Source organism: Pseudoalteromonas piscicida, assembly GCF_000238315.3.
In the GTDB taxonomy this organism is placed as follows: domain Bacteria; phylum Pseudomonadota; class Gammaproteobacteria; order Enterobacterales; family Alteromonadaceae; genus Pseudoalteromonas; species Pseudoalteromonas piscicida.
This window is the reverse complement of record NZ_CP011924.1, coordinates 1,587,312-1,817,997: the sequence shown is the minus strand read 5'-3', so window position 1 is coordinate 1,817,997 and position 230,686 is coordinate 1,587,312. Positions and strand designations below refer to the sequence as shown.

Sequence of the window (230,686 nt, the reverse complement as noted above, 5' to 3'; positions counted from 1 at the left end):
TTCAAAGACTCACGAAACATCGCGAAATCGTCATTTAGGTCAGCATTAGTGTTAGATTCTCTGTTCATGGTGGCATTTTAAATAAAAAAAGCATAAAAACCTAGCTTAAAAACCGCTACAATAGCGCCATATAGTTTGATCTTTAGAGAGTCATCATGACGGAAATGTCGCAACCACTTATTACCGAAGAAATGGCCGTTGAAGCCTTTCAAGACTTACATACGATTCAGGACTGGGTGCGCTGGACAGCGAGCCAGTTTGTGAGTAACGAGGTGTTTTTTGGTCATGGTACGGATAATCCTTGGGACGAAGCGGTCAGTTTAGTGCTTCCGGTGTTGCATATGCCAATTGATGCCCCCAAAGAAATCATGCATGCGCGCATGACGCAAAGTGAAAAAGCGCATCTGATGGAGTTTATCAAAGCACGTATCGAGCAGCGTATTCCCGTCGCCTACTTAACCAATCAAGCTTGGTTTGCTGGTATGCCGTTTTATGTTGATGAGCGCGTATTAGTGCCACGCTCACCATTTGCAGAGTTAATCGCAAAACATTTTGCCCCGTGGGTAGCTGCACCGAATAAGGTAACGCGTATTTTAGATATGTGTACGGGCTCTGGTTGTATTGCGATTGCATTGGCCAAAGCATTTGAGCGCGCGCAAGTAGACGCAGTAGATATTTCTTTTGAAGCCTTAGAAGTGGCTGATCACAATATCAATCAGCATATGATGCAAGACAGAGTCTTTGCTATCCAGTCTGATGTATTTAGTGGTGTGCCGGGTCAAAAGTACGATTTAATCGTAGCAAACCCTCCTTATGTTGATGCAGAAGATATGTCAGATCTGCCAGAGGAGTTCCATCATGAGCCAGAGCTTGGCTTGGCGTCAGGAGAAGATGGCCTTGATGTGACCCGCACACTACTGGCAGAAGCGGCTGACCATCTAAATGATGATGGTTTGTTATTTGTCGAAGTTGGCAATTCTATGGTACATATGGAGCAGCAATTTCCTGAAGCGCCTTTTACTTGGTTAGACTTTGAGCATGGTGGTTTAGGGGTCTTTGTCGTATCCAAACAACAACTATTGGAATACTTTAAAAACTGATAGGGAGCCAATGCTCTCTATCGTCTATTTAGGAATGAGGAAAAACGATGGCAGGCAATAGCATTGGCCAATTATTTAAGGTGTCGACCTTTGGTGAAAGCCATGGCGCCGCGCTTGGTGGCGTGGTAGATGGTGTACCACCAGGGCTTGAGATCACTGAAGCTGATTTACAAATCGATTTAGATAGACGTAAACCAGGTCAAAGCCGCTACACAACACAGCGCCGAGAAGGCGATGAGATAAAAATTCTCTCGGGTGTGTTTGAAGGCAAGACCACAGGCACGAGCATTGGATTGTTGATTGAAAATACCGATCAACGTTCAAAAGATTACTCAAACATCAAAGACTTGTTCCGTCCGGGTCATGGCGACTATACCTATTGGCACAAATACGGACATAGAGATTATCGCGGTGGTGGCAGGTCGTCGGCACGTGAAACTGCCATTCGCGTTGCAGCAGGTGCAATCGCAAAAAAATATCTCAAACAAGTCCACGGCATCGAAATCAATGCCTGCCTTTCTCAATTAGGCCCGATTAAAGCCGAGCATTATGATTGGTCAGCGGTTGAAAACAATCCATTTTTCTTTCCCGATGAATCTAAGCTAGAAGCGCTAGATGAATATATGCGCACGCTGAAAAAAGAAGGTGATTCAGTCGGCGCGAAGGTAAAAGTCGTGGCGAAAAATGTGCCTGTTGGTTTAGGTGAGCCTGTGTTTGACCGTTTGGATGCTGAGATAGCGCACTCCTTGATGAGTATTAATGCCGTAAAAGGCGTAGAGATTGGTGATGGCTTTGATGTGGTTGAGCAAAAGGGCTCAGAGCATAGAGATGAGCTAACGCCACAGGGTTTTACCTCTAACCATGCAGGCGGCGTTTTAGCGGGTATTTCTACAGGGCAAGATATTATCGCATCAATTGCGCTAAAACCGACATCAAGCATCTCGGTACCGGGGCAGAGTATTGATACCCACAACCAACCGCAAGAAGTTGTGACGAAGGGTCGCCATGACCCTTGTGTTGGTATTCGTGCCATTCCAATCGCAGAAGCCATGTTGGCCATTACGCTCATGGATCACTTATTACGTCACCGTGGTCAAAACCAAGACGTAAATTTGCCGCACAAGCCAATTCCTGGTCATATCTAGCCAGTAGCGAGTAAGCTAATTTTGGCACAGTGATTGCTTTTCTTGGACAAATCAAGGAGAGCAATCATGATCACTTACCAAACCCACTCCGCAATTCGTACCACTGAGTCTGTTTCCGAGCAGCAAAACCTTGCCCAAACTAAACGAGCTAATACCGCTGCGCAGGAGCAAGACTATGTCGCGGCTGCTAACATCGCAGCCCAATCATCCCCTACACTCGATAATAAAGCCGACGAGCCATATAAATATGAAGTGGTGGAGCGCAATCAGTCATTTCTCGAAAAAATGAGAGAAGCGGTAATGTTTAGCCGCTTAGGGGCAAATAAAGAGAAAATTGACGAATTAAAAGAGAAAATGGCAGAACTTGAAAAGCTTGCGGCTGAGGGAAAAATTTCACCTGAAGAATTAGAAGATCGGATGGCTGCCTTACAAGAAGCGATGAGAGAAGCGGTAACTCAGGAAGAAAACAAAGCGAACAAGGACACGCTAATGAGTTAATGAGGCTTAAAATAATAAAAGCCTCAGCTGAGGCTTTTATCATAGCTATAAACTAACAGCGTTTAGCTGTGATATTTTTCACACGCTTCTAGCGTATTTTCGATTAAGCTTGCGACGGTCATTGGGCCCACACCACCTGGCACTGGGGTAATAAAGCTCGCGTTTTGTTCTGCGATGTCGTATTGCACGTCACCTACCAGTTTGCCAGATTCTAAGCGATTAATACCTACATCAATAACAATCGCGCCTTCTTTAACCCAGTCACCCGGAATAAACTCAGGTTTACCTACGGCCACAACCAATAGATCGGCACGACGCACATGGGTTTCGAGGTCTTGCGTAAATTTATGGCAAACGGTTGTAGTACAACCAGCAAGTAGCAGCTCTAGTGACATAGGGCGACCAACGATGTTTGAAGCACCAACCACAACAGCATGCATGCCTTTATAACGAACACCGGTAGAGTCGAGTAGGGTGATGATCCCTTTTGGCGTACAAGGTCTCAGTGCTGGCATTCTTTGGGCAAGACGGCCTACGTTGTATGGGTGAAAGCCGTCGACGTCTTTATGAGGATCAATACGCTCTAACACTTTTTCTGCGTCTAGGCCTTCAGGTAGCGGCAATTGTACTAAGATCCCATCAACTTCAGGATCTGCATTAAGCTCATCAACAAGCGCAAGTAATTGCTCTTCGCTTGTGTCACCTGGTAAGTCGAAAGATTTAGAAACAAATCCGACTTCTTCACAGGCTTTACGCTTTGAACCAACATAAACTTGGCTCGCGGGATCCTGGCCTACTAATACCACAGCCAAGCCAGGCGCTCTTAGACCTTGCGCTAGTCTGTCTTGAACTCGTTGTGCAACAGTAGAACGAACTTGTTTCGCGATAGCTTTGCCATCAATGATGTTTGCCGTCATGATTGACCTATATTAAGGGTTAAAAAACTTGAACGATGATAGAGCCTTTAAATTCTTCTATACAAGCACTTTCATGTATTGATGAAATGATTGCTTATAAAGATGAAAAATGGGGTCGCTCTATTTATATGTCTCTTTAGTTACTACAAAGGAGGACATTTGCCCGCTATTTTCTCAAAAAACAGCCAGTCCGCCAAGTTTGCATTGCGTAAAAGCAAAGGTTTTCATGATCTGTTCTACAAGAAGCGTTCAAAAATTGTTTAAGTCAGCTGTTTTATCAACAATTTGTGGCAAAATTAGGCAGTTGAAACAAAAACTAAAAAAAATATTTGACCTACTTCGGGCAAATCACTATTATGCACCCCGTTGCCAACGAGGACTCACCGATAAAAAGGTTCTTAGTTCTCCAAGGTCACAGTCGGCGATTAGCGCAGCTTGGTAGCGCACTTGGTTTGGGTCCAAGGGGTCGCAGGTTCAAATCCTGCATCGCCGACCACTTTTAAAATAAGAAGTAGCATGAAGATGTTTACGAGTTTGCGCCCTTAGCTCAGCTGGATAGAGCAACGCCCTTCTAAGGCGTCGGTCGAAGGTTCGAATCCTTCAGGGTGCGCCATCTTATTTTAATCCACATGTAGTGGCGGCTGTAGCTCAGTTGGTAGAGCCCTGGATTGTGATTCCGGTTGTCGTGGGTTCAAGTCCCATCAGTCGCCCCATCTACATGCCAAAATTAGTCGGCGATTAGCGCAGCTTGGTAGCGCACTTGGTTTGGGTCCAAGGGGTCGCAGGTTCAAATCCTGCATCGCCGACCACTTCTACAAAATATATATGTTCGGCGATTAGCGCAGCTTGGTAGCGCACTTGGTTTGGGTCCAAGGGGTCGCAGGTTCAAATCCTGCATCGCCGACCACTTCTACAAAATATATATGTTCGGCGATTAGCGCAGCTTGGTAGCGCACTTGGTTTGGGTCCAAGGGGTCGCAGGTTCAAATCCTGCATCGCCGACCACTTCTACAAAATATATATGTTCGGCGATTAGCGCAGCTTGGTAGCGCACTTGGTTTGGGTCCAAGGGGTCGCAGGTTCAAATCCTGCATCGCCGACCACTTCTACAAAATATATATGTTCGGCGATTAGCGCAGCTTGGTAGCGCACTTGGTTTGGGTCCAAGGGGTCGCAGGTTCAAATCCTGCATCGCCGACCACTTCTACAAAATATATATGTTCGGCGATTAGCGCAGCTTGGTAGCGCACTTGGTTTGGGTCCAAGGGGTCGCAGGTTCAAATCCTGCATCGCCGACCACTTCTACAAAATATATATGTTCGGCGATTAGCGCAGCTTGGTAGCGCACTTGGTTTGGGTCCAAGGGGTCGCAGGTTCAAATCCTGCATCGCCGACCACTTCTACAAAATATATATGTTCGGCGATTAGCGCAGCTTGGTAGCGCACTTGGTTTGGGTCCAAGGGGTCGCAGGTTCAAATCCTGCATCGCCGACCACTTCTACAAAATATATATGTTCGGCGATTAGCGCAGCTTGGTAGCGCACTTGGTTTGGGTCCAAGGGGTCGCAGGTTCAAATCCTGCATCGCCGACCACTTTCTCTCTAGTATCTCAGTCATTTATTTCAAATTTACTAACTTTTAATCAATTAGCACCAATATGCCTAATTATTTAACCTGATTGCTCGACTCCGTCGTTGAATAGGTTATAATGCCGCGTCTATTAATTAACGTAGTGCCCGTAGGGCAGGCAACAAGCGTCACATGCAACGGAGAGTTTGGCAATTTAGCCGAAGGCCCACAAAAAGCATGATGGTTGTCTTGTTAGTAAGGAAGGTGCTTTGTCGCCCAAAAATGAAGATTGAGGTAAATCATGCAAGTTTCTGTTGAGACGACTCAAGGCCTTGAGCGCCGTCTGACCATCACCGTTCCTGCAGAGAACGTTGAGACTGAAGTTAAAAAACGCCTACAACAACTGTCAAGAACACAGCGTATCGATGGCTTCCGCCCTGGTAAGGTTCCAGTGTCAATCATCACTAAGCGTTACGGCGCGGCTGTACGTCAAGAAGTTGCTGGCGATCTGATGCAGCGTAACTATATCGAAGCAATCATTGCTGAGAAAATCAACCCTGCAGGCGCACCATCTTTTGCTCCTAAGTCACTAGAAGCTGGTAAAGATCTAGAATTCGACGCAACTTTTGAAGTATACCCAGAAGTTGAACTTAAAGATCTAGACAAAATCGCGGTTGAGAAGCCAGCAGTTTCTGTCACTGATGAAGACCTAGCGAACATGCTTGAAACGCTTCGTAAGCAACACGCTTCTTGGACTGAGAGCGATGCTGCAGCTGGCGAAAAAGACCGTGTAACGGTTGATTTCGTTGGTACAATCGACGGTGAAGAGTTCGAAGGCGGTAAAGCTGAAGACTTCCCTCTAGAGCTTGGTCAAGGTCGTATGATCCCAGGTTTTGAAGACGGTATCGTTGGCAAAAAAGCAGGTGAGGAAGTTGTTTCTGACGTCACTTTCCCTGAAGAATACCACGCTGAAAACCTAAAAGGTAAAGCGGCTCAATTCACAATCACTGTGAAGAAAGTTGAAGTTCAAGAGCTTCCTGAACTAACTGACGAGTTCGCAACTAAGTTTGGTGTTGCTGAAGGCGGCGTTGACGCACTTAAAGAAGAAGTTAAGAAGAACATGGAGCGTGAGCTAAACCAAGCGGTTAAAGCGAACGTGAAAGATCAAGCTATCAAAGGTCTTCTAGAAACTAACGAAGTTGAAGTGCCAAAAGCACTAATCGACCAAGAAATCGATGCACTTCGTCAACAAGCTGCACAACGTTTTGGCGGCAACGCACAAAACATGCCTGAGCTTCCAGCTGAGCTATTCCACGAGCAAGCAGTAACTCGCGTGAAAACTGGCCTACTACTAGGTGAAGTGATCAAAGCGAACGACATCAAAGTTGATGAAGATAAAGTTGCTGAACTAATCGACACAGTTGCTTCTGCATACGAAGATCCAAGTGAAGTAGTGGCATACTACAAAGCAAACGATCAGCTAATGCAGCAAATGCGCAACGTTGCGATGGAAGAGCTAGCAGTTGAAGCAGTACTTGCTGCTGCATCTGTTTCTGATGTTGAAAAGTCATTCGACGACATCATGAATCCACAGGCTGCTCAATAAGTCTTTGAAGAAATCATTGACTTACAGCTAAGCTGAAGTTTAAATGGCTCGAGTTACTCTAATAGAGAATTCGGGCCATTTTTGTTTTTAGGCCTTGATATTGAAGCATTAAGTACTTATATCTTGAGGCATGGCTTATTTTATTAGCTATACTTATTTTACGAGTCAGGTTTCGTTGAGTATTACTGCTACAGTTATATCTACTCGTTTCAATTCGCTCAAAAAAGTATTAGCCTAAACACCGATCACAGAATGTTTTTATGGACCGCGCTAAGTCCAATAAAATTGTTGCGAATACGCAATAGATTCTGTGCTAATAAGGAATAAAAAACATGAATGATGGTATGATCGATCCAATCAATGCGTTAGTACCTATGGTCGTGGAGCAAACGGCTAAAGGCGAGCGTTCTTATGATATTTACTCACGACTGCTAAAAGACCGTATTATTTTCTTAACTGGTCAAGTCGAAGACCATATGGCCAATCTAATTGTGGCGCAGATGCTGTTCTTGGAATCAGAAAGCCCTGACAAAGATATATTCTTGTATATCAACTCGCCAGGTGGTTCTGTGACTGCTGGGATGTCAATCTACGACACGATGAATTTTATCAAGCCTGACGTTAGTACGGTTTGTGTTGGTCAAGCTGCGAGTATGGGGGCATTTTTGCTATCTGGCGGTGCTAAAGGTAAACGTTATTGCTTACCTAATTCTCGTGTGATGATCCACCAACCTTTAGGTGGTTTCCAAGGTCAGGCTTCTGATTTTGAAATTCACGCCCGTGAAATCTTGGCGATCAAAGAAAAATTGAATCGCTTAATGGCGGAACACACTGGTCAACCTTATGATGTGGTTGCGCATGACACAGATCGAGACAACTTTATGACTGCAGATCAAGCGTTAGAATATGGCCTGATTGATGCGGTTCACTCTCGTCGAGAGCTTAAGTGATTATGAATTAGCCGATGAATTGAATTCATCGGCTTCTACTGTGCCAAAGCCAAATTTCTTTGGTATAGTTAAAAGAAATACGATGTTATCTAGAGATAACAGCAATTGAATGAGGTAGCTGAATGTCAGACACTCCAACAGACGGCGATAAGAATAGCAAGCTACTCTACTGCTCATTTTGCGGTAAGAGCCAGCATGAAGTTCGTAAGTTAATTGCCGGTCCATCTGTCTATATATGTGACGAGTGCGTTGAACTTTGTAACGACATTATTAGGGAAGAAATCAAAGATATTGCGCCTAAGCATGACGCGTCTGATAAATTACCTGTGCCAAAAGAGATCAGAAATCACTTAGATGATTATCTGATAGGTCAAGACCACGCTAAAAAAGTCTTGTCTGTTGCTGTTTATAATCACTATAAGCGCCTGCGTAACCAAGGCGGCAAAGGTGATGTAGAGCTTGGTAAGAGTAATATTCTACTAATTGGTCCAACGGGTAGTGGTAAAACCCTTTTAGCAGAAACGCTTGCACGTTTACTTGACGTTCCATTCACAATGGCAGATGCAACGACATTAACCGAAGCCGGTTATGTGGGTGAAGATGTTGAAAACATCATTCAAAAGCTTCTGCAAAAATGTGATTACGACGTAGAGAAAGCACAGCGTGGTATCGTTTACATTGACGAAATCGACAAAATTTCAAGAAAATCTGGCAACCCATCAATTACCCGTGATGTGTCAGGTGAAGGTGTACAACAAGCACTACTAAAACTGATTGAAGGCACGGTTGCATCTGTTCCGCCACAAGGTGGTAGAAAGCACCCGCAACAAGAGTTTTTACAAGTAGATACTTCTAAGATCTTGTTTATCTGTGGTGGTGCGTTTGCAGGCCTAGATAAAGTCATCGAGCAGCGTAGTACAAAAAATACTGGAATTGGGTTTGGTGCTGAAGTTAAATCTAAAGACTCTGAGCGCTCATTAAGCGAAACGTTTAAAGACGTAGAGCCTGAAGATTTAGTTAAGTACGGCTTAATTCCTGAATTTATTGGTCGTTTGCCTGTAGTCGCGACTTTGACTGAACTAGACGAAGAAGCACTAATTGAAATTTTAAATGAGCCTAAGAATGCACTTACTAAGCAGTATGCGGCGCTATTTAAGATGGAAGGTGTTGACCTTGAATTCCGTGAAGATGCGCTACGAGCGATTGCTCATAAAGCGATGGAGCGTAAAACGGGTGCCCGTGGTCTGCGTTCGATTGTTGAAGGCGTATTGCTTGATACTATGTATGAGCTTCCTTCACTAGAAGAAGTGAGTAAAGTCGTCATTGATGAAACAGTGATCAAAGGCGAATCAGACCCTATTATGATTTACGAAAATAACGGTAAAGAAAAAGCGGCGTCTGAATAGCTCAGTATGAAATTGAAAAAAGGAGCCTAGTGCTCCTTTTTATTTCTTAGTCCACATCAGATAGAAACCAATATAGTCAAATTGCTATAACGATCAAAGGCAATAGTGAGACAAGTTTTTAGGGTGAATTTTTTATACATTTCACCACGGTAAATTGAGTGTCAACACTAAGCTTTTTATACGTTAAATTGATCTCTACTTGATGCGGATTACTATAAACTATTGAACTTTATCTGCGTTATCCCCATATAGCTCAGTATTCCCAAAATTAATTGAAGTGCGAAGAGAACATAATGACGCTTGAAAGAACGGATCGAGTAGAAATTCCTGTGCTAGCGCTACGCGATGTAGTGGTGTATCCGCATATGGTGATCCCGCTGTTTGTAGGCCGAGAAAAATCAATAAAATGCCTAGAAGCTGCGATGGACAATGACAAGCAAATCTTTTTAGTTGCGCAAAAAGACGCCTCAGTTGATGACCCAAGCACTGATGATGTCTATCAGACTGGTACCATTGCAACGGTACTACAGTTACTCAAACTACCTGATGGCACAGTGAAAGTGCTGGTTGAAGGTACTCAACGCGCAAAAATAGATGAGTTTCTAATTACAGACGAATATTTCTTGACGCAAGCTCAGTATATTCCATCTCAGGATGTAGATGAGCAAGAGCAAGACATATTAGTTCGCAGCGCAATTAGCCAATTCGAAGGCTATGTGAAGCTAAATAAAAAGATCCCACCAGAGGTACTAACGTCAGTATCGGGTATTGATGAAGCTGCACGCTTAGCGGACACGATGGCTGCTCATATGCCAATTAAAGTACCTGAAAAACAAAAGGTGTTAGAAATTAACGATGTGACCGAACGCCTTGAGTATTTGATGGCGTTGATGGAAGGCGAGATTGACCTACTTCAAGTAGAGAAAAAGATCCGCTCACGCGTTAAAAAGCAAATGGAGAAATCCCAACGTGAGTACTATCTGAATGAGCAAATGAAAGCTATTCAGAAAGAGCTTGGTGAGCTGGATGATGTACCTGACGAATTTGAAGCCCTGAAAAAGCGTATTAGCGAAGCGAATATGCCGCAAGAAGCGGAAGAAAAAGCGCTTTCAGAGCTTAACAAACTTAAAATGATGTCACCTATGTCTGCGGAAGCGACGGTTGTGCGCTCGTACATTGAGACGATGATCAATGTACCTTGGAAAAAGCGCTCAAAGGTGAAAAAAGACCTAGCTGGTGCGCAAAAGATACTTGATGCCGATCATTATGGTCTTGAGAAAGTGAAAGACCGCATCATCGAATATCTAGCGGTACAGCAGCGCACCAATAAGCTTAAAGGTCCTATCTTATGCTTAGTCGGCCCTCCAGGCGTTGGTAAAACCAGTTTAGGTCAATCTATCGCGCGTTCTACGGGTCGTAAGTACGTACGTATGGCGCTCGGTGGCGTGCGCGACGAAGCTGAAATTCGCGGACACAGACGAACTTATATTGGCTCAATGCCGGGTAAGCTTATCCAAAGCATGTCGAAAGTTGGCGTGAAGAACCCGCTTTTCTTGTTGGATGAAATCGATAAGATGTCATCGGATATGCGCGGCGACCCAGCATCGGCTCTACTAGAAGTGTTAGATCCAGAGCAAAATAGCAACTTTGCAGACCACTATTTAGAAGTGGACTACGATCTGTCTGATGTTATGTTTGTTGCGACTTCTAATAGCTTTAACATTCCAGGTCCATTATTAGACCGTATGGAAGTCATTCGTCTTTCTGGTTACACCGAGGACGAAAAGCTGAATATTGCCAAGCAGCACTTAATTCCAAAGCAAGTGAAACGCAATGGATTAAAAGAGTCTGAAATCAATATTGAAGACAGCGCGATCATTGGCATTATCCGCTACTACACGCGTGAAGCGGGTGTCCGTAATCTAGAGCGCGAAGTATCTAAGTTGTGCCGAAAAGCAGTTAAGAACATCTTGCTAGATAAAAATGTTAAGCAAGTTGTGATTAACCAAGAAAACCTTGAAGACTTCTTAGGTGTACAACGTCACGATTACGGCAAGGCGGAAGATGGCGATAGAGTTGGTCAAGTTACCGGTCTTGCATGGACAGAAGTCGGGGGTGACTTACTCACTATCGAATGTGCGGCAGTACCAGGTAAAGGCAAACTTGCTTACACCGGCTCGCTGGGCGATGTGATGCAAGAGTCAATTCAGGCGGCAATGACGGTGGTGCGCAACCGTGCTGACAAATTACGCATTAATGACGATTTCTACGAAAAACGTGATATTCATGTTCACGTTCCTGAAGGTGCAACACCAAAAGACGGCCCGAGTGCCGGTATTGCGATGGTAACGGGCTTAGTATCAAGCCTTACTGGCAATCCAGTACGTGCAGATGTTGCGATGACAGGTGAAATTACCTTGCGTGGTGAAGTTCTGCCTATCGGTGGTCTGAAAGAGAAATTATTGGCAGCACACCGTGGTGGAATTAAGCGAGTTCTAATACCGAAAAAGAACGAGCGTGACTTAAAAGAAATTCCAGAGAATGTTCTTGAAGGGCTTGATATTCATGCGGTGTCATGGATTGATGAGGTATTATCACTGGCGTTAGCGCACCCAATAGACAGTTTTAGTGTGGAATCGCAAAAAAACTAAGAAAAAAGCCAAAAAATTGAGTGAAAAGGCTTTTCAAATCTAAAAGGTGTGTTAAGTTAGGCACTGTATTCAAGCCTACTGGTTCGGAAGCCCCGTAATCACTAGGCTTGAGAAAGATTTCGAGAATTAGAGAGTCGCTGTGATGTCTCTAAATGAATAGCAAAAGTTACCAGTAAGAAGTAACTTTTGACAATAACTATGGAAGAGGATGATATTGTGAATAAATCTCAATTAATCGATCAAATCGCAGCTGATGCTGACATTTCTAAAGCGGCTGCTGGTCGTGCGCTAGATTCATTCATTGAGTCTGTAACGGGTGCACTAAAAGACGGTGACTCTGTTGCACTTGTAGGTTTTGGTACTTTCTCAGTGCGCGAGCGTGCTGCACGTTCTGGTCGTAACCCACAAACTGGTGAGACTATTCAAATCGCAGCAGCTAACATCCCATCTTTCAAAGCGGGTAAAGCGCTTAAAGACGCAGTAAACTAATTCAATTTGAATTAGGCGGTGCAGAGTCATCGCGAACTGCTTCAAGATAAAAGGCGTATCTGCTAAGATACGCTTTTTTTATACCATCACTAATCTGATTGGTGTAATGCTTAACCCAAATCTAGCAAACACAAAGTGCTTAGGTGCTTTGACTTAGATAAGAGAAACAATAAATGCTTGAAAAGATCAGAGAAGGCTCGCAAGGCCCGGCGGCTAAAATCGTATTAGGTTTAGTCATCTTATCTTTTGCGTTAGCAGGGATCGGTGGTTACCTAGGTCAAACCACAGAGCAGCCTGTCGCAGAAGTGAACGGAGTAAAGATTTCACAAACTAAGTTTTCTCGTGCTTACTCAAATGAACGTGCACGACTAGAGCAACAGTTTGGCGAATACTTTGCACAGATTGCAGCCGATCCTAATTATATGGCGCAAATTCGCCAAGGTGTTGTTGATCAATTAGTACAACAAGAATTACAAACCCAACTAGCTAAAGAGCTTGGTCTTCGTGTAAGCGACGAGCAGGTTAAAAAAGCGATTGTTGAAATGCCATATTTTCAAAATGGTGGAGAATTCAGTAACGACCGTTACCTACAAGTTATCCGTCAAATGAACTTCCAGCCAGATAGTTTCCGTGAATATCTTCGTGACGAGATGACTCGTGCGCAGTTAATCTCTGCGGTTGCAGGCACTGATTTTGTATTGAAAAACGAACTTCAGCAATCTATTGCGCTACAGCAACAAACTCGTGCTATCGACTATGCAGTATTAAGCAAAGAGTTGGTGAAAGATGAAGTGTCAGTATCAGATGAAGAAGTTCAGAACTACTACGACTTGAATCAAACTCAGTTCCAAGCCCCAGAATTAGTCGCGGTTAACTATATCGAGCTAAAAGCTGAAGATTTAGCGCCTGCAGAACCAGTGACTGAAGAAGCGTTAAAAACGTATTACGAAGAGCAAAAAAACCAATATCTTGAACCTGAAAGACGCCGCGTGTCACACATTCTTGTTGATGCAAGCGAAGATGCTGAAGCCGCTAAACAAAAAGCAGATGAAATTCTGGCTGAATTGAATAACGGTGCTGATTTTGCCGTTGTTGCAGAAGAAAAATCTGACGACGTGGTGAGCGCTGAGCTTGGCGGAGACCTAGACTGGATTGAAAGAGACATGATGGATCCGGCGTTTGAAGATGCAGCATTTACGCTTGCCGAGGTAGGTGATGTATCTGAAGTGGTTGAATCTGAGTTTGGTTTTCACATTATCAAGCTAACAGACATTCAGCGCCAACAGGCACAATCTTTTGAAGACGTAAAAGACGACCTTCGTGCAGAGCTTGAAAAAGCTGCCAAGATCGATGCGTTCTATCAAAAGCAAACCCGTGTAGCTGAACTTGCTTTTGAAATGGCTGACTCGCTACAAGACGCTGCTGAAGCCGCTGGCGTTGAAATCAAATCAACTGAGCTGGTAAGTCGTAATGCGCTTCCTGAGCCACTTAATTCACCAGCGATAAGCAATACTATCTTCACGCCAGAGCTGCTAGAAGACCGCGTAAACTCAGAAGTGTTAGAAGTTGCACCTGAGCATATCGTAGTCGTCCGTGTTGCTGAGCATAAAGCGGCTGCGACGAAGCCTCTTGAGGAAGTCAGCGCGCAGATCAAAACGCAGTTGAGCAATGAAAAAGCGTCGACATTAATTGCAGAGAAAGCACAGTCACTATTTGAGCAACTACAAGGTAGTTCTACTTTAGCTGAGATTGCCAAAGCACAAAATATCGAAGTGAAAAGCGTGACTGAGCTTAAGCGTCGTAGCTACGACGTACCGCCAGCTATCGCAGCAGAAGCATTTAAATTGCCTCAGCCTGGTGTAGCAGAAACAGAATCTGCACTTGTAGAGCTTGGTAATGGTGACTCGGCATTTGTGGTGCTGAAGTCTGTAACCACGCCTGAAGTTGATGGCAAAGTTGATGCGCAGCAGAAGCAGTCAATCACGGCTTCTTATGCAAACAAAAACTATCTTGAGCTACTAGCAGCACTAGAAGCTAAGTCTGAAGTGAAAAGACCACAGTTACAGGTCACAGAGCAGCAATAATCGTTTTTAGATAGCAGAAAGGCGCCAACACGGCGCCTTTTTTATGCCTTGTGAAGGGATATCGGTATTATTGAATATGCTCAAGTACGGTGCTTGCAACCGCTTGTGAAGACTGATAATTCTGCCCCGTCACTATGCGGCTATCTACCTTGATAAAAGACGCATCCCGCTCTCCATATACAAAATTCCCTCCAAGCTCTTCCACTTTAGGCTGAATTTGAAAAGGAAAATGCTTGAAATACGCTCTATCTGGATTTTCAAATGCGGTAGGGTAACCGGTGATTTGCTTTCCTTTTATGAGATACTCGCCATTTTTCAAGCGCAAATTAACGATACCTGCTGTACCATGGCATACGGCGGCAACAACACCTTGGTTTTGTTCATATATATGCATAGCAATACGCTGTAGAGTAGGGTTTTCCGCTACTTCATACATGGCATTGCTGCCGCCAACATAATAGATTGCCGCATATTGGCTAGGGTCGACTTCTGCTGGGCGCATTGTGTTGCTGAGCGCATACATATAGTCAGGTTGGTAAAGGTACTTTTTATGTTCGCCGTTTGAAGTATTTATATAGCTCAGGTTTAACGCGCCACCTTGTGTGCTGACGAAATCAACAATTAGTCCTGCTTGAGTAAATACGTCATAGGCACTGAATAGCTCTTCGAAGCTCGTGCCAGCTGGCAGCTGACTATCGCCGTGAAAGGCCTTGCTTGATGCGACAATGAGCACTCGGCGACCTAAGTTCGTTACTTGCTCGGAAGTTAGCGTGGTTTGCTGCGCCGATTTACTGATGATTTGCCATGTGCCAGCTATTTTCTTTAGGAGTAGGTGATCGATGTACTGCACGTTTGACTTCAATATATCAATACGGATTTTGGCCTGTGCAAGGTGGTCATTCACGCTGATATTTAGAATTTTGGCGCGCCTGCCAGTGTCTTTTTTAGAGCCTTTATACCAACTCAAATACTCTTTCAACGGGACTTGCCACATCGCTTGGTCTGACTTTTCTAAAATAAGCATCGCATCGGGATGAAACGCTTTTCTTATCACTTCAGGCTGGTTGTTCACGGTGCCACTGATATAGTGGTTTAATACAGCGGTAATTTTAGCGGTCTCATCCTCAAAAGCGACGGCGTTGCTGGTTTGGATAAGTAGTAAAAATAACAATGGTACTAGTTTTGATAGGGTCATAAGTTTCTCCTGTAATGACTCAGAAGAAACATAAACTTATTTAATTAAAGCAGTCACCTAGAGTATATTTTAGGAGTCTGAGAGTATGTTTTCGGAGTGCTTAAAGCTATTTGGAGAGTACCCCGTAAGCTTCTTAAATGCGGCAAAAAACGTGGATGCAGAATTAAAACCACACTCTAGTGCAAGGTGTTCCAGCGGCATGTTGGTGATCGAAAGCAAGTGTTTCGCATATTCAACTCTCAAGCCATTGAGATATTGTTTAAAGTTACAATGATAGTGACGGTTCACTATTTGCGATAATTTGTTGTGGCTTGTTCCTAATCGTTTAGCTAATCGGGGTAGCGTTAAATCCGGCTCAGTAAATAGCTTGCTTTCTGACATTAGCGACTCAAGTTTGGCTACGAGCTGATTATATTCATCGTCGCTTATGTGCGTATTGGCATATTTCTTTTCATTAGCAGTTGGTTTTCGTAGTAATTTGGGTGCGAAAAGGATACTTAAATAGAGCACAAAACTGAACGTGAGTGCTCCTGTGATGTAAGAAGTGAATGACGAAAAGAAATACGCGGCCCAAATGAGCCAGCAACCGCAGATCACAACCAAAGATAGATGAAACTCGGCGTTGTTATTTGCGCTTTTAGATGTTGTTAAGCAGTAAAAAGTATAAGAACTTATCAGTAAATAACCTAGCCAAAAATAGGATGTGCCTTTGTAACCCCAAGTTTGCCAAATTTCAGGGTGAAGTTGATAGGGCATAAATATACCAAATCCAATAATAAAGCCGCTTAAAGCCAAAAAATGCATTGTTAGATAACGATTTCTGGTTTTACTGTAGCTTGCAAGTACAAAATTGAGCAGGCAGGGGCCAAGCAAAAAGTAGGCACTCAAACCTATTTGTAGAATCGTTTTATCCAGCTCTGGGTTAAAGTAAAAAAGGACTGATTTACCAATTCGAATGCAGAGTAAAATGAGCAGCACCGACACCCAGCGCAGTGCCTTTGCCTCCTGAAATTTTACTAGCAGTAGGGCGCTGAGAATAAAGCCGTTAAATACTCCAACAAGTGAGAAGAAAAATAACAGATGGGCGCTAAAATCCATTTCTCATTCCCTCGTGAAATTAAGCTGACAGCAGCTTCTGCATAGTTTTAGATTTTGGAGTATTGAACACACACTCCGTTTCGCCATATTCGACGACTTTGCCGCGATTTAATACCAAAATCTCATCACTCATGTGACGAACCAAACTCAAATGATGTGTGATAAGCACGTACGCAAGTCCCGTTGCTGCTTGTAATTCCAGCAGCAGATTCACAGTTTGTGCGCGTACGGATGGGTCTAATGATGACAACGCTTCATCCAATACCAGCACTTTAGGGTCTAAAATAAGGGCTCTCGCTAAGGCAACCCGCTGTAACTGCCCACCACTAAACATATGAGGATAATAGTCTATGTGTTCGCCAAGTAGCCCGACGCGACTGAGTGTGATGCGGATTTTCTTATAGCGCTGCTCTTCGGTGAGTTCTGTATTGTATTGCAGACAATCATCAAGTATGTCCCCAATGGTGAGACCCGGGTTGAGCGAGCGAGTTGGGTCTTGAAAAATAAGACGAATAGTACGGCAGTCATGATTGCGAATACCAGCGTCTTCTACAATTTGGCCGTTTAGTAATATTTGTCCAGAGTCTGCCATGTCGGCACCGGCAAGTACTTTGGCGAGCGTACTTTTACCAGAGCCGGTCTCGCCTATAATTGCGAGGGTTTGTCCGGGAGCAAGCGCAAACGACACATCTCTGAGTACCTGCAACGAGCGGCGTCTGAACAGTCCTTGGCGAGAAGTGTAGGACTTGTTTAAAGACTGTACTTTTAAGACGGGTTGCATTTTTGCTTCACCTTAATTAACGGAAAGTGGCAAGCGTAACTATGACCATGCGAGCGACTTTGCCTTGGCGTGACGACACATTCTTTTTGCGCTTGAGGGCATCTAGGCCCCAAGCGACATCCTATGGGTAAATGCTGTAATGGGGGAATAGTGCCTTTCAGGGCATAAAATGCTTCTTTATGGCCGAGCCCTTGACCAAAGTCCGGCAAACTCTTAACCAGCGCTTGGGTGTAGGGATGTAATGGCTGTTTAAAAATAGCCTGAGTAGGGCCTGCTTCAACCATCTGTCCGCAGTAGAGCACATGCATTGCATGAGACCAGTCGGAGATCTCTTCCAGCTCATGCGAAATCATTAATATCGACATGTTCTTAAGCTGGTTTAATGCCTTGAGCAATCGAAATACTTGCGCACGGGCGGTACTCTCAAGTGCGGTGGTAGGCTCATCGGCAATAAGTAGTTTAGGGCTTCTGGCTATGGCCATCGCAATCATGATCTTTTGACACATCCCCTCAGAAAGTTCATGTGGGTAACTGCTACAGATCTTTTTATCGTCTCGGATCCCTGCTTTGTGCAATAGCGCTCGAACCTTTTCTTTTCGTTCTTTTCTACGACCAAAAAAGCCACCTTTTAAGCCGCTATCGGGAATAGATTCCGCGACTTGGTCGAAAATAGTGGCGGTTGGGTCAAGGCTTCGACTTGGCTCTTGGTAAATCATCGCAATATCTTGGCTGACGAGCTTTCTGCGCTTTTCTGAAGACAAGCGCATAAGATCGACACCACGCCAATGCATGCGGTCTGCGGTTACTGTCCAGCGCTGATTGAGCACCCCCACAATGGCTTTGGCGATTAGACTTTTACCAGAGCCAGACTCGCCGACAAGCGCATGTACTTCGCCTTCCTTAAGGCTAAGGTTGACCTTATCAACCGCGCGAATAACACCGTCTTCGGTACGTAGTTCAATGGTGAGGTTCTTAATGTCTAGTAATTGCATTAATCTGCCTTACGTTGTTTCAGTGCTTCACGCAGTCCATCACCAACCAAGTTGGTAGAAAGTACTGCCAAAAAGAGCAATACACCTGGGAGGCCTACAGTCCAAGGCGCGAGATAAATTAAACTTAAGTTTTCTTGTAGGATAGCACCCCACTCGGTAGATGGAGGCTGCGCACCGAGCTTTAAGAAACCAAGTGCCGCAATATCCAAAATAGCAGTCGACAGCGCCATGGTGAAGATAACCACGATATGCTCGTAAATGTTAGGCAATATGCCACGGACGAGCAGTTTCCAGCGTGTTGCACCATCAAGCTTAAAGGCAATGATATAGTCTTTACTAAGCTCAGTGACCACTAAGTTTCTAATCGAGTGGATGTATTGTGGCAATAGCGCGAAGATAATCGCCCACACCGTATTCATCAAACCTGGCCCTAATATAGCAATTATGATAATGGCCAGCAGTAACGAAGGAATGGCGAGCGTAATATCCAATAAGTGATTAAGAAAGCTAGATTTCAAGCCTCGACTGGCGCCAGCAAGCGTACCAAGTACGACGCCGAGTGCCGTGGTAACCAAGGCCGCAATGATAGATAAACCAAACGTGTAAGTTGCTCCGTTCATTAGGCGCGATAAGATATCTCGCCCCAAATCATCTGTACCGAGTATAAAGCGCACATCGCCATCATCATGCCAAGAAGGTGGCAGCAACAGGGCATCAGCATGCTGCTGGTTAACTCCATAGGGCGCGATCAGCGGCGCTGTTAAAGCCAATACCGTCAGGGCAACAAACAGCCACAAACCCACTAGCGCAACGTGGTTTGAGCGGAATTTACGCCATAATCTAAATAAAGGTGAGCGATTAGACTCTTCGGTAAATAGATTAAACTTTGCCATGAGCCTGATTCCTTGCGAGCGGGTCGAGTATCGAATGAATAAAATCAGACAACATGTTGGCAATAATAACAAAGAAAGACACCGCGAGTAGTCCCCCTTGGATAGCTGGGAAATCACGTTGATAGATGCTTTCAATTAACCATCGACCGATCCCAGGCCAAGAGAATATCACCTCAGTGATCATCGCAAGTGTGATGAGCGTGCTAAATTGGAGACCAATTTGCTTTATCACTGGTAGCAGCGCATTCCTCAGCGCGTGGTGAATGATAAGCTGGCTGCGATTAAGGCCTTTTGCTCTAGCTGTTTTAATATAGTTCTGGTCGAGGACTTCGAGCATAGAGTCGCGAGTAAAGCGGATCAAAACTGTCGTTGGATACATAGCCAGCACAACGGTTGGCAGCGCTAAATGATGAAGTGCATCCCAAAATGCGGCACCGCCATAGGGGAAACCTTCAAGATAAATATCAATCAGAATAAAATGAGTAACGGGCTGTATTTCATAAAGTAAGCCGATTCTACCGGACATGGGGAAAAGCCCAAGACCCAGACAAAATGCCATAATAAGCAGCAGGGCTAACCAAAAAACTGGAATGGAAAATCCCATCAAGCTTAATGAGTTAATGAGCTTATCTGGCCACTTTTTATGATAAGCGCTGGCTATTACTCCACTTGGTACGCCAATAATGACTGCAACCGTCAAAGCATATAAACATAGCTCAAGCGTTGCTGGAAATAGATGTTTCACATGAGAAAGCACGGGCTGGCCCGATGATAAAGACAAACCCCAGTCGCCTTCAAACATACGAGCCATAAACGCGCCATATTGCACAAAGATATTTTCTTCAATACGGTATTTTTCAACTAGTGCCTGCGTTTGGGCATAACTTGAGTTGACTTCACCACTGAAGTTAGTGATCAACTCACCAGGAAACAGGTAATTGAGGGCGAAAGTAAATATCGTCAAGGTAAACAACATAAAGCAAAGCAAGCTCAGTCGTCGATAAGCATATTTTGCGAACATGTTAGTCTCTCCTTGCCTCAGCGAGCGAAATACCACCAAATGGACGTAATGAGACGCCCTTGATATCAGAGCTAGTTGCTTGGAACCTTAGCCCGTGAGCAATTGGAACGAGAGGCAGTTGCTCAATGACCATTTTTTGTGCTTGCTGATAATAGTATTTTCTTTCTTCCATATCGTTGGTGTCTAACGCTTGAGTGAGCAATAAGTCAAACTCCGGGTTACACCAGTTGGAAGGGTTTTTGCCGCTAAATGTCGCAGTACAGCTTAATAACGGGCTGAAGAAATTGTCTGGATCAGGCGTATCTGCTGCCCAGCCTAATAATACGCTATCGTGCTCATGGCGGCCAACGCGTTCAATAAAGGTATTCCATTCGTACTCGACGATTTTGGCATTGACGCCAATATCACGTAAATCACGTTGAATAAGCTCAGCCATTTTCCGCGCGTTAGGATTGTAAATTCGCGACACCGGCATGGCCCATAAGGTCATGGAAAAACCGCCCTCAAGACCCGCTTGTTTCAAATACTCTTTGGCTTTTTCAGGGTCATATGTTGGCATTTTTTGCTGTGCTTCAAATGCCCATGAAGAAGGGGGAAGCATCGAGCGGGCTAAAATCCCATTGTTGTAAAATACCGCTTGCATGATTTTTTCAAAATCTATGCTGTGCGCCAGCGCTTTGCGGACCAGTGGATTATCAAATGGTGGCTTTTCGGTGTTGAATGCCCAGTAACCTATATTCAGATTTGCGGCCTTTTCAACTTCTATGTCTTTTCGTTGCTCCAGCACGGTGAGCTGGGTAGCACTGGGGTGCGCCGTAATATCACATTCTTTAGTTAGCATTTTCGCGATGCGGCTAGTGCCATTGGTGGTGATATCGTAGACCAATTGCTCCATGTATACCGGGTGTTTCCAGTAATGCTCATGGCGATAATAGCGGATCAGGTTATCACGTAAAAATTCACGGTACTTATACGGACCTGTACCGACGGGCTTTTGATCAAAATCTTGCTTATGTTCAAGCTCTATAAGCTGATCGGCATATTCTTTAGAAAGAATGACGGCGAAGTCGGTGGCGATATTGGATAAAAAGCTACTTTCCGCGTTGAACAGATCAAAGCGAACGCTATGTTCATCCACTTTTTTTACTTGGCGGATCAGTTGGTCGAGTCCAATACTTTGAAAATAAGGATAATTTGCATCACCAACAAAGTGGTATGGATTGTAAACATCAAATAAACGGTTAAATGAGAATACCACATCATCGGCATTCATTTTTCTTGTTGGGGTGAAGTAGAGGGTATCGTGAAATTGGACATCATCCCTCAGGGTAAAAGTGAAAGATTTACCGTCTTCGCTGACCTGCCAAGACGTTGCCAACTCTGGTAAGAATTCGCCGCTTTCAGGATCAATACTGATCAAGGTGTCATAAAGCTGATTGGCAATAATATCAATCGTAGACCCTGTTGTGGTCACTTGTGGATTAAATGACACAGGGTTTGCCTCTGCACAATATACTAAGCCTTGTGACTTATCATTCACTTTATTTGGCGCCTGATCTGTACAGCCAAATAAAGCGGTACACAGCACACCAAAAAACAATTTACGCACCACTATGCCTCTTGTTTTTGGTTTTGGTCCAGTAGGTTGTATTTTTTCAAATAACCTCTCAGTTGATGATACGTCAAACCAAGGTTTTGTGCAGTTTTCTTTTGATTAAATTGACTAAATTCAAGCGCTTTTTGCAGCATTGTGATTTCATAGTCGTTGGAAAGCGATTTTAAATCACAAGGGAAGTCGAATTCGAGGGCAGGATCTGCCTGTTGTTCGTTACTCGGTTGTGCTGCAGGCAAAGGCTCAACTTTATGAGTGGCTGAAGTTGCTGGCTGGGCGCTTGACGCTTTGATCCGTTGACTCGGCCTAAATGGACTAGCAAAGGGGTCAAACACAATATCATGAACCGGAATTTGGTCATTGCCATGACGATATAAACTACGCTCCACCACATTTTTGAGCTCACGGATATTACCGGGCCACGGGTAATCAAGCAGTTTCTCGATGGCTTTGCGGGTAAAGCCGCTAAATAACTCCCATCCTAAATCCCGAGCCATATTTATCGCAAAATGTTCGGCCAATAATAAGATGTCTTCTTTTCTCGCTCTTAATGGCGGTAAGGTGATGACGTCAAATGCGAGGCGGTCCAATAAGTCGTGTCTGAACTCTCCAGCATCGGCGAGTGTGGGGAGATCTTCATTGGTAGCGCATACCAGTCGAGTATCTACTTTTACGGTTTGCTTGCCGCCAACTCGCTCGAACTCACCGTATTCAATTACACGTAAGAGCTTTTCTTGCACCATTGCAGAGGTATTAGCTAATTCATCCAAAAACAGTGTGCCACTGTTAGCGCGTTCAAATCGACCTTCATGGCGCTTGCTTGCACCAGTAAAGGCACCACTTTCGTGACCAAATAACTCACTCTCTAAGAGGTTTTCGTTTAGGGCTGCGCAGTTTAGTTTGACGTATTCCTGATCCCACCGCTCTGAGAGATAATGCAAACGTGCCGCAATTAACTCTTTACCTGTGCCACGTTCGCCAATAATAAGCACGGGCTTTTCTAAAGGAGCGAGCTGTGAAACCTTGTCTAGCACAGCTAAAAAGCTGTCAGATTGGCCTAATAAATTATCCTGTTGGCGAAAACGGCTCATATTGCCTAACTCTTAGTGGTTTTTACTAATAACTAGTGTATTTCAAAAAAAGGGATAACTAAAGACTTTTTAAAGATAAAATAACCTTATGATTTTATTGTGTTTTTAAATTTGTTAAAGTTGGCAAGCTATTTGATACATAGACAGTAAGCAATTTAGCTATTAACCAAAGAGGTAACCACTATGGGAATTTTTTCTCGTTTTGCAGACATAGTGAATTCTAATATCAATGCTATTTTGGATAAAGCCGAAGATCCAGAAAAAATGGTTCGCCTAATTATCCAAGAAATGGAAGATACACTAGTCGAAGTAAGATCGACCTCAGCAAAAACACTCGCTGAGAAAAAGGAGTTAACACGTCGTCTAGATCAGCTAAAAGCACAGGTAGATGATTGGCAAACCAAAGCAGAGCTTGCACTAAGTAAAGAACGTGAAGATTTAGCACGTGCTGCTTTACTTGAAAAGCAAAAGTCTGCGGAGGATGTTGCAGCCCTTGAAAAAGAGCTAGAGCATGTAGACACGCATATTGAAAAGCTGCAGCAAGAAGTCAGTACATTACAAGATAAATTGGCCGACGCAAAAGCGCGCCAAAAAGCGATTGTTCTGCGCCAGCGTTCAGCTGAATCTCGTTTAGAGGTGAAAAAGGCACTCGACAGCAGTAAAGTAGATGATGCACTAAATCGCTTTGAGCGTTATGAGAGCAAAATCGATGGCTTAGAGTCACAAATCGAATCTTACGATCTAGGTAAGAAATCTTTAGCGGATGAAATTGCTGATCTGCAAAAGAACGAAAAGATTGATGACGAGCTTGAACAGCTGAAAAAGAAAATGGCTGAAAAGTGAAAATAGCCGCACCTACTGTCAGGGTAGGTGCTAACCAACTACAATAATAACAGCCAGGTTGAAGGCAGGAGAAGATTATGTTTGACGCAGAAGTTTTGATGGCTCCGTTGATTATTTTTATGGTCATCGTGGCACCACTTTGGTTAATTTTGCACTACCGTAGCAAAAAGCAGGTAAGCCAAGGGTTAAGTGAACACGAGCATCGTCAGCTTATCGAATTAGCCAGCAAGGCAGAAAAAATGGCAGATCGTGTTGAAACGTTAGAAGCTTTACTTGATCAAGAGTCACCACAATGGAGACGCAAGTTATGAGTAGACTAAAGCGAGAGCTATATCGTGACCCAAGTCGCGGCAAGGTAGCCGGAGTATGCGCAGGTCTTAGCGATTACTTCAACATGGAGTTATGGCTGGTTAGGATTTTATTCATCACAGCCGTGCTATTATCTGGTGGTCCACTATTTATCGTCGTGTATGTGGCTTGCTGGTTTATTTTAGATAAACGTGAAGTGACACCAAACCGTTCGCCTGATGCGAAAGATGAGGATAAAGTATCGGTGAAGTTTAAGGTGTGGCAAAAAGGCGAGCCGCCAAGACAGGCACTTTATGACCTAAAAGACAGATTATCACGACTTGATGGTCGCATTCAGAACATGGAACGCTACGTAACTTCCCCTGAATTTACGGTTAGCAGAGAAATTGACAAGCTATAAGGCGGTATTGGCCGCCTTGGCATTTTCTTGAGGGGCACTTTTCTACTTATGACTACGTCACGCTTTCGAACCTCATCTTCCCTAGATAAGTTAAAACAACAAGCCAAAAAAACGCTCCACCGCTCTTTTGATAAGCATATCAAGCTTGCCGTAACCGGGTTTAGTGGCAGCGGAAAAACCGCATTTATCACGGCGCTTATCAAGCACCTGACTACCCAAACGAGCACCGACAACTTACCGTTTTTAGATGTCGTGAGTGAAGGTCGTCTTGTTGCGTGTCGTCCTGAGCCGCAGAAGGCACTGGCGGTACCAACTTTTGACTATCAGCAAGCGATAACTTGTTTGTTGGAAGAGCCGCCAACATGGCCTGCGTCAACCAAACGTATCAACACCTTAACACTGGCGTTTAGGTATCATAGTGAACGCGGACTCAAACAGCACTTAGCGCAAACCCATACACTATACCTTGAACTATATGATTACCCAGGTGAATGGTTAATGGACTTGCCGCTACTTAAAATGACTTTTCCCGAGTGGTGTGAGCAGCAATTTGCATTATTAAATAAGCCTAAATATCAGCCATTTGCACAAACGTTTTTACAGCTCCTCGAACAGTTTGATGGGACGGAAGCGGTGGATGAAAGTAAGCTAAAAATGCTTGCACAAAGTTACCATGCGCTTTTGGCGCAGCTGCAGCGGGACACGCGTTTATCTAACTTGCAACCTGGCCGAGCGTTGATCCCGGGCGACCTTGAGGGAGCGCCAATATTGCTGTTTTTCCCGGTACAAGTTCACCCAAACGACATTACCCAGCATTCACAATATCAACAGCTTGTGGAGCGTTTTGAAGCCTACAAAAAGCAAGTCGTCGCACCTTTTTACAAAGATTACTTTTGCCAGTTTGACCGCCAAGTCGTGTTAGTTGATCTGTTGGGCAGCTTAAGTGATGGTTATGACACACTGAAAGAGCAAGAAGTTGCGTTAAAGCAGATCCTCGCCATGTTTTCTCACGGTAAAAGTGGCTTTTTGTCTCGTTTATTTAACCCAAAAATAGATAAGGTGCTATTTGCCGCCAACAAATGTGATGGTGTCTTGAACGAGCAGCAGACCAATTTGACAAGGTTGTTAAATGAAATGCTGGTGGACAGCGCCAATGAGCTTCGCTTTAACGGGGTAACAGTGGACACGATGTCTCTTTCTTCGGTGAGAAGTGTTGAGTCAAGGGCGGTGAAAGAGGGGACGCAATATCTGCAATGTATTTACGGCAAGCCAGTCGGCGAGCAGCAGTTTATTAATTATGTGCCACCAACCCCGCCTGATCACGTCCCAAAAGCGCAGGCTTGGCCTCAAAATGGGTTTGAGTTTTTAGCGTTTGAACCGCTACCTGCGAGGCAAGGAAACTTATTGCATATCAGGCTTGATCATGCTTTGCAGTTCTTAATTGGAGATAAATTAAGATGACAGATCAGACAAAATCTTACCAAGGTTCGGGTAGACGCTTAAATATCGACACTGAAAGCCAAGATGAGTCTCAACATTTGGGTGGTGAAGGCAAAGTTCTCGGCAATGAGCTGGTTGTGAGTGAGAGCCTTGATACTGTGCCTGAACCCGAGCTACCGAAAATTGAACGTATTTACGAATCGCCTTGGCGATTCGGCTTTAAACAGTGCTTTTTGTTCGCGCTATTAGTACTTATTATTGTGGAAGCAGCACTGACCTTGATAGAAAGCTATGAGCAAAATATTCTGCTGTTTAGTTTATACACCACCGTGTTGTCCCTTGGTTTACTTGCGCTATTTAAGTTCTTATTTTCAGAAGTCATCGCACTTAGCAGACTTAAACAACATCAGCAAATTAAGCATGATGCCCAGCGCTTATTACAGAGTGACCAAATTGGCGAGGCACGAGCCTGGCTTGTACCACTATTAAAAGCGCATCCAGAACAAAAGGTTGCCGCATTTGAAGAGGCGTTACAGCCTCACCATACAGACAAAGAAGTCATCACTTTATATGAAAAAACTTTGCTCCGAGGCCAAGATGCTGAAGCTAAGAAGCTAATTCAAGAGCATGCGACAACATCGGCGCTCTTAGTTGCTTTAAGTCCACTTGCACTTGTGGATATGCTGGCGGTGCTTTGGCGCGGAGTCGTGCTGGTGGAAAAGATCAGCAAACATTATGGTATTCGATTAGCGTATCGCAGCCGCATCACGTTGTACAAAATGTTGTTGAAGCAAATGGTGTTTGTTGGCGCAAGTGAACTGGTAAGCGACCTTGCTGCTACCAGTGTGGGGGCTGAATTACTTGGCAAGCTTTCTACCCGTTCAGCACAGGGCTTGAGTGCTGGGATATTCACAGCTCGTTTGGGCTATAAGGCGATGGAACTTTGTCGACCATTACCACGCTTGGAGCACAAACAAAGCCTTTTGAAAAGTGCGATTAGCTCAGTCGTTGATGTGCTACTAAGACGTAGCAAAAAAGATTAAACGGCAACAATTTTATACACCTCTTTAAGTAAAATAGGCTAGTCACAATAAGTGAACTAGCCGTCTCCCCATCTGGCATGCTTGTCTATTTTTCTAAACTGCCCTACATATTGGTTATTACACAAAAACGACGCTAATCAATTCACTACCATGTTTATTTGGTTGGCAATAATAAAATCAGCAGGCAAGTATGAAAAAATTAAGAGATGACAGTCAGTGTATTCACGGACCCAATCATTTTGACGACCCACATGGGGCGTTAACCGCTCCTTTGTATCAAACCTCAACATTCCACTTTAAAGACGCAGCGCAAGGAGCCGCACGGTTCGCTGGTGAAGAGCCCGGTTATATCTATACTCGCTTAGGCAACCCTACGACGCGAGAGCTAGAAGAAAAAGTAGCCCGACTTGAGGGAATGGAAGATGCTGCGGCGACCGCCACAGGTATGGGTGCCGTGTCTGCATCGGTGCTGAGCTTTTTGCAGCAAGGCGATCATATGATTGCATCAAGCGCATTGTATGGCTGTAGCTTCGCAATATTTGCGCATATGTTGCCTAAATTCGGTATTGAGGTGTCATTTGTTGACTTAACCGATGAGCAAGCGTTACGTGATGCGGTACAGGAAAATACAAAACTATTGTTTGCAGAAACGCCGATCAACCCTAACATGACGGTATTAGACCTGAAAATGTTAGGGGAAATTGCTAAACAGCACGAGCTCCTATTTGTCGTTGACAATACTTTCATGACACCGCTTTTACAAAAGCCTGTGAATTATGGTGCTGATCTTATTGTGCATAGCGCAACCAAGTACCTAAATGGTCATGGGGATGTGGTAGCAGGGCTCGTGTGCGGTTCAAAAGAACACATAGAACTTATCAAATTAACTGTGTTAAAAGACATTGGCGCTACAATCAGTCCTCACGATGCTTGGTTAATCAATCGAGGGTTGAAAACCTTAGCTTTACGTGTACAACGCCACTGTCAAAGCGCACAAACGGTAGCAGAGTTCCTAGAAGCGCACCCTAAAGTGAATAAAGTCTACTACCCAGGTTTACCTTCGCACCCGGGCTACCAATTTCTTGGCGAACAAATGAAAGGTGCTGGTGGAGTAATTGCTTTTGAAATCAACGGCTCGCTAGAGCAGGGTGAACAATTTATCAATGCGACTGAGCTGTGTACGTTAGCGGTAAGTCTAGGTGACCCAGAAACGCTCATTCAACATCCGGCATCAATGACACACTCTCCTTATACACAAGAGGAAAGGTTAGCTGCGGGAATTTCCGATGGACTAATTCGGATTTCAGTGGGGCTTGAAGACGTAGAAGACATTATTGACGATCTTAAGCAGGCGTTTGATAAAATATAGCTGTAAGTTAATTTTTACAAAGGGGCTGTTTATAGCCCCTTTTTATTATGTGTGTAATTTTAATTTTACAGGTGTGTGTTTTATAGTTTACGAAAATGCTTGTTGTGCGAAATGTGATAAACGTGCTCACTATTAAACTTTCCTTCACTTTTACTTAGTATCAAAGTCACAAGTTGAAGCGCTCCGAACCATCAACAGGACGGCAATTGAAATTGCAAGATCATAAACTCGGGGTGAAGTAAGTGAGAATGTAAAATGGCTAAAGCAAGTAAATATGTATCTAAGCAGCCAGATGAAAATGGCGTTATTGCTTGGACAGATGAAGAGAATCAAATTTGGTCAGAGTTAGTTGCACGTCAGCTAGCGTGTATCGAAGGCAAAGCCTGTGATGAATATTTGGCAGGTCTTGAGAAAATTAATTTACCAAAAGACCGTATTCCACAACTAAGTGAGTTAAACGAAGCACTAGCGAAAGAAACGGGTTGGCAGGTAGCGCCAGTACCGGCACTGATTGATTTTGATGAGTTCTTTCGATTACTTGCCAACAAACAGTTTCCTGTAGCGACCTTTATTCGCTCAAGAGAAGAGTTTGATTACCTGCAAGAACCAGATATCTTCCATGAGATTTTTGGTCATTGTGCAATGCTAACGAATCCAGCATTCGCCGAGTTTACACACAAGTATGGTCAACTGGGCTATGCCGCTGAGAAGAAAGATCGCGTATACCTTGCACGCTTATACTGGTTTACCGTTGAATTCGGTTTGATGCAAACCGAGCAAGGTCTGCGTATCTACGGTGGCGGTGTGCTATCAAGCCCAGGTGAGACTCAATATGTTTACTCTGACAAACCAGAAATTAATCCGCTTAAAGTGTTAGATGTGTTACGTACACCTTATCGCATCGACATTATGCAACCTGTTTACTATACAATTAACTCAATCAACGACTTATTTGAGATCTCTAAAATGGATATCATGTCGCAGGTTGAACAAGCAAAAGAGCTAGGGTTATTTGAACCTAAGTTTCCGCCAAAAGAAAAACTAGCAAGTTAAGGAATTATCAATGTCTGATTTAAGTGCACAAAAATGTGAAGCGTGTCGTGCGGATGCGCCTAAAGTATCAGATGAAGAACTAGCGGTTCTAATCAAACAGATCCCTGATTGGGTACCTGAAGTACGTGATGGTATTATGCAACTTGAGCGTGTATACAAGTTTAAAAACTTTAAACAAGCAATTGCGTTCACAAACAAGGTGGGCGATATGGCTGAAGAAGAAGGCCATCACCCAGGTCTGCTTACCGAATGGGGTAAAGTGACGGTAACGTGGTGGAGCCATTCTATTAAAGGTCTTCATAAAAACGATTTTATCTGTGCCGCTAAAACCGACGAAGTATTCGCAGAGTAGGTCGACATTTATGTCGACAAATATCGGTAAATATCGGTAAATATCGGTAAATAGCGACAAGTTCATGTTTCGACCTACAAAATAAAAACGGCGCTAAACAAGCGCCGTTTTTATTATTTAAGATAAAAGCCAAGAAAAGGTTTGTCTTTTCATTTTCCAACCAAACACAACTAGCGTTAGCAGAATTTGTTAGTCTATTTTTATTCCACCCTCAGGCTACGTAAACGTAGGGCTAATTATGCCATTAGTCCACAAGATTGCGGTTGCAGCAAGAATGATGACTAATAGCACCAGGCCACAAGTTACAACCGAGCTGGCATAAATAAACCCGCGCTCTTCAGGAATATGCATAAGAATAGGTACGCCTGTATAAAGCAGGTAAACGGAGTACGCGAGTGCAACCATCCCAACCGATACGACAAACCAAAGTTCGGGATAAAATGCCGCAAAAGCCGACATAAACATTGGCGTTGCCGTGTAAGCAGATAGTTCAAGAGTCTGTGTATAGGTCGGTGTTGAGCCAAAAGTGATGGCCATCCAGTGGGCGAGATACGCCAGAATAAAGACGCCTGCAATTAATGCGCAGTACATTGCAACACCAATTAATATTGCTGACTCATGAGTTAAATAGACAGCATCCCCAGTACCAACACTCCAGCCTAAGTAGACCGAAGAATAATACCCCATAATGCTTGGGATCAGCGCAACAAGTGCAATATGTGACAAACTGTAAAGCATGCTTTCGTGACGGTTATCAATTGTTTGCCACTCTTCGTGCGGGTGAGCATATAAGCCCCATAGATGATTAAAGATCATAGTTAGCCCCTCAAATATAGGTTTGTACTATTTTTGTACAATTCAATTAAGTTATGAGAGATGAGTTAATTTTTGTCAAGAAAATGTAGTTGAATAGCAATATTACTATTTTCAGAATGATCTAAAACTTCTTGGGGAATAGCCTTGTGGTGCACCTTGCAGCGAGAAGTTATGATAAAATGGCGCAAACACATTAGTCTTTTGTTGTTATGTTAGAAAAGTACATAGATTTACTTACGCCTATTAATCAGTTTTTGGGCTGTGAAACCCCGCAAGCTTGGATTGAAAAAGCAAAGCAAAGCGAGCACTTACCATTGTTGCTTATCGATCATATGCATTGTGAGTTAAAAGCGGCACAAAGCGCGGCCTTCTTAATTCGTAAATATGCAATAGATGATGCGTCTGCAAAAACCTTGTTAAGTTGGTTGCAACCTTACGAAGATTTTATTTATCGCAGTGTTGGTGATGGCGAGTTTTCAGGCAGTAAAAATGAATTGATTGGTGAGCTAACTGCACGACCTGAATATGCTTACAATCAAGATATTTTGAGTAAGATGGTGAGGCTTATCAAAGAAGAGCTACATCACTTTGAACAGGTACTAGAGATCATAAAGGCACGTGATATTCCCGTCGAGTACGTACAAGCATCTCGCTATGCGTCTGGAATGATTAAACACATTCGCACTTATGAACCCGCAGCCCTGGTTGATAAACTAATCATTGGTGCTTACATTGAGGCTCGTTCATGTGAACGTTTCGCCAAACTTGCGCCACACTTAGATCAAGAAATTGCTAAGTTTTATGTGTCGCTATTGCGCTCAGAAGCCAGACATTACCAAGACTATATTGATTTAGCGCATCAAGTTGCCAACGCAACCGATCCTAAGCGCTGTGACGTAGCTGGGCGCATTCAACTATTTCAGCAAGTGGAAAACGAGCTTATCAGCTCACCGGACCTTGATTTCAAGTTCCACTCAGGTACGCCTATTTAAGTACTAAATTTATTCAAAAGGATGGCAAAGGAGCTGCTGTTTACCACTTTCGTCAACGACGATATATGAGCTTTGTGAATACCAATCGCCAAGTACAGTGCGTACCTTACCACCTTGGTAGGTGTGCACTTTTGGTCTGTGGGTATGGCCGTGGATCATATTGTCTACGCCATGTTTTGCAAACATGTGTGCCACGGCTTCTTCGGTGACATCTAGAATCTCGAGGGGCTTGCCTTTTTGGTTTTCAATGCTCTTACGTCTTGCATTTGCAGCGACTCTGCGACGATACCAAAGTGGCATAGCAAGCATTAGTCTTGGCCACCACCAACCGCGGCTTTTCCTGCGAAACTTTTGATAGGCTTCGTCTTGTGTACACATTTCGTCGCCGTGCAAAATCACCGTCGGTGTGCCGTATAGATCTATCACCGCTTGTTCAGGTAGCAAAGTCATTTGGCATTCGTCAGCAAAGGCCTGTTTGATTAAAAAATCACGGTTACCGTGAATAAAAAAGACTTGAATGCCAAGGTGACTCAAGCTTCGCAGTTTTTGTGCAATATGGAGGGCATAAGGGTCTTTTTCATCGTCTCCAATCCACACTTCAAAAAAGTCACCCAGAATATATAAAGCGTCGACATCGGCGGTCATATGATGGTCGAGAAAAGCGAAAAATGCGTCGGTGATATCAGTGCGGTGCTCGGTTAAATGCAAGTCGGCGATAAAATAGGTTTTACCCATGGGACCTCAAAACTAATAAGGCCAGCATAAATACTGGCCTTGAATAAAAAGTAGGATATTACTCAGCAACGTATGCTTTTTCGATGATCACATCTTCAAGCGGTACGTCTTGGTGGAAACCAGAAGAACCAGTAGCAACACCTTTAATCTTATTTACTACGTCCATGCCTTCAACAACTTCACCGAATACACAGTAACCCCAACCTTGCGATGTTTCGCTTGAGAAGTTAAGGAAGTCGTTGTCGTTAACATTGATAAAAAATTGTGCAGTTGCAGAGTGTGGATCTGGCGTACGTGCCATTGCTAGGGTACCCACTTTGTTTGCAACACCGTTGTTTGCTTCGTTTTTGATCGGTGCTTCAACTGGTTTTTGTTCCATACCCGATGCGAATCCGCCACCTTGAACCATAAAGCCGTCGATTACACGGTGGAAAATAGTACCGTTATAAAACTCGCTGTTTACGTAGTTTAGGAAGTTAGCTACCGTTTCAGGCGCTTTGTCAGCGAAAAGATTAATACGGATTTCGCCGTGATTTGTTTCTAAAACAACCATGTTAGTGTCCATCGTGTTGAATGATAAAAGCCTATTTTATATCAACTGGGCTTTTGTGAAAAAGCATTCCTTAAAAATCAGTGTAAAAAATCAAAAAACTGCTGTAATTCGTTATTAAAATCTAGAGGCGCTGCTATGCAGGTGGTATGATTAAAAGCACTTTTGTTAAAAAAATGAACCGTACTTAGGAAGAAAACTACATGTTGCAGATTTTCAACACACTCACTCGCCAAAAAGCCCCTTTTAAACCGCTCAAAGAAGGCAAGGTTGATATGTACGTGTGTGGTATCACTATCTATGATTTCTGTCATGTAGGACACGCACGCACTTATGTTTCATTTGACGTAATGAACCGTTATTTACGTTATTTAGGTTATGACGTCACATATGTGCGTAATATTACTGACGTGGATGACAAAATCATTAAACGCGCCGCGGAAAACAACGAGTCGATTAATGACCTAACGGTTCGCATGACTAAAGCCATGCATGAAGACTTTACCGCATTGAACATGTTACCTGCGGATATTGAGCCGACGGTAACAGGGCATATGGACGAAATCATCGAGATGATCGCGCGCTTGATTGAAAAAGGCCATGCTTACGTTGCGAAGGACGGGGATGTATTGTTTGATGTTTCAACGTTTGAGCAATATGGTCAGTTATCTCAGCAAGATTTAGAAATGCTACAAGCGGGTGCACGCGTTGAGGTAGCGCAAGACAAAGATGATCCGCTCGACTTTGTATTGTGGAAAAAAGCCAAAGCGGGTGAGCCTGCGTGGCAATCTCCGTGGGGCGAAGGTCGTCCAGGTTGGCACATTGAGTGTAGCGCAATGAGTTCAAAGCATTTGGGCGAATTTTTTGATATTCACGGTGGGGGGTCAGATCTGCAGTTCCCGCACCATGAAAACGAGATCGCTCAATCTTGCTGCGCAAATAACGGCCGTTATGTGAACACTTGGATCCACACCGGCATGGTACAAGTTAACAAAGAGAAAATGTCTAAGTCTCTTGGCAATTTCTTTACCGTACGTGAAGTGCTTAAAGCCTTTGATAGAGAAACAGTACGCTATTTCTTGATCAATGGTCATTATCGTAGCCAGCTAAACTATTCACAAGAAAACCTTGAACAAGCACGTTCGTCGCTTGAGCGTATTTACACTGCGCTACGTGGCGTTGAACTGGTGGAAATCGAGCTTAAAGGTAATGCTTACGCTGAACGTTTTGAGACAGCAATGAACGACGACTTCAACACGCCGGAAGCACTGCCAGTGATTTTTGAATTATCAAAAGAAGTGAATCGCTTAAAAGATAGTGACGCAAAAGCTGCTGGTGAGCACGCGTTTATTCTTGTGAAACTGGCGGAAATCTTGGGTATTGCGCAGCAAGACCCTGAATCTTTCTTACAGGGCGAACAAGACGACGACGAAGTGGCGCAAATCGAAGCATTGATTGAAAAGCGCCGCAGCGCTCGTGAAAATAAAGATTGGGCTGCAGCGGATGAAGCGCGTGATGCGCTAACTGCCTTAGGCGTTGTGTTAGAAGATAGCGCGGGCAAAACAACTTGGCGTAAAGCTTAATTAACCGTAGTTTAGGATAATGAATAGCCTCTCTAGCTGTCTTGGTGACACAGGGCGCTGGAGTAGGGTTTTTAAAAAATTGCGAGATAAGTAGCCTCTAGTATTATGCTGATCTATGTAATCAAATGGGCTGATGTCATTCGAACTATTCTCTTGGGCCTGTTGACCTTTGCTGTTTGATTTTTGTTCTCCTGAGTGTGTTTTGATCGCGACACTCGACTTGCCGCCTAGTAATCTAGGCAAAAGTTGAGCAACAATGAACAAAGCGCACTCAGGTGAACCCAAAGGGCAGCGCTGGATTGGCATTTTTCTGTGTTACCCCACAAGGATGTGGGGTAAGGTGACTTTGTAGGGGCACAGAGTCTTTATCGCCTGACTCACATAGAATAACTATGTTACGCAGGCTCTGTCTTGTAAAATACCAATCAAACTGCTGCAAAAACAAACTTGCAGGATAAACAGGCCCTATCACAGCCTTTAACTAAAACTCACTTCTAATATTTTCACTAAGTGTTTTATCTTTTTCCTCTACATTCGAGGCGGAGATATTGGCACCCTCGTACAAAGATACTATGTACTTACCTATCGTTAGATAGTTCATATCTAAATTGGAAAGAGGACAACCAGCTCTTTCATCAGCAGTTAAAAGCTTGCTGACTTAGTTGGTTAAATATTTATCAACATACACTTTTTAGACTAATCTTTAATAATAGTATTGGGGATCTCAGTATGCTCATCTTTGAAGTTAGAGTCGCGGGAAGTTAGATAATTAACCCGAGGCTTGAGTAACGAATGAGTTAACTCATTGTTTTTAAAAATATATTAAATTATTTCCTTTTCTAACCAGGGAGTTTTTGAGATGGCAAGGCGAGGTTACGCACCAATAGCTGGCTATTGGAAGTGAATTTAACGCAAGTCTAATGTTGATCACTCTGAGCACTACGAATTAAGGATGTTAGAAGGATTATGCCAGATTACAAAAAAGTGAGCATTTTAGTTGTTGATGATGACCTCGTAAGCCGAGAGTTAATTGTCGAATGCTTAAAAATATATGAATTTGAGCAGATTGTCGCTGGAGACAGTGTTGCTATGGCGTATGACTGTCTGGCAAAAAATCGTTTTGATATTGTTCTGATGGATATTGGTCTACCCGATGGGTCAGGGGTTGAAGTACTTACTTCTATAAGAGCAAAACACTCTGCTATTTCACTGCCTGTTGTCATGATTAGCGGTGATGATGAGACTAACAATGTTGTGAAATGTTTAGAATTAGGAGCTAACGACTTTGTAGCTAAACCTATAAACATTCAGGTATTAATGGCTCGTATTGGTACCATTTTGACTATTAAGAGACTAAAGCATAATCTAGGCAAAAGTTGAGCAACAATGAACAAAGCGCACTCAGGTGAACCCAAAGGGCAGCGCTGGATTGGCATTTTTCTGTGTTACCCCACAAGGATGTGGGGTAAGGTGACTTTGTAGGGGCACAGAGTCTTTATCGCCTGACTCACATAGAATAACTATGTTACGCAGGCTCTGTCTTGTAAAATACCAATCAAACTGCTGCAAAAACAAACTTGCAGGATAAACAGGCCCTATCACAGCCTTTAACTAAAACTCACTTCTAATATTTTCACTAAGTGTTTTATCTTTTTCCTCTACATTCGAGGCGGAGATATTGGCACCCTCGTACAAAGATACTATGTACTTACCTATCGTTAGATAGTTCATATCTAAATTGGAAAGAGGACAACCAGCTCTTTCATCAGCAGTTAAAAGCTTGCTGACTTAGTTGGTTAAATATTTATCAACATACACTTTTTAGACTAATCTTTAATAATAGTATTGGGGATCTCAGTATGCTCATCTTTGAAGTTAGAGTCGCGGGAAGTTAGATAATTAACCCGAGGCTTGAGTAACGAATGAGTTAACTCATTGTTTTTAAAAATATATTAAATTATTTCCTTTTCTAACCAGGGAGTTTTTGAGATGGCAAGGCGAGGTTACGCACCAATAGCTGGCTATTGGAAGTGAATTTAACGCAAGTCTAATGTTGATCACTCTGAGCACTACGAATTAAGGATGTTAGAAGGATTATGCCAGATTACAAAAAAGTGAGCATTTTAGTTGTTGATGATGACCTCGTAAGCCGAGAGTTAATTGTCGAATGCTTAAAAATATATGAATTTGAGCAGATTGTCGCTGGAGACAGTGTTGCTATGGCGTATGACTGTCTGGCAAAAAATCGTTTTGATATTGTTCTGATGGATATTGGTCTACCCGATGGGTCAGGGGTTGAAGTACTTACTTCTATAAGAGCAAAACACTCTGCTATTTCACTGCCTGTTGTCATGATTAGCGGTGATGATGAGACTAACAATGTTGTGAAATGTTTAGAATTAGGAGCTAACGACTTTGTAGCTAAACCTATAAACATTCAGGTATTAATGGCTCGTATTGGTACCATTTTGACTATTAAGAGACTAAAGCAGGATGTTGATGTTGCAAATGAACGCTTCGCACTTGCTGCAAAAGGAGCACATGATGCTCTGTGGGACTGGTTTATTACCACAGATGAGATTTACCTTTCCGCTAGATGGAAACAGATATTAGGGCTAGAAGAGGGCGAAGTAGAGCCCGATTTTTCCACATTTGTAACGCGCTTACATGACGATGACATGCTTGGTTTTAAACGAGCCTTGCGTGCACATTTGTCTGGAGTGACAGACTACTTTGAATATGAATGTCGAATGCAAAATAAAAGTGGCGCATTTAGGTGGTTGTTGATGCGCGGTTCCGCTTTACGTTTTGATAATGGTAAGCCCTATCGGATGGCCGGTTCAATAAGTGATATTACTGAACGCAAGGTACTGGATCCACTGACTCAAACTCTAAATACTTCGGCTTTTCTCGATAAGCTTGATATGTACATTCAAGCACGGAAAAGTAAGCAGCTTACTAGCTTTGCTGTGGTGCTGATTTCTATCGATCGCTATAAATTGATCAGTGACAGTTATGGTCACCACTTTTGCGATCACATGGCCGTTGAAGTTACAAATAGAGTTACGAGTGTACTACAGCCTCAAAGCACTTTAGCCAGAGTAGCAAACGATAAACTAGCGTTTGTTATAGAAAACCCCGCTCCTATAAACGAGGTGTTGCTATGGCTGAATGAGGAAGTATTGGAAACGATGATGGTGCCTTTATTAGCAGGTGAAAAAAAGCTTCATATTAGCTTTTCTGCGTCGTTAGTTTTTGATACGCATTTATATCGATACTCACATGATATTTTGCGTGATGCTGAAATTGCATTAGCGGGTCTAATTCAACAAGATGGTGATAGAGTCCGAGTCTTCAAACCTACGCAACAGGTATCTTTAAAAGACAGAGTAGAGCTAGAGGAAGCGATTCATCATGCCATCGAGCACGATGAATTTGAGCTCTATTATCAGCCTAAAATTGATGCCCATGGAACAATTCAAGGAGCAGAAGCTCTAGTAAGGTGGAGAAATCAAAATAACCAATTTATTTCGCCCGCTGATTTTATTCCGATCGCTGAGCAGTCAGGCCTAATCATTGGTCTAGGTAAGTTACTTTTTCGGCAATTATGTTGTTTCTTGGCTAAATGTAATGACGCCGGCTTAACGATCCAAATTGCATTTAATCTCTCTGGGAAACAGTTTTTGGACCCGCGATTATGTGACTTTATGTTTAGTACTATGGATGAATGGAATATTTCGTCGCAGCACATTGAGTTAGAAATAACCGAATCAACAATACTACATGATGTTGAAAGTGCTGTGCTCATTTTAAAAGAGTTTCAAGACCGGGGTATTACCATCTCAATAGATGACTTTGGCACCGGCTATTCTTCACTGGCGTATTTAAAAAGGCTACCTATTGAAAAGCTGAAGATCGACAAATCCTTCGTCGATGATTTACCACACAGTAAAGACGATGTGGCAATCGCCACCGCCATCATCAATATGGCACATGCGTTGAATTTGAAGGTGGTTGCAGAAGGGGTCGAGAATAGCGATCAATTTACTTTTTTGACTCAGCTTGGTGTTGAGATGTATCAGGGCTTTTTGTTTTATAAGCCAATGCCTGAGGCTGCATTCCTATCCGTATTGGATGAACAAAGCAAAGGGAACATCGATGAAGCTGGCACATAAACTTACCGTTACATTTTCTTCAATTTTATTGATAGTGGTATTTTCTTCGATTTTTATCTATCAAAAAACGGTAGATGTAAAAACGATGCGAGAGTACCTTTCTGATCATGTGCTACCAATGGTCAGATCGTTAGGTGTAATAGAAACTGAATTACAAACTTCTCTCGCGTTGCTACGTGGTTATATGCTGTTGGGGAATATAGAGACTGAAAGCAAGTATTTTATCGCAAAAAGAGCTAAGTCTTGGCGAATTATTGATAGGCAAACGACACGCTTATCTGAAATGAAGTTAAGTGGTCGTATAGCTATTTCACTCGACGAATTGAATGCACAGCTGAAGCAGTTTAGGGAGATCCAATACGATATCGAGAATATCGCCTGGAGTCGTGAAAATACGGTCTCGAAAGACTTATTTACAAATAGTTTTAAACCCTCTTCTCAAAGCTTACAAGAAAGTCTGTCAACGTTAATTAACACGAATCAAGTGCCGCAACAGGCTTCTATTCAACTCGCCAACCTTCGCTATATTACGACGTTAATTGAAGCTCAACTTGGCTATTATCTTTCAGGTGATTTTGATGGTGGCGAGTCAGAGCTTTACAGCAAGCTGGGTGAGTTTAGCAGTGTTATTGACAGTATAGATACTAGCTATCAATCAACGATGGGCAGTTCCGCATCGTGGTTGAATATTCTACGCAACAAAGAGATATATGTGGATAGTGCAAAAAACATTGTGGCGGAAAGGAATAAAAAAAACTGGAACAAAGCGCAATTTATTTTAACGAATCGCGCAATCCCTTTAGTAAATGATATTAATCTAACGGTCGATGAACTCGACCAGATGATGTCTATTCAAGAAGAAGAGCATGTGACAGCTTTATTTGATGCTGAAAATGCCATCCTCAATATTATTTGGGTAACCACCTTGGTTGCAATACTTCTGTCTCTTTTTGTTGCACTGGGGTTCTCACGTTTTCTCACCCGCTCTATTGGTGCAATTCAACATAAATCAGAAGAGCTTGCTCAGGGGTTCCTTGATGGTGAACGACTTACTCTATCAAGCAATGACGAATTACATGAATTGTCCACAGCCGTAAATACAGTATCTGATAATCTCAAAGCTATTTTAGCTAAAGCACAACTGATGGCTCAAGGAGAGCTGGATGTGGAGTTTTCGCAAAGAAGCGAGCGAGATTTAATCGCTCGAACTTTGTCGGATATGCGTTTGAGTTTTAAGCAAGTTGAGCAGCAGGCAAACCAGATAGCCAAGCATAATTATAATATTGATATACAGCAGCGAGGACCCAAAGATCGACTCTCATCGGCGTTGCGCGACATGCTTGAATCATTGCAACGGAGCGAGATGGAGAATAGGGCCCAGAGCTGGATTAAAAATGGCTTAAATCAGCTAAATGTTGAGTTGCGTAGCATCGACAAAACGGCTCTGTTGGCTGAAGCTTCAATACATTATCTTGCGAGCTATACAAAAGCATGTGTTGGCGGCATATATCTCGTTGAACAGGATAAGTGCCAGTTGCAAGCTAGCTATGCTTTTGACAATAGGAAGCAGTCGACACATACATTTGAGGTTGGCGAAGGGTTAGTTGGGCAAGTCATGAAAGAAAAGAAAATAGTGACCTTTAGCCCTGTACCTGAAGGCTATATTGAGGTCAGTTCTGGCTTAGGTAAAGCTCAGCCAACGGAAATCATTTTTTTGCCATTGTTAATTGAAGAAGATCTAAAAGGTATTATTGAGATTGCATATAGCGAAAAGCAAGATGAGGTCATCCAAGAGTTTCTCGCTCAATCGAGTGAGTCTATTGCTGTTATGCTGAATATTTTGCAAGCGCGGCAAAAGGTGGATGAGCTACTCGAAAAAACGCAAAAGCAGAGCTGTTTATTGGAAGAGCAAACGCAAACACTCCAATCGACTCAAGCGGACTTAGAACGAAAGCAAGACAAATTAGAGCAAAGTAATGTTGATTTAGAGCAGAAAACCGTTGAATTAGAACAGAAAAAGGAAGAGTTAGAGCAGCGAAATCTCAAACTTAACACCTTGAAAGCTGAGCTCGAAGCAAGGGCCGATGAGCTTCAACTTGCGAGCAAATATAAAAGCGAGTTTCTAGCGAATATGTCGCATGAGTTACGTACACCACTTAACAGTTTGTTGTTATTGGCAAAAGGACTTATGAACAATGAGAGTGGGCAGCTAACAGACGAAGATGTCGAATCCGCAACCATTATTCACCAAAGCGGTAATGACTTACTCAGTTTGATCAATGAAATCTTAGATTTATCAAAAATAGAAGCTGGTAAGTTAGAGATCATTAAAGAAGAATTTTCAGTTAACTTACTGCTTGAAAACATGAAAAGAATGTTTACTCCAGTGGCAAATGGGAAAAATATTCACTTCGAAATTAATGATCATTGCCAAGGAGTGCTTATCAACTCTGATAGAAAGCGTGTAGAGCAAGTTTTGAAAAACTTGTTGAGTAATGCAATTAAGTTTACTAGTGAAGGAAAAGTCACTCTTAGTACCGAGCAAATAACCTTGGAGGATATGGGCGATGCGCTTGAGTTTATAGTAAGAGATACTGGTATAGGGATTAGCACGTCTAAATTGTCATTAATATTTGAGGCTTTTCAGCAAGAAGATGGCTCTACTAGTCGAAAATTTGGTGGTACTGGTCTGGGGCTGACAATTTCAAGACAGTTAACCGAGTTGCTAGGGGGACTGATATCTGTTGACAGTGAAGTGGGTAAAGGTAGCACTTTCAAGCTGACATTACCATTAAATGGGAGGGCCAGTAATGTTGATATTCGCTCGTCAAAGCAAACGCACTTATCTGTGCCAGACAATCTAGGAGATATCTCCCGTAAGATAGTCGAAAAATCGACTTCAATGCTAGTTGGTGAGCAAGCTGGTTCTGTCCTAGAGAGTAATGAAGGAATGACTAAAACAGAGCAAGCTGTTGAAGTGCCTTCTAAAGCAGAGAAAGTAATACTTGTAATTGAGGATAATGTTCAGTTAGCGAAAATAATTGCACAGATGGTAGCTAAACATGGCTTTAACTCAGCTCTAGCACACAGTGCGGCGGATGGCTTCAAGTTGGCTGTGTCTATGTTACCCGATGGTATTTTACTGGATGTTGGTCTGCCTGACGAAGATGGCGTGCGTCTGCTACAAAGATTAAAGCGTCACCCCGAAACGATGAGAATACCGGTTGAAATCATCACCGGGCTTGAAATAAATGTTGAAAATGTACTTCAGCTTGGTGCTTTAGGGATAACGAATAAACCATTGAAAGACGACGATATTGAGCGGCTTGCTAATCAGATCTCTGTTGAAAATCAACAGCATGTTATGCAGCTTTTAATGATTGCGTCATTGGTTGAACTGAAACGGTTGCAAACGGTGTTTGAACAGCAAAACGTCGCGCTTGAATCTTGTCATGATATTACCACTGCTTGTAAGTTATTCAAGGAGATTAAGCCCCACCTAATTTTAATCGACGCAACCTGCATTCGGTCTGAGCAACTGATGAAATTGTTCGATGCCATATTAGAATACGATATCCCACCGAAAGTTTTGTTATACAACGCGCAATCGCCTGAAGTCCTGAGCCAACAACTCAAGGCGTATCAGGGACATTTTGTGGTATCCGAAGATGCGCAAGAAGCCCATTTAATTCAATTAACAACATTATTTATGCATCGCTTAGAATCTGAGTTGCCAGAGATGCAAAGGGAGCTGCTGTATCAATATCAACATAATGCTAATAGCTTAAAGGGTAAAAAAGTGTTGCTAGTTGATGACGATATGCGCAATACCTTTGCTTTAGCTAAGGTGTTAAACAAAGAGGGAATTGAAGTAAGCAAGGCATGCAATGGCGCAGAAGCGCTAGAGTTAATGACAGAACAAGAGTTTGACTTGGTGATGATGGATATCATGATGCCCGTGATGGATGGTTATGAAGCTATTGCAAAGATACGGGAAAACGATAAATGGCAAACAGTACCTATAATAGCCGTTACTGCAAAAGCGATGGCAACTGAGCGAGTTAAATGTATTGATGTGGGTGCGAATGACTTTATCTCAAAGCCGGTTGATAGCAAACGCTTAATGTCAGTGTTACATGTTTGGTTGCGATAGAGAGTAAATAGAGTAATGCAAAGTGATGCGTTTTCAATAGGTCTTGTAGTACGAGCGTTGGAATACAAGAATGGTTATGTACTTGAACGTTACTCCGATGACTTTTTACAACAGCGAATTATTAAAGCTGGAAACGAGTTAGGCGTGTCGCATATCACAGAGTTGATTCCAAAAATCTTATCTGGTGAAAAGGAGTGTAGTGATGTGCTCGCCGAAGTAACGATCAACGTTACTAGTATGTTTCGGGCACCACATGTATTCAAATATCTTCGGGCTTTACTCTCTCAAAACTGGGATAGCAATAAACAATATAAGATTGCGCATATTGGTTGTTCAACAGGTGAAGAAGTTCTTAGTGCAAATATTATGTTGCTTGAACTGGGTATGTTGGGGAAAACACGCAGCTTTGCCTATGACATAAGCCCGAGGGCGATTAGTGTTGCAAAGAAGTCGATATACAAAATTTCAGATTTTAAAGAATTCACGTGCAATTATTTTAGCGCTGGTGGAAAACAGGAATTTCGCAATTACTTTGAGTATCAATCTGGTGTGGTTCATTTTAATCCCGCCCTAACAGAACATACTATTTTTTCTGTTTGTGATGTGACGAAAGCCTTACCGGAGGGCGAGTTTGATTTAGTATTTTGCCGTAACATGCTTATTTATTACACTCAACACGCGCAGGATGAAGTGCTGTTAACAATTTCAAAAGCGATGAAAAAAGACGCATATTTGGTTGTCGGAGAGTCGGAGTCGTTACTTAATTCACGGCAATTTAAGGAGTTATCGAGTGGAAATTCGGTGTACAAACGAAATTGAGGATGTATGTCAAGTCATTGGTATCGGTGGCTCAGCCGGTGCGACGTCTGATTTTATTTCTATCTGTCGCTTACTCAATGGAGAAATAATACCGCCGCTGGTTTTAGTACTACACTCTAGTGAAATCGGTGGGCTTGCGCTGCAACAGACGTTATCTAACTTGATCCGTTACCCTGTCTCTATTGCAATAGATGGTGCGCCCTTAGAAAAGAACCACATATACATCGCCCCCTCACGCCTACATATCAGCATTTCAACGGATCACTGTATTCGATTAGATGTTGGTGAACTTATCCACGGTTGTCGCCCCGCCATTGACAATCTGTTTTTAAGTATTGCCAATGTTTACCAACATCGAGCAATTGGGATTTTACTCTCTGGTGCCAATGAAGATGGTGTACAGGGTATGTTAGGGCTGAGCCAGGTCAACGCCTTAACAACTATACTTGCACCTGAACTTTGTGAGTTTCCGCAGATGGTAAGTGCGGCAAAAAGTACGACAAAAATCGATCTTGAACTTAGCCACTATTCGATAGCACAACTTATTGCAGGAGCAAGTCATGGATACTAATTTACCAAAAATACTTCTCGTTGATGATCGCAAAGAAAACATTATTGTGCTGCAAAAGTTATTGAAAAATGTGGCTGCAGAACGCATTGAAGCGGCTAGCGGTAATGAAGCATTGAAAAAGTTAGTAAAGCACCCTGATATCTTCTTAGTCTTGTTAGATGTAAACATGCCAGATATGTCTGGATTCGAAGTGGCCAGCTTAATGAGGGATGACCCAGCCTTAGTTGCCACACCGATCATCTTCATCACAGCAGGTGAGCAATCAAGAGAAGACCTAATTGAGGCATATCAACTAGGTGCAGTCGATTTCATTCACAAACCACTTAACGAAGATATTCTACTTGCTAAGGTGAATGTGTTTGTTGAGCTAAAGCGAAAGGAGATTGAGTTACAACACACAATGGCTCAATCAGAATATTGGCGCTGCTTCAATGAAACAGTATTGAATTCAGTGCCTAGCGCTATTTTTATCTCCAATGGTTTACCGGATTTGAAAGCGGTTAATAAGCCCGCTTTGGACTGTAGTCTAAAAAATGAGTTGAGCGACTATTTAGCTAGCCAAGATACATTAGTCAGTAAATTAAAAGAAAAGAACAATAATAGACTCGTTAAAACCTTATGGTGCCCCCAAGAAGGGACATCACTGCGTACTTTTACTATCACTTTAGAGCAGTTTCAACACAATGAACAACAACAAATTTTAGTGGTGTTAGACGATATCACCGAAGAAGAGCGCGCGCGTCGCGCTGCTGAGGAAGCGGATCAGGCTAAGTCTACATTTCTTGCGAATATTAGCCATGAGATACGAACACCGCTGAATGGTATTTTAGGTATGACGAGCCTACTTGCAAGAGAGTCCCTTTCCAAAAAGCAAGCTGACTTTTTGCAAACGATCCACAATAGTGGTGAGCATTTACTGTCTTTGATTAACGATGTTTTGGATTTTTCAAAAATTGAGTCAGGGAAGATGGAATTTGAGAATATTTCTTTTGATTTGAATGAACTAGTTGAAAATTGTGTCATGTTATATGCAAATAAAGCCCAAGAAAAAGGCCTTGAAATTGTCTATAACATTGAAGCTAATGCGCAAGTTACATGTATTGCTGACAAAACTCGCATTACTCAAATTCTCTGTAACTTGATTAGCAATGGAATTAAGTTTACCAAAGAGGGATATGTAAAAATACATGTCTCTAAAACAGGTGTTGAGCTACCTCATACCGTGCTTAGATTTTCGGTAAAAGATACTGGAATTGGTATTCCTAAAAGTGGCGAGCATAAATTGTTTGATGTGTTCACCCAAGTTGAAAGTGCCACCACAAGAAAATATGGAGGGACAGGACTGGGGCTGGCAATTTGCAAGAGTATCGTAGAAGCTTTAGGTGGAGAAATTGGTTGGAACAGCCGCCAAGGCAAGGGGTCAGAGTTCTTTTTCACGTTACCTGTTAGAGTTAATCCAACAACAAGCAGTCCTTATACTCAAGGTGAACTTCCTGCTTTAAGAGGGAAAACCGTTGTAGCGGTAGATGATTTGTCAGTAAACCTTGAAGTGATTAAGCACAATCTTGAATTATGGGGAATGAAAGTTTCTACCTTTCAGGACCCTCGAGATATAGAAGCGATAGTGTCAGACGCGCAATCAGCAGACTTGGTGATTCTTGATTACCAAATGCCGGAAGTAAATGGTATTGAGCTTGCTGCGCAATTAAAAGAAAAGCTCATATATGGGCCACCAATGATGCTATTTTCGTCATCGACAACACTATCTAATAACGCGCGGAACCTTTTTGAGCATATAGCATATAAGCCTTTTAGGTTATCGGCATTTTATGATGCCTTGATGAGCACATTGTTTGCAGGTTATCGCCATGAATCCAATAGTGGAAGTACCCAAGCGATTGAGCAATTACCTTATTTAGCAGAAAACTATCCACTAAAGATCCTCGTAGCAGAAGACAATCTCGTTAATATTGAACTTATGAAGCACTATCTTGGAGCATGTGGCTACAAAGCGGACTTTGCTGAAAATGGACAAATTGCTTTAGATAAGCTTTGCGAGAAGCAATATGATCTCATATTAATGGATATGAGAATGCCAGTACTTGATGGATTGCAAACCACGCGCGAAGTGTTCCGTATTTATGGCGATCAAGCTCCCCAAATAGTGGCTCTGACAGCCAATGCAACCGTTGCAGATAAAAAGCAATGCTTAGCAACAGGTATGGTTGATTTCTTGACTAAGCCGGTTGTAGAAGCTGATTTGGTCTCTTGTCTGCAGAAATGCTCGAAAAAACTACGGTCTGAACAAGTTAGCACACCACCAATTGAGAGTAGTGAGTGTGAAGCAACACCTAAGATGACTAGAGAACCAGACTCAGAGTTATTGGACATTGATAGACTAAACTCTTTACCTTTAGCACTTCTGTGTAACTTATCTAAAAGTTTTGAGCGCAGCATTGATGAAGAAATTTCTAATTTAAGGTCTTGTCTCACCTCTGGTGATGTCGGTGAGTTGGCTAAGCTTTTTCACAAAGTTAAGGGAGCTGCGATGAACCTAGGGTGCTCAAAGCTTGGTCAGCTTAGTTCTAAATTACAAAGAGAGTGTGAAAGCAACAAACAGCTACCAACTCCAGATGTAATCACTGATTTTGAGGCCTTATGTACAACTAGTTTAATTGAGCTGAAATGTTACCTTGAATACAAAGGAGCATAAAAACGCGGTATTGCCGCCATTTTTAACAGAAAGCCTCCTGCAGTGGTGCGGAGGCTTTTTATTTGCGCTGCTAAGGCGTTAATGTTGTCTTAAACTCAGGCGCTTTGCGTGCATTAGTCAACTGCTCGAAAGCATAGGTAAGCTTGATTAATTTCGCTTCGCTATAAGCCTCAGCGAAGAAAGAAATACCCAGCGGTAGCTCATGATGAAAACCCATCGGTACTGTAATGCTTGGATATCCTGCAATCGCGGCAGGAGATGACGAGGAGGCGGAGAAATTATCACCGTTAATGATATCGATACTCCAAGCTGGGGTATTCGTTGGTGCGATAAATGCGTCAAGGGGATGTTCTTGTATTATTTTATCAATGCCTTGTTGGCGGGCAAATTTTTTAACCAAAGCTTGGGCTTCTTGATATCGGTGTTCTGTGATATCGCCTTTCTTTGCAGCTTCCTCTATCAAATATTGGTCAAAGTACTTAATGGTGGAAGGGTGTTGCTGGTTGAATTGGATGAGCTGGTTTAAGTTTTTTACTTTTACCTGCTCTGGTGTCGTGGCAAGGTAAGCATTGAGATCATGCTTGAAGTCATAGAGCAAAATATCCAATTCGGCGGAGCCTAACGCTTCCAGCTCAGGTAAGTCTAACCCTTCAATTATTTCTGCGCCATTTGCTTTCATGGTCGCAACGGCTTTTGCAAATACCGCTTGAACTGCAGGTGGAAACTGACCTACATGGCTGGTGATAGCAATTCGTTTGCCTTTGAAACTGGCGGTATTTAAGCCTTGAGTAAAGTCAATAGGCTGTTTTGCATCGGTAACGATAGCATTGAGTAACAAAGCGGCGCCCATCACCGATTTTGCCATAGGGCCAGCGCTATCTTGGCTATGACTGATAGGAATAATGCCTTCGCCAGAAACCAAACCGACAGTCGGTTTAATACCTACAACACCATTATGTGCTGAAGGACAAACAATAGAGCCGTCAGTTTCCGTACCAATGGCGAGCAGTGCAAGACCTGCGGAGACGGCAACGGCAGAGCCTGAACTTGAGCCACATGGTGTTCTATCTAACACATAAGGGTTTTTAGTTTGACCACCGAGCGTGCTGTAGCCGCTCGAGCTGAAACTTGATTTAAAGTTTGCCCATTCACTTAAATTGGCTTTGCCAAGGATGATAGCGCCGGCTTGTTCTAACTGGATGATAAGCGGTGCAGCTTGGGTTTTGACATTGTGTTGCAGGGCGAGCGCGCCTGCGGTTGTTGCCATTGGCGCTCTGGTGTCGATATTATCTTTAACAATAATTGGTAGGCCATGAAGTGGCCCTCGATACTTTCCCGCGAGTAGTTCGTCGTCAAGCTTTTTAGCGTCTTGTAAAGCATTGGGATTGAGCGTGATCACGGCATTGAGCATAGGACCACTATCGTCAAGTTGTGCAATTCTTTTTAAGTAAAACTCAGTGAGTTGCGTTGCCGATAAAGTTTGATTTTGTATTTTGGTTTGCACTTCGAGCGTGGTAAGGTCCGCAAGCGATTGACTATAAGCTGGCAACGCAAGCGCGAGACAAGTGGTTAAAGCGAGTAGGGATTTTTTCATGACGTATTTTACCAATCCGCAGTAGTATTATTGTTATTTATTTGTCCTTTATTTAGTCACGAGCCCTGTAAAAGGTCAAGCGAGAAGCCTGAACAAAGGCGTCTTTAAAACTTGTATTTTTGCTGCTAGCCACACACACTTAACTTCACGAGATAACAAAAAATATAACCATGATAAAAGCACCATTAGATATAGACGTAGATATTCCGTGGCTTGATCAAAAGCTATTTTCATTAGGTAAATTTTCATTAGAGGTGGGAGAGGCACTCTCATTTATCGCTGTGATCGTTGCGACTTTGGTGATCTCTAAGATCCTGCGACTAGCATTTAATCGTCTCGCTTCAAGGCAAGGGGTGATCCAGCATACTTCCGCCTATGTGATAGGCAGGATCATTCACTACATCGTGTTATTTATCGGTCTTATTATTGCGCTGACGGCCTTAGGAATAGAGATCACTGAATTAGCGCTTGTTGCCAGTGCACTCGGCGTTGGGATTGGTTTGGGGCTACAAGGTCTGGTGAATAACTTTGTCTCTGGTCTGGTGTTACTGCTAGAGAAAACCGTCAAAGTTGGGGACTTTGTTGAGCTGACCAATGGGGTGGTTGGGGAGGTGATAGCCATTCACATGCGCTCAACTTGGATCCGTACAAATGACAACGTCGACCTGCTTATTCCTAACTCGGAAATGGTGTCAAATACAATTACCAACTGGACAATGTCGGATAAATATCGTCGTTTCCGTATTCCTTTTTCGGTGGCCTATGGCAGCGACAAAGAGAAGGTGAAGCGTGCCGCATTGGAAGCGGCCAAAAATGTTCAATATACCTTGAATACGCCGGGGCGAGAAGCAACGGTATGGATGACAGGGTTTGGTGATAGTAGCTTGAATTTCACGTTGGGAGTTTGGGTGCAACCTGAGCAGGTAAAGCGGCCAACGGCACTGGTCTCTGATTACCTTTGGGCTATCGATGATACCTTTCGAAAATATCAAATCGAGATCCCGTTTCCACAGCGCGATCTTCATTTACGCAGTGGCTTTTCTATGGAAAAGCCTGATGAAAACTGAGGGTAGAATAACGGCTAGGGTGCTAGCCGTTATTGAGTTTACTCACTGAATGATTTTAACCACTCGTTGCGGAAATGGAATTTCGATTTCCGCATTTTTAATCGCGGCAAACACCGCTTTATTCACTTCTAATTTAGTTTCGATAAGTGAAGTCGTAGGCACCCAGTAGCGGTAGCTCAATATCACTGCACTGTCGGCAAATTCCTCAATCCCCACCTGAGGCTTAGGGTTTTGACTGACCTTTACATTATCAGCGAGTACCTGATTGATAAGTGTTAATGCGCCTTGATAATCAGCATCATAGGCTATCCCTATTTCACCTTTAACCAGAGAGTTTGCAAACGAGTTATGGAGAATTTCTCCCACCACATGTTTATTTGGGATAGTGATCTCTACTTTGTCTTCGTTGATGAGCGTGGTATGTCCAAGCTCAATCATTTTAACTTGGCCGTTAACGCCTTTGATGCTGATGGTATCGCCAATCACAAATGGGCGGGTAGCAATGATGGCAAGACCAGCGCCATAGTTTGCTAGCATACCTTGTAGTGCAAGACCTGCACCTAAAGACGCGGCACCGATGGCGGCAACAAAAGGTGTGATACTGATGCCAACCTTGCCAAGAGAAATAATCACAAACATGGCGATGATAAGGACTTTTATCACATTGCCAATAAAGTTGGTTAAAGCAGGATCGATATTGTGTTTTAGCATCAAGTTTTCAGTCGCTTTAGACAGCTTTCTTGATAACCACAAACCGAGAAGGAAGATGAATATCGCAGCGAGCAATTGGAAACTGTACGTCACCAGATACTCTCGAATAATGTTGTAATAGTGTTCTATTTGCTCGATTTCTTGATTGATCACAGTCGTATCCCGAGTTATTAAATTAGAGTAGCCAACCAATGATAAAACAAAGGCACCCAAAGTGCAGTTATCATGGCGGTAATTGTCATCGCCGCCGAAGCAAAAGCGCCAGCCATGGGATGATGCTCTATCGCTGCGGCTGTGCCTATTGCATGGCAAGCAACACCAAGCGCAGTGCCTTTCGCTTGCATATGGTCAACTTTACACCAGTGCAAAATATGTAGTCCAAACACGCCACCAAATACACCAATTAGTATCACCATAATCGCTGCAATAGCGGGGATCCCCCCGAGATAATCACTAATGAGTAGGGTGATTGGTGTTGTAACCGACAGAGCTGCCATTGAAGCTGAGAGCTGCGGATCGGCTGCAAAAAATTGACAGATAAGAAAAGCGCTTAACGTAGACAGTGAAACACCCAACCAACTGGTTAAGCACAATGCAAAAAATACCGGTTTAATTTGGTGAAATTGTTTATACAAAGGGTAAGCGAGTGCAACGACCGCTGGTTCTAACAAGTAATGAATTGGTAGCGTTGCTTGTTGATATATCTTGTAGTCGAACTTCGTGAATAGTAGAAATGCCGAAATGGCCAAAATGCAGATCAGCACAGGGTTTAATACCGGTAAGGAGATACGCTGATATAGTTTGCGTGCACTAAAAAATAACAGCACAGTGAGCGCTGACGCCATAATCATATTAATCACGAAACTTTATGCTCTTAACGATAGGGCTTAACAATACAAGACTTATTGTTGGAACACCAACTAGCAATAACAGCAGCATAAGCCAGTGGGATTGAAACAAACTGAGATGCTCTACCAAGCCCACTCCGGCGGGAATAAAAAACAGCGCCATATATTTTAAGATGGGTTCTGCTGCGGGGGCTAACCATTCTACTTTAATGATTTTTGTGGCAAGGAGTATTACGAGAAACACCATGCCAAGTAGGGCGGCTGGGATCTGTAAAGCACTAAGCTGAATTATCCATTTAGCGCTAAAGAGACACGCCAAAATGATGGCAAAGCCTAGTGCAAATCGTAATATCAACTTCGCTCTGTGTACCATTAAATGTAAATCCTCAGCACTGCAATGGCGCTAACATGTATGATGCCTAATTGTACGCTCTCGTATTGCGATGACCATTATACTTTGGGCAAACAAGCATTCAACCTAACGTTACCACTTCATGCGAGGCAAAAATGGCTTTTTATTCTCATCAGCTACAGAGACATTCTTCATCGCAATTTTGGTATTTTTAGCGGCGAGCAATTTAATTTGTGACCACGTTTCTATCCATAACAGTTTACGGGCGGGCTGGTTGTAGGCTCGATTATGCACTTTCTTAATTGCTGCAATGGCATCGGGCGAGCGTGCGCTAAACTGAGTGAGTAACTCTGAGAGTCTTGCGTCAACATCATCACAGAGCTCGGTAATGAGACCGTCCTTTAGTGCTTGCTGGGCATCTATTCGCTGTGCATGGATTGTCATCAGCAGTGCCTTATCCTTGTTCATTGTGGCAGGCAAAAGTAAGCTGCCACCCATGTCAGGGCAAAGTCCCCATTTGGCTTCCATAATGGCAAACTGTGCACTGCTGTCGGCTAAACGAATATCCGCGCCTAATGCAATATGACAGCCTCCACCTAAACAATTGCCTGTGATCTTGGCGATGACAGGAACAGACAAAGTTTGCCAGCCGAGTACGACTCTTTGTACTAAGTTAGCATTGCCAGGTAACCATTTTTTAAGTAGCTTGATGATCCCAGAAGGTTTATTCAGTACGCTTTTTACATCTAGACCAGCACAAAAATGTGCGCCTTCTCCTTGGATCACAACAGCTCTAATTGATTTGCTTTTTCTAATTTTCTTTATCGCATTATCTAAACCAACAAACATTTCAACAGACAGCGCGTTTTGTTTTTCTGGCCGAGATAAGGTCACAAATGCGATGTTGTTCGCTTCGGAAAATGAAATCATGATGAGATGCTCCCTGCGGGTTTTATGCGATAGTTTTAGAGTAATAACTCAAAAGCGACGTAACATTCAACTTTTACTGATAATTTGTTCGCCATTTAGCGTTATTTTCTGTTTGATTATCGCGACTATGTATTTATGTTTTACCTCATTTTGCTATCATTGCGCCAATTTTAAAACAACAGGCTAGCGTCCATGACAGCAAGACTTTGTAGCATAGAAGAAGCCACTCACCAAGCATATGATATCTTCCTTGAGTTGGCCCCTGATAATCTTGAAGAACACGATATCAATATGTTCAACGAACATCGCGAAGATCGTGGTTTCATTGAAGAAAGTGAGCCGGACGAGAGTTGGTCGAGCATAACTGCTTATGAACAAGAAGCAGAACCAGAGCACTTCGTTCAGGTTTTGGTCGGTATCGAGTTTGATGACTCAGATCAGGTGTACGCAAAGATCCTAATTAGCAGAGATTTAGATGCGCCGTTTTGTCATATCATTTGGAAGCAATAACCGGAAAGTAGTTGTCAGTGCCGTTTTTTAGAACTTTCGCTTTATTTGCAATTGGCTTGGTTTCGCTACCAAGCTTAGCTACGGATCCATTCGAAGATTTTCACGAATATGGCAAAATGCCCGATGACGAAATTCATCAAAAGCATAAGGGCGAAATGCTGTACGGTGACGTTGAATTTGGCTTTATCGTTAATAAAGGTAATACGCAAAACACGTCATTTAAGTTAAAAAGTAATCTTTACCAAGATTTCCCCAAGTGGCGTAATCAATTCAAGTTCAATGGCCTTTATCGCCGCGAGCACAATACAGAAACGGATGTTGAGGATGTCTCTGCGTCGCGCTACTTTGGCTCTGCGCAAGGTAACTACAAACTAGGGGACGATAACGCCTCGTTCTTTATGTACGGCGACTATGAGCGTGACAGGTTTAATGGCAAGGAATACACCACAACATTTGCGCTAGGTTATGGCAATCGTGTGTATGAGGGACGAAAGAACACGGTAGATATCGACATCGGTCCCGGTATGTCTATCTCTCGTGTGGATAACGAAATCGAGCTTGAGCCGGAAGAAGATAGAACCGAGCAAGGCCAGCTTTTGCGTATGGCATTGCAGTGGGAAAGAAACGTTTCAAAGCGTACCCGCTTTAATCAAGACGTCAGTTTTGAGCAATCGCTGTCAGGTTTAAACTCCCGATTGTTTGCTGAGTCTGCGCTAGTCACACAAGTGATTGGTGGTATTGCGCTGAAGTTTGCGTTTATTTACCGTTATAATTCGCAGCCAGAAAATGAAAAAGAAAAGGTAGACACCGAACTTGGTGCTACATTAGTTTACAGCTTTGATTAAGAAGACTATCGATGTATAAAAATACACAGTTTGCATGGGTTATATGGCTGTTTCTAGCCTTTATCGCCAGTTTTACCATATTGGCAATTTTCCTAACAGGTAGCAATTTCGCCTTTGTCAGCTTTTTGGTGATCCTCGCGCTTGTTGCGTTTATTTTTTACGGTTTAACCATTCAAGTGAACCAAGAGCAACAAACGTTAAGCTGGTGGTTTGGACCGTCGGTCGCCAAAATGACCTTAAAGTTTGACGATATCGATTATGTTCAACCCGTGACTAATTCTCTACGTCATGGCATTGGCATGCGGATCAGTACAGACGGTTGGGTATACACAGTTGCTGGATTCAAGGCACTCGAAGTGGTGATGAAGGACGGCACTAAATATCGCTTAGGAACTAATGACCAAGCCAACTTGGTTACGGCAATGGAAAGTAAACTTAAACAAGAAAAAAGCGCTGAATGATCAGCGCTTTCTATTAGTAACTTGACTAATCTTAGTGGTCGTGACCACAACCGCCTTCGCCATGAACATGCCCGTGGGCAACTTCTTCAGCTGTAGCTTCACGTACTTCAAGCACTTCAACGTCAAAGTTCAGCGTGATCCCAGAAAGCGGGTGGTTCGCGTCAACGATGACTTCTTCGTCTTCGATACCAATGATCACAACGATTTGGTCGCCTTCGTCGGTGGTCGCTCTAAATTGCATACCCACTTCGATTTCCATATCTTCAAACATTGATTTAGGAACCGCCTGAGTCAGTTCGTCAAAGCGTTCACCATAGCCTTCTTGTGGCTCGATGGTCACACTGAAAGTGTCACCAGCTTGTTTGCCTTGTAGGGCATCATCAAGACCTGGGATCAGATAGCCTGAGCCAAGCATCGCTATCACAGGCTCATCATCAAATGTGCTATCAATCGTGTTGTTGTCTTTGTCTTGAACTGAGTAGTGGATTGTCACTACCGAGTTAGGGCCAATAATCATATAAGATCCCGTTAGTTGTCTTCTAAAGAATAAGGTAGAGGTTGAATAGTAAGACTCACCTCTGGTGAATTTTTTGCTCTTAGCACCGCGTCTTGTGGTGTGTCATTTGGCATCACAGCCAGCGCATAATAACGGCCGCTGTGAGCATCAAAGGTTTGTTGAATAACCTTGCCACCACGACGCCAGTTGTCTTCAATCTGCAGCTCAATGTCTGCCTCTTCGATGCGCTCTGCAGCATTGCCTGTCACTATGTACATGGCACGTTTGTTTTTACCAAGATAGCGCATACGAGCTACGGTTTCTTGACCAGTATAGCAACCTTTCTTAAAGCTGATCCCGTTAAGGGCTTGAAGGTTAACCATTTGTGGTACAAATTCGTCCACGTGATCTGCATCAAGGCTTGGCTCTCCTGCTAAAATGCTGGCCGCAATAAACGGTGCTGGATTGCTTTGTTGTTCCACGTCCGCGGGTAAACTTGCGCCTTCGAACGCGATGAAAACAAAGCGCTCGTCTGCGAGTTTTAGCAGCTTGCCGTTGGCAACATCCACAGCACTTGCGTCAGACGAAAGCTCAACGCCAAAGGCAGTAGCAAGCGCTTTACTGTCCTGAGTCATTAAGCCAAAGACTTCGCAGTCAGCAAAATCAATGTCAACTTTGGCAAAAACGCCGTACTTTTTTAGCTCACGAAGTGATGCTTCAGCTTCGGCTACACCAGCAAGCATTAAGTAGTCGTCTTGATAGCGAGTTAAGCGCGACACAGACCAAAGCTTGCCTTTAGGGCTACAATGCCCAGACCACATAAAATTATCTTCTTTGATAAGGTTAATGTCTTGAGTAACCTGACCGTGCAAATAGCTAAGTTTATCTTGTCCTGAAATGCGAATAACCTTGAACGGAAGCGCATAAGCACGAGCAATTGACATAATATTGATCCCTATTAAAGTGTTTTCGTAATGTTACCGTAAAATCATAAGTGGAGATAGGGACGGACGATTTCAATGTGCCATTTCTATAAGTTTTATGGCATATGTTCTGCACAGTGGGTATAATTTTCTCAATAGTTTATGAGGGGTTAATCAGTTTATGGTTGAGTTACTGCCTAAAGCTCGAGTTAAATGGGCTTGCCGTCGTGGCATGTTAGAGCTGGACGTTATTTTGGAGCCGTTTGTTGAGCAGGCTTATGACGCGCTATCCGACGAAGGTAAGTACGTGTTTCAGCGTCTAGTTACCTGTGAGGATCCAGATTTATTCGCTTGGTTTATGGGTCATGAAGAATGTCCAGATCCAGAGCTAAAACGCATGGTTAAGTTAATCCTTGATCGGATCCGCGTGTAGAATCGACTTTCAACACAATCTTCAGAACCACGCCTTCTTTGTGGTTCTTTTTTCTTGCCTCGCTTTTATCCTGTTTCTGCTGTTTCCTACGCTGTGGTGGTTAGTGGCAATCGTGTTTGCCGTGACGGGTTATTGCAGTTGGCAAACTGTTCTATCTCGTACGCCAAAAGCGGGTACTGTACTCATGCTCCCAAAAGAAAACTTCATTGAAATACAGTCGCAAACGATAAATTGCAAAGGGCAGCTTATTGGTGCGACCATATGGTTTGATAGTCAAATAGCGCTAAAAATCATGGATGCGAACCAAGCTAAGCAGCAGATATTTTTGACTCGACAGGCAATACCAGAAGCGGACTGGCGTTTACTCTGTCGCACTGCGCTGCAAGCCAATTAGAAACAGCGACCAGAGCATGGCGATAAAAATCAGCACATGCTCTACATGCAAATATTATTATTTTGTCGGTGACAAAACGGTCGGTGTGGAGTTTTCAGCCATGTCTGGGAAGTCAATGGTATAGTGCAGTCCACGACTTTCTTTACGTTCTAACGCGCTGCGAATAATCAGTTCAGCTACTTGTACTAAGTTACGTAATTCAAGCAGGTTGTTACTCACTCTGAAGTTGGCGTAATAATCATGGATCTCTTGCTGTAATAACTCAACGCGGCGTAGCGCACGTTCTAACCGTTTAGTTGAGCGAACAATGCCAACATAATCCCACATAAACAATCTAAGTTCGTGCCAGTTGTGGGTAATCACTACTTCTTCGTCCGAGTCGCTGACACGGCTTTCGTCCCAATCTGGTAACTTAGATGGCTCAGGACGATTATCGATTTTAGCTAAAATATCTTTTGCGGCAGCGTGGGCAAACACAATGCATTCTAACAACGAGTTACTCGCCATGCGGTTTGCGCCGTGTAGACCTGTGTAAGCCACTTCGCCGATTGCATATAAATTGTCGATGTCAGTACGACCGTTAAAGTCAGTCATAACACCACCGCAAGTATAATGCGCCGCTGGCACTACGGGGATTGGCTCTTTGGTGATATCTAAACCAACACTTAAGCACTTAGCATAAATCGTAGGGAAGTGCTCTATGATGAACTCTTTGTCTTTATGTGAGATATCAAGATAGACGCAATTTGCGCCCAATCGTTTCATCTCATAATCAATGGCACGGGCGACCACATCGCGAGGGGCGAGTTCTTCGCGCTCATCGAAGTCAGGCATAAAACGTGTGCCGTCAGGACGTTTAAGCAGCGCGCCTTCACCGCGCATGGCTTCGGTGATTAAAAAGTTTTGTAGCTCAGGGTGGTATAAGCTGGTTGGATGAAATTGGTTAAACTCCATGTTGGCCACACGACAACCCGCACGCCACGCCATTGCGATGCCGTCACCCGAAGAAACATCTGGATTTGAGGTATACAAGTAAACTTTACTTGCGCCACCCGTCGCTAAAGCGACAAACTTAGCCGAGATGCTCTCAACTCTATCCGCTTTGCGATTATAGACGTAAACGCCTTTGATATCGCTTGAGTCGCCATGTTTATCTTTGATGAGATCGATGGCGTTGTATTGCTCAAGTATATTAATTTTTGGGTGTAACTGCACTTGGCTAATTAATGTGGTTTGAACGGCTTTACCCGTTGCATCAGCTGCGTGCAATATACGACGATGTGAATGCCCACCTTCGCGGGTTAAATGAAAGCGCTCTTTCCCTTTGCTATCCACTTCCATATCAAATGGTACGCCTTGTTCAATCAGCCACTTCAAGCAATTTTTTGCATTTGATGCGGTGTAGTGCACCGCATCGCGGTCACACAAACCAGCGCCTGCCGCAAGTGTGTCTTCGACATGTGATTCAATACTGTCATTTTTCTTATCGAATACTGCGGCAATGCCACCTTGAGCATAAAGTGTGGAGCCTTCTTTTAACGCCCCTTTGCTTATCACGGTAACCTTACAGTGGTTTGCCAAAGAAAGCGCAAGAGAGAGTCCAGCAGCGCCACTACCAATAATGACTACATCAGTATTGTGGTGAGTCGTATTTTTCATATTCGAAGATCTTTACTGTTTTTGCGTTTAATTCTGCTATTTATACCACATCTGCTATCATAGAAGGCAGAGAGTTTGTTCCGTTTAATGAGAATCATTTAGAACATTTTGTGTGACTGCTAATGGAATAATGCGAAAAAGCAGCCAAGAACTAGTACGCAAAGATGGATGAATTCGTTTATTTTAAAAAAAAATACAAAAAAACAGAACTTTTTATTCAGTACTAAGTCAGAGTAGCTGTGAATGATGGCAACTAGATACGATTTAGAAAAGCAAAAAGAGGAGTACCGGCTCGAATGAGCGAGCAGGATTTAGATCTAGATATAGTTAAACGCGTTCAACAGGGAGATAAAAACGCATTCAACCTGTTAGTTGCCAAGTATCAAAATAAAGTCGCAGCGCTAATTTCTCGTTATGTAGCGAATCAAGGCGATGTGGCAGATGTGGCACAGGAAACGTTCATTAAAGCTTATCGAGCGTTGCCTAACTTTAGGGGCGAGAGCGCATTTTATACTTGGTTGTATAGAATCGCGGTTAACTGTTCAAAAAATTATTTGGTGGCGCTTGGTCGAAAGCCGCCAGCAAACGACGTAGATGCGGAAGAAGCTGAGTTTTATGATGGTGCAGACCAATTAAGATCGAACGCTTCACCGGAAAATCTATTGTTAAGCGACGAAGTGAAAGCAGTGATTTTCAAAACTATCGAGCGCTTGCCTGACGATTTAAAAACCGCAATTACTTTGCGTGAAATTGAAGGCATGAGCTACGAGGAAATAGCTGTCATTATGGATTGTCCTGTAGGTACAGTTCGTTCGAGAATTTTTCGCGCAAGGGAAGCGATAGATAACAATTTGAACCCATTAATAGGTGAGTCTTAATATGGCACAAGCTGAAAAACAAGTGACAGAAGATTTAACGACATCGCAAATTTTTGACGGTGATCTGTCACTCAACGCTGAAACTGATGTTCGTTTAGACGAACAAAAGTTTGCTCGGTATGCCTTGATTGGTGATGTAATGCGTAGTCAAAAGCAAGACACACCTTGCATTGATATCACCAGCAGCTTTGCAGCGGCACTTGAACAAGAGCAAACGTATAGTGAGCCGGCCGTTGAGCAAGTGAAAGAAACGACGCCAAAGAGCAATGTGATTGAGCTAAGTGCATGGCGTAAGCCGTTTGCACAAGTAGCTATCGCGGCAAGTGTGTCATTGTTTGCTGTGCTTGGGGTTAATACGCTAAGCACTGACACGACTTTACCTGCGGGCGATGCGTTACAGTTGCAATCTACTCCTTTTGCTGGAGGCGTTTCTCCTGTGAGCTTATCAACTGAGCCTGCGCTTGAATCAGCGGCTAAAGGCATTAGAGAGTTACAGCAACAACGCATTGGTGCATTGGTGCTAGAGCATCAAAGGCAGTCTCGCATGGCATATGCGCTGCAGCAATCTGGTGAAAACAACACAGCTGAAAAGCAAGAGGAAAAAGAGCAATAAATGAGAGCACTGTTAGTTGTAGTAAGTGTATTTTTCTCTAGTTGGCTGTGGGCAAATGAAAGCGTATCAGCCAAACAACTGCTAAAAGACATGGCCGAAGCGGTGCATCATAGAAACTTTGATGCATCGTTTGTCGTGGTGAAAGGAAAATCTATGGAGCCTTACCGTTGGCTTCATGGTAACCAAGATGGGACTGAATTTGAGCTTTTAAGTTTGCTCAATGGTGCTGGACTTGAAATGATCCGCATTGGTGACAAAGTGACTTATTTTGAACCAAAGTCTGAGCCTTACACCATCCAAACAGATTCGATAGCAGGCCCTATTCCCGAAGTTTTATTCAAAAATATCGACAGCCTCAAAGAAAGTTATGATTTTGTCTTAGGTGGTAAAGGTCGGATTGTTGACAGACCTGCTCAGCTTGTCAGATTAGAAGCAAAGGACGACGCTAAATACAACTATTGGTTGTGGATCGATACCGAGTCATCTCTGTTGCTAAAATCCGCTTACGTAAACCAACAAGGCGAGTTGTTAGAACAGCTTCAGCTTACCCATATCAGCGTGACTGAAACCCCAGCCGAGCAATTGTTAGAACTTTCCCAAAAGCAGTTTCCTGAAGCCGTATCTGGATTGTTGAAGACACTTGAGAATGGCACGAAAAACAATTGGCAAATTGGTTGGTTACCTCAGGGCTTTGAGCTGCTAAAATCTGACAGACATAAGTTAGATTTAAACAATGAGCTGGCAGACTACTACTTGTTTTCCGACGGCCTTGTCGATATTTCGGTATTTGTACAACGTCCTTTACCGGGCCAGCGCCCAAGTGGAGCGCTTTCGTCAGGTGCGACAACGGTGTACGTACACAACACTGGTGCCTTTGACGTATCCGTAGTTGGAAATATTCCAGCAATGACCGCAAAAGCAATCGCTGAGTCTGTGAAAAGACCTTTATGATAGAACAAACTCTGACAGTTGCCGCCATAAAAGGCGCAACTGTCTACTTAGAAGCACAGCCAAAACCCGCTTGTGAAGGCTGTAACGGCAAATGCGGCTCCCAAGTATTTGCCAAACTCTTTGGCACCCACAAAAAACAATTCCCTGTAGATTTGACGGAATCTGTCGAAATTGGCCAAAAAATTAAGTTGGCATTAGACGACACTAATGTGGTGAAACATGCGTTTTATGTTTACATGATGCCATTGCTTTTTGCTTTTGCCGGCATGTTTATCGCGGCCCTCGTACTTGGTCTCAATGAACCTTTGCAGATACTTATTGCATTTACGAGTGCTGCACTCGGTTTATTTTTCGCCAGAGTCCAAGGGGATAAACTCAAACATCAGGTAAAAGTGATAAAAATTTACCCAATTAGCCTACCAATAACGCAAATAGATGGTGATTGTACTAAATAAAATGTAAAATCGAGGCCTTAATCTCTATTTGTGACTAACAGAAGTATTGAATCCAGTATATGAAGCATATCCGTAACTTTTCTATTATTGCCCACATTGACCATGGAAAATCGACGCTATCAGACCGCTTAATCCAAGTTTGTGGAGGTTTAACAGACCGCGAAATGCAGCAGCAGGTACTGGATTCGATGGACATCGAACGTGAGCGCGGTATTACCATCAAAGCACAGAGTGTAACGCTTAACTATCAAGCAAAAGATGGTGAAACCTACCAGCTAAACTTTATCGATACACCGGGACACGTTGACTTCACTTATGAAGTTTCGCGCTCTCTAGCCGCTTGTGAAGGTGCGTTATTGGTTGTTGACGCGGGTCAAGGTGTAGAAGCACAAACACTAGCGAACTGTTACACTGCACTTGAGATGGACTTGGAAGTTATTCCGGTTCTGAACAAAATTGACTTACCACAGGCTGATCCACTTCGCGTAGCCGAAGAAATTGAAGATATCGTTGGTATTGAAGCATTAGAAGCGGTTCGTTGTAGTGCGAAAACGGGTATCGGCATTGATGAAGTGCTCGAAGTGATCGTACGTGATATTCCGCCACCAGAAGGTGAGCCAAATGCGCCACTACAGGCACTGATTATCGATTCATGGTTTGACCCGTACCAAGGCGTAGTGTCATTGGTACGTATTAAAAACGGTGAATTAAGAGCGGGCGAGAAGATCAAGATCATGTCTACTGAGCAAGCTCACCAAGTAGATAAGGTTGGTATCTTTACACCGAAGCAGACTAATACCGGGGTGTTGAGAACGGGTGAAGTAGGTTTTGTTATCGCAGGTATCAAAGACATCCATGGAGCACCAGTTGGTGATACCATTACCATGGCTCGTGATTCTGCAACAGACCGTTTGCCTGGTTTCCAAAAGGTGAAGCCTCAGGTATACGCGGGAATGTTCCCAATTTCATCCGATGACTACGAAAACTTCCGCGATGCGCTTAATAAATTGAGTCTCAACGATGCATCACTATTCTTCGAGCCTGAGAACTCAACAGCACTAGGTTTTGGTTTCCGTTGTGGCTTCCTTGGTATGCTCCACATGGAGATCATTCAAGAGCGCCTTGAACGCGAATACGACATGGATCTGATCACCACAGCTCCAACGGTAATCTATGAAGTAGAAACTAAGCACGGTGTGGTGAAAATCGATAACCCATCGGATTTACCACCGGTAAACGACATTATTGAAATTCGTGAACCAATCGTTGAAGCAAATATTCTCGTTCCGCAAGAATATTTAGGAAACGTGATCACGCTGTGTGTTGAAAAGCGTGGTATGCAGACCAAGATGACCTATCACGGTAAGCAAGTTGCGTTAACCTATGAATTGCCTATGTCGGAAGTGGTGATGGATTTCTTTGATAAGTTGAAGTCTACCAGCCGTGGTTTTGCATCACTAGATTACAACTTCAAGCGTTTTGAAGCATCAGACATGGTGCGTGTGGATATTCTGTTCAATGGTGACCGCGTTGATGCGCTTGCAATAATTGTTCACCGCGATGGTTCACAAACGCGTGGCCGTCAGTTAGCTGAAGCGCTGAGAGAATTGATCCCTCGCCAAATGTTTGATATTGCTATTCAAGCTGCAATTGGTAATCACGTTATTGCGCGCAGTACAGTTAAACAGTTACGTAAAAACGTAATCGCGAAATGTTATGGTGGTGACGTGAGCCGTAAGAAAAAGCTACTGCAAAAGCAAAAAGAAGGTAAGAAGCGTATGAAGCAACTTGGTAACGTTGAAGTGCCACAAGACGCATTCTTAGCAATATTGAAAGTAGGTAAGTAACAGGAAATACAAATGGCAGGTTATTTTTCAATTTTATTGGTGCTACTCACGGTCGGTTCAGGCCTTATTTGGTTGATCGATCATTTGGTGTATGCACCAAAAAGACAAGCTAGGCTTGCTATTGCGCAAGGTGCGTCTGACACTCAGTTGGATGCCGACATCATTGCGGAAATCGCACCTGAACCTGCCATTGTTGAAAACGCGAAATCAATTTTTCCTATGATTGCCGCGATCACGATTTTCCGTTCGTTTATTTTTGAACCGTTTCAAATTCCATCAGGCTCAATGATGCCAACCTTATTGGATGGCGATTTTATTCTAGTGGAAAAATATGCTTATGGGATTAAAGACCCCGTGTGGCGTAGCAAAATTGTTGAAACGGGTACACCTGAGCGTGGTGATATTGCGGTGTTCAAGTTTCCGCTAGACGAGCGTATTGATTTCATCAAACGTATTGTTGGTTTACCGGGCGACCACATTGTTTATCGCAATCGTCAGCTTTACATTAAACCTAAGTGTGAAGACGGGCAGAGCGAAGCAAACGGGTTGACGTGTGGCGAATATAATAAGATTGATGTAGATATTGTAAATCGTGACGAGTTTACGCAAGGCCCAATGCAGTTAGTGCGTCTAACCGAGCATTTGCCAAACGTAGAACATGATATTTTAATTAATCCTGAAGTGTTAGAGTTAACAGATCGCTACTATCAACAACCAGGTACTCGCCGCGATGAGTGGGTAGTACCAGAGGGAAGTTATTTTGCGATGGGTGATAACCGTAATAACAGCCAAGATAGTCGTATGTGGGGTTTTGTACCTGATGAAAACTTGGTTGGAAGAGCGGTATTTATTTGGTTAAGTTTTGATTTTGATAATGGCCCAGACAGCATTTTGCCAGGGTGGGTTCCAACTGGTGTTCGTTTTGAACGCCTAGGTAGTATTCAGTAAAAATGAAAAGAAACGTAGAAGAACTTTATAATAAAATAGGGTACAACTTCTCTGATAAGGCGCTGCTTGAGCAGGCTTTGACGCATCGCAGTCACAAAGGCCAGCACAACGAGCGTCTCGAATTTTTGGGCGACTCTATTTTAAGCTTTGTGATTGCAAATGCTTTGTATCACAAGTTTCCAAAAGCGCGTGAAGGTGATTTAAGCCGCATGCGCTCAACGTTAGTGCGTGGTCAAACGCTGGCCGAATTCGGTGTGGAATTCGCGCTGGGTGATTATCTGCGCCTAGGTCCAGGTGAGCTGAAGAGCGGCGGGTTTCGCCGTGAGTCAACACTCGCAGATGCAGTAGAAGCCATTATTGGTGCCGTTTTCTTAGACTCTGACATCGACGTGTGTAGAGATTTGGTACTAAGTTGGTACGAATCACGCTTAACTGCGATTTCACCTGGTCATAACCAAAAAGACCCGAAGACGCTGCTGCAGGAGTATCTACAAGCTCGAAAATTACCTTTACCGGGCTACACTGTAATAGATACCAAAGGGCAAGCTCACAACCAAACATTCACGGTCGAATGTATAGTGGAAGGGATGGAAAGTATAATTTCAGTAGGCAGCTCGCGACGTAAAGCTGAGCAAAAAGCTGCCGAAAAAGCGCTTAAGATATTAAAGAATGACGCTTGATACACATTGCGGCATGATTGCCATTGTCGGTAGACCTAACGTAGGTAAATCGACACTATTAAATAAATTGGTAGAGCAAAAGGTAAGTATTACCTCGCGTAAACCACAAACCACTCGTCACCGCATCATGGGGATCCATACTGAGGGTAACTATCAAGCGGTGTACGTTGATACGCCAGGACTTCATATTGAAGAAAAGCGTGCAATTAACCGCTTAATGAACCGAGCAGCATCAAGCTCAATCGGCGATGTTGAACTGGTTATTTTTGTCGTAGAAGGGACGCATTGGACGCCTGATGACGAAATGGTACTGGCTAAAGTTAAAGACAGCGGTCGTCCTATCTTGGTGGTGATGAATAAAACCGATCAGGTAAAAGATAAAGACTTGTTGATGCCACATATTCAGTGGTTGAGTGAACAGGGTGATTTTATCGGGATCGTACCTATCTCTGCGAAGCAAGGTAAGAACGTTGATATGATCAGAGAAGAAGTGCACAAGCGTTTACCTGCATGTGAATTCTATTTCCCTGAAGATTACGTTACCGATCGCTCAATGCGTTTTATGGCGGCAGAGATCGTGCGTGAAAAGCTGATGCGCTTTATGGGCGATGAGCTACCGTACTCGGTGACGGTTGAGATCGAACAGTTTAAGTGGCAAGACAACGGCGTTTGGCAGATAAACGCGTTGATCCTTGTTGAGCGCGAATCGCAAAAACGCATGGTGATCGGCAACAAAGGCGAAAAGCTCAAAGTGATCGGTCGCGAAGCGCGTAAAGATCTTGAAAACATGCTAGACAACAAAGTCTATCTCGAATGCTGGGTTAAAGTGAAATCTGGCTGGGCAGACGACGAACGTGCTCTTCGTAGCTTAGGGTACGGAGAAGACTGATTGGATAGCGACTTTCGACAGGCCTATCTGTTACATCGCAGACCTTATAGCGATTCTCAGGTACTGCTTGACGTACTGGTCGAAGGCGTTGGACAACTCAAAATGCTTGCCCGAGTAAAGGGCAAGCAATCCCTCAAACATAATGCCCAGTTGCGGCCATTTTCATTACTTTTACTGCAATATGCAGGCAAATACGACTTTAAATACGTAAACCGTTTTGAGCCCACAGACAACCAAATCCAACTCGTTGGGCGGCAGTTATATTGTGGCTTGTATCTCAATGAGCTAACACAACGCGTGGTACCCACCAACGAACCGCTAGAGCAGATCTTTGCGCTCTATCAACTACATTTAATGCGTTTGGCCCAAGATGAAGATGTGGAACCTATCTTACGCAGTTTTGAGTTGCAATTGTTGGGTGAATTGGGTTTCGGGGTGGAACTGGAGTTTGACGCAGAAGGTAATCCAGTGCGGCCAAAAGCCGCGTATAAGTACGTATCTGAGTACGGTTTTATTGCAGTCGGTCGTGAACCTGATACGATACCGGGCAGTATGTTATTGGCCATTGCCAATCAAGATTTCCAAGACCTTGCCGTGAGAAAGGCGGCTAAGCTATTAACACGAAAATTAATGGCACCGCTGGTTGGTAAGCAAGGGCTGAAAAGTAGAGAACTATTTATTTCAAAGAAATAATACCAATTTAATCAAAAGTATAAATCGGTAAATTGGTATCGCGGTAATAAGTGGGTAATCCACTTGCTACGTCATATTATCAAGGGATAAACGATGAAAGATATTTTACTTGGCGTCAACGTAGACCATATTGCAACGCTTCGTCAGGCGCGTGGCACTAGCTATCCTGATCCAGCACATGCAGCTGCAGTAGCTGAGCACGCAGGTGCCGACGGCATTACTATTCACTTACGCGAAGATCGTCGCCATATTCAAGATCGCGATGTTTACGTGATGGCAAAAACCATCCAAACACGTATGAATCTAGAAATCGCAGTAACTGACGAAATGCTCGACATCGCTTGCGAAGTTAAACCTGAATATGTTTGCCTAGTGCCAGAAAAGCGCGAAGAATTAACCACGGAAGGTGGCTTAGACGTTGCGGGTAATCTAGATAGGATCACAGCGGCAACTCAGCGTCTAGCTGATGCAGGTATCAAAGTAAGCTTGTTCATCGACGCGGATAAAAAGCAGCTAGATGCTGCAAAGCAAACCGGTGCGCCTTACATTGAGATCCACACCGGTGCTTATGCTGATGCTGAGAACGACACCGAAATGACCGCTGAGCTTGAACGCATTCGTGAAGGCGTTCAGTATGCTTATGGCCTAGGTCTTATTGTCAACGCTGGCCATGGTTTGCATTATCATAATGTTAAACCGATTGCACAAATGCCAGAAATCTACGAACTGAACATTGGTCATGCCATTGTTGCTCGAGCGGCAATTGATGGACTGGAAAAGGCAGTACGAGATATGAAGCGTTTGATGTTAGAGGCGAGACAAGCATAACGCTTAGTGGTAAAGGAAAAGAAAGGGCTGTGCAGCCCTTTCTTTTTGCCTTGTAATCAGGCTAATACAATTGGTATCAAAATGAAAAAAATGGTGTTGGTCTTTGCAAGTTGTGCCCTTGCACCACAACTTAGCGAAGCGACAGAGAACAACGAATTTGAAATCATCACTACTACGGCATCCAGATTGGCTGAGACGGCAGGAGAGCGCCCTGTAAGCCTCTCTTCGCTCACAGAAGCTCAATTAGATGACATAGGCGTCACACATATCGAAAAGGCGTTGAGGCTCGTTGCTGGCGCAAATATACAGCATGGTAATGGTCAAGAGTATCTGCCTGCGTTGCGTTCTCAAGTGCTCTCTGGTGCAGGCGCATGTGGCGGCATTTTAATGGCGGAAGATGGTATTGCACTCAGAGCCGCAGGCTTTTGTAATATCAATGAACTCTTTGAATCGCACTTTGAAGCGGCTGAGCGTATAGAAGTGCTAAAAGGGCCAAACAGCGTATTATATGGCTCTAATGCGGTGCATGGAGTGGTTAATGTGATTACTTCAAACAGCATTCAAAAGACACCTAGGATTGCATTAGATATCGGCTCCTATGGTTATAGCCGAACTCGGATACAAGCTGGCGATAAAGCCCTTGGCTTGGGCGCAGCGTTAACCCTTACAAAAGATTCGGGTTATCGTGACGATGAAAGCGTTGAGCAACAAAAGTTAAGCGTCAAACACCAATATGAAGGTGAGAAGATTGGTGTCGTATCTGGAATGACATACACCCACTTAGATCAGCAAACTGCGGGTTATGTAACAGGAGTGGACAGCTATAAAAATAAGCAATTGGCAAAGCAAAACGAAAACCCTGAAGCATATAGAAAGGCAGAGTCATTTAGAGCTTGGACAGAAATAACCGGGCACGTTGATGATAGCAACACCGTAGTGATAAAACCTTATGTCCGCTGGCAAGAGATGGAATTTGTTAAGCATTTCTTGCCGGGTAAGCCGTTTGAAGAAAATGGTCAAACTGGTGTGGGGCTGCAAACGCTTATACACACTGAATTAAGTGACTCAATACAACTAGATTGGGGAATGGATGCGGAATATACCCAAGGCGAAATGTTGCAGTATCAGCCTACGCCGACTGAAGGCTCTGCATTTTTACACTCGACTATTCCCACAGGAAAACACTACGACTATGAGGTAGATGCAAGGCAACTCGCGCCTTTTGCAAATCTCAGTTGGCGACAGGGTAACTGGTTAGTTGAACTGGGCGGTCGTTTTGAGTCAATGAAATACGATTATCGCAACTTTTTGCCTACTGGGCGTACCAAAGAAGATGGTTCGGTGTGTGCAATGGGAGGATGCCGTTATAGTCGCCCAGCCAGTGGCAAAGATAGCTTTGCTTATTTTTCACCAAAATTTGGCCTAAGCTATGCGTTTACTGAGCGGCATATTGCCTATGCTAACGTGTCTCAAGGCTATCGCGCACCACAAACTGCTGAGCTTTACCAATTGCAGCGAGCGCAGCTAAAAGCATCGCTAGAGGAAGAAAAGGCGGACAATATCGAACTTGGCCTAAAGGGGAGTGCAGATAGTCTTGACTATCAGGTCGCGATTTATGACATGGAAAAAGAAAATTTGATCTTCCGAGATAGTGACTTTTTCTATATCAACGATGGTCGCTCAAGACACCGAGGTGTGGAGTTGGAGCTGAGTTATTCATTTTCAGCACATTGGCAACTAGATCTCGCCGCAACGCGTGCCAAACATACCTATGAACAAGATAATATTCTTGGTGGCATCAATATTAACGGCAACGATCTAGATTCAGCACCAAGGAACGTCATTAACGCCCAATTACGCTGGCAAGCACTGGATAATCTCAGTTGGTCTTTGGCTTGGCATCATGTAGGAGAGTATTTTACTGACCCCGAAAATCTTCATCGTTATTCTGGTCACGACTTGCTGAGCTTACGAGGAAAGTGGCAGGTAAATCCGCATTTGGCGTTGACGATGAGAGTGAAAAACCTAACCGACGAACGTTATGCTGAGCGTGCCGATTACACTTCATTTAGTGGTGAAAGGTACTTTCCAGGAAGACCAAGAAACATTCTGGTTTCACTGGACTACCGCTGGTAATACATGAAAAAGGGAGCAGAAAGCTCCCTTTGTGAAACTATCGTGATATTTAGTCGTCTAGCGAGCGAAGTAGTGCATTGATCCCAACTTTTTCGCGGGTTTGCTGATCTACTCTTTTCACAATAATTGCTGCATACAGGCTATGAGAGCCATCTTTGCTTGGTAGTGAACCTGGTACTACCACCGCACCGGCTGGTACGCGACCATAATGGGTTTCGCCTGTTTCACGGTCGTAAATACGAGTACTTTGTGAAATATAGACACCCATGGAGATAACCGCACCTTCTTCAACAATCACACCTTCTACGATTTCAGAACGTGCGCCGATGAAACAGTTATCTTCAATAATCGTTGGATTGGCTTGTAGCGGCTCTAATACGCCGCCAATGCCTACACCGCCAGATAGGTGTACGTTTTTACCGATCTGTGCACACGAGCCCACGGTTGCCCAAGTGTCTACCATAGTGCCTTCGTCGACGTAAGCACCAATATTAACGTAAGACGGCATTAGGACCACGTTCTTACCGACAAAGCTGCCCTGACGCGCTACCGCGTTTGGTACTACGCGCATACCCCCTTGTTGGAACTGCTCTGGCGTATAGTCTGAGAATTTTAATGGTACTTTGTCGTAAAACTGGTTAACGCCATCGCTCATTGGTTGGTTGTCACGAATTCTAAAAGACAGGAGTACCGCCTTTTTCAACCATTGATGTACAACCCACTCACCACTAATTTTTTCAGCAACACGCGCTGCACCTGAATCTAGCATTTCCAATGCATTGACAATTGCTTGTTTTACTTCGTCTGATACTGCTGTTGGGGTAATGGTATCGCGGTTTTCCCACGCGGTTTCAATAGTCGTTTTTAAATCAGACATAAATTCCTCGTTAATCTGTTTCTGCATTTAATTTTTTGAGTAGGGCGCGATGAAGCTCAGCTTTTTGTACTTCATCTAGTGCCTTGTAATCTTTGTTTGAGACGACGAAAAAGTCTTCTGCGCGTTCGCCGACGGTTGTAATGCGCGCGGCATGAATATGTAGTGAATAGGCCTGAAATACCTCAGCAATTTTAGTCAGTAACCCCGGAATATCAATGGCCTGAATTTCAATTAGGCTGCGATCGTCGCGTGCATGCGGGCGCAGTATAATTTTAGGTTTGATATTAAAGTCTTTAAACTTCTGTGAGCGGTTTTTCTTAACCCGGATCTTTCTTTTTGGATCTTTCAGTAAAGTTTCCAAGCCTTTTCTGATCCCAGCTGCACGGCCAGTACTGAGTGGGTCGCCATTCACTTCTAAGATAACAAAACTAAAGACAACATAGCCATCTTTTGTGGTCATGACCTGAGCATGCTGGATCTGTGCTTTTTTAGAACCAATTACACTGACCAATTTGGCGAATAACGCAGATTCATAAGGACTGTATACGAATACTTGCGTCCCGCCATGCATGGGCTTGTCAGAGACGATCACGCTTGGCTGACTTAAATCATCAGACTGTAATAAGTGCTCAGTATGCCAAGAGATCTGCTGTTCACTAAAGGCAGTAAAATAATTGGCCTTAAAGCGTGACCAAATAAGGTCAATGTACTCTTCGAAGTAGCCCAAATTAATCAGCCGTTGCTTGGCTTGGCGCTTCTTATCACGGATCTGATCGCGCATATCCATTGGGTTTTCAAGGCCCAAGCGCAATGCCCGTTGAGTATGTAGATATAGCTCGCGTAAGAGGGTGTTTTTCCAGTCGTTCCAAAGGTTGTCGTTGGTGGCACGAATGTCGGCAACCGTTAAGCAATAGAGATAATCTAGCTGACGTTCGTTTTTCACTTTTTGTGCAAATTCAGCAATAACATCGGGGTCATTAATATCTTTACGTTGGGCTGTGACAGACATCAGTAGGTGATTTTGCACCAGCCAAGCTACTAATTTAGCGTCGGATGCGGTGAAGCCGTGCATTTTGGTAAATGCCATGGCGTCAACGGCGCCAAGCTCGGAATGGTCGCCACCTCGGCCTTTGGCAATATCGTGAAAGATCCCCGCTAAGTAAAGTAGCTCGGGCTTGTCCATGCGGGCAACAATTTCAGAACAAATCGGGAATTCACTAATATGCTCTTTATCGAAATAGCGGTAGATGTTATTGATAAGCTTATGGGTATGCTCATCCACTGTGTAGGCGTGAAACAGATCGAACTGCATTTGACCAAAAATATTACGCCACTGCGGTAAATAGGCGGCGATGATCCCGTGTTTATGCATCAGAGTAAACGCTCGCCCCATGCCATTAGGGTGTTTCAATAACCTTAAAAAAGCGTCACGACAGCCTGCGTAATCTTGCAAATCGCCTAATAAACGGCGTCTGACTTGGCGCATAGTACGTATGGTACTTGGGTCAATCTGATTGATTTTAGGGTTGTCTGCAATATGTTCAAAGAGGACAAACAAATTCTCTCGACGGAAAAAGACCGAGGGATTCTTAACGCGAATTTTATTGCCAATACGCTCAAAGTTTCTGTCGAGAGGCACGGCTTCTTGTTCCAACTGCTCAGGAAGAATACTTTGTTCGAAATAGGAGAGCAGCATCTGGTTCATTTCGCGCACTCGGCTCATGATCCTAAATAAGCGTTTCATCATACGCTCAACTGAAGCTTTACCTTCAGAGCCGAAACCGAGGAGCTCTGCGGCATGTGGTTGATGGTCAAACAGTAAGCGGTTCTCACTGCGACCAGCGGCCAAATGTAGCGCAAAGCGAATGTTCCACAGGTTTTCGATGCACTCTAACAGCTCTTGATATTCTTCATGGGTCAAATAACCGTGATTGATTAACTCTTCCAAAGTTTCAGCGCGGAAGTGCTTTTTAGCGACCCAAAAAATGGTTTGCAGGTCGCGCAGGCCACCGGGGTTTTCTTTAATATTAGGCTCAAGGTTATAGGCGGTACCATGGCATTTTTTATGGCGAATATTCTGCTCATTGACCTTGGCGATAAAAAAGTCACTAGATTGCCAAATTGGGGTTTCAACGATATGCCGTTTGAGGTGTTCATATTCAATATGGTTACCACAAATGAGGCGGCTTTCCAGCAGGCTTGTGGCAAAGTGAACGTCATTTTGTTTTTGTTCTAGGACTTGTTCATGGGTTCTTACGCTATGACCGATATCTAGACCTAAATCCCATAGATAAGTGACAAAACGCTCTAAACTGCTGGTCACTTTTTCACAGGGAACGGATTTGGTCAGCACCAAAAAATCGATATCAGAGAACGGGTGTAACTCACCACGGCCGTAACCACCAATGGCGATTAACGACAAGTCTGGTTGATGCGCCAGTCCAGTTTCATTAAACAGTTTAATCAACAATCGGTCGATAAATTCAGCGCGAGAGTTAATTAGATTTCTAACGGGTTGCTTGGCAAATTGATTGCTTAACCATTTGTAGAAAAAAGCAAGACAATCACGGTAATCGGTAAGTTCTTGTGCTTCATCAAGAAGCGTCTTCACTTTGTTCGGTAATGCCACTTAGGATCCTGTGTCATGCGCGCAAAAACAGTAGAGTCCTGTTTTACACTAAATAAATAAGAATTGCGAGTGACGGGGAGGTGAAGGGTCAAGGATTGGGCAACTAGCATCGCGTGTAACTGATATCTAAACACAAGGGGGTTGTAACCGCTGTAGCGTGAGTTGTGCAATAAAAAAGCCAGCAATCTGGCTGGCTTTGATTAATGCTTTTTGCAATTAAGCTGCATGCGTAATCACGCGGTCTATCGTTTCGTCATTGCGGAGCGTTAAAATCTCAACGCCATTATCTGTGACAAGCAGCGTGTGTTCCCACTGCGCCGAAAGACTACGGTCTTTGGTAACGACAGTCCAATCATCTTTTAGTAGCTTACATTGGCGCTTACCTGCGTTAACCATAGGCTCGATAGTTAAACACATACCGGCTTTAAGTACCTCGCCAGTGCCTGGTTTGCCGTAGTGCATTACTTGTGGCTCTTCATGGAATTCTTTACCAATGCCGTGACCACAATATTCACGCACGATAGAGTAGTTAAAGCCTTCTGCATACTTTTGAATTGCAGCGCCAATATCGCCCAAACGCACGCCCGGCTTTACCATTTTTATCGCAAGGTACAGGCTCTCTTGCGTGATTTCGCTTAAGCGCTTACCTTGGATAGTTGGTGTACCGACGTAAAACATTTTTGACGTATCACCATGATAACCATCTTTGATCACAGTGATGTCGATATTGATAATGTCGCCCTCTTTTAGCGGTTTATCGTTTGGGATACCGTGACAGATAACGTGGTTAACAGAGGTACAAATAGACTTCGGAAAGCCGTGATAATTTAGCGGTGCAGGAACAGCACCTTGCTCATCAACAATGTAGTTGTGACAAATGGTGTTTAATTCGTCGGTGGTCACCCCAGGCTTAACATACGGCTCGATCATTTCCAGTACTTCCGCGGCTAAACGCCCGGCAACACGCATTTTTTCGATTTCTTCAGGGGTTTTGATCACAGCACTCATTTAGACTCCAAGTCAATTTAGATGAACATTTATTATGCACAAATTTTACGCATAAGATTGAGTTAATTCTTTATATATGGTATAAAGCGCGCCGTCTTTTTACAAATAATTCTTCCTCACACGATGAGAGTGAATGTTTGTAGTTAAGACAACACACTTATTAATATTAACACACACACATATCGACACATACACTTGGGTGCATGCAGTTATAAAAACTTCGTGTTGGTGCTATGGGATATGTGGAGGCCTAACCCTAACTTTTAGAGGAAAAATACAATGGCAAACGTTTCAATGCGCGATATGCTTCAAGCTGGTGTTCACTTCGGTCACCAAGCACGTTACTGGAACCCTAAGATGAAGCCGTTCATCTTCGGTGCACGTAACCGCGTTCATATCATCAACCTAGAAAAAACTGTTCCTATGTTCAACGATGCACTTAAGTTCTTACAGAACGTAGCATCTAACAAAGGCAAAATCCTTTTCGTAGGTACTAAGCGCGCTGCAAGCGAAGCAGTTAAAGAAGCGGCTATCCAAAGTGAGCAGTTCTACGTAAATCACCGTTGGTTAGGTGGTATGTTGACTAACTGGAAAACAGTTCGTCAATCAATCAAGCGTCTTAAAGAGCTTGAGACTCAAAGCCAAGACGGTACTTTCGAGAAGCTTACTAAGAAAGAAGCGCTAATGCTTACTCGTGAAATGCAAAAGCTTGAAAAAGGCCTTGGCGGTATCAAAGATATGGGCGGTCTTCCAGACGCTATCTTCGTTATCGACGCTGACCACGAGCACATCGCTATCCGTGAAGCTAACAACCTAGGTATCCCAGTAGTATCTGTTGTTGATACTAACTCAAACCCAGATGGTGTTGATTTCATCATCCCAGGTAACGACGACGCTATCCGTGCAATCCAGCTATACACTGGTGCAGTAGCGACGGCTATCACTGAAGGTCGTGAAAGCAACATCGTTGCTCAAGCAGAAAACGACGACTTCGTTGAAGCTGAGTAATTACCTGATTAGGTATTAGCTGTCATCAAGTCTTCATCAAATTATTGGTGAAGACTTGATATTCTTTATAAGCGATTAACTGCTTATCCCGTTGTTTGCCAAGCAGACCTTGAAAGATAACGGATTTTTATCAAATTGAGGCGAGCTGTACTTGATTTGATATTCAGCCAACCTAAGGTTGGTTTTATCAAGAACTGAATTCAGATTTGAGGATATTCTAATGGCTGTAACTGCTGCCCTAGTAAAAGAACTTCGTGAGCGCACTGGCGCTGGCATGATGGATTGTAAAAAAGCACTGACAGAAACTGGCGGTGATATCGATCAAGCAATCGAAAACATGCGTAAAAGTGGTGCTGCTAAAGCTGCTAAAAAAGCAGGCAACATCGCTGCTGAAGGTACAATCATCATCAAGCAAGGCGAAGGTTTTGCTGCACTAGTAGAAGTTAACTGTCAAACTGACTTCGTAGCAAAAGATGCAAGCTTCCTTGCATTTGCTAACGAAATTGCTGACGCAGCTGTAGCTGAGCAACTAACTATCGAAGACTTACAAGCTAAGTTTGAAGAGACTCGTGTTGCACTAGTAGCTAAAATCGGTGAGAACATGAACATCCGTCGTGTTTCTTACATCCAAGGTGACAAGCTAGTTGCTTACCGTCACGGCGAACGTATCGGTGTTGTTGTAGCTGGTGATGCTGACGAAGAAACACTTAAGCACGTTGCAATGCACGTTGCTGCTTCTAAGCCAGACTACCTAAACCCAGAAGACGTACCTGCTGAAGTAGTTGAAAAAGAAAAAGCGGTTCAAGTTGAAATCGCAATGAACGAAGGTAAGCCAGCTGAAATCGCTGAGAAGATGGTTGTTGGTCGTATGAAGAAGTTCACTGGTGAGATCTCTCTTACTGGTCAAGCTTTCATCATGGAACCTAAGAAATCAGTGGGTGACTACCTTAAAGAGAAGAATGCATCTGTTTCTTCATTCGTTCGCCTAGAAGTAGGTGAAGGTATCGAGAAGAAAGAAGAAGACTTCGCAGCAGAAGTTGCAGCACAAATCGCTGCAGCAAAAGGCCAGTAATCACTTATTGTGATGCCTAATGACGTAAAAGCTGACATTAGCTTTGCGTCATTGCTGAAAATTCTCTAAAATAACCGCGCATTTATGTCTAGCATAAGCGCGGTTATTTTTTACCTCACTTTTAATTGGCCCGGATATTATGACTATCAATAAAAAACCTGTTTTTAGACGCGTTCTTTTAAAGCTTAGTGGTGAAGCTTTAATGGGAGATGAAGGCTTTGGTATCGATCCAAAAGTATTGGATCGTATGGCACAAGAAATCAAAGAGTTAGTAGAGCTCGACGTAGAAGTGGGTTTGGTTATCGGTGGCGGTAACTTCTTACGTGGTGGTTCACTTGCAGAAGCGGGCATGAACCGAGTTGTGGGCGACCACATGGGCATGCTAGCGACCGTCATGAATGGTCTTGCGATGCGTGATGCGCTGCACCGTGCTTTTGTAAACGCACGTTTGATGTCTGCTATCCCGCTAAATGGCGTGTGTGATGCTTACAATTGGGCGGAAGCAATTAGCCTATTAAAATCTGGCCGTGTTGTTATTTTCTCTGCAGGTACGGGCAACCCATTCTTTACCACTGACTCAGCAGCATGTTTGCGCGGTATCGAGATTGAAGCGGATACCGTGATTAAAGCCACTAAGGTTGAAGGGGTATTTAGTGACGATCCGGTGAAAAACCCAGATGCTACGCTATACCGCACGTTGACTTACAACGAAGTTATCGACAAAGAATTGAAAGTGATGGATTTAGCTGCATTTACATTGGCACGTGACCACAATATGCCAATCAGCGTATTCAACATGAATAAACCGGGTGCATTGAAAAATGTCATCATGGGTGAAGAGGAAGGTACCCTTATCTCTTCTCAAGCAGCAGAATAACCTGACGACTATTTCAGCAACTCGTAGTTAAGTAGCGAATCTCTAAATTGCGAGTATAATCTGGCATAACAAGAACAGACTAGGAAAGTATTGTGATCGAAGATATTAAAAAAGACGCTCAAGAGCGCATGAAAAAAAGTGTGGCTGCGCTTGGAAGCCAGCTTTCTAAAATCCGCACAGGTCGTGCACACCCTGCGCTACTAGATGGTATTTCTGTTTCTTACTACGGTGCAGATACACCGCTAAACCAAGTAGCAAACGTAACGACGGAAGACTCTCGTACACTGGCTATCAGCGTATTCGACAAATCGCTTGCACAGGCGGTTGAAAAAGCAATCATGTCTTCTGACTTAGGTTTAAACCCAATGTCTGCAGGTACTGTGATCCGTGTTCCACTTCCTCCACTAACTGAAGAGCGTCGTAAAGATCTCATCAAGATCGTACGTGGTGAAGTTGAAGGTGGGCGTGTTGCAGTACGTAATATTCGCCGTGATGCAAATGGTGATATTAAATCATTGCTAAAAGACAAAGAAATTTCTGAAGACGAAGCGCGTCAAGCTGAAGATGATATCCAAAAATTGACTGACAAGTTCATCAAAGAAATGGATACACAACTAAGTGCGAAAGAAGCAGAGTTGATGGAAATCTAAATGTCTATGTCCTAGCGTTTATGTTTACGCACTGTTTACGTATTGCAGAAAATTCTGCTTTGTTTCTGAGCAGTTAGCGTTTTTTGGGCTGGGTACACTGACAAATTTATTAGGTTTGAAGCGCCGCCTAGGGTATACTAGGCGGCGTTTTTTTTCACTTAAATTGGAATTATGGTTTTAGAAGCAGAGGTTATTTCGCAGCAATCATTGCCAAAACATGTTGCGATAATAATGGATGGCAACGGTCGTTGGGCTCAAGCTCGCAGGCGTCCTCGCGCCTTCGGACACAAGAAGGGCGTCGATTCGGTTCGCAGTGCTGTACAATTCTGTTCCAAGTTAGGTATAGAGTCTCTGACGCTATTTGCCTTTAGTAGTGAAAACTGGCGTAGGCCAGAAGATGAAGTCAGCACGTTAATGGAATTATTTATTTATGTGCTGTCTAAAGAAGTTAAAAAATTACATAAGAACAACGTAAAGCTAACCATTATTGGCGATCTTTCTCGTTTTCCTGACAGCCTCCAAAAGCGTGTTCATGAAGCTCAAACATTGACCCAGGACAATACAGGGCTTAACTTAAACATTGCAGCAAATTACGGTGGACGTTGGGATATCACACAGGCAGCACAACACCTCGCAAAACAAGTTGCAGCAGGTAAATTGCAACCAAGTGATATAACCGAAGATGCCTTGACAGAGCAGATGACGATGGCCGATCAAGCGAATCTCGACTTGCTGATCAGAACGGGAGGCGACTTCCGCATCAGTAACTTCTTGCTATGGCAAGCTGCGTATGCCGAACTCTATTTTACCGACACGCTTTGGCCTGATTTTGACGAGCAAGCATTCTCTGAAGCCATTGTTTGTTACGTGTCTAGAGAGCGACGCTTCGGATGCACAGGAGAGCAAATAAAGCAGCTCCTCGCAGAGAAAGACGCAACAAGTTAAGGGTTCAAATTTGTTAAAACAACGTATTCTAACGTCAGCGGTGCTTGCACCTCTGGCTCTACTTTTGGTGTTTTATACACCGCTGGTAATGTTTAGTACGATTGCCGCACTAATCGTTTTGCTTGGTGCATGGGAATGGTCGGCGCTTGCGGGCCTTTGTCAAAAGCGTCAGCGTTTTACTTTCGTTGGCGTTATGGCGGTGTTAATTCTATTGCTTAACACCCATTGGCCAATACAGGATTTATGGCAGCAAGGGCGTTTAGTCGCTGATGCTAATTACGTATTTACGCTCGCTTTTGCGTGGTGGTTGGTTGCTACTTTCTTGGTGATTAAATACCCACGAGCAGCTCGTGCTTGGAATGAAGGGATCATGATGCGCTCCATCGCCGGTGTACTGACGCTAGTCCCGCTGTGGCTTGCGTTAAACGTGATGCGTAGTGCCGGATACGAAGATGGCGAGCACATAGGCTCAGTCCTTATCATGGTGGTATTGGGCATAGTGTGGAGCGCGGACATTGGCGCTTACTTCGCTGGAAAGAATTTAGGTAAGCATAAGCTTATGCCTAAAGTGAGCCCTAATAAAACGATTGAAGGTCTTGTTGGTGGCGTGATCACCGCAGTTGTTTTTGTGTTAGTGTTTTGTCACTTCGCCGCAATTGATCTCAATATGTGGCCAATTTACGCTGCAATGACCATTATTATCGCGCTATTTTCTGCCGTTGGTGATTTGCTTGAAAGTATGTTTAAGCGCGAAGTAGGTCTTAAAGATTCAGGCCGTTGTTTGCCAGGTCACGGCGGTATTCTAGATCGCATTGATAGCTTAACGGCTGCAGCACCCATTTTTGCTTTTTGCTACGCTTGGACGGTTGTGCTATGAGCGAGCAAAACTTGGTAGTACTGGGAGCGACAGGCTCTATTGGACTATCAACCTTAGACGTCGTTAGCCGCAATAAAGAACAATATCGTGTATTTGCCTTAGTCGCAGGGCAAAACGCGGAAAAGATGGCTGAGCTTTGTTTACGTCATCAGCCTAAATACGCGGTTATGAGCTCTGAGCACGCAGCTCGGCAACTTTCTCAACGTTTGAGGGGCACTACTACCACCGAAGTACTCCATGGCGTTGAAGCAATGGCTGAGATGGCTCGCCATGTGGATGTGGATATCGTGATGTCCGCAATCGTTGGTGCTGCAGGGTTGTTACCGACACTAGCGGCAGTCGAAGCGGGTAAAAAAGTTCTGCTGGCGAACAAAGAGTCGTTAGTAATGAGTGGCCAGCTGTTTATGGATAAAGTAAAAGCGCATGGTGCGACTTTACTCCCTATCGACAGTGAACATAATGCTATTTATCAGTGCCTACCAGCGACCATTCAAACGGGACAATCTTCAAACCTAAGTCACAGCGGTGTTAGTAAGATTTTATTAACCGGTTCTGGTGGACCTTTCTTGCAGCGCTCATTGGCTACCTTAGCTTCAGTAACAGTCGAAGAAGCGGTTGCGCATCCTAATTGGTCCATGGGCAGAAAAATCTCTGTCGACTCTGCGACTATGATGAATAAAGGGCTAGAGTTTATTGAGGCTAAGTGGTTATTTAACTGCTCGGCTGACGATATTGAAGTGGTGATCCACCCACAAAGTATGATCCACTCTATGGTGCAGTATCGCGACGGCTCGGTGTTGGCACAAATGGGGCAGCCAGACATGCGAACGCCGATTGCGTATGGGCTTGCCTACCCAGAAAGAATCGACGCGGGCGTTGAACCATTAGACTTTTCTCAGATTGTCGATTTCACTTTTACCAAACCAGATTTTAACCGTTATCCCAACCTCAAATTAGCGATTGACGCATGTCGTAGTGGTCAGGCTGCAACAACAACAGTGAATGCTGCAAATGAAATCGCCGTTGCGGCATTTTTAGAGGGTAAGATAGGGTTTTGCGATATCTATCGAGTCAATGCCTTAACGCTTGAGCAAAGTGAGCTAAGCGTATTAGAATCCGTTGAGTCTATTATGGAAACAGACCGAACGGCCCGCCACCGAGCGCAGCAAATTATCGCCACATTGAGGTAACTATGTTTGAATTTTTCTGGCACTTAGGCTCATTTATTCTTGCTTTAGGGATTTTAGTTACCGTTCATGAATATGGCCATTTTTGGGTTGCCAGAAAAGCCGGCGTTAAGGTCTTACGTTTTTCTATTGGTTTTGGTAAGCCTTTAGTCAAGTGGTATGACAAACATCAAACCGAATACGTTATTGCCGCAATTCCACTTGGCGGCTATGTCAAAATGCTCGATGAACGCGTTGATGATGTGCCAGAGCAGGAGCGCCACCTTGCCTTCAATAATAAGCCAGTACTTTCTCGTATCGCTGTGGTAGCTGCAGGCCCCATTGCAAACTTTTTGTTTGCCATTGTCGCGTTAGCGGCAATGTATATGGTAGGGGTTCAATCAGTAAAACCCGTCGTTGGTGGTGTGACACCAACCAGTATCGCGGCGGATGCTGGATTTCAATCTGGTGACCACATCATTGCACTGAATGATGAGTTAGTACACTCATGGCAAGACGTCACATTCGAATTGATGGCGCATTTAGGTGAACCATCTCTGGTTGCCAAAGTACAAGATGAAAAAGGTAGTTTGGCTATTCGCACGCTACGTTTGAGCGATTGGAAACTGGAAAAGCAAGATGAAGCGCCACTGACCTCAGTCGGCATTACGCCTTATAGGCCACCGCTGACGCTGCAGCTCGGTTATATCGAAGAAGGTGCAGCTGCCGACAAAGGTGGCTTACAAGTAGATGACACGCTGGTTGCGATAAATGGTGACAAATTAGCATCGTGGCAACAGCTGGTGAGCCGAGTTCAAAAATCTGCAAATCAAGCCATAAGCATTGATATTCTGCGCGATGGTCAGCCACAAACCCTAACGATAACACCTCAGGCAAAAACTTCACCAGAAGGTGTCGTACAAGGCTATTTGGGCGTTGTGCCTGTGATGGAAAAATGGCCAAATGGTTATATTGAAACTAGACAATACGGCATCCTAGATAGTATGGTGCTTGGCATTCGTAAAACTTACGACTTGATTGCCTTAAGTTTCGACATGATCGGCAACTTAATCACGGGCCAAGTCTCGGTAAAAAACTTAAGCGGGCCTGTGGGGATCGCGGTTAGTGCCGGAAATAGTGTTAGTTACGGGTTAGTTGCATTTTTAGGCTTCTTAGCGCTTATCAGCGTGAATTTAGGAGTTTTTAACTTATTACCGCTCCCTGTCCTAGATGGTGGGCATTTAATGTATTACTTAATTGAACTAATTCGCAGAAAACCAGTCTCTGAAAAGACACAAGAGTTTGGGTTTAAGATTGGAGCGGCGCTTCTTCTTGCCTTAACGTTTTTTGCACTATTTAATGATGTTTCTCGGCTTTAAGCCGTGCGGTGCTAAAAAGCGCACATTATATGCAATTTAAATGTTTGCATTTTTGTTCAAGCATACAACGGATAACATAATACAAAAGCTGTAACGTTTGAATGTTGTGATGTAATGGGCCTTAGCGTATCGCGCCAAAATTGTTGTAAAGGATAAAGATAATAAAATGCCTATAAAAAAACACATTGCAGTAACCAGTTTACTGGGCGCTAGTTTTGCTGCCTTAGGGCAAAACTCCTTTATCGTAGAAGATTTAAAAATAGAAGGGCTGCAGCGCGTTGCACTAGGTGCTGCATTGACACATATTCCGATCAACGTTGGTGACAATGTCGATCAGTTTACTATTTCACGCACAATCAAGGCGTTATATAAGTCTGGCCACTTTGACAACATTGCGGTATTCCGTGATGGTAATCAGATTATTTTTAAGGTTAAAGAACGTCCAACTATCAGCTCAATCGAATTTGATGGCAACAAAGACATCAAAGACGAGCAGCTAAACGAGAGTTTAGAGCAGCAAAATATTCGCCAAGGTGAACCGTTAGACAGAACGGTACTTGATAGTATCGAAAAAGGCTTAACGGAATTCTTCCACAGTATTGGTAAATACAACGCTAAGGTTGAGGTGAGCATTGTTGAATTGCCACGTAACCGTGTGAAGCTGATGCTGAAGTTTGAAGAGGGTGATGCTGCTTCTGTACGTCAAATTAACCTCGTTGGTAATGAGCTGTTTTCGGACGAAGAACTTCTTAACCTAATTGAATCTCAGCAGGACTTGCCTTGGTGGCGCTTCCTCTCTAATGACCGTTATCAAAAACAAACCATTGAAGGCGATTTAGAAAAGATCCGCAGTTTTTACCTAGACCGTGGTTATTTACGTTTTAACATCGATTCAACACAGGTTTCAGTAAGCCCTGAACGTGAATCAGTTTATGTTACGGCAAACATCACCGAAGGTGAAAAATATACCGTTAAAGGGTTTGATTTCATTGGTGACTTATTAGGTCGTGAAGACTTAATTAAAGGTATTGTGCCGCTTCGCGCAGGTGAGCTTTACAACGGCTCAGTTGTAACGGCAACGGAAGATTTCATTAAGAGTTATTTGGCGCGTTTTGGTTACGCCAATGCGGAAGTACGAACTGTTCCAGAAATCGATGATGAAAACAAAGAAGTACAATTAACACTATCTGTTGATCCTGGAAAGCGCGTATATGTACGTCGTATCGTGGTGAACGGTAACCAAAATACAGCAGACGAGGTGTTACGTCGTGAAATGACGCAGCTTGAAGGTGCGTGGTTGTCTAACCAAAACCTAGAGCGTTCAAAGCTTCAAATTCAACGTTTGCCATATATGGAATCGGTAGAGTTTGAAGTCAAGCCAATTCCTGGTGTTGAAGATCAGGTTGATGTTGACTTTAAAGTAAAAGAACAGCCAGCAGGTAGTTTCCAAGCGGGTGTTGCTTATGGTTCTTATGCGGGCCTTCAGTTTAACATTGGTGTCAGTGAGTCTAACTTCTTAGGATCTGGTAACCAAGTTGCTTTCAATATCAACACTTCGCGTGGTTCTGAGCGTTATAGTGTGTCTTATACCGATCCTTACTTTACGCCTGATGGTGTCTCGCAAGGCAGCAGTATCTTCTACAGTAAGTTCGATGCGAGCGAATTTGGGATTGTAGATTACAAATCGACGAGCTACGGTATCGGTACCAACTTTGGTTTCCCAATCAATGCGATTAACCGCGTTAACTTTGGTATTCGTTGGATTGAGGAAAGCCTTTCGCAAATTTCAGACTTTGAGCAAACACGAGTACTTCGTGAGAGCTTCTTAAACGAAAGCGATCCAAATGCCGATTATGACTTCACTAAATATGAGTTAAGTGCAGGTTGGTCACGTGTAACGGTTAACCGTGGTATGTTCCCAACAGCAGGTTCTCGTCAAAGCTTGAACTTAAGTATTACTACACCAAACTCAGATCTTAATTTCTTCAAGATCAATTACGATTCACGTTTTTACTGGCCAATCAGTAATGACCATCGTTGGGTATTCTCAGCGAGAGCGGGTTTAGGCTATGGTAATGGTTATGGCGAGACCAATGGCTTTGAGCAAGTGTTGCCATTCCAAGAGTTCTTCCGTATTTCAGAGCAAGAACTACGTGGTTTTGACCGAAACACAATTCTACCTCGAGCGGTACAGCGTGCGCCTAAGTGTATTCCGGGCACACCTAAACCAGATGGTACAACAGGTAGCTGTATTGGCGGCGATCAGCAATTTGATACGCTAAATCTAGGTGGTCGTATCGGTGGTAACGCAAAAGCACTAGCAGGTCTTGAGCTTATCGTGCCAACGCCATTCCTAGACGAAGAAAACACGAGTTCAGTAAGAACGAGCTTCTTCGTCGATGCGGCAAACGTTTGGGATACTGAGTTTGATGTAGACCGTTATAACAACTTGCCAGAAGATCAATACAATCTACTTTCTGATTTCTCTGATCCATCAAGGTTCAGAGTATCAACGGGTTTATCGATTCAGTGGATCTCGCCTATGGGACCTATGCTGATCAGTTTCGCTTACCCACTCAAAAAAGAAGAAGAAGGCGATACGAAGACGATCAGCTTCAATATCAGTAATACATTCTAAGGAGTTTTATTGTGAAAAAATTTATTAAATCATCAACACTAGCCATGACAGCAGCACTAATGATGGGTGCTTCAGGTAGCGCATTTGCACACAAAGTAGGCATCGTAGACATGCAGGAAGTGTATAAGCAAATTCCACAAATGGCGAAAATTGAACAGACACTACAAGCTGAGTTCGCTGAGCGTCGTCAAGAACTTGAAAAAATTCAAGGTGACATTCGTTTCGAAGCTGAAAAATTTAAGCGCGAAGCAACGACAATGAGTGAAGAGCAAAAAGAAGCGCTTCGTGAAAAGATCCAAGGCATGCAAAAGACACTTGCTGAAAAAGGTCGTCCACTAGAGCAAGAAATTAAAGTTCGTCAAAACCAAGAGCTTGCTAAAGTACAAAAGCTAATCGTAGATGCGATTGAGTCTGTTGCTAAAAAAGGTAAGTTTGACGAAGTTAAAGTAAAAGATACGACAATTTACTTCAATCCTGATAAAGTAGCCGACCTTTCTGAAGAAGTGGTAAAAGCGGTTAGCAATAAGTAATGACAAAACTTCACACCTTATCTCAACTTGCTGAGTATCTAGGTGCTCAGCTGCAAGGTGATGGCGATAAATCAATTCGAAATATCGCCACTCTCGCACAGGCAAAAGACGACCAAATCGCGTTTTTAGCCAACAGCAAATACCGTGGTCAGCTTGAAAGCACGACTGCGGGGGCCGTGATCTTGAGTGAAAAAGACGCGGATTATTTTGCGGGTAATAAACTCATTATCGCAGATCCTTATGTAGCCTATGCAAAACTTGCACAGAAGCTAGACTCAACACCTAGCGCAGCATCAGGAGTTCATCGTACAGCAGTTATCTCTGATACCGCAACACTTGGTGCAAACGTCAGTGTGGGTGCGAACGCTGTAATTGAAGATGGCGCTGTGATTGGTGATGATGTTGAGATAGGGCCAGGCTGTTTCATTGGAAAACATGCCAAAATAGGCGCAAAGACTAAACTCTGGGCAAACGTAACTATCTATCATGAAGTACAGATAGGCGAACAGTGTCTATTCCAGTCTGGTGCCGTAATAGGAAGTGATGGTTTTGGCTACGCCAACGAGAAAGGCGAGTGGGTTAAAATCCCTCAAGTTGGCACCGTAATTATTGGCGACCGTGTCGAAGTTGGCGCAAGTACTTCTATTGATAGAGGTGCGCTAGAAGACACCATTATTCATAGCAACGTCATTTTAGATAACCAGATCCAAATTGCCCATAACGTTGAAGTTGGTTACGGTACAGCCATCGCAGGCTGCACGGTACTGGCGGGCAGTGTTAAAATCGGCAAGTACTGCCAAATTGGTGGCATGACAGCAATCAATGGTCACAACGAAATTTGTGATGGGGTTGTCATTACTGGTATGAGCATGGTTACTAAAGGAATTACTGAGCCAGGGATCTATTCTTCTGGTTTACCTCACCAAACGAATAAAGAGTGGCGTAAGTCTATTGCACACTTACGCAATTTATCTGACTTTAAGTCGCGCCTGAAGGCACTTGAGCTGCTGACAGCACAGCTTAAAGATACTGATGTAGAATAAGGAAGCTATTTTGGCTAACGAATTAAACAGCTTTGATATCCAAGAGATTTTAAAACTTCTTCCGCACCGCTACCCAATGTTGCTTGTTGACAAAGTGGTAGATTTTAAGCCAGGTGAATATCTTCACGCGATTAAAAACGTGACGATTAATGAGCCTATTTTCACGGGTCACTTTCCAGAACAACCTATTTTCCCAGGTGTGTTGATCCTAGAAGCAATGGCTCAGGCAACCGGTTTACTTGGTTTTAAAACGGTCGAGAATCGCAGCGAGAATGAACTATACTTATTTGCAGCGATTGATAATGCACGTTTCAAACAACCTGTTTTACCGGGTGACACGATGCATTTGCACGTTAAGTTCGAAAAAGAACGCCGTAACATCTGGAAATTCAGTGCTGAAGCTAAAGTAGAAGGCAAAACTGTGTGTTCAGCTGAAATTATGTGTGCTAGAAGAGAGTTTTAATGGCTATTCATCCTACCGCAATTATCGAATCAGGCGCGCGTTTAGGCGAGAATGTTTCTGTAGGCCCTTATAGTTATATTGGCAATGACGTAGTCATTGGTGATAACTGTAAGATTGAATCACATGTTGTGATCAAAGGCCCATCTGAGATTGGTTCAGGCAATCACGTTTTCCAATTCGCGTCAGTAGGGGAAGCCTGCCAAGATAAAAAGTACAAGGATGAACCAACCAAGCTAATTATTGGTGATAACAACGTTATTCGTGAGTGTGCGACTATCCATCGTGGCACAATTCAAGACGAAGGGATCACTCGAATTGGTAGCAACAACCTATTTATGGCTTACACCCATGTGGCACACGACGCAGTCATTGGCAGCAATGTGATTTTCGCTAACAATGCAAGTGTAGCCGGGCATGTACATATTGGTGACTGGGTTATCCTTGCGGGTAATTCTGGTGTACACCAATTTTGTAAAGTGGGTTCACATGCCTTTATTGGTATGTACTCGGGTGTGAACCAAGACGTGCCGCCTTTTGTTACAACGACCGGCACGCCAGCGAGACCCGTTGCAATTAATACTGAAGGTTTAAAGCGTCGCGGCTTTGAGTCTGATGAAATCATGGCAACAAGACGCGCATACAAAACGTTGTTTCGTAAGGGGCTGCGTTTAGAAGATGCGTTAGAAGCGCTAAAAGAAGATGCTTCTGAGTTCGCTGCAGTTCAGCAAATGATTGATTTTATTGCGACTTCTAATCGTGGTTTGATCCGCTAAACTTGAACCGCAATACAGGTTATACTTACGCCATACATTTTGTATGGCGTTTTTTTATACTGAAAAATAACAATGGCTAACGAAAAAAATATCACCATTGGCGTGGTCGCAGGAGAGTTATCGGGCGATATACTCGGTGCAGGCCTCATAAACGCGCTAAAACTTCATTACCCCAATGCCAATTTTGTCGGTATAGGTGGTCCTAAAATGCAACAAGCTGGTTGTAAAAGCCTGTTTGACATGGATGAACTGGCTGTCATGGGATTAGTCGAAGTGCTTGGTCGCTTACCTCGCTTGCTAAAAATTAAAAAGCAGTTGGTGAACTACTTTATTGATAATCCTCCTGATGTATTCATCGGTATCGATGCGCCGGATTTTAATTTGCGTGTTGAAAAACCGTTGAAAGCGGCAGGAATTAAAACTATTCAGTATGTAAGCCCGAGCGTGTGGGCGTGGCGTCAAAAACGCATCCATAAGATTGCTGAAGCGACTAACCTAGTGCTGTCTTTGCTGCCGTTCGAAAAAGCCTTTTATGATAAACATGAAGTGCCTTGTACATTTGTGGGTCATACGCTAGCGGATGAAATTCCACTTGAGCCGGACACCGCAGGTGCGCGTGCACAGCTGAACTTAAGTCAAGATGATACGGTTTTAGCACTGCTTCCTGGTAGTCGGGGCTCTGAAGTTGGCTTATTGAGCCGCACTTACCTTGCCACTGCAAAAAAATTAGTCGATAAAATTCCTAACTTAAAAATAGTCGTGCCTTTGGTGAACGAAAAGCGCAGAGCACAGTTTTTGGAAGCCTTGAACGAAGTCGCGCCGGAATTGAACCCGATTATGCTTGACGGCCAGTCAGCACTGGCAATGCAAGCAGCGGATACCGTTTTACTGGCCTCGGGTACCGCCACACTTGAAGCAATGCTATATAAGAAGCCAATGGTGGTAGGGTACAAGCTGAATCCTAAGAGTTATTGGATTTTTAATACTTTTTTTACCTTTAACATCAAATACTTTGCCTTGCCGAATTTATTGGCTGACGCACCACTTGTGCCTGAGTTTTTACAGGCAGAGTGTAATCCTGACGCACTTGCTGATGCACTTTTCCCGATGTTAAAAGGCAATAATAGTAAGCTTGTTAGAAAGTTTTACGAGATACATGAGAACATTCGCCTAAATGCCAGCAAACAAGCGGCTCAGGCTGTAATGGAGTTAATAGATGCAAATTGAACGTCCTGATGTGCAGTATATTGCAGGCGTTGACGAGGTAGGACGTGGCCCGTTGGTGGGTGACGTTGTTACCGCTGCCGTCATTTTAGATCCAACTAAACCAATAATAGGGTTAACCGACTCGAAAAAACTGTCAGAGAAAAAGCGCATTGCATTGGCAGAAGAAATAAAAGAAAAGGCATTATGTTACTGCATTGCGAGAGCATCAGTTGCAGAAATTGACGATTTGAATATTCTTCACGCAACAATGTTGGCGATGACACGCGCAGTTGAAGGATTGGAAATTCAACCTGATCATGTATTTGTTGATGGAAATCGTTTACCTAAGCTGAGTGTTTCTGCAACTGCAGTTGTAAAAGGGGATAGCCTAGTTGCCGAGATAAGTGCGGCATCCATATTGGCGAAAGTCACCCGAGACAATGAGATGCTAGCACTCGACGCGGAATATCCTGAGTTTGGTTTTGCAGGCCACAAAGGCTATCCAACCAAAGCCCACTTTGCCGCGCTCGAAGCACATGGTGTTACTCCGCATCACCGTACAAGCTTTAAGCCTGTGCAACGAATTTTGGCCGAGAAGGAGTAAGCATGCCAGCCCCGCAGTTTGTCCATTTGCGTGTACACAGTGACTTCTCTATGGTGGATGGTCTAGCGAAGACCAAACCAATTGTGGCAAGGGCCGAAGAGCTTGCAATGCCTGCGCTTGCCATCACCGATCAAATGAACTTATGTGGTTTGGTGCGTTTTTATGGTGGCGCACACGGGGCAGGGATCAAGCCAATAATTGGTGCGGATTTTTGGCTAAAGTCAGATCAGTTTCCTGATGAACCAAGCCGAATTCTCGTTCTCGCTAAGAACAATCAAGGCTATAAAAATCTAACCTTGTTGATCTCCGATGCCTATCTTCGCGGCCATGTATTCCATCGTCCTGTAATTGATAAAGAATGGCTCGCAAAATACAAAGAAGGGCTGATCCTCATCTCCGGCGCGAAAGATGGCGACTTAGGTAAGGCCATTTTAAAAGGCAATCCTAAGCTAATTGAAGAAACGCTGGCGTTTTACGAGCAACATTTTAGCGACCATTTTTATATTGAGCTGCAACGCACTGCACGTGCACAAGAAGAAGAATATCTCCATGGTGCTGTAGAGGTCGCGGCTGCGCGTAATATACCGGTTGTGGCGACGAATGAAGTGGTGTTTTTACATGAGAAAGACTTTGATGCCCACGAAATTCGCGTTGCGATTCACGACGGCTATACATTAGAAGACAAAAATCGACCAAAGCGCTTTTCTAAAGAGCAATATTTAAAGACTTCTGAGCAAATGCAAGAACTCTTTAGTGACATTCCAGAAGCTTTAGAAAACACCGTAGAAATCGCGAAGCGCTGTAACGTGACAGTACAGCTTGGCACCTACTTCCTGCCAGATTATCCAACGGGCGATCTGGCGATTGAAGATTTCTTGGTAAAAGTATCGCGAGATGGTCTAGAAGAACGTTTGCAGTTCTTATTCCCTGATGAAAATGACCGCAAAGAAAAGCGTGGTGAGTATGACGACCGTCTGCAGGTTGAACTCGATGTTATCAACCAAATGGGATTCCCAGGTTACTTCTTAATCGTAATGGAGTTCATTCAATGGAGTAAGGATAACGGCATCCCTGTAGGTCCTGGGCGTGGTTCCGGTGCCGGTTCTTTGGTGGCATATGCGCTTAAGATCACAGATCTTGACCCACTTGAATTCGATCTCCTATTCGAACGATTCCTCAACCCAGAACGGGTTTCGATGCCAGACTTTGACGTCGACTTCTGTATGGATAGACGAGACGAGGTAATTGACCACGTTGCTAAACTGTATGGTCGGGACGCAGTATCTCAGATCATCACCTTTGGTACGATGGCGGCAAAAGCGGTAATTCGAGACGTTGGTCGTGTGCTTGGTCACCCTTATGGCTTCGTAGATAGGATTTCCAAGCTTGTACCTGGTGACCCTGGTATGACACTTGCCAAAGCGTTTGATGTTGAACCTCGCCTGCCAGAAGCTTACGATAGCGATGAAGAAGTTCGTGAACTGATTGATAAATGTCGCATTCTTGAAGGCTGTACACGTAACGCGGGTAAGCACGCCGGTGGTGTTGTTATCTCGCCTACCACCATTACTGACTTTGCAGCGCTGTATTGCGACGAAGAAGGTAAGTTCCCAGTTACCCAGTTTGATAAGAACGACGTAGAAACCGCAGGTCTGGTTAAGTTTGACTTCCTCGGTCTACGAACGCTAACTATTTTGCAATGGGCGCTCGACATGGCGAACGAACGCCTTGGCAGAGAAAGTCGTGAGCCGATTGATATCGCTGCGATCCCATTGGATGACCCTGCAAGTTTTAAAGTGTTACTAGACGCACAAACCACTGCGGTATTCCAGTTGGAATCTCGTGGTATGAAAGACTTGATCCGTCGCTTGAAGCCAGACTGCTTTGAAGACATGATCGCACTGGTTGCGCTATTCCGTCCGGGTCCTTTGCAATCGGGCATGGTAGATAACTTTATCGACCGTAAGCATGGTCGTGAAGAAGTATCGTATCCAGACGCGCAATACCAGCACGAAAGTCTACAACCTATACTGGAGCCGACCTACGGGATCATCCTTTACCAAGAACAGGTAATGCAGATAGCGCAGGTGCTTGCAGGTTATAGCCTAGGTGGCGCTGACTTGCTTCGTCGTGCGATGGGTAAGAAAAAGCCCGAAGAAATGGCTAAGCAACGTGCAACGTTCGAAGATGGTGCCAAAGATAATGGCGTCGAAGGCGAACTTGCGATGAAAATCTTCGACTTGGTAGAAAAGTTCGTGGGTTACGGCTTTAACAAATCACACTCCGCAGCCTACGCGTTAGTGTCGTACCAAACGCTATGGATGAAGACCCATTTCCCTGCCGAGTTTATGGCGGCGGTAATGTCAGCGGATATGGATAACACCGACAAAATCGTAACCTTGGTAGATGAATGCGAAAACATGAAGTTGACGCTGCTACCACCAGACGTGAATGCCGGTGTTTACAAATTTACTGTAAATCGTCAAGGTGAGATCGTCTATGGTATAGGGGCGATAAAAGGCGTGGGTGAAGGCCCAGTTGAAGCGATCCTTGAAGCGCGAGCCCAAGGGGGAGAATTTAAAGATTTATTCGACTTCTGTGCCAGAGTTGATTTAAAGCGTCTAAATAAACGCGTGATTGAAAAGCTAATATACGCAGGAGCGCTTGATAAGCTTGGTCCTGACAGGGATCAGCCTGGGCGCGCGACTTTACTGGCAAGCTTAAAGGATGCCATGAAGTCGGCAGAGCAGCACCACAAAGCCGAATCACTTGGACAGAGCGACTTATTTGGTTTGCTAGCGGTTGAGCCCGAGGAGGTTGAACAAGCCTTTATCAAAGCCACGCCGCTTAGCGATAAAGAATGGTTAAATGGGGAAAAAGAAACCTTAGGTCTTTACCTAACTGGCCACCCAATTAATCAATATCGCAAAGAATTAAAATATTATACCTCTGGCAAGTTAGTTGACTTACAACCCGGTAATCGTGATACGGTAGCAACCGCGGCGGGACTGGTTATCAATGCTCGTACCTTGATAAACAAAAAAGGAGCGCGTTGGGGACTTATCACTTTAGATGACAAAAGTGCCCGAATTGATGTACGCTTATTTCCTGAACAGTTTGAAATGTACCAAGAAATGCTGCAAATTAACCAAATCTTGGTAATATCTGGACAGGTCAGCTTTGATAACTTCTCTGGTGGCATTACAATGACCGCAAGAGAAATCTCTACCATTGCTCAGGCGCGAGAAAAGCGTATTAGTGCAATAAAAATGACGCTAAATATGGCTCAAATTGACGCGAACTTCTTTGATAATTTCAAAAAAGTGCTAGAACCATATAAATTTGGAACGTGTCCGGTAAAAATTAAATATCAGCGTCCTGATGCATTAGCAGAGTTAACATTAGGAACACAATGGTGTGTGACGCCAAGTGATGAGCTTTTAACTCGTTTATCACTGTTGGCGGCGCAGGAATTAGAATTAGAATTTAACTAAACAGGTAGTTTAGAGCATGAGCCTCAATTATCTTGAATTTGAACTTCCAATCGCTGAATTGGAAGCAAAGATCAAAGAATTACAAAACGTTAGTCGCTCTGGCGATTTAGATCTTAGCCTTGAAGAAGAGATCAGCCGCTTAAAAGACAAAAATGTTGAGCAAACAAAGAAAATTTTCGACGGTTTAGGCGCTTGGCAAGTGTCTCAATTAGCACGTCATCCGCTTCGTCCATATACTCGTGACTATATTGAACGCATTTTTACCGAGTTTGACGAGTTCGCAGGCGACCGTACTTTTGCTAACGATCCGGCTATTCTTGGTGGTGTTGCACGTCTTGACGACAAGCCAGTAATGATTATCGGTCAGCAAAAAGGTCGTGACACGGCTGAAAAAATCAAACGTAACTTTGGTATGCCAAAGCCTGAAGGCTACCGTAAAGCATTGCGCTTAATGGAAATGGCTGAACGCTTTAAGATGCCAATCATTACCTTTATCGATACTCCGGGAGCTTACCCGGGTGTAGGCGCTGAAGAGCGCGGTCAAAGTGAAGCGATTGCACGTAACCTTAAGGTGATGGCAGCGCTCAAAGTGCCAACCATTTGTACTGTGATCGGTGAAGGCGGCTCTGGTGGCGCATTGGCTATTGGGGTAGGTGACAGAGTAAACATGCTGCAATACAGCACGTATTCTGTAATTTCACCTGAAGGTTGTGCTTCTATTCTTTGGAAGAGCGCAGACAAAGCGTCACTTGCCGCTGAAGCTATGGGTGTATCAGCCTCTCGCGTAAAAGAGCTGGATCTTATCAATAACATCATCGAAGAGCCGCTAGGTGGCGCACACCGCAATTACGATGCGATGGCGAAAAACCTGAAAGTGCAGCTTAAACGTGACTTGGCTGATCTTGAAGCACTAAGCACCGAAGAGATGTTAGATCAGCGTTATAAGCGCCTGATGTCATTTGGTTATTGTTAATACGGGTTTCCGCTCGTATTGATATCAATGCTAATTTAAGTTAAAAAGCCGCTATTGAGCGGCTTTTTTTATTGATTGTAGAAAACATGATTAATAGTCGGGTTTACCAACAAGTAGAGTCAAGTTTAAAGGTATTGAGTTCCAGCCTTGACGCCAAAGGGTTGTGCATTGCTTTATCTGGTGGTGTGGATTCGGTTGTGTTGCTCCATCTTTGTCGAGAATATGCAAATAAGCATAACATTGCACTCCAAGCGGTTTATGTTAATCATGGCTTATCTCAGCACGCTTCGCAGTGGCAGCAATTTTGCCAATCACTTTGTGAAACACTCAAAGTTCCCTTTGTTGCAAAACAGGTTTCGATTACTCGGAAAGCCCGTACTAGCCTTGAAGCGCAAGCACGCGAAGCTCGCTATCAAGCATTAGATGACGCGGCCAAAGCAGGTTTTGCAATCGTACTTGGGCAACATGCCGATGACCAAGTAGAAACTTTCTTACTGAGATTAAAGCGTGGGTCAGGGTTACTCGGGCTTGGAGCGATGAGAGCGACAACTCAGCTGGCATCTGGGCGATATTGTATTCGTCCGTTACTTGCCGTTAGTCGTGGCGAGATTGAAGCATTTGCACAGCAGTGTGGCCTTGAGCATATTACTGATGAGTCCAACGCCGACGATGCGTTTGACCGTAACTTTTTACGCAATCAGGTGATCCCTTTACTTACCTCTCGATTCAATGGTTTTGTAGGTAACACACTGCGTAGTATCGATATTTTACAGCGCCAACAAACCATAATTGATGAGGTGAGTGAAGAAGATTTGCAAAAGTGTCATTGTCGGATGGCGCTAAACATCACGGCTTTACAACAGCTCTCTTGTGCAAGAAGAGATAATGTCATCAGACTGTGGTTATCAAAGCAGGGCATAGAGATGCCGAGTCAAAAACAGTTGGATGAAATTGTACAACAGGCGTTTTCATCACGCCAAGATAGCCAACTTGAAATACGTTTTAAGCAAGGCGCGGTGAGGCGTTATCGTGATGCACTTTATTGGGTAACGGAAACTAGCCAAAAGCATGATATTGAGACCGTGAATCTCAACGAACTCAGCGGGCAAAGTACACCTGTCGCTATGCAAACGGGCAAGGGGCTCCGCAAACCTTTCTCGGACGAAATCGTTAGCATTCGCTACGGCAGACTTAAAGATAAAATCAAACCACAGGGCAAACCTGGCTCTAATACCTTGAAACATTGGCTAAAAGATTTACACATTCCAAGCTGGGAGCGTGATTCTATTGCGGTTGTTTATTACAATGATACACCGGTTGCGGTGAACGGACTGTTTGTGAGTACCGAACACGCAGAGGACAATGGCATTATTTGGGTAGTAAAAGATGACTGAAAGTAAAAAGATTGGCCAACAGTTAGCGCAAAAAGCGCCTTATGCGGTGGCGTTCACTGTAGTGGTGTTTATCGTACTCTTTATGTCGAGTGAAGTGGTGTGGCTGAATCAAATATTTGCTTCTGCATCTGGCATTATCAGTATCGTGTTTTTACTATTGTATTGGCATGGTAAGGGCGGAATGTATTTTATTCTTGGCCTACTTGCGCCAATGCTTGCGGTGATGTTTTCAGAGTTACCCGATTTCCTTGCGCTTGCATGGGTAATAAATGGATTTTTCAACGGCGCGGCACTTGCCCTGATGGCATACTTATACTTAGGAAAAGATGCTCAGCGTTAACGCATAACACTGAGCAAAAGGGGAAGTGGTTTTTTTATACTGCGCGAGCGCAGTTTCGTCCGGCTGCTTTTGCGCGGTATAAGCCGCTATCCGAACGAGCAAATATATTGTCGGCAGTATCATGGCTCGATGCCAGCGTAAAGCCAATGCTTGTGGTCACCGTATATTTAGCCAACATGCTCGACTTTCTTACGGCTTCCATAATTCTTTCTGCGATCACTTTGTTGGTTGTAAACGCTGGGTCGTCAATTAAAATGGCGAACTCATCACCACCGAATCTAAATACTGAATCCGTTGCGCGCGTTGAGGTTTGCAAAATACGTGAAAACTCAACCAACACTTCATCACCGGCTTTATGACCATGAACATCATTCACCTGTTTAAAGTTGTCTAAATCTAAAAGCATAAGGCTGAAATTACGATGTTGACGACGGCATCGCTCAAGCTTTTCTTCTAAGTTATCTGCGAACTGGCTGCGATTGTAAAGTCCAGTCAGTGAGTCCTTGGTTGCTAATTGCAATACACGGTTGTACATCAAGGCATTACGCATTGGGTAAATTAAACAGGCGTGTAATTTTGACAATTTTGCCTTGATCGCTTCACTAAATGGAAACTCACTGAAATACACCAACTGGCCTAAGTGCTCTTTTTCGAGCTCAAGATCAAATGTACTAGCCGGAAATTGGCTATCGCTGTCCTTCATCTGAAAGACGCCAAGGCTACAGTGGAACTGGAGTCCCGAAATTTTTGAAATTCTTGCCACATGCTCCGCATAAATAGTCAACAGCTCTTCAATGTTGAGCGTTGTCTGAAGTTTGTCGACTAATCGCGCGTAGTGTTCACCGCCTTGCGTACTATACTGTTCAGAATTGAACGGCAAGTAATCGCCTCTGGTCGGCAATCTTTGTGTCAAAATATGGACATTTTCCATATTTCTTCCCCTTAAATACAACAATACATGATTAATATGCGAACTTTGTGCCAAAAATTTAAACTGGCTTAAAAACAAACGCTTGCTATATTTAAAAGAAAGAATAAGAAATCCACCTTTATTCCCCGTCAATTTCTTCGCTCAGGAGGCAGATTGCAAAGTATCTTCGCGCAGGTTTTTGCCTTGCTATTATGTGCTGTGATTTTAGTCTGGTCCTTTAAGCGGATTGGCTTGCCGCCTATTCTGGCTTATTTGCTCACTGGAGTAATTGCGGGCAGTCACGGCATTGGATGGATGAGTGATAGCCAAGAAATTCACTTTATGGCTGAGCTTGGAATTGTGTTCTTACTGTTCAGTTTAGGGCTTGAATTTTCCGTGCCAAAATTAATGGCAATGCGAAACGTAGTATTCGGCTTGGGGAGTTTACAGGTCATTGTGACCACGATCATCGGGATGTTAGTGTTGCGTTTTATGCAATATGAGTGGGTGGGCGCATTTGTGATTGCGAGCCTCATTGCTCTCTCTTCTACAGCGGTTGTGGTTAAGCTGTTAAAAGAGCTGGGGATGCTCAACACACGCCATGGTCAGCTCGGTATTGGCATGTTGTTATTCCAAGATATTGCCGTTGTGCCACTGCTCATCGCGTTTCCGCTTATTTCCTCTGCGAGTAATTCAGAGCTGGCGTCAGCGCTTCTTTTTGCGTTTGCCAAGGGAGCGGTTGTGTGTCTGGTTTTATGGGCAATAGGTAAGTGGTTACTACCTAAAATATTTAACGAAATCGCATTAGTAAGAACAGATGAGCTCTTTGTTTTATCTACTTTAGTTGTTGCCCTGTGCGCGGGTTCGCTCACTTATGCATTCGGACTTTCAATGGCGCTCGGCGCATTTTTAGCGGGCATGATGTTAGGGGAAAGCCAATATCGGCATCAGCTTGAGGCAGAAATTAGACCGTTTCGAGATATTCTAATGGGACTCTTTTTTGTCACAGTGGGTATGCAACTAGATATTCCTTATGTGCTCGACCAGTTTATTTATATTGTTGCAGCACTTGGCGCCGTGCTTGTGATCAAAGTGTTGATCATCGTTGGCGTTGCGCAGTTAATGGGAGAGCGTAAAAAAGACGCTTGGGGCGCTGGTATTTTGATCTGGCAAATGGGGGAATTTGGCTTTGTATTGGTTGCTCTTGCCAGTAAACATCAATTATTAGACAAGAATGAAGTGTCCTTCTTGATCACGCTTGGCGTGTTGTCTATGGCGTTAACGCCTTATCTTATTAGTAAAACCGCGCATATTCTCAATATCTTGGGAATAGAAAAAGACTGGCAACCCGAAGCGCCAAGTGGTTATAACGCGGCTGATTTAAAAAATCATGTTGTGATTTTTGGCTACGCGCGTGTTGGTCAAACTATCGCACGATTTTTACGTCCAGAGGCTATTCCATATATTGCGGTAGAGCGCAACCCGCAAATTGTACAAGACGCACAAATTGCGGGTGAGCCCGTGTTATTTGGTCATGCGGCACAAAAAACACTGTTAAAGTCAGCAAATATTGATAAAGCGCGCTTGGTTATCATTACCTTTGATGACTTTGAACAGACGCAGGTGGTTGTTGACGCCATTCGTCGGCGTACCCACGAAGTGAAGATCTTGGTACGCATGAAAGATGACAGCTACATGGAGCAATTAAAAGCCATGGGCGTCGCAGAAGTTGTGCCAGAAACTTTAGAGGCAAGTTTGATGCTGGTTTCCCATGTGCTGTACATGTCTGGCGTGCCAATGCGCAGGATTTTTCGTCGCGTCAGTAAAGAGCGAGAAAATCGTTATCCGTATTTACATGGTTTTTTTGCTGGAGACAGCAATGATCTGCATGAAGTCACAGGCGAGCGACTAGAATATTTGCATGCCATTGCTTTGCCTGACCATGCATTTGCCGTTAACAAGTCAATCGCTGAGCTTGAGCTCAAGGTTAAGCGCGTTGATATTACTGCATTAAGACGGGACGGCGAAGAAATTGCTCAACCAGATGAGCAAACCATTTTACGCGTTAATGATGTTTTGCTGTTAAAGGGGAAACCCCGCCGCGTTGAACGTGCGGAGCAGTTTTTACTCGATGGCCTGCCATAATAACGTTTCTTAAATTTGTGCTTTTTTAACAGATCGCCGCGTAAAGTGTCCCTACGACATGGAGTAGGAGCAGGTTTACCCTGCGTTCTTGCGCTATCTATGTGCCTTGATCATCAGGTGTATTAAATGACACGATATGCTTTTGCATCAAATGCATTTGAGTAAACAAAAAGGTTTCACCGTTAAAATCTGCCAAGTAGCGGCTGTTACTGGGTACCTCTGCAAGGTGTTGATATATCCCTGCACTGAGATGATAAGACCATAGTTGGTTGTCGTTGTTTACGCCGTACAATATACCGTCTTTATAAACGGCAAATGGCTGCGCTAACTGAGCGCGTAACGCATGGATCTCAGTCGGTACAGGAGCTGTGTTTGTGTTAACAAGCCAAAAACGCTGACTCATATCTTGATAAAGAAAATGTTCACTATCTACTTGCACGGCCCAAACTACATTTTCAGAAACAATGAGCGAGGCTTCTTTGGTATCTTTATTAATAATGTAAAGTCCAGCATTTCCATTCTCCCTTGCTGTGACCAATAACGTCGTTGGCGTTAGCCACTGCAGGACAGAATCAATGGCAAGCGAATTAGCAATGAGGGTTTTATCACCATTTAAAGACCACAACGTGAGTCCTTTTTGCGTTGTGCCAGCTATCTCATTACCCGCAGGAGACCACACAATTCGTTTGCTGATATTGTCATGCTGTGAATCGGTGAGCTGTGAAACACCTTGATCATTGTAAAGCCATATTTGCCTTGAACCAGTACGTGTAGATGTAAAAGCAATATGATCACCATGAGGTTGAAACTGTGGGTTGTCCTCCTTCATTGTTGTTCTGGCTATCTTTGCTGCCGAAGCGGTTTGGTGATTTCGTATTTGAGCAAGACTTAAGGTAAAAATATCGGTATCGGCATTTATCTGTGTCGCTAAGATCTGTTTTCCATCAGCTGAAAAAGAAGCCTCTCTTAGATTCTTTCTGCCCCCAGTATCAAGAGCAATCATTCTCCCGTTGGTTTGCAGTTTATAAAGTCCGTTGGTCGTCGATGCGAGCAAATACTCGCCGCTTGGGTGGTAACTGACTTCAATTGGCTGCAATGGTGACAATTCGTGCGGTAGTACTATCTTTGCCGTGATCGTTGGCGTCTTATCGGGATTGTAAATATTCAGGTGATGAGAGTTGTGCTCATCAATGCTTACCATGGCGAAAACATTTTGATTTGCAAGGTAGTCAAGAGTGTAGTTTTCAAAGTTTGGCAAATACTCGGTAGTGCGGCTTTTTTTTGTTTTTAAATCAAAAAGGTAGGGCACTGCTTGTTTAGGGCGCAAATGAGATAAGTAACTTATCTCGCCGTTTTTCATCCAATTTGCACGCCACATGGGCTTTTCTTGGCAAGCGATAACGGCATGTGGATTTTGTGGTGAGTTGATTGCGGTATCGACATCTAGTGTGTTTAAAGACCAGCAAAAGGGAGACGTCTCTTGAGCCTTGCAATGACTCCGTTCGGTAAAAGTTAGTTGCTTTGCGTCGTGTGACCAACTTGGTTTTCCGTATACGCCCTGGCGAGCGGTTAAACGAGAGGTTTTGTGCGAGACTAGATTTTTTACCCAAAGCTGACTATGGCAATTATCGCTAAAGCGCTGAAAAACAATCCATTGGCCATCAGGTGAGTAGCTGGCATTTGCATCCCATGCGTCACTTGTGGTCATTGGAGTAAAAGTAGGTTGAATAGGCACTCTGGGGTTGGTCTTTGGTTGAATTATAACCGTAAAGAGATAAGCCGTGATAACTACGGCTAGTGCCGCTACCCCAAATTTTGCAGCGCGTGGGCGAGATTTTTGAGTCGCTTTATGCGCGCTCGGCTTATCGTTTATCGACGTAACGGGTGCCTCTAAACTATAGCCTTTTTTACTGTGCGTTTTTATAAACTCTAACTCACTATCAGCATATTTGAATACTTGGCGAATTTGGAAAATGCAGCGCTGCAATGTATTTGGAGAAACAACTCTGTCGTGCCAAACGGTGTTAAGTAGTTGCTCAAAGCTCACCACTTCTCCTGGTTGTTTTGCCAATTCACAAAGCACCGCTATTGCTTTAGGGGGGAGCGCATAAGTCTGTTGGTCGATAACAATATGATTGCGATTTACATCTACAAGGTGATCTGCAATCAAAAACTGCTTTAATTCCATTTTAAAATTCTTTTTTCAGCGAATTATCAGCGAAAAATCAGCAAACTTTGCTGTTTTATCGCCCTGTTTTTTCCTAATGTAACACACTGATAAAAATAAACTAAAAAGGAAAGTCATGCGTTTTATTATTTTGCTAGTGTTAATGCTACTTGCTGCATTGAGCAAGGTGTATGGGCAAACATTAGAACAACAAGCCATCACGATTGGGTCTAAAATAACCTTTGCATCTAAGATATTAAGTGAGAATAGGGAGGTCATGGTTTATACGCCAAATGATTATGACCCTAAGAAACAATATCAAGTGTTGTACTTACTCGATGCTGAATTCTTTTTTACCCAAACCGTGGGTATTGTGGAGTCTTTGGTTAGCACTGGAAAAATACCTGCTACCATCGTTGTTGGGTTGAAAACCACGGTGAGAACTAGAGACTACTTACCGCCAATTAACGGTGAGCCCCAAAGTGATAGACAGCGCTGGATTAAAGAGAAGTTTCCTCAATTTGGCAAGACAGCCGAATTTACAGCCTTCTTAACTCGGGAGTTATTTCCTTTCATTGAGTCGCAATATTCACTCAAACCTAATCGTACGTTAGTAGGGTATTCCAATGGTGGGATCTACGGACTACACACCTTTTTAAATAAGCCAGAGATATTTACTAATTATCTGCTTGTTAGTCCGCCAGGTTGGTGGGGTGAGGAAGAGCTGGATCAGCAGTTTAAAGCACTTAGCAACTCAACGCATGATTTACGTCGCAATCTGTATATTAGTATCGCAGGGGAAGGTGGCGACTTTTACACCAACGGTATGCGAGTTGCGTCAAACCTGAAAGCACTCAGATCAAAAGAGGTAAATTGGCAATTTAGCCTTAAAGAATTGGAAACGCATCAAACTACGTTTTATCCAAGTCTCTATGAAGGATTAACGAAACTTTTTGACGATTTCTACTTTGAGCTCAATGAAGAAGCCGGAAAATATGCGCATATCTCTGATATTGAAGATTATTATCTAAAGCTTTCTAAGCGCTATGAGTTTGATGTGTTAGTGCCAGAGTCTATATACAGAGCACTTGCTGACGCGCAAACCAGCCATAAACGCCTAGACGCTGCGCTCGCGACTTTAAATGCATTTGTCACGCGTTATCCCGACTCGTCTTATGCCCATGCCAGCCTAGGCCATGGATATTTAGAGAACAAAGCGTATAACAAGGCGCTGAAAAGCTTTAATCACGCCTTGCAACTTGCGAAAGCACAGCAAGTCGACGATCCGTCAGTATATGATTATTTCGAAAGCATGATAGCTCAAGCAAAAAGCAAAATCGTGCAGTAAGCTATACAGATCGCCGCGTAAAGCATCTCCTACAACACAAAGTAGGAGCTTGTTCACCCTGCGATCTTGTGCGCTGTTTTTGTTGTTACTGCTCGCTGCGTAAAGCATCTCCTACAACACAGAGTAGGAGCAGGTTCACCCTGCGATCTTGTGCGCTGTTTTTGTTGTTACTGCTCGCTGCGTAAAGCATCTCCTACAACACAGAGTAGGAGCAGGTTCACCCTGCGATCTTGTGCGCTGTTTTTGTTGTTACTGCTCGCTGCGTAAAGCATCTCCTACAACACAGAGTAGGAGCAGGTTCACCCTGCGATCTTGTGCGCTGTTTTTGTTGTTACTGCTCGCTGCGTAAAGCATCTCCTACAACACAGAGTAGGAGCAGGTTCACCCTGCGATCTTGTGCGCTGTTTTTGTTGTTACTGCTCGCTGCGTAAAGCATCTCCTACAACACAGAGTAGGAGCAGGTTCACCCTGCGATCTTGTGCGCTGTTTTTGTTGTTACTGCTCGCTGCGTAAAGCATCTCCTACAACACAGAGTAGGAGCAGGTTCACCCTGCGATCTTGTGCGCTGTTTTTGTTGTTACTGCTCGCTGCGTAAAGCATCTCCTACAACACAGAGTAGGAGCAGGTTCACCCTGCGATCTTGTGCGCTGTTTTTGTTGTTACTGCTCGCTGCGTAAAGCATCTCCTACAACACAGAGTAGGAGCAGGTTCACCCTGCGATCTTGTGCGCTGTTTTTGTTGTTACTGCTCGCTGCGTAAAGCATCTCCTACAACACAGAGTAGGAGCAGGTTCACCCTGCGATCTTGTGCGCTGTTTTTGTTGTTACTGCTCGCTGCGTAAAGCATCTCCTACAACACAGAGTAGGAGCAGGTTCACCCTGCGATCTTGTGCGCTGTTTTTGTTGTTACTGCTCGCTGCGTAAAGCATCTCCTACAACACAGAGTAGGAGCAGGTTCACCCTGCGATCTTGTGCGCTGTTTTTGTTGTTACTGCTCGCTGCGTAAAGCATCTCCTACAACACAGAGTAGGAGCAGGTTCACCCTGCGATCTTGTGCGCTGTTTTTGTTGTTACTGCTCGCTGCGTAAAGCATCTCCTACAACACAGAGTAGGAGCAGGTTCACCCTGCGATCTTGTGCGCTGTTTTTGTTGTTACTGCTCGCTGCGTAAAGCATCTCCTACAACACAGAGTAGGAGCAGGTTCACCCTGCGATCTTTTATGCTTTTACTACCTGTCGAGCTTGCTCAATAAATGCTGCTTAACGGTGGGCCATTCTGAGGCGATAATCGAATACACAACGGTGTCTCTTAGCTCGCCGTTTCTACCGAACTGGTGGCTGCGCAAGATACCATCGAGTTTGGCACCAAGCCGCTCAATGGCATTGCGAGAGGCATGATTAAAAAAGTGGGTTCTAAACTCTACGGCAATGGCGTCAAAATCTTCAAAAAGTTGCTGTAACAGCAAAAACTTACACTCCGTGTTAACCGCTGTTCGACGCATTTTATCGCTGTACCAAGTATAGCCTAGCATGGCACGGCGATTGGCTATATCTGCATTGTAATAGCGGGTGGTTCCCACGATTTCGTTACTGCTATTTAGCCTTACCGCATACGCAAGGTTGCCTTCAGATGCTTGGCTTATCGCAGTGTTAACATAGCGCTCCATATCGTCTGGGGTGGGGACATTGGCATACCAAAGCTTCCATGCTTCACCATCTTTTACTGCCTGTTGCAGGGCATTAATATGGGTTGTTGATAATGGTTCAAGGGTAACATGGTGTCCTATCAGTGGTTTATCAGTTGGCCACATGCGTTACTACTTCCTTATTTTGAGTATTTTGATGGTATCTTGTTTTGCAAGAGATACGGCTAAATGATTTGCGTCAGTCACAAAAGCCAAGGCTGATATATTGGCTAAGGGATTGGTCAAATCATCAAAAGTTGCGATATGTGTGAGCTTGCCCGTTGCGGTAACGCTAAACTCTGCAATACCAGAGCTACTCTCAGAGGCTGCGAACAACCTTTTGCCATCAGCAGCAAGTAACAAGGTGGAGACACCGTTAAGTGGCTTGCCAACTTGGTTTGCATCAATGGTCTGGAGCAAATGATATTGGCCGTTTTGTTGACGCTCAAAGGCTAAAATGCTGTTACTGCCCGCCGCTGCAACATAAAAAACAGTGAAATCTGAGCTTGCAACCAAGGCTTGTGGTTTACTGAGCGCGAGCAGGTTAGTGTCGTTTTTAACGATGCGCTGCTTAACAGTATAAGTATCTTTTGTCTGTTGGCACAGCGTAATGGCATCGTCTTCATAACCTGCGACGATAAGCGCGTTAGCCTCTTTACTTACTAGCACATCCACAGGCCCACCCATGTCAGTTTGCTCAGCGCTATCAATAGGGCCGAGCCAAGTCACGCTGTTTGTAGGAGTGATCCTAAAAGCAGTGACCGTATTGCTTTTATAACTTGGGACAAATGCATAGCGCTTGTCGCCACTTAAGCTAATTTTCCAAGGTGCAAACAAGCTAAGGGTGTCATGAGCTGAGGCATTTTTGGTTGGATCAAACACCACTTTGTAAGACACTTCGTCAGAAAAGGTTTGCACAAGGTTAAACTTACCCGTTTTATCTTTTGCAAACACATTTAATGCACCATCGTAAAAGCTAGTGTTAAGAATGAGATTGCTATTTACGAATACCGCATCGGATGCGCCAGTCAGTAAAAGTGGATGCGCGTCGCTCGATTGAAAGAGTTGATCTTGGACTAGCTGCTTATGTGCATCAAGCGTAAATGTAACCACTGCGTTATCGTCGCCACTTACTGCAACGCCCTGCGTACCTTGGCGATTAAAACGCAGCTGCCTTGGATTATCTAAGCCGCTAAACCCAGCAGTGTTATTTTGGATGATTTGAACAACGTCGAACGTTTGGCTTTGTGCGCTAAATGAAATTGACCCAAGTGCGATAAGCAGAAGTGCGCTTATAGTAGGTTTATACATCTTTTTCACTACCTATTTTTATTTTTGTAAATCTTACTTGAGTTCCAAAAACTCTCTCATTTCGTCCAAGCGGTTCATGCCGTCTTCAAATCCAAGCTCAATGAGTTTTTGTGTATAAGTACGCTCAAACAGCAAGTAACTCGTTAAACTCGACGGAGAATGCTTTTTAACCCCCATGGTTCTGAGTAACAGCTTGATTGCCAACGGCATATCTTCGTAATAATGATCTGCGACTTCATTAAAATTAACCGTTGGCTTGATGAGCATATGATCTACTCGCCTAAGTTCTTTGTGCTTTTCTCTGGCCGGTAGCAAGCTTACCGTACGGTTGACGCGGTCGAGCCGTTCGATGTCTGAATTCAAGGTATCGCTAAACACACTGTCTAGCAGGTGACCGGCGACCACAGACATTCCCGGAAAATGCGGCTCATAACCGAGCGGCTGTGGTAGTTTAGGCTGCTCAACACCGATCACAAAGATTTTATCCGCACCTAAATGAATGGCAGGGCTAAGCGGGGAGAGCTGGTGGATAGAGCCATCACCATAGTAATGATGCTTAACGCGCACGCTTGGAAACACCATAGGTATAGCCGAACTTGCCATGAGTAAGTCGAGCGAAATCGTGCCCGGAACACCTTCGCGCTTTGAGTGCTGCCAAGGTTCAGCATTGTTCGCCTGATAAAACGCCACTGATTTACCAGTAGAATAGCTCGAAACCGTAATCGCGATGGCATCAAGATAATGGCGGTGCAGATTGTGATCGATGCGATTTAAATCAAGCACATTGGCCAGCAGCTTTCGAAGCGGCGAGTTATTTAACAAGCTGGCTGGTGGCTGATTCAGGTACTGCGCTTGAAAGCTGCGCATCATATTGGCAAATAAATGGCCGTATGCACCAGTAAACGAGCTTTTGTACACCATGTCGGTGCTAAAGTTCTTCCAAATATATTCCACTTTTTTCACCGCAAGGTGAAAACAAGATGCGTAACAGGCAATTCCCGCCGAGTTAATTGCGCCGGCAGAGGTACCAGTAATGATCTCAAAAGGGAGGGGAGAAGTACGAGGCATACTTTGCGCAAGCGCCTTTAATACCCCAACTTGATAAGCGGCCCTTGCACCACCTCCAGTCAGTAGTAAGGCAATTTTTTTATCACTCGTTCTGTGCTTTCTCAAAAGAGGCCATCCTGCTGTTAAATTTTATTAATTTAAATTTGGTCTTTTTATGCGTTATTTATCTTTATTGATGTTGTAATGCTTTAGGTGCAAAGAGTTGATAACTCCAGTAAATGCGTTATTTTTAGTAGTAAAGTGCCATTTTGCCCTTAAGCCGCTTATCGGTTGTATTATTTATTCTAGTTGAACCTAGCTAAAACCCAAGTTGTCTGAGTGCACATACCCACGCAACATATTAGGCTATTATTTTGAAATTTAAGCACTAAAGCGCTATGGTGGCACAAACAAATTTTAACAAACTAGTGGTTTAATTTAGTCGCTAATTGGCGCGATTTTGTATTTAATAAAGTGGCAATTTAGCTTAACTTCAATGTACTGAACTTAAGTTCTGTGCTCAAGTATTTTTATTCAGATCAAATGTTTGAACAAGGTGTAGCCAGAGTTTGCACCACAACGCATTTTTTTAGGGTTTCAGCGCGCATTAAGTTATTAGTCAAGTATTTGGTGATAGTTTTACATTAACGCGTATCAACAATGACGAAGAGGGAGTCCCCATGTCAGAGAACCATCAAGAAGGTAATAAAAGGCCTTCTAACAGCCAGTTGTTATTTGCCGCAGTAGTTGTACTAGCGTTGATTATTGTGGCTGTGTTTGTGCTAGCACAAAAAGACACTCCATCGACGGAAAACCAAAAGGTAAAACAAGATATTGTTGTGCCTGAACAAACAGAAACGCCACTGGTCAATACCGCAAGAGAAACACCACCTGAGCAAGTGGTTGAACCTGAAGTAACCTTGCCACCGCAACGAGAGCAAATCGAGCCAGAGCAAGTAGAACCGGTAGAACCTGAAGTAACACTACCACCGCTTTCACAAAGTGATACCGAAATTAAAGAAGCGGTATCGAATTATCTTTCTAATCAAGCGGTAAAATTGCTGGCAGACGATGACGTGATCCGCCGCACGGTAGTTTATGTAGATAACCTAGCAAAGGGTAAAGTGGCAGAAAACCACGCACCAGTGGTGAAGCCGCAAGATGGCTTTAGCGTAATTGATGACGACATTATTATTACCGATCCTAACAGCTACGAGCGTTACACACCTTATGTCGCCATGTTCGACACCATGAGTACCGCGCAAGTGGTTAGACTATATGACCAATACAAACCATTATTTGAAGAAGCATACGAAGAAATAGGCTACGAAGGAGATGCATTCAACGGCACGTTAACGGATGCAATCGACGAGTTGTTGGCAACACCCATTCCAGACACTGCACTGCCTTTGGTAAAAGACTCAGTTACCTATAAATATGCTTATGCAGAATGGGAGCAACTTTCTCCGGCGCAAAAACAGTTTTTAAGAATGGGCCCTGAAAACATGAAGAAAGTGAAAAAGCGCCTAGAAGAAATCAAAATTGCGTTGAACAAATAAGCACACAGCCTCATAAAATCCACAAAAGCTTGGCAAACTGTTTAAACATCACCCAGTTAGCCAAGCTTTTTGACTTTTCCCTTGCATCCCCCTGCAATCTTCGAGATAATTCATCCCGCGCCAAACAAGGCCCTCAATGGTAGTCTTATTGGTCCTCTCGCAACAATAGTACGTGAATCTGGTCAGGTCGGGAACGAAGCAGCCACAGCGTATGATTTGTGTGCCGGGATGTGGCTGGTAAGACTGCCACCCAAACCTCCATACTTGTTGTTGTTTGAAGTGTAAGTTTTATTAATAGCACTTAAAACTATACTAAAACATACTGATTCCTAATCTCTTCAAGTAAAAAGCGCATTCTTTACTCATTGAAACAATAGTATGTTCTTCATTAAATTAGTTAGTGTTTCCATATTGCAGTGGCTCGCCATAGTAATGATTCAAAACTTCTGTTCTAGCCAATACGTATCGTTTATTCAAATCGTTAGATTAAAGCTATCTATTGCTTTTTCGAGCAGTTTTTAGCAGCTCTTCGATCCATCGTATGTTGTTTGTGTGGTAAAAATATTACTGGCGTTTGAAAGCGAGAGTTCGTTTTGTTTTAAGTAGTACCTTATTCATAGTTTAAATCCAATGGGCCTCATGATAAAGGCTCGTTCATTGAGGTTCATTTTTGTAAAAAAGTGCCGTTTGTGCAGTTGTTGAAGAAGTGAAATTATATTTAATCTTTTTGTTGACGACAGTGTTTTCACGGTCTAATTTTTAGATACGCAAGCGTATCGCTTGTCCTTTACCCATTGAAATAGATAGAAGATTTTGAGGATATAGCCTGTGAATTGCAGGCGTTCGTTAAAAAACGAACTCGTCCGAGGGAGCCCGACACTTTCCCACTCAAACCCAGAGTAGAGGTTGACGTCTAGGCTAGGCCGTTTCGAGGAATGGCGTACTCAAAGTCAATTCGATGGATAAGGTATTCCTCGATTCATCCTACAGTATGGGCAGGCCTAGCCTACTAGTAAGAAGCGAAAACATGGAATTAATTGACTACTATGATAAAGATTCAGGGAACTCTATAAGCTCTATCAAAAACTTATGCTTGGCGCTGGATATAAATGAGTCCGAATTGGATGAGATTAGCCAACTTGGTGATGATAGGTATGTAAAGTCAGAAGTGCCGAAGTCTTCTGGTGGTGTAAGGATTGTCTATAACCCCCATCGAACACTAAGAAAAGTTCAGCGGCGTATAAACAACCGTATTTTTAATCCAAAAAGTGGTGCGATAATACGCTGGCCGAGTTTCATTTATGGTTCGATCCCAAATCAGCATCTTTTGCATGGAGAGCTGGAACATAAGGACTACGTAGCTTGCGTAAAAAATCATTGTCTACGTAGTAGTATCCTGAAAGTCGATGTGCAGGACTTTTTCAATAATATTCACATTGATCATGTTGTTGAAATATTTACCAGTTTTTTTAAGTATCCTGATGATGTATCAAACTGCTTAGCGGAACTTTGCTGTTACAAAGACTTTGTTGTTCAAGGAGCCCTAACTTCTAGTTATATTGCTTCGTTATGTCTGTTTGACGTAGAACCTGATGTTGTGAGGAGAGTAAAGCGCAAAGGCTTGGTATATACCAGGTTGGTTGACGATATTACAATTTCTTCGATGGATAGAGACTACGATTTTTCTTATGTAAAAAGCCTCGTCATAGATATGCTTCATGAAAAAGATTTGCCAGTGAATGTTGAAAAAACTAACGTTTTTAGGGTTTCTGAAGGTCCATTATTGGTTCATGGGCTCAGAATTTCGTTTCAAGAACCTCGCTTGCCTGCGGATGAAATTTCTAGAATTCGAGCTTCAGTTAAAAATGTTGAACGTCTTGCGTCTGAACCGAAATTTAGAACGACTCATGCGTATCGACAAGACTACAATCGCTGTATGGGAAGAGTCAATAAGCTAAAGCGAGTGGGACATAATCAACATAAAAAGTTAACTGAACGGTTATTAAAAGTGCACCCAAAGCCGTCAAAGAAAGATTTAAAACGAATCAAGGTCATGATTTCAACGTTAGAGCGAGATTATGAGAAGAAAGGTGATAACTACTGGTTTTATAAAAGGTTTTATAGAGCTCAAGAGCGATTAAACCTTATTGCTAAATCTTATCCTAACTATGTCAATAAATTACGTCCTAGACTAAAAAAAGTGTTTCCTAATTATGATAAAAGTTAATGAGCTAAAAACTAAGTTTTGGTGTTTTAGTATGTTCCCTTTTTTACTTAGCTTGATTGTTTCTATCGTATTTTACATAGCAACTTTTCGTAGTAACAATGTAGGTAACATGGATTTTTGTTTGAGCAATACCTGCACCCAGAATTTTGCTTCTATTTTCGCATCATCAATTAAAGCTTTGGAGATAGGGTTTTCGGTTAGCCTTGGTGTTGCTACTGTATATGGTATTTATATTGCGTTACATAGCTATATAAGCCATCAAGAGACAGCAAAATTCTCAAATCATTTAGCTCACTATCAATTATTTAAAGGATTTCTTTCTACAGAAGCATCGAATACTCTTCGATTATCACCAAAAGCGATTAACTCATTCAAATTTTACAATTTGATCTTTCCAGAATCTAGAGAGGGAGTGTTAACTCCATCTGAAAGCTACATAAACTTTCTGAACCAACTTGATGCAGTGGTAAAGGACAGCAACAGCAAGGTTGTAGACCTGAGCCAAGGGTCTTTTAAATACAAGCCACATCAACAGAAAGTGAAAGAGCTACTTGCTACTGTAGGCATAGAAATTGAGTTTCTTCCAAGAAGAGACTTTTATGAGTTGGAAGGTGACGTTTTTAAACTAGTTGGCAGAGTTAACTCTGAGTTTTGTCATTATGTGGATATGCCAGTACTACCAGACAGGCATTATATTTAGTGGTGCTCTTCTCATTCGATGCATGCATATTCAGCTCTGAATCAATATTAGAAAGCAGAAAAGAAAATGTGGCACGTTAGATCTTAACTAAGTATTCCTTAGTACCAATGAGGGCGCTATACTAAGAGAATCTTAGCTATTGAAGTTAGTAGCTAAGGTACTCATGGAATCACCAACGCCCTTACGCCTAAAAGAAGCCCGCAAAGCAGCTGGGTACACGCAACAGCAGCTAGGCATTGCTTTAGGTATGGAGCCCAACACGGCCAGTGCAAGAATGAACCAGTACGAAAAAGGTAAGCACGCACCAGATTTTACTACGATGAAGCGTATTGCAGATGAGTTGGGCGTGCCTGTGGCTTATTTTTATTGTGAAGAAGACGATTTGGCGGAATTAATTTGTGCATGGAATAATGTTGAACAAGCTGAGCGTGTTAAGTTGCTTGATATTTTTAAGCGTACTGTACTAGAGTCAAAGTCTGAGACGGACAAATAAAAAACTACAACAATGAGAGTTATTTATTGGTGAATAATGGCACCTCAGATCTATATATTAAACGTACGCTTACCAGTGACTCAAATACGTACACTGAGGATGAGTTAGTTAAAGCAGCTGATTACATCGTCGTATTAGCAGAGCCTGGTGCGGGTAAAACTGAGCTATTAAAAAGCTTGGCCAACCAATTAAAAGTAAAACGTGTTTCAGCAAATAGACTGGTGAATTCACAGCAAGTTCACGGTGAAGAGGTTCTTGTCATTGATGCGTTTGATGAACTTGCACAAACTAATCACAGCGGTATCTACCAGCTTTTAGATAGAATCGACGAACTCAAGCCTAAAAAATTGGTAATCTCCAGTCGTTCTAGTGAGTGGGGTGATGGACATCAACACGCATTTGAAGAGTATTTTGAATCTCAGCCGTTGGTAGTGAGGCTAAGTGAGTTTAATGAGGCAGAACAACAGCTACTCTTCTACTCACACTTGCCAAACGAGAGTTTTGAAGCGTTTTATGATGAGGTCCAACGCTTTAATCTAGATGTACTGTTACCGAACCCTCAGTTTCTTGGCATGTTTGCCAATGCGTACATCGAAAGTAATCGAAAGTTTGCAAACAAAAAGTCGATTTTTGAAAAAGCCGTTGAACGTCTTGCTAAAGAGTCTAGGCCATCAATAAATAACCATTTGGTATCAAGCTTATCTCTTTCCAAAAAAATTAGTATTACGAGTGAAATCTTTGCTGGCATTTTACTTTCAGGTTCTGTAGTGGCATAGTTAATTTGGCCACCCATTAAGAAAGAAATGTTATGCTATTTGCATACAAATTTGGGTGAAAAAATGACGAAATTAAAACGCGCAACCTATTCTGCGGCAATCAAATTAGAAACAGCTCAACTTGTAGTTGACCAAGGCTACACACAAGAAGATGCAGCTAAGGCTATGGGGGTTGGTAAATCAACTGTAAGTAAGTGGGTAACTCAATTGAAGCAAGAGCGGAATGGCCAGACCCCCACAGCGTCACCAATGACACCTGAACAAATTGAAATCCGCGAACTTAAAAAGCAAATCCAACGCATTGAATTAGAAAAGGATATATTAAAAAAGGCTACCGCTCTCTTGATGTCCGACTCCCTGAACAATTCTCGTTAATTGAGAAATTAAATCAACGAGAGCGTTACCCAATTAGCGTGTTGTGTAGCGTATTCAATGTGCATCGCAGCAGCTATAAATATTGGGCCATACGGGATACAACGCCTACACCAGAGCAAATAAGGCTAGAAGCTGAAGTTAAAGCCATACATGCAATGAGCGGCGGTTCAGCTGGGGCACGGACAATCGCAGCAATCGCAACGAATAACGATTTTGAATTAAGCCGTTATCGCGCCGCTAAGCTAATGGTTAAACTAAAACTAGAGAGCTGCCAAGTACCACAACATCAATATAAAAGGGGTGGTAATGAGCATCTTGAAATCCCAAATTTGCTAGACAGGCAGTTTGATGTTGTTGAGCCGAATACGGTGTGGTGCGGTGATGTGACGTATATTTGGACAGGCAATCGCTGGGCCTATTTAGCGGTCGTTGTTGATTTATTTGCACGTAAAGTCGTTGGTTGGGCAATGTCGTTGTCGCCAGATACTAGCTTAACGCTAAAAGCGCTTGAACTCGCGTATGAAAGCAGAGGTAAACCAAGTGGATTGATGTTTCACTCAGACCAAGGAAGCCATTATACAAGCTTGAAGTACCGCCAACGTTTATGGCGCTATAAAATTACACAAAGTATGAGCAGGCGCGGAAATTGTTGGGATAATGCGCCAATGGAGCGATTTTTTAGAAGCTTTAAAACGGAGTGGATGCCAAAGGTTGGATACGAAAACTTTAAAGATGCTAAATATGGTGTGAGTGATTATATCAACGGATATTATAACAACGTTAGGCCTCATCATTATAATGCTGGTTTAGCGCCAAATGAATCTGAGGTTAGATACCAAGATTCTAAAACTGTGGCCAAAATTAGTTGACCACTACATGTGAACGTCTTAAATAAATGTGATGTGGTCACCGTTGAGGGGCTAAGAAAGCTGGTATTACACGAGCTTGAATGCTACCAAAAAGATATTAATGGCGGTGAGTACAATACCGCAAACCGGTTTTACAAAACAATCTCAAGCGATACAGTTGTGCATCATGATGAGGTACATTGTATAGAGATTATTGCAGAGTACTTGAAACCAAGACTTGAAAAACACAGTGTCAACCTTGAAACTGAGGACCAGACTAAAGATCAAAATAGAATTGATTTATCCGCTTCAAAAATAATAAACGGCCAGCGAAAGTTATTGGTGATTGAGGCTAAAGGCCAATGGCACAAAGAAATATACACTGCAATCAACACTCAATTAGTGGAACGCTACACAATTCACCCAGACGCCTGTGAGCAGGGAATATATGTTGTGATATGGTTTGGATCAAATGAAAAAGTTGCGGGTTTAAAACGTCATAACATTAATTCAAGTCAAGAGCTAAAAGATGAGCTTACCAAGTCGCTATCCGAGAACTTAAAGTCATTTATCGATATTTTTGTGTTGGATGTTAGTAAACCAGGTAAATAGCACCATAGGAAAAGCTTGGTTGGTTATTGATGAAACATCAACTAGGCGCTCATTTCCCTCAAGTGGAAACATACATGGTTGCAGTTTTCACCATCAAAAATTGCTACTGTGTATAGTCATCAATTAGCTGGCGCCAAGCATCGAGCTTACCGTAATAGGCAGTATGCGGAAGCTTTACCTGTTTCTCATGCTTTTCAAGGATAAGGGTTGGGTAGCCAGTAACCTGAAGCTTTTGCATTAATAGACGGCTTTGCGCGATTTTGGTTTGCTCAGTACCTTGATTTGCCAGCATAGCTCGTTGCCAGTGGTTTTTATCTAGCCCAAGCTCAACGGCTAGCTCCTCTATAGCCTCAGCTCGGTTAACCTGTTTGCCCTCTACATAGTGTGCGTGCTGAATAGTTTTAAGCATGTTAAGTGGCGCTATGCCCAATTGCTCAGCGGTTATGATGGCACGAGCGGTGATGTATGAGTCAAGGATCATCGGATCGTTACTCTCCACCCTTTGGATGTAACCTTTGCCAAACTGCGCGCCTGTTATGCTGGCTATACGCGCATCGCTTGTGAGAATGTGGTTGCGGAACGCTTTCTCTATAGATTGATTAGCAATCATACCTCCAGGATGCAGTTCAAGCTTGAGGTCACTGTTGGCTGCAATTGCATCCAACAGTGCAGTCGCACCGTAACACCAGCCACACATGGGGTCGAAGAAGTAGTGCACTTTTACCATTTCATCTCTCCCATATGTACCTTAGCACCAATACCCAACGCCATAGGTAATCCTGCATCAGGGTAGCGTGCAGACATGCTATCAATCAGCTCAGCGCTATTTTTACTGCTGCTTTTTGCCTGACTAAAGTCGCTTAAATACTGCTGCGAGTAGCTTATGGTACTTGCATCAAGTTTGGTGCCTGCTTTCATGTGACCAGGTATTACAACCTCTGGCTTCAGTGCTTTTAACTCTTTTAATTGGCGACTCCACGCTTGTTGACTGCGTTGGGATTGTGCATCGGCCATCCATAAATGCACATTACCGTAGACTGCAACATTGCCCAGAACCGCTTTACTTGACGGGATCCATAAGTAGGGGTAGTGTGCTAGCTCTGATTGCGTGCCGTGGATCTCTATTTTGTGCCCATCTACAAAGAGTGTATTTCCCTCTACAACTGTTGGAATGTACGGTTTTACAGGAGCATTCGCCCCCATTTTTGGTGTCCAAAATGCTAATTTACCGGCGAGCTTTTCTTCAATCACTGCTTTTACGGCCGCAGTGGTTAGGATCTTAGCTTCTGGGAACAAAGCGTGTAGTGCTTCCGCGCCAAAATAATAATCCGGATCAGCTTGACTGATAAAAATCGTCTTTAAGGTTTTGCCGCTGTCGAGTACTTTGGCTGCTATGCGTAGAGCATCCGCTTTGGTAAAACCTGTATCTACGACCATCACTTCACTCTCACCAATCACCAGCGTTGAATTAACGTGGAAGCTGTTTTTGTCAGCGTTATAAACATCCAGTGTAAGTGGAGCGGTGTTTGCTGCCATCGCATTGCTTGCTAATAAAATCGATGCTGCTATCAATGTTAGGTGTTTCATATCTTTTGCCTCAATAGGTTTAGTACGGAGCAGATGATATGAAATTGATAGGCTCAGAAAAACATGCCAAACTAAACATCATTGTTTCATAAATCGAGCAAATAAATGGATAGACTCATCGCTGCTAAGGTCTTTGCCGACGTTGCAATCACGGGTAGCTTTACCGCGACGGCTGACAGGCTAGATATGTCTCGCCCTATGGTAACTCGGTACATTGAAGCAATGGAGAGCTGGCTAAACATTCGTTTATTACATCGCACCACGAGAAGAGTCTCTTTAACGACAGCAGGGGAGTCCTGCTTGGAAGAAGTAAGACAGTGGCTGAGGCAAGCCGACACCATAACCGGCTTGGCGAATACCAGCGGCAAACTGTCTGGTACGGTTCGACTAGCAACCAGTATGTCTTTTGGCTTTTCTCAACTTGTGCCCGCTATTCAACAGTTTATGTCAGCACATCCTGACGTAAATATTGACATTGATTTGCAAGATTCTGTGGCCGATCTCACTGAGAGTCAGATAGATCTTGCTATTCGTATTGCCTCAGCACCGGATCCATCTTTGATTGGGAAATCAATTGCAGTATGTGACTCAGTTATCGTGGCGTCGCCGCAGTACCTTACGAGTACAAATGAAATCACAAAACCTGATGACCTAGCTGAGCACTTGTGCCTTGGGTATAAGAATTTTCAGCAACATATTTGGCATTTGCGCAAAGGTAACTCACAACAGTCAGTAGCGGTAAACTGCCGTTTAACTGCGAACGAAGCGACCGCCTTATTGCACGCAGCATTAAATGGCGCCGGTCTGGCAATTCAACCCACTTATTTGGTTAACCGCTACATCAAATCTGGTGAGCTTAAGCAGGTACTACCTGATTGGAAGCCAAACGATATGAATATATACGTGCTCTATTCTTCGAGAAAGTATATGTCTCCAACCGTGCGGGCGTTGATCGACTATTTGTCTCACTATTTTGCCAGCACGCCATGGTGAAGTGTTGTACGGGATTACCACGGGCTTCTATATGGCAATTAACGTTAAAATAAGCACTCTCTCAAATTTGATAACGCGCTACACTGAAAACAGCGATTTGTTTCGTTTATGTGCTCTGCCATTACTCTGCTAAGATAAATTAACATTACACGGTGTTAATTGTGAGGTTTAGGAATGAGCCGAGGAAGAGTTTTAGAAATATTAAACCAGCCTTTTGTACTTTGGTTTTTGTCCTCTGTAGTGATCGGTTTTGTATCTTGGCAATATGCTGAGATTCAGAAAAGTTCCGCTGAAGAAAAAGTTCAAAAGCAGACCCTGCGAAAAGCAAATCTTGAACTAAATCTACTTCTTCAAGATATTAAATTTGGTGCTGAACAAGGTGAAAATATTAACATTAGTCATTTAAGTGGAATATTACTCAAGATGCAGTACAACGCAGTTCATCCCGGTAATCAATTATATTTTCCTTCTCTGCAAAATGTGATGTTAGAGATTGATTCGAGATCAGGAACTGATGGACTGGAGAAATTCCAAGTCAGAGTGTTTGACCACCTTAAGATAATATCGAATTCAATAAATAGGATAGTGACCCCATACTTGCCGGCAAACCGACCTATTTGGTCTTCTCTCACAGATCAAGAAAAGAGTAATCTACAAAGCCTATCCTTACTCACCGAAGAAGTTGGTGTGTATTATAAAAAGGCAGCGACCACTAAGTAGCCTGAAAATGAAGAGCTTGGGACGGATGAATGAACTTAGAATATTTACTAGCTCCCCATTAGTTCAGAAAATTAAAAATCCAAGTTAAACATAACTATTATTCTGGTTATTCTCACGAGTTCAGCTTTGATGACTGTGTTCGCTATCAGTGCTCCTTGGGCATTAAAGGCCTTTATAGTTATTCGAAGCAGGAAATATGCGAATAACAATAGCTAAAATTTCGATCCATAACTCTCAGTTATCGCTATTTCTCAATTACTTTTTACTTAAAACTAAGCCCAGCTAGTTGCTGGGCTTGGCATACTTAGCAGATGTAAACTGTTGGGCAAAATTCAGGGGTGGTATAGCATGCGCCGTAGTCTTTACTGTAAGCGCCGGTTCCGCCTGCTATTTCTTTCGTTTGTTTAGCATCTAGCGCTTTGTTTGCGTTAAGGTTTTTTAATTTTACTTTTTTCAGTTTCATGTTGTATCCAGTTATTTTGTTATCTTTGATTATTCGGTAATGTAGATAAATACCTATTTCTAAGTACTTATCTGTTAAATAATGTGTTTAATTTTTCAACACATTTCAAGCAGGGATGGCAAATAACTTCAGTAGATCTTTTAGTTGTTTGTTTTTTAAGTTGTTTATTATATTGAATTTTTATCAAGTAAATAAAAATGACAGCGCTAGACTTTTGTGCATGTCAATCTTGTTGATTGTGCAACCTATATTCAATCAATTGTTGCAGCAAATAGCTGTATACGCCTTACACATTAAAAGAAGCAATGCTAGTATCCTAGTTAGGATAACAATCGAGTTGATAAAAAGTAGGGGAGCTAATGGCACTATCATTTCAGACCTTAAGGTTGCATATTATTGAGGCTAACGACGATTTTCCGGCACTCGAGCGTGAAAGGCTGATAGAGCAAATTCCCCATATCCTGAGTTCTAATGTGGTTGAAAACCTTCCCCCTTATTTTCATGGTATTGATTCAGAAAAACAGGCCGAAAACTGGTTTCAGCGTATGTGTTCAGAGAGCCGCTTACTGCAAGTTAAGCTTGGGCAGCATGAGACAATAGGCTTTTTGTTTGTTTACGTTGACAACGAAAGTGATGCGCATATCGGTTACTTATTGGCTGAAAAACACTGGGGCAAAGGTTACGCCAGTGAATTGCTGCAAGGGTTTATCCAGGCAGTTATCAGTGTAGAGTCTTGGAGTACCCTAATTGCGGGAGTGGAGCAATCCAACCATGCGTCCATTCAGTTGCTCAAAAAGCTGGGGTTTTCCCAGCAATTGCATGATGAAAACAGTCCACTTTTCTTTGAATATGAGATCCATCGCGTCTGTTAACCTCTGCGGTATGTCTTTTATTTCCCTGAGTGTGCTTTGGTCATAGCGCTCGGCTTGTCGTTAGTTCATCGATTGATAAAAGTAAAAAATATAACAATTGTTGTTATTTTCTTGTTAATGTAAACGCTTACATGTTAGGTTTGACATTCAACATACGATTACACCGCGCTGAAAGGTGTGTAGTAAAGCTCGTGTGTTTGAAAAGCGCTATATTTTTCAATTGTTCGGGGTTGTTATGGATTGAAATGTAAGCGCTTTCATTTCTGCGGTTTATGAAGTGATTAAAAGGATCGGTGTTTTAGTGGTTGATCGCTAAAGCAGTTTTATACATTACATTTGGAGACATAAAGTGAAAACGAGTAGCAAGTTAATCGCAAAGCTCGCAAACATTAGCGTTATTAGTCTGATTGTTTGTGCATCTTCGCAAAGTAACGCGGCTGTGGGGAATTTACTTTGGGAAGATAATTTTAATAATTTAGATACCAACACATGGAACATAGATGTCGGTGACGGTTGTGACCAAGGGATATGTGGTTGGGGTAATCAAGAATTACAATGGTACAGTGAAAATAATGTCTATATTAGCGACATTGTAGGCGAGGCGGGAAACAAAGGCCTTGTTCTTGAAGCAAAAAATCAGGTGATAGGGGGCAAGGCATTTACCTCAGGTAAGATCCAGAGTAAGAATAAGCTTGCTGTGCAATATGGCATGATAGAGATCAGAATGAAGGTATCTGATGTCGACACGGGGCTTTGGCCTGCACTTTGGATGCTAGGAACGAGTACAGCTAGCTGGCCGGCAAAAGGCGAAATCGACATCATGGAGATGGGCCAATCTCAAGCCGCTCGCAATGATGCAGGCTTTCCCGGTGCGCCAAGCAATAACTATACAGGCTCAAACTTAATTTTTTATGCAGATGCCGCCTGTAATGAAGGTAATCCAACCTGTGCAGCAAGTGTGGCATACAAAACCGATAATGCACATTTGTCCTCAACCCCCTTAACCAACCGCTTTGTTATCTATCGTACTTATTGGACTGAAGAAACGATCCGTTTCACAGTTGAGGATAATGGGGTCGAATATGATATGTTCGATAGCCCGTTTGCCATTAGTGAAGAGTCAAACGAATTCAACGCGCCATTTTATCTATTGATGAATTTAGCTGTCGGCGGGTTATTTACGGACGCGCTTAGCAATGAACAGGTGAACGCGCCACTTCCTGGGAAAATGGTGGTGGATTATGTGCGTATTTATGAGCTAGATGGTCAAGGTGAAGTGTTCAGCGGCAATGTCACTAAGCCCGAAGTTGGCACCTTTGGTGTTTTTAGTGAGGGGCCAAGCGATAATCAGTTAGTGCCGGGAAGCAACGCGGATATTTATGTGTGGAACCAAAACTCACTCACTCAGGGTAATACCCCTGCCTATGAAGGCAACGAGGTGATTGCATGGCAGTATTCGCCAGCGCAGTGGTTTGGAGCCGGTATTCAAAGCCGTCAAGCGCGAGACATGAGCAACTTTAGGGATGGTTATTTAAATTTTAAGATTAAAATTCCTGCGGGTGTGAGTTTCAGAATTGGCATCGCTGACACTTATACTAATGAGAATTGGATCACATTCCCCGCGAACACCAATCAGTATGGCCTTGTTCGTGATGGTCAATGGGGTGAAGTCCGTATTCCAATCACTGAGTTAGCGGGTAGCTTAGTGGCATTACAATCAATCAAAAATCACTTCAATATTGTCTCTGTCGCTGGGCAAGAACCTAACTATTCTTTTCAAATGGCAATTGACGATATTACCTGGACAGGGGGCGGTAGCGCGCCTGTTGATAGCGATCAAGATGGTGTTGAGGATAGCGTCGACCAGTGTCCAAATACTCAGCCAAATGAAGAAGTTGATGCGAATGGCTGCCCACTGAGTAATTTACCCGATGGATTGGAGCAGGTCTCTCTGGATACCTTAACTTTCTATGTTAACACTACCGGCTGGGCGGATGTTCATTATCGAGTCAACGGCGGTGTGCAGCAAAATGTCCGCATGCAAGTGATTAATGGTCGCAATGAGCTCACAATATCTGGGCTAGAAGTGGGGGATGTGGTTAGTTTTTGGTTCACTTACCTACAGGAGGACGGAACTGTCGTAGATACCGCAGAGCAGGCCTATATACTTTCAGAATCCTCAGCTGGTAATGATAGCGATGGTGATGGCGTGAATGATGGTATCGATCAGTGTCCAGATACGCCTGTGGGGGATGTGGTAAACACCGATGGATGTAGCATTTTAATCACTGAACAACTTCGTATCGAAGCGGAAGACTACAGCAACTATTTTGATAACGATGCAGGAAATACAGGTGGCGAATATCGCAATGATGATGTTGATATTGAGCTGACCAGCGACAACGGCGGTGGTTACAACGTGGGTTGGACGTCGGCGGGAGAGTGGCTTGAATATCAGGCTAATTTAGGCGCGGGAAGCTATAACTTGACCGCGCGCGTTGCCTCCCAAGTTGGTAACGGAGCGTATAACGTTCTTGTGAATGGTAATCTAGTTGCCAGTACCGTTGTGCCTGCTACGGGTGGCTGGCAAACCTTTATTAGTCAAAATATTGCGTCGATTACGTTAAATGAGGGCGTACATACCGTTCGTGTTGAAATGGCGGGTGGCGAGTTAAATCTAAACTGGCTTGAGTTCAATATCGCTGGTTCATCTAATAATGATAGCGATAACGATGGTGTGCCAGATAATCTAGACCAATGTCCCAATACACCAACGGGGCGCCAAGTCGATAGCCAAGGTTGTGAGATCAGCTTTGGCACTATTGTGCCACTTTATGATTCAACAACACCTTTAGAGCAAGCAGTGAGTTATGACCGTGGAGATGCGCTAATTACGCGTTTTGCTGATCGCGGTCGAGACCGCCATGCAAAAGAAGACCAGTTTCAAATCTATGACCATTATTTATCGCATTACTGGACGCATCGTACCGCGCAATTTGAAATCGCTGATTTTGTTGCAAAAGGCGGCTCACGTATTGAAGTGACCTTTATTACAGAATGGAAACTCGGTGCGCGCGAATTTCGTGCTTGGTATCGTGGATTAGGCACAGTTGCTGAGTACCACGGTAATTACTTTGGTGGCGGTGCGGTCGTTGAGCTTGATAATGGCAGTTATGATACGAACTTTAATAAGATAAGTGATTCAGGTGATCAATATCGTTACAGAGTGATCATTGATGACTACAGACCGCTAAATTGGGACCCTGCGGCAGGCTTTTTGCCTCTTGAAGTTGGTCAGCGCATGGAGTTTGAAGTTAGCCAATTTCTTGATGCGCCACCAGAAGGACGAGAAAATTATTATGGTACAACGTATTTATACATGGTAGGTGAAGGGCTTGTCCCATGGAAAACCGTTGGCGACTTTGCTGATCCATCATCACAACGCGAAGATTCTTACCCGATTGCAGAAGCGGGGTGGTTAGGAGGCAAAACCACATTGCCATACAATTACACCAATGAGCCTGATAATCACTTTATGCAAATGGCGACCAATTTATCGAGCCAAAATGGACAGGCATTTGTTCAGGGGCGACGTGTTCACCACAGTAGTTTTGTTAATGGTGAGCACGATGAACGCAACGGAGAAAATGGCGTGTTTAGCGCGGTGGTTGGAAAGTCAGGCCCGCATTATATCAATGACAGTTGTGCAGCTTGCCATGTTCGCAATGGTCGTGCGGCTCCACCAGCTATTGGCGGCTCATTGGCAAAATGGGTGTTTAAAGTGGCCGATATCAATGGCAACGCCCATCCCTTATTGGGGAATGTGTTACAGCCTAAAAACACAGGCATAGATACCGAGACGCAAGGCGAGGGAGACGTAAAGATTGCCTCGTGGACTGAAAATAATGGCTTACGTTCGCCCAATTACCAATTTAGCAAAACCGCTCCAGCACGTTATTCTGCCCGTATCGCGCCTCAGCTGGTGGGCTTGGGCTTACTTGAAGCGATACCAGAGAGTGCGGTGTTAGCCTTGGCCGATGAACACGACAGTAATGGCGACGGTATTTCGGGCAAAGCGCAGCGTGTGAACGACCCGATTACTGGTCAAACACGGTTAGGACGCTTTGGCTACAAAGCGGCGGCGGTATCAATTAAACACCAAGTCGCTAGTGCATTTAATACGGATATGGGGGTAACCAACTCGGTATTTCCAAATCCTGACTGTGGGGCATCACAATCAAGCTGCGGAGGTGGCGGTGTAGAAGTGTCTGATCAACATCTCACTGCGTTAAGCAAATATATCGCTTTATTGGGTGTGAGAGCGCAGCGTGGGCTTGACGACCCTGAGGTGCAATTAGGAAAGGCACGCTTTACCTCAATTGGCTGTGAAGGTTGCCATACAGCAACATTTGAAACCAGTGAGTATCATCCATTTGCGGAGTTACGTGCGCAAACGATCCATCCGTATACCGATTTATTACTACATGATATGGGCCCAGGCCTTGCGGATAACTTAGGTGAAGGCATCGCGAGCGGTGCTGAGTGGCGAACAGCGCCATTATGGGGGATTGGATTGTCTGCTTGTGTGACAGGTGGTGTTGATAATGTGTTAGGTGGGCAAGGCAATGAGTTTTGTACCGCTGAGCCAAGCTATCTGCACGATGGTCGTGCGCGAACGATTGAAGAAGCTATTTTATGGCATGATGGTGAAGCGCAAGCAGCGAGGGTGGCTTACGAAAGTTTGTCAGCAAATGATAAATCAGCCGTGTTGGCATTTTTAAACTCATTGTAAGTTTGTGCATCAAAGATCACGAAAGTTATGAGCTTTGATGCACTTGAAGTTGTTATTACAGTGCTTAGTCTTACAGCGTGTAATGGAAACCGATGGCGATACCGTCGTCTTCGGTTTGTGACATTTGTGCTTCTTGCGCTGCATCGGCGCTTGAGAAGTCACTAAAGTCCTTACGCGCTTCAATGTACAAAATTGTGTCTTCAGACATAAAGTAGTGTGCGCCTATCACGGCAAACTGACGCTTAAAAACATCATTAGGATCAGCATTAAAGTTTGGTTGGATCACATAGTCATCGCCCGCATCAAATACGTTATAAGCGATAAATGTACGCACGTCATTATCAAAACGGTAGCTAACAAGCGACTCTAATCCAACGGCATCCTTGATTAAGCGCCCTAAGTTATCTGTATCGTGGTTTTCGTTTTTATTGATGTTTGCAGCTGCATACCAACCTGGTTTATAGAAATCGCCATAGGTAATGCCGACACCATAAATTAAATCTTTAACCGATTGATTTCGACCAGCAGCATACACAATATCAAACTCGCCGCGGTTAACACCGGCTGTGAGGGTTAAGTTTTCTGTTGCTGCATAGGTAAGTGACGCGCCGTAGGTTGAATTAAACTCTACCATTTGTGCTGCGCTATCCCCTTGATTAAATAGGGTTTCACATGAGCTGCTGGAAATATCAACGACATCACAAGTATAAAAATCATCAGATTTTAGCTGAGCTTGTACAGCAAAGCTCAATTTACCAAATTGATTACGGTATTGCAGTACTTTATCACCACGACCGGTGCCATTAATCGCACCATCATCTTTGTTATAGGTATAAACACCTGCGGCATTACCATCCCAAACTAGGCTGTAATTGGTGCTGTATACCACGTCGTACCAAGCGCCCCATTGTTTTCCTAGGGTAACTTGGCCGTATTCATCGTGCTTAATCCCAACATAACCTAATCGGTTATATAAAAACTCATCTTGTATTGATTCGAAGCGGTTGCTGTAAACAATATCACTACTACCAACAGGGTTTACACCCCATTCAAGTAGTGCGAAAGCCTGCCAGTTGTTTTTCAATTGGCGTTTAAAGTCAAAGTTAATACGCGATGCGCCGTTTGCCAACTCAGTCTCGCCTTGAGTGTTAATAACTCGAGCATCGATAAAGCCGCCAATCGTGACACTATTCTTTTCATCTTTGAATATCTCGATAGCGTTTACTGATGGAATAGTAGTCACGCTAGCGATAAGAGTGGCAGCAAGTGTTCTTTTCATGAATTACCTTGTTTCAATGTTGTTGCTAAATAGGGTTAAATTAGCTAAAAAATGGAGATTATCAAAGCTAAAATACAGGCAAAAGTGAAAAATATCAAGAAAATAACGTGGTTTTTGGTAAATTTATTCATTTTCTGTTCATTGAGTCTAAATATCAATGAGTTAGGGGAGTATGCGTTCTGAGATTATTGATTTATTTTACGCAATAAATGCAAGGGTTTATAGCAATATCAGCGTTTTGTGACAGCTAAATAACCTGAGGTTTGGATAAGGAATGAGCTAACTCATTGTTTTTAAGCCCACATTAAATTATACCCTTATCTAGCCAGACAGTTTTGGAGATAACACCGCTTCCGCGTCCTGCTCTCGCTAAGGTACCTACCTCCTGTAGGCAAGGCGAATTTACGCACCAATAGCTGGCTATTGGAAGTGAATTCAACGCAGTTAGCGCTAAAATTGGCTGCTAGAAAGGCATTAATTATCTGAAGCTCAGGTTAAATAGTACGAAAAAGTGTAATTCAGCGAAAAATCAATAAAACATCATGTTTTTGGTAGATAGACTTCTGTAGTCTTCCAATTAGATACACAACTACAAAAGGGAGATTGAGTAATGCTTGTTAAAAAAATTGGTATCTCAAAACTGGCTTGTTTTTCCACCATTATGTTGTTTTTTATTCATGAAGTTCAATCATATAGCGAACCATCAACAGAGTCATATGGTATTATATATGGCTTTAAAGACGGTAATAGCAAAGCGATTTACTTAAGTGACCAAGATGGTAAATCGCCAGTAAAAATCGTGAAAGCCACATCAAGTGATGGCTATCCAGCTGTCTCACCATCAGGAGACAAAGTAACCTTTTACGGCAAATACGATAACTTTAAAACATGGTCAATTCATACCGTTGATATTACTGGCCGCAATCTGAAAAGATTAACAAGTAAAAAATACGTTTGGGATAGTGCACCTGCTTGGTCTTTGGATGGAATGACGATAGCGTTTGCTAGAGAATATGAAAATAAGGAAGGCGTTTGGCAAGAAGAAATTTGGTTAATGAATGCAGATGGTAGCGAACAGCGCCAAATTAAAAATCTCGACGGTCGTGCTCCAGAATTTATGCCAGATGGTCGATTACTATACCAATCTAAAGCCAGCCCAAGCCAAATTAGCATTGCCAATTTGGATGGCAGCGAGGTTATTCAACTCACTCAAGACGACACTGATAACATGTCTCCTCAAATTTCCCCAGATGGCACAAAAATAGCCTATCTATCTAATAGAGATGGGAATCAGGAAGTATATGTTATGGGTATTGATGGAACCAATAACAAGCGACTGACTCGTAATAACATTCAAGAGTGGGATCCATCTTGGTCTCCAGACGGCACAAAGGTGTATTTCGCTTCAGAGAATGTATATGGCTTTTATGATGTCTTTTCTGTAAATGTGGATGGCACGTCTATCAAAAAAATACTTCAAAACAGCTCGCAAGCGACTGTTGTGTTGGGTCTTGACCAAGAGATGCTACAAAAGTTAAAGAAAAAAAGTGAGCGCCAGTAGGTCTGTGCGCTGACCGCAGCTTAGGTTATTTATTTTGCTGTTGTTGGAGACGACCTAAAAAGGAAAAGAAGTATCGCGATATTGTGACTAAACCTGGTAATGCTCTACAAAATATTGATAACTACTACGACCAATTAAGTGAGCATTATGGTTTTACTATATTGCCAAGATCAACGCGTTGGAATAGTGTTAATAGGCTCGGCTTCATTAGTACGTATTTGATTAGACAAGGACGAGTCATAGAAGCGATAGAAGTCGCAGAACGTTACACCGAATATCAACCTAAGTCTTGGCAAGCCTATGAGTCTTTAGCAAAGGCGTTTGAGGCGAATGAGGATAACTTGCAAGCGCTGCAAAACGTCAAAATAGCCGTGCGGCTAGTTGATAATAAAGTAAATAAAAGCCTTCTATTGGCATACATTAATCAAGGCGACAGAGTAAATATGCAGCTACGTTCAGTGAAATCATTAACCCTAATTTGTTTGATGCTCTTTTTGATGGTTTTAACCGCCTGCAACAACGATAGCAAACTAGACTTTGACGCATTTGTTGAGAAAAAACTAACAGATTTTCTGATTGAGGAAAATGCACAAGTTGCCTCCATCGCCATTGTGAATGACAAGCTTAACTATCAAAAACAGTTTGGCGAGTTTCCTGATGGTACAAAGCCACACCATGACACCGTGTATGAAATTGCATCCATCACTAAAACTTATACCGGGTTGTTGCTTGCCAAGGCGGTAGTAGATAAAAAAGTACAACTAGATGAAGATATTAGGGTGTACTTGCAGGATGGTGATTATCAAAACCTGCAGCATCTAGGCAAACCTATCACTTTGCGTCACCTCGCGACTCACAGAAGTGGGTTACCGCAAGATTTTGCATATACAAGCGCAGATATAAAGTCTGGCAAGGCTTTTGAGCTGTTCTCTAACTATTCAAAAGCGAAGTTTTTTGAAGATTTAGCTCAGTACCAACTTACCTCAATGCCTGGTGAGACATTTCAATACTCCAATGTTGGCGCAAACCTGACCGGGTATATTTTGGAAAACGTGTATAACCAACCATTATCTACACTTGTTGCGCAATTGATCACGGAACAATCGGGTGAAGAACACACAAGGTTTCGTTTAGAGCCCAGTGAGATAAGTAAAATAACGAGAGGGGTAGATAGAAACGGCAAAATTGCACCGTTACTCAGTCCACACTCGTTCGCTGAAGGCGGACTAACATCCACTGCAGCTTCGATTGCCGATTATATGCAGTATTTACTCAGCACCCAAGCAGAAGAAGTGCTGTTGTCGCGCACCTTATTAACAGAAACCAGCAGTGAACATGGCCACGCATTTTTTTGGAATACATACGAGTATCACTCAGCTAATCCTATGCTCTATCACAGCGGAGGCTCTATGGGGACTTCCACTTGGCTTGCGCTTTATCCAAAGCAGAAGTTAGGAATATTTATTGTCACGAATGTTTCAGCGAACAACACGCAAGGGAAATTAAATGATATTGCCAATGCGATTGTTGAAAAGTATGAGCAAGTTGGACAGTCAAAATGACAAGCGAATGTAGTTTCAAAGTATGGCAGACCCTATTGAATATCTTGAGCGTCGCCTTTGCAGATTTAAGCATATACTAGGAGGTATCATGAGTTGGAAATGCAAAAATTGTAGTACTGAGATTGAAGAAACAAGTTTTGAAGTTTGTTGGAACTGTGGTTGTGAGAAAGGAAAAGAGAGCTTACCAGAATTAAAAAGTCCGTCATTACAATGCCTTCGTTGTGACTCGTCTATGGTGAAATTGGGCTCCAAAGAGTTTCATGAAGGCTCACTATGGGGGGCTTTAGGTAACTTGGGTGAATTACTTGTTAGTAGACAAGCACTTGATATGTTTGCCTGTAAAGCTTGTGGTAAAGTTGAGTTTTTCATCCCGAGTGAGAAAGAAAACAAATAACCAAAATTACTATTGGTAGCTTTCGCAGTGGGTTGTGCGCTAAGTTACTGATTTTGGACTCAGGGTTAGTAGTTGGATAAGATATGAGTTTACTTGCATGGATACTTTCTCATGTCACACTTGCGGCATTTTGGCTTTGGATTTTAAATTTTGGTGGGGCTGAAAAAATAGAAGGGTGGAAGTCGTTCTTTATCATAGGATGGTTTGCTGCGCTATGGACTGCTGAGCAGTTGCGTTTGTATGCACTGTGTATTCTCGTACTGCAAGTTCCTTGGTTTATTGCAGGCCTTTTGATACCACAATGGCGCGGCTTTGCGGTGTAACATCAATTTGCTTAATTAAGTGCTCTACTTTGAGGCGAGAAAATCTTGTCGATAATAAGACAAAGATTTTGCTATTTAGTTATTCTAAATAAGAAATCTTTAACGCAGTTAGCGTCAGATTTACTCCTTCAAATTGAGCAAGTATTAAGACAAACTGGTGTCATTGTCAGGCTTTGTAAAGGTGCTTGGATTATGCTGTTACTTAGTGCAATTATATTTAATTGAAAACTACACCGGCTCTAATAAATAAAAGGACAGTTTATGAAGCAGATGAGCATTCCAATTGTTTTATTTTGCGGCTTAATAATTTGCGATAAAAGTTATGCCCAAAACAATTACGGTTTAGGACAAAAGCCACCTGGATTAACACCCGAATTATTTGCTCCAGGTGTCGTTTCTACGGATGAGCACCGCGAGACTGAAGTGTTGTTTTTGCCTGATATGTCAGAGCTTTCTTTTACTCGAACTGGTGGAGAATATCAAAAACCAACATGGATTGTGATGCAATATAAAAACAATCAATGGATTGAAAAATCAATATCTGAAGCAGACATAAAAGCATATCAGGAGCAATTTAGCCCACCGGTTTCACGCATACAAAACATCGAGCCTTTTAAAGATATTCCAATCAGAGGTTATACAACTTCAGCAAAAGGGACACATTATTTTTATGTCTTAGATTTGAAAGATGGCAGTGGGCATTTGAGTTATTCACGGCTTGTTGATGGCAAATATGAAACACCGCACAAAATGAGTAAGGCAATTAACCAAGGAAAGTACATTGCTCACCCCTACATCGCGCCAGATGAGTCTTATATTATGTGGGATGCTGAAAAGGAAGGTGAAAACACGCCTGATATCTACATTAGTTTTCGTAACCAAGATGGCACGTGGACGAACGCAATAAATATGGGAGATTCGATTAATACGGCTGCGTACGAGCAACGACCTAAAGTATCACCAGACGGAAAATATTTATTCTTTTGGCGAGGTGACAAAAAGGTCAGAAAAGACGGCACCAGTTACTGGGAAGGTAATCCATACTGGATGGATGCGAAGGTGATTGAAACGCTGAGACCAACACGCTAGCACTCAATTATTCTTGGTTATACTACCACTAAAAACCTAGACTAAACGGCATGCAAGCATGCCTTTTTCTACATCACTGAATTTATTATTAATGGTCTAATAAAATTACCTTGAAAAAAGGAACAAAGGTGATTTAATAAAAAAGCATGGATACTGGCAGGGATTGCTGAGAATAGTATGGTATTTAGATTGCGTGATATGGATATCGTAAAATAAATTCAAAAATCTAGTGCGTCTATTTATCTCCCTTACAACTGTCAGCATAAGCACGAACACATTCGAACCGACAATTGCGCAGTACGTCTTACTTGACTGAGGCTTAAATTTTTATGAAGGTCTTTTTAATACTGTTATTGGTAGCTGCGTTTTCGGGAAATGTTGTTGCAGACATGCCAATAGAAACTACTTTACCAAACAACTTAGCTAAGGAAATAGCAATGGACTTAAAGGATAGAACAATTTACCCCATTATTAAGGCTGGAGATTGGCCTGGTATTCAATACGGTGCGGTTTATTCAGTATTAATTGGCCCAGAAGATGACCCAGAAGTCGTGATTGGTTTTGGTTATGATACGCCAGATAACTTCGTTTTTTTAACACACCAAGATGGTCAAGAGATCGATTTAAATGTGGTAGTTCCACAGGCTTTTCAAAATATTGATGCTTTAGATGTAACCTTTGTCCCGTCCGCAGTGCTAAACAACCAAGTATTAACTGCCAGCGGAGAGTCTTTTAGTAGTGAAGCGATTTTATCTCAAACGCAAATGCTGAAAGCGCACGAAATGCTAGATGCCGAACAGCTACTTGTCTCAATAGCGAGACGTACCGGATTAATGGTGGTATCCAGAGACGCATCGCACGATTTATTGGATAAGTTTATTTATTTACATAGCGAAGCTTGGAACGATGATAGTTACGGCAACGCACCTATCGCAAATAGGCTCTTTTTAATCGAAAATGGCAAAATAGTTGGGTCGATGTCATTAGCAGATAAATAAGCCTGCGGATCTGTTTGGTGTGTTATCCAGAGTGTAGTGTATGGAGGTTGTGCCATGTCAGATTTGATTGACTTTGATAAGTTGAAAAGTCTCGTCAAAGATGCCGTAAAAACTACTTTTACAAACCTCCAACGCATACACCAGGCGGATGAGTTGCTCGGTTATGCCTTATGTACTGATGACAGTGTAATGACGCTCTATCACGTTGCTATGACACAGCAATGGCTTACACAAGATGATAATACTGAGGTTGAGTTCTCTCCCGTTGAGTGGGGTTTAAGCGATAGGGATGTGCATTTTAAAGGTGTTGCTACTTTACTCGCAGCTCGCCTTGAACTGGAAGATGCAAAGCTCTATGAAAATTATCTTGAAGAAATTATCAACCCCACTTTCAACGCTTTTGTATTGGCGCTTTTAGAGTTGAGGCAAGAAGGCGTCTTTGCCAAAAATGTTTTTCTGTCAGTGCTAAGTACAGATCCAAGCGAGCATATGTTGGAACTTGAAAGCGCAGCAAATCGTATGCTAAATAGCGCAGAGTTGCTGAACCGATTCAATGATTGGCATGCTCGGTTTGGTTGAAGGCGGATGAGCAAACACGCGTATTTTAGATATCAATGGAATTAACTCTTAGATTTAAGTGATAAGGAAGTAATTAAAATGAACTTGATGGAATGGGTACAGGCAACATTGCCTGAGCTTATGTGTGATCTTAATCAGCCGGCGACAGCGAGTGAAATAGCAAGTCTAGAGAATAAGCTCGGTGTTGAACTGCCTGAGCGATTGAAAGTGATGTATCTCGAACATAACGGCCAGAAAGATGAAATCAATACTGGTTTATTTTACGGACTCAATTTTTTACCTTTGGACAGAGTTTATGAAGAATGGCGTTCGTGGGCTGAAATCATCGATTCACAAGGTGAAGAGGGAATGAAAGAGCTGAGTATGTTTTCAACCTCTCACGTTCTTGGGTTTATCAAAGAAGCTTATGCCAATAAAAAGTGGGTACCGTTTGCCCATGATTGGGCAGGCAACTACCTTGGTTTAGATTTTGATCCGGCCGAAAATGGCACAGTTGGACAAGTGATAAACTTTGGTCGTGATGAAGACGAAAAGTTTGTGATTGCTAAGTCGTTCTCTGAGTTTATGCAGTGGTATACCGCTGAACTTGAGTCAGGTAATTACAGTATTGTGGTCGAAGACGATGGTGGTAGAAGTTTTAATACTAAACAGCCGCAATCCAGCCATTTTTTAGATGCAGTCAAAGTGCTATTTCGCGCAGTATAAATAACTTTCACCGTGCTATTTATCGCGGTTTGAAGTTATCTCAGTGTTGCGCTTTGAATGTTAAGGAGATCAATATGCAATTTCCAGAATTTGAAACACCACGCTTGAAGCTTACGGCGCTATCCGAATGCGACAGTAATGCTATTTTTGAACTATTTTCAAACCCAGAGGTAGTGAAATACTACGATTTAGAGGCGTTTAGTGAGCGATTACAAGCTGAAAAACTCATAGATTTCTTTCATTCTCGATTTGATAGCGGTGTTGGGATCCGTTGGGCTATCCGATTAAAAGGCACCGAGCAGCTTATAGGTACGTGTGGCTTTAACTCATGGAACCCGGCGATGAAAAATGCAGTTATCGGTTATGATTTGATGCCGAAATTTTGGGGAAAGGGTTATACCACTGAAGCATTACATCAGATTATCTCCGCCGCGTTTGGTGGTTTACTGGGATGTGGCGCACTGAATCGAATTCAAGGAGATACGGTGCCGGGGAATCATGCATCAGAGGCTGTGCTAGAAAAGTTAGGTTTTAAAGCTGAGGGGGTTAGACGACAAAGTGGATATTGGAAAGAACAATTTCACGACCTAACGTGCTTTGGGTTATTAAAGTCAGAATTTAATCGCTGAGCCAATATTTTTTAAAGGAAAGGCTATGGACATCTGGACACTACTTTTATTTATCCCAGCGTGCTTTGCCTTGAATATGGCACCAGGTCCAAATAATCTTTTAGCGCTAAATAATGCTCGTCGTTATGGTTTTCGTATAGCTCTACTTGCAGGACTTGGAAGGCTCGCCGCATTTTGTGTGATGATAGCGCTTGCCGCGTCAGGCCTTGCAGTTGTGCTGTATACGTCGGAAATATTGTTTCTAGCCATTAAAACTTGTGGCGCGCTCTATTTATTATGGATTGCTTATAATTTATGGCGCTCAGACGTTAGTCCAGTTTCAGATGATGTCCGCAATCTGAGCATTATCGGACTGATGAAACAAGAGTTCGCCCTTGCTGCGGGTAATCCAAAAGCAATTTTGATATTTACCGCTTTTCTCCCTCAGTTTGTCGATGTTGCAAAAAATGTGACAGAGCAATTTTCACTATTGGGGGCTACTTTTCTCGTTTTGGAAATAGTGGCTATCGCTATGTTCGCTGTTATTGGGCTGTATCTAAGGCAGTGGTTTAGTAAACCTAAACTGGTTAAACGTTTTAATCGTGCATGTGCTTCATTTTTGGCGCTATCTGGCGGCAACTTACTGTTGAGTAGACAGTAGCGATGCCAAAGTTAGTGACTCGCCAGCCCACAAAGTGATGCTACTTCTCAATTCACTCATCTGGCCTTGCGCGTGCTTGACAATAACCGAGCATTACGTGAAAGTATCGTTATGAATATAGAACTATTTCTCACAAGTACACGAATTATTACCATTCCTTAGGAGTGGTGGTTTTGTGTGCTTTTTTAATGAACCCACCAAAATAAGGTGGGTTTTTTGTATCTGCCTTGTGGGGCCACAGCAAGGAGGTTACATGAAGAAAGTAGCAGTTTTTGGTAAACCGGGAAGCGGCAAGTCTACGGTGAGTAAAAGACTGGCCGCGGCAATACACATCCCGTTATATCAATTAGACTCGATGCTTTACCAAGCAAATGGCGAGTTTGTTGACAGAGCCGCTTTTGATAAAGCACATCAAAACATATTGAATACTGATGCGTGGATCATTGACGGCTTTGGTCCGTTAGATGCATTTAAACAGCGCTTAGATGCAGCAGATACCTTAGTCTACATCGACTTACCATATCGAGTGAGTTATTGGTTTGTGATAAAACGTCTTTTAAAAAGCATAGTTACCAAGCCTGAAGGCTGGCCAGATGGTAGCTCAGTGTTTAAAGGGACGATTGCCAGTATTAAAACGTTAAGGCGCTGCCCGCAATTTTGGAATGAAGCATTTTTATCGCAGTTAGAGCAAAGCGCGCAAACCAAAGCACTCTATGTGATTAAGTCGGTTGCGGCGCTTGATAGCTTTGTACGCCAACATGTGAAGTAATACCATAAAGGGTACATGTGAGTAATGTATTGATTTGATTTGCAGCCTTTGGTGTTACGTCTTTTTAGCTGGACATGATGAATAATAAAACTTGTAGCAGTCTTACCCACACTAAAACAGTAATAAATCATCATATAATCGCAGCCATTATTTACCTTTGTACCTTTTTTTGTTGTGCTGTATACTTAGCCAGTTTGATAATTGCGCATGGAGAGGTGCATGAGAAGAGTTGTAATATTTAATAAGAAAAAGCATTTTTTTTGGCCACGACCAGACGTTAACTCACTCAACCAAGAGATTGAGCAGATAGAGCAAGATGGTTGGAAGGTGGTGTCTGTCACGGCTAACTGCGATTTTTTAGGTTATATTAGTTCTTTTACAATCTTAATTGAGTCTTAATTTGTCTGCCGTGAAGCTTGAATTAGCTTCACCGGCGTGCTAATTTTCTCTCGCTCTGGTGGACGACCTCCAGAACTTTCTTTTACTGGCGGGGACGACCCCATTTTGGAGTTGTCATGAGCTGGTTGCTACTTGCTTTTGCAGGTTTATTGGAAGTCGTTTGGGCTATTGGTTTGAAATTTACCAACGGTTTTACGAAGCCTGTTCCCTCAATTATTACTTTAGTGGCGATGGCCGCAAGTTTCTACTTTCTCAGTGTTGCACTACGAACTTTACCGCTTAGCGTTGCTTATTCCGTCTGGGTTGGCATTGGTATGATAGGGTCGATTATTGTTGGCTTTGTCTATTTTAAAGAGCCGTTGTCATCACTTAAGCTACTCAGTTTACTGTTGATAGTGATTGGGATTATTGGTCTAAAATTATCCTCTCAGGGTTAAATTACAGCTATAGTTAACCGGAGTTTAGGTTAGATAATTCCACTTTAGATGAAAAGGAAATTCGATGACGATTGAACTGAATATGGCGGGCTTACATACGCTTGTCGAGACTACCCTCACACCACTTAAAGACTATCATGGTGATTTGTTACCTTGGCGCGGGGAAATAGCAGAAAGCCATAGCTTTGCATTGGAGGGTATAACCGCAAGTGTTACTGGTGACACTAAGGTAGAGCTTATCAACGCGAGCACTGCCATAGATGAAGACGGTATTATTGGTGAGCAAAAAGAGATTAATGCAGATCTCGAACCTACCACAACACTTGCCTATAGTGACGAGGCATGTTGGATAAAATACAGCACACACATTGACTTTGATCTCACCGGTGCCTCCAAAGCGGAGCTGCTTGGGATCAATACAGATGGGCAGGCACAATGTAAACTAGCAGCCTACCTTTGCCATCAACCACATGAAGCTGTGGGTCTTGCCTTAGGCCGCGACCTTGCAACTATGCCGGTTATTTTCGATGTGGAGGATGTTAAGTCTCTGGCACCTAACAATGCATTAATGATGGAAACGGCGGGGGCGTTAACGGTGAGCGCCAATTTTAGGTGGTCAGATATAATCGCGCAAAATCTCGATATGTTTAGCCGCTGGTTGGATCAAGGAGAATTACTTGATATTAACCTTGATTCGGCTTTGAGTGCGGACCTTGATATCGAGATCCGTGGTGGCTTTCGTGTTGTCTTTTCTAAACGCTTGGATAAACCACAGCATACTTTCCTCGCAATTAAAAAATCAACATTGTCGAATACCGCTTTAACAATCACTGGGGGAGTGAGTGCCAAATTTGCCGATCAAGCCGGATTTAAGCAAGCTTATTCGAGTATTTTGACAGGGATATTCAATGCACCTCTGGATAAGGTTGAAGAAGTCCTTTCACTCGTCGCAACAGAATCACCCGATGAAGCGCAAAGCGACCTGATCTTAAGATTAAAAGATCGCTTACAGCTTGATCCACTAACGGACAGTTTAGAACGACTTCAAAGCGAGCTGCTGACCATTAAAAAAACGGTGTTAGCAAATATTGAAACAGCTGCAAAGCTAAAAGCCGAGTTAAGTGTTAAGTTTGAATACACGCGTTTATCCAGTCATCAATCGCTGCTTGAGGCGAGGTTAACCACCAAAGGCCTAGAGCAGGTGCATCTTGATGCGCTATTTGGGCGGGTTGGTACTATCACTCAGCCTAGTTATCAAGATGAAATCGAGATAGAGCGCTTCTTCTTTCAAACCAGTACTGAAATCAAGCAAGCCTATGGGTTCAATTTAGGTTTTGGTGCTTGGTCGGCCATGAGCCGTAACAGCTATTCATTTAAAACCATTGAAACGAGAGACAAGCTAAATAGAGTGCAACTTGCTACGCTTGGAATGCGTGGTTATCAAGATGATATTAATGGCGATAAACGTCATTACTATCTCAGCTTTGATGCTCAGATGGTGGCCTTTTCAACATCAACGCCGCCTAAGCTACGCGAGTTTACGTTGGGTCTGACGCTCGTACATGAACAGCAAGAGGCGAGTGTGACCAATAACGAGCTGGACCACTTGGTCGATGATTTATCGGTATGGGGTATGATCCCAGAGTTTGAATATGAGGATACAAAACACCGATTGAGCGAGATACTCAAAGATGCCGATAATGTGCGAATCGTTAAGTCCTTACATCTTGACCATGACGCGTTTGTTCAGTTACTGCCTTTATTAGGTCGGTTTGATAGTCGAAGACTGGCCACCTCGCTTGCCGCTGCATTACCCATAAATCATAAAATACTTCCTGAGCGGGCAACTATAGAAAATCGAGTGAAATTATATGATGCGATTTTTGAGGCATTGTTAAATTCGCAACTTAACTCTCATAACGAAGTGGCTCTGGCGACATATCAATATCTCAAAGCAAAGGGATGTCGAAAACTTGCATGTAAAGAGCGGGATTGGCGCAGGCTAGGTGCGAGCAAATTCCAAACCCTAGCAGGAATAGTCGAGTTGCATCCGCGGATTTTGCAGGACATTAAAAACCTATGCGATGGCTTTGCGCAACTTAATCTCGCTTATCACCAAGAAGGGAATTATTCTGTGCTTGAAAAAGCATTTAATCTTTTTGATGATATGGGCGAACATGGATTCTATAACCGCTTTTTCGCCCACTATGTATTGCAATGTACACGCATTTTTCCTCAGTCACAAAATGGTACCAAAGTGACGGTGAAGCTAGAGTTTGTTAAAGACGGTAAAGAAATTGATGTGCTTTGGGGCAAACGCTAGGGGTTATTGCGCTAGCTTCGCTCTGAACTTGAACAGCCATCACTCTTCTTTAAGATCATTGCTTAATTTTCTCTTCAGTTTTGCTACTGCATCATGTTGGCAATCTAAGCCCATATACAAGTAACACCTTGTAATTGTGGGTAACTTTTATTTGTTGGACTTACGGTCGGTTAGATAAAGCGAGATCAGTCCATGTAAAGGCGGTTTGTATCCATATGAATGATGTAGTTACTGACAAAGTACGGTTTACTTTTAAAAACCATCCCCTAGGATGTGCTGAAGAATTTATTGTTGCGACGGCAGTAGGCGATAATATTTATCAGATAAAAGGTGCCCCGCTTTTTGCTTTTGGTGTTAACTATGATGACCACGTTTTGGTTGCACCAGATACCGAAGGTTCTTTAGACGCAATCGATATAGTGGCTCGAAGTGAGTACCACTCTTTGCGGGTCTGCTTTACAAACGAGTTGGAAAATGCCAAAAACATAGAGCTACTTCAAGAGCTTACTCTATCTGGCGTGGAGAGCGAGCAATTTGATGATGGGTGCTTTGCGTTGACGGTTTCACCGCAAAGAGAATATGAATCTTTTATTGATATCCTGCATTATTATCAGGAGCTTGGAGTATTGAAGTATGAACTTGCCGGCGAGCCCCACGATAACTTTGATGGTAAAACTGCGTAACTAAGTGGAATTATCTAATTCTTTATAAATGCAGTGGTTTAGTGTTCAGTTTTATGTTTCACTTGGAACTTTAATAGGCACGGTAATTTACTATCGTACTTAATCTAGGATAATGGCGAAATCTTAAGGAGACACAAGGATGGCTGTCAATTTTGTTGGAGGATGTTTATGTGGGCAGATCCGTTTTACCGCGATTGGCGTCCCTCGTAACCCTCATACCTGCTCATGTAACATGTGCCAAAGGCATAGCGGTGCACTAACCGTTGCATGGGTAGAGTTCGCAAGTGAAGAGGTCAGTTGGGATGGACCTGGCGGTGCTCCTAAGGTGTGGCGTTCATCGGATTATTCATCGCGCGCTTTTTGCCCTGATTGTGGTAGCACATTAGGTGCAATAGATGACGCGCCTGTCATTGCATTAGTGCTCGGCGTTTTTGATGGCAATAGTCGTAAAACCCTTGAACCCAAATCTCACTCTTATATTTCAAGAAGGCCAAAATGGTGGTGTGTAGGATGCAATTAACCTCTGTGCTGTATGTGAGTAAATTATGACTTTTTACGCTATCGAAGATGCGTCGTGGTCTGAGATCTTAACGCTACAAAATCAGGCGTATCATGATGTTGCGCCGGAAACTGTGGATATTCTAAAAAGTAAATGGATGCGCTCGCCAAAGAGTTGTTTTGTTTTTAAACAACATCGAGCCGTGAATGCCTATTTACTGGCGCACCCTTGGTACGATGAAAAGCCGCCGAGTTTGTTTACATTACTTCCTGAACAACCGCCTAGTTCGTCGTTGTTTCTACACGACCTAGTTGTTTCACAAGCCGTATCTGGGCAGGGAATAGGTGCCTTGATGATTAAACGCTTAGTTGAGTTGGCGACCCAAATGGGGTACTGTCGCATTCGGCTCGTGGCTGTGCAAAATAGCGTGGGGTTTTGGTTGAAACTAGGCTTTGTCTCAAAGCCAATTAAGGTATGCAAAAGTTATGGTGAAGATGCGCAGCTGATGGAAATGAAAGTGTAAGGTGCGCCAGCTAAGCTTGGAAGTCATGAAAGTAGCCATACGGTAATTTACGATGATTAAAAAAAGAGTAATTATATTCTCACTGCTGTTTGCATCTAGTCACGGCAGTGCTGATGAATTAAAGCCATTCACAAGCGATGGTTGTAGTGCATTTCCTGATGGTACTTTGGCGCAAAATGAACTGTGGTTGAGCTGTTGCACGGCACACGACCTTGCCTACTGGAAAGGTGGTACCGCTATAGAGCGCGAAAATGCCGACATTGCCTTGCAAAAATGTGTTGCTGCGGTAGGTCAAGAAGAAGTGGCAACCTTGATGTTAGCGGGTGTACGACTTGGTGGGCTTCCTTATTTACCTACGCCATTTCGTTGGGGGTACGGGTGGTCTTATCCTAGACGCTACGCCGAATTGACCGCTGAAGAGATAGAGCAAGTAAATAAGCACATGGCAAAACTAGCATTAGACAAAAAATAAATTGACGCAAAGTCAAATTCTGTATACTTTCTCCGCGATGTTTCAATGAGGGCCATACAGTCAACTCGTCAACCCAATATTAGGCAGATCCTCACATGCATTAAGTGCCTGTGATTTTAACCTTTTGTTCTGAATTTGGGAAACGGATAAGACTGCATCAACCGCTGTTTATAGCCGATTTTGCGTCCCTTTTTTCCGCTGCTCAAATTCCTTTGATTTGGGAAATTCGCATGGCTGAGCCAAATGCAATTAGCATCATTCCCCCAGTCGTCGTATTGACGCTTGCAATTATCTTACGTCGTCCTATCTTGTCCCTTGTTTTGGGGGCGCTTGTAGGACTCGCATTGTTAGACCCAGCCACCGTATTGGCAAATTTTGCTGATGCTTCGCTAAAAGTGATGGGCGATGAAACCATCGGCTGGCTTATTCTGGTATGTGGTACGTTTGGTGCCTTGATAGCGCTGTTAGTGCACACCGGCGGTGCCTTAGCATTTGGCCGCAATGCACTGAAAATGGCAAAAGGGCCAAAGTCGTCTTTGCTTATGACTTATTTTTTGGGTGTGATCATTTTTATTGATGACTACCTCAATGCGCTGACGGTTGGTGAGACGATGCGTCGCGTTACCGATAAGTTTAAGATTTCTAGGGAAATGCTTGCTTATGTAGTGGATTCAACCGCTGCACCTATCTGTGTTTTAGTACCGCTTTCGACTTGGGCGGTGTTCTTTGGTGGCTTGTTGGTCGATAACGGTGTCGCGGGAGAAGGACAGGGGATCAGTACGTATATTCAGGCCATTCCTTACATGCTGTATGCTTGGGTGGCCGTAATTATGGTACCACTGGTGATATTTGGTATTGTGCCTCTGTTTGGCCCAATGAAAAAAGCAGAGCTTGCAGCTAAACAAGGACAACCCGCGCTTGAGCAGATAGATTTGGAAGAAGTACATACACCGGATCACTATGCTGCAAAAGCCATTGAGCAAGAGTTCGAACAAGCCGACACTCAAGGCAAACTGGTTAACTTTTTGGTGCCTATTGGTTTGCTGGTGGCGTTTACGGTGTACTTTGATATTGATGTATGGAAAGGTTTGTTAGCGACTTTGGCAGTGACTATCCCATTTTATATGGTGCAAAGGTTGATGCCGCTTGCAGACATGCTTGAGCAAATGATCAATGGTTTTAAATGCATGCTACCTGCGATAGGAACGGTAATCGCCGCATTTATCTTTAAGGATGTGTGCGATCAACTGCTATTGCCACAATATGTAATAAATGCACTGAGTCCTTATATGACAGCTGGTTTATTGCCTGCGATGGTGTTTTTATCTATGGCTATTTTGGCCTTTGCAACTGGCTCTAGTTGGGGGATCTTCGCCGTGACTATTCCTATCGTGATGCCTTTGGCCATTGCTGTTGATGCTAATATTCCTCTGGTCATAGGCGCGTTGTTGTCGGCATCATCATTTGGTAGTCAGGCGTGTTTCTACTCGGATTCTACGGTATTGGCAGCCCAAGGCTCAGATTGTAACTTAGTCAGTCACGCCATCACTCAGCTACCTTACGCGTTGATTGCGGCTGCAATTGCCTTTGTTGGCTTCTTGATTATTGCATAGCCGCGGGCAAGTTTTAGGGTTAGTTCTGCTAACCCTTCAAAGCTAACCCTTCAAAGCTAACCTCTCAAAACTCTTGTAGTTTTACTTACTCTATTGCTCAAGTCTTGCTAGGCTATATAACCAGATCCTAAAAGTGTAAGGATAGCTATGTTCACACCTCGCAAGTTGGCCGAAAATTATCGCGAACTGATAAGCAGTATCGGTTTCTATCCCTCTTTACTTGCAGTTGCATTTTTTATTTTTGCGCTCATAACCACGGCACTTGAATATGCAGCTCCTATCAGCAACTTTAAAGAGCTTATAGCGATTGTACTGGTCGACAGTGAAGAGAACGCACGAACCATTTTAAGCACGCTTGTGGGTAGTATCATCTCATTGACGGTATTTAGTTTTTCAATGGTGATGATTGTACTGAATAATGCCAGTGCAGGGTTATCACCTAGAGTACTGCCGGGTCTTATCACCAGAAAGTCGCACCAGCTGGTATTGGGGTTTTATCTCGGCAGTATCATTTACGCCATCATTATGCTGATAAACATTCGTGGCGTGGGCGATGGTGAAACTGGGATCCCGGCGTTAGGGGTTTTATTTTCGCTAGTGTTTGGATTGTTCTCATTAGGTTTTTTTGTGTTTTTTATCCATTCAATCTCCCGTGCCATACAGGTTGATAATGTGCTAAATGATCTGTTTAACAACACCAAAAATGAGATGAAGAATATTATCACCAAACAGCAAGAGCAGCCTTTTGATAACTTTCCTGACTTCTCGAGTTGGCATAATTTACCCAGCACAGAAGAGGGGTATTTTAAGGGAGTACACAGTGACAAACTGTGCGCGTTGTGCGAGCAACATGACTTTAAAATATATATTGCTGTTAAACAAGGGTTTTTTACCGTTAAAGGCTACCCATTTCTTAAGTGTAATAAGGATCTCAGTGAAGATGAGGCGCTACATGATGCGTTACTTAGCTGTTTTATTTTTTATGTTGAAGAGTACATCAGCGACCATTATCGCTATGGTTTAACACAAATCTCGGAGATTGCAGTCAAAGCCATGAGCCCAGGGATTAATGATCCCGGTACTGCGGTAAAGGCGATTGATATGCTGAGTATTTTACTTATCCAACGTTTGGATATTTGCGATGTGAACTACTCCTTTAAACACGCTAAAAATGAGCCGCTTTTATATATCCACGAAGCGTCTTTTGATGAATTACTGCATGATAATTTTACTCCGATAAGAAACTATGCCAAGACCGATGGCTATGTCATGGTCAATGTGTTGGAAGCGTTTAAAAATATACTGTTTCGCTCGAGTGCGGATCAACAGGCGACGGAAAGTTTATTTAATTACTTAGAGGCCATCATCGACGATGTGCGTAATACCATCACTAACCCGTTTGACCGTCAACGGATCATTGAAATGCTTGAGGCTATTGAGAAAATTAATGACGACAAAGGAGAAGCGCTTATTACACAATTTAAACGAGAATAAGCGCGAACTTTTTTAATTCAGCGCAAGCTTAGCGAGACCTGCGGCAATGGCAGAAAGAGAGAGTAGCCTCAGTAAAATGATAGCAATATCAGAGCTGCCGCCTGCAGACGTATTTCGATAAACTAAGGGATAGTCAAAAAATATAAGCAAGTAGAGTAAGTCAAAAAAGCCGATCCGGGCACCATTGAGTTCTACTTTTGTACCACCTTTTAATAAGATTTCAGCAAAGCATAAATTGGCTGTGGTTTTTATTCTTCCGCCTTTGCGGTCTTTTAATAGTAAGTAATGAAAGGTGATTTCAGTAATGTCTTCTCTAGCAATTTTTTGCGTACCAGTTACCTTTGTTTTTATTGCTTTGGGCGAAATGGTTAATTGGTTTTTCGACACGTCCATCACCCATTGAGAGCCAAAGCCAAATTTTTTGTACAGCATGACTCTTTTAGTGAAAAAGATAATTAAAAATGCGATTAAACAAGCAGGAAAAGCAATAGAGCGAGGGTAATCACCATCAATAAAGGATGCAGTGATAGCCAAGGCGAAGACGAGTAATGCAAATAAAAACTCAGCGCCACCAGAAAGCATGCCCAGCGCAGCGATAGATTTGAGTGACACCCGCGACTTATCGTTCAATTCATTTTTGTTTTTTAGAGTCACATATTTGAACCACACTTTATCCGTGAGTGATAAATCGAGTGTGTGTTTAGCCAACGACATAGGGCACCTCCTTGGTATTAATAAAAGCAATGATCCTGGTCCATTTATATCGCATTTCCATGAAACTTGGAAATCTTTCAACTGGTTGCGTTGTGTTTTGACTAATAGATTGGTACTTTTTTTGATTACCAGTTGGTACAATTATGGGAATGTTTGGGAAGCGGAATATATGATCCAAAAATTAAACAATCGCGATGTGTCGATGGCGAGAGAAATTTTCAATGTATTTCAACGCTCATACAAAGTAGAAGCTGAGTTTATTGGGGCGAGTTATTTTCCGCCTTTATCTCGAACGATAGAAGATATATGCGGTGCGACGAGTCACTTTTATGGATATTTTGAAAATCAAAATCTTGCCGCAGTCATTGAAATTGTCATTTTTGAGAAAACGCTAGAAATAGATAGCCTGACCGTTGATCCCAGTTATTTTCGCAAAGGAATTGCGGGTGAACTCCTAAGTTTTGCGATGTCGGAGTTTGATGTCGAAAAGGTGATTGTAGAAACTGCAACGGCAAACGCGCCCGCTATTACACTCTACCAAAAATACGGTTTTGTTGAATACAAACGCTGGTTGCCCGGACATGGCATTGAGAAAGTAGCACTGGCGGTGGATGTTTGTAGCCAGCACTCAAAATATTAGTAAGTTTGTTCTACCCAATAAATTTATCTATGTATGTCATAGTGTTGGCATATCAATGACGCCTAGATGACGCAATAATAAGGAAGATCTCCAGTTATAGTTTTATCAACAATATAGAGGAGATCAATTATGGAAATGCAAATAAACAAACAACTAATAAAATTGAAAAGAGTAGAACGGGCATGGAGTCAATCTGAATTGGCACAGGTTTCTGGGTTAAGCCTGCGAACGATACAACGCATCGAAAAGTCAGGAGCAGCATCGCTCGAGTCGATAAAAGCACTTGCTGCGGCTTATGAAGTTAACGTGATGGAAATTCAACTTAAGCCTGAGTCAAAAGGCACCAAATTAAAACGCAAAGCTGCCGCATTTCTTGCAGGCACTGCAGTGATGGCAGCCAGTATTTTTACCTTAACGGCTTCAGCTAAACCCGTGATGGTTGACCTTATGCTAACCTCTCAAGGACAAACGCTGGCTGATGTTCAGGTTTTGAATGAAGAAGGCGCATTCAGCGAGTTTGTTTTTTCAGATAAGCTAAAAATTCGTCTTACTTCAACCGTTGAACAAGAAAACCAAGTGAAAATAGTGACCGAGATTTACAGTTTATCTACCGAGGGTCAAGTACTTGTCGCTTCCCCTAGTGTTACGGTTCAACATCAAAAACAGGCTGAAGTACACTTTGATGATTATCAGCTCTCGTTGTCACCACATCTGTGATGCAAAAAGCTCAGTAAGTTAAAGCAAACTTATTGAATTTTTTCTGATTATTGAGGCAAAGAAATAACCACACTAAACAAGTCGGTATAAATTGTCATGTAAACTTGATGTTACTCAATTTATGGTATGTTATATTGTATCTAAAATGGTGCAAGGTTTATTTTATGATCACAATAACGGATGGGCCACTTCATCTTTACCAAGTGGAGCAAGGTGGTATTTTGGTTACAGGCATTTTGGCCGAGCTTGACGTTTCAGTGTTACCTGAGCAAGCGATTCTGCCTCACGAGTCGGTTTCGGTTACCCATGCTATGGCGCTGAAAAAGCGTGTTCAGCTCGAGAAGTTGCTGTTACCCCCGTGTCTTTTGGTCGGAAAACTTAATTTGGACAAGGTGCGATGGCAAGCGGAATGTGTTGAAACTGCGCAGTGGCACAGTGATTGCGGTGAGTGTACTCATCGCCTCTATGCTGTTGAAAGCCCTTACGTGCTACAAGAATTCAGGCAGCAGATCTCAATGCACCAGCAATGGCTAATTGCAGATGGGCATCACAGGATGTTTGCAGCAAGCCAACGTCATGCGCCTCAATCTCGGATGATGGCATGGTTAGTTCCACAGCAAGATGCGGTGATAACGAGTTTCGCGGTGCAGGCATCTTACACACAAGCTGTAGATGTTACCAAATTCAAACAGCACCTTAGCAATTTTGATATCTGTGAATCCTCGGAGACTGAGGCCGATTATACTATTTGGTTGGGGAAAGCTGCTCTATATTTTGTCCTACGACGCGCGACAAGCGATTTTTATCTTATTCAGACCCAGTTGCGTAGAGCACTGCAGTCACTGCCAGCGTTTGAGGAGCTGTGGTCTAAAAATAAAGTTGAGCTGAGTGATGACGCTCATGTTGTAACTGCCCTCTGTCGCGCTCCCCAAATTGAAGACATCTTTGCTGCTGCTAAAGCAGGCAAGTACTTTCCAGAAAAGTCGACCTTATTTACGCATAAGGCCGACAGCCAAGTACTTTACCATTTAAATCAGCAGGCAGCTTGTGCTTAAAAGCCCTCGAAGAGGGCGATACTTACAACTGTTTAAAGGCTTCAAGCACCCTAAGGTTTTGCTCAGGAAGTCCAATACTTACTCTCACAAAATGATCAAAACCTAATTCTAGCCAAGGTTTTATCATTATTCCTTGTTGCAGCAGCAAAGATGCGACATGCGCAGACGGCTGCTTGACATCAATAAATAAAAAGTTAGCTAGACTTGGCGCGACAAAATAACCCAGCTCAGTGAGGGCGGCGCTGAGTTTTTCCCTCTCGCTATTCGTTTGCGTGACCGTGTCTGCCAAATAGGAGGGATCTTGCAATACCGCGATCGCAGCAAGTTGTGCTAGTCGATTTACATTGTACGGTGTACGTACGCGGTGCAGATAATCCGCCAGTTGGGCATTTGCCATTACGCCGTAACCCACCCTAAGTCCTGCAAGGCCATAAGCTTTGGAGAAAGTCCGTAATACCGCGTAGGGGCGGGGCTGTGTTTGAAGTAGCGCTAAGCCGTCAGTAAACTGTTTATGGCCTTGTGCATATTCGCAGTATGCTTCATCAATGACGATAACCGTATTGAGCGGACAGGCATCAATGAGGCGCTGCAAATTATTGGCATCAAACGTACAACCTACAGGATTGGACGGGTTGGCAAGCATAAGCATTTTTAAGTCTGGATAGCATGCGATAGCATCGAGCCAATCATCAATTCGATAGGACAAATCGCTTTGCATCGGCACCTCCAGTACCTTTGCCCCCATCATATTGGCGTAAATCCCATGAAGCGCAAAGGTAGGCTTGGCCACTAACACTTTATCGCCTTGACTGAGAAAGGCTTTGCAGAGCATTGAGAGTACATCCTCGGAGCCATTGCCGAGTACAATTTGTTCTCTGGTAACGTTAAGCTTAGTGGACAGGCGCTCGCTCAGCTCTGTGCATTGACTGTCTGGATAGCAGCTAGCGGTATGCAGCTGTGTTTTAAAAGCATTAAGCGCTGCAGGACTTGGCCCTAAAGGGTTTTCATTCACCGAGAGGTTTATCATATTGGGGTGGAGATTACGCGCCGTTGCTTGCTCAATGGTTTGTCCTGCACCATAGGGCGGCAGTGCAATGACTTCTTTGCGGGCTGGGTTTGGCATTGTCGTTGTCATGCGTTTTGCTCCTTGAGTGATGTGGGCTCAAGCAAACGGTTAGCCCTATGATTAAAAAGCCAAATCTCAGATAGCGCTGTGACCGCAAGCCCTAACATTAAAGCGTACCAAACGCCCAAAATTCCCAAAGAGAAAAACTCTTGAAATAACCACGCACCGGGAAGACCAATACACCAATAGCCAATTAAAGACAGCATTAGCGTGCTTTTCACATCGCCAAGTCCACGCAAGATACCGAGCCCAATATTTTGCCACGCGTCAAAAAACTGCAAAAAGGCGGCAATAACGAGTAGTTCTATGGCGATAACAACGACGTCGGAGTTTTGTAATTCTTCTGCACTTAAAAATGGCAGCAGTACAAATTCGGGTACGAACAAATAGATTAAGGCGAAAACAGACATGACCGCTGCACCGCAAATAATGCCCAAATTGCCGATGCGTTTAGCATGATGAAAGTCTCCCGCAGCATTGGCTTCACTGATGTAAATAGAACAAGCAGATGAAATGCCGGCAGATACCATAAATACGATGTACACCATTTGGCTAACCACGTTGTGGGCGGCTAAGGCATTAACGCCGAGTGTTGCCACAAATAGCGCCAGCACGGTGAAAAAACCAGCTTCAAGGCCGTAAGTTGCGCCAATTGGCACGCCCATTTTCCATGTTTTACTAAGTGCTTCACGGTCGGTTTGCCAAAACTTTATAGTGAGGTAGGGGCTGAGTACGTCATCGCGCTTGGCAAATAGTACAAACAGTAAAAACGATAAATACAGCACGATACACGTGGCGGCTGCAACCCCCACAAAGCCGAGTTGTGGTAGGCCAAACTGACCAAAAATTAGACCGTAATTGAGCACGATAGTGAGTACAACAGATACACCCGTTATTAACATCAATGGCCCTGGTCTTTTTAATCCAACACTAAAATGCCGCACGCTTTGAAACCAAAAACAGGGTAATAAGCCCAAAGCGACAACGGTTAAATATTGGGTCGTCAAATTGGCAATTGCCTCGGATGTACCGATAAACCTTAAAAATGGCTCTATGGCAAACATCGCGGCGGCAAACAGTAGACCCAAAAATGTTCCGATAAGCATGCTGGCGTTAAAAAGAGGAGTGATCTGATCTAGTTTTGCCTTGCCGATTGCATCAGACACCAAATTACCCGTTGCCGTGACTACGCCCGTTCCCATGGTTCTAAATTGATTAAAAATACCAATGGCGAGGCCGCCAGCAGCCAGCTCTAATGGGCTCAACATACCGAGCATGATAAGATCTATCGTTGCAATTGCCACGTAGAGCAGATTGGTCAGAATAAGCGGCCCTGCAAGCTGGCTTACTTTAAAAATATCGGTGCGCGCTGAAGCTACCATAGGGTTACTTCCTCCACGTTTTCTTGTGTGATGGCAAAGTCCGCAACGGCTCGTCCGAGCGCCACGTCAGTAATGATCATGCCGCTGTTATAGACAAAGATAATTTCATCAGGGTGAGTTCGTGCCGGTTTTTCACCATTTAGTATTTCAGTCAATGTCGCATCAACGGTGGGTAGCTTGCCGTCCTCGTCTAATAAATCGTCTCCGGTGACCTTCATTTGTTCTGCATCCGTTGTGAGCAACCTATCAGCTCGGTGTAGCACTGATTTTTCGATTCCATAGCCAACCAAAATCACCACTGCGCCGGGTTTCAACCATTCATATTTAATGTTTTCTTTGGCGGACAACCCAGTAACGGCAAGGATCACATCGGCTTGCCTTACCGAAGCTTCTAAGTCTTGTGATACCGCAACTTGTCGCTGTGGGTGATGCTCCTTTAGTTTTTGCTGAACCGCTTCCAAGCCTGCTTGATAGCTACCGTGGACGGTTAGGTGTGTGAGTTTTGGTAATGCCGTGACGAGCATAGGTAAAGCGATTTGCCCTTGAACTCCTGTGCCTACAACCAACGCATTTTTGGCATCTGAATGAATGGCATACTTTGCAAACAAGGCGGAGGTGGCTGATGTGCGCATAGGGCCCAGCTCTTTTACATCCATTAGGGCCACAGGGTGGCCTGTGGCATCATCGCAAAGGAAGATAAAAGAGTAAAACTGATATTGGTTACGGCTTCTGTCAGGGTCGTATTCGTAGACCACTTTAAAGCCAACGGTATTACTAGCTGCATCTCGGCCAGCCATACTATAGGCGATGGAGCGGCCATCTTGTGGCGTCATAATCACTTTAAGTGGGTTGGCAGAGTCGGGGTGATGCAGTGAGCGAAAGGCATTTTCCACCACCTCAATGACTTTACTATAAGGGAAATCAAGTTGCGCCAGTCGGGCTTCGTTTAGTATCGGCAGAACAGTTTGTTGAGTCATAGTTAGGCGCTCGCGGTTGGTTTATATTGCATTAATAGCTCATAGAGTTCCTGCTCGATGTTAATATCGATAAGGTCGTGCTTTGCCATCCAATCATCATTGAATACGGTATCGAGATATTTCTCGCCACCGTCACAAACGAGTACTACAAATAAGCTATCGGCGGGGGCGGTTTTTAACGCCTGTAGTGCTTCGTATATCACCCCTCCAGCCGAACCACCGACCATTAGGGCGTAATGCTTGGCAAGGTATCTGGCGGTATTAAACGCTTGTTTGTCAGATACCTTCACGCCTTTGTCGATGAGTTCATACTCAATAACTGGACCTATCTCAGCGCCTTCCGGCGTCCCCGTTCCTGATTGATGATAATTCAGTCCTGGTCCACCAAAAATCACAGAACCCACAGGCTCAACCCCAATCGTTGTGAGTTGATGACAACCTAAGTCGCGCAAAGCCCTTGTTGTGCCGCATAGCGACCCACCTGTGCCAACCGCACCGACAAGGTGAGTAATGTGTTCACCAAGTTCATAAAAGACCTCTTGCGCCAGTCCTGTATAGCCGCGGCTATTGGCAAAATTATTGTGTTGGGCGGTCCAAAATGCGCCTTGCTCTTTTGCCAGCTTTGCGGCCATTGCATCTCGAATATCAGTCGATAAGCTGTCGTCTCCGGCTTCGCTAACACAGATCACTTCCGCGCCAAAAGCTTTCATATTACTGATTTTCTCTTTTGCCGCATGGTTATCCACAAGAGCGGTAAAACGATAGCCACGCTCCGCTGCAAGCAGTGCAAGACCAACGCCGGTATTGCCGGAGGTTGACTCAACGACCCAGCCCCCCGGCTTCAGTTGGCCACTGGCTTCTGCTTCATCTAACATAGACTTCGCCATTCGGATCTTAGCGCTACCGGTGGGGTTGAACTGCTCAAGCTTAAGATACAGTTTGCTACCGTTTGGTAGGCTTAAAAACTGCATTAGCGGGGTATTACCAATGCTTTGCGATACCCTTAAATAAGGGGTTAGGTGCAATGTTGAGGCGAGCGAATGCTGCGCATTTATGTTCATAAATAGGCTCCTTTACGTTGTGTTATTGGGTGTTTTTTAGCTAAGTAGTTGCCAAGAAAGTCTGTTGTTCTCCCACGTTACGGCGATTTTTCGTGGCAATGGCATTGAGTGAAATTCGGATTCATTTGAATCCATTTGGTATCCTGCGGTGTTGAGGTAAACCATTAAGTCATCGCGCTGTGGTAGTTGCGACAAGGGGATAAACCGCCAGCTTAGCATGTCGCTATCTAGACAGGTTGCACCGCCAAAAGCCACGCGATACGCTCCTTGTTTGCGGTTTGAATGTGCCGTGAGTAACAGCGGACTCGGCAAGTATTCACTTTCAAACCACTGTTCTGACAGCGATAAGCTTGAGCCCGAAAGTGTAGCGATATGACAGTCAGATGTGCCTAGGTGCGGCTTTGTCCCTTGCACTTTAAACAAGCTAATACCAGCTTCATCGAGCAGTGCTCGGCCAGGCTCGAGCATTAATGTAAGGCTCCTTTGGCGTAATGCTGCTAATGCGGTTTGTCCATGTGTGTTCTTCACTGCCAAAATAGCGTGTAAGGTATCCGCAGGGCTTTGCTCATTATGGTAGGGATAAAACCCTGCAAAGGTTTTACCTGCAAAAAAGCATTCAAAGTCCAAGGCTTGTTGCCACTGCTCATTTTGTAGATAGGAGACGGGCAAGCCACCGCCAATATTCACTTTTGATGGCGACAGTCCTATTTGCCTAGCCTCGTCTATCGCACCGATTAAAGTATGAATGCTCTGGCCACGTGCTTGTGGGCAGTATCCGCTTAAGTGGCAGCTAAATCCTTCCAAGCTTACCCACTCCTTGTATTCTCGGCACTGGGCCAATAATGGCGTAAGCTGGCACAGTGAACTGCCAAAGCGTGAGGCTTTAGTTGGTTGTGTTTGTAAACGCAGTAGCACCCGTGCAGGGCGCTTTCGCTGGCGGGCCAGTGTAATGACGGAGTTTAACTCAGCACTTGAGTCAATAGCGATAAGCGCTTGATGTACAAGCGCTAAGCTAAGTAGTGCATCTGATTTATGCGGACCAGATACACCAATTTTTTCACCTTGAATACCACCGCTTAGGGCAAGTTCAAACTCTTGCACACTAGCCACGTCTATTCCTATATCGTGATTAGACGCGACTTGAGTAAAACATTGGGCTTTGTTAGCTTTTTTTGCAAAATAAATCTCATGCTCAAGCCTAAGCGTTATAAAGTTGGCTTGCAGGGTTTCGATATTTTCCGCAAAACGCTGAGGAAACACTAAATGTAGCGGTGCTCCCAATGCCGCTGCCCATTCAAATAACTTGGCTTGATGCTCCGCGAGCAGGCTTCGCGTTTGTGGATGCAATTTTGCAGTGAAGGCGTCACTCATACGACTAACACCTCTTTGTTGTTTGCACTGTCTAACTTGTTGACGTGGCGTTTTGCTATAAAGAGTAAGCCAACGGCTAGTAGCAGCAACCAAATTAGTGGCGTGTAGTTGTTCACAGGTGTGGCAAAGTCATTGCTAAATTGAGGAATATTCGCAAGATCCATGAGCGTTGGCTTTGCGCTACAACCCTCACAAGGTGCAAAATCGCCTCTTTGATTGGCTTTGGCAATTTCGTTGGCAAAGAAACCTTGTAGTGCTTGATGATGAGCTTCAACTTCTTCCATAAAGGCGTGATGACGTGCTAATCCATTGCCCGCTAAATCAACCAACAGTGTTTGTGCGATGAGTGCGGGGGAGAGATATTGTAGCTTTTGCGCATTATGTTGCTGTGCTTGTTGCGCCGTAAAAAATCGTACATCTTGGGCTGCCATTGCGCGTTCGACAGAATTAATAGTAGCAATTTTTTTGGTGGCGTAATCGCTGGCACCACTGCCATTTTTTGCAAGCTCTGGATGATCTTGAAAATACTGAGCTAAGGTCTTTTCACTCGCTTTTTGGGCATCGTCGCTGGCGGCACGGAGGCTATCTATATAGTGAATTCGTGAAGGGGTTGGGTCGAGTAATGCGATGCTGGTATTGACCAAAGCTGGAACCACAATCACCAAGGCAAGCCAACAGGTGACTAAGGTAGCTGCGTTATTTGCCGCACTTTTAGCTCTGCTATTTACCCAAGCGGTTAAGGCAATCCAAAAGCCACAATAACATAGTGCGATAAGGTTATAACTCAGCAGTTCAATCACCCCTAGCTGCTCTCGTATTGTTATTAAAAGCAGGCTACTAATACTTAAAAATGGCAGCACAATTAACGCACTTCGCAGCAATAATTGATAAGTCAGAAGGCGGGTCGCACTGCCTCCTTGCAGCATCAGTAGTCTTAGCTGCCCATCTTGGCGTTCACTTGCCAAGGCATTAAAGCAAATGCCAATAATGAGCAATGGCAGTAAGTAGACAATCACAAAACTTAAATCGAACTGGCCTAACAATAGAGATAGTGGGTGAACATAGTCATATTGATGAACGATGTGCTGTTTCTCTTTGATTAGCATCTTAAAATAGTAAGGTAATACGTCGGCTTGCCCTGTTGCGATTGGCGACGTTGCAAGCGGGGCTTTGGTGGCGTAATTTTGCATCAAGTAAAAAGCCTGCCCGCGCAGGTCGTACGGGTCTTCCCACCACTTATAGTCTGCTGTGCTGGCGAGTCTTTCGGGTAATCCAGCTTTGGCATCTTGGATGGCCTGTTGCTGCATTTGCTGTGCGGCAAGTACTACGTCATGCTGTTTTTTAGCAAAGTAATGGGCGTTAAGAAATGCCACTAGCGCGAGCATGCTGGTGGTTAATAACAGCGCGAGTACGAGCTTTTCTCGCCAGAGGTTTTTAAACTCAGTAGCTAACATTAAGCGTTTCATCTTTGCTCCTCCAAACGCAGCTTTTTAATCGCGAAGAAACTCAATAACACCAGAGCGATTAGCCAAAAGCTCAGGCTAAACAGGCTGATAACGTAGTGAGGCAGGTAACGAATAACATTGGGGTATTGGAATGCGAACTTTGGGATCTGCTGCCATAATTCCTCGCCCGCGGTGTAATGTCCGTCCGCTTTGTGACCATGATCTCTTTGATTAAAGTTAAGCACCTCTTGCATCATACGGCGGTGCTGCTCTGCCGCATTCTCAAATGCTTGCTGGTGGGTAAAGTCGCTGGCGGCGGTGGCCATCGACAGCGTTTGTATTGCGATAAACGGCGTTAACATCCCTGCAAGTTGATAGCTTTGTGATTGCGCTTCTAGTTGAGCTAAACGCGCTGAAAATAAGCGGTCAAAGATTTTATCAGCGTATTGTTCACCAAATTGGAGTTGTGCTCCGGCATAATCAAAGGGTAAGTCTTCCACATTGCTGACACCATATTGAGTCAATGTTTGCTGTTTGAACTTTGCGATTGCTTCAACTCGTGCTTCGGTATAAACCTCACTTTCAAGCCTTGCTTGAAATGCTTGACCTGAACCTTGCGGATGAATGGTGGTCGCGATATTCATCGCCAGTTTTGGTAGTAAAAGCGTTGTAAATGCCCAAATGGTCAATAGCGTTATCAATGCGCGCCTTGCCGTTGGCAGTAAACTTGAAAGCGTGGTGGTGAGTAACGACCAAAGTAATAAGTAAACTAAATAAAACAGTAAAAATAACCCACTTCTGAGTGTATGAGGCTCCGTGCTTGTTACTTGGCTATAAAGTAAAAAAAGCGCAACAGGCAATAAAAATAAGCAAGAAATAGCAAAAAGCAGCGCACATTTGGCGATAAACAACTTTGCAGGGCTTGCGCCCGATGCGAGTAGTTGTTTTAAGGTGCCTTGCTCACGTTCTCGGGCAAGTAGAGGGTAGCCAATTAATATAATTAATAGCGGCAGTAATACTTGTAGCACAAAGGCCGGTGATAAGCTGCCAAAACGTGACATCGGCAAATTATCTTGCGCACTTCTAAACATACTATCGTTACGAATATGAGCTTCAAGCCTCAACACATTCCCTTGGTATGCTTGTAATCCCGCATCGAGTGCCGCCAGTGGGGTGGTGGGTTTGACCACATAAATACCGTAATGGGCGGCGGAATGGGGGCCTTTTTCACCTTGATTTAGCCAGCGTAATTGCTCTGACTGGGACACTTCAGTAACGGCTTGCTGATAGCTTTGGTGGCTTTTAAAACCAGTCAAGCAGGCAAGCAAGAGCAGTAATACTGCAATGCCTCCAAGCCAAAGCCCTTGTCCCTGCCGCTTGGTATCGAGCCATTCCTTTTTAAATGTCGTTTGAAACATCAGACACCCACCTTGATATGTTTGAGGTAAACGGATTCAAGTTGGACTTCTTGCAGTTGCTCATAGACTAAAGTATCGACTAATTGCCCTTGATTGATAATTGCCACGCGATGGGCATCTTCTTGAGCACGGTATAAGTCGTGGGTCGCCATTAAAATCGCGACGCCTTGCTTTGCTAATGACTGAATGAGCTGGCTAAATTCATGGCTGGCTGAAGGATCAAGACCTGATGTAGGCTCATCTAAAATCAATGCCTTGGCTTGCTTTGCAAGGGCAATGGCTATGCCCACTTTTTGTCGCATCCCTTTTGAATAGGTTGCAACGGGTTTGTCTACAGCGTGACTTGGCAGTTTTACTTCACCGAGCAGTGTGCGAAAGGCCTCGTCGGTCTTTTCTATGCTGGCCATTTTGCTGAAATACGCGAGATTCTCAAGTCCGCTAAGTCGCGGATAAAGCGCGACTTGTTCAGGAATATAAGCCAGTTGCTGCCTTGCCGTTACTACGTCATGCTGTGGATTAATTCCAGCGATGGTGATTTCCCCAGCATCCGGTTGTAAAAAGCCCAGTAAGCAATTAATCGTGGTGGTTTTACCTGCCCCATTTGGGCCTAGCAGCGCTAGAATTTCACCTTGATGTACGCTCAAGCATAGTCCCTGTAGCGCTTGGTATTCACCAAAGCGCTTTTGCAGGTTATTGATTTGAATAACAGGTGTAGTCATGAATTATCCTTAAAAGCTCACGCTTAATGAGGCGATAAAAGTGCGGCCACGACCGGGAGCGACTCCCCAATCTATGCCTTTGGCACCGCCAGATAGCCAATATTCTTTGTCGAACAGGTTTTCGGCTTTGAGTCGAAGCGTGGTGTTAATGTCAGTAAAGTGGTACTTCGCGCCCAAGTCGAAGCGCGTGTAGGCTGGTAACTGTAGGGTGTTATTGACGTTTTGTTCGCGTTCACCAACATGGAAAATACCCGCATTGATGCTTAATGCCTCCCAAAATGGCAACTGGTAGTCGACATAGAGATTCGCTTGAAATTCTGGCACATTGGCTGGGGTGTTGCCATTAAGCGCGGGCTCGCCGTCAAGCTTATCTAAGCTGGGGTCCATCAAGGTGATGGATGCTACGGTTGCAAGGCCGTGAGCGAATGAGCCACTGGCATTGAGCTCAATACCTTTATGTGACTGGACACCGTCTTGCACGAAATAGTTAGTAATGTGATTGTGGTACTCCAACATTTTTTCTATTTCGAAAACGGCTATCGAGTAGTTCATGGTGTCCGTTTGGTATTTTATACCGGCTTCAATTTGCTCGCTTTCTTGGGGGCCGAGTGATTCTCCTTCATTTATTGCACCGCTGCCGATGACTGCAACGCCGCCTTCCCCCGCGCCTTCTGAGTAACTGGCGTAAAACGCGAGCTGATCGCTTGGGTTGTAGTTAAGGCCTATGATGGGGTATTAAAAGTTCGGTCGTCTAATGTGGTTTTAGTTTGGCCTGGTAGAGTTTGCTCTTTTTTGTATTGAATATGACGCAGCCCTAAGGTGGCATAAAATACATCGTTAAAGTGCAAGGTATCTGTGATAAACAACGCGCTTTCAGAGGCTTCAGTTTTGGTTGGTTCTGGATAATCAGGGAACTGCGGTTTACTGCTATGAATTGGATTGAAAATATTGCCAACGGGGTTGGTTAATTCAAACCAACGACCATCCTTAGACTCATAATCACGAATACTAACGCCGACGACTAGTTCATGTTCAATTGCTGCGGTGGTAAGCTGACCGCTGATAAAACTATGTGCGGAGAGCGTGTCATACGTTTCGTCTGGGGTAACGTGGATAGCGGCAGACAGCACATTACCTTGTGTATCAACCGAGTAGATATCAGGAAAAACGGTAAACCTATCATTACCAGAAAGCGCAGCTTGGTTTACCCATTGCCACGTGTCGTTCAACCAAAAATCAGCACGTGCGGCTAGGTTATAAGACTCGGTTTCATACTTTGCCCAAGGTTGTCCGAGCAATACATCACTGGTGTCGACATAGGGCGGTAATATTTTACGGTCAGGGTCATTGGGGTCGCTGGAAAGGCCTATCAAAGGCTGTGATACAGTGCTTTTGTCTTGGAAATCGCCGTCTAATCGGATAAATAGGCGATCTGAGACTTGCCAATCCAGTGCTGCACTAAAGAAATAGCGCTCTAAGTCATCACCACCAGTAAAGTCACCGTTTTTCTCTGCTGCTGCATTAATACGATAGCCGAACGTTTGCTCGTCAGAAATTGGCCCACCGAGATCGATGTGTAAATACTTTCCTCCACGGCTACGTACTTCTGTTGTGACATCCAAAAAGGCGTCCATGGTTGGGCGCTTTGTCACATAGTTGATGGTACCGCCGGGGTTGTTAAAGCCTGATACGAGACTTGACGGGCCTTTGACGATATCAATGCGCTGAATATTCTCTAGCGGTACATCTTGGTAGGGGGCAAGCGCTAAACCGTCGCGTCTTAAACCGTTGGTCCAATCTAGTTGAAAGCCACGCAGACTCACAAAGTCGAAAACCGTACCAATTGAGGTATTTTGAACAGAAGCATCGTTGGCAAGGACTTCGCCTAGCGTTTTTACTCTTTGATTGCTGATCAGTTCTTCAGAAAATGATTGAATGGAAATAGGAAGAAGCTGCGGATCTTTCATCCCCAATGCCGAAGCGTTCACGTCTCTCGTGCTGTAAAGAGGCGCGCGAGTGCCATGCACATCAATTGTTTCAATGGGTTGTTCGGCAACACTAAGTGAAGAATATAAGCTACTAAGCACGCTAACTGTCAGGAGTGACCTTGTCATTTTGTTATTCCAACTGCAAAAACGAATGTGAAAAGAACCATCATTTATTCGATACAAATGATTATTTTTAAAAATGTTATAACGTAACGATCTTAATCATGTTTTTGTGTGCTTGAAAAGAGGGAAGTTATTGCCAAAAGGTTATCCCTGCATCTTTTTGTTGTGAAAAACAAAACAAATATGGATCGTTCAAAGTAACAGCTTTACGTGATGAAAAAGTATAAATCTCAACAAGTATTATTTTTACAAATAAAAATCGTTCTCATTAATTTGTTTTTAAAGCGGGTGAGTTGATTTTTTGTTGTGAATTTTTGTATAAAAAACAATGTGAAAGTTTGTAAATGGTTTGCGTGTTATTCAGTACATCGAGCTTAATCTCACTGAATAACGCTGAACATATGCTCAGAAAAGTGCTTGCTGCTTGATAAAGGTAACGAGTTTCTCAGCAATGTCTTTATGTTCTGAAGCGGTGGGGTGCCACACACAGCCCTCTAATGGTGAGTCAAATGTATGGCTATATAGTTTTCCAACATCTTGCTGGTTAAGCCTTGCAATTGCATCTTGAGTTGCAGGAATAATAAAGTTATACGGATATGCTGGACGAGGCATATAAATAATGGGAACCGCAGGGTATCTTGTACGCAGCTGTTTGGTGAAAACGACCATTGTTTCTACCCACTGCGTTTTGACTTCGTCAATAGTTTGCCAAGGCTCTGCAGGGGTTGGAGCGGTACTAAAGTCATTGGTGCCTACTTCAATGACGATAAGCTGTGGAAACTTGTCTTCAAAGTCAGTGTTGTCGGTAAATACTGCTGACATTTTGTTATAGTAACTACGCAGCGTATGATGTGGCTGATTGCCACCCCAATTTCGAATTAAGCCTAAACCTGAGTATGAAACTTGGGTAAAACTGGCACCCAACTGTTGTGCGCTCATATACGGAAATGCTTTACGCGCGTTACTTAAATCAAGAATTTCACTCCATTCACACTGTCTTTGGGTGGACTCACTGCCAAAGCCTGCGCTAATTGAATCGCCAATAAATAAGATATGGGGCTGTGGCTGCTGGATTGAGTCTAATTTTCCGTCTACATCAACACTTAGGAGCTGGGTATTGTGTTCGTAGTGCTCCCAGCGTTTAACGAGTTCAATTGTGACGGTTTCTGCCTTTGTACTTTCAAATAGCGTGAAGGTCTCAGCGACTCCATTGGCGTTGGTCTTTAGCTTTTTTGTAAATTTGCCATCAATTAATACATCGAATTGATCGCCATAGCCCATCAACTCGATACGAAAGGCGCGACCGGTGAGCTTAGTATGCAGCTGGCTGCCGGGCCAATTAAAACTCACACTGCCATCGGCATAGTTTTTACTGACGCGTCCTTCATAATGAATCGCATGATGGGTCGCTGCGTGATTTGCGGCACCGGCGACACTTCCAGAAGCTAATAAAGCTACCGTAACTAACGTTTTTAACATGTTGTATTCCTTGTAGGGTGATTCATTGAATAATGTAACTGGTTTAAATGGGTTGTGAGTGAATTTAGGCTTGAAAATTATTCACTTAAGAAGGGGAAAATAGAATATATCACTGGCAGGAAGAGAGTTGCTCAGGTACATTACTCTATGTAATCAGGTAAAGGAGAGGTAGCTGATGACCATTGTTGAACAGATAGTTGCTAGAGATATTGAAGCGGTTATTATATATGAATCTGAGCAGGTGATTGCATTTGCCGATCATGACCCCATAAACTTTGGCCATATCTTAATTTGCCCCAAATCCCCTTATGGAACACTTCTTCAAGTCCCTGAATCCATATTGGCAGAAATCCACAGCGTTGCGCGTGACCTTTATGAGCGAATTGAGCGTAAATTTTCCCCTGATGGGATTACGCTGGTGCAAAACAACGGACACTTTAACGAATTAAGCCACTATCACTTGCATATTTTCCCCCGCTATAAGCGAGATAGTTTTGCGTTTGGACGCGATGGGCTCAATATTAAACCTCAAGAGGTTCTGCGTACTTCACTTGAGGGGTTATAGATGCTCGGAGAAGTATTAATCAAGGTTGTTGTAACGCTATTGCTTTGTATGTCACTCGTCTGGACTTTGTTGCCTTGGGCGTTTGGATTATTAAATTTCCAAAACAAACATGGCTACCCACTCTACAAAATTGGCCGAGTGTGCTGGTGGATAATGGTTGCTATGCACGGCGTATTTGCTATTGGTATTTGGTTTTTCGATGCCAGTTTAAGTAAGTTAATATTTAGCCTAGCTGCAATGCATTTCTTTTTTGGGGTAACGTTTGCCAGAAATGTAAGCACGCAATAAATCAAAAGGTCATAAGTGAAGATTACCATCAATGCGATTCAGGGCGAGGATGCAAATGCCATTGAAAGGTTAGGGCCTGTTGATCTTTCAAGTTTGTTTTTACAGCAGTTTGATTGGTATTGATACAAGGCAGAGCCTGCGTAGCATAGTCATTCTATGTAAGTCTGGCGATAAAGACTTTGTGCTCCTGCAAAGTCACCTTACCCCACATCCTTGTGGGGCAACACAGAAAAAATGCTAATCAAGCGCTGCCCTTTGGGTTCATCTGAGTGCGCTTTGTTCATTGTTGCTCAACTTTTGCCTAGATTACTAGGCGGCAAGTCGAGCGTCGCGACCAAAACACACTCAGAAGAACAAAAATCAAACAGCAAAGGTCAACAGGCCCTAATGCGTGAAGTTTCAGAGGCTGACGTCTTCCCCCATTTTTCGCAGCTTGGAAGAGATACTTATTTAAACGAAATATTACCTGGAGTGACTCAGGTGATGTGCAACGCCAATTTTGTCGGTGCCAAGGCGTTATTAAACGGTGAGCTGATTGGATTTGCTTTATTAAGAGATGGTAACTATCTCACCCATTTATTTGTTGCCAAGTCAGCCCAAGGTAAAGGGGTTGGTCGGCAACTATTAGATACTGTGCTAGCGAGTGCATCCGCAGCTCAAGTCTCATTGTGCTCATCGCTAAATGCAGCATCTTTTTATCTCGCGCTAGGTTTTCAGGCGACAGGGCAAGAAGCACAGAAAAACGGTATTAGATTTATTCCAATGAGGTTAGATCGAACTTAAGCAAGGATATTTTACGACATGGGTTGGGTTGTAAAAAATCACAAAAGTAAATTTTAAGTAATTTAAAATGCGACTACACTAAATCGACATAAGAAGAATATCTGCTAGATCAAGATCTAAGGAACGAGTATGCCAACACCTCAACCAGGCACTGTAGTGAGCAATGCACAAACTAGGGCCGCTAATTTAACGACGACAAACAGCAGTGAAGTGCCAGCGACTAAACAATTTGTAGTGAATGCCACCGGCAACTTATTTATCGCAAGTACGCTAAACAGCACCGCAGGTGGAAGTGTATTGCCGCAAGAAGCTGAAAATGCGTTTGGTGAAGTCAGCGTATTTTTTGCCGCACTCACAAAAGCGATGGCAGAAGCTGGGACAAGTCTGTACGACTACGATGCACTCAATAAATTAGTGTCAAGCTCAGGATTGTTTGTCAAAGTGACAGATAGCAATATTCAATTTGAAAGTAAGCAAAGTGGCGTCACTTTATCAAGCCAATTGATCCAGACTTTACTAGGGCTCAGTGGTAATTTAGCCTCCATAGGTAAATCATTGATGGATATGATCGCTGGTATGGGGCAAGCCTCGGTAAGTATCAGTGCGAGTTCCGACAGCCAAGACAAAAAGGTCGGCACCATCATTTTTGTCTGTGAATATCTGCTTGGTGCAATTTCTATTGCGCCCATTGTCAGAGCGTCGCGACCAAAACACACTCAGAAGAACAAAAATCAAACAGCAAAGGTCAACAGGCCCTAATGCGTGAAGTTTCAGAGGCTGACGTCTTCCCCCATTTTTCGCAGCTTGGAAGAGATACTTATTTAAACGAAATATTACCTGGAGTGACTCAGGTGATGTGCAACGCCAATTTTGTCGGTGCCAAGGCGTTATTAAACGGTGAGCTGATTGGATTTGCTTTATTAAGAGATGGTAACTATCTCACCCATTTATTTGTTGCCAAGTCAGCCCAAGGTAAAGGGGTTGGTCGGCAACTATTAGATACTGTGCTAGCGAGTGCATCCGCAGCTCAAGTCTCATTGTGCTCATCGCTAAATGCAGCATCTTTTTATCTCGCGCTAGGTTTTCAGGCGACAGGGCAAGAAGCACAGAAAAACGGTATTAGATTTATTCCAATGAGGTTAGATCGAACTTAAGCAAGGATATTTTACGACATGGGTTGGGTTGTAAAAAATCACAAAAGTAAATTTTAAGTAATTTAAAATGCGACTACACTAAATCGACATAAGAAGAATATCTGCTAGATCAAGATCTAAGGAACGAGTATGCCAACACCTCAACCAGGCACTGTAGTGAGCAATGCACAAACTAGGGCCGCTAATTTAACGACGACAAACAGCAGTGAAGTGCCAGCGACTAAACAATTTGTAGTGAATGCCACCGGCAACTTATTTATCGCAAGTACGCTAAACAGCACCGCAGGTGGAAGTGTATTGCCGCAAGAAGCTGAAAATGCGTTTGGTGAAGTCAGCGTATTTTTTGCCGCACTCACAAAAGCGATGGCAGAAGCTGGGACAAGTCTGTACGACTACGATGCACTCAATAAATTAGTGTCAAGCTCAGGATTGTTTGTCAAAGTGACAGATAGCAATATTCAATTTGAAAGTAAGCAAAGTGGCGTCACTTTATCAAGCCAATTGATCCAGACTTTACTAGGGCTCAGTGGTAATTTAGCCTCCATAGGTAAATCATTGATGGATATGATCGCTGGTATGGGGCAAGCCTCGGTAAGTATCAGTGCGAGTTCCGACAGCCAAGACAAAAAGGTCGGCACCATCATTTTTGTCTGTGAATATCTGCTTGGTGCAATTTCTATTGCGCCCATTGTCATTTCAGCGGATGCCAATGATGTAAAAGCCATTTGGCAAGTGGGCCCTTGCTTACAAGGTGGGCATACAGACGTGCAGTTAAGTCTGTGCAAATCAGTCTACTTATTTGTGCCACCAGCATTTGTCAAGCAAGCGGCATCGCTCAACGAGGCGATGTCAGACCCTGAATTTAATAATCTGATTGAATCAATGCGAAGTGTCATAGCCGCTCCGCCGCAAACCACGGCAGCCAGTAAAACGACTAAAAAGGACAGTTAATGTTGGGAGTAAACAATGTTCTCAACTTGGTTTAGCAAGCAAGATAAACCGTCAAAACCGCAATCACAGCCAATATACACCCCAATTACTAAACATTATGTGTTTAATGAAACGGGTAATATCATGTTGTGTGCTACGGCGGATAGCATTAAGAGCTTTGACACTGACTTAAAAAGTGCATTCGTTGATATTAGTGTGTTTTTTGCTGCAATGACAAAAGCGGTGACATCGACAACAAATCCGGTGACGGGGAAGCCGTTTTCAATATTTAACTACCAAGCTGTGAAAAATATTTTGGTAGAGTCAGGGCTTTTCATTGAAACCAATGTGGAAGAAGGCACTTTTAGTCACGATGGCGTAGGTAATGCGCTCGGCAAAGCGCTGTTTCAGCATGTCTTAAATCGAGAGTTTTCTGAAAAGCAGCTGCCTTTTGCCAAGTCCATGTTTAATGGTATGCAATACCAAAGGGCGAAGATGGCAGAGCAATCTGAGATGACGGAAGCGCAGCAGCAGCTTTGCCGCAGTGGTAGCATCTTTTTTATTGGTGAGCTGTTGATGGGGGTGCCACAAACGTCGGCAATTTTGCTTAGTATCGAACCACAAAGTATTGCCCAGTCGACAGGCGATACCGAAAGTGACTGGCAAGATTTATTTTCGTTGGCTGGGTTAGATGAAGACAAGCATCAGCCCAAGCACATCGTGCGTCATTGGAAATTTAAAAAACGTACTTATCTATTTGTACCACCGCAGTTTATTTCTCATGCGGTGGCAGGACTTGGTGAGCAAAGCAATATTGATTTTGAGGAATACAGTCGCAAATTGGCGCAAAGTATTACTCCTAATCACAGCGTTAGCTAACTTCAAATAGTATAATCTTAAAGCGCCTTAGCTAACTCGGTTAATGCGCTTTTTGCTATGTCTAAATCAATTTGCTCCGTTTGCCAATTACTGAGCGCAGCACGGATCACCTTCTGTCCTTGCCAACTTCCTGGGCTGACAAATATACGGCCGTCCGCATTAATGGCATGAAGGAGGGCAGTTGTTGCTGCGTCATCTTTGCCGCTTGGCTTGAAAAGCACCACGTTGAGCTCTCCGTAGTAGACTAATTCATAGTCTGGAGAATCAGAAAACCAGTCTGCAAGTTGTTTAGTTTGCGCAATATTTTTGCTTACCCATTGACGGATCCCGTCTTTACCATAGGCAAGTAATGACATCCAAACGGGTAATGCCCTAAATCGACGAGAGTTCTCTACACCCATCGAAAAAAAGTCGGGGTCGGCTTTTGATGTGACTAAGTAAGGAGCTGGAACGTCGCAGCTTTCAACCAAGTAGTGCAAATGACGAGTGAGAAAGATCCCACAGTCGTATGGCACATTGAGCCACTTGTGTGCATCCAAGGTAATACTATCGGCTAACTCAAGCCCCTTAGTGCGACCTTCTGAGCCAGAAACCAGACGGTCGAAAATGCCAAATGCAGCATCAACATGCAGCCAAGCTTGGTGTTTATCGCATAGACGGCGGATCTGCATTAAATCATCAAAATTAGTACCGGTAACCGTGGCGGCACTGGCGATGACAATTTTTCCTTTGGCGTTACTTTTTGCAAGCGCTGACTCAAGCGCTGCAATATCCGTAGCTTCATTGCCTACTTGCGTTGCGACTCTCGTGATTTGGTTGCGGCCTAGGCCTGCAAGACCAAGCGCTTTAATCATACTCGCATGGGGCGTCGCACAAAAAACCTCAACTTCCAAACCGAAGGCTCCATCTTCTGCCACATTGATCCCTTGTTGATGCCCTGCAAACTGGCGTGCTATGACTGCACCTAAGTAATTTGCCGCTGTCGCCCCTGTAGTAAAAAGGCCATCAAAGCTTGCTGGTAGGTCGAATAATTCGGTTAGCCAGCGAATGGCCTGCCGCTCTATACTGGTTGCAATGGAGCCATCACCCTTTGAGACATTTTGGTCATAGGTTGACACCAGCCAATCGGCAAAGGTGGCAACAGGCGTTGCGCCGCCGGTGACAAATCCCCAATACCTAGGCCCAATACTGGTGCTTAAGTTTGGCACTACTTGTTTACTAAAAATCTCTATCAGAGACTCAAATTCAATTCCTGATTCTGTGAGTGTGAGGTCGGGCGGAGCAATATCTCGACCTGCGACTGGGCGGCTATTACTAGACTGTATAAATGCCTCGGTAAGTTTAGAAAATTCAGTGAGCAATTGGGGTAATGCTTGCCATTGGTTGTGTGTCATCGTCATGTGCCAATCCTATTTGTGAACGAATACTGGAATTACAGTGTAACTTCGATAAAAATGCAGTACAGATACAGAATTCTTGGTTGTTAAGGGTACAGATGGCGAGAAAGTTTATTACATTAAGTGAGCAGGTGATTACAGAGATAAACGCCGGTGAACGTCAAGTCGGTGAAAAAATGACTTCACTTAGGATCTTTGCCAAGCAGCATGGCGTGAGCATGAGTACTGCAATTAGAACCTACGAGGAACTACAGGATAATGGCTTTTTAGCTTCTCAAGAGAAATCTGGTTTTTATATTTGTAAACCGATAGCGAAAAATAGTGACATTGACTTTGCCACGTTTACGAGTGAAGTGAAATCGCCTAAAAGTGCGTTAAGACCCTCTGTCGTAGGGCTCAATACGATGTTATCGACGGTGCAAGTAGCGCCCGAGTTGATGCCCATAAATCGCTTGACTAAGTTTATAAAGCAAGCGTTCGACTCTCCTCAGTATCACCATTTTCATTATCCAAGCGCGATGGGACTGATGTCGCTTAGAGAGAATTTAACCAAGCACTTTAAACAAAAGGGGTTGGCGCTGAATCCTGATAATCTCGTGGTGACAGGCGGTTGTATTCAAGCCGTGATGGCGGGACTGCAGGCTGTTACAAAAGCGGGGGATTGTGTGGTCGTGCCATCACCTTGTTATCAAGGTTTATTGCAACTGCTTGCAACGCTACAGCTCAAGGTGATTGAGATCCCAACAACGCCCGAAGGACTTGACCTGGAAGCCTTGGAACAGGTCGTGACAACGCAAAGGGTGTCAGCGTGTTTGCTTACGGCAAACCACCAAAACCCAACGGGGCACAGTCTATCTGTGCAACAAAAAGCGTGGCTTGCGGATTTTGCTGCGCAGTATCAAGTGGCGATTATTGAAGACGACGTCTTTGGGGAGCTGAGCCATAATCACACAATGCCTTTACCGATAAAGGCGTGGGATAAAGCCGGATATGTAATTTGGTGTAGCTCAGTGTCTAAGACGTTAGCGCCGGGCTTGCAAGTTGGATGGTGTGAAGCTGGGCGTTATCAAAGCCAAGTGGCCGCGCTCATGCAGGCATTTCACGGCATGCCAAATCAATGTTTACAAATGGCGGTATCACGCTTTATTGAGACAGGACATTACCAGCGCCATTTACGTACGCTTAATCGCACCTTAGCGGCACATTGCTTCGCTTACCAAAGCTATTTGAAATCGCGTTTACCAAAAGGCTGTAAAATATCTTCCCCTCAGGGCGGAATGGCATTATGGCTGAAACTGCCTAATATTGACTGTGATGCACTCGCTTTACGGCTCGCTGAACTTGGTGTTGAAATTCGCCAAGGCAGCTTATTTACAAGTCGTGAGTTGTATCAAGATCATCTGCGGATCAATTGCGGTTGGCCGCTTGGTGTGGCAAAACCTTGGTTAGATAAGCTATGTGATTGGGTACTTCATAATTGCGCCAAATTATAGCGTTAAGCTCGGTTCATATAATACAACAAGGAATTAAAAAATGACTGTATTACTCAACGCAGAAACCCAAGTAAATAGCGAAGCGCTCAATGCCATTGCACATATGCCAACCAAGAGTCTTGGCGTATTACTCGATAGCGACTTTACGCGTAAGCTTTGCGATAAAGACTTTATGCGCATTGCTGTTTTGCTGGCACAAAAGAGTTATGAAGAGGGCGGTTGCCCAATTGGCGCGGTTATTGTTGATAACGAAACCAATCAAATTGTAGGTAAAGGACATAATACGTTAGTACAAGAGAGCCACCCATATAACCATGGTGAAACCTCGGCAATTCGAGATGCGGGACGGATTGATTTTAGTAAAACCACTTTGTATACCAGCCTAAGTCCTTGTGATGTATGCGCAACGTTACTCTATATGCGTGGCTTTCAGCGAGTCGTGGTGGGGGATATCACTAGTGCGTCAGGCAATGAGCCGTTACTTGAAAACAAGGGCGTACAGGTTGATATTTTAGAAGATGAGCAAGGTATCGTACTGTATCAACAATTTCGTGCTGAAAAGCCAGAACAAGATTTAGAAGATTGGCAAGGTCTGGCAGCGGTAAACGCAGGTCATAAGTAAATGACTGTACCCATAGTGAGGCAAAGCCATTGCTACGGATTGAATTGCAATGCAAATACGGGCACACTGATCGAATGATTATTTAATTTATTGAGATAAAATGATCCGGAAAATTTTATTCCTTATGGCGCTACTTGCATCAACCAAAATAATTGCTTCGCCACAAGAAACGGTGCACTTTGTAGCGGAAGATTTGCCTCCCTATCATTTTATTAATGGCCAAGGAGAAGTGGATGGTGGCCTAGTTGAGCTTGCTCAAGCGGTAGCAGATAAAGCAAATGTTACTGCTAAAATTAGCATAATGCCGATGGCACGTGTGTTACACGAATTAGAAACAAAACCTAATGTGGTGTTGTTATCTTGGCTAAAAACACCAACTCGAGAAGTCTATTTCCGCTTTTTGGGTACTGTGTGCCATACGTCCGCATCACTCATTGGTCTGAAACAATCTCAAACGCCTATAAATGATCTTGATGCTGCAAAGCGGTATCGCACCGGAACCATACGCGGTTATTATAGTGAAACCTTTCTCAAACAAGCTGGTTTTTCTGAAGGCTATGAGTTGGTTTTAGTGTCAAACTACCAAAGTCTTTGGAATTTATTGTTTAAGGGCCGGATTGATTTTGTCCTAACCAACACATTAACACTCGAGAAAGAACTAAATGCCCTTAAACTGGACCCAAAAGCAATTGAGCATAAGTTACTTCTTGAGCATTTCCCAAGTGAGTTGGCTCTGGCGGTGAATGCAGAGTTTCCCAATGAGCTTGCGAACCGCTTGCAGCACGCACTAGCGGAATTAAGTCAAAGTGGTCAGCAACAAGCTATTTTGGAGCGCTGGAAAATTCACTAAATTGAATGCAGCCGCTCGGTTTCGTATGTTTCTAAATTAGTATAAAGTGTGTAGACATAAATTTAGCGCATTAAGGATAGGCGTGATGCTGCAAGAGTTGGTGAGTTATTTTGGCATACTAGCAAGTATATGGATGCTGGTAGGGGTATATGGCGTTGCCAAGCGTTACCCAAATTATAGTCACAAAAATCAATTTTGTAGTGAGTTAGGCGCCAGTGGTAGCCCAACAGAGCGATTGTCTCCTGCAGTTAATAATTACCCCTTAGCCCTGCTATTTTGTAGTTTCGGTTTTTATATCATCTTGGTACCCGAAGGGAACTGGGCATTAGGTGTTATTGGCGGTTTGATTGTTTGTCATGGTCTAGCAACTGCTGTTGCAGGTTTCTTTCCTATGGATCGGGATCCATACACAACCTCGCCAAGTCGAGCGTGTAATATTCATTCTTTCGCAGGCATGGTAATGCTATTAAGCTTACTTATCGCCCCTTTATTGGTTTGGTTTGTAAGCCCGTTAAATTCACGATTTGCTTGGTTTTCTACCGTTTGTGTATTGATTTGTGTCGCTTTTAGCTATCAGCTTGCCAACGCTTACAAGCAAAAGCGTAATAGTGGGCTCTATCAGCGATTAAGTTATGGCACTCAGTTAGTTTGGCTGAGTGCACTGTGTTTTATAGTGTAAGGTGTTGATAAGCCGATAAAATGGCTTGCGCTTCGGGTTTGCCTTTGGCAACACGTGCATAATGATCCAGCGTTTTCTCTAAATAGCGTTTGGAAAGCGTGCCTTGTTGCCAAATCGCTTCGCCCAACGGGGTTATGGCAGCGCCAGTCTTACCTGAAGTAAGGTAGAGCACTTCGTAAATACGTCGATTTTCTTCAACCAGTGATTCATGGATCACCTTAAGTGGCAAAGATTGCAAGTTTTGCCTCAGGGTATAATGATGATGAACTGGGCAAAGCAAGAAATCGACCTCGTCACGCAAATTGCAGCAAAGGCTTGTCATCAGTTCTGCGGTTAAGTCGCCGCCAACACCTGCGATGATCACTAATTGCCTGCCAGAGTATTGTGCAAGAGGGAGCTTCGCAACGTCTTGGGTGTAAAGGCTATAGCGCGTTTCAGCTTCTGGAAAGAAGCGTGCGAGATCCTGTTTCACTTTCGCGATAAGCATTGGGACTACATCAACAAAGTGTATGTGCGCTTGGCTCGAATGTAAAAATTGTGCGCCAAGCTGGCCATGATCACAGCAGCAGTCCCAAATATGTTGATAGTCTTCAGTAACAACATCATGCAAAGTCTGTAAGCGTTTTCCAAGCTTCAAGTGGATTCCTTTTATTCAGGCGTAGGTATGGTGGCGCGTTGCACTAAAGTGGTTAAGTAGGCGATGAATAAGGTAAATTGCACAGAGACTTACCGTAATTGCAACGCTCACTGAACTGAAGCGATACAGTGCGCTATAGATTAAATCTTGATTTGGCGCGAGAGACTGACCAAATAAGATCCCAAAAGTGGTAATAATACCAAAGCCAATCCCAGGAGCACCACCACTTAGCAAGTGGTAGCGACTAAAAATGAAGACTAAGATCCATAAAATCAAAATTGGAAAAAGTAAAATTTGGCTATAGATTTGCAGTAGGATTTGCGCTGCTAATGCCAAGTTACAACCTATCAGCGTGCCAACTGCACGTTGCCAGCCGGCAGTGCCTGCCGCCTTCCAACTCAGTGGAAAGAGGATTAGTATTGATGCCGCTTGGGCGGAAACGGAATCTTGTAAATCTAGGATTTGGAATACCATAAATGAGAGAGTGGCTACGGTGGCGCACAGTAAGACTTCATGGCGAATACTTGCCGCATCTTTCGCAGGCCGTGGCGGTAATTGACGCACAGTAACATCTGGAAATAACCAATGCATTGCATATGCGGTTGCGATACTAATGAAAATAGCCAGAGAGTTACTGGCTATGAGTGAATATAAGCCACCACTGGTTGAAGCGTAACTAGCAAAATGAAGTTGGATTGATAGTCCCACCACACTCATTGCACCAAATAAGAAGTTAACGCCTTTGCTCATTTGCAAAAACAAGAAGGCAAATAAGGTAAAGGTGAGTAGGGACATTAACGCAGGGTGGAAGCCAAATAGCCCTTGTAGTACTAACACCGAAAAGGCACAGACTAACCCACTTAAGATAAACTGGCGCACTATGTGTGCGTTTAACATTGGTACTAAGCCAAGTAGCAGCATGGGATATACGGTAAAAAAGATACCGTACGGCCAGTTGAGCAGTTTGCTTAGTGCAAAGCCTAACGTACTCCCAGTTGCAATACGTAGCATCTGTCTGAGGTCATTGGCGTTTAGTGCAACTTTCATATCAATAAACGTAGTGAAGTAGACTGACGAATTTAATTTGCGCTTGTGCAAGGGTTGCAAGCAAAGTGCTTTCAGGCAGCACTTGAACCGTCGCTCTGGCACCACTTGCTAGTAAAGGTAATGGCTCATCAAATGATAAATGAACGCGTTGACGCTGCGCATCTCGCACCCAGCGATTGGAGGTCTCAACGGCAGCCAATTGGCCGTCGGCATTGAGTTGCCCATCACTGACGCCAGCAGAAAATTCATGGATCACGGCGGGATAGACTTTGCCCGGTAACGCATCAAAGCTCACTAGCGCTTGTTCGCCAAGTTTGACGTGGTAAAGCGATTTTTCTCTGAAATCTGCAGCTAAGTCAACATTGTCCGAAACCAAACTGGTTAGACTCACACCCGTTCGAGCATAGGTTCCGGTGGTGATCTGTAAGTTACTAATGATGCCATCATGGGGCGCGCGTACTTCGGTATAGCTGAGCTGTAATTTAGCCTGCTCTACGGCATTTTGTGCTTGCATTAGTGCAATATTCTGTTCGTCGGTTGCACCACGCTTTACTTCAAGCGCATGTAGATTAGCTCTGAGTGCACTAAGCTGTGACTTAGCCGTCGCAAAGTTTGCTTGAATTTGATCTGATTCCTGCGTTGAAATTGCGTGTTGTGACAGCAAAGATTGGCTGCGTTTATAAAGTCGCTGTTGCTCATCATATTTGGCTACAGCAGCCTCTATTTGTGCTTGCTGGGCAACTACCTGTGCGTCTAATTGTTTGTTTTGTTGATTAACTTCTGCCAAAGCGAGCTCAGCCTGAGCTAATGCTAAACGATACGGCGCTTCATCGATAGTAAGTAGGAGTTGCCCTTGCTGAACTCTTTGGTTATTGCTGATATTCACTGCAAGCACTTCACCACTGACTTTAGGCGTCACTTTGGTTACTTGATGATATACACGTGCCTGAGGCGTCATTGGTATATAGAGATCAGCAAAGATAAAATAGCTAAAGCAGAGTGCAAAAAGAGCGATTGAAACCTTTACGTAGCGGGAAAATTGCTGATCTGGACTAAGTTTACTCACTGGTACTCCCATTTTCAGAAATATTGTCACAACATTGCTGAGCATTGTTCTCAAGTTTGACCAAAGCATGTGCAATAGCATTGAGCTCGTCATCGCTAAGCTCATGATATAAAAGTGCCTTCACTTCACTGATCCGCATCTTTAGCTGCGCTAATTGGGCTTGCCCGTGTTCGGTGAAGTAGATTTTACGACAGCGTTTGTCTTGCTTATCAATGCGGCGCTCAATCACGTTATTTTCTTCTAACTGTTTCATCGTGCGAGTCAGGCTCGGCATTTCGATATCTAAACTGCACGCCAATTGGTGTTGTGTACAGCCTTCACCTAAATGATGAATATGCATCATGGCGGTCCAGCGTGGCTGGGTAAAACCGAGTGGCTCTACAGCTTGGGTTACGGCTTGACGGCAAATTCTATGGACTCGGCCTAACTTGCCACAGAGACTGAGATCGAGCGTTTCATGAAATGGAAGTGACGACATAACTTAGATACATTTATTTAGCATGCTAAGTATTCTAAATTAGTTAGCATGCTAAGTAAATGCTGCATGTTTAGATTATTGCAATATTAGCTTTAACTCTCTGAATTGGCGGTGCTTATTTTTAGTAAAAATCGCACATAGTGAATACAAACGTGGCTAATTACAGCGATCGCAACAACAAGTTCAAACCAAACTAGGTACTGCAACACACTTAACCAACCTGAGCTTAAGTGTTCGCTGCCGGGCCAAGTGACGACTTTACTAATGGCGGTGACGCCGATGACTAATGGAAAGGTATATGCTGCAAAAGCGGGACTAAATGGCAGTCGCAGAAGCTGAATAAAAGCAAGGTATATCGCTAGGGTCATAATAATAGCAATACTCAGTAGGGCAAACACCACGTCAGCCGCTGGCATTGGGTGGACACTTAAATATCCTGCCAAACATAGACTCGCAGGCGCTGCCATGACTGCAATTGTAGGTTGGGTTTGCTGTGGTATGGCACTGCCTCTACACAAACGGTAAATCATGAACGGTAGCAGCAGTAAGTAAAATATCACTCCCAAGTACCAAAGCCCCATAGCCAAAGGTTGCAACGCTGACATGCCGTTAAAGGTGACATCGGCAACGACAAACCCAACAGGGGGAATAAACCAACTTGGCACTAGCTGGTTGAGCTCAAAATTGCGGCTGCGAAAATACACGAAGCTGGCTAGCAAACCCAGATGAACTGCAATGGCGAGTAGCCAAACCACAGTTGCAATAAGGTGAGAATAGGCCGCGATGCTATGAGAAATCACCATGATTGTCATGGCGCTGGTTGGTAATACACTCCCAACCACTGGATGCGCGAGATCTGCTCTTAATTGAGCTGGTTGATGAATAAACTTAAGCACTAACAGCAATAAAATAAAGCCAGCCAGAAGTGCACTTAAAGGTTTTAACACAAAAAATGTGGGAAAGAGGTTACTGATACACCAGCCTAAACTAGCCAGCCCAAGAGCAAGACCAGACATAGGGGTGGGGATATTGGCTGTTAGTTTTTTACCATAAGAAAGAAGAGTAGCCATGCGTAATTTCACAACAATTGTTCGGTGAAGGGATAATACGCTTGCGCTTTGATTAAGAATATCTGAATATATTTAAATTAGTGTTCAATAATTCTTAACGCCAATGATAACCCTTAAGCAACTCAATGTATTTACGGTAATCGTGCAAGAGCGTTCGATCACGGCCGCTGCGGATAAGCTATGTTTAACTAAGGCAGCTGTTAGCATGGCACTAGCGGAGTTAGAGCGTCATCTCGAACAACCATTATTTGATCGTGTAAATAATCGATTAATGATAAATCCTGCCGGAGAGTTATTACTACCGCATGCGCATCAAGTGCTTGATAGATGTCGCTTCTTAGAGTCCTTATTTAAAGGAAGCGAGAGGCTATATGGCGAAATTAAAATTGGTGCCAGCGATACCTTAGGCAATCATTTGCTGCCTCCCATGTTAGCGGCTTTTCAGCAGCAAACAGGGCATACGCAGCAGCAGTTGTTTATAACCAATACGGCGAAGGTGTGCGCCATGCTTCGTGATTACGAATTAGACATTGGTTTTGTTGAAGGCCGAGTGATAGGCGAAGATTTAGACATCATGCCTTGGTTTGAAGATGAAATGTGTATCGTAAGTGCAATGGACTTTGCGGTAACTGACTTTCAAATGCTGATACAAAGTCAATCTCGTTGGCTGTTGCGGGAACAAGGCTCCGGCAGTCGAGAATTTTTCTTAGCGAATATTGCAGCGCAGCTTACGTCGTGGCGAACCGCGTTTGAGTTAAATTCTACCGAGGCGATTATAAATGGTGTTGCGGCAGGGCTCGGTTTAGCGTGTATCTCAAAATACTCCGCTGAACATGCCATAGCACAGCAACGAATTAAGGCGCTTTCAGGTTTAAAAGCCACACCGAGGCAGTTTTGGCTGGTGACGCGTAAAGATAAATTTCAAAGCCCAATATTAACGCGACTCATTGACTTTGCGACGCACTGGCGTTGAACTTGCCTGCCGACTCAACACAGCTTGCAATGGGCATAAACTTCACAATCGCTGAATGAACTTTCTAAAACCTCGGGTCTTATAGACAATAGCATATTAAGAGGTTAGATATGTCGTTCAGAACTATCGATTATTCTATTTCAGGCGTGTTAGCAGTGAGCTTATTACTGCTTGGCATTTCATTTTTGTTTGGCGCTGGGTCAAGTACCATTTCAGGCACCTTTAGCTTTTACGGGTTAACAGAGTGGGTGCCTGTTGCCACGCTTGGCATTGTATTTGGCTTTGCGTTAATGGTCGCTGCTGGTTTAGTCATTTTACAGCAATGTAAGATTATTCCTGCGGCGTGGCCACTTGCCTTAATTGCCATCATTAGTTTATTTACGTTGTTGACGTTGTTTGCCGAAAACCGCTGGATAGCAGCCCATGGCGGTTTTCCCGTTATTGGTTCAGGGCAAGGGATCATCAAGTATTTTGCGTTAGTACCCATCGCACTATTTCTCTACTGCCGTCATTATATCAACACGCGAGCGCTCATATGGGCGAACTATTTCCCGGTGGCATTGGTTTTAGTCTGGATCGGTGGAATGAAATTTCTTGAACTCGAAGCAAAGGCAATCGTGCCGCTAGTAGAAACTTCACCGTTTATGTCTTGGATGTATGAGTTGTTTACCGTGCAAGAAGCCTCAAACGTGATAGGCACCTATGACATTTTGATAGCAGGCTTGCTCGGCATTGGCATTTGGTTCAAACAGCGAGTCTTGATTGGTGTTGCAAGCCTTGGGTGTCTTGCGGTATTTGTTATGACACAAAGCTTTTTGTTTACCGCAGCCGGTGCGTTTAGCGACATGAGCTTGCTTGGTGGTTTGGGACAATTTGTGATTAAAGACTTGTGGTTTATCGCCAATATCATGGTGATGGTATTTTTGACATTGGAGTCCAGCTCGGCTGAGTCCATAGAGCCAGCGGTCACGTAAATTTCATTGTGATGCAGCCCTGCTGCCAAAAGAGCGTGACCTGAGTTGCGCTCTTTTTATTTTTATCACATATGCCAGATGTGCCAAGTGAAGTTTTTTCTGAAAATAGTCCTGTCGGCAGTGAAAATTAAATGTGAATAAGTTAAGGTCATAAAAAGTTGATATCAGTGGTCTAAGCTAGATTATCAAACGTATACAGCAAGATGCCATTGGTATTAAGTGGCAAAGTGAGCAAAGTTTAAAAGCTGCATGCATTGAAATGGTGTATGTATCGAAGTAGCAAGTTTAAAGAAGATAATTGTATGGAAAGACCAAATACATTAAAGCCAATCTGGCTTTCTGGTGGCGATGTAGAGAAAAAGCGCGCTGAGATCAAAGCATACTTCAACAATAGCTGGCAGCAGTACGAATCATTATTTAGCAATATCAACAATGACGACGCCTATTTTGTGAAGGCTGAGCGGTTACGGCATCCTCTCATTTTCTATTTCGGTCATACCGCTTGTTTTTACGTTAATAAGTTGATGTTAGGTAAATACATCACTCAACGTGTTAATCCACACATTGAATCTACCTGTGCAGTTGGCGTAGACGAAATGTCTTGGGACGACCTTGATAGCAATAATTACGATTGGCCAACAGTGCCAGAAGTGCGTGCTTATCGCCAACAGGTGAATGCGCTTATTAACGGGTTAATTGATGAGATGGATATTACTCTACCAATCACTCAAGAGAGCCTTACGTGGGTTGTCCTAATGGGTATTGAACATGAGCGTATTCACCTAGAAACCTCCTCTGTAATAATGCGGATGCTGCCGCTGGCTGACCTGACTTTACAACCCGGTTGGGAAGCGTGTGATGAGTACGATGATGCACCTGACAACAACCTAATCTCAGTAAGCGGTTGTGATGTTCGGCTTGGCAAACCTGAGTCAAATCAAACCTACGGTTGGGATAACGAATATGGTGTACAAGACGTCAAAGTGGCGCCATTCAAGGCCAGTAAATATGTGGTCTCAAACCAAGAGTTTTTAACCTTTGTCGAAGCTGGTGGCTACCAGCAGCCTAAGTTTTGGACGGCTGAAGGTCAAGCTTGGCTGGCTTCAACTAAATCAACCATGCCGCGCTTTTGGATAAAGAAAGACACAGGCTTTTGGCAACGAAATTTAGCCGAGGAAATTCCATTACCTCTCAATTGGCCAGTTGAGGTTAATTACCTTGAAGCGAAGGCTTTTTGTAACTGGAAGTCTGAGCAAAGTGAGCACTTTGTACGCTTACCAACAGAAGCAGAGTGGCAAGTACTACGCGATAAGCTTGATGTTGATCTGCCGACATGGAGCGAAGCGCCGGGAAACATCAACCTTGAGGTATGTGCTTCAAGCTGTCCGGTTAACCGTTTTGAAACTGAAGGTTTATTCGACATCATCGGCAATGTTTGGCAATGGACGGAAAGTCCGATCGACGCATATAGCGGCTTTAAAGTGCATCCATTATACGATGATTTCTCGACTCCCACTTTTGACGGTAAACATAATCTGATCAAAGGTGGTTCTTGGATTTCTACAGGTAACGAAGCCGTGCGAGACTCTCGTTATGCCTTTAGACGCCACTTCTTCCAACATGCAGGATTCAGATACATCGAAAGTGAGAGCCCACAAGTGCCAGTGCAAAAGGTCAACTTGTGCGAAATGGATTCGGACGTTGCCAATGCGCTACATAGCCACTACGGCAAGCCTGTTATGCATTTTGGCAATCCATTGCAAAGTGTTGTTTCACAGCTAATGGTGCATTATCAAGGTAATACAGATAAAGCGCTGGATTTGGGTTGCTCGGTCGGTCGTGCAAGTTTTGAATTAGCGAAACACTTTACTCAAGTAGATGGCATTGATTTTACTGCGCGCAATATTCAACACGCGTTGGCCTTAAAAGAAGGCACGCCGGTACGCTTTGCTACCGAGATTGAAGGTGAAATTGTGGACTTCCACGAAGTGTCTACTTCGCAATTAGGTTTTAATGAACTCAGTGAGCGTATCCATTTCTGCCAAGGGGATGGGCATAACCTTAAACCACAATTCGCCGAGTATGACTTAATCTTGTGTCATCGTGTTGTGGAATACTTATATTCACCAAAAACCTTTTTAAACCAAATTAAATCGCGCTTGAATGCAGGCGGGATCCTTGCGATAAGCTCAGCCTATCAGTGGGACAAAGCGCTAACCCAAGCACAAAACTGGTTGGGCGGTTATAAGGTCAGTGGTGAGAACGTCACGGGCCGTGATGGTTTAGAAATTTTACTGGGACGAGATTTTGAACTGTTGGCTGAAGATGAAGTAATGTCCGCCATAAGCAAAAACGCACGTAAAGTTGAACTAGAGCGATGCCAACTTACGCTATGGCGTCTTAAATAGTCGTTGATACCCATGCCAGCCAAAGTGCTGGCATGACTTTTTAGGTTAGAGAATGGAATTAGTATTACCCGATCACATTAAGTTTAGTCAAAGCTTGGCTACTCCCATCGACATCAACTTGAGTGATTCCTGCGCTCAAGGTGTCACGCTTGGTGAACTTATTGAGCTTGGTGGCGGTAAAATGCCAGACATTGAACTGGGTTACAATCCGATTGCGGGCAGTGAAGGGCTAAAAGCGGCGATTAAAGCTTATCATCTGCCGACGACGGCATGTGTGGATCTTAATCAAATCGTGTCATTTAGCGGTGCTCAAGAAGCTATTTTCACTACGATGGCGCAATTACTAGACCCACAAGATGAGGTGGTGGTCTGTACGCCAAGTTACCCATCGCTTGCAACACTTCCCAAACAGTTTGGCGCTATCGTCAACACGGTGGCATTGCGAGAAGAGGACAACTGGCAGGTTGATATAGAAAGACTCAAAAACGCAGTGACGACAAAAACCAAACTCATTATCGTCAACGCTCCTCATAATCCAACGGGCGCAGGCTTGACTGACAATGAAGTTGGACAAATACAACAACTGGCAGAGCAGTATGGTGCTTACATTTTAAGTGATGAAGTATCAGCACAGAGCCATGGCGATGACCGTGCCGTAAGTGGGCGCTTTTTAGCTTATCCGCGGTCGATTACGTTAGGCGTATTATCCAAAAGTATGGGCTTACCTGGCATCCGAGTAGGTTGGGCAATTTGCGGTTCGAAAGCACTAGCAGATGCGCTGCTGGCCGGTAAAAGCTACTTAAGCATTTGTGGTAGTAAAGTGGATGATCTATTGGCAACAACCGCATTACTGCATAGTGAAACTATTTTAGCGCATAATGCGAACATCATTGCAAATAACGTCCAATTGATACGTGAATTTGTCAGTTTATACTCGCAAAAAGTGACTTGGGTTGAGCCTCGTGGAGGTGTGTTGTCATTGCTGAAGATTAATTCAGTAAGGGACTCTGAAAAGTGGTCACGTCAATTTGCAGAGACCTCGAACACGCTATTGTTACCCGCAACGTTATTTCTATTGGAGAGCGAGTGCCACTTTCGTTTAGGAACGGGTAAGCGTAACTTTGCCGCTGGTTTGGCAAGGCTCGAAACATACCTCTAAATTAATCCAGCATTCAAACTAAGCGTCTATGATAGGTAGTGTTATTTTCAATTAATGCAGGAAAGGAAAAACCTATGGTAAACGTTAAACATTTAATGGCTGGCTTTTTGGCCGTCATGCTTAGTGCATGTGCTTCAATGGGCGATGGTGACAAGGTTGAAAAGCAACGTGCCATCCTAGATATGAAAAACGATGTACTTACTCAGCTTTACAGCAAAAAGCCGGATACGCGTTCGCAAATTGCGGCAGCGCCTGGTTATGCTGTTTTTTCTAATGCCAATATTAATCTGCTATTTGTTGCAGCTGGAACAGGTTACGGTGTCGTACACGATAAGGCGGTAGGAAGTAACACTTATATGAATATGGCTGAAGGTGGTGTAGGCCTTGGTCTAGGTGTAAAAGATTATCGTATTGTGATGGTATTCCATACTCCTGAAGCAATGAATAAGTTTGTTACTTCAGGCTGGACGTTTGGCGGAAATGCAGATGCTGCAGCGAAAGCCGCTAAAAAAGGCGCATCGGTAGAAGGGGAAGCCTATTATGGCGATGTTACAGTGTACACCTTTACTGAAAGTGGTTTGGCGCTGCAAGCAACAGTAAAAGGCACTAAATTCTGGAAAGATAAAGAACTAAATTAATCTGTTCTAATAACGATTTTAGAGAAAAGCCCCGCAAGTCGGGGCTTTTTGTGTATTACTCTTTGATTTCTGTGGCGTTGACACTTTTCTCAAAACGCCTATTTAGCAATTGGCAGACGATAGTTAGCACAATGGCAGCGAACATAAAGCTTGAGAATGGCAAAGGTGACTCAGGAACCGCGAGTGCAAGTAAAGGGCCGACCAAAGCGCCACTACCAAATCGTAGCGTGCCTATCACCGCGGTAGCGGTACCGGTTTGATGTTCAAAACTCAGTAATATCAGTGCATCAGCGTTACTGGCAATGATCCCCAAACTCATCATCAAGGGTGCAATGGCAGAAGCTAGCACCCAAACCGAGACTGATTGGCTACTGAGTATGACTAAGATGGTAGAGCAGACGACACCAATCGCGAGACCGATATTGAGCATTCTCCTAGAACCAAGCCTTGGTACTAAACGCGTGTTGGCAAAGTTACCGAGCATCAATGCAATCACATTCATGGCGAATAACACTCCAAACAGCTGCTCCGACACGCCATAATACTCAAGATAAATAAATGAAACTGAGGTTAAAAAACAAAAGAATGCGAATGATGCCAGCATCGAAGAAAGAATATCGTAGCGGGCCTTCTTTTGTGTTAACACAATACGATAGCTTTTTAAGAAAAACGATAAGCTAAGTGGGACATCAGCTTTAGTCGGAATTGCAATACAGAAAAACTGCAATGCGATGATTACGAGTACCGCATATACCGCTAAAAACCAAAAAATGGCGTGCCAATCAAAGTATAACAAGATCAACGCACCAAGAGAGGGAGCAATTAGTGGCGCTATCATCATGATCATCGAGACATAAGACATTCCTTTAGCTGTGTGCTCTTTGTAGTAATAGCGGATCACACCAGGTACAACGACCGTTGCTGCGGCACCACAAAATGCTTGAACGACCCGCAAGAAGCAAAACATATCGATGTCATTCGTTAGCGCAAGCCCAATTGACGATGCGGTAAACCCGACCAAGCCCCAAATAGCTAACGTCTGTCTTGAGAATCTATCTGCAAGGGGGCCAAACACCATCATGCCGACAGCATAGCCTGCTAAATAGCTACTAAGAGAAACCTGTACTTGCTCAAGCGGGCTATTCAAGCTGTTTGCAATCGCAAGCATTGCGGGGAGATAGAGGTCAATGGCCAAAGGCGTTATTGCGACAATACTAGCCAATAATGGCAATAGTATTGCGGGGAGTGTTGATGACTTCATATGTTGGTATTGTAACCTTATTAATGTTAAGCAGAATATATACACCAATCAGCGACGCTTTATATGGAGATGGAGCTCGGTGCACTAGAGGAGAGCAACGAAAAGACGGCGTTCTGATCAGCAGAAGTTCATGAAAAATTTTTTATATTGTACTAAGTTAGTCTCGTTAAGTGACGAAATTGCGGTAAACTTAGAGAAACTTAAGTTATAAAATAAGAAAAGGAACAAGTTATGAAAAAACTGGTTCTCGCGATAGCCGTGGCAGCAACCCTTGCAGGCTGCAAAACATCGCCTACCGGACGCACTCAGTTAGCACTCTATTCCGAGCAACAAATGGACCAAATGGGTGTTGCAAGCTTTGAGCAAATGAAGCAAGAGCAAAAAGTCGATACTGATGCTAAAACCAATCGCTACGTTAAGTGTATTGCAAATGCCTTAATAGCACAACTCCCAGCAAACTACGCAAACCAGCAATGGGAAGTTGTGGTATTTGAAGATGATTCTGCCAATGCATTTGCGCTACCCGGCGGTAAAATTGGGGTTCATACGGGGATCCTCAAAGTTGCAGAAAACCAAGATCAACTTGCGGCGGTTATGGGTCACGAAGTAGGGCACGTTATTGCTGAACACGCTAATGAGCGCGTATCGCAAAATAGTGTGTTGCAGTTTGGCCTGCAAGCAGGTGCGGCGGTGCTTGAAATGAATAATATCGAATATCGCAATGCCATTATGCAGGGATTAGGTCTCGGCGCGCAGTACGGCGTTGCGTTGCCATTTAGCCGCTCTCATGAAAGCGAGGCGGATGTTATCGGCTTAGATCTAATGGCAAAGGCTGGCTTTAATCCTGAAGGCTCTGTAGCGCTTTGGCAAAATATGGCGAAAATGAGCGAACAGCGTCCACCAGAATTTATGTCGACGCACCCTGCGCCTGAAAATCGAATTAAGCAATTACAAGCCAACATGACAACTGCCCAAGCAACCGCTAACAAAGCGCGTACGGGTGGTTTCGCACCAAGCTGTAAACGCTAATTTCTCAAAACACCAATTGCACTTAAGTTAAGTGTAATTGGTGTTGCCTTCTATTTCACACATCAGCATAAATAGCCGTAACTCTAGCTCAAGTTGATGATAGTGGGGCTCCATATGCTGACAAAGCTTATAAAAGGCCTTGTTATGGTCTTTCTCTTTAAAGTGCGCTAACTCGTGTACAACCAATGCTCGTAGTACCGCCTCGGGAGCGTGTTTTAACTGTGCTGCGATGTGTATTTGGTGCGACGTTTTTTGTTTTTGCCCGTGCCGTGTGGTTTTGAACGTATGTGTTCCTAACGCATTCAATACCATGTTGTTACGCTTTTCAAACTTGGCCTGCGATACCCGTGGGGTATTTTTTAAGTACTGTTGTCTTAATCCTTCCACATATTCGTAAAGTAGCTTATCGCTTTTGATTTGATGCGGCTCGGGATAGCGGCTTTTGAAAAAGGCACTGAGTCGCTTGTTCTCTATTAGCTGAGTGACTTGAGTCTGGACTTGCTCTGAGTAGTTTAAAAAATAGGGATGGGACATTAAAACAGCGCCTCTTGCTTTGCTTCTTTTTCAGCGGGGAATGGATTGCTTACTTGATGATGTATCTCTAAATCAGCGATAAATTGTCTTGCTAAAAATGGTGCATCAAAATTGTCTGCGGTATGGAAAAACACATAAGGTGATTTACCTTCGCTGAGCCATTGATTAAGTTTAGTTAACCAAGGTTGATAAAAGTCTCTATTAGACTCAAGCTGAGAGCAACCAACAAATCGCAGAATAGGGCTGTCTCCAGTGGCAATAGCATGCACAGGTAATCGCGGCTTTTTTTGCTGTGCATCTACTATCGCAGGGGTACTGGCAGGCTCGCTAAAGAGTGCGCGAGTATCCATCACGATGCGGTTGTAGTTATTTTCGATTAAATATTGGTTGTATCTGCGCTCAGCATCGCCTTTGCGATAAAAGTCCCAATGCCGTACTTCAACACCAACAGTTAGCGCTTTGGGCAACCAAGATAGAAATTGTCGCATTTTATTTTTATGTTCAGGCGCAAACTGTGCAGGTAATTGCAGCATTAACACGCCTAATTTAGGAAACAGCGGCGCCATGTTTTTACACCAAGTCAATAATTCATCTTGGCAGTGGCTAAGTGCCATTTCATGACTAAAACGCTTAGGAATTTTAAACGTAAAGCGAAAGTCATCGGGCACTTGTTCTAGCCATTTTAATACGGTCTGCGGATTTGGATCGGCATAAAAAGTCGTATTGCCTTCAACGCTATTAAAAATTTGGCCATACTCTTTGAGCATATTTGTAGCACTACAATGGCTGGAAAATACTCGACCTTTCCAGTGTGTGCTACTCCATTGTGGGCAACCCAGATACAACATAGTGATCAAAACAACGATTAAATGTGTGAATAGTGTATCAGATCCTTAGATTGAGGATGACAATGCAGCGTATTTTTATATAATTGGCGGTTATTGAAAATGAGTCTTAGCGACTGGCTTACCAATACTGTGAATTCATATTGTGTGGTGAGAAGTGATTAGTCGTAAGAGCAAACTGGACTGACAGGAATTTTATGCGCTCTATATACTGCGGAAAACTAAATAAGAGCCATGTAGATCAGGAAGTTGAACTATGTGGTTGGATCAATAAACGTCGTGACCTTGGCGGCCTAATCTTTGTCGATTTAAGAGATAGAGAAGGGCTTGTGCAAGTGGTATTCGATCCTGAAGTGGAAGGCTTAATGGATAAAGCGAATACGTTGCGCCAAGAATTCTGTGTTCAGATCAAAGGTGTTGTCCGTGCGCGTCCTGAAAGCCAAGTAAACAAAGACATGGCAACCGGTGAAGTTGAGATCTTAGGCACTGGCTTAACCATTATCAACCGTTCAGAACCATTACCGCTTGACTTCAATCAGCAAAACTCTGAAGAGCGTCGTCTTAAATACCGTTATTTAGACCTACGTCGTCTAGAAATGAGCGATCGCATTAAGATGCGTGCTAAAGCGAGTAGCTTTGTGCGTCGTTTCTTGGATGAAAATGCATTCTTAGACATTGAAACGCCAGTACTAACTAAAGCAACACCTGAAGGTGCACGCGACTATCTAGTACCAAGTCGTGTTCACAAAGGCAGTTTCTATGCGCTACCGCAGTCGCCGCAGCTATTTAAGCAGCTGCTAATGATGTCTGGTTTTGACCGTTACTATCAAATCGTAAAGTGTTTCCGTGATGAAGACTTACGTGCCGATCGCCAGCCTGAGTTCACTCAGATAGATATCGAAACGTCATTTATGAGCTCAGATCAAGTTCGTGGCGTGACAGAAAAAATGATCCGTGAAATGTGGCAGTCTTTCCTAGAAGTTGATTTGGGTGAGTTCCCTGTGATGCCATACAGCGAAGCGATGAGCAAATATGGTTCGGATAAACCAGACCTACGTAACCCGCTTGAGCTTATCGACGTTGCAGACATCGTAAAAGGTGTTGAATTTAAAGTACTAAGCGGCCCTGCGAACGACGAAAAAGGTCGTGTTGCAGTACTATCAGTACCTGGTGGCGCACAACTTTCACGTAAGCAAATCGATGAATACACTAAGTTTGTAGGTATTTACGGTGCGAAAGGCCTTGCCTGGATGAAAGTGAATGACCGTGATGCGGGTATCGAAGGCGTACAGTCACCAATCGCTAAGTTCTTGAATGAAGAAGTGATCAATGCACTGCTTGAGCGCACAGGCGCAAACACAGGTGACATTATTCTATTCGGCGCAGACAAGCGTAATACTGTAAACGAAGCCATGGGCGCGCTACGTCTGAAGATTGGTCTTGATTTAGAAATCACGGATCTAACTAAGTGGGCACCACTTTGGGTTGTTGACTTCCCGATGTTCGAAGAAGACGATGAAGGTAACCTACACGCGGTACACCACCCGTTTACTGCGCCTAAAGGCGTAAGTGCTGCGGACCTTGAAGCAAATCCAGCAGGAACACTTTCTGATGCCTACGATATGGTACTTAACGGCTACGAAGTCGGTGGCGGTTCGGTTCGTATTCACAACAACGAAATGCAACAGGCGGCGTTCAGAATTCTAGGTATTGAAGAGTCTGAGCAGCAAGAGAAGTTTGGTTTCTTACTCGATGCTCTGAAGTATGGCACGCCTCCGCACGCAGGTTTGGCATTCGGTCTTGACCGTTTGGTGATGCTACTGTGTGGCACCGACAACATCCGTGACGTTATTGCGTTCCCGAAAACAACGCAAGCGTCGTGCTTGATGACGGATGCGCCAAGCCCTGCAAACCCAGATGCGCTAAAAGAGCTTGCTATCTCAATAGAAAAGCAGCTAGCAGAACAAGGTGAAGGCGAGTAAGTTCGTCAACCGAATGTAAAAGAGGCGACTTAGGTCGCCTTTTTTGATCAGATGAACTAGCTTATAACTGGTAATCTATACAGTATTTTGGCATTATAACCAAAAAACCAAGAGACGATGCATTTGGCTGTCATTTTAGGAATTGATCCGGGGTCAAGATTTACAGGCTATGGTGTGATTGCTCACCAAGGTGCAAAGTTCCAATATTTGGGGAGCGGTTGCATTAAAGTTGGTGAACATGACTTTCCCACTCGATTAAAAATTATCTATCAAGGGATCACACAGCTCATAGAGCAGTTTTCGCCGAGCGACTTTGCGATTGAGCAAGTGTTCGTTGCGCATAATCCAAGCTCAGCCTTAAAACTTGGTCAAGCGCGAGGTGCGGCCATTGTTGCAGCGACCATGCAGTCAGTGGTTGTGAGTGAATATTCGGCAAGGCAAGTTAAACAAGCTGTTGCGGGTACCGGTGGTGCAGACAAAGCCCAAGTACAGGAAATGGTAAAGCGCATACTAAAATTGCCTGGCACACCCCAAGCTGATGCTGCAGATGCGTTGGCGGTGGCGATTTGTCACGCGCACTCAAGGCAAAACTTAATAAAAATGGCAGGTGCAGCGCGTAAAACCGTAAGAGGAAGGTTGAGATAACCATGATAGGAAAATTAAGCGGAACACTGTTAGAAAAGCAGCCACCAGAGATATTAATTGATGTTGCAGGTGTAGGTTATGAAGTACAAATGCCTATGACTTGTTTTTATGAATTACCGAGTGTGGGCGAGCCGGTTTCAGTATTTACTCACTTTGTAGTACGTGAAGATGCGCAGTTACTGTTTGGTTTTAATACCAAGATCGCACGTGCATTGTTTAGAACGTTAATTAAAGCAAACGGAGTCGGTCCAAAGCTCGGACTTGCAATTTTGTCTGGCATGTCTGCAGAGCAATTTGTTAGCTGCGTGAATCATGGCGATGCAACTACTTTGGTTAAGATCCCTGGAGTTGGTAAAAAGACCGCTGAGCGCCTAGTGCTTGAAATGAAAGATAAGCTAAAAGATTTTGGCAATGACTTACTCACACCGTTTAGCGATGCTGCTGTACTTGCGCCGCAAGAGCATCCGACGGTAAGCGATACCCCAGCAGATGAAGCGATTGCAGCCTTAATGGCATTAGGGTATAAACAAGTTCAAGCACAAAAAGCGGTAAAAGCCGTAAACAGAGAAGGCATGACGACCGAGAGTATCATTAAAGACGCTCTTAAATCGATGATGTAACTATGATTGAAGCAGATAGATTAATTGAACCTGAGATCCAAGGTAATGAAGATTTAGTTGATAGGGCGATTAGACCTAAATTACTAAATGATTATACTGGTCAGCCGCATGTCAAAAAGCAAATGGAAATTTTTATAGCGGCGGCACGTTCAAGACAGGAAGCCTTAGATCACTTGCTGATATTTGGTCCACCGGGTTTAGGTAAAACCACGCTTGCGAACATTGTCGCAAACGAGCTTGAGGTTAATATTAAAACTACCTCAGGACCTGTGCTTGAAAAAGCAGGGGATTTAGCCGCGTTGCTCACGAACCTTGAAGAAGGGGATGTGTTATTTATTGATGAGATCCATCGTTTAAGCCCTCAGGTGGAAGAAATTCTCTATCCTGCTATGGAAGACTATCAATTGGACATCATGATTGGTGAAGGCCCAGCTGCACGCTCGATTAAACTGGATTTACCGCCTTTTACTTTGGTTGGCGCAACGACACGTGCTGGCTCATTAACCTCACCATTGAGAGACCGCTTTGGTATTGTGCAGCGCTTGGAGTTTTACTCGGTTGCGGACTTGTCTTCGATTGTGACCCGCTCAGCGTATCATTTAAATCTAGAGATCAGCGAGTCGGGTGCAACTGAAGTGGCGCGTCGTGCACGCGGTACACCACGAATAGCAAATCGTTTACTACGCAGGGTAAGAGACTTTGCTGAAGTGAAGGGCGATGGCTCTATCACTGAAGAGATTGCGCACTTAGCGTTGGATATGGTCGATGTTGATAAATGTGGCTTTGATTATATGGACCGCAAATACCTGCTGGCAATCATAGAAAAGTTTACCGGTGGCCCGGTTGGTCTGGATAACCTTGCTGCGGCAATTGGAGAAGAAAAAGAAACCATCGAAGATGTGATAGAACCATTTTTGATCCAGCAAGGCTTTATTCAACGCACGCCAAGAGGACGTATTGTCTCTGACAAAGCTTATATGCACTTTGAGCTAAGTAAGCCAGAATAATTCAAGCAGGGTAACGAACACCTTTATTCTTCATAGCCGAGTATTCACTCGGCTATTTCATTTCTACACTCGCTTATCGCAAATCACGTGTGCATAAATCCATTATTTTGTATCCGCTCAATTCAAGCAAGATTCATTACTGCTGAAGTAATTTACCTGAGCTTCGGATAATTAATGCCTTTCTAGCAGCCAGTTTCAGCGCTAACTGCGTTGAATTTACTTCCAATAGCCTGCTATTGGTGCGTAAATTCGCCTAGTTTCCCCTAAAACTTTCTGGCTAGACAAGGAGGTAAATTAAGTTTCCCCTTAACAACAAGGAGTGAGAACCTTTCTTATCCAAATCTCAGGTAAATTTATCTCGACCTGTGTGGGCTATACGTTGCTTAAACTATTTGTAGATTGTCTCGTCCTTTAAACCAAGTGCTAAATAAAAACCGCAAAATGACCGAGTGTTAAAGAAAACGTGGATCGTAATAAGGAGCTTGCACCAAATTTCAGGCAAAAAAAAGCCCGCAAATAATGCGGGCAAAACAACAAGTTGAAGGAAGTAATCCAGGGAACAAGATGAGTTACTTTGGGTTTTATCCACAAAATGCGTCATCTTAGCAATACGAAAAATCAGAATCCTATTGCAAGTAACTGTGCTTTGCTGAAACTTCAGCTGCTCGCTCAGTACAGGGTGTATATTAAAGAGGTTTTGGTTTTTCATCAAACTAGAAAAATTCTTTTTTCAGATAAAAAAAACTAATACCAGAATTTTTTTTGAGGTTAAAAAGTGAGCTTAAACGTGGCGATGTATTTATGTAAGTTTATGTAAAATATGGTTTTGTATGTTAAATGCGCAAAATGTAAATATTAGATAATCTGTTGTTAATTGGTAAGACCAATCTGTTTTTTGAGGTTTTATTCTCTATTTGTGCATAAAACTCCTATTTTATGCAGTTTTGGGTCATATTTAGAGGCTGTGATGGAGATTGTCGAATTTGCTTAAGTTTGGGTAAAGCAAAGGGAGTTACACTGTTTTGCTCTATTTATCGTCAAATACAATGAATTCGCAGTATTGAGATTGTAAGGTATTTGTAGTGTGGTTAAACTAGCTGAACCTTTTGGTAGTAAATCTAGTCTATCTCTAGATATTGCTCGGTAGAGCGCAAGAATATAAATGGCTACCATTGCCGAAACACTTTTGGGAGTATAATAACGTGGAATCGGGACTAAATTTTGTCGATCTAATTTTAAAAGCCAGCTTTTTGGTACAACTTGTTATGTTGACCCTGGTGGGATTGTCTATTGCTTCTTGGGCAATTATTTTTCAACGTAAAACCGTCATTTCTCAAGCCCAAAGCCAATCAAAGAATTTCGAGCAAAAATTTTGGTCCGGTATGGATCTTAGCAAACTCTATAATGAAATAGCTGCAAGGACTGGTAGTGCGTCGGGACTAGAAGCGTTATTTGTATCCGGCTTTAAAGAGTTTGCAAAGCATAAAAAAGGCAATATCCAATCTCCTTCAATTGTTGTTGAAGGTACTCACCGTTCAATGCGTGTCGCGCTTTCTCGTGAAATTGAAAAGTTAGAATCAAGCCTTTCTTTTTTAGCAACAGTTGGCTCTATCAGTCCTTACATCGGTCTATTTGGTACCGTTTGGGGGATCATGAATGCTTTCATCGCGCTCGGCGAAGTGAAACAAGCGACGCTGCAAATGGTTGCACCAGGTATTGCTGAGGCGTTGATTGCAACAGCCATGGGTCTGTTTGCGGCAATTCCAGCGGTTATGGCGTATAACCGATTTGCTAAAAATGTAGAAAAGCTAGAAACTCAGTACATTAACTTTATGGAAGAGTTCGCTAATATTCTTTATCGTCAGGCTGCAACACAAGTAGAGGCAAAACAAAATGTATCAGCGTAAGAGACGTCGTCCCGTCGCGGAGATCAACGTCGTTCCTTATATTGATGTTATGTTGGTGCTGTTAATCATCTTTATGGCAACGGCTCCACTTATCCAGCACGGCGTAAAAGTAGACTTACCTCAGATGGAAGAGTCTGAATTGGTTGAAACCAAAGACTCGCCACCGATTATTGCCACCATTGACGCTGAAGGTCGCTATTTTGTGACTGTTGGTACGGATCCTGAAGCACCAATGGATGCAGTAGAAGTAGCTGCGGTAATTAAACTTAAGTTAGAACAAAATCCAGATACCCCTGTAATGATTAAAGGTTCAGGCAGAGTGTCGTATCAAGAAGTACTTTATTTAATGGATTTCTTGAAAAAAGCGGGTGTTCCTTCTGTTGGCCTAATGACTAAATCATTTGAGGATGAGTAATGAGTTCATTATCTAGCAGCGTAGTTAAGTCAGTATTGCTTCATGGCGCAATTGGCGGTCTGCTATTTGCTACGGCAAATTTTCAAGTTGATACACCTACTGTGATGGAAGTCACCTTAAATCCACAGCAAAAAGATCAAAAGCCTGAAAGGGCCGTTTCTGCGGTGTCGGTTGATCAGCAAGCGGTTGAGAAAAAGATTGCGGATTTAAAAAAGCGTGAAGAAGAAAAGCAAGCTGCTGAAGATCGCCGTATTCGCGATCTTGAACAGCGTGCGCAGCAAGCTAGAAAAGACCGTGAAGCCGAAGCGCGGCGCATTAAAAAGCTGGAGCAAGAGCGTCAAGCTAAGTTGGAAGAGACTCGCCAAGCTGAGGCGCAAGCCAAACGCGCTCGTGAAATAGAGAAAAAGCAACGTGAGCAGGCTGATAAAGCGAGAGCTGAGAAAGCTGCTGCGGAAGAAGCGGCTAAAAAAGCTGCGGCCCAGCGCCAAGCTGAGGAAGATCGCTTAAGAAAGGCCGAAGAGGCGAGGAAACGTCGCGAAGCTGAGGAAAAACGAAAAGCGGAAGAAGCGGAGCGTCAACGCCAAAAGGCACTTGAAGAACAAATGCTTCGTGACCAGCTTGCTAAGGAGCAGGCAGCAAGAGCGAAGATCCGTCAACAGCAAGTATTGAGCGAAGTGGATAAGTTTAAAGCACTTATCATGCAACGCATTCAAGCAAACTTGCTTATCGATGAAACAATGAAAGGTAAACAATGCCGAGTAAACATTCGTCTAGCCTTTAACGGCCTTGTGACGCATGTAGAGTCATTGGGCGGCGATAAACTAGTTTGTGAAGCTGCTATCCGTGCTGTGAAAATGGCAGATACTTTACCTGTTTCTAAAGATAAAGACGTGTTTGAGCAGCTTAAGAATATCAATTTAACAATTAAACCAAATTTTTAAAGGACGAACATGCTAAAGAAGTTCACAACCTTATTGCTGGTTTTTACTCTGGGTGTATCACAGTTTGCGCAAGCCGCACTTGAAATTGTGATAACAGAAGGGGTAGACAGTGCCAGACCTATCGCAATTGTACCATTTAAATATAATGGCACTGGTGAAATGCCGTCGAGTTTAAGTGACGTTATTTCTGCAGACTTGATGCGCAGTGGTAAATTTAAGCCTGTTGCCGAGGCTGACATGCCTCAATTGCCAACAACTGACTCGGAAATCGACTACGCTGCATGGGTTGATGCCGGGGTTGAAGCGGTAGTTGTAGGCACCGTGACCCAGCAATCTGCTGGGCGTTACTTGGTAAAGTATGAACTGATTGACGTGATCAGAGCACAGCTTACCGGTGGTGAAACTCGCATTATGTCAAATGGTCGCTTAATGCAAAGCGATGACCATGTGCTTGAAGGACGGCAAAGTATTGTCAGCGGTACTGGCTTTAGAAACTATGCGCACCAAATTAGTGATGTAGTATATGAAGCCTTAACAGGTGAAAGAGGCGCATTTAGAACTAAGATTGCCTACGTTATCGTACGTGACGGCCAAGATAAACCATACCAATTGGTTGTTGCCGATTATGACGGTTACAACGAGCAGGTGTTATTGCGCTCCAAAGAGCCGTTAATGTCTCCTGCATGGTCGCCGGATGCAAACAAGCTTGCGTACGTGACTTTTGAAAATCGCCAATCGCAAATCTACATTCAAGATATTTACACCGGAAAACGCGAACTGATCACGAGTCACCCAGGTATTAATGGCGCGCCACAGTTTTCTCCTGATGGAACTAAATTACTTGCAGTACTCTCTAAGGATGCAGGTGGAGCGACAGAAGTATACCTAATTGACCTGAAAACTCGTCAAGAAACACGCTTAACTCGTCATCGTAGTATAGATACTGAGCCTTCTTGGCATCCAAACGGTCAAGAAATTGTGTATACATCTGAAAGGGGTGGTAATGCTCAGATTTATAAGTTAAATTTAAAAACTGGTAGGTCTAAGCGAGTTACGTTCGACGGCGACATGAACTTAGCAGGTTCGATCACGCCAGATGGTAAACGTCTGATTATGGTTAACCGTACGCTGGGCCGTTACCACATTGCGAAAAAAGAATTAGATTCCGGGCTGTTTCAAGTGCTAACTCGTACGAGACTAGATGAGTCTCCGAGTATTGCACCAAATGGTTCGATGATAATATACAGCACCTTGCACAATAATAAGCAGGTATTGGCATTGGTGTCTATGGATGGTCGTTTCAAGGCAAGGTTACCTGTCTTGGACGGTCAAGTTAAGGCACCAGCCTGGTCGCCGTTTTTACAGTAATTTTGCTGGTTAGATTTATAAAGATATAGGAATATACTCGATGCAACTTAACAAAACTCTAAAAGCCTTAATGGTCGCGTTGCCAGTGATGACACTTGCAGCATGTAGCTCATCTTCAAGTGTTGATGAGGGCGCGGCTAGCGAAAGCAACCAAGCGGCAACCACACAGGACAACACTGTTGACGTAAACACTATGTCTCGCGAGAAATCTGCTGAAGAAAAACTACGTGAGAAATATGAAGCCCTACGTCAAGAACAGATCGTTTACTTCGATTTCGATAAATCTACTATCCAGAGCAAATATGCTGAACTACTTCAAGCGCACGCTGATTTCCTAGTGAAAAACTCAAGCGTAAAAGTACTTGTTGAAGGTCACGCTGATGAGCGTGGTACGCCAGAGTACAACATCGCACTAGGTGAAAGCCGTGGTAAGTCAGTTGCTAAATACCTTCAAAGCCTTGGTGTTTCTGACAGCCAAATCTCTGTAGTGAGCTATGGTGAAGAAAAACCAATGATTAAGTCACGTACAGAAGAAGCGTTCGCTAAGAACCGTCGCGCGGTATTAGTGTACTAAGAAAGAGTTATTATGAAGCCGAATACTATTTTGGCAGCATTCTTACTCATGAGCGGGAGCGCCCAAGTTTGGGCTGCTCCCGCTCCTGTTTCAGAAGCTGCAAATTCAAATCAAACACTAGAAGAACGTGTCTCTCAACTTGAGAGTATGATGAGAACCCGCAATTTGCTGCAGGCTGAGTTACAGCAACAGCTTAATCTTTTGCAAGAAGAAGTAAGCCAAGTGCGCGGTGTGACAGAAGAGCAGAGCTATAAGCTTGAAAAAGTGCTACAACGTCAACGTGAGTTGTATCAAGAGATTGAAAATCGCGTCAGTCAAGCTTATGACCAGTCACAATCCACCGCAGCCGCGGTAACGCCTGATGTTACGCCAGAGCAAGCATTCAGCAGTAATCTGTCTGAGAATGAAGCGTACGACCGTACAGTAAACATGATAATGAAGGATAAGCGCTACGATGCAGCGATCCCTGAGTTTCAAAGTTTCTTGCAGCAGTATCCAAATTCGGTGTATGTGCCGAACGCGCATTACTGGTTGGGTCAGCTATTCTTAATAAAGTCTGACGATGGTAAAGCTAAGTCTCATTTTGCAACCGTTGTTGATAATTTCCCTGAATCGAATAAACGTCCAGAAGCGATGTTAAAGCTGGGTACTATTTTACATAAACAGGGACAAGCCGCAGAAGCGAAGACGCTCCTTAATAAATTGATTAAAGAGTATCCAAGTACGACTCCTGCAAAATTGGCAACAGAGCGTTTAGCGAAGATGTAATTATCACTTTTTGAGCTGAGTGACTTAAAATTAGGCGCTTAGTCATAAAAAGTGAAAAAAACTAGCTATTTCAGTTGCACTCAAAATTTAAATAAGTATTATAAGCGCCCGCAGCAGGCGATTGGTAACAAAAAACTGCTGCGTTAAGTGGGTCATTAGCTCAGTTGGTAGAGCAGTGGACTTTTAATCCATTGGTCGATGGTTCGAGTCCATCATGACCCACCACTTTACAAGCTTCAGAATTCATATTTGAGCGGGTCATTAGCTCAGTTGGTAGAGCAGTGGACTTTTAATCCATTGGTCGATGGTTCGAGTCCATCATGACCCACCACTTTATAAGCTTGCGAATTCGATTTTGAGCGGGTCATTAGCTCAGTTGGTAGAGCAGTGGACTTTTAATCCATTGGTCGATGGTTCGAGTCCATCATGACCCACCACTTACAAGCACATGAATTCAATTTTGAGCGGGTCATTAGCTCAGTTGGTAGAGCAGTGGACTTTTAATCCATTGGTCGATGGTTCGAGTCCATCATGACCCACCACTTACAAGCACATGAATTCAATTTTGAGCGGGTCATTAGCTCAGTTGGTAGAGCAGTGGACTTTTAATCCATTGGTCGATGGTTCGAGTCCATCATGACCCACCACTTATAAGCTTGCGAATTCGATTTTGAGCGGGTCATTAGCTCAGTTGGGTGAAAAAAGACCGAAGCAACGCTTCGCAGCTTTTTGAACGCGAGTCAGGACGACGAGCCGGAACACCTCTTCAGGATGAATCAATGGCACTTTTAATGCTTGAGCGGGTCATTAGCTCAGTTGGTAGAGCAGTGGACTTTTAATCCATTGGTCGATGGTTCGAGTCCATCATGACCCACCACTTAAAAGCATACGAATTCAATTATGAGCGGGTCATTAGCTCAGTTGGGTGAAAAAAGACCGAAGCAAGGCTTCGCAGCTTTTTGAACGCGAGTCAGGACGACGAGCCGGAACACCTCTTCAGGACGAATTAATGGCACTTTTAATGCTTGAGCGGGTCATTAGCTCAGTTGGTAGAGCAGTGGACTTTTAATCCATTGGTCGATGGTTCGAGTCCATCATGACCCACCATCCTCTTATTCTTCATATATTATTCAAAATACTTTCTTAAACTCGCCATTTTGAGTTAAACATTCGCTAGGATTACCCCTGTATTTTTCGTATAATTCTACCTAATTATGCAATGTGGACTAGTGGTCGAGAAATGAGTCTAGCTGAACGTATTATGCCGGAAGATTATATCTTCCCTCCAAAACCTGCCCCTCTTACCGTTGAAGAAAAAGCAGAGTATAAAGCGCGTATCAAAGCGCTATTAGTTGAAAAAAATGCGGTACTGGTTGCCCATTATTATACTGATCCTGAGATCCAAGCACTTGCTGAAGAAACTGGCGGCTGTGTTGCTGATTCATTAGAAATGGCACGGTTTGGCGCTAAGCAAGAAGACAAAGACATGATCATCGTCGCCGGCGTGCGCTTTATGGGCGAAACGGCAAAAATATTAACACCGCACAAAACCGTTGTGATGCCAACACTCGAAGCAACTTGCTCGTTGGACGTAGGTTGCCCTATCGACGAGTTCTCTGCGTTTTGCGATCAACACCCAGACAGAAAAGTGGTGGTATACGCCAATACCTCAACTGCGGTAAAGGCCAGAGCGGACTGGATCGTCACCTCTTCTTGCGCGCTTGAGATTGTTGAGCACCTTGATGAGCAAGGCGAAAAAATCATCTGGGGTCCGGATAAGCACTTGGGTTCTTATATCCAAAAGAAAACGGGTGCCGATATGATCATGTGGAACGGTGCGTGCATCGTTCATGATGAATTTAAAACCAAAGCCCTTAAAGACATGAAGCAGCTACATCCTGACGCTGCGGTACTGGTCCACCCTGAGTCTCCTGCGGAAATCATAGACTTAGCGGATGCGGTAGGTTCAACGAGTCAGTTAATTAAAGCTGCGCAAGAAATGGATAATCAGAAGTTTATCGTTGCTACCGATCGCGGTATCTTCTACAAAATGCAGCAACTTTGCCCTGAGAAAGAGTTCTTCGAAGCACCAACCGCTGGTGAAGGCGCGACATGTCGTAGCTGTGCCCATTGCCCTTGGATGGCAATGAACGGCCTACAGGCAATTGAAGAAGCGCTTATCAGCCCACAAGGCAAAGAAGTCTTCGTTGATATGGAATTGCGTGAAGGCGCACTACGTTCGCTAAATCGCATGCTAGATTTTTCTGCATCCTTGCAGAAATAGTAGGATTAATAGACAAATAGATCCTAAAAGCAAAAAACTGCTTGATAAAGTGCGAGGCTTTTCATAGTATTAGCCCCGCAATTCAGTGCGGAGAGATGGCTGAGTGGCTTAAGGCGCACGACTGGAACTCGTGTATACGTTTATAGCGTATCGAGGGTTCGACTCCCTCTCTCTCCGCCATTCCTTCTTTATTCAAATCAATCACCTACTAAAAGCTGCTCGTACTTTTGGGGACATTCTGGGGATATGAAAGCCCTAGACTTCTTTTTATTTCCTAAATACAGCGCATTTTCAAAAACCCTTCTGGTTTACGTCATTTCTATTTAAAAATATCTTTGTTTGTGCAATTTAGCCTTAGATTATCGGTTGGAGTCGTCAAAGGCATAGTCATACAAATTTGCGGTGGGGTGACCAGAGATTTTCTTGTAAGTAAATGTAATTGATGATCTAGTCAAACTTAGGTGTAATGGACACATAATAGACGCTGAGCAATGCAGCGAAAGGTTAAATAATAGCTAAGCTGATTTAAACTAGCTAAGTGAGCTGGAGCTTCTAAAGCCTATTCTTTACAAGTAAAGCCATAGTGTAAACAACGTTAACCCTGAGACACCGGGTAGCTAAAAGCTCAGTCTAACATGCGATCATGCAACACAAACATTGTCGCATAAATACGAAATATGTACTATGAAAGAAGTAGACTGTATAGATTAAGCAATTAGAACTACAAAACTGAGTGTTTCTATAAGGTTAATTAAAAGTAAGTCTTTATTTTTAAGGAGAGCTCATGAATAGGCTAGAAAAAATATATGACAGTTGGATGCTAGAGGCTGATGATGAAAGCGGTCGTTTGTTTTATGAGCCTCCCTGGCTAAAGAGGGTTAAAGATGGCAAAGCTATATTCTTGATCGGGCGGAAAGGCACTGGAAAGACTGCTATTGTAGAACATATAAAGAGTTTGAAAATTAATAGCTGCTCAAAACACTTAACTTTTTCAGATTATCCGATTGAAAATCTGAGGGGGTACTCAGATATTAATGCGCCATCTGGGTTCCAGTATACTCTTTTATGGGAACTCCTCATATATAGTAGTCTATGTAAGTTGCTTCTTAAAAATAGTAATCTTGATTCAAAAGTTAGGAAGCAGTTAAATGACATCTGCCCTCAGGAAACTGAACCGCTATACGAGCAAATACAATCAGTGATTAGAAAGGGGTTTTCTGCGACCCTCCCCACTGGATTTGGATCTATTGGTGGATCTAAATCTGAAGAGAGAAATTTTGCTGGCAAAGATATACGTTTAGTAAGAGATTTTTTAAAGTCAACATTTTATCGCGAAGCTGGCAAAGATATGAGCTATTATGTGCTGTTTGATAGTCTTGACATAGGGTTTAATAATATCTCTCCCGATATAAGCGACGAGGATAACCGAACATACTTCTCAATGTTAGCTTGTCTGTTTCGAGTTGCGAAATCGGTTAAGTCTGAATCTGAAAGGCAAGGGTTGAAAGCATACCCGATGGTTTTTATATTAAAAGAAATTTATTCACAAGTCAGAGATAATGATAAGAACAAGTGGCGGGATGTAAGTATAGAGCTCGAGTGGAGAGTCGACACTTTGCAAGAAATGCTAGCTCATAGAATAAATAAGACTTTGGATATATCTGGGGAGTGTAGCTTCAGTGAGAGTTGGTTTTCAATTTTTAAAAATGAAAGTATTGAAACTGGGAAGAATTATAATGGCACCGTGACTAAATCAACTATTTGGGACTTTATTACAACAAGATCTTATAGAAGACCCAGAGACTATGTAGTTTTCATCAAAGAATGTTGTAAGGTTGAGGTCGAAAAAGGTAATAATAAAATATCCGCTAATACAGTGGCTAACACGGCTAAAAAATACTCCGAAATATTCATTGATGAATTGCAAGACGAACTAGGTCAAAAGATTCCGGGCTTAAAGAAAGTACTTTCCATATTTTCTGAATTGGGGAGGAAAACGTTCCACTGTGAGGACTTCATATCCATATACGAATATCGAGTTGAAACGGGAAAGATATCCAAATCCGAGTGCCATTATGACTCTGATGAATTGATAGATGTATTCTTTGAAAACAGTATCATTGGTAATAGTGGAAGGGGAGAGAAGAAAAGAAAATTTCGGTTTGATAGCGAATTTAACTCTCTTAATAGAGAAGAGCTAATATGCGTCCATATGGGGTTGGAAGAGAAACTTCTCGAAACTAATTCTGGGAAGCGCTCAAGGAGTCAGATAGAACTTGACTTAATACCGAACCTGATTAGCGATATAAAGATATATTTGGATGAGCATGTTGAGGACTCGAGAGTACATGAGAAGTTTAGTTTGCTATCTAAAACATTAGCAATACATATAGATGATTCAGTGGTTCACAAGGAATATTTTTACATTCGAAAATCGCTGAATGGTCTAGATTTACTTGTAAAAAATAATGTAACTGATCGAGCCGAAAAGAAAAGGCTAATGGAAGCAATAAGATGCGCGCATGGCTACGAGCTTAATTACAAGTAGAAACAAGATATCAATGGCATAGTAGAGAGTATTTATATGAATAAGTGTGATTACCAAGGGATACTGACGGTATAAGTACCAAGCGATTTTGACGTAATCACACTATCAATGTTGCCGAGTTTCGGCAAGTTTTGCTAACCGTAACGCAGTAGTATTCATATTTTCTCTTAGCCAGATATTGCGAACGCCGCTGGCATGTATATCGACGTTTCTTTCAGACTTGAGCAGTCGTGACACTTTGGATTGTCCCATGTGTGGGTTAGCCAGTGAGAATTCGATGACGACTTCCTCAATAGCTCTGTCAGTACGATTTTTGTGGTGAAGATTTGGCGTTTCCTGACGTTTTAACGATTCGATCCCACTTTGTTTTATCAGCTTACGATGGCGGTAAATAGTATCGCGGGAGACACCACTTAGGCGGGAAGCTTCTGCCACATTTCCTAGCTTGTCAGCCAGAGCCAATACATCAAGCTTCTTCTGGATCTCATAGTCTTCAGAGGATTGCTTATCAGGCTCCTTGACTTCGGTTACCTGTAGTTTTCGCCCAGCGAAGTACGCATCGAATCGCTTATTTTTACCCGTACGAATTTCAATTTTCTGGCTAGCGATTGAGTGCTTAAGCGGTGAGTCGATGAAGTAGAATTTTCCCCTGAAGCTAAACGTATGGTCGTTGCGGATCTTCCGGTAGGCCTTGGTGATGCAGATATCATCAAGATTGATGTAGCGTGATACAGAAGTATATTCGGTGTTTGATGTGTAACTCCCCCAAAAAATGAAACAGTTCATAAGTAGAATTTTCCATTAACTAAAATAGGAAAATTTACGATGAGAAAAAGCAAGTTCACCGAAACTCAAATTGTCAGCATGATCAAAGAAGCTGAGGCGGGTATTCCTGTGCCTGAAATCTGCCGTAAACACGGTATCGGCCAAAGTACATTTTACAAATGGCGCTCAAAGTATGGTGGTATGGAAGCGTCTGATGTTAAACGCCTCAAAGAGCTTGAAGAAGAAAACCGTAAGCTAAAAGATATGTTTGCAACGCTTAGCCTAAAGCACTCGATGCTTGAGGATATCATCGCAAAAAAGCTGTAAAAACAAGTAGGCGCAGAGCTTGGGTAGAGCATTTAAGAGCTCAATTTAACGTCAGCGTCGCATTTGCTTGTGAAGTGGCAGGGCTAAGCCGCTCAGTTTTTTATTACAAACATAAACGGCCGTTAGATGATGAAGTTATCGACGCATTACTTGCGCTGGTAGAGCGCCATCCTAGGTGGGGGCTGCCTAAGCTATTCAAAAGGCTTCGTAATAAAGGTAAGTCGTGGAATAAAAAGCGTGTTGAACGCGTTTACAGCATGCTAAAACTAAACTTGAGACGTAAAGGAAAGCGCCGTGTTCCAACAAGAACACCTGAACCATTAAGTGCACCGACACAACATAATGAATCGTGGTCAATGGACTTTATGAGTGACGCATTAATCTATGGACATCGTTTTAGAACACTGAATGTGCTGGATGATTTCAACCGACAAGCACTGGCGATTGAGGTCGATACAAGCTTAACTTCTGCACGAGTCATTAGAACGCTACAACAAATTATTGCTTGGCGAGGAAAACCAAAGCAGATTAGAGTGGATAATGGTCCAGAATTTACTTCAACGGTACTCGAAGATTGGGCAATGAAAAATGACATCAAGTTGGAATTCATAGAGCCTGGCAGTCCTTACCAAAATGGTTTTGTGGAAAGGTTTAACCGAAGTTATCGTGAAGAAGTGCTCGATTTATACTTGTTTGAGTCACTGCAAGAAGTACGTGAAATCACAGATGAGTGGTTAGATATTTATAATTATGAGCGACCACATGATTCACTTGGCGATATGACACCAATTGGTTATCTTGAGGCTGCATAAAATTCTACGAAATAGCTGTACTAAATTGGGTGGAGTTACACAAGAAATTAAGGAGCAAGAAATCCGCAAATTACTAGAGAAAATAATTCAGTCTGAAATCAATAAAACGGAAGATTTGGAGAAAAAAATTGTTCTGGAAAATGGTGCAGAAATTGATATGACAGATGTTGTAAAAATTGATTCACATCCGAATTTTTCTGAAAAGAGAGCTTAATTATGTCTGAAAGCAATGATTCTATATCAAAACTACTGGCACTTATTAGTGAAGGAAAAAACCAAGAAAAAATTGTAAAAACAGAGTCGATCCAAGATGATGATTTAATTAAGCAATTTTTAATAAAGAAGATGAATGCATCGGAGAATCTGAGTAAAGAGGATAAAGTTGATCTGTTATGTAAAAGATATAAGACATTTCTAGACAAATACACCTTCGAAGTAGGTATGCTGGTAAGTTGGAAGCAGGGTCTAAAAAATAAGGGTGTAGTTGCTTATGGAGAGCCCGCGATTGTTGTAGATTACTTGGCAGAGCCTATTTTTGATGAAGAGAGAGGTGCTGGATCTCCATATTTTATGGAACCATTAGACTTGGTTCAGGCATTCTTGGATGAAGATAATGATTTTATGATTTTTTACGCAGACTCTAGACGGTTTATGCCTTATCGGACATAACAATCGGCTGCACAGCTACCGATTTTTCGCCGCTTCGCGGCTCCAAACCGGCGCGTGAGCCGAGCGTTGAAGATCTGCTTTGGCACAGAGCCGTCCTTTCGGCTCTAACTCATTTCTGTCCGTGCGACTTGAAGTCGTATGAAGCGCTGTTCACCGCGATAAGAGTGGACCGTCTGTATCACCAGATGACCCTATGGCTCTGAATAAAGCAGCGAGCCAGACAATGTAACAAAGCCAATGGGCGGGAAACAAATCGTGAGAGGAGTTTCTTCCTGATAACCACAATCGGGTAAGTGCTAGGGAATCAGTATGATGAACGTATGTGAATCCATGTAAGGTGCGTTATACGATAAGCAGCGGAAGTGGTTTATACGCTGTAGCCAAACGGCAACGTGAGTAGGAAAGAGATTGGACAGTGCTTTTTCGTGATCGATAGGCTCACCGCACTATAGTAGGCATCTAACCTGATATTGCGCGACATGCGGAACAAGATAAGCCTGTATTTCTCCCTATGGGAAAGTAACCTGTAATTGGTTATCTTGAGGCTGCATAAAATTCTACGAAATAGCTGTACTAAATTGGGTGGAGTTACACAAGAAATTAAGGAGCAAGAAATCCGCAAATTACTAGAGAAAATAATTCAGTCTGAAATCAATAAAACGGAAGATTTGGAGAAAAAAATTGTTCTGGAAAATGGTGCAGAAATTGATATGACAGATGTTGTAAAAATTGATTCACATCCGAATTTTTCTGAAAAGAGAGCTTAATTATGTCTGAAAGCAATGATTCTATATCAAAACTACTGGCACTTATTAGTGAAGGAAAAAACCAAGAAAAAATTGTAAAAACAGAGTCGATCCAAGATGATGATTTAATTAAGCAATTTTTAATAAAGAAGATGAATGCATCGGAGAATCTGAGTAAAGAGGATAAAGTTGATCTGTTATGTAAAAGATATAAGACATTTCTAGACAAATACACCTTCGAAGTAGGTATGCTGGTAAGTTGGAAGCAGGGTCTAAAAAATAAGGGTGTAGTTGCTTATGGAGAGCCCGCGATTGTTGTAGATTACTTGGCAGAGCCTATTTTTGATGAAGAGAGAGGTGCTGGATCTCCATATTTTATGGAACCATTAGACTTGGTTCAGGCATTCTTGGATGAAGATAATGATTTTATGATTTTTTACGCAGACTCTAGACGGTTTATGCCTTATCGGACATAACAATCGGCTGCACAGCTACCGATTTTTCGCCGCTTCGCGGCTCCAAACCGGCGCGTGAGCCGAGCGTTGAAGATCTGCTTTGGCACAGAGCCGTCCTTTCGGCTCTAACTCATTTCTGTCCGTGCGACTTGAAGTCGTATGAAGCGCTGTTCACCGCGATAAGAGTGGACCGTCTGTATCACCAGATGACCCTATGGCTCTGAATAAAGCAGCGAGCCAGACAATGTAACAAAGCCAATGGGCGGGAAACAAATCGTGAGAGGAGTTTCTTCCTGATAACCACAATCGGGTAAGTGCTAGGGAATCAGTATGATGAACGTATGTGAATCCATGTAAGGTGCGTTATACGATAAGCAGCGGAAGTGGTTTATACGCTGTAGCCAAACGGCAACGTGAGTAGGAAAGAGATTGGACAGTGCTTTTTCGTGATCGATAGGCTCACCGCACTATAGTAGGCATCTAACCTGATATTGCGCGACATGCGGAACAAGATAAGCCTGTATTTCTCCCTATGGGAAAGTAACCTGTGAGGTTGCCGATAGTTGTGCAGGTAAAGGAGGTTGGAAAAAGCCAATGCTGCGTTGTAATGATGCAGATACAGATTTTATCTGGCACGAAAGTGAGCCCACTTCCAACTGGTCTCCCGTTGCAAGATGATTTGAAGAACTTTATTTATGAGGATACGCAAATGATGACTTCGCTTGAAGTTAGTGCCTCTTCAGACAAAAGCGAATGGCAATCCATTAACTGGAAGGCTATTGAGCAAAATGTGTTAAAGCTTCAGATGCGCATTGCAAAGGCAATTCGAGAAGGTAAAGCGAAAGCGTTGCAATGGTTACTGACTCACTCTAAGTCAGCAAAGTTACTTGCTGTCAGACGAGTATCACAAAACAAAGGTAAACGAACAGCAGGTATTGATGGCATCATTTGGAATTCTGATGCACAAAAACTTGCGGCAGTTAACCAATTGAGTAGAAAAGGTTACAAGGCCAAACCGCTCAGACGCATTTATATCCCCAAGAAAAACGGCAAACTCAGACCCCTTGGTATTCCTTGCATGATAGACAGAGCGCAACAGGCGTTACATCTTCTCGCCTTGGAGCCAATATCTGAAACCATTGCCGACCCAAATAGCTACAGGTTTCGACCGAATCGCAGCACCGCTGACGCAATTGCACAATGTTTTAAGTGTTTATGCAAACCAAGCTCAGTGCAATGGGCCTTTATTGAATATGTCGAAAACTATCATGACGGAGAGTTCAACCAGCTAACGGCAGAGAAAATACATGACGTATTTGCGGCGCAAATGTAGAGTATGTCAACTAAGTTGCTGAAGGTTTTTCTACGGCAGCAAATTCTCAAAAAATGTGATGTTAGAAGATAAGGAAAGTTTAATGAGGCGAGTTAAGGTCTATTACCAACATCGTGACGGTGGCACTGAGCTCATCAATTATGAAAAAGAATTACAATCTTATCGTGAGGCTTGGAATGTAATTGATCATTACCCTTGGGACAAAGAATTGGAATTGTTCGAGGAGTTTGGTGAAGGTGGCGGGTTGTTTTTTATACTTGGCGATGAAGGCGGTAAGTGCGCGTCTTACCAATTGACACCAATAGAAAATAACCGCGGATTACTGACTTTGGATGTTGTGTCTAAGCCAGCTACTTTTGGACTCTTTGGTGGTAAATCTGCTTCAGTCGATTTTGAGCTCGTCTCAATTCCAGAGGCTAAAAATCATATAAAAGCGCTATTTGAATACTCAATTGATTCTCTGTACGAAAAATATCGAAAGTAACAGTGTTGTATGAAAAGTATCCGTAGATATCAATTCCGGTGATTCATTTATTTTGGGCTTGTTCTCGTTGTATACTCTGCCTTATATATCAAACGGCGTGTGGCACGTTTCAACGGGAAATAAAAGGATGTATCAATGAATAGACTTGGCATACTAATTGGTTTGTTATTTTGTTGTAGCTATTCAATCGCTCAGCCCCAGCCGCAAGCAATCAGAATTTACAATAACCCTTCTCAAGGTGTTCAAACCGAAAGCCGTGTATTTTCCTATCTGCAAAGCCAATTAACTCAGTTTGAGATTATACAGTCTGATGCCAGTGTTGACCGTGCGCTTAAAAATATTGCAGGAGGTGAAGGGGAGTGCGTTAGAAACTTAGTTGTGAATAAAGCGCGCAGTAAAACATTGCTATTTTCTGAGCCGACCACTTATTTTTTGGGGTTACAAGTTTTTGCTGCACCCTCAGTGCAATTGTTGTCTACACAAACCGAGCAAAACCTAGAGACATTGTTAACGAGTCATCCCAAATGGTTGTTGGGCGTAGAAAAAGAGCGCTCATATGGTGATATTGCCGATGCCATGATACAGCAGACGCCGCCAGATCAGCTCTACGTGAAAGAAGGCAGCGAAAACGAAGCACAAATGTATTCTATGTTGATGAGCAAGCGTTTTGAGTTGCTGCTTGAATACCCCTCGGTTATTGCATACCACGCGAAAGACGCATCAGAAAAACCCGTACCAATTGCGGTTAGTGGTTTTGCTCCATTTATCACGGGGCATATCGCTTGTCGGGATACATCCGTTACACGGAGGTTTTTAGCGGCGGTTAATTCTGTATTGGCGGGCTTGACGGTGGATGAGCGCTTTATTAATTGGCATCTCGAATACATAGACAAGAGTTTACACAATATGTTTAAACAGCAATTTAGCCAAGCGCAAAGCCCTCGGCTTTAAACAGAGACTTCCAATAACCTATCCGCCAGCGCATTTAGGTGTGAGCTATCGCACTGTGTCGCTGCATAAGTTCGGATACCATATACAGACATAATAAAGAAACGGGCCCTCTTAGTGGCTTCATCTTCACTTAATGCTTCATTATCAGGCCAAGCTATTAAAAACTGTTGCCTGATCAGTGATTCAAATTGGTGCAAGTTAGCGCTGAGTGCCGTTTGAATTTCTGCATCCTGCTCGCCAATTTCATTGAGCGTTTTGGTGAGCAAACACACTTTCTTTGATTCGTCGCCTAAACATTCACCGACAAGATCTTGTAAGAATCGCTCAAGTGCACAGCGAAGACTGGTGCTGTTTTCGAATAGCTTTTGATAATGCACTCGTCGGTCTGCTTGATATTGATCTATGGCGGCTAATAGCAAACCTTTTTTATTTTTGAACGCACAGTAGATAGAGCCCGGATGGAGTCCGGTTACTTCGGTCAGTTTGGGCATACTGGTTTTGTTGTAGCCATAAGTCATAAATGCTTGCATGGCATTTCTCAGTACGGTTTCTCTATCAAACTCTGCTGTTCTCATCGATTTCCTAAGTGCACCAAATGTGTTTAAACGTCGCCATTATATCAATACTTCACTCCTATTTTTGATAACAATGAAAAAAATGTAAAGGTTTAACTTGAATAACGATTCAAGAATCCCTATCTTGAATGTATATTCAAATATGGAGAGACACCCATGCCACAGGTACTTTTTGAAAATGTTAAGCTAAATAACACCATATCACTCAATAATCGCATCTTGATGGCGCCATTGACGCGCTGTATGGCAGACGACGATTTAGTGCCTACCGATGACATGGTGAAGTACTACGCTAAGCGAGCCAAAGCAGGATTAATCATTAGTGAAGCGACGATTATTCGCCCTGATGGGCAAGGCTACCCGAATACCCCAGGTTTGTTTACACACGCACAAATTGCAGGGTGGAAAAAAGTAACAGATGCTGTACATGCCGAAGGTGGCAAGATGTTTGCACAGTTGTGGCATGTTGGGCGTGTTGCGCACCCGTATTTTTTTGACGGAGAAGTCTTAGCACCGTCGGCTATTGGAGTTGAGGGTACGGTTCCAAGAATGCGTGAACTCACCTATCAAACCCCTAAAGCAGTAACTCAGGAAGAAATCACACAACTTGTTGCCGATTATGCCCAAGCAGCAGTAAACGCGATTGAGGCAGGTTTTGATGGAGTTGAAATACACGGTGCCAATGGTTATTTAATTGACCAGTTTTTACATTACGCTGCGAATCAGCGTACCGATGAATATGGTCAAACACCAGAAAATATGAGTCGATTTGCTCTGGAAGTCACCGATGCTGTCGCCGATCGTATTGGTGCCGACAGAGTGGGTCTAAGAGTGTCACCCGGTGCTTACTTCAATATGGATGGTGACCAAAGAGACAGAGCGGTATTTGATGTCTTAATCTCGGCATTAAACAGTCGCAACTTAGCCTATCTGCACGTGGGTATCTTTGATGACGCGATGGAGTTTGAGTATTTGGGCGGCAGTGCTTCAGCTTACTTGCGTAGCATTTATAAAGGAACGTTGGTAGGTGTGGGGAGCTATACAGCTGAATCAGGTGCTGAGGCTATCCAAAACCAAAAATTTGACTTATTGGCGATTGGTAGGCCGTTCATTGCCAATCCTGATTATGTGGAGAAGGTGAAAGCCGGTCAAGCCGTGAAAGAATATGATGAGTCTATGCTTGCAACATTAGACTAAAACCAATCCATAAGTATGGATTTAGTGGGATGCCAAACACTTGAGTTTGGCATTTTTTTGTACATTGCATAAGCTTAAAGCAGGCGTCAGTGGTAAAGCGAAAACTTTTGATGCAAAAGTTGTTATCTTTATCAATTAAGCTTGAGAGCAGTTAAGTGTTTAACCCTCAAGTATTTGCTAATTAATAATCAACTGGATTGTAGCTTATTTTTTAACATTGATAGGAATAAAGGAGTACTTTGGAGTTTATTTGTTCGCTAAGTGTGTAATAATATGCCAGCAATGCAGTTGTGAGTGCGTCGGACATGCAAGAAGATTTACTAAATTCCGTTATCAAATTAACAAAAACGAGAGACGTTGATTCTCTCGAATACAGCTTAGTGTCTACTATTCAAGAGTTCATAGGCTGTAAAGAAGTCGCTGTTTATAAGGATCTGCTCGTTCCCGGAGAGATCGCGATAGAGAGAAGCCTGCTCTTAAGAAAACTGTCCGATAAGGAATTTGATTGGGAAGAGCGAAGCCTAGTTAAAGAGCCCGATAAGGAATTAATTTCTTGCTTGCAGTCAGCCTGTATCATCACGGTACAAGCGAAAGATGGCACCGAGCACCGTTGGGTGCCAATCAGCCTTCAGGAAAAGCCTGCTGGTGCGATAGCGGTTATCAGTACCGGGTTGTCGAGTGCAGATCAAGTACTACTTAATGCATTTTGCCGCATTTTTGAAAATTATCTCACCATTCTTCACGAAAACGAGCGCGATAAACTCACCGGACTACTAAACCGTCAAACCTTTGAAAAGCGCTTGAAACAACTGATTGAAAAGCAAGTTATCAAACAGCATAAAACGGTATGGCATGGTGATGTGCGCTCGGTGCATAAAGGCGCAACCTCGTGGCTTGCTATCATGGATATCGATCACTTCAAAAAAGTCAACGATAACTACGGACATGTATGCGGAGATGAGGTTTTACTGTTATTAGCACAGCGTATGCGCCAGTTTTTTCGCTCCACAGACTTGTTGTTTCGCTTCGGTGGTGAAGAATTTGTACTGGTCTTTGAGCCAACCGATTACGACTCGATAAAAGCTAAGATGGACGAGTTTATGGAGTTAGTACGAAATACCCACTTTCCATTCGTAAAAAAGCTTACCGTCAGTGTCGGAATGTCTCGCATTAGCCCGTATGATTTCCCCATCACTGTGCTTGAAAATGCCGACAAGGCACTTTATTACGCAAAAGATAACGGTCGCGATATGCTTTGTTTTTACGAAGAGTTGCTGTCTGAGCATAAAATTGAAGCGCCGGAAGAGAGCTCTGATATAGATTTGTTCTAACAGTTTATCTGAGAAGCGACGGTTGTCGCTTTTCTATTCAAGCGCACTCGCATTAACCTCAATAACTACCGCTTATAGGAAGATTCAGATACACTTAACGCAGCGTTAAACTGCATGGCAGACAACATGTTACACATCATCCAATCGAATCGAATGGAAATCTTGCAGGCGCAACTCTGCACACTCATAAAATCAGCACCGCTCGCTAACCCTTTTGCAAAAGAAGTGGTGTTAGTACAATCTCCTGGTATGTCTGAATGGCTCAAACTAGGCATGAGTCAGCACTTAGGAATAAGTGCACAGGTCGACTTTCCATTACCATCTAGCTTCATTTGGAAGCTATACCAAAATTTCATTGATGATGTTCCCAAGGAATCCGCTTTTAATAAAAGCAATATGACTTGGAAGCTATTTACGCTATTACCCGACTGCATTGATAAGCCTCAATATATTGCGCTTAAGCACTACTTAGGTGCCGACCCGTCAGGAATTAAACTCTTTGCATTGTGTGAAAAAATTGCCGACGTTTTTGACCAATATTTAATGTACCGCCCTCAGTGGATTGAACTTTGGGATCAGGGCCAAGATACGCTTATAGATGTGGATGTTGAAGCCATCGCCCCTTGGCAGCCTGATCTCTGGCGTCGTTTAGTCCACCATGTTGAAGCACTTGAACAAAGTCCGTATCACCGTGCCAACATGCACGATCAGTTACTGCAAGGGCTGGCCAATGCACCTGAAGGCAAACTTCCCGAGCGGATCTGTATATTTGGACTTTCGGCCATATCGACCAGTCAGCTTGATATTTTTCAAGCGCTTGGCCAAAAAACGAATGTATTTTTATTCTTTTTTAACCCCAGTGAACACTACTGGGGAGATTTAGTCGATGAGAAGACTCAAGCTAAAGTCGCTGCAAAATACGCCAAGATGCCAGAACTTGAAGCGAAAGACGGCGAGTATTACTACATTGGCAATCCACTCCTCTCTTCATGGGGAAAGCTCGGACGTGACTATTTTGAGCAATTATTGCAGCTTGATGCCAGTTGGATAGATGGATTTGATGACGCGTTTGATGACAGCCTGCTTGGCCAGGTGCAGCAAGAGATCTACCAGTTGGCATTTAAAGGAGAGTCGTTAACCGCTGATCCAAATTGGTTTGTTTCGCAGCAGGGCAAATTACCCATTATGGCCGATGATACCAGTATCGTTTTGCAGGATTGCCACACACCACTGCGTGAGGTCGAACGGCTCCATGATTATTTACTCAATCTGTTTGAACAAAATCCAAGCCTGACGCCTAAAGACATTATTGTCATGATGCCTGATGTGGGCACCTATTCGCCATTTATTAAAGCAGTGTTTGACAGCTGTGAAGATAGGCTAAGGATCCCTTATGCGATTTCCGATCTTGCAATCGAGCAAGAGCGGCCTATTTTAACGTCTTTTGTGACACTAACAGACTTACCCAATAACCGTTTTTGTGTATCGGATATTCTCGATTTGTTGGGCGTTTTGCCGATCGCCGAACAGTTTAACCTTGAAAGCCATGAGTTTGACTTAATTCGCTATTGGCTTGATCAGGTCAGTGTTAAATGGGGCTTAAATGACAGCCATAAAAGCGAATATGGTTTGCCAAAAATACCATTAAATACGTGGCAGCATGGACTCAACCGTTTACTATTAGGGGTTGCAACAAACGACGAACAGACGCCGTTCGCATCTATTTATCCTGCTGATGAAGTCGAAGGGATGTCGGTGGCGGTACTTAACAAGCTTATCGGCTTTGTTGATGCGCTGATTTGGTTAAAGCGACAACTCAGCAGCGAAAAGACCTTAACGAACTTCGCAGCAATTCTACGTGAAGCCATGGCGCTATTTTACTCGTCAGAGTCTGAACAGAGTTGGGATTTACTTAAGCTTGAGCAGATTATAGAGAACATCGAAAAACACCATGAAAATGGCGATATTCAAGCGCCAGTCTCAGCAAAAATCTTAGCGTATTTGGTCAAGCAAGGCGTTAGAGAGAAAGGGGTTGGGCAGCGCCTTTTAGCCGGAACGGTAAACTTTTGTACGCTGATGCCGATGCGTGCTATTCCATTTAAAGTGGTGTGTATGCTTGGCCTAAATGACGCGGACTATCCTCGTACCGTACAGCCTATTGGTTTTGATTTAGTCGCACACTCCACCAGACATAAAGGCGATCGCTCACGAAAACTAGACGACAGATACTTGTTTCTAGAAGCGTTACTCAGTGCTCGAGAAAACTTGTATATCAGTTATATTGGCCGCTCTTGTTTTAACAACGAAGCCCAGGTGCCATCTGTTCTAGTCAGCGAGTTGACTGAATATCTAGACCGCAGCTTTTATTTTGAAGATATGCCAAAGCAGTCGCTTGTTGCTCGATTAACTTCACAGCTGCCATTACAACCTTTTAATCCCGAACATTTTAAAGCAGGCTCACTACAGAGCTACAATCGTACCTGGCTTTGGCAGCATAGATCGGCGCAAGCTGATGAGACAAAACCGCTAGCACCAGTTTTAGACACAGAAATTGAGTTTAGCGATTTGCTGCGCGGCGTTTGTGAGCCGCAAAAGTTATTTTATCAGCAAGCGCTGGGCATTAAACTCAAGCCAATAGAAGCGTTAACACTCGATGAAGAGCCTTTTGCATTAGATGCGTTAGAGCGCTATCAATATTTAGATGAAGTGCTGGATGCTCAGCTACAACAACAGCCCTTAAATCTTGAACAGATATTACAAAGAGGCTCGCTGCCTCAAGCAAATATTGGCAAACTACAGCTAGAGGGGCTGCTCAGCCGCGTTGAACCTATGGTTAACGTATTGACCCCGTTGCTTAATGAACCCAAGGAACCTCTAGAGCTAAAACTTGGTGTTGCAGAGCATATACTGGTTGGTTGGCTTGATTGTGTGTATGACAACAGGCAAGTGTATTATCGTAGCGCCAGTATTAAAGCCAAAGATTTGATTAAAGGGTTTTTACATCACTGCGCGGCCTGTGTAATGGGGCATGAAGTCACTACTTATATTGTCGGGCTAGATCAAAGCGTGCACTTTGCCGCTATTTCAAAGCCGCAAGCACAGCAATATTTGGAGCAGTGGCTGGCTTTTTATAAGCAAGCACTGAGTGAACCTGTGGCATTTTTTCCAAGTTCTAGCATGGAATACGCCAAGACACAGGATATTAAAAAGGCGGTAAATAAATTTAAGCCGCAATATGTTGGTCGAGGAGAAGGGGAAGATCCCTATGTTCAACTATGCTTTAGCGATTTGTCAGCTCATGAAGCGCGTTTTTGTGCACTTAGCCTTACTTTGTTAACACCTATTCTTGATGCCGCCGAGGAGGTACGCCATGGAGATGCTTAATCCCATTACTATGCCTCTAAGTGGCCAAAACCTAATTGAAGCCAGTGCAGGTACGGGGAAAACTTACACCATCACCGGTTTATATCTGCGTTATTTACTCGGTTTGCGTACTTCTGATAAGCAACATGAGCCGTTAAGCGTTGAACAAATCTTAGTGGTAACTTTCACAGAAGCGGCAACACAAGAGATAAAAGACCGAGTGAGAAAACGCATTATTCAAGCTCGAGACGTGCTACTAGGTGAAGTCTGTAAAGATGAACTGATCAATGCGATTTTGGCGCAAGTTGAAGATAAAAAGCGTGCCTTTGATCTCCTTGATGCAGCTGCTAAGTCAATGGATGAGGCCGCGATATTCACCATTCACGGCTTTTGTCAAAGAATGCTGAAGCAACACGCTTTTGAGTCTAAGGTGGCATTTAACCTCGAATTTATTCTCGACGAGAGCGACTTGATTGACGCCGCGATGGCAGATCATTGGCGACGTTTTGTCTATCCGCTAGATACAGAAAAAACACAGGCTGTGACAGAGCAATTTGCTACACCTTATGCACTGGCGAAGCAAGTTAGACCCTTATTAGCAAGAGAAAATGCCGAAATTAAACCCTCTGTTTCCTTAGATGCAGTGTTTGCCGCACGTGAAAAATACCAAACACTAGCACTGTGGCTAAAGGCCGAAATAGTCAAAGCTGACTACATCAATGTGTTGAAAAACGCAGGGCTGGCAGGCAATCGGGCACCAGGGCGAAAAGCTAATCTTCAAGCTCTGGAGGATTATGTCAACGGTGAGCAGTGGTGGTTTGAGTTTGGTAGTAGTAATCATTCCTTTGGACTTTGGGGCAGTGAAAGCCTTGCCGATGTTGCTCAATATAAAAAGAATACAACGCCGCTGGAGCATGAGCTCATTCGTCACTTTGATACCTTGGCAGAGCTCCACCAATTGGTCGGGAGTGGGCTTAAAATCGCGCTGGTGCAACAAGCGGTGACCGAGGTAAGGGCTTTGCTTCACGCCCATAAAGAAGAATATGGCTTGATCTCTCCCGACGATTTACTTAAGCAGCTGCATCAAGCGCTGATGGGCGATAGTGGTGAACGCTTAGCCGAAAAAATTGCACTGCAATATCCAGTTGCCATGATAGATGAGTTTCAGGATACCGATCCTATTCAATATGGGATCTTCAGCCGAGTTTATGCAAAGGAAAATACGGCATTAACCTTGATAGGCGACCCAAAACAAGCCATTTACGGCTTTCGCGGAGCGGATATTTTTACTTATATCGGTGCAAAGCAAGGAGTTGCGCAAAACAGGCAGTATACGCTTGCAACCAATTATCGATCCGATAGTGACGTGGTTGCTGCAGTGAATACGATATTTACTCGCCATCCCAATAGTTTTATCTACAACAAAGATATCCCTTTCATTGAGGTGAGCGCGCAAGGTAAAGCCGAGGATGCGCAATTTACTATCGCATCTAAAAAGTCGTCAGCGCTGCGCTTTAGTGTATTACCAAATGAGGATGAAGCGCTTAACAAAAGCGCCGCGCAAGCGCGGCTAAGTCAGGTGTTCGCTGGTCGAGCTGCAGCGCTTATCGAGCAAGGGCAGTCGGGGGTTGCCAAGATTGGCGAAAACCCAGTTGTGCCAGCGGATATCTGTGTTTTAGTTCGTGACCGCATAGAAGCGAGCTTGATCAAACGAGCCTTAAATCAACTCGATATTGCCAGTGTTTACCTTGCCAGAGATAGTGTATTTAGGCAGCCGTTAGCAATTGCGTTGTATCAATTGCTTGATGTACTGCACGGGAGTTACGACGAAGCGGCGCTCAGAGGCGTGCTTGCGGGACCATTATTTTATTTAAACAACCAAGCGCTATACGACTTGCAGTTTAATGAGCAGCAGTGGCAAGGTTATTTACAGTTATTTAGTGAGTTAACACAGCTGTGGTATCGCTCTGGTGCGATGGCGATGCTGGAACACTTATTGATAACTTGTGAGCTGCCAGTGATTTGGCAACAGCAGGGAATGGAAGTGGAGCGTTGGCTTACTGACTTCCGTCATTTAGCTGAGCTTTTACAGCATAAGCAATTAGAGCTTGATGGCACGGGTCGTGTGTTACGTTGGTTTTTATCGCAGCTAAATAACGCCCAGAGTGACAGCAGCCAAATTCGCTTGGAGAGCGATGCCAATTTGGTAAAAATTGTGACCATGCACGCATCAAAAGGTTTGGAGTATCCGATTGTCTTTATGCCATTTGCGCTTGGGTTTCGTGAGCCTGATACGTTAGTTTATCACCAAGGGGATAAGTTAGTTGTCGACCTTGAAGCCAGTGATGACGCCAAAGAAAAAGCAGAGCAAGAACGACTGGCTGAGGATATTCGCTTACTTTACGTTGCGCTGACACGCGCGGTGCATTATTGCGAGCTTGGGCTTTACGACATTCAACAAGGGCGCAGTAAAAAGTCTGCGCTGCACAAAACGGCTTTAGGATTTGCCCTGTTTGGCACGGAAACTTTCGACAGTGCCGAGGCTTGGCAAAGTGTTTTAAGTCAGTTATGTGAAGCACATGCGGCAATGGAATGTGTAAGATTAGATGAAATCACCGCGCCACAGCAAGCGATAAAAACGACGTTTGAAGACAAGCCTCTAGCTTCTTTGTCCGCGAAAACCTTCACCGGTCAGATTGAACGCCATTGGCGTACTACAAGCTTTAGCCAGCTAAGCTATCACACGCATCATGGTGATAAACCTGCAGGGGCCGTGGACGAAAACCATTTACTGGACTTACCTGAACAGCGTCAAGAGCGGGAAAAAACCTCTTATACTTTCCCTAAGGGCGCCAAGCCGGGTAGCTGTTTGCACGAAATCTTTGAGCTCATAGATTTTACCGCACCGCATTCCCCTAAAAACGAAGATAAGTTTACGCTGACCGAAGCGGTCACGAAATCTTTGGATAAGTTTGGTATTGCGACTGAATGGCAAGAGACCGCTGAGCGCTGGATAACAAGCTGTTTGGCAGCACCTCTTGCGCCACATCCTCATTTACAACTTGGTGTGCTGCCACCGGACGACTGCATTGTTGAAATGGAGTTTTACTTGCCACTGAAACCACTCAGTGCAGTGAAGCTGAACAAGATCCTCAGTGATATCACTGGGCAAAAGTCGTTTTTAAATTTTGATGATGTGAAAGGCATGCTGAAGGGGTTTATCGATTTAATATTCAAGTGGCAAGGACAGTTTTTTGTGCTCGATTACAAGTCCAACTACCTTGGCGATAACCCAGAAGATTATCACTACGATAACCTCAATGCCGCGATGTCGTCTCATCAGTATCATTTACAGTATATGATTTATACCGTGGCACTTCACCGCTTGTTAAAGCAGCGCCTTGTGGACTATAACCCTGAGCAGCATTTGGGCGGGAACTACTATTTGTTCTTACGCGCATTACCGGACAATCAGGGGATTTTCTTCAATCAGTTAAGCGTAGAGCAGGTGTTAGAATTAGATGCATTATTTGAGGAGTCTGTATGAGCCAGTTAAGTATGGACTTTGAGGCATTTGATCATCAGGGTTTCATGGCGCTATTGCTTGAACACAAACGAGTCGGAAAAGCCGATATCGCGCTAGCCAAGTTGTTGAATCAGCAAGGCTACGACGATCACTTCTATGTATTTTTACTATTATTAATCGCTCATGGACGTCAGCATAGTTGTTTAGAGTTAGACAATATTAATTATCAGGACCCGTTTGAGCTCGGCTACGCGGTTGCGGATGGAGCTGTAGAGTTGTCGCCATTTTCAAGCACAGGTATAGCCGTTAGCGCGCTCGCACAGCATCCTGCAATCGGTGAAGATAAGCCACTTCGGTTATACGCTAATAAGCTCTACTTGGCGAGATTAGCAAATTATGAAGCAAGGCTTGCAGGACACTTTGAAATGTTGGCAAAAGCCGATGTAACGCTGGACGAAGCAAAACTGGGTGCACTGTTGGCATCGTTTTTTCCAACCAGTGAAGAAGACATTGATTGGCAAAAAGTAGCTTGTACACTTGCAATCATTAAGCGATTTTGTGTCATCACGGGCGGCCCCGGTACGGGAAAAACCACGACGGTCACAAAACTGCTTGCGATTTTACAATCGCTTTATAGCAGTGCGCCGTTGACCATCAAGCTAGTGGCGCCAACCGGCAAAGCCGCTGCTAGGCTCAGTGAGTCAATTATTGGCGCGAAAGCGAGGTTAAATCTGCCGCCAGCGCTTGCCGACTTACTGCCGGAGCAGGCGCAAACTATTCATCGCTTGTTAGGCGTTATTCCTAATAGCGTACACTATCGTCACAATCAAGATAACCCGCTGCATGTTGATGTGCTGATTGTTGACGAAGCATCCATGGTGGACTTATCACTTATGGCAAAGCTGGTGGATGCATTACCAAAACATGCACGGCTTATTTTGCTCGGCGATAAAGATCAGCTGGCATCGGTAGATACCGGTAACGTACTCAGCGACTTATGTGAAAACTTAACGCTTGGGCAAGCACCACATTACAGTCAGGCACTGAAAGCAAAGCTAGCTGAGCTGAGTAAACAAAACCTGCCTAAGTCGGGTGATACCAGCGCTGGCTTTATGTTGGAAGATAATCTGGCATTTTTACAAAAAAGTCACCGTTTTGACAGCCGAAGTGGAATTGGCCAGTTAGCATTTGCCGTAAATAGCAATAATAAGCGGCAATTAGACAGCGTGCTGAGGCAAGGTTATAGCGATATACAGCATCATGAATTAAATAGTGAAACCTACAATGCCTTAATTGCCAGAGCGGCGGGGCAATACCAGCGATACCTGCTTGCCATTCATCATGGTGAGAGTGAGGCCATAATACATAGCGAGTTTGCCAGTTATCAATTGCTTGCGGCCGTGCGAGAAGGCCCTTACGGTGTGAACGAATTAAATCGCAGAATAGAGCTTAAGCTCAGTCAAATGGGATTGGTACAACCGACAGGGCGATTTTACGTTGGTATGCCCATTATGATCACTCAAAACGATTACCAGTTGAAACTGTTTAACGGCGATATCGGGATCATTTTACGTGACGAACAGGGTGAGCTACAGGCATCATTTATTGATGAGCAGGGCAGCGTTAGGCGCTTTTATCCTGCCAGATTGCCGAGCTTTGATAGAGTGTATGTAATGACTATCCACAAATCGCAAGGCTCGGAGTTTGCTTACACGGCAATGATACTACCACCAATTCAACGTGCGCAGCAGGGGATAAACCGCCAGCTCATTTATACAGGGATCACCCGAGCTAAACAGCAGTTTGAATTGGTGGCGCAATATAAAGTATTAGTGCAGGGTATGAATCGAAGTGTGAGCCGCAGTAGTGGTTTACGAAGTCGGTTATCAAATTGATGAATTTTTTGTTAAAAACTTGTTTTATTTTATGGTTTGACTAAGGTTAAAGTGAGCTTGAAAGCTAGCTCGCCCAGTGAGTAGACTTGCCGTCAGTTAACGTGTTAACTGACGGCGTTTTTTTAATTAGAACTTCAGTTTATCAATGAGTGTGTTTGGGTCGATTTCCAGTTCATCCATTAACGACCAGCGAGTTTGCTTTTGTACACTACCTTTTCCTAAGATCCAGTAATCATAAGTTTTTTCAATACGGCCATTGGTATGCTGGATAGTCAGCCAAGCATTTACATAACTCAGTAGATCTTGATTGCGCTTGGCGACAGCAAATCCAACGGGGTATTTCAAGCTCGCCCCTTCCGGTACCACAACACCAAATTCAGGGTAGAACATGCTCCATGCAAAGCCCGCCTCTGCGCTGATCACTAAGGCGTCATATTTTTCTGGGTGCTTAAAATAGCTTTGCAAATTGTTAATACTGGACACTTTTACCTTAGGGTTTTGCTGCGCCAATTGTTTGAGTAGTGGAGCATATTCAACGTGAGCTAAATTCAGTTTATCATGCGTAAGCAAGGCTGACTTGTCAGCAAACTTCTTTAAATCATGATCTTTGGCCAAGAGCGCCAGTTGCAGCTCCAACACCTTGTCACTAAAGCGCACGCTTTGTAAGTCGGCAATATTAATTTCAAGGCCGGACATTGCAATATCGAAATATCCTTTGTTGAGATACTCTGCCAGTTGTGGCTTTTTAAAAGGAATAAACTCGATTTTAACCCCAAGGTCGGATGCGAGCCTATGTGCGAGGCTGACATCAAAACCCACTAACTGGTCTTTTTGATTAAAGTAACTAAATGGCACATTATCGATAAGATATCCTACACGCAGCAGGTTACGTTTTTTAATCACATCGATATTCGTCAGAGACAGCTCACCACTTTGGTATGCTTTAGGGACATAGCTAAGCACATGAGCAGGGACGGTATCCGAGATCACCATATTAGCTATGGCCTCATCGGCCGATTTAGTTTGCTTACCGAGATAATTATTTGCCGTAAAACTCAACAGCATAAATGCTGGGAGTAATGCAGATAATAGCGTTAAATAATAAACTGAACGTACGCGTTTTAAGTGTAATTGTCTGCGATTGATAAAAATACATAAAAATACAAATGCGAAGATATATACCACAGTGGTCGGTGAAACCACTTTTGCGGTGAGTACTGACATCGATAGATATAACTGATAAGTATCAGCCGGGACACGCAAGGTATCGAGCAAATAGGGAATAGCGATATGCACGTTAGCAAAGTAACTTAGCATCGCTGATAAAGACACATTAGGAATTTGTTCGATGCCGATCTGATTGCCGGTAAGCCATGCCGCAAAAGAGACAAAAATGAGGGTAGTAAGCTTTCCTAAACTCGGGAAGGTATAAGCGATAGGCACTAACACCTCAGCGATGTGATCAGAGCTTTCGTCGCTTTGCTTAATTTTGCGTAAATGATCTTTGATCCCCTCGGTGATCACCGGCAATACAATAAAAACGTTTCCGGTACTAAATGCGGTGATCCATGCATTGCGCATAACCATGATGAGGTCGCGATACTTAACAGGGGTGAGTGCGGCAACAAGCATAGGTAGTAGTACTAACATCAAGTACACGCCGACACATAAAACGACAACCCAGTACACTTGCAATTCAGACAGTTCTTCTGCGCTCATGGTGCCTGCGGTGCTTGCTGTCATCGCAAAAATGCCAATAGGGAAGATGGCAATGATCTTCTTGGAAATAACTGACAGACCTTGACCAACGACTTCTAACACATCGAGTAAACGGTTTTTCTTTTGATTAGAAATAAGCGCCATACCTAGCGCAATACAAAATATGACTAAGGCCGGTACATTACCTTCTGCCATAGAAGCAAATGGATTAGAGGGAATATAATGTTTAACGAAGTCTACTTCGGGAGCCGCGGCGACCAGTGCAGGGGAGAAAAAGGTCCCGGCATCATGCGCTGGTAATGTCATAATAAAGCACCAGATCACAGCAAGACCTACCACCCAAATGGAGATCATGACTAGCGCTGCTTTTGCAAGAATGCTTTTAACTTGTTCGGGATTAAATTTCCCTAAACCCACGATAAGACTGACGACAATATAAGGGAGAATGGTGATTTGCATCAGGTTTACAAAACCTGTACCGATAGGTTTTAAAAATGATAACCGTTCACCGAAAACTAAACCCGCAAAAATGCCAAGTATGAGCGCCCAAAGCATCCAGTTAATGTTTTTTAGAAAATTAAGCAATTTGGTCATGTGCTCAGTCGAAAAAAGAGCGGTATTTTAATTAGCTTAGCTTAAAACTTACTGAATGTTTGAGCGATTTGATTACAAATTATCGAGTGTTTACTCAAAGTTCATAATCATCCCCATTTTTGGCACGATAACAGGCTTTTCCTGCTGGTTGTTGCACGCCATGATAAAAGCTCATCCACAGTTTTTGTAGCTGGGTTTTAGTCTTTTTACCAACCACAGACGCCAGTGGTGTTTCGACGATAATATCTTCGATATGGGCGCTATCAAATTGGCCGAGCATTCCGGTGCGATTGAAAGTAATTTCAATATGTAAGCCATCGTCTTGTTTTAACAAAATAGCCTCCGGAGTTTCACGGTGACCGCAAAGCGCGACGAATTGGCTACAATTTTTTAAACCACAATGGGTGCCGTTGGCAAAAAACGCAAGCAGGTGATTGTAGTAAACCACATAGTCTGTCACCTCCATGTGTGAGCCAAACTCTAAAGGACATTGTTCATCAAGATACTGTTTTGCCAGCATTGACTGTTGCGCTTTCGTATCGTCAATTGGTTGCTCTGTATGCGGTTGTAATTGCGCTGCCATGATCCACCTCACTTGTTCATGTTGTCATAAATTGGGAAATATATTCTGGTTGTTTCGTGTACATTTTGAGTGTAAGTTAAATATTCATATAATTTCACAAAAAGAATTTCACAGTGTGAATTTCACAAAAATGGGGTGTGAAATCATGGCAAAAGTTGCAAGCTTAATTAGAAAGTCTCACTTTTTGGGTACTAAAATAAGAAATCTAAGAAAGCGTAACCATCTGACTTTAGAAGATTTGTCGGCTCGATGTGTTAAGCAAGATCCAACCAGCGCGCCTTCCGTTTCCTACCTGTCAATGATTGAAAGAGGTCAGCGTACGCCAAGCGAAGCGATGCTCGAAAACTTCTCTACTGTATTTCAAAAACCGATTGAGTGGTTTTTAGACAGTCAACCTGAAGCGCCGGAGATTGCGCCAGATAAAGGCAATTTCGGTGGGATAATGGGGATGGCTTTAGAGCCCAACTTTCTATTTGCCAAAGAGATATTACAAATTGCGATCCCAGAAATGCTATCCCAAGCGGGGATCAGTGGTAGGCAGTTTGCGCACCTTTTGATCCGTGCCCACCAAGAACACCATCAAAACCACTTTCCTGATTTAGAGCGAGCAGCCGATGAAGTGGGAGGTAAAAATCTCTATCTCAGCTGTGATGACCTCATGGCAATTTTGATAGCAAAAGGTCGAAAAGTGGAGTGGTTTGAGCAATCATCGCCTGACGGAGAGGGGATGATCACTTCTTATTTCAAAGAGCCAAACATGGTGTTTATAAATCGCGCATTGCACGCACATCCCGCGAGAATGAAATACGATTTAGCCGTTCATATTGGCCATGCCGTACTTCACAATAGTGAGGGTTTAGAATGTGTACTCACTACTGGAGAAAGTCGTAAAAGTAACGATAACCCCGATCATGATACTCCAAATGCTCAGGATATTTTGAGCGCGTGGCAGGATTTTGAATCGAGCTTCTTTGCAGGGGCCTTATTGTGTCCCCGTACACCATTTCGGCAGTTACTCGAAAGCCGAGGTTACGATGTACGCGTCCATGAGTAACTTGGTATTTCTGCTTCCGTCGCAATGCGCAGAATGACATCGGTTTCACCTTATCCACATTGGCATTATTTTGATGCTTATCAAGCCGGTAAACTCAAGGCGGTGTATCGAGGCAATGGCATTCCTTTACCTTGGGGCAATATGCGTAGCGTTGCCGATCCGTGTCAGCACTGGGCCGTATTTCGTAAATTTCATGATGATAGTAATAGTGCCAGTGCTCAACTTTCAATCCTGAATGTTAATGGCAAACCGCGTCTGTATTGCTGTGAGTCAGTAAAAATCGTTGATGTTGCGAATCGTCCAAGAGTGCTGTGCGCGGGTCTCGATCTCAATCCTGCTATTAATGCACAAGGGATTGATGCTGATGCCTTGATTGGAGAGTTGCAACAAGCTTGTATTAGCCATGGTGGTGCGAGCGTGGTGCCCTATCATATGAAAACCCAATTACTCCGTGTTGCCAAGATTTTAAATATCCAGTGGATTGAAAGAGGGCTTGAGGGCTCTGTTCGGGTGATTTGTACTCGAGGAAAAAGCTGTCCAAGAAAGCCGAGTTGTTATGTCGAGAGTCCGTAATTGACGTCACTCGATGATTTTTTTGTTGAGTTTTTGATAATAAAAGTTGAAAAGGTACGCGTTGCATGCCATATTTTTTAAGCGGATTGTTTACATCTGCTTAATACTCATTCTTTTAACTATCACCTAGGAGACGTAAATGTTCATCTACAACAAACAACGCCCTAGTGATCTGCATGAATGTTCCGTTAATTACCACTTGAGTGAGTGGTTCGACGAATAGCCACACCTGAATTTCAATTCTATTCCCATCGACAAGTTGTTGGGTGGGTTTTATCACGTTCCGTATCAATGCGAATGTAAACCCTAACGCTAATTGCGTTTAGGTTTTTCAAAAAACCAAATTAATAATACCAGTTGTATTAAGTAAATGATCTATCTTGAAGCGGGGAAATAGCTTTAGTAGCAAGGCAAAAATTTTGCTATTTAGTTGTTCTAAATGAGAAATTTTTAACGAAGCTAATATGCTATTTCACCCTTCAAATTGATTAGAGAATTAATTCAATTGGTATAAGGCTCACTTCTGCGCTTTTGGCCATCGTCATCTGTGTATAAGTCGCCGTGGGCGCTTAGTGCAAAATACGGTGTGCGTCAGCGTAACTTTGCAATGCAACGGTACGGAACATAGAAATATATATCATTCAGGTAAATACTATGAAAAACAATAACATTCTATTTGTATCACTAGCTGCTCTAATGCTTGTTACAAGCCATAGCTATGCTTGCTCAACTACTGAAACTGAATCTAACGACAGCGAAGGTAATGCCAATAGTGGAGTGTGTAATAACACGACAATTAGCGGCGAGTTATCCAGAGGTGATATCGACTGGTTTACTTTTGATGTGGCGGCGCCAGGTTCGATAGATATCTCGCTAGACCATAGCTCTGGTGATGATTTTGACTGGTTCTTATATCAAGAAACAGGCTCAGCAGTTGTCAGTAGGGAAACGAGTCAAATACCAGAAACCGGGAGCTTTTATGCTGAGACTGCAGGTACCTATTATATAAAGCTAACGCGATATAGTGGCTCTGGTTGGTATGATTTGATTGTGAATTTTGTCCAAGGTGAAACTCCTCCGCCGCCAACTGGAGAGTGTAATTACGGTATTCGTCCGTCAAAACCTGGGGCATTAAAGGCTTATCTTGCTGGAAATAGCTCAGACACTTGCAACACGCTCACACCGGATAACGGTGCCACGCTCTTAATGGGCGGGGGAACCGATGTTGATAATGCCTTTAGCCAAAGAGTAGCTCCTCATATTGGTAATGGTGCTGATGTGGTGGTACTGCGTACTTCTGGCACGGACGCGTACAATGATTACTTACTTGGTCTAATGGCCGCTGATTCAGTTGAGACGTTAATTATTGATTCTGTTAGTAAGGCTAATGACCCTTATGTTGATTGGGCTATTCGCAGTGCCGAGTTTGTCTGGTTTGCTGGAGGCGATCAGTCTGATTATCTAAATAAATGGCAAGGAACTTCTGTCCAAAGCGCGGTGCAGCACGTTTTTGATAAGGGAGGTGTTGTTGGTGGTACATCAGCTGGAATGGCGTTACTGGCCGACAGTATTTACGATCCTGATGGTGTGCTCGGTGCTATCTCCAGTGAAGTAGTAACCGATTTTTGTCACGAAACACTGAATTTTTTTTAACGAAGCTAATATGCTATTTCACCCTTCAAATTGATTAGAGAATTAATTCAATTGGTATAAGGCTCACTTCTGCGCTTTTGGCCATCGTCATCTGTGTATAAGTCGCCGTGGGCGCTTAGTGCAAAATACGGTGTGCGTCAGCGTAACTTTGCAATGCAACGGTACGGAACATAGAAATATATATCATTCAGGTAAATACTATGAAAAACAATAACATTCTATTTGTATCACTAGCTGCTCTAATGCTTGTTACAAGCCATAGCTATGCTTGCTCAACTACTGAAACTGAATCTAACGACAGCGAAGGTAATGCCAATAGTGGAGTGTGTAATAACACGACAATTAGCGGCGAGTTATCCAGAGGTGATATCGACTGGTTTACTTTTGATGTGGCGGCGCCAGGTTCGATAGATATCTCGCTAGACCATAGCTCTGGTGATGATTTTGACTGGTTCTTATATCAAGAAACAGGCTCAGCAGTTGTCAGTAGGGAAACGAGTCAAATACCAGAAACCGGGAGCTTTTATGCTGAGACTGCAGGTACCTATTATATAAAGCTAACGCGATATAGTGGCTCTGGTTGGTATGATTTGATTGTGAATTTTGTCCAAGGTGAAACTCCTCCGCCGCCAACTGGAGAGTGTAATTACGGTATTCGTCCGTCAAAACCTGGGGCATTAAAGGCTTATCTTGCTGGAAATAGCTCAGACACTTGCAACACGCTCACACCGGATAACGGTGCCACGCTCTTAATGGGCGGGGGAACCGATGTTGATAATGCCTTTAGCCAAAGAGTAGCTCCTCATATTGGTAATGGTGCTGATGTGGTGGTACTGCGTACTTCTGGCACGGACGCGTACAATGATTACTTACTTGGTCTAATGGCCGCTGATTCAGTTGAGACGTTAATTATTGATTCTGTTAGTAAGGCTAATGACCCTTATGTTGATTGGGCTATTCGCAGTGCCGAGTTTGTCTGGTTTGCTGGAGGCGATCAGTCTGATTATCTAAATAAATGGCAAGGAACTTCTGTCCAAAGCGCGGTGCAGCACGTTTTTGATAAGGGAGGTGTTGTTGGTGGTACATCAGCTGGAATGGCGTTACTGGCCGACAGTATTTACGATCCTGATGGTGTGCTCGGTGCTATCTCCAGTGAAGTAGTAACCGATTTTTGTCACGAAACACTGAATTTTAGTAGTCGGTTTGTTTCTATCCCCATGCTAGACAATGCGCTAACAGACACGCACTTTGCTGAGCGTGACAGAATGGGACGTGCAGCCGTATCTTTAGCTCGCCACAGTAGTAACTATTTTAATATTGCAGCGAGTGAAGCAACATCAATTTTCATCAATAGCGAAGGCGAAGGGATCGTGGATGGCAGCGCTGAAGTTTATATTCTCAAAGAAACAGCACAAACTAAAAGAACAGCACTCGCTTGCGGTCAAGCAGTACAATATCAAGACTTTTTGCGAGTTAAAGTGTTGCCGGGGCAGAGTTACAACATCTACACCCACACACATAGTAGCGGTGAACTCGCGGTCTCCATTAACGGAAACTTGAGTAACTTTTATTTACCCAATAACCCTTATTAATCAGATGGGTACAATTACTTTTCTGACTTAATATTAGGCAAAACCCAATACCTATGTCGGTATTGGGTTTTATATCCAGAGTAAAAGTACCGTGCTAGGGTCGGATGATATTTTTGATCTATGCATTTTAGTCAGTTCATTTCTAATTCCAAGTTCAGATGAAATCGTAATTTTGTCTGTTTCACTTTGTGCACTATTGCTGTAAGTTACGCCGACTAATTCTGAGTAAAGGTCGGTATTTTGGAAATTCGTCAAGTAGTGGGTTCATTAACGCAAGTCTATTTTAATTTGGTGCAAGCATATGAAGCTGAGTTTTCAGTGTTGACGGAAAAATTACCAGATAGTAACGGTTTATTTCAGTTAGATACGCCAATAGACGAACAGCACCTTGGCTACTTGGCTTATGAAAATGGCCACCCGGTTGGCTTTATCAATATTTTTAAAGCGCAAAACACCTTTGAGGTGTGTGAGTTTTATATCGTGCCAGCAGCGAGAAAACGTAAACTCGGTTCTTCGTTTATGTTCAAAATATGGCAAATGTATCCAGGGCATTGGCAAGTCAAACAAATTCAAGGGGCAGATCACGCGATCAATTTTTGGCGCAACGCATTGACGTTAAACGGTATTGACTACAGCGAATCTCAATATCAAGACGACTATTGGGGTGTCGTAAATAGACAGTCCTTTACCGTGTAATGGGTGTATATCGATTAAGGCATAATATCTAGGTGATGTTATGCCTTAGCCATTATTAGATTTTACTTCTAATTAAATCCCTGACGAGCAATCTGGCTGGGTGAATTGCCTGATGTACTCGTTCGCTTAAAGGCCTTGCTTCGCCAAGTAGAGTTGCAACTAAGTGCTCAGTAGCAAGTGGAGCGCTGCACAGCCCTCGTGCGCCAAAACCGGTAACAATATGAATACCTTGATAGGGTAGTGCTGGATTTCCAAAACCGTAGTGTTTTCCCTTTCTTAAATTAGCAAACGCCGAGCAAAACTCATCGTTATGCTGGACTTGACCAAGCATGGGCAAATGATCGTTAAAACAGCAACGTACAGCGGCTTTTGCCGAGGTAATCTCGCCAAGACTCGCGGCTAAATCCGTGTCTTTATAAAAGCGTTCAAGCTGGGCGCGGTTAACGGCATTGTCTTCGGCTTTTACCTCTCGGCTTTTGCTATTTTTTTCAAATGTCGCGCCCATACAATGTTGCCCATTCATTGCGGGAGTAAAGTACCCCTTATGGCAAAGTACGGTATTGAGTTTTTGTGATTCTTCTCCAGCATCAACATGAGAGACCTGACCGCGAACGCCGTGTAGAGGAATATGTTTGGTTTGCTCGAATCGGTCAGAATGCTCACCACCACAGACAAAGACATCTGAAAACGGCCCAAACGTATTATCTTCACTGTGTAACAGCCAGCCGCTCTCAGTTTTTTCAAGCTTTTGTATATCAGTATTAAAATGAGTCGAAACCGCTTTTAACGCGTGAGCTGCATCAAACACTGCTTGTGTTACCTCTGCAGGGTTTAGCCAGCCAGCCTCTGGAATATAAAGTCCACCGTAGGGCAGTGTGGTATTTGCTATGACTGAAGCCTGCTTGGCATCAACGGCATGAATTAAGTCATGCGGCCAAGTTGCTTTTTCAGCTAAGTTTTGATGCTGCGCTTGTTTGGCTTCACTAACGGACTGCAAGAGTACGCCACACCAATCGTGTGCGAAGTGGTAGCCCGCATTTGCAATATGCTGATAAAGGCGCTTTGCATATAAAAAGCTGTGGGCGTATAGCTCGCTCGATGGCGTGTGATCTGCTTGCAGGTTTGGATATAGCGCGCCTTGACGATTGTGAGAAGCACCTTTGGCTAACGCGTCGTCTTGGCAGAAAAGTGCTGCGCCAAGATTACGTTTACTAAGGTGATACAACAAACAACTTGAGGCAATACCGCCGCCAATAATTGCGATACTCTCTAGCTTACGCGGTGTGGTGCTGTAATACGCTGGAGTATTGGAGTTTTTATTGGCACGGCTCAGCGTTCCGACCACCATTTCGCGTTTGCGACCAAACCCTTTGACTTTTTTGCACGCAAAGCCGGCGTCTTGTAGTCCCCTGCGGACAAAACCCGCTGCGGTAAATGTTGCCAAAGTAGCGCTATCACGGCTCATATTGGCCATGGCATCAAATAAGCTTTGTTGCCACATATCTGGGTTTTTACTCGGTGCAAAGCCATCTAAAAACCAAGCATCGACAAATCCGGTTTGTTCAAAACTTAGTTGTGGTAAATTATCGTGAATATCACCAAACCATAAATCTAAGGTCACTTGACCATTGTCAAACTCTAGGCGATGGCATCCTTCAAGGGCCATCGGGTATTGTTGGCAAAGTTTTTCGGCGAGTGGGGCAAGCGTAGGCCAAGCTTGTAGCGCTTTAACTAAGTCATCAATATGGATTGGATATTTCTCAAATGAGACAAAGTGTAGTTGGTTAACGCATGCGTCTTTGCTACGCTGGTTGAAGTGATACCAAGCGTTGAGAAAGTTTAATCCAGTACCAAAACCAGTTTCTGCGATGACAAATCGGTCTTTGCCATGATTTTGTAACCGCTCGTCGATATGGTTCTGAGTATAAAAGACGTAATGTGACTCAGCTAATCCATCGTCGTTGGAAAAATAGACATCGTCAAAACTATCGGCAACAGGGGTGCCAGCATCGTTGAAGTGTATTTGAGCGTTTTTTATCATGAAAGACTCTATGTTCGACTATTTGGGAACTATTTTACTGTCTTTCGACTCAATAGTCTGGTTGCATTTTTAGTTATTTAGGTTCAGAGTACATGTGTACGCTGGAAAGCTGACCACTTGGCGCTAAAATTCAGCGTATACTACGCATAATTTGTAATATCGAAGGGAATAAACCCATGAGAAGAGCCGTTATTACGGGGATCGGTGTTGTTTCGAGCATCGGCAACAACAAGCAAGAAGTTTTAGAGTCATTAAAAGCAGGTAAGAGCGGTATTGCTTTTAACCAAGAATTTGCAGACTACAACCTACGTAGCCAAGTGTCTGGTAAAATAGATATCGACGTAAAATCTCTCGTTGACCGTAAGGCACATCGTTTTATGGGGGACGCGGCAGCGTTTTCTTATATCTCGATGGCGCAAGCAATTGAAGATTCAGGGCTATCAGAAGAGCAAGTATCAAACGAACGCACAGGCCTTATCGTAGGTTCTGGTGGTGGTTCGTCTAAATACCAAGTTGAAGCCGCTGATATTCTGCGCGAAAAAGGCGTAAAGCGTGTAGGACCTTATATGGTTCCACGTACCATGGCAAGCACGACTTCTGCGTGTTTGGCAACACCATTTAAAATTAAAGGTGTGAACTACTCAATCAGCTCTGCATGTGCAACATCAGCACACTGTATTGGCAATGCAGTTGAACAAATTCAACTAGGCAAGCAAGATGTTATTTTTGCTGGTGGCGGTGAAGAGCTTCACTGGACATTGGCGATGGAATTCGATGCCATGGGGGCGTTGTCAACCAAGTACAATGAAACGCCTGAGCGCGCATCACGTACGTACGATGCAAATCGTGATGGTTTCGTCATCTCTGGCGGTGGCGGTATTGTGGTAGTTGAAGAGCTAGAACACGCACTTGCTCGCGGCGCGCACATTTATGCTGAAATCGTTGGCTATGGTGCGACATCAGATGGTTACGACATGGTAGCACCATCAGGTGAAGGCGCTGTACGTTGTATGAAACAAGCGATGCAAGGTCTTGATGCACCGATTGACTACCTAAACACGCACGGTACTTCAACACCAGTTGGTGACGTGAAAGAGTTAGGCGCTATTCAAGAGTTGTTCGGCGATAATTCTCCGGCTATTAGTGCAACTAAAGCGATGACAGGCCACGCACTCGGTGCGGCTGGCGTGCATGAAGCGATTTACTCTTTGCTGATGCTAGATAATGACTTTATTGCACCATCGATCAACATTGATGAACTAGATGAGCAAGCACAAGGCTTAGACATTGTAACAGAGCGCCGTGATGGACCGCTTAATACTGTAATGTCAAACAGCTTTGGCTTTGGTGGTACTAACGCAACACTTGTGATGCAAAAGTACAAAGGTTAAGCGCTTTACACTTAACTTTATATCAAACACAAAAAAGCAGGCTAAGCCTGCTTTTTTCGTTCTGTTCGTATATTAAAATAAATTAACGTACATTGTGTTTCATCAAACGTTCTTTATCACGTGACCAATCACGGTCTTTAATATCAGCACGTTTATCGTGTTGCTTTTTACCCTTCGCAAGATAGAACTCGAGTTTTACCCAGCACTTTTTCCAGTACATTGCTGTGGCAATCAGAGAATAACCATCACGTTCGGTTGCGCCGATAAGACGTGAGATTTCACGTTTATTTAGTAGCAGTTTACGATAACGAAGCGGATCGCATATCACATGTGTAGAGGCACTATTTAACGGCTGAATTTGACTAGCCAACAAATAGGCTTCGCCGTTTTTGATATGGATGTAAGTATCTGAGATATTGACTTTACCGGCGCGGATACTTTTTACTTCCCAGCCTTGTAATTCGATACCTGCTTCGAACTTTTCATGTAGTGAATACTCATGACGCGCTTTTTTATTTAGCGCTATGGTATTGCTATTTGATTTACTTGAATTTTTCTTTGCCATAATGGCTTAGTCTACCTATAAATCCTGTTTTAAGACAGCGCTTTTTCATTAATGTGTCGTATTTTTACTTAGTCAGTGGCTGCAAACAAGATAAATCTGCAAAACCTTGGTAAAATCCTCGTATTAAGATTTGGAGTGTCTATGCCACAGATAGAAAAAAGTGCTTTGGTGATGTATAGCACCAAGGAAATGTTTGAATTAGTCAATGATGTTGACGCCTATCCCGCATTTCTACCGCATTGCTCGGATGCAAAAGTTATCAGCAGTGATGATGAAGGGATGACCGCGAGTCTAGAAATTTCGAAAGCCGGCCTAAAAAAGTGGTTTACCACAAAAAATGAATTTGACGGCAATCGAGTAAAAATGTGCCTAGTAGATGGACCATTTAAGTCTTTAAATGGTTATTGGGAATTTACCGCGCTTGATGAACAGGCTTGTAAGGTGAGTTTAAAATTAGAGTTTGAGTTCGCGAGCAAATTAATTGAGATGGCGTTTGGTAAACTATTCAATGAAGTGGCGAAGAATATGGTGTCTGCGTTTACCCAGCGAGCCAAAGTTGTTTACGGAGCGAGATGATGATAAAGGTTGAAGTGGTATTTGCATTGCCAGACAGCGCGACGTCATTGTCGGTTGATGTGCCTGAGGGGACGTCTGCTGAGCAAGCAGTACTACAGTCAGGGATTTTAGAAAAATGCCCAGAGATAGATGCGAATGATTTGACGCTCGGGATTTGGAACCGCACGGTAAAATTACAGCAAGTCGTCAGTGATGGTGACAGAATCGAAATCTATCGTCCGTTAATTGCTGACCCGAAAGAAGCGCGCAGGCGCCGTGCGGAAAAAGCAAAAGAAGAAGGTCGTGCAAGCAAAGTTACCGGTGGGCGACCTGTCTCTTTAGGAGATAAGGAATAATTAACCTGATGTAATGGTCTCCTCCCACACTCGGCATCGGTGTGCCATGATTGAATTGCAAACAATCAAAATGGGAGAAGACCAAATGCAGATTACAACAATCAGTATCGACATCGCAAAAAATATTTTTCATTTTATTGGATGTAACCTATCCAATAAGATTGTAGTAAAGAAAGCTATTAAACGTCGTCAACTACTGACTTATTTGGCACAAATGCCAAATTGTAAATTAGTCATGGAAGCGTGTGGAACCTCTAATTATTGGGGTCGTGAAATTAGCCAATTAGGTTTTCAAGTTGAGCTCATACCACCACAACACGTGAAGCCATTTTTGACGGGGAATAAAAATGATTACAACGATGCGTATGCAATTTTAATTGCATCACAGCAGGCACATATTCGCTCAGTTCCAGTGAAAACATTAGAGCAGCAAGATAGTCAAACAATCCATAAAGTGAGAGAGCTTGCAATTGGTCAACGAACAGCACTGAGTAATCAAATTCGAGGTTTGCTACTTGAGTACGGCATTGCCATTACTAAAGGTATCGAAAATGTTCGCAAAGAAGTGGCTGCTTTGTTAGGTGAGGAGCGAGTATTGACCGCGAGCTTTAAACAAGTGCTTAGCCAACTCTATAAACTCCTACAAGTGCTTGATGAAAGTATTGAAACGTACAATCAACAGATAAAAGAGCAAGTTAAAAACAATGAGATATGCGTCAATTTACAGAGTATTCCGGGCATAGGGCCAATAGTTGCAAGTAGTTACTTTAACGAAGTGGGGAATGGTAGTGGTTATACAAAAGGGCGAGATGTTTCAGCCTCATTAGGTCTCGTGCCCAAGCAACGTAGTACGGGTGGAAAATCAGTTTTGCTCGGGATAAGTAAGCGTGGTAATCGATATTTGAGATGTTTACTTATTCAAGGGGCGAAATCGGTTGTATCGAGAGCAAAGTATAAAACAGACCAACTGAGTCTTTGGATAAATCGACTTGTACAAACGCGAGGGCATAATAAAGCCTGTGTCGCTTATGCCAATAAAATGGCTAGAGTGGCCTGGGCAATTACAGTATCAAAAGAGGCATATCAAGCAAGATAAGTAGATTTCTTTCACCGAATTGCGAAAGTGACTGAAGTAGATGACATAACAGGTCAAACCGGCATATTGAAAACCTGTCGAGCTCAGGGGTAGCTAAATACCGATAACCTGATTAGGGCAATATGCGCGATTTACATCTAGGTCAGAGTTTCAAATAAAACTCATTAACAGACCGTATATATGACAGCAATCCTGTCCCTGTTATTTACTAAAGAAACCTTGCAATAAGGGAGGAGACCATATATGAGCTGCGGATAATTAATGCCTTTCTAGCAGCCAGTTTTAGCGCTAACTGCGTTGAATTCACTTCCAATAGCCAACTATTGGTGCGTAAATTCGCCTTGTTATCCCTAAAACTGTCTGGCTAGATAAGGGTATAATTTAATGTGGTATTAAAAACAATGAGTTAGCTCATTCCTTATCCAAACCTCAGGTTAATTAAAAAAGGGGAAATACCTTTCCCCTTTGACTACGAAATAATGTGTGCCCTTTGACTCTATGAGTCTAAAGGAGTGTTAAATTCTTCTGGCTCTTCGAAGTCGCCGCTTACGCGAACTAGTTTGTCATTCTCGAAATAAACGCTAAATGACTTTCGGACCTCAGAGTCTCTGTCAATATTAAATACGTATTGATAATGCCAGACATTGTTATTAAAAGTGTCTTTTGCAAGTGGTGTACCTAGTACATATAGCACTTGCTCTCTGGTCATTTGGACGCGAAGCTTATCTACATCTGACTGCTCTAAGAAATTACCTTGTGGCACGTTGATGCGATAAATCCAGCTTGAACAGCCAGACATAAACACCGTCATAACTACAGCACTGAGCCAAACAGAAAGGGTTTTATTAGACAGCATGAAATTGTGTATCCTTATTATCAGTTGTTTGCATGATACCGATTGCACAGAGAAGGTAAAGTCTCTTAGCGGAATTGGACTGCACTAAGTGTAAAAAGTTCGTACATAAGTTGCAATAGTCATCATGTGCGACATAAATCGTCGATAAGATCTTGAGGAGAACCACTAAGTGCTAGGAAAAATGTTACTTAGCAAGCCGA

General features: G+C 43.5%; 207 protein-coding genes, 20 tRNA genes, 1 other RNA gene and 2 pseudogenes (2 of these 230 only partly in view). 169 read left to right on the top strand and 61 right to left on the bottom strand.

All coding sequences use genetic code 11. From position 1 onward, the window contains the following. Positions 1-68, bottom strand: partial view of an endonuclease SmrB gene (gene smrB, locus PPIS_RS08415; RefSeq protein WP_010371129.1) — the 5' portion only. It extends 484 nt beyond the left edge of the window; only the first 68 of its 552 coding nucleotides appear in the window; its start codon is at positions 66-68; its stop codon lies beyond the left edge, outside the window. Between the two features lie 96 nt (positions 69-164). On the opposite strand from smrB, the gene prmB reads away from it, so the two are divergent. The 3 genes from prmB to PPIS_RS08400 all read left to right on the top strand — a co-directional run bounded on the left by prmB (position 165) and on the right by PPIS_RS08400 (position 2,743). Further along, a complete protein-coding gene (prmB, locus tag PPIS_RS08410) occupies positions 165-1,100 on the top strand; it encodes a 50S ribosomal protein L3 N(5)-glutamine methyltransferase (RefSeq protein ID WP_026000853.1) in 936 nt (311 codons plus the stop codon). Between the two features lie 47 nt (positions 1,101-1,147). Then, positions 1,148-2,245 carry a chorismate synthase gene (gene aroC / locus PPIS_RS08405; RefSeq protein ID WP_010371135.1) on the top strand — a complete coding sequence of 366 codons (1,098 nt, stop codon included), beginning with the start codon at positions 1,148-1,150 and terminating at the stop codon, positions 2,243-2,245. A gap of 66 nt (positions 2,246-2,311) precedes the next feature. Then, a complete protein-coding gene (locus tag PPIS_RS08400) occupies positions 2,312-2,743 on the top strand; it encodes a hypothetical protein (RefSeq protein ID WP_010371137.1) in 432 nt (143 codons plus the stop codon). 62 nt (positions 2,744-2,805) lie between these two features. Here PPIS_RS08400 and folD read toward each other — a convergent pair whose 3' ends face one another. Continuing rightward, positions 2,806-3,660 carry a bifunctional methylenetetrahydrofolate dehydrogenase/methenyltetrahydrofolate cyclohydrolase FolD gene (folD, locus tag PPIS_RS08395; protein WP_010371140.1) on the bottom strand — a complete coding sequence of 285 codons (855 nt, stop codon included), beginning with the start codon at positions 3,658-3,660 and terminating at the stop codon, positions 2,806-2,808. 419 nt (positions 3,661-4,079) lie between these two features. On the opposite strand from folD, the gene PPIS_RS08390 reads away from it, so the two are divergent. From PPIS_RS08390 to PPIS_RS08305, 18 genes are all read left to right on the top strand, one after another. Further along, positions 4,080-4,156, top strand: a tRNA-Pro gene (locus PPIS_RS08390). A gap of 40 nt (positions 4,157-4,196) precedes the next feature. Next, positions 4,197-4,273: transfer RNA gene (locus PPIS_RS08385), tRNA-Arg, on the top strand. Positions 4,274-4,297: 24 nt separating this feature from the next. Then, positions 4,298-4,373, top strand: a tRNA-His gene (locus PPIS_RS08380). 19 nt (positions 4,374-4,392) lie between these two features. Next, positions 4,393-4,469 (top strand) — tRNA-Pro (locus PPIS_RS08375). Between the two features lie 21 nt (positions 4,470-4,490). Beyond that, a tRNA-Pro gene (locus PPIS_RS08370) sits at positions 4,491-4,567 on the top strand. Between the two features lie 21 nt (positions 4,568-4,588). Then, a tRNA-Pro gene (locus PPIS_RS08365) sits at positions 4,589-4,665 on the top strand. Between the two features lie 21 nt (positions 4,666-4,686). Then, positions 4,687-4,763, top strand: a tRNA-Pro gene (locus PPIS_RS08360). A gap of 21 nt (positions 4,764-4,784) precedes the next feature. Further along, positions 4,785-4,861: transfer RNA gene (locus PPIS_RS08355), tRNA-Pro, on the top strand. 21 nt (positions 4,862-4,882) lie between these two features. Next, positions 4,883-4,959: transfer RNA gene (locus tag PPIS_RS08350), tRNA-Pro, on the top strand. 21 nt (positions 4,960-4,980) lie between these two features. Next, positions 4,981-5,057 (top strand) — tRNA-Pro (locus PPIS_RS08345). Between the two features lie 21 nt (positions 5,058-5,078). Continuing rightward, positions 5,079-5,155 (top strand) — tRNA-Pro (locus PPIS_RS08340). Positions 5,156-5,176: 21 nt separating this feature from the next. Further along, a tRNA-Pro gene (locus tag PPIS_RS08335) sits at positions 5,177-5,253 on the top strand. Between the two features lie 277 nt (positions 5,254-5,530). Beyond that, complete coding sequence (gene tig, locus PPIS_RS08330) at positions 5,531-6,835, top strand: trigger factor (RefSeq protein WP_010371144.1); 1,305 nt, start codon at positions 5,531-5,533, stop codon at positions 6,833-6,835. Between the two features lie 332 nt (positions 6,836-7,167). After that, positions 7,168-7,785, top strand: a complete 618-nt coding sequence (gene clpP, locus PPIS_RS08325; protein ID WP_010371147.1) for an ATP-dependent Clp endopeptidase proteolytic subunit ClpP — start codon at positions 7,168-7,170, stop codon at positions 7,783-7,785. 122 nt (positions 7,786-7,907) lie between these two features. Further along, positions 7,908-9,191: an ATP-dependent protease ATP-binding subunit ClpX gene (gene clpX, locus PPIS_RS08320; RefSeq protein WP_010371151.1), complete on the top strand. Its 1,284-nt coding sequence runs from the start codon at positions 7,908-7,910 to the stop codon at positions 9,189-9,191. A 293-nt stretch (positions 9,192-9,484) separates the two neighbouring features. Further along, positions 9,485-11,842, top strand: a complete 2,358-nt coding sequence (lon, locus tag PPIS_RS08315) for an endopeptidase La (RefSeq protein WP_010371154.1) — start codon at positions 9,485-9,487, stop codon at positions 11,840-11,842. 216 nt (positions 11,843-12,058) lie between these two features. Beyond that, a complete protein-coding gene (hupB, locus tag PPIS_RS08310; RefSeq protein WP_010371157.1) occupies positions 12,059-12,331 on the top strand; it encodes a nucleoid-associated protein HU-beta in 273 nt (90 codons plus the stop codon). A 173-nt stretch (positions 12,332-12,504) separates the two neighbouring features. Next, a complete protein-coding gene (locus PPIS_RS08305) occupies positions 12,505-14,415 on the top strand; it encodes a SurA N-terminal domain-containing protein (RefSeq protein ID WP_010371160.1) in 1,911 nt (636 codons plus the stop codon). Between the two features lie 67 nt (positions 14,416-14,482). Here PPIS_RS08305 and PPIS_RS08300 read toward each other — a convergent pair whose 3' ends face one another. The 8 genes from PPIS_RS08300 to pspF all read right to left on the bottom strand — a co-directional run bounded on the left by PPIS_RS08300 (position 14,483) and on the right by pspF (position 23,098). After that, positions 14,483-15,610, bottom strand: a complete 1,128-nt coding sequence (locus tag PPIS_RS08300; RefSeq protein ID WP_010371163.1) for a nuclear transport factor 2 family protein — start codon at positions 15,608-15,610, stop codon at positions 14,483-14,485. Positions 15,611-15,679: 69 nt separating this feature from the next. Then, positions 15,680-16,708 (bottom strand): helix-turn-helix domain-containing protein, encoded by a 1,029-nt coding sequence (locus tag PPIS_RS08295; protein WP_010371166.1) that lies wholly within the window; start codon positions 16,706-16,708, stop codon positions 15,680-15,682. 19 nt (positions 16,709-16,727) lie between these two features. Further along, on the bottom strand, positions 16,728-17,489 hold the full coding sequence (locus PPIS_RS08290; protein WP_010371169.1) for an ATP-binding cassette domain-containing protein: 762 nt from the start codon (positions 17,487-17,489) through the stop codon (positions 16,728-16,730). Further along, the gene (locus tag PPIS_RS08285) at positions 17,474-18,481 is read right to left on the bottom strand and encodes a peptide ABC transporter ATP-binding protein (protein ID WP_010371173.1); all 1,008 of its coding nucleotides are present in this window, start codon (positions 18,479-18,481) and stop codon (positions 17,474-17,476) included. Before PPIS_RS08285 ends, PPIS_RS08290 begins: the two co-directional genes overlap by 16 nt. Continuing rightward, complete coding sequence (locus PPIS_RS08280) at positions 18,481-19,374, bottom strand: ABC transporter permease subunit (protein ID WP_010371175.1); 894 nt, start codon at positions 19,372-19,374, stop codon at positions 18,481-18,483. The genes PPIS_RS08285 and PPIS_RS08280 overlap by 1 nt, the downstream gene beginning before the upstream one ends. Further along, a complete protein-coding gene (locus tag PPIS_RS08275) occupies positions 19,361-20,395 on the bottom strand; it encodes an ABC transporter permease (RefSeq protein ID WP_010371177.1) in 1,035 nt (344 codons plus the stop codon). The genes PPIS_RS08280 and PPIS_RS08275 overlap by 14 nt, the downstream gene beginning before the upstream one ends. A gap of 1 nt (position 20,396) precedes the next feature. Further along, entirely contained in the window at positions 20,397-22,004 is a 1,608-nt protein-coding gene (locus PPIS_RS08270) for an ABC transporter substrate-binding protein (protein WP_026345553.1), read from the bottom strand. Positions 22,005-22,006: 2 nt separating this feature from the next. Beyond that, on the bottom strand, positions 22,007-23,098 hold the full coding sequence (gene pspF / locus PPIS_RS08265) for a phage shock protein operon transcriptional activator (RefSeq protein WP_010371185.1): 1,092 nt from the start codon (positions 23,096-23,098) through the stop codon (positions 22,007-22,009). A gap of 183 nt (positions 23,099-23,281) precedes the next feature. On the opposite strand from pspF, the gene pspA reads away from it, so the two are divergent. The 8 genes from pspA to PPIS_RS08225 all read left to right on the top strand — a co-directional run bounded on the left by pspA (position 23,282) and on the right by PPIS_RS08225 (position 29,907). After that, positions 23,282-23,941, top strand: a complete 660-nt coding sequence (pspA, locus tag PPIS_RS08260) for a phage shock protein PspA (protein WP_010371188.1) — start codon at positions 23,282-23,284, stop codon at positions 23,939-23,941. A 77-nt stretch (positions 23,942-24,018) separates the two neighbouring features. Then, entirely contained in the window at positions 24,019-24,252 is a 234-nt protein-coding gene (pspB, locus tag PPIS_RS08255) for an envelope stress response membrane protein PspB (protein ID WP_010371190.1), read from the top strand. After that, on the top strand, positions 24,249-24,650 hold the full coding sequence (gene pspC / locus PPIS_RS08250) for an envelope stress response membrane protein PspC (RefSeq protein ID WP_010371193.1): 402 nt from the start codon (positions 24,249-24,251) through the stop codon (positions 24,648-24,650). Before pspB ends, pspC begins: the two co-directional genes overlap by 4 nt. Positions 24,651-24,698: 48 nt before the next feature. Continuing rightward, complete coding sequence (locus PPIS_RS08245; RefSeq protein WP_010371195.1) at positions 24,699-26,111, top strand: YcjX family GTP-binding protein; 1,413 nt, start codon at positions 24,699-24,701, stop codon at positions 26,109-26,111. Continuing rightward, positions 26,108-27,133 (top strand): TIGR01620 family protein, encoded by a 1,026-nt coding sequence (locus PPIS_RS08240; RefSeq protein WP_010371196.1) that lies wholly within the window; start codon positions 26,108-26,110, stop codon positions 27,131-27,133. The genes PPIS_RS08245 and PPIS_RS08240 overlap by 4 nt, the downstream gene beginning before the upstream one ends. Before the next feature lie 190 nt (positions 27,134-27,323). After that, a complete protein-coding gene (locus PPIS_RS08235) occupies positions 27,324-28,502 on the top strand; it encodes a trans-sulfuration enzyme family protein (protein ID WP_010371197.1) in 1,179 nt (392 codons plus the stop codon). A 255-nt stretch (positions 28,503-28,757) separates the two neighbouring features. Beyond that, positions 28,758-29,555 carry a phenylalanine 4-monooxygenase gene (gene phhA / locus PPIS_RS08230; protein WP_010371198.1) on the top strand — a complete coding sequence of 266 codons (798 nt, stop codon included), beginning with the start codon at positions 28,758-28,760 and terminating at the stop codon, positions 29,553-29,555. A 10-nt stretch (positions 29,556-29,565) separates the two neighbouring features. Further along, entirely contained in the window at positions 29,566-29,907 is a 342-nt protein-coding gene (locus PPIS_RS08225) for a 4a-hydroxytetrahydrobiopterin dehydratase (protein ID WP_010371199.1), read from the top strand. 216 nt (positions 29,908-30,123) lie between these two features. On the opposite strand, the gene PPIS_RS08220 is transcribed toward PPIS_RS08225, so the two are convergent. Continuing rightward, complete coding sequence (locus tag PPIS_RS08220) at positions 30,124-30,723, bottom strand: Yip1 family protein (protein ID WP_010371200.1); 600 nt, start codon at positions 30,721-30,723, stop codon at positions 30,124-30,126. A gap of 209 nt (positions 30,724-30,932) precedes the next feature. On the opposite strand from PPIS_RS08220, the gene miaE reads away from it, so the two are divergent. Further along, complete coding sequence (miaE, locus tag PPIS_RS08215; RefSeq protein ID WP_010371202.1) at positions 30,933-31,715, top strand: tRNA isopentenyl-2-thiomethyl-A-37 hydroxylase MiaE; 783 nt, start codon at positions 30,933-30,935, stop codon at positions 31,713-31,715. Positions 31,716-31,724: 9 nt separating this feature from the next. On the opposite strand, the gene PPIS_RS08210 is transcribed toward miaE, so the two are convergent. Further along, the gene (locus PPIS_RS08210; protein ID WP_010371204.1) at positions 31,725-32,450 is read right to left on the bottom strand and encodes a UDP-2,3-diacylglucosamine diphosphatase; all 726 of its coding nucleotides are present in this window, start codon (positions 32,448-32,450) and stop codon (positions 31,725-31,727) included. Between the two features lie 58 nt (positions 32,451-32,508). Then, the gene (locus tag PPIS_RS08205; protein WP_010371206.1) at positions 32,509-33,003 is read right to left on the bottom strand and encodes a peptidylprolyl isomerase; all 495 of its coding nucleotides are present in this window, start codon (positions 33,001-33,003) and stop codon (positions 32,509-32,511) included. 200 nt (positions 33,004-33,203) lie between these two features. On the opposite strand from PPIS_RS08205, the gene cysS reads away from it, so the two are divergent. The 7 genes from cysS (at position 33,204) to PPIS_RS08165 (ending at position 47,014) form a co-directional block, all read left to right on the top strand. Further along, positions 33,204-34,583, top strand: coding sequence for a cysteine--tRNA ligase (gene cysS, locus PPIS_RS08200; protein ID WP_010371207.1), 1,380 nt, complete (start codon positions 33,204-33,206; stop codon positions 34,581-34,583). Between the two features lie 966 nt (positions 34,584-35,549). Then, positions 35,550-35,963, top strand: a complete 414-nt coding sequence (locus PPIS_RS08190) for a response regulator transcription factor (RefSeq protein ID WP_096040875.1) — start codon at positions 35,550-35,552, stop codon at positions 35,961-35,963. A gap of 716 nt (positions 35,964-36,679) precedes the next feature. Further along, entirely contained in the window at positions 36,680-38,758 is a 2,079-nt protein-coding gene (locus PPIS_RS08185) for a two-component system response regulator (protein ID WP_010371212.1), read from the top strand. Then, positions 38,742-42,911 carry a response regulator gene (locus PPIS_RS08180; RefSeq protein ID WP_010371215.1) on the top strand — a complete coding sequence of 1,390 codons (4,170 nt, stop codon included), beginning with the start codon at positions 38,742-38,744 and terminating at the stop codon, positions 42,909-42,911. Before PPIS_RS08185 ends, PPIS_RS08180 begins: the two co-directional genes overlap by 17 nt. A gap of 15 nt (positions 42,912-42,926) precedes the next feature. After that, positions 42,927-43,730 carry a CheR family methyltransferase gene (locus PPIS_RS08175; protein WP_010371218.1) on the top strand — a complete coding sequence of 268 codons (804 nt, stop codon included), beginning with the start codon at positions 42,927-42,929 and terminating at the stop codon, positions 43,728-43,730. After that, positions 43,702-44,301 carry a chemotaxis protein CheB gene (locus PPIS_RS08170; protein WP_010371221.1) on the top strand — a complete coding sequence of 200 codons (600 nt, stop codon included), beginning with the start codon at positions 43,702-43,704 and terminating at the stop codon, positions 44,299-44,301. Before PPIS_RS08175 ends, PPIS_RS08170 begins: the two co-directional genes overlap by 29 nt. Further along, on the top strand, positions 44,291-47,014 hold the full coding sequence (locus PPIS_RS08165) for a response regulator (RefSeq protein WP_010371224.1): 2,724 nt from the start codon (positions 44,291-44,293) through the stop codon (positions 47,012-47,014). The genes PPIS_RS08170 and PPIS_RS08165 overlap by 11 nt, the downstream gene beginning before the upstream one ends. A gap of 70 nt (positions 47,015-47,084) precedes the next feature. On the opposite strand, the gene PPIS_RS08160 is transcribed toward PPIS_RS08165, so the two are convergent. After that, positions 47,085-48,608, bottom strand: coding sequence for an amidase (locus tag PPIS_RS08160; RefSeq protein ID WP_010371231.1), 1,524 nt, complete (start codon positions 48,606-48,608; stop codon positions 47,085-47,087). 170 nt (positions 48,609-48,778) lie between these two features. Here PPIS_RS08160 and PPIS_RS08155 point away from each other — a divergent pair, with 170 nt between their 5' ends. After that, positions 48,779-49,675: a mechanosensitive ion channel family protein gene (locus tag PPIS_RS08155; protein WP_010371234.1), complete on the top strand. Its 897-nt coding sequence runs from the start codon at positions 48,779-48,781 to the stop codon at positions 49,673-49,675. A 42-nt stretch (positions 49,676-49,717) separates the two neighbouring features. Here the strand turns inward: PPIS_RS08155 and PPIS_RS08150 are convergent, their stop codons facing one another. The 4 genes from PPIS_RS08150 to PPIS_RS08135 all read right to left on the bottom strand — a co-directional run bounded on the left by PPIS_RS08150 (position 49,718) and on the right by PPIS_RS08135 (position 52,516). Beyond that, positions 49,718-50,539 carry a mechanosensitive ion channel family protein gene (locus PPIS_RS08150; protein ID WP_010371237.1) on the bottom strand — a complete coding sequence of 274 codons (822 nt, stop codon included), beginning with the start codon at positions 50,537-50,539 and terminating at the stop codon, positions 49,718-49,720. A gap of 17 nt (positions 50,540-50,556) precedes the next feature. After that, positions 50,557-51,237 (bottom strand): LrgB family protein, encoded by a 681-nt coding sequence (locus PPIS_RS08145; RefSeq protein WP_248694142.1) that lies wholly within the window; start codon positions 51,235-51,237, stop codon positions 50,557-50,559. Between the two features lies 1 nt (position 51,238). After that, positions 51,239-51,607, bottom strand: coding sequence for a CidA/LrgA family protein (locus PPIS_RS08140; RefSeq protein ID WP_010371242.1), 369 nt, complete (start codon positions 51,605-51,607; stop codon positions 51,239-51,241). 111 nt (positions 51,608-51,718) lie between these two features. After that, a complete protein-coding gene (locus PPIS_RS08135) occupies positions 51,719-52,516 on the bottom strand; it encodes a crotonase/enoyl-CoA hydratase family protein (protein WP_010371245.1) in 798 nt (265 codons plus the stop codon). Positions 52,517-52,708: 192 nt separating this feature from the next. On the opposite strand from PPIS_RS08135, the gene PPIS_RS08130 reads away from it, so the two are divergent. The 3 genes from PPIS_RS08130 to PPIS_RS08120 are packed head-to-tail and all read left to right on the top strand — an operon-like array spanning position 52,709 to position 54,332. After that, positions 52,709-53,026 (top strand): DUF440 family protein, encoded by a 318-nt coding sequence (locus PPIS_RS08130; protein WP_010371248.1) that lies wholly within the window; start codon positions 52,709-52,711, stop codon positions 53,024-53,026. A 17-nt stretch (positions 53,027-53,043) separates the two neighbouring features. Then, positions 53,044-53,871: a DUF481 domain-containing protein gene (locus PPIS_RS08125; RefSeq protein ID WP_010371252.1), complete on the top strand. Its 828-nt coding sequence runs from the start codon at positions 53,044-53,046 to the stop codon at positions 53,869-53,871. Positions 53,872-53,882: 11 nt separating this feature from the next. Then, entirely contained in the window at positions 53,883-54,332 is a 450-nt protein-coding gene (locus PPIS_RS08120) for a hypothetical protein (RefSeq protein ID WP_010371255.1), read from the top strand. 31 nt (positions 54,333-54,363) lie between these two features. On the opposite strand, the gene PPIS_RS08115 is transcribed toward PPIS_RS08120, so the two are convergent. Both PPIS_RS08115 and ygfZ read right to left on the bottom strand, forming a co-directional pair. Next, positions 54,364-54,849 carry an FKBP-type peptidyl-prolyl cis-trans isomerase gene (locus tag PPIS_RS08115; protein ID WP_010371256.1) on the bottom strand — a complete coding sequence of 162 codons (486 nt, stop codon included), beginning with the start codon at positions 54,847-54,849 and terminating at the stop codon, positions 54,364-54,366. 11 nt (positions 54,850-54,860) lie between these two features. Continuing rightward, on the bottom strand, positions 54,861-55,772 hold the full coding sequence (gene ygfZ / locus PPIS_RS08110) for a tRNA-modifying protein YgfZ (protein WP_010371258.1): 912 nt from the start codon (positions 55,770-55,772) through the stop codon (positions 54,861-54,863). Between the two features lie 160 nt (positions 55,773-55,932). Here ygfZ and PPIS_RS08105 point away from each other — a divergent pair, with 160 nt between their 5' ends. Both PPIS_RS08105 and PPIS_RS08100 read left to right on the top strand, forming a co-directional pair. Next, complete coding sequence (locus tag PPIS_RS08105; protein ID WP_010371260.1) at positions 55,933-56,184, top strand: FAD assembly factor SdhE; 252 nt, start codon at positions 55,933-55,935, stop codon at positions 56,182-56,184. Positions 56,185-56,224: 40 nt separating this feature from the next. Then, positions 56,225-56,578, top strand: coding sequence for a protein YgfX (locus PPIS_RS08100; protein WP_371712077.1), 354 nt, complete (start codon positions 56,225-56,227; stop codon positions 56,576-56,578). A 57-nt stretch (positions 56,579-56,635) separates the two neighbouring features. On the opposite strand, the gene nadB is transcribed toward PPIS_RS08100, so the two are convergent. After that, positions 56,636-58,237, bottom strand: coding sequence for an L-aspartate oxidase (gene nadB / locus PPIS_RS08095; RefSeq protein WP_010371264.1), 1,602 nt, complete (start codon positions 58,235-58,237; stop codon positions 56,636-56,638). Between the two features lie 296 nt (positions 58,238-58,533). Between nadB and rpoE the strand changes: the two genes are divergently transcribed. The 11 genes from rpoE to PPIS_RS08040 all read left to right on the top strand — a co-directional run bounded on the left by rpoE (position 58,534) and on the right by PPIS_RS08040 (position 69,155). Next, entirely contained in the window at positions 58,534-59,115 is a 582-nt protein-coding gene (gene rpoE, locus PPIS_RS08090; protein WP_010371267.1) for an RNA polymerase sigma factor RpoE, read from the top strand. 1 nt (position 59,116) lies between these two features. Further along, on the top strand, positions 59,117-59,728 hold the full coding sequence (locus tag PPIS_RS08085; protein ID WP_010371270.1) for a sigma-E factor negative regulatory protein: 612 nt from the start codon (positions 59,117-59,119) through the stop codon (positions 59,726-59,728). Continuing rightward, the gene (locus tag PPIS_RS08080; protein ID WP_010371273.1) at positions 59,729-60,679 is read left to right on the top strand and encodes a MucB/RseB C-terminal domain-containing protein; all 951 of its coding nucleotides are present in this window, start codon (positions 59,729-59,731) and stop codon (positions 60,677-60,679) included. Then, entirely contained in the window at positions 60,676-61,134 is a 459-nt protein-coding gene (locus PPIS_RS08075) for a SoxR reducing system RseC family protein (protein WP_010371278.1), read from the top strand. Before PPIS_RS08080 ends, PPIS_RS08075 begins: the two co-directional genes overlap by 4 nt. Positions 61,135-61,193: 59 nt before the next feature. Next, on the top strand, positions 61,194-62,981 hold the full coding sequence (gene lepA / locus PPIS_RS08070) for a translation elongation factor 4 (RefSeq protein ID WP_010371282.1): 1,788 nt from the start codon (positions 61,194-61,196) through the stop codon (positions 62,979-62,981). 12 nt (positions 62,982-62,993) lie between these two features. Continuing rightward, complete coding sequence (gene lepB, locus PPIS_RS08065) at positions 62,994-63,929, top strand: signal peptidase I (RefSeq protein ID WP_010371286.1); 936 nt, start codon at positions 62,994-62,996, stop codon at positions 63,927-63,929. 2 nt (positions 63,930-63,931) lie between these two features. Then, positions 63,932-64,609: a ribonuclease III gene (rnc, locus tag PPIS_RS08060; RefSeq protein ID WP_010371291.1), complete on the top strand. Its 678-nt coding sequence runs from the start codon at positions 63,932-63,934 to the stop codon at positions 64,607-64,609. Then, the gene (gene era, locus PPIS_RS08055; protein WP_010371295.1) at positions 64,599-65,498 is read left to right on the top strand and encodes a GTPase Era; all 900 of its coding nucleotides are present in this window, start codon (positions 64,599-64,601) and stop codon (positions 65,496-65,498) included. The genes rnc and era overlap by 11 nt, the downstream gene beginning before the upstream one ends. After that, on the top strand, positions 65,499-66,191 hold the full coding sequence (gene recO / locus PPIS_RS08050) for a DNA repair protein RecO (protein ID WP_010371297.1): 693 nt from the start codon (positions 65,499-65,501) through the stop codon (positions 66,189-66,191). 93 nt (positions 66,192-66,284) lie between these two features. Then, positions 66,285-67,019, top strand: coding sequence for a pyridoxine 5'-phosphate synthase (pdxJ, locus tag PPIS_RS08045; RefSeq protein ID WP_010371301.1), 735 nt, complete (start codon positions 66,285-66,287; stop codon positions 67,017-67,019). Between the two features lie 81 nt (positions 67,020-67,100). Next, positions 67,101-69,155, top strand: coding sequence for a TonB-dependent receptor (locus PPIS_RS08040; RefSeq protein WP_019647325.1), 2,055 nt, complete (start codon positions 67,101-67,103; stop codon positions 69,153-69,155). A gap of 49 nt (positions 69,156-69,204) precedes the next feature. On the opposite strand, the gene dapD is transcribed toward PPIS_RS08040, so the two are convergent. The 3 genes from dapD to map form a co-directional block, all read right to left on the bottom strand. Then, on the bottom strand, positions 69,205-70,032 hold the full coding sequence (dapD, locus tag PPIS_RS08035) for a 2,3,4,5-tetrahydropyridine-2,6-dicarboxylate N-succinyltransferase (RefSeq protein WP_010371306.1): 828 nt from the start codon (positions 70,030-70,032) through the stop codon (positions 69,205-69,207). A 10-nt stretch (positions 70,033-70,042) separates the two neighbouring features. Continuing rightward, positions 70,043-72,661, bottom strand: coding sequence for a [protein-PII] uridylyltransferase (gene glnD / locus PPIS_RS08030; protein ID WP_010371310.1), 2,619 nt, complete (start codon positions 72,659-72,661; stop codon positions 70,043-70,045). Between the two features lie 216 nt (positions 72,662-72,877). Further along, entirely contained in the window at positions 72,878-73,669 is a 792-nt protein-coding gene (gene map, locus PPIS_RS08025; RefSeq protein WP_010371314.1) for a type I methionyl aminopeptidase, read from the bottom strand. A 279-nt stretch (positions 73,670-73,948) separates the two neighbouring features. Between map and rpsB the strand changes: the two genes are divergently transcribed. From rpsB to PPIS_RS07930, 19 genes are all read left to right on the top strand, one after another. Continuing rightward, entirely contained in the window at positions 73,949-74,677 is a 729-nt protein-coding gene (rpsB, locus tag PPIS_RS08020; RefSeq protein WP_010371318.1) for a 30S ribosomal protein S2, read from the top strand. A gap of 220 nt (positions 74,678-74,897) precedes the next feature. Beyond that, on the top strand, positions 74,898-75,749 hold the full coding sequence (gene tsf, locus PPIS_RS08015) for a translation elongation factor Ts (protein WP_010371321.1): 852 nt from the start codon (positions 74,898-74,900) through the stop codon (positions 75,747-75,749). Between the two features lie 139 nt (positions 75,750-75,888). Further along, positions 75,889-76,626: a UMP kinase gene (gene pyrH, locus PPIS_RS08010; RefSeq protein ID WP_010371324.1), complete on the top strand. Its 738-nt coding sequence runs from the start codon at positions 75,889-75,891 to the stop codon at positions 76,624-76,626. 92 nt (positions 76,627-76,718) lie between these two features. Next, positions 76,719-77,276 (top strand): ribosome recycling factor, encoded by a 558-nt coding sequence (gene frr / locus PPIS_RS08005; protein WP_010371327.1) that lies wholly within the window; start codon positions 76,719-76,721, stop codon positions 77,274-77,276. A gap of 171 nt (positions 77,277-77,447) precedes the next feature. Continuing rightward, positions 77,448-78,221 (top strand): isoprenyl transferase, encoded by a 774-nt coding sequence (locus tag PPIS_RS08000; protein ID WP_010371330.1) that lies wholly within the window; start codon positions 77,448-77,450, stop codon positions 78,219-78,221. Positions 78,222-78,231: 10 nt separating this feature from the next. Further along, the gene (locus PPIS_RS07995) at positions 78,232-79,098 is read left to right on the top strand and encodes a phosphatidate cytidylyltransferase (protein WP_010371333.1); all 867 of its coding nucleotides are present in this window, start codon (positions 78,232-78,234) and stop codon (positions 79,096-79,098) included. After that, the gene (gene ispC / locus PPIS_RS07990; protein ID WP_010371336.1) at positions 79,095-80,288 is read left to right on the top strand and encodes a 1-deoxy-D-xylulose-5-phosphate reductoisomerase; all 1,194 of its coding nucleotides are present in this window, start codon (positions 79,095-79,097) and stop codon (positions 80,286-80,288) included. The genes PPIS_RS07995 and ispC overlap by 4 nt, the downstream gene beginning before the upstream one ends. 2 nt (positions 80,289-80,290) lie before the next feature. Then, positions 80,291-81,643, top strand: a complete 1,353-nt coding sequence (rseP, locus tag PPIS_RS07985) for a sigma E protease regulator RseP (RefSeq protein ID WP_010371338.1) — start codon at positions 80,291-80,293, stop codon at positions 81,641-81,643. A gap of 166 nt (positions 81,644-81,809) precedes the next feature. Next, on the top strand, positions 81,810-84,281 hold the full coding sequence (gene bamA / locus PPIS_RS07980) for an outer membrane protein assembly factor BamA (protein WP_010371341.1): 2,472 nt from the start codon (positions 81,810-81,812) through the stop codon (positions 84,279-84,281). A gap of 11 nt (positions 84,282-84,292) precedes the next feature. Beyond that, positions 84,293-84,811 (top strand): OmpH/Skp family outer membrane protein, encoded by a 519-nt coding sequence (locus tag PPIS_RS07975; RefSeq protein WP_010371344.1) that lies wholly within the window; start codon positions 84,293-84,295, stop codon positions 84,809-84,811. Further along, positions 84,811-85,854, top strand: a complete 1,044-nt coding sequence (gene lpxD / locus PPIS_RS07970; RefSeq protein WP_010371347.1) for a UDP-3-O-(3-hydroxymyristoyl)glucosamine N-acyltransferase — start codon at positions 84,811-84,813, stop codon at positions 85,852-85,854. The genes PPIS_RS07975 and lpxD overlap by 1 nt, the downstream gene beginning before the upstream one ends. Before the next feature lie 10 nt (positions 85,855-85,864). Beyond that, the gene (gene fabZ, locus PPIS_RS07965; protein ID WP_010371351.1) at positions 85,865-86,317 is read left to right on the top strand and encodes a 3-hydroxyacyl-ACP dehydratase FabZ; all 453 of its coding nucleotides are present in this window, start codon (positions 85,865-85,867) and stop codon (positions 86,315-86,317) included. Further along, a complete protein-coding gene (lpxA, locus tag PPIS_RS07960; RefSeq protein WP_010371360.1) occupies positions 86,317-87,090 on the top strand; it encodes an acyl-ACP--UDP-N-acetylglucosamine O-acyltransferase in 774 nt (257 codons plus the stop codon). The genes fabZ and lpxA overlap by 1 nt, the downstream gene beginning before the upstream one ends. Positions 87,091-87,162: 72 nt before the next feature. Beyond that, positions 87,163-88,317, top strand: a complete 1,155-nt coding sequence (lpxB, locus tag PPIS_RS07955) for a lipid-A-disaccharide synthase (protein WP_010371362.1) — start codon at positions 87,163-87,165, stop codon at positions 88,315-88,317. Continuing rightward, a complete protein-coding gene (rnhB, locus tag PPIS_RS07950) occupies positions 88,307-88,900 on the top strand; it encodes a ribonuclease HII (RefSeq protein WP_010371364.1) in 594 nt (197 codons plus the stop codon). The genes lpxB and rnhB overlap by 11 nt, the downstream gene beginning before the upstream one ends. A 2-nt stretch (positions 88,901-88,902) precedes the next feature. Continuing rightward, positions 88,903-92,394 carry a DNA polymerase III subunit alpha gene (gene dnaE, locus PPIS_RS07945; protein ID WP_010371366.1) on the top strand — a complete coding sequence of 1,164 codons (3,492 nt, stop codon included), beginning with the start codon at positions 88,903-88,905 and terminating at the stop codon, positions 92,392-92,394. Positions 92,395-92,410: 16 nt separating this feature from the next. Further along, positions 92,411-93,367 (top strand): acetyl-CoA carboxylase carboxyl transferase subunit alpha, encoded by a 957-nt coding sequence (accA, locus tag PPIS_RS07940; protein ID WP_010371368.1) that lies wholly within the window; start codon positions 92,411-92,413, stop codon positions 93,365-93,367. 86 nt (positions 93,368-93,453) lie between these two features. Continuing rightward, positions 93,454-94,761: a tRNA lysidine(34) synthetase TilS gene (tilS, locus tag PPIS_RS07935; protein ID WP_010371370.1), complete on the top strand. Its 1,308-nt coding sequence runs from the start codon at positions 93,454-93,456 to the stop codon at positions 94,759-94,761. Continuing rightward, positions 94,754-95,101, top strand: coding sequence for a hypothetical protein (locus tag PPIS_RS07930; RefSeq protein WP_010371379.1), 348 nt, complete (start codon positions 94,754-94,756; stop codon positions 95,099-95,101). Before tilS ends, PPIS_RS07930 begins: the two co-directional genes overlap by 8 nt. Before the next feature lie 34 nt (positions 95,102-95,135). Here PPIS_RS07930 and PPIS_RS07925 read toward each other — a convergent pair whose 3' ends face one another. Then, entirely contained in the window at positions 95,136-96,032 is an 897-nt protein-coding gene (locus PPIS_RS07925; protein ID WP_010371382.1) for a GGDEF domain-containing protein, read from the bottom strand. Between the two features lie 153 nt (positions 96,033-96,185). On the opposite strand from PPIS_RS07925, the gene PPIS_RS07920 reads away from it, so the two are divergent. Beyond that, entirely contained in the window at positions 96,186-98,156 is a 1,971-nt protein-coding gene (locus tag PPIS_RS07920; protein ID WP_010371384.1) for a monovalent cation:proton antiporter family protein, read from the top strand. Between the two features lie 97 nt (positions 98,157-98,253). Here the strand turns inward: PPIS_RS07920 and PPIS_RS07915 are convergent, their stop codons facing one another. Further along, positions 98,254-100,344, bottom strand: coding sequence for a winged helix-turn-helix domain-containing protein (locus tag PPIS_RS07915; protein ID WP_010371385.1), 2,091 nt, complete (start codon positions 100,342-100,344; stop codon positions 98,254-98,256). Between the two features lie 115 nt (positions 100,345-100,459). On the opposite strand from PPIS_RS07915, the gene PPIS_RS07910 reads away from it, so the two are divergent. Beyond that, entirely contained in the window at positions 100,460-101,671 is a 1,212-nt protein-coding gene (locus PPIS_RS07910; protein WP_010371386.1) for an alpha/beta hydrolase-fold protein, read from the top strand. A 1,227-nt stretch (positions 101,672-102,898) separates the two neighbouring features. On the opposite strand, the gene PPIS_RS07905 is transcribed toward PPIS_RS07910, so the two are convergent. From PPIS_RS07905 to PPIS_RS07895, 3 genes are read right to left on the bottom strand one after another with little or no spacing between them, the layout of a single operon-like run. Beyond that, positions 102,899-103,480: a GNAT family N-acetyltransferase gene (locus PPIS_RS07905; RefSeq protein WP_010371387.1), complete on the bottom strand. Its 582-nt coding sequence runs from the start codon at positions 103,478-103,480 to the stop codon at positions 102,899-102,901. 6 nt (positions 103,481-103,486) lie between these two features. Next, entirely contained in the window at positions 103,487-104,665 is a 1,179-nt protein-coding gene (locus tag PPIS_RS07900; protein WP_010371389.1) for a beta-propeller fold lactonase family protein, read from the bottom strand. A 33-nt stretch (positions 104,666-104,698) separates the two neighbouring features. Further along, positions 104,699-105,838 (bottom strand): patatin-like phospholipase family protein, encoded by a 1,140-nt coding sequence (locus PPIS_RS07895; RefSeq protein WP_010371391.1) that lies wholly within the window; start codon positions 105,836-105,838, stop codon positions 104,699-104,701. Between the two features lie 554 nt (positions 105,839-106,392). Here PPIS_RS07895 and PPIS_RS07890 point away from each other — a divergent pair. The 8 genes from PPIS_RS07890 (at position 106,393) to PPIS_RS07855 (ending at position 113,302) form a co-directional block, all read left to right on the top strand. After that, entirely contained in the window at positions 106,393-107,271 is an 879-nt protein-coding gene (locus PPIS_RS07890; RefSeq protein WP_010371393.1) for a DUF3014 domain-containing protein, read from the top strand. A 146-nt stretch (positions 107,272-107,417) separates the two neighbouring features. Beyond that, positions 107,418-107,514, top strand: an RNA gene (gene ffs / locus PPIS_RS07885) — signal recognition particle sRNA small type. 784 nt (positions 107,515-108,298) lie between these two features. Further along, positions 108,299-109,498 (top strand): reverse transcriptase family protein, encoded by a 1,200-nt coding sequence (locus PPIS_RS07880; RefSeq protein ID WP_010371395.1) that lies wholly within the window; start codon positions 108,299-108,301, stop codon positions 109,496-109,498. Beyond that, complete coding sequence (locus PPIS_RS07875) at positions 109,485-110,198, top strand: retron Ec48 family effector membrane protein (RefSeq protein WP_010371398.1); 714 nt, start codon at positions 109,485-109,487, stop codon at positions 110,196-110,198. Before PPIS_RS07880 ends, PPIS_RS07875 begins: the two co-directional genes overlap by 14 nt. A 163-nt stretch (positions 110,199-110,361) precedes the next feature. Next, positions 110,362-110,691 (top strand): helix-turn-helix domain-containing protein, encoded by a 330-nt coding sequence (locus tag PPIS_RS07870; protein ID WP_010371401.1) that lies wholly within the window; start codon positions 110,362-110,364, stop codon positions 110,689-110,691. A gap of 29 nt (positions 110,692-110,720) precedes the next feature. Beyond that, on the top strand, positions 110,721-111,467 hold the full coding sequence (locus PPIS_RS07865; RefSeq protein ID WP_019647324.1) for an nSTAND3 domain-containing NTPase: 747 nt from the start codon (positions 110,721-110,723) through the stop codon (positions 111,465-111,467). 63 nt (positions 111,468-111,530) lie between these two features. Continuing rightward, positions 111,531-112,711, top strand: a protein-coding gene (locus PPIS_RS07860; RefSeq protein ID WP_096040897.1) for an IS3 family transposase whose coding sequence is annotated in 2 segments (ribosomal slippage) — positions 111,531-111,789 and positions 111,789-112,711 — 1,182 coding nt in all. Because the reading frame shifts where the segments join, the coding sequence is not laid out codon by codon here. A gap of 9 nt (positions 112,712-112,720) precedes the next feature. After that, a complete protein-coding gene (locus tag PPIS_RS07855; protein ID WP_248694210.1) occupies positions 112,721-113,302 on the top strand; it encodes a hypothetical protein in 582 nt (193 codons plus the stop codon). Between the two features lie 103 nt (positions 113,303-113,405). Here the strand turns inward: PPIS_RS07855 and PPIS_RS07850 are convergent, their stop codons facing one another. Next, a complete protein-coding gene (locus PPIS_RS07850; protein ID WP_010377443.1) occupies positions 113,406-114,029 on the bottom strand; it encodes a DsbA family protein in 624 nt (207 codons plus the stop codon). Continuing rightward, complete coding sequence (locus PPIS_RS07845) at positions 114,023-114,889, bottom strand: MBL fold metallo-hydrolase (protein WP_010377445.1); 867 nt, start codon at positions 114,887-114,889, stop codon at positions 114,023-114,025. The genes PPIS_RS07850 and PPIS_RS07845 overlap by 7 nt, the downstream gene beginning before the upstream one ends. A 105-nt stretch (positions 114,890-114,994) precedes the next feature. Here PPIS_RS07845 and PPIS_RS07840 point away from each other — a divergent pair, with 105 nt between their 5' ends. Together PPIS_RS07840 and PPIS_RS07835 are read left to right on the top strand one after the other, a co-directional pair. Beyond that, positions 114,995-115,882 carry a LysR family transcriptional regulator gene (locus PPIS_RS07840; protein ID WP_010377446.1) on the top strand — a complete coding sequence of 296 codons (888 nt, stop codon included), beginning with the start codon at positions 114,995-114,997 and terminating at the stop codon, positions 115,880-115,882. 174 nt (positions 115,883-116,056) lie between these two features. After that, complete coding sequence (locus PPIS_RS07835; protein ID WP_010377449.1) at positions 116,057-116,602, top strand: hypothetical protein; 546 nt, start codon at positions 116,057-116,059, stop codon at positions 116,600-116,602. Between the two features lie 304 nt (positions 116,603-116,906). On the opposite strand, the gene PPIS_RS25120 is transcribed toward PPIS_RS07835, so the two are convergent. Next, complete coding sequence (locus tag PPIS_RS25120; RefSeq protein ID WP_019647551.1) at positions 116,907-117,065, bottom strand: hypothetical protein; 159 nt, start codon at positions 117,063-117,065, stop codon at positions 116,907-116,909. A 359-nt stretch (positions 117,066-117,424) separates the two neighbouring features. Here PPIS_RS25120 and PPIS_RS07830 point away from each other — a divergent pair, with 359 nt between their 5' ends. After that, positions 117,425-117,937 (top strand): GNAT family N-acetyltransferase, encoded by a 513-nt coding sequence (locus PPIS_RS07830; RefSeq protein ID WP_010377451.1) that lies wholly within the window; start codon positions 117,425-117,427, stop codon positions 117,935-117,937. Positions 117,938-118,286: 349 nt separating this feature from the next. Continuing rightward, positions 118,287-122,729 carry a di-heme oxidoredictase family protein gene (locus tag PPIS_RS07825; RefSeq protein ID WP_010377453.1) on the top strand — a complete coding sequence of 1,481 codons (4,443 nt, stop codon included), beginning with the start codon at positions 118,287-118,289 and terminating at the stop codon, positions 122,727-122,729. A gap of 70 nt (positions 122,730-122,799) precedes the next feature. Here the strand turns inward: PPIS_RS07825 and PPIS_RS07820 are convergent, their stop codons facing one another. After that, positions 122,800-124,008, bottom strand: coding sequence for a porin (locus PPIS_RS07820; RefSeq protein WP_010377455.1), 1,209 nt, complete (start codon positions 124,006-124,008; stop codon positions 122,800-122,802). A 610-nt stretch (positions 124,009-124,618) separates the two neighbouring features. On the opposite strand from PPIS_RS07820, the gene PPIS_RS07815 reads away from it, so the two are divergent. The 20 genes from PPIS_RS07815 to PPIS_RS07715 all read left to right on the top strand — a co-directional run bounded on the left by PPIS_RS07815 (position 124,619) and on the right by PPIS_RS07715 (position 141,700). After that, the gene (locus PPIS_RS07815) at positions 124,619-125,569 is read left to right on the top strand and encodes a TolB family protein (RefSeq protein WP_010377457.1); all 951 of its coding nucleotides are present in this window, start codon (positions 124,619-124,621) and stop codon (positions 125,567-125,569) included. A gap of 83 nt (positions 125,570-125,652) precedes the next feature. Continuing rightward, on the top strand, positions 125,653-127,131 hold the full coding sequence (locus PPIS_RS07810; protein ID WP_010377459.1) for a serine hydrolase domain-containing protein: 1,479 nt from the start codon (positions 125,653-125,655) through the stop codon (positions 127,129-127,131). 88 nt (positions 127,132-127,219) lie between these two features. Next, on the top strand, positions 127,220-127,525 hold the full coding sequence (locus tag PPIS_RS07805) for a hypothetical protein (RefSeq protein WP_010377463.1): 306 nt from the start codon (positions 127,220-127,222) through the stop codon (positions 127,523-127,525). A gap of 83 nt (positions 127,526-127,608) precedes the next feature. Then, positions 127,609-127,848 (top strand): hypothetical protein, encoded by a 240-nt coding sequence (locus tag PPIS_RS07800; RefSeq protein WP_010377465.1) that lies wholly within the window; start codon positions 127,609-127,611, stop codon positions 127,846-127,848. Between the two features lie 261 nt (positions 127,849-128,109). Continuing rightward, the gene (locus PPIS_RS07790; protein WP_010377467.1) at positions 128,110-128,937 is read left to right on the top strand and encodes a TolB-like translocation protein; all 828 of its coding nucleotides are present in this window, start codon (positions 128,110-128,112) and stop codon (positions 128,935-128,937) included. 329 nt (positions 128,938-129,266) lie between these two features. Then, positions 129,267-129,935 (top strand): hypothetical protein, encoded by a 669-nt coding sequence (locus tag PPIS_RS07785; RefSeq protein WP_239979989.1) that lies wholly within the window; start codon positions 129,267-129,269, stop codon positions 129,933-129,935. A 54-nt stretch (positions 129,936-129,989) separates the two neighbouring features. Beyond that, positions 129,990-130,514: a DUF4303 domain-containing protein gene (locus tag PPIS_RS07780; RefSeq protein ID WP_010377470.1), complete on the top strand. Its 525-nt coding sequence runs from the start codon at positions 129,990-129,992 to the stop codon at positions 130,512-130,514. Positions 130,515-130,592: 78 nt separating this feature from the next. Then, positions 130,593-131,219: an SMI1/KNR4 family protein gene (locus tag PPIS_RS07775; protein WP_010377471.1), complete on the top strand. Its 627-nt coding sequence runs from the start codon at positions 130,593-130,595 to the stop codon at positions 131,217-131,219. Positions 131,220-131,293: 74 nt separating this feature from the next. After that, positions 131,294-131,848 (top strand): GNAT family N-acetyltransferase, encoded by a 555-nt coding sequence (locus PPIS_RS07770; protein ID WP_010377473.1) that lies wholly within the window; start codon positions 131,294-131,296, stop codon positions 131,846-131,848. 25 nt (positions 131,849-131,873) lie between these two features. Further along, the gene (locus tag PPIS_RS07765; protein ID WP_010377476.1) at positions 131,874-132,488 is read left to right on the top strand and encodes a LysE family translocator; all 615 of its coding nucleotides are present in this window, start codon (positions 131,874-131,876) and stop codon (positions 132,486-132,488) included. Between the two features lie 253 nt (positions 132,489-132,741). Beyond that, positions 132,742-133,257, top strand: a complete 516-nt coding sequence (locus PPIS_RS07760; RefSeq protein WP_010377478.1) for a P-loop NTPase family protein — start codon at positions 132,742-132,744, stop codon at positions 133,255-133,257. 219 nt (positions 133,258-133,476) lie between these two features. Further along, positions 133,477-133,656, top strand: coding sequence for a hypothetical protein (locus PPIS_RS07755; RefSeq protein ID WP_010377480.1), 180 nt, complete (start codon positions 133,477-133,479; stop codon positions 133,654-133,656). 116 nt (positions 133,657-133,772) lie between these two features. Beyond that, entirely contained in the window at positions 133,773-134,093 is a 321-nt protein-coding gene (locus PPIS_RS07750; RefSeq protein ID WP_010377482.1) for a DMT family transporter, read from the top strand. Between the two features lie 64 nt (positions 134,094-134,157). Then, positions 134,158-136,416 (top strand): hypothetical protein, encoded by a 2,259-nt coding sequence (locus PPIS_RS07745; RefSeq protein ID WP_010377483.1) that lies wholly within the window; start codon positions 134,158-134,160, stop codon positions 136,414-136,416. Between the two features lie 215 nt (positions 136,417-136,631). Beyond that, positions 136,632-137,099, top strand: coding sequence for a DUF4265 domain-containing protein (locus PPIS_RS07740; protein WP_010377485.1), 468 nt, complete (start codon positions 136,632-136,634; stop codon positions 137,097-137,099). Positions 137,100-137,238: 139 nt separating this feature from the next. Continuing rightward, positions 137,239-137,619, top strand: coding sequence for a GFA family protein (locus PPIS_RS07735; protein ID WP_010377486.1), 381 nt, complete (start codon positions 137,239-137,241; stop codon positions 137,617-137,619). Between the two features lie 25 nt (positions 137,620-137,644). Beyond that, positions 137,645-138,121 carry a GNAT family N-acetyltransferase gene (locus tag PPIS_RS07730; RefSeq protein WP_010377487.1) on the top strand — a complete coding sequence of 159 codons (477 nt, stop codon included), beginning with the start codon at positions 137,645-137,647 and terminating at the stop codon, positions 138,119-138,121. Between the two features lie 52 nt (positions 138,122-138,173). Continuing rightward, the gene (locus PPIS_RS07725; RefSeq protein WP_010377488.1) at positions 138,174-138,593 is read left to right on the top strand and encodes a hypothetical protein; all 420 of its coding nucleotides are present in this window, start codon (positions 138,174-138,176) and stop codon (positions 138,591-138,593) included. Between the two features lie 230 nt (positions 138,594-138,823). Further along, entirely contained in the window at positions 138,824-140,206 is a 1,383-nt protein-coding gene (locus tag PPIS_RS07720; protein WP_010377490.1) for a Na+/H+ antiporter NhaC family protein, read from the top strand. Between the two features lie 147 nt (positions 140,207-140,353). Continuing rightward, positions 140,354-141,700, top strand: a complete 1,347-nt coding sequence (locus tag PPIS_RS07715; protein WP_010377493.1) for a DUF2254 domain-containing protein — start codon at positions 140,354-140,356, stop codon at positions 141,698-141,700. A 12-nt stretch (positions 141,701-141,712) separates the two neighbouring features. Here PPIS_RS07715 and PPIS_RS07710 read toward each other — a convergent pair whose 3' ends face one another. Beyond that, on the bottom strand, positions 141,713-142,414 hold the full coding sequence (locus tag PPIS_RS07710) for a hypothetical protein (RefSeq protein WP_010377496.1): 702 nt from the start codon (positions 142,412-142,414) through the stop codon (positions 141,713-141,715). A 169-nt stretch (positions 142,415-142,583) separates the two neighbouring features. Here PPIS_RS07710 and PPIS_RS07705 point away from each other — a divergent pair, with 169 nt between their 5' ends. The 3 genes from PPIS_RS07705 to PPIS_RS07695 all read left to right on the top strand — a co-directional run bounded on the left by PPIS_RS07705 (position 142,584) and on the right by PPIS_RS07695 (position 144,826). Continuing rightward, positions 142,584-143,054, top strand: coding sequence for a GNAT family N-acetyltransferase (locus PPIS_RS07705; protein ID WP_010377500.1), 471 nt, complete (start codon positions 142,584-142,586; stop codon positions 143,052-143,054). A 129-nt stretch (positions 143,055-143,183) separates the two neighbouring features. After that, complete coding sequence (locus PPIS_RS07700) at positions 143,184-143,771, top strand: helix-turn-helix transcriptional regulator (protein ID WP_010377502.1); 588 nt, start codon at positions 143,184-143,186, stop codon at positions 143,769-143,771. A 164-nt stretch (positions 143,772-143,935) separates the two neighbouring features. Next, positions 143,936-144,826, top strand: a complete 891-nt coding sequence (locus PPIS_RS07695; protein WP_010377505.1) for a DUF1015 family protein — start codon at positions 143,936-143,938, stop codon at positions 144,824-144,826. A 22-nt stretch (positions 144,827-144,848) separates the two neighbouring features. Here PPIS_RS07695 and hisC read toward each other — a convergent pair whose 3' ends face one another. The 11 genes from hisC to PPIS_RS07645 all read right to left on the bottom strand — a co-directional run bounded on the left by hisC (position 144,849) and on the right by PPIS_RS07645 (position 157,915). Next, positions 144,849-145,961 carry a histidinol-phosphate transaminase gene (gene hisC, locus PPIS_RS07690; RefSeq protein ID WP_010377507.1) on the bottom strand — a complete coding sequence of 371 codons (1,113 nt, stop codon included), beginning with the start codon at positions 145,959-145,961 and terminating at the stop codon, positions 144,849-144,851. Further along, on the bottom strand, positions 145,958-147,334 hold the full coding sequence (locus PPIS_RS07685) for an MATE family efflux transporter (protein ID WP_010377509.1): 1,377 nt from the start codon (positions 147,332-147,334) through the stop codon (positions 145,958-145,960). The genes hisC and PPIS_RS07685 overlap by 4 nt, the downstream gene beginning before the upstream one ends. Beyond that, a complete protein-coding gene (locus tag PPIS_RS07680) occupies positions 147,328-148,311 on the bottom strand; it encodes an ornithine cyclodeaminase (RefSeq protein ID WP_010377510.1) in 984 nt (327 codons plus the stop codon). Before PPIS_RS07680 ends, PPIS_RS07685 begins: the two co-directional genes overlap by 7 nt. Before the next feature lie 2 nt (positions 148,312-148,313). Continuing rightward, a complete protein-coding gene (locus PPIS_RS07675; protein WP_010377512.1) occupies positions 148,314-149,372 on the bottom strand; it encodes a cysteine synthase family protein in 1,059 nt (352 codons plus the stop codon). A 36-nt stretch (positions 149,373-149,408) separates the two neighbouring features. Next, positions 149,409-150,743, bottom strand: coding sequence for an alanine racemase (locus PPIS_RS07670; RefSeq protein WP_010377515.1), 1,335 nt, complete (start codon positions 150,741-150,743; stop codon positions 149,409-149,411). Next, positions 150,740-152,209 (bottom strand): DUF3526 domain-containing protein, encoded by a 1,470-nt coding sequence (locus PPIS_RS07665; protein ID WP_010377517.1) that lies wholly within the window; start codon positions 152,207-152,209, stop codon positions 150,740-150,742. The genes PPIS_RS07670 and PPIS_RS07665 overlap by 4 nt, the downstream gene beginning before the upstream one ends. Beyond that, complete coding sequence (locus tag PPIS_RS07660) at positions 152,206-153,606, bottom strand: DUF3526 domain-containing protein (RefSeq protein ID WP_010377518.1); 1,401 nt, start codon at positions 153,604-153,606, stop codon at positions 152,206-152,208. Before PPIS_RS07660 ends, PPIS_RS07665 begins: the two co-directional genes overlap by 4 nt. Next, entirely contained in the window at positions 153,606-154,325 is a 720-nt protein-coding gene (locus PPIS_RS07655; protein WP_010377520.1) for an ABC transporter ATP-binding protein, read from the bottom strand. Before PPIS_RS07655 ends, PPIS_RS07660 begins: the two co-directional genes overlap by 1 nt. 9 nt (positions 154,326-154,334) lie before the next feature. Next, entirely contained in the window at positions 154,335-155,051 is a 717-nt protein-coding gene (locus PPIS_RS25605) for a TonB-dependent receptor (protein ID WP_276324811.1), read from the bottom strand. Further along, positions 155,048-156,439, bottom strand: coding sequence for a TonB-dependent siderophore receptor (locus tag PPIS_RS25600; RefSeq protein ID WP_010377525.1), 1,392 nt, complete (start codon positions 156,437-156,439; stop codon positions 155,048-155,050). The genes PPIS_RS25605 and PPIS_RS25600 overlap by 4 nt, the downstream gene beginning before the upstream one ends. A 402-nt stretch (positions 156,440-156,841) precedes the next feature. After that, positions 156,842-157,915: an SGNH/GDSL hydrolase family protein gene (locus tag PPIS_RS07645; protein WP_010377529.1), complete on the bottom strand. Its 1,074-nt coding sequence runs from the start codon at positions 157,913-157,915 to the stop codon at positions 156,842-156,844. 175 nt (positions 157,916-158,090) lie between these two features. Here PPIS_RS07645 and PPIS_RS07640 point away from each other — a divergent pair, with 175 nt between their 5' ends. The 7 genes from PPIS_RS07640 (at position 158,091) to PPIS_RS07610 (ending at position 162,514) form a co-directional block, all read left to right on the top strand. After that, on the top strand, positions 158,091-158,480 hold the full coding sequence (locus PPIS_RS07640) for an HIT family protein (RefSeq protein ID WP_010377531.1): 390 nt from the start codon (positions 158,091-158,093) through the stop codon (positions 158,478-158,480). Beyond that, positions 158,481-158,768 carry a hypothetical protein gene (locus PPIS_RS07635; RefSeq protein WP_010377533.1) on the top strand — a complete coding sequence of 96 codons (288 nt, stop codon included), beginning with the start codon at positions 158,481-158,483 and terminating at the stop codon, positions 158,766-158,768. Positions 158,769-159,002: 234 nt separating this feature from the next. Next, on the top strand, positions 159,003-159,551 hold the full coding sequence (locus PPIS_RS07630) for a GNAT family N-acetyltransferase (RefSeq protein WP_010377534.1): 549 nt from the start codon (positions 159,003-159,005) through the stop codon (positions 159,549-159,551). Between the two features lie 129 nt (positions 159,552-159,680). Beyond that, complete coding sequence (locus PPIS_RS07625) at positions 159,681-160,310, top strand: hypothetical protein (protein WP_249031254.1); 630 nt, start codon at positions 159,681-159,683, stop codon at positions 160,308-160,310. Beyond that, positions 160,310-160,705 (top strand): GNAT family N-acetyltransferase, encoded by a 396-nt coding sequence (locus PPIS_RS07620; RefSeq protein ID WP_081693777.1) that lies wholly within the window; start codon positions 160,310-160,312, stop codon positions 160,703-160,705. The genes PPIS_RS07625 and PPIS_RS07620 overlap by 1 nt, the downstream gene beginning before the upstream one ends. Before the next feature lie 129 nt (positions 160,706-160,834). Further along, positions 160,835-161,656 carry a hypothetical protein gene (locus PPIS_RS07615; protein ID WP_010377536.1) on the top strand — a complete coding sequence of 274 codons (822 nt, stop codon included), beginning with the start codon at positions 160,835-160,837 and terminating at the stop codon, positions 161,654-161,656. 15 nt (positions 161,657-161,671) lie between these two features. Next, positions 161,672-162,514 carry a hypothetical protein gene (locus PPIS_RS07610; protein ID WP_010377539.1) on the top strand — a complete coding sequence of 281 codons (843 nt, stop codon included), beginning with the start codon at positions 161,672-161,674 and terminating at the stop codon, positions 162,512-162,514. 17 nt (positions 162,515-162,531) lie between these two features. Here the strand turns inward: PPIS_RS07610 and PPIS_RS07605 are convergent, their stop codons facing one another. Beyond that, complete coding sequence (locus PPIS_RS07605; RefSeq protein WP_010377540.1) at positions 162,532-163,914, bottom strand: pyridoxal phosphate-dependent decarboxylase family protein; 1,383 nt, start codon at positions 163,912-163,914, stop codon at positions 162,532-162,534. A gap of 95 nt (positions 163,915-164,009) precedes the next feature. On the opposite strand from PPIS_RS07605, the gene PPIS_RS07600 reads away from it, so the two are divergent. The 4 genes from PPIS_RS07600 to PPIS_RS07585 all read left to right on the top strand — a co-directional run bounded on the left by PPIS_RS07600 (position 164,010) and on the right by PPIS_RS07585 (position 167,555). Next, on the top strand, positions 164,010-165,404 hold the full coding sequence (locus tag PPIS_RS07600; RefSeq protein ID WP_010377542.1) for an aminotransferase-like domain-containing protein: 1,395 nt from the start codon (positions 164,010-164,012) through the stop codon (positions 165,402-165,404). 40 nt (positions 165,405-165,444) lie between these two features. Further along, positions 165,445-166,026, top strand: coding sequence for a nucleoside deaminase (locus tag PPIS_RS07595; protein ID WP_010377544.1), 582 nt, complete (start codon positions 165,445-165,447; stop codon positions 166,024-166,026). A gap of 100 nt (positions 166,027-166,126) precedes the next feature. Next, positions 166,127-166,876, top strand: a complete 750-nt coding sequence (locus PPIS_RS07590) for a substrate-binding periplasmic protein (RefSeq protein ID WP_248694209.1) — start codon at positions 166,127-166,129, stop codon at positions 166,874-166,876. A gap of 85 nt (positions 166,877-166,961) precedes the next feature. Further along, the gene (locus tag PPIS_RS07585; protein WP_010377549.1) at positions 166,962-167,555 is read left to right on the top strand and encodes a DUF998 domain-containing protein; all 594 of its coding nucleotides are present in this window, start codon (positions 166,962-166,964) and stop codon (positions 167,553-167,555) included. Here PPIS_RS07585 and PPIS_RS07580 read toward each other — a convergent pair. The 5 genes from PPIS_RS07580 to PPIS_RS07560 form a co-directional block, all read right to left on the bottom strand. Further along, positions 167,545-168,192: a tRNA (adenine(22)-N(1))-methyltransferase TrmK gene (locus PPIS_RS07580; RefSeq protein ID WP_010377551.1), complete on the bottom strand. Its 648-nt coding sequence runs from the start codon at positions 168,190-168,192 to the stop codon at positions 167,545-167,547. The two genes, PPIS_RS07585 and PPIS_RS07580, sit on opposite strands and share 11 nt — an antisense overlap. 15 nt (positions 168,193-168,207) lie before the next feature. Further along, positions 168,208-169,239, bottom strand: coding sequence for a DUF2955 domain-containing protein (locus PPIS_RS07575; RefSeq protein WP_010377553.1), 1,032 nt, complete (start codon positions 169,237-169,239; stop codon positions 168,208-168,210). Position 169,240: 1 nt separating this feature from the next. Beyond that, a complete protein-coding gene (locus PPIS_RS07570; protein ID WP_010377556.1) occupies positions 169,241-170,305 on the bottom strand; it encodes an HlyD family secretion protein in 1,065 nt (354 codons plus the stop codon). After that, a complete protein-coding gene (locus PPIS_RS07565) occupies positions 170,298-170,783 on the bottom strand; it encodes a MarR family transcriptional regulator (protein ID WP_010377559.1) in 486 nt (161 codons plus the stop codon). Before PPIS_RS07565 ends, PPIS_RS07570 begins: the two co-directional genes overlap by 8 nt. Positions 170,784-170,875: 92 nt before the next feature. Next, complete coding sequence (locus tag PPIS_RS07560) at positions 170,876-171,853, bottom strand: TDT family transporter (protein ID WP_010377561.1); 978 nt, start codon at positions 171,851-171,853, stop codon at positions 170,876-170,878. A gap of 103 nt (positions 171,854-171,956) precedes the next feature. Here PPIS_RS07560 and PPIS_RS07555 point away from each other — a divergent pair, with 103 nt between their 5' ends. The 5 genes from PPIS_RS07555 (at position 171,957) to PPIS_RS07535 (ending at position 178,005) form a co-directional block, all read left to right on the top strand. Continuing rightward, positions 171,957-172,826, top strand: coding sequence for a LysR family transcriptional regulator (locus PPIS_RS07555; RefSeq protein WP_010377563.1), 870 nt, complete (start codon positions 171,957-171,959; stop codon positions 172,824-172,826). Between the two features lie 110 nt (positions 172,827-172,936). Then, a complete protein-coding gene (locus tag PPIS_RS07550) occupies positions 172,937-173,800 on the top strand; it encodes a DUF417 family protein (protein WP_010377565.1) in 864 nt (287 codons plus the stop codon). 302 nt (positions 173,801-174,102) lie between these two features. Next, positions 174,103-176,208, top strand: coding sequence for a 5-histidylcysteine sulfoxide synthase (gene ovoA / locus PPIS_RS07545; RefSeq protein WP_010377566.1), 2,106 nt, complete (start codon positions 174,103-174,105; stop codon positions 176,206-176,208). Between the two features lie 52 nt (positions 176,209-176,260). Beyond that, positions 176,261-177,367 (top strand): aminotransferase class I/II-fold pyridoxal phosphate-dependent enzyme, encoded by a 1,107-nt coding sequence (locus tag PPIS_RS07540; RefSeq protein WP_010377568.1) that lies wholly within the window; start codon positions 176,261-176,263, stop codon positions 177,365-177,367. A 74-nt stretch (positions 177,368-177,441) separates the two neighbouring features. Further along, a complete protein-coding gene (locus tag PPIS_RS07535; RefSeq protein WP_010377570.1) occupies positions 177,442-178,005 on the top strand; it encodes a lipid-binding SYLF domain-containing protein in 564 nt (187 codons plus the stop codon). Between the two features lie 55 nt (positions 178,006-178,060). On the opposite strand, the gene PPIS_RS07530 is transcribed toward PPIS_RS07535, so the two are convergent. Next, positions 178,061-179,266, bottom strand: a complete 1,206-nt coding sequence (locus tag PPIS_RS07530; protein ID WP_010377573.1) for a Bcr/CflA family multidrug efflux MFS transporter — start codon at positions 179,264-179,266, stop codon at positions 178,061-178,063. A 231-nt stretch (positions 179,267-179,497) separates the two neighbouring features. On the opposite strand from PPIS_RS07530, the gene PPIS_RS07525 reads away from it, so the two are divergent. Beyond that, complete coding sequence (locus PPIS_RS07525; RefSeq protein WP_010377574.1) at positions 179,498-180,295, top strand: M48 family metallopeptidase; 798 nt, start codon at positions 179,498-179,500, stop codon at positions 180,293-180,295. 27 nt (positions 180,296-180,322) lie between these two features. On the opposite strand, the gene PPIS_RS07520 is transcribed toward PPIS_RS07525, so the two are convergent. Then, on the bottom strand, positions 180,323-180,829 hold the full coding sequence (locus PPIS_RS07520) for a M48 metallopeptidase family protein (RefSeq protein WP_010377577.1): 507 nt from the start codon (positions 180,827-180,829) through the stop codon (positions 180,323-180,325). Beyond that, positions 180,829-181,596 carry a DUF72 domain-containing protein gene (locus tag PPIS_RS07515; protein ID WP_010377579.1) on the bottom strand — a complete coding sequence of 256 codons (768 nt, stop codon included), beginning with the start codon at positions 181,594-181,596 and terminating at the stop codon, positions 180,829-180,831. The genes PPIS_RS07520 and PPIS_RS07515 overlap by 1 nt, the downstream gene beginning before the upstream one ends. Positions 181,597-181,871: 275 nt before the next feature. Between PPIS_RS07515 and aspS the strand changes: the two genes are divergently transcribed. The 20 genes from aspS to PPIS_RS07410 all read left to right on the top strand — a co-directional run bounded on the left by aspS (position 181,872) and on the right by PPIS_RS07410 (position 196,733). Then, positions 181,872-183,656: an aspartate--tRNA ligase gene (gene aspS / locus PPIS_RS07510; RefSeq protein WP_010377581.1), complete on the top strand. Its 1,785-nt coding sequence runs from the start codon at positions 181,872-181,874 to the stop codon at positions 183,654-183,656. A gap of 123 nt (positions 183,657-183,779) precedes the next feature. Next, positions 183,780-184,301 (top strand): crossover junction endodeoxyribonuclease RuvC, encoded by a 522-nt coding sequence (gene ruvC, locus PPIS_RS07505; protein WP_010377583.1) that lies wholly within the window; start codon positions 183,780-183,782, stop codon positions 184,299-184,301. A gap of 2 nt (positions 184,302-184,303) precedes the next feature. Further along, positions 184,304-184,921 carry a Holliday junction branch migration protein RuvA gene (gene ruvA, locus PPIS_RS07500; RefSeq protein ID WP_010377584.1) on the top strand — a complete coding sequence of 206 codons (618 nt, stop codon included), beginning with the start codon at positions 184,304-184,306 and terminating at the stop codon, positions 184,919-184,921. 2 nt (positions 184,922-184,923) lie between these two features. Further along, a complete protein-coding gene (gene ruvB / locus PPIS_RS07495) occupies positions 184,924-185,928 on the top strand; it encodes a Holliday junction branch migration DNA helicase RuvB (protein WP_010377587.1) in 1,005 nt (334 codons plus the stop codon). 1,202 nt (positions 185,929-187,130) lie between these two features. Beyond that, entirely contained in the window at positions 187,131-187,835 is a 705-nt protein-coding gene (tolQ, locus tag PPIS_RS07485) for a protein TolQ (RefSeq protein ID WP_010377591.1), read from the top strand. Further along, positions 187,822-188,250, top strand: a complete 429-nt coding sequence (gene tolR, locus PPIS_RS07480) for a protein TolR (protein WP_010377593.1) — start codon at positions 187,822-187,824, stop codon at positions 188,248-188,250. The genes tolQ and tolR overlap by 14 nt, the downstream gene beginning before the upstream one ends. Next, positions 188,250-189,191 carry a cell envelope integrity protein TolA gene (tolA, locus tag PPIS_RS07475; protein ID WP_010377595.1) on the top strand — a complete coding sequence of 314 codons (942 nt, stop codon included), beginning with the start codon at positions 188,250-188,252 and terminating at the stop codon, positions 189,189-189,191. Before tolR ends, tolA begins: the two co-directional genes overlap by 1 nt. Positions 189,192-189,200: 9 nt before the next feature. Next, positions 189,201-190,559, top strand: coding sequence for a Tol-Pal system beta propeller repeat protein TolB (gene tolB, locus PPIS_RS07470; RefSeq protein ID WP_010377596.1), 1,359 nt, complete (start codon positions 189,201-189,203; stop codon positions 190,557-190,559). Between the two features lie 40 nt (positions 190,560-190,599). Further along, a complete protein-coding gene (pal, locus tag PPIS_RS07465) occupies positions 190,600-191,133 on the top strand; it encodes a peptidoglycan-associated lipoprotein Pal (protein ID WP_010377598.1) in 534 nt (177 codons plus the stop codon). 12 nt (positions 191,134-191,145) lie between these two features. Then, positions 191,146-191,901, top strand: a complete 756-nt coding sequence (gene ybgF / locus PPIS_RS07460) for a tol-pal system protein YbgF (protein ID WP_010377599.1) — start codon at positions 191,146-191,148, stop codon at positions 191,899-191,901. 149 nt (positions 191,902-192,050) lie between these two features. Continuing rightward, positions 192,051-192,126: transfer RNA gene (locus PPIS_RS07455), tRNA-Lys, on the top strand. A 30-nt stretch (positions 192,127-192,156) separates the two neighbouring features. Continuing rightward, positions 192,157-192,232, top strand: a tRNA-Lys gene (locus PPIS_RS07450). 30 nt (positions 192,233-192,262) lie between these two features. Next, positions 192,263-192,338 (top strand) — tRNA-Lys (locus PPIS_RS07445). A gap of 29 nt (positions 192,339-192,367) precedes the next feature. Further along, positions 192,368-192,443 (top strand) — tRNA-Lys (locus PPIS_RS07440). Positions 192,444-192,472: 29 nt separating this feature from the next. Next, positions 192,473-192,548: transfer RNA gene (locus PPIS_RS07435), tRNA-Lys, on the top strand. A 154-nt stretch (positions 192,549-192,702) separates the two neighbouring features. After that, positions 192,703-192,778: transfer RNA gene (locus PPIS_RS07430), tRNA-Lys, on the top strand. 154 nt (positions 192,779-192,932) lie between these two features. Continuing rightward, positions 192,933-193,008 (top strand) — tRNA-Lys (locus tag PPIS_RS07425). 133 nt (positions 193,009-193,141) lie between these two features. Then, positions 193,142-194,185, top strand: a complete 1,044-nt coding sequence (gene nadA / locus PPIS_RS07420; RefSeq protein WP_010377601.1) for a quinolinate synthase NadA — start codon at positions 193,142-193,144, stop codon at positions 194,183-194,185. 89 nt (positions 194,186-194,274) lie between these two features. Next, a tRNA-Ser gene (locus tag PPIS_RS07415) sits at positions 194,275-194,365 on the top strand. A gap of 604 nt (positions 194,366-194,969) precedes the next feature. Further along, complete coding sequence (locus tag PPIS_RS07410; RefSeq protein WP_010377604.1) at positions 194,970-196,733, top strand: P-loop ATPase, Sll1717 family; 1,764 nt, start codon at positions 194,970-194,972, stop codon at positions 196,731-196,733. A gap of 105 nt (positions 196,734-196,838) precedes the next feature. Here the strand turns inward: PPIS_RS07410 and PPIS_RS07405 are convergent, their stop codons facing one another. Beyond that, positions 196,839-197,519, bottom strand: coding sequence for a helix-turn-helix domain-containing protein (locus PPIS_RS07405; protein WP_010377606.1), 681 nt, complete (start codon positions 197,517-197,519; stop codon positions 196,839-196,841). A gap of 39 nt (positions 197,520-197,558) precedes the next feature. Between PPIS_RS07405 and PPIS_RS07400 the strand changes: the two genes are divergently transcribed. From PPIS_RS07400 to PPIS_RS07365, 8 genes and pseudogenes are all read left to right on the top strand, one after another. Continuing rightward, positions 197,559-198,637 (top strand): IS3 family transposase gene (locus PPIS_RS07400; protein WP_145957329.1). Its coding sequence is split into 2 segments (ribosomal slippage): positions 197,559-197,811 and positions 197,811-198,637, totalling 1,080 coding nucleotides; the frame shifts between segments, so codons are not numbered across the junction. 25 nt (positions 198,638-198,662) lie between these two features. Next, positions 198,663-198,851: a hypothetical protein gene (locus PPIS_RS07395; protein ID WP_019647611.1), complete on the top strand. Its 189-nt coding sequence runs from the start codon at positions 198,663-198,665 to the stop codon at positions 198,849-198,851. A gap of 2 nt (positions 198,852-198,853) precedes the next feature. Beyond that, complete coding sequence (locus PPIS_RS07390) at positions 198,854-199,306, top strand: hypothetical protein (RefSeq protein ID WP_010379149.1); 453 nt, start codon at positions 198,854-198,856, stop codon at positions 199,304-199,306. 578 nt (positions 199,307-199,884) lie between these two features. Further along, positions 199,885-200,073, top strand: a complete 189-nt coding sequence (locus PPIS_RS07385; RefSeq protein ID WP_019647611.1) for a hypothetical protein — start codon at positions 199,885-199,887, stop codon at positions 200,071-200,073. Positions 200,074-200,075: 2 nt separating this feature from the next. Continuing rightward, positions 200,076-200,528 carry a hypothetical protein gene (locus tag PPIS_RS07380; RefSeq protein ID WP_010379149.1) on the top strand — a complete coding sequence of 151 codons (453 nt, stop codon included), beginning with the start codon at positions 200,076-200,078 and terminating at the stop codon, positions 200,526-200,528. A 688-nt stretch (positions 200,529-201,216) separates the two neighbouring features. Continuing rightward, positions 201,217-201,730 (top strand): annotated as a pseudogene (locus PPIS_RS07375) (reverse transcriptase N-terminal domain-containing protein); the annotation flags it as partial. 192 nt (positions 201,731-201,922) lie between these two features. Next, on the top strand, positions 201,923-202,324 hold the full coding sequence (locus PPIS_RS07370) for a hypothetical protein (RefSeq protein ID WP_010379145.1): 402 nt from the start codon (positions 201,923-201,925) through the stop codon (positions 202,322-202,324). A 135-nt stretch (positions 202,325-202,459) separates the two neighbouring features. After that, positions 202,460-203,275 (top strand): hypothetical protein, encoded by an 816-nt coding sequence (locus tag PPIS_RS07365; protein WP_010379143.1) that lies wholly within the window; start codon positions 202,460-202,462, stop codon positions 203,273-203,275. Here PPIS_RS07365 and PPIS_RS07360 read toward each other — a convergent pair. Beyond that, positions 203,272-203,850, bottom strand: coding sequence for a TetR/AcrR family transcriptional regulator (locus PPIS_RS07360; RefSeq protein ID WP_010379141.1), 579 nt, complete (start codon positions 203,848-203,850; stop codon positions 203,272-203,274). The two genes, PPIS_RS07365 and PPIS_RS07360, sit on opposite strands and share 4 nt — an antisense overlap. Positions 203,851-204,006: 156 nt before the next feature. On the opposite strand from PPIS_RS07360, the gene PPIS_RS07355 reads away from it, so the two are divergent. The 5 genes from PPIS_RS07355 to recD all read left to right on the top strand — a co-directional run bounded on the left by PPIS_RS07355 (position 204,007) and on the right by recD (position 215,162). Continuing rightward, on the top strand, positions 204,007-205,047 hold the full coding sequence (locus PPIS_RS07355) for an alkene reductase (RefSeq protein ID WP_010379138.1): 1,041 nt from the start codon (positions 204,007-204,009) through the stop codon (positions 205,045-205,047). A gap of 305 nt (positions 205,048-205,352) precedes the next feature. Next, a complete protein-coding gene (locus PPIS_RS07350) occupies positions 205,353-206,378 on the top strand; it encodes a GGDEF domain-containing protein (RefSeq protein WP_010379136.1) in 1,026 nt (341 codons plus the stop codon). Between the two features lie 126 nt (positions 206,379-206,504). Further along, positions 206,505-209,762 carry an exodeoxyribonuclease V subunit gamma gene (gene recC, locus PPIS_RS07345; protein WP_010379134.1) on the top strand — a complete coding sequence of 1,086 codons (3,258 nt, stop codon included), beginning with the start codon at positions 206,505-206,507 and terminating at the stop codon, positions 209,760-209,762. Further along, entirely contained in the window at positions 209,749-213,288 is a 3,540-nt protein-coding gene (gene recB, locus PPIS_RS07340; protein ID WP_010379132.1) for an exodeoxyribonuclease V subunit beta, read from the top strand. The genes recC and recB overlap by 14 nt, the downstream gene beginning before the upstream one ends. Further along, positions 213,285-215,162 (top strand): exodeoxyribonuclease V subunit alpha, encoded by a 1,878-nt coding sequence (gene recD / locus PPIS_RS07335; protein WP_010379130.1) that lies wholly within the window; start codon positions 213,285-213,287, stop codon positions 215,160-215,162. Before recB ends, recD begins: the two co-directional genes overlap by 4 nt. Before the next feature lie 126 nt (positions 215,163-215,288). Here the strand turns inward: recD and PPIS_RS07330 are convergent, their stop codons facing one another. Beyond that, entirely contained in the window at positions 215,289-217,475 is a 2,187-nt protein-coding gene (locus tag PPIS_RS07330) for a cation:dicarboxylate symporter family transporter (protein WP_019647613.1), read from the bottom strand. 94 nt (positions 217,476-217,569) lie between these two features. Then, a complete protein-coding gene (locus tag PPIS_RS07325; protein ID WP_010379126.1) occupies positions 217,570-218,058 on the bottom strand; it encodes an aldolase/citrate lyase/malate synthase family protein in 489 nt (162 codons plus the stop codon). Between the two features lie 145 nt (positions 218,059-218,203). On the opposite strand from PPIS_RS07325, the pseudogene PPIS_RS07320 reads away from it, so the two are divergent. The 4 genes and pseudogenes from PPIS_RS07320 to PPIS_RS07305 all read left to right on the top strand — a co-directional run bounded on the left by PPIS_RS07320 (position 218,204) and on the right by PPIS_RS07305 (position 223,626). Then, a pseudogene (locus PPIS_RS07320) lies at positions 218,204-219,685 on the top strand (DUF3612 domain-containing protein). A 654-nt stretch (positions 219,686-220,339) separates the two neighbouring features. Further along, complete coding sequence (locus tag PPIS_RS07315) at positions 220,340-221,338, top strand: pre-peptidase C-terminal domain-containing protein (protein ID WP_249031253.1); 999 nt, start codon at positions 220,340-220,342, stop codon at positions 221,336-221,338. 200 nt (positions 221,339-221,538) lie between these two features. After that, positions 221,539-222,930, top strand: coding sequence for a pre-peptidase C-terminal domain-containing protein (locus tag PPIS_RS07310; protein WP_010379122.1), 1,392 nt, complete (start codon positions 221,539-221,541; stop codon positions 222,928-222,930). Between the two features lie 240 nt (positions 222,931-223,170). Further along, positions 223,171-223,626 (top strand): GNAT family N-acetyltransferase, encoded by a 456-nt coding sequence (locus PPIS_RS07305; protein ID WP_010379121.1) that lies wholly within the window; start codon positions 223,171-223,173, stop codon positions 223,624-223,626. 55 nt (positions 223,627-223,681) lie between these two features. On the opposite strand, the gene mnmC is transcribed toward PPIS_RS07305, so the two are convergent. Continuing rightward, a complete protein-coding gene (mnmC, locus tag PPIS_RS07300) occupies positions 223,682-225,667 on the bottom strand; it encodes a bifunctional tRNA (5-methylaminomethyl-2-thiouridine)(34)-methyltransferase MnmC2/FAD-dependent 5-carboxymethylaminomethyl-2-thiouridine(34) oxidoreductase MnmC1 (protein WP_010379119.1) in 1,986 nt (661 codons plus the stop codon). 176 nt (positions 225,668-225,843) lie between these two features. Between mnmC and fabB the strand changes: the two genes are divergently transcribed. Continuing rightward, positions 225,844-227,058 carry a beta-ketoacyl-ACP synthase I gene (fabB, locus tag PPIS_RS07295; RefSeq protein WP_010379118.1) on the top strand — a complete coding sequence of 405 codons (1,215 nt, stop codon included), beginning with the start codon at positions 225,844-225,846 and terminating at the stop codon, positions 227,056-227,058. A gap of 82 nt (positions 227,059-227,140) precedes the next feature. Here the strand turns inward: fabB and smpB are convergent, their stop codons facing one another. Beyond that, a complete protein-coding gene (gene smpB, locus PPIS_RS07290; protein WP_010379116.1) occupies positions 227,141-227,623 on the bottom strand; it encodes an SsrA-binding protein SmpB in 483 nt (160 codons plus the stop codon). A gap of 141 nt (positions 227,624-227,764) precedes the next feature. Between smpB and PPIS_RS07285 the strand changes: the two genes are divergently transcribed. The 3 genes from PPIS_RS07285 (at position 227,765) to PPIS_RS07275 (ending at position 229,630) form a co-directional block, all read left to right on the top strand. Then, positions 227,765-228,199: a type II toxin-antitoxin system RatA family toxin gene (locus PPIS_RS07285; protein WP_010379115.1), complete on the top strand. Its 435-nt coding sequence runs from the start codon at positions 227,765-227,767 to the stop codon at positions 228,197-228,199. Then, complete coding sequence (locus PPIS_RS07280) at positions 228,199-228,534, top strand: RnfH family protein (RefSeq protein WP_010379113.1); 336 nt, start codon at positions 228,199-228,201, stop codon at positions 228,532-228,534. The genes PPIS_RS07285 and PPIS_RS07280 overlap by 1 nt, the downstream gene beginning before the upstream one ends. Before the next feature lie 85 nt (positions 228,535-228,619). Continuing rightward, entirely contained in the window at positions 228,620-229,630 is a 1,011-nt protein-coding gene (locus PPIS_RS07275; RefSeq protein WP_039956069.1) for an IS110 family RNA-guided transposase, read from the top strand. A 496-nt stretch (positions 229,631-230,126) separates the two neighbouring features. On the opposite strand, the gene PPIS_RS07270 is transcribed toward PPIS_RS07275, so the two are convergent. Beyond that, complete coding sequence (locus PPIS_RS07270) at positions 230,127-230,486, bottom strand: outer membrane protein assembly factor BamE (RefSeq protein ID WP_010373815.1); 360 nt, start codon at positions 230,484-230,486, stop codon at positions 230,127-230,129. A 181-nt stretch (positions 230,487-230,667) separates the two neighbouring features. Between PPIS_RS07270 and PPIS_RS07265 the strand changes: the two genes are divergently transcribed. After that, positions 230,668-230,686 carry the 5' end (the start) of a GIY-YIG nuclease family protein gene (locus PPIS_RS07265; RefSeq protein WP_010373817.1) on the top strand. 314 nt of this gene lie beyond the right edge of the window, so 19 of the gene's 333 nt are visible here — the first part of the coding sequence; it begins with the start codon at positions 230,668-230,670; its stop codon lies off the right edge, out of view.

What these genes read in the sequence shown, in the direction of transcription:
- prmB (WP_026000853.1), top strand. Translation starts at nt 165, where the DNA reads ATGTCGCAACCACTTATTACCGAAGAAATGGCCGTTGAAGCCTTTCAA.
- aroC (WP_010371135.1), top strand. Translation starts at nt 1,148, where the DNA reads ATGGCAGGCAATAGCATTGGCCAATTATTTAAGGTGTCGACCTTTGGT.
- PPIS_RS08400 (WP_010371137.1), top strand. Translation starts at nt 2,312, where the DNA reads ATGATCACTTACCAAACCCACTCCGCAATTCGTACCACTGAGTCTGTT.
- folD (WP_010371140.1), bottom strand. Translation starts at nt 3,660, where the DNA reads ATGACGGCAAACATCATTGATGGCAAAGCTATCGCGAAACAAGTTCGT.
- tig (WP_010371144.1), top strand. Translation starts at nt 5,531, where the DNA reads ATGCAAGTTTCTGTTGAGACGACTCAAGGCCTTGAGCGCCGTCTGACC.
- clpP (WP_010371147.1), top strand. Translation starts at nt 7,168, where the DNA reads ATGAATGATGGTATGATCGATCCAATCAATGCGTTAGTACCTATGGTC.
- clpX (WP_010371151.1), top strand. Translation starts at nt 7,908, where the DNA reads ATGTCAGACACTCCAACAGACGGCGATAAGAATAGCAAGCTACTCTAC.
- lon (WP_010371154.1), top strand. Translation starts at nt 9,485, where the DNA reads ATGACGCTTGAAAGAACGGATCGAGTAGAAATTCCTGTGCTAGCGCTA.
- PPIS_RS08305 (WP_010371160.1), top strand. Translation starts at nt 12,505, where the DNA reads ATGCTTGAAAAGATCAGAGAAGGCTCGCAAGGCCCGGCGGCTAAAATC.
- PPIS_RS08300 (WP_010371163.1), bottom strand. Translation starts at nt 15,610, where the DNA reads ATGACCCTATCAAAACTAGTACCATTGTTATTTTTACTACTTATCCAA.
- PPIS_RS08295 (WP_010371166.1), bottom strand. Translation starts at nt 16,708, where the DNA reads ATGGATTTTAGCGCCCATCTGTTATTTTTCTTCTCACTTGTTGGAGTA.
- PPIS_RS08290 (WP_010371169.1), bottom strand. Translation starts at nt 17,489, where the DNA reads ATGCAACCCGTCTTAAAAGTACAGTCTTTAAACAAGTCCTACACTTCT.
- PPIS_RS08285 (WP_010371173.1), bottom strand. Translation starts at nt 18,481, where the DNA reads ATGCAATTACTAGACATTAAGAACCTCACCATTGAACTACGTACCGAA.
- PPIS_RS08280 (WP_010371175.1), bottom strand. Translation starts at nt 19,374, where the DNA reads ATGGCAAAGTTTAATCTATTTACCGAAGAGTCTAATCGCTCACCTTTA.
- PPIS_RS08275 (WP_010371177.1), bottom strand. Translation starts at nt 20,395, where the DNA reads ATGTTCGCAAAATATGCTTATCGACGACTGAGCTTGCTTTGCTTTATG.
- pspF (WP_010371185.1), bottom strand. Translation starts at nt 23,098, where the DNA reads ATGAGCCGTTTTCGCCAACAGGATAATTTATTAGGCCAATCTGACAGC.
- pspA (WP_010371188.1), top strand. Translation starts at nt 23,282, where the DNA reads ATGGGAATTTTTTCTCGTTTTGCAGACATAGTGAATTCTAATATCAAT.
- pspB (WP_010371190.1), top strand. Translation starts at nt 24,019, where the DNA reads ATGTTTGACGCAGAAGTTTTGATGGCTCCGTTGATTATTTTTATGGTC.
- pspC (WP_010371193.1), top strand. Translation starts at nt 24,249, where the DNA reads ATGAGTAGACTAAAGCGAGAGCTATATCGTGACCCAAGTCGCGGCAAG.
- PPIS_RS08245 (WP_010371195.1), top strand. Translation starts at nt 24,699, where the DNA reads ATGACTACGTCACGCTTTCGAACCTCATCTTCCCTAGATAAGTTAAAA.
- PPIS_RS08240 (WP_010371196.1), top strand. Translation starts at nt 26,108, where the DNA reads ATGACAGATCAGACAAAATCTTACCAAGGTTCGGGTAGACGCTTAAAT.
- PPIS_RS08235 (WP_010371197.1), top strand. Translation starts at nt 27,324, where the DNA reads ATGAAAAAATTAAGAGATGACAGTCAGTGTATTCACGGACCCAATCAT.
- phhA (WP_010371198.1), top strand. Translation starts at nt 28,758, where the DNA reads ATGGCTAAAGCAAGTAAATATGTATCTAAGCAGCCAGATGAAAATGGC.
- PPIS_RS08225 (WP_010371199.1), top strand. Translation starts at nt 29,566, where the DNA reads ATGTCTGATTTAAGTGCACAAAAATGTGAAGCGTGTCGTGCGGATGCG.
- PPIS_RS08220 (WP_010371200.1), bottom strand. Translation starts at nt 30,723, where the DNA reads ATGATCTTTAATCATCTATGGGGCTTATATGCTCACCCGCACGAAGAG.
- miaE (WP_010371202.1), top strand. Translation starts at nt 30,933, where the DNA reads ATGTTAGAAAAGTACATAGATTTACTTACGCCTATTAATCAGTTTTTG.
- PPIS_RS08210 (WP_010371204.1), bottom strand. Translation starts at nt 32,450, where the DNA reads ATGGGTAAAACCTATTTTATCGCCGACTTGCATTTAACCGAGCACCGC.
- PPIS_RS08205 (WP_010371206.1), bottom strand. Translation starts at nt 33,003, where the DNA reads ATGGTTGTTTTAGAAACAAATCACGGCGAAATCCGTATTAATCTTTTC.
- cysS (WP_010371207.1), top strand. Translation starts at nt 33,204, where the DNA reads ATGTTGCAGATTTTCAACACACTCACTCGCCAAAAAGCCCCTTTTAAA.
- PPIS_RS08190 (WP_096040875.1), top strand. Translation starts at nt 35,550, where the DNA reads ATGCCAGATTACAAAAAAGTGAGCATTTTAGTTGTTGATGATGACCTC.
- PPIS_RS08185 (WP_010371212.1), top strand. Translation starts at nt 36,680, where the DNA reads ATGCCAGATTACAAAAAAGTGAGCATTTTAGTTGTTGATGATGACCTC.
- PPIS_RS08180 (WP_010371215.1), top strand. Translation starts at nt 38,742, where the DNA reads ATGAAGCTGGCACATAAACTTACCGTTACATTTTCTTCAATTTTATTG.
- PPIS_RS08175 (WP_010371218.1), top strand. Translation starts at nt 42,927, where the DNA reads ATGCAAAGTGATGCGTTTTCAATAGGTCTTGTAGTACGAGCGTTGGAA.
- PPIS_RS08165 (WP_010371224.1), top strand. Translation starts at nt 44,291, where the DNA reads ATGGATACTAATTTACCAAAAATACTTCTCGTTGATGATCGCAAAGAA.
- PPIS_RS08160 (WP_010371231.1), bottom strand. Translation starts at nt 48,608, where the DNA reads ATGAAAAAATCCCTACTCGCTTTAACCACTTGTCTCGCGCTTGCGTTG.
- PPIS_RS08155 (WP_010371234.1), top strand. Translation starts at nt 48,779, where the DNA reads ATGATAAAAGCACCATTAGATATAGACGTAGATATTCCGTGGCTTGAT.
- PPIS_RS08145 (WP_248694142.1), bottom strand. Translation starts at nt 51,237, where the DNA reads ATGATTATGGCGTCAGCGCTCACTGTGCTGTTATTTTTTAGTGCACGC.
- PPIS_RS08140 (WP_010371242.1), bottom strand. Translation starts at nt 51,607, where the DNA reads ATGGTACACAGAGCGAAGTTGATATTACGATTTGCACTAGGCTTTGCC.
- PPIS_RS08135 (WP_010371245.1), bottom strand. Translation starts at nt 52,516, where the DNA reads ATGATTTCATTTTCCGAAGCGAACAACATCGCATTTGTGACCTTATCT.
- PPIS_RS08130 (WP_010371248.1), top strand. Translation starts at nt 52,709, where the DNA reads ATGACAGCAAGACTTTGTAGCATAGAAGAAGCCACTCACCAAGCATAT.
- PPIS_RS08120 (WP_010371255.1), top strand. Translation starts at nt 53,883, where the DNA reads ATGTATAAAAATACACAGTTTGCATGGGTTATATGGCTGTTTCTAGCC.
- PPIS_RS08115 (WP_010371256.1), bottom strand. Translation starts at nt 54,849, where the DNA reads ATGATTATTGGCCCTAACTCGGTAGTGACAATCCACTACTCAGTTCAA.
- ygfZ (WP_010371258.1), bottom strand. Translation starts at nt 55,772, where the DNA reads ATGTCAATTGCTCGTGCTTATGCGCTTCCGTTCAAGGTTATTCGCATT.
- PPIS_RS08105 (WP_010371260.1), top strand. Translation starts at nt 55,933, where the DNA reads ATGGTTGAGTTACTGCCTAAAGCTCGAGTTAAATGGGCTTGCCGTCGT.
- nadB (WP_010371264.1), bottom strand. Translation starts at nt 58,237, where the DNA reads ATGAAAAATACGACTCACCACAATACTGATGTAGTCATTATTGGTAGT.
- rpoE (WP_010371267.1), top strand. Translation starts at nt 58,534, where the DNA reads ATGAGCGAGCAGGATTTAGATCTAGATATAGTTAAACGCGTTCAACAG.
- PPIS_RS08085 (WP_010371270.1), top strand. Translation starts at nt 59,117, where the DNA reads ATGGCACAAGCTGAAAAACAAGTGACAGAAGATTTAACGACATCGCAA.
- PPIS_RS08080 (WP_010371273.1), top strand. Translation starts at nt 59,729, where the DNA reads ATGAGAGCACTGTTAGTTGTAGTAAGTGTATTTTTCTCTAGTTGGCTG.
- PPIS_RS08075 (WP_010371278.1), top strand. Translation starts at nt 60,676, where the DNA reads ATGATAGAACAAACTCTGACAGTTGCCGCCATAAAAGGCGCAACTGTC.
- lepA (WP_010371282.1), top strand. Translation starts at nt 61,194, where the DNA reads ATGAAGCATATCCGTAACTTTTCTATTATTGCCCACATTGACCATGGA.
- lepB (WP_010371286.1), top strand. Translation starts at nt 62,994, where the DNA reads ATGGCAGGTTATTTTTCAATTTTATTGGTGCTACTCACGGTCGGTTCA.
- rnc (WP_010371291.1), top strand. Translation starts at nt 63,932, where the DNA reads ATGAAAAGAAACGTAGAAGAACTTTATAATAAAATAGGGTACAACTTC.
- era (WP_010371295.1), top strand. Translation starts at nt 64,599, where the DNA reads ATGACGCTTGATACACATTGCGGCATGATTGCCATTGTCGGTAGACCT.
- pdxJ (WP_010371301.1), top strand. Translation starts at nt 66,285, where the DNA reads ATGAAAGATATTTTACTTGGCGTCAACGTAGACCATATTGCAACGCTT.
- PPIS_RS08040 (WP_019647325.1), top strand. Translation starts at nt 67,101, where the DNA reads ATGAAAAAAATGGTGTTGGTCTTTGCAAGTTGTGCCCTTGCACCACAA.
- dapD (WP_010371306.1), bottom strand. Translation starts at nt 70,032, where the DNA reads ATGTCTGATTTAAAAACGACTATTGAAACCGCGTGGGAAAACCGCGAT.
- map (WP_010371314.1), bottom strand. Translation starts at nt 73,669, where the DNA reads ATGAGTGCTGTGATCAAAACCCCTGAAGAAATCGAAAAAATGCGTGTT.
- rpsB (WP_010371318.1), top strand. Translation starts at nt 73,949, where the DNA reads ATGGCAAACGTTTCAATGCGCGATATGCTTCAAGCTGGTGTTCACTTC.
- tsf (WP_010371321.1), top strand. Translation starts at nt 74,898, where the DNA reads ATGGCTGTAACTGCTGCCCTAGTAAAAGAACTTCGTGAGCGCACTGGC.
- pyrH (WP_010371324.1), top strand. Translation starts at nt 75,889, where the DNA reads ATGACTATCAATAAAAAACCTGTTTTTAGACGCGTTCTTTTAAAGCTT.
- PPIS_RS08000 (WP_010371330.1), top strand. Translation starts at nt 77,448, where the DNA reads ATGGTTTTAGAAGCAGAGGTTATTTCGCAGCAATCATTGCCAAAACAT.
- ispC (WP_010371336.1), top strand. Translation starts at nt 79,095, where the DNA reads ATGAGCGAGCAAAACTTGGTAGTACTGGGAGCGACAGGCTCTATTGGA.
- rseP (WP_010371338.1), top strand. Translation starts at nt 80,291, where the DNA reads ATGTTTGAATTTTTCTGGCACTTAGGCTCATTTATTCTTGCTTTAGGG.
- bamA (WP_010371341.1), top strand. Translation starts at nt 81,810, where the DNA reads ATGCCTATAAAAAAACACATTGCAGTAACCAGTTTACTGGGCGCTAGT.
- lpxD (WP_010371347.1), top strand. Translation starts at nt 84,811, where the DNA reads ATGACAAAACTTCACACCTTATCTCAACTTGCTGAGTATCTAGGTGCT.
- lpxA (WP_010371360.1), top strand. Translation starts at nt 86,317, where the DNA reads ATGGCTATTCATCCTACCGCAATTATCGAATCAGGCGCGCGTTTAGGC.
- lpxB (WP_010371362.1), top strand. Translation starts at nt 87,163, where the DNA reads ATGGCTAACGAAAAAAATATCACCATTGGCGTGGTCGCAGGAGAGTTA.
- rnhB (WP_010371364.1), top strand. Translation starts at nt 88,307, where the DNA reads ATGCAAATTGAACGTCCTGATGTGCAGTATATTGCAGGCGTTGACGAG.
- dnaE (WP_010371366.1), top strand. Translation starts at nt 88,903, where the DNA reads ATGCCAGCCCCGCAGTTTGTCCATTTGCGTGTACACAGTGACTTCTCT.
- accA (WP_010371368.1), top strand. Translation starts at nt 92,411, where the DNA reads ATGAGCCTCAATTATCTTGAATTTGAACTTCCAATCGCTGAATTGGAA.
- tilS (WP_010371370.1), top strand. Translation starts at nt 93,454, where the DNA reads ATGATTAATAGTCGGGTTTACCAACAAGTAGAGTCAAGTTTAAAGGTA.
- PPIS_RS07930 (WP_010371379.1), top strand. Translation starts at nt 94,754, where the DNA reads ATGACTGAAAGTAAAAAGATTGGCCAACAGTTAGCGCAAAAAGCGCCT.
- PPIS_RS07925 (WP_010371382.1), bottom strand. Translation starts at nt 96,032, where the DNA reads ATGGAAAATGTCCATATTTTGACACAAAGATTGCCGACCAGAGGCGAT.
- PPIS_RS07915 (WP_010371385.1), bottom strand. Translation starts at nt 100,344, where the DNA reads ATGGAATTAAAGCAGTTTTTGATTGCAGATCACCTTGTAGATGTAAAT.
- PPIS_RS07910 (WP_010371386.1), top strand. Translation starts at nt 100,460, where the DNA reads ATGCGTTTTATTATTTTGCTAGTGTTAATGCTACTTGCTGCATTGAGC.
- PPIS_RS07905 (WP_010371387.1), bottom strand. Translation starts at nt 103,480, where the DNA reads ATGTGGCCAACTGATAAACCACTGATAGGACACCATGTTACCCTTGAA.
- PPIS_RS07900 (WP_010371389.1), bottom strand. Translation starts at nt 104,665, where the DNA reads ATGTATAAACCTACTATAAGCGCACTTCTGCTTATCGCACTTGGGTCA.
- PPIS_RS07890 (WP_010371393.1), top strand. Translation starts at nt 106,393, where the DNA reads ATGTCAGAGAACCATCAAGAAGGTAATAAAAGGCCTTCTAACAGCCAG.
- PPIS_RS07880 (WP_010371395.1), top strand. Translation starts at nt 108,299, where the DNA reads ATGGAATTAATTGACTACTATGATAAAGATTCAGGGAACTCTATAAGC.
- PPIS_RS07875 (WP_010371398.1), top strand. Translation starts at nt 109,485, where the DNA reads ATGATAAAAGTTAATGAGCTAAAAACTAAGTTTTGGTGTTTTAGTATG.
- PPIS_RS07870 (WP_010371401.1), top strand. Translation starts at nt 110,362, where the DNA reads ATGGAATCACCAACGCCCTTACGCCTAAAAGAAGCCCGCAAAGCAGCT.
- PPIS_RS07850 (WP_010377443.1), bottom strand. Translation starts at nt 114,029, where the DNA reads ATGGTAAAAGTGCACTACTTCTTCGACCCCATGTGTGGCTGGTGTTAC.
- PPIS_RS07845 (WP_010377445.1), bottom strand. Translation starts at nt 114,889, where the DNA reads ATGAAACACCTAACATTGATAGCAGCATCGATTTTATTAGCAAGCAAT.
- PPIS_RS07840 (WP_010377446.1), top strand. Translation starts at nt 114,995, where the DNA reads ATGGATAGACTCATCGCTGCTAAGGTCTTTGCCGACGTTGCAATCACG.
- PPIS_RS07835 (WP_010377449.1), top strand. Translation starts at nt 116,057, where the DNA reads ATGAGCCGAGGAAGAGTTTTAGAAATATTAAACCAGCCTTTTGTACTT.
- PPIS_RS25120 (WP_019647551.1), bottom strand. Translation starts at nt 117,065, where the DNA reads ATGAAACTGAAAAAAGTAAAATTAAAAAACCTTAACGCAAACAAAGCG.
- PPIS_RS07830 (WP_010377451.1), top strand. Translation starts at nt 117,425, where the DNA reads ATGGCACTATCATTTCAGACCTTAAGGTTGCATATTATTGAGGCTAAC.
- PPIS_RS07820 (WP_010377455.1), bottom strand. Translation starts at nt 124,008, where the DNA reads ATGAAAAGAACACTTGCTGCCACTCTTATCGCTAGCGTGACTACTATT.
- PPIS_RS07815 (WP_010377457.1), top strand. Translation starts at nt 124,619, where the DNA reads ATGCTTGTTAAAAAAATTGGTATCTCAAAACTGGCTTGTTTTTCCACC.
- PPIS_RS07805 (WP_010377463.1), top strand. Translation starts at nt 127,220, where the DNA reads ATGAGTTGGAAATGCAAAAATTGTAGTACTGAGATTGAAGAAACAAGT.
- PPIS_RS07800 (WP_010377465.1), top strand. Translation starts at nt 127,609, where the DNA reads ATGAGTTTACTTGCATGGATACTTTCTCATGTCACACTTGCGGCATTT.
- PPIS_RS07790 (WP_010377467.1), top strand. Translation starts at nt 128,110, where the DNA reads ATGAAGCAGATGAGCATTCCAATTGTTTTATTTTGCGGCTTAATAATT.
- PPIS_RS07785 (WP_239979989.1), top strand. Translation starts at nt 129,267, where the DNA reads ATGAAGGTCTTTTTAATACTGTTATTGGTAGCTGCGTTTTCGGGAAAT.
- PPIS_RS07780 (WP_010377470.1), top strand. Translation starts at nt 129,990, where the DNA reads ATGTCAGATTTGATTGACTTTGATAAGTTGAAAAGTCTCGTCAAAGAT.
- PPIS_RS07775 (WP_010377471.1), top strand. Translation starts at nt 130,593, where the DNA reads ATGAACTTGATGGAATGGGTACAGGCAACATTGCCTGAGCTTATGTGT.
- PPIS_RS07770 (WP_010377473.1), top strand. Translation starts at nt 131,294, where the DNA reads ATGCAATTTCCAGAATTTGAAACACCACGCTTGAAGCTTACGGCGCTA.
- PPIS_RS07765 (WP_010377476.1), top strand. Translation starts at nt 131,874, where the DNA reads ATGGACATCTGGACACTACTTTTATTTATCCCAGCGTGCTTTGCCTTG.
- PPIS_RS07760 (WP_010377478.1), top strand. Translation starts at nt 132,742, where the DNA reads ATGAAGAAAGTAGCAGTTTTTGGTAAACCGGGAAGCGGCAAGTCTACG.
- PPIS_RS07755 (WP_010377480.1), top strand. Translation starts at nt 133,477, where the DNA reads ATGAGAAGAGTTGTAATATTTAATAAGAAAAAGCATTTTTTTTGGCCA.
- PPIS_RS07750 (WP_010377482.1), top strand. Translation starts at nt 133,773, where the DNA reads ATGAGCTGGTTGCTACTTGCTTTTGCAGGTTTATTGGAAGTCGTTTGG.
- PPIS_RS07745 (WP_010377483.1), top strand. Translation starts at nt 134,158, where the DNA reads ATGACGATTGAACTGAATATGGCGGGCTTACATACGCTTGTCGAGACT.
- PPIS_RS07740 (WP_010377485.1), top strand. Translation starts at nt 136,632, where the DNA reads ATGAATGATGTAGTTACTGACAAAGTACGGTTTACTTTTAAAAACCAT.
- PPIS_RS07735 (WP_010377486.1), top strand. Translation starts at nt 137,239, where the DNA reads ATGGCTGTCAATTTTGTTGGAGGATGTTTATGTGGGCAGATCCGTTTT.
- PPIS_RS07730 (WP_010377487.1), top strand. Translation starts at nt 137,645, where the DNA reads ATGACTTTTTACGCTATCGAAGATGCGTCGTGGTCTGAGATCTTAACG.
- PPIS_RS07725 (WP_010377488.1), top strand. Translation starts at nt 138,174, where the DNA reads ATGATTAAAAAAAGAGTAATTATATTCTCACTGCTGTTTGCATCTAGT.
- PPIS_RS07720 (WP_010377490.1), top strand. Translation starts at nt 138,824, where the DNA reads ATGGCTGAGCCAAATGCAATTAGCATCATTCCCCCAGTCGTCGTATTG.
- PPIS_RS07715 (WP_010377493.1), top strand. Translation starts at nt 140,354, where the DNA reads ATGTTCACACCTCGCAAGTTGGCCGAAAATTATCGCGAACTGATAAGC.
- PPIS_RS07710 (WP_010377496.1), bottom strand. Translation starts at nt 142,414, where the DNA reads ATGTCGTTGGCTAAACACACACTCGATTTATCACTCACGGATAAAGTG.
- PPIS_RS07705 (WP_010377500.1), top strand. Translation starts at nt 142,584, where the DNA reads ATGATCCAAAAATTAAACAATCGCGATGTGTCGATGGCGAGAGAAATT.
- PPIS_RS07700 (WP_010377502.1), top strand. Translation starts at nt 143,184, where the DNA reads ATGGAAATGCAAATAAACAAACAACTAATAAAATTGAAAAGAGTAGAA.
- PPIS_RS07695 (WP_010377505.1), top strand. Translation starts at nt 143,936, where the DNA reads ATGATCACAATAACGGATGGGCCACTTCATCTTTACCAAGTGGAGCAA.
- hisC (WP_010377507.1), bottom strand. Translation starts at nt 145,961, where the DNA reads ATGACAACGACAATGCCAAACCCAGCCCGCAAAGAAGTCATTGCACTG.
- PPIS_RS07685 (WP_010377509.1), bottom strand. Translation starts at nt 147,334, where the DNA reads ATGGTAGCTTCAGCGCGCACCGATATTTTTAAAGTAAGCCAGCTTGCA.
- PPIS_RS07680 (WP_010377510.1), bottom strand. Translation starts at nt 148,311, where the DNA reads ATGACTCAACAAACTGTTCTGCCGATACTAAACGAAGCCCGACTGGCG.
- PPIS_RS07675 (WP_010377512.1), bottom strand. Translation starts at nt 149,372, where the DNA reads ATGAACATAAATGCGCAGCATTCGCTCGCCTCAACATTGCACCTAACC.
- PPIS_RS07670 (WP_010377515.1), bottom strand. Translation starts at nt 150,743, where the DNA reads ATGAGTGACGCCTTCACTGCAAAATTGCATCCACAAACGCGAAGCCTG.
- PPIS_RS07665 (WP_010377517.1), bottom strand. Translation starts at nt 152,209, where the DNA reads ATGAAACGCTTAATGTTAGCTACTGAGTTTAAAAACCTCTGGCGAGAA.
- PPIS_RS07660 (WP_010377518.1), bottom strand. Translation starts at nt 153,606, where the DNA reads ATGTTTCAAACGACATTTAAAAAGGAATGGCTCGATACCAAGCGGCAG.
- PPIS_RS07655 (WP_010377520.1), bottom strand. Translation starts at nt 154,325, where the DNA reads ATGACTACACCTGTTATTCAAATCAATAACCTGCAAAAGCGCTTTGGT.
- PPIS_RS25600 (WP_010377525.1), bottom strand. Translation starts at nt 156,439, where the DNA reads ATGACAAGGTCACTCCTGACAGTTAGCGTGCTTAGTAGCTTATATTCT.
- PPIS_RS07645 (WP_010377529.1), bottom strand. Translation starts at nt 157,915, where the DNA reads ATGTTAAAAACGTTAGTTACGGTAGCTTTATTAGCTTCTGGAAGTGTC.
- PPIS_RS07640 (WP_010377531.1), top strand. Translation starts at nt 158,091, where the DNA reads ATGACCATTGTTGAACAGATAGTTGCTAGAGATATTGAAGCGGTTATT.
- PPIS_RS07635 (WP_010377533.1), top strand. Translation starts at nt 158,481, where the DNA reads ATGCTCGGAGAAGTATTAATCAAGGTTGTTGTAACGCTATTGCTTTGT.
- PPIS_RS07630 (WP_010377534.1), top strand. Translation starts at nt 159,003, where the DNA reads ATGCTAATCAAGCGCTGCCCTTTGGGTTCATCTGAGTGCGCTTTGTTC.
- PPIS_RS07625 (WP_249031254.1), top strand. Translation starts at nt 159,681, where the DNA reads ATGCCAACACCTCAACCAGGCACTGTAGTGAGCAATGCACAAACTAGG.
- PPIS_RS07620 (WP_081693777.1), top strand. Translation starts at nt 160,310, where the DNA reads ATGCGTGAAGTTTCAGAGGCTGACGTCTTCCCCCATTTTTCGCAGCTT.
- PPIS_RS07615 (WP_010377536.1), top strand. Translation starts at nt 160,835, where the DNA reads ATGCCAACACCTCAACCAGGCACTGTAGTGAGCAATGCACAAACTAGG.
- PPIS_RS07610 (WP_010377539.1), top strand. Translation starts at nt 161,672, where the DNA reads ATGTTCTCAACTTGGTTTAGCAAGCAAGATAAACCGTCAAAACCGCAA.
- PPIS_RS07605 (WP_010377540.1), bottom strand. Translation starts at nt 163,914, where the DNA reads ATGACGATGACACACAACCAATGGCAAGCATTACCCCAATTGCTCACT.
- PPIS_RS07600 (WP_010377542.1), top strand. Translation starts at nt 164,010, where the DNA reads ATGGCGAGAAAGTTTATTACATTAAGTGAGCAGGTGATTACAGAGATA.
- PPIS_RS07595 (WP_010377544.1), top strand. Translation starts at nt 165,445, where the DNA reads ATGACTGTATTACTCAACGCAGAAACCCAAGTAAATAGCGAAGCGCTC.
- PPIS_RS07590 (WP_248694209.1), top strand. Translation starts at nt 166,127, where the DNA reads ATGATCCGGAAAATTTTATTCCTTATGGCGCTACTTGCATCAACCAAA.
- PPIS_RS07585 (WP_010377549.1), top strand. Translation starts at nt 166,962, where the DNA reads ATGCTGCAAGAGTTGGTGAGTTATTTTGGCATACTAGCAAGTATATGG.
- PPIS_RS07575 (WP_010377553.1), bottom strand. Translation starts at nt 169,239, where the DNA reads ATGAAAGTTGCACTAAACGCCAATGACCTCAGACAGATGCTACGTATT.
- PPIS_RS07565 (WP_010377559.1), bottom strand. Translation starts at nt 170,783, where the DNA reads ATGTCGTCACTTCCATTTCATGAAACGCTCGATCTCAGTCTCTGTGGC.
- PPIS_RS07560 (WP_010377561.1), bottom strand. Translation starts at nt 171,853, where the DNA reads ATGGCTACTCTTCTTTCTTATGGTAAAAAACTAACAGCCAATATCCCC.
- PPIS_RS07555 (WP_010377563.1), top strand. Translation starts at nt 171,957, where the DNA reads ATGATAACCCTTAAGCAACTCAATGTATTTACGGTAATCGTGCAAGAG.
- PPIS_RS07550 (WP_010377565.1), top strand. Translation starts at nt 172,937, where the DNA reads ATGTCGTTCAGAACTATCGATTATTCTATTTCAGGCGTGTTAGCAGTG.
- ovoA (WP_010377566.1), top strand. Translation starts at nt 174,103, where the DNA reads ATGGAAAGACCAAATACATTAAAGCCAATCTGGCTTTCTGGTGGCGAT.
- PPIS_RS07540 (WP_010377568.1), top strand. Translation starts at nt 176,261, where the DNA reads ATGGAATTAGTATTACCCGATCACATTAAGTTTAGTCAAAGCTTGGCT.
- PPIS_RS07535 (WP_010377570.1), top strand. Translation starts at nt 177,442, where the DNA reads ATGGTAAACGTTAAACATTTAATGGCTGGCTTTTTGGCCGTCATGCTT.
- PPIS_RS07530 (WP_010377573.1), bottom strand. Translation starts at nt 179,266, where the DNA reads ATGAAGTCATCAACACTCCCCGCAATACTATTGCCATTATTGGCTAGT.
- PPIS_RS07525 (WP_010377574.1), top strand. Translation starts at nt 179,498, where the DNA reads ATGAAAAAACTGGTTCTCGCGATAGCCGTGGCAGCAACCCTTGCAGGC.
- PPIS_RS07520 (WP_010377577.1), bottom strand. Translation starts at nt 180,829, where the DNA reads ATGTCCCATCCCTATTTTTTAAACTACTCAGAGCAAGTCCAGACTCAA.
- PPIS_RS07515 (WP_010377579.1), bottom strand. Translation starts at nt 181,596, where the DNA reads ATGCTCAAAGAGTATGGCCAAATTTTTAATAGCGTTGAAGGCAATACG.
- aspS (WP_010377581.1), top strand. Translation starts at nt 181,872, where the DNA reads ATGCGCTCTATATACTGCGGAAAACTAAATAAGAGCCATGTAGATCAG.
- ruvA (WP_010377584.1), top strand. Translation starts at nt 184,304, where the DNA reads ATGATAGGAAAATTAAGCGGAACACTGTTAGAAAAGCAGCCACCAGAG.
- ruvB (WP_010377587.1), top strand. Translation starts at nt 184,924, where the DNA reads ATGATTGAAGCAGATAGATTAATTGAACCTGAGATCCAAGGTAATGAA.
- tolR (WP_010377593.1), top strand. Translation starts at nt 187,822, where the DNA reads ATGTATCAGCGTAAGAGACGTCGTCCCGTCGCGGAGATCAACGTCGTT.
- tolA (WP_010377595.1), top strand. Translation starts at nt 188,250, where the DNA reads ATGAGTTCATTATCTAGCAGCGTAGTTAAGTCAGTATTGCTTCATGGC.
- tolB (WP_010377596.1), top strand. Translation starts at nt 189,201, where the DNA reads ATGCTAAAGAAGTTCACAACCTTATTGCTGGTTTTTACTCTGGGTGTA.
- pal (WP_010377598.1), top strand. Translation starts at nt 190,600, where the DNA reads ATGCAACTTAACAAAACTCTAAAAGCCTTAATGGTCGCGTTGCCAGTG.
- ybgF (WP_010377599.1), top strand. Translation starts at nt 191,146, where the DNA reads ATGAAGCCGAATACTATTTTGGCAGCATTCTTACTCATGAGCGGGAGC.
- nadA (WP_010377601.1), top strand. Translation starts at nt 193,142, where the DNA reads ATGAGTCTAGCTGAACGTATTATGCCGGAAGATTATATCTTCCCTCCA.
- PPIS_RS07410 (WP_010377604.1), top strand. Translation starts at nt 194,970, where the DNA reads ATGAATAGGCTAGAAAAAATATATGACAGTTGGATGCTAGAGGCTGAT.
- PPIS_RS07405 (WP_010377606.1), bottom strand. Translation starts at nt 197,519, where the DNA reads ATGAACTGTTTCATTTTTTGGGGGAGTTACACATCAAACACCGAATAT.
- PPIS_RS07390 (WP_010379149.1), top strand. Translation starts at nt 198,854, where the DNA reads ATGTCTGAAAGCAATGATTCTATATCAAAACTACTGGCACTTATTAGT.
- PPIS_RS07380 (WP_010379149.1), top strand. Translation starts at nt 200,076, where the DNA reads ATGTCTGAAAGCAATGATTCTATATCAAAACTACTGGCACTTATTAGT.
- PPIS_RS07370 (WP_010379145.1), top strand. Translation starts at nt 201,923, where the DNA reads ATGAGGCGAGTTAAGGTCTATTACCAACATCGTGACGGTGGCACTGAG.
- PPIS_RS07365 (WP_010379143.1), top strand. Translation starts at nt 202,460, where the DNA reads ATGAATAGACTTGGCATACTAATTGGTTTGTTATTTTGTTGTAGCTAT.
- PPIS_RS07360 (WP_010379141.1), bottom strand. Translation starts at nt 203,850, where the DNA reads ATGAGAACAGCAGAGTTTGATAGAGAAACCGTACTGAGAAATGCCATG.
- PPIS_RS07355 (WP_010379138.1), top strand. Translation starts at nt 204,007, where the DNA reads ATGCCACAGGTACTTTTTGAAAATGTTAAGCTAAATAACACCATATCA.
- PPIS_RS07350 (WP_010379136.1), top strand. Translation starts at nt 205,353, where the DNA reads ATGCAAGAAGATTTACTAAATTCCGTTATCAAATTAACAAAAACGAGA.
- recC (WP_010379134.1), top strand. Translation starts at nt 206,505, where the DNA reads ATGTTACACATCATCCAATCGAATCGAATGGAAATCTTGCAGGCGCAA.
- recB (WP_010379132.1), top strand. Translation starts at nt 209,749, where the DNA reads ATGGAGATGCTTAATCCCATTACTATGCCTCTAAGTGGCCAAAACCTA.
- recD (WP_010379130.1), top strand. Translation starts at nt 213,285, where the DNA reads ATGAGCCAGTTAAGTATGGACTTTGAGGCATTTGATCATCAGGGTTTC.
- PPIS_RS07330 (WP_019647613.1), bottom strand. Translation starts at nt 217,475, where the DNA reads ATGACCAAATTGCTTAATTTTCTAAAAAACATTAACTGGATGCTTTGG.
- PPIS_RS07325 (WP_010379126.1), bottom strand. Translation starts at nt 218,058, where the DNA reads ATGGCAGCGCAATTACAACCGCATACAGAGCAACCAATTGACGATACG.
- PPIS_RS07315 (WP_249031253.1), top strand. Translation starts at nt 220,340, where the DNA reads ATGAAAAACAATAACATTCTATTTGTATCACTAGCTGCTCTAATGCTT.
- PPIS_RS07310 (WP_010379122.1), top strand. Translation starts at nt 221,539, where the DNA reads ATGAAAAACAATAACATTCTATTTGTATCACTAGCTGCTCTAATGCTT.
- mnmC (WP_010379119.1), bottom strand. Translation starts at nt 225,667, where the DNA reads ATGATAAAAAACGCTCAAATACACTTCAACGATGCTGGCACCCCTGTT.
- fabB (WP_010379118.1), top strand. Translation starts at nt 225,844, where the DNA reads ATGAGAAGAGCCGTTATTACGGGGATCGGTGTTGTTTCGAGCATCGGC.
- smpB (WP_010379116.1), bottom strand. Translation starts at nt 227,623, where the DNA reads ATGGCAAAGAAAAATTCAAGTAAATCAAATAGCAATACCATAGCGCTA.
- PPIS_RS07285 (WP_010379115.1), top strand. Translation starts at nt 227,765, where the DNA reads ATGCCACAGATAGAAAAAAGTGCTTTGGTGATGTATAGCACCAAGGAA.
- PPIS_RS07280 (WP_010379113.1), top strand. Translation starts at nt 228,199, where the DNA reads ATGATAAAGGTTGAAGTGGTATTTGCATTGCCAGACAGCGCGACGTCA.
- PPIS_RS07275 (WP_039956069.1), top strand. Translation starts at nt 228,620, where the DNA reads ATGCAGATTACAACAATCAGTATCGACATCGCAAAAAATATTTTTCAT.
- PPIS_RS07270 (WP_010373815.1), bottom strand. Translation starts at nt 230,486, where the DNA reads ATGCTGTCTAATAAAACCCTTTCTGTTTGGCTCAGTGCTGTAGTTATG.